This is a genomic window from Providencia sp. wls1943 (assembly GCF_009706275.1).
In the GTDB taxonomy this organism is placed as follows: Bacteria; Pseudomonadota; Gammaproteobacteria; order Enterobacterales; family Enterobacteriaceae; genus Providencia; species Providencia zhijiangensis.
Genome location: NZ_WLTU01000026.1, coordinates 1 through 208,952 on the forward strand (window position 1 = coordinate 1; position 208,952 = coordinate 208,952).

Annotated in this window: 190 protein-coding genes, 12 tRNA genes and 6 pseudogenes; 86 read left to right on the top strand and 122 right to left on the bottom strand. The window is 43.4% G+C overall.

Going from position 1 to position 208,952, the window contains the following annotated elements; translation table 11 throughout:
- The 5 genes from GKR48_RS15805 to GKR48_RS15825 form a co-directional block, all read right to left on the bottom strand.
- Window positions 1-197: hypothetical protein (locus tag GKR48_RS15805; protein WP_154628776.1), on the bottom strand; the 197-nt coding region annotated here is incomplete at its 3' end.
- Between the two features lie 57 nt (window positions 198-254).
- The gene (locus tag GKR48_RS15810; protein WP_154626587.1) at window positions 255-1,304 is read right to left on the bottom strand and encodes a hypothetical protein; all 1,050 of its coding nucleotides are present in this window, start codon (window positions 1,302-1,304) and stop codon (window positions 255-257) included.
- Between the two features lie 9 nt (window positions 1,305-1,313).
- Entirely contained in the window at window positions 1,314-1,991 is a 678-nt protein-coding gene (locus GKR48_RS15815; RefSeq protein WP_154626589.1) for a helix-turn-helix transcriptional regulator, read from the bottom strand.
- A 56-nt stretch (window positions 1,992-2,047) separates the two neighbouring features.
- Entirely contained in the window at window positions 2,048-2,776 is a 729-nt protein-coding gene (locus tag GKR48_RS15820; protein WP_154628777.1) for a DUF3944 domain-containing protein, read from the bottom strand.
- Between the two features lie 221 nt (window positions 2,777-2,997).
- Window positions 2,998-3,918: a hypothetical protein gene (locus GKR48_RS15825; RefSeq protein WP_154628778.1), complete on the bottom strand. Its 921-nt coding sequence runs from the start codon at window positions 3,916-3,918 to the stop codon at window positions 2,998-3,000.
- A gap of 520 nt (window positions 3,919-4,438) precedes the next feature.
- On the opposite strand from GKR48_RS15825, the gene GKR48_RS15830 reads away from it, so the two are divergent.
- From GKR48_RS15830 to GKR48_RS17780, 5 genes and pseudogenes are all read left to right on the top strand, one after another.
- A complete protein-coding gene (locus GKR48_RS15830; RefSeq protein ID WP_162598832.1) occupies window positions 4,439-5,479 on the top strand; it encodes a YagK/YfjJ domain-containing protein in 1,041 nt (346 codons plus the stop codon).
- Window positions 5,480-5,592: 113 nt separating this feature from the next.
- The gene (locus tag GKR48_RS15835; protein WP_154628780.1) at window positions 5,593-5,829 is read left to right on the top strand and encodes a helix-turn-helix transcriptional regulator; all 237 of its coding nucleotides are present in this window, start codon (window positions 5,593-5,595) and stop codon (window positions 5,827-5,829) included.
- Window positions 5,830-6,105: 276 nt separating this feature from the next.
- On the top strand, window positions 6,106-6,495 hold the full coding sequence (locus tag GKR48_RS18325) for a putative zinc ribbon protein (protein WP_442959390.1): 390 nt from the start codon (window positions 6,106-6,108) through the stop codon (window positions 6,493-6,495).
- 128 nt (window positions 6,496-6,623) lie between these two features.
- Window positions 6,624-6,824 (top strand): annotated as a pseudogene (locus tag GKR48_RS15845) (hypothetical protein); the annotation flags it as partial.
- Window positions 6,816-6,920, top strand: a pseudogene (locus GKR48_RS17780) (IS5/IS1182 family transposase); the annotation flags it as partial. The pseudogenes GKR48_RS15845 and GKR48_RS17780, both read left to right, overlap by 9 nt.
- 83 nt (window positions 6,921-7,003) lie before the next feature.
- On the opposite strand, the gene GKR48_RS18250 reads toward GKR48_RS17780, so the two are convergent.
- Window positions 7,004-7,126 carry a transposase gene (locus GKR48_RS18250; protein ID WP_150375746.1) on the bottom strand — a complete coding sequence of 41 codons (123 nt, stop codon included), beginning with the start codon at window positions 7,124-7,126 and terminating at the stop codon, window positions 7,004-7,006.
- Window positions 7,127-7,575: 449 nt separating this feature from the next.
- Between GKR48_RS18250 and GKR48_RS15855 the strand changes: the two genes are divergently transcribed.
- The 6 genes and pseudogenes from GKR48_RS15855 to GKR48_RS15880 all read left to right on the top strand — a co-directional run bounded on the left by GKR48_RS15855 (window position 7,576) and on the right by GKR48_RS15880 (window position 14,803).
- Complete coding sequence (locus GKR48_RS15855; protein ID WP_154628783.1) at window positions 7,576-7,848, top strand: helix-turn-helix domain-containing protein; 273 nt, start codon at window positions 7,576-7,578, stop codon at window positions 7,846-7,848.
- A gap of 154 nt (window positions 7,849-8,002) precedes the next feature.
- Window positions 8,003-8,749 (top strand): hypothetical protein, encoded by a 747-nt coding sequence (locus GKR48_RS15860; protein ID WP_048608149.1) that lies wholly within the window; start codon window positions 8,003-8,005, stop codon window positions 8,747-8,749.
- Between the two features lie 179 nt (window positions 8,750-8,928).
- On the top strand, window positions 8,929-9,450 hold the full coding sequence (locus tag GKR48_RS15865) for a CS1 type fimbrial major subunit (RefSeq protein WP_048608147.1): 522 nt from the start codon (window positions 8,929-8,931) through the stop codon (window positions 9,448-9,450).
- A gap of 144 nt (window positions 9,451-9,594) precedes the next feature.
- On the top strand, window positions 9,595-12,006 hold the full coding sequence (locus GKR48_RS15870; RefSeq protein WP_048608146.1) for a TcfC E-set like domain-containing protein: 2,412 nt from the start codon (window positions 9,595-9,597) through the stop codon (window positions 12,004-12,006).
- Window positions 12,006-13,250 (top strand): hypothetical protein, encoded by a 1,245-nt coding sequence (locus GKR48_RS15875; RefSeq protein ID WP_154628784.1) that lies wholly within the window; start codon window positions 12,006-12,008, stop codon window positions 13,248-13,250. Before GKR48_RS15870 ends, GKR48_RS15875 begins: the two co-directional genes overlap by 1 nt.
- A gap of 153 nt (window positions 13,251-13,403) precedes the next feature.
- Window positions 13,404-14,803, top strand: a pseudogene (locus GKR48_RS15880) (IS3 family transposase).
- A 49-nt stretch (window positions 14,804-14,852) separates the two neighbouring features.
- On the opposite strand, the pseudogene GKR48_RS18330 reads toward GKR48_RS15880, so the two are convergent.
- Window positions 14,853-15,128, bottom strand: a pseudogene (locus GKR48_RS18330) (DcrB-related protein); the annotation flags it as partial.
- Between the two features lie 563 nt (window positions 15,129-15,691).
- Window positions 15,692-15,958 (bottom strand): MazG-like family protein, encoded by a 267-nt coding sequence (locus GKR48_RS15890; RefSeq protein WP_227528850.1) that lies wholly within the window; start codon window positions 15,956-15,958, stop codon window positions 15,692-15,694.
- 481 nt (window positions 15,959-16,439) lie between these two features.
- Between GKR48_RS15890 and GKR48_RS15895 the strand changes: the two genes are divergently transcribed.
- The gene (locus GKR48_RS15895; protein ID WP_154628786.1) at window positions 16,440-17,519 is read left to right on the top strand and encodes an ImmA/IrrE family metallo-endopeptidase; all 1,080 of its coding nucleotides are present in this window, start codon (window positions 16,440-16,442) and stop codon (window positions 17,517-17,519) included.
- A gap of 3 nt (window positions 17,520-17,522) precedes the next feature.
- On the opposite strand, the gene GKR48_RS15900 is transcribed toward GKR48_RS15895, so the two are convergent.
- The 4 genes from GKR48_RS15900 to GKR48_RS15915 all read right to left on the bottom strand — a co-directional run bounded on the left by GKR48_RS15900 (window position 17,523) and on the right by GKR48_RS15915 (window position 21,435).
- On the bottom strand, window positions 17,523-18,467 hold the full coding sequence (locus GKR48_RS15900) for an alpha-glutamyl/putrescinyl thymine pyrophosphorylase clade 3 protein (protein ID WP_154628787.1): 945 nt from the start codon (window positions 18,465-18,467) through the stop codon (window positions 17,523-17,525).
- A 3-nt stretch (window positions 18,468-18,470) separates the two neighbouring features.
- Window positions 18,471-19,448: a thymidylate synthase gene (locus GKR48_RS15905; protein WP_140171802.1), complete on the bottom strand. Its 978-nt coding sequence runs from the start codon at window positions 19,446-19,448 to the stop codon at window positions 18,471-18,473.
- A gap of 310 nt (window positions 19,449-19,758) precedes the next feature.
- A complete protein-coding gene (locus GKR48_RS15910) occupies window positions 19,759-21,033 on the bottom strand; it encodes a tyrosine-type recombinase/integrase (RefSeq protein ID WP_154628788.1) in 1,275 nt (424 codons plus the stop codon).
- 317 nt (window positions 21,034-21,350) lie between these two features.
- Window positions 21,351-21,435: transfer RNA gene (locus GKR48_RS15915), tRNA-Leu, on the bottom strand.
- A gap of 419 nt (window positions 21,436-21,854) precedes the next feature.
- On the opposite strand from GKR48_RS15915, the gene ampH reads away from it, so the two are divergent.
- Together ampH and GKR48_RS15925 are read left to right on the top strand one after the other, a co-directional pair.
- On the top strand, window positions 21,855-23,081 hold the full coding sequence (gene ampH, locus GKR48_RS15920) for a D-alanyl-D-alanine-carboxypeptidase/endopeptidase AmpH (RefSeq protein ID WP_154628789.1): 1,227 nt from the start codon (window positions 21,855-21,857) through the stop codon (window positions 23,079-23,081).
- 221 nt (window positions 23,082-23,302) lie between these two features.
- Window positions 23,303-23,803, top strand: a complete 501-nt coding sequence (locus tag GKR48_RS15925; protein ID WP_154628790.1) for a hypothetical protein — start codon at window positions 23,303-23,305, stop codon at window positions 23,801-23,803.
- 93 nt (window positions 23,804-23,896) lie between these two features.
- Here the strand turns inward: GKR48_RS15925 and lptG are convergent, their stop codons facing one another.
- Complete coding sequence (lptG, locus tag GKR48_RS15930) at window positions 23,897-24,973, bottom strand: LPS export ABC transporter permease LptG (RefSeq protein ID WP_154628791.1); 1,077 nt, start codon at window positions 24,971-24,973, stop codon at window positions 23,897-23,899.
- Window positions 24,973-26,070 (bottom strand): LPS export ABC transporter permease LptF, encoded by a 1,098-nt coding sequence (gene lptF / locus GKR48_RS15935; protein WP_336431188.1) that lies wholly within the window; start codon window positions 26,068-26,070, stop codon window positions 24,973-24,975. Before lptF ends, lptG begins: the two co-directional genes overlap by 1 nt.
- Before the next feature lie 276 nt (window positions 26,071-26,346).
- Here lptF and pepA point away from each other — a divergent pair, with 276 nt between their 5' ends.
- The 4 genes from pepA to GKR48_RS15955 all read left to right on the top strand — a co-directional run bounded on the left by pepA (window position 26,347) and on the right by GKR48_RS15955 (window position 32,608).
- Entirely contained in the window at window positions 26,347-27,858 is a 1,512-nt protein-coding gene (gene pepA, locus GKR48_RS15940) for a leucyl aminopeptidase (RefSeq protein WP_154628792.1), read from the top strand.
- 738 nt (window positions 27,859-28,596) lie between these two features.
- Window positions 28,597-29,046: a DNA polymerase III subunit chi gene (locus tag GKR48_RS15945; protein ID WP_154628793.1), complete on the top strand. Its 450-nt coding sequence runs from the start codon at window positions 28,597-28,599 to the stop codon at window positions 29,044-29,046.
- A gap of 38 nt (window positions 29,047-29,084) precedes the next feature.
- Window positions 29,085-31,955 (top strand): valine--tRNA ligase, encoded by a 2,871-nt coding sequence (locus GKR48_RS15950; protein WP_195848266.1) that lies wholly within the window; start codon window positions 29,085-29,087, stop codon window positions 31,953-31,955.
- Window positions 31,956-32,104: 149 nt separating this feature from the next.
- Window positions 32,105-32,608 carry a GNAT family N-acetyltransferase gene (locus tag GKR48_RS15955; RefSeq protein WP_154628795.1) on the top strand — a complete coding sequence of 168 codons (504 nt, stop codon included), beginning with the start codon at window positions 32,105-32,107 and terminating at the stop codon, window positions 32,606-32,608.
- 133 nt (window positions 32,609-32,741) lie between these two features.
- On the opposite strand, the gene rraB is transcribed toward GKR48_RS15955, so the two are convergent.
- Complete coding sequence (gene rraB / locus GKR48_RS15960) at window positions 32,742-33,164, bottom strand: ribonuclease E inhibitor RraB (protein WP_036949139.1); 423 nt, start codon at window positions 33,162-33,164, stop codon at window positions 32,742-32,744.
- Window positions 33,165-33,326: 162 nt separating this feature from the next.
- Here rraB and argF point away from each other — a divergent pair, with 162 nt between their 5' ends.
- Window positions 33,327-34,352, top strand: a complete 1,026-nt coding sequence (argF, locus tag GKR48_RS15965) for an ornithine carbamoyltransferase (RefSeq protein ID WP_154628796.1) — start codon at window positions 33,327-33,329, stop codon at window positions 34,350-34,352.
- A 58-nt stretch (window positions 34,353-34,410) separates the two neighbouring features.
- On the opposite strand, the gene phnX is transcribed toward argF, so the two are convergent.
- Window positions 34,411-35,220, bottom strand: coding sequence for a phosphonoacetaldehyde hydrolase (gene phnX, locus GKR48_RS15970; protein WP_154628797.1), 810 nt, complete (start codon window positions 35,218-35,220; stop codon window positions 34,411-34,413).
- Between the two features lie 25 nt (window positions 35,221-35,245).
- Window positions 35,246-36,364, bottom strand: a complete 1,119-nt coding sequence (gene phnW / locus GKR48_RS15975; protein ID WP_154628798.1) for a 2-aminoethylphosphonate--pyruvate transaminase — start codon at window positions 36,362-36,364, stop codon at window positions 35,246-35,248.
- Between the two features lie 150 nt (window positions 36,365-36,514).
- Between phnW and phnR the strand changes: the two genes are divergently transcribed.
- The 15 genes from phnR (at window position 36,515) to nrdG (ending at window position 50,182) form a co-directional block, all read left to right on the top strand.
- Window positions 36,515-37,222, top strand: coding sequence for a phosphonate utilization transcriptional regulator PhnR (gene phnR, locus GKR48_RS15980; protein WP_154628889.1), 708 nt, complete (start codon window positions 36,515-36,517; stop codon window positions 37,220-37,222).
- 135 nt (window positions 37,223-37,357) lie between these two features.
- A complete protein-coding gene (gene phnS / locus GKR48_RS15985) occupies window positions 37,358-38,371 on the top strand; it encodes a 2-aminoethylphosphonate ABC transporter substrate-binding protein (RefSeq protein WP_154628890.1) in 1,014 nt (337 codons plus the stop codon).
- A gap of 7 nt (window positions 38,372-38,378) precedes the next feature.
- Complete coding sequence (gene phnT / locus GKR48_RS15990) at window positions 38,379-39,488, top strand: 2-aminoethylphosphonate ABC transport system ATP-binding subunit PhnT (protein ID WP_154628799.1); 1,110 nt, start codon at window positions 38,379-38,381, stop codon at window positions 39,486-39,488.
- 1 nt (window position 39,489) lies between these two features.
- Complete coding sequence (gene phnU / locus GKR48_RS15995) at window positions 39,490-40,350, top strand: 2-aminoethylphosphonate ABC transporter permease subunit (RefSeq protein ID WP_154628800.1); 861 nt, start codon at window positions 39,490-39,492, stop codon at window positions 40,348-40,350.
- A 2-nt stretch (window positions 40,351-40,352) separates the two neighbouring features.
- On the top strand, window positions 40,353-41,150 hold the full coding sequence (phnV, locus tag GKR48_RS16000) for a 2-aminoethylphosphonate ABC transport system, membrane component PhnV (protein ID WP_154628801.1): 798 nt from the start codon (window positions 40,353-40,355) through the stop codon (window positions 41,148-41,150).
- 155 nt (window positions 41,151-41,305) lie between these two features.
- Entirely contained in the window at window positions 41,306-41,713 is a 408-nt protein-coding gene (locus GKR48_RS18260) for a toxin VasX (protein ID WP_154628802.1), read from the top strand.
- A gap of 24 nt (window positions 41,714-41,737) precedes the next feature.
- Window positions 41,738-43,699, top strand: coding sequence for a T6SS effector BTH_I2691 family protein (locus tag GKR48_RS16010; RefSeq protein ID WP_154628803.1), 1,962 nt, complete (start codon window positions 41,738-41,740; stop codon window positions 43,697-43,699).
- The gene (locus GKR48_RS16015; protein ID WP_154628804.1) at window positions 43,630-43,932 is read left to right on the top strand and encodes a hypothetical protein; all 303 of its coding nucleotides are present in this window, start codon (window positions 43,630-43,632) and stop codon (window positions 43,930-43,932) included. Before GKR48_RS16010 ends, GKR48_RS16015 begins: the two co-directional genes overlap by 70 nt.
- On the top strand, window positions 43,932-44,960 hold the full coding sequence (locus GKR48_RS16020) for a DUF6708 domain-containing protein (RefSeq protein WP_154628805.1): 1,029 nt from the start codon (window positions 43,932-43,934) through the stop codon (window positions 44,958-44,960). Before GKR48_RS16015 ends, GKR48_RS16020 begins: the two co-directional genes overlap by 1 nt.
- 88 nt (window positions 44,961-45,048) lie before the next feature.
- Window positions 45,049-45,198, top strand: a complete 150-nt coding sequence (locus GKR48_RS18265; RefSeq protein WP_165480219.1) for a hypothetical protein — start codon at window positions 45,049-45,051, stop codon at window positions 45,196-45,198.
- Between the two features lie 15 nt (window positions 45,199-45,213).
- Complete coding sequence (gene pyrB, locus GKR48_RS16025) at window positions 45,214-46,149, top strand: aspartate carbamoyltransferase (protein WP_154603006.1); 936 nt, start codon at window positions 45,214-45,216, stop codon at window positions 46,147-46,149.
- A 10-nt stretch (window positions 46,150-46,159) separates the two neighbouring features.
- Window positions 46,160-46,624 (top strand): aspartate carbamoyltransferase regulatory subunit, encoded by a 465-nt coding sequence (gene pyrI / locus GKR48_RS16030; protein ID WP_036949112.1) that lies wholly within the window; start codon window positions 46,160-46,162, stop codon window positions 46,622-46,624.
- A gap of 92 nt (window positions 46,625-46,716) precedes the next feature.
- Complete coding sequence (ridA, locus tag GKR48_RS16035; RefSeq protein WP_036949109.1) at window positions 46,717-47,103, top strand: 2-iminobutanoate/2-iminopropanoate deaminase; 387 nt, start codon at window positions 46,717-46,719, stop codon at window positions 47,101-47,103.
- A 444-nt stretch (window positions 47,104-47,547) separates the two neighbouring features.
- Entirely contained in the window at window positions 47,548-49,686 is a 2,139-nt protein-coding gene (gene nrdD, locus GKR48_RS16040) for an anaerobic ribonucleoside-triphosphate reductase (protein WP_272522501.1), read from the top strand.
- Between the two features lie 31 nt (window positions 49,687-49,717).
- A complete protein-coding gene (gene nrdG / locus GKR48_RS16045; RefSeq protein WP_154628807.1) occupies window positions 49,718-50,182 on the top strand; it encodes an anaerobic ribonucleoside-triphosphate reductase-activating protein in 465 nt (154 codons plus the stop codon).
- Here nrdG and GKR48_RS16050 read toward each other — a convergent pair.
- Both GKR48_RS16050 and bhsA read right to left on the bottom strand, forming a co-directional pair.
- Window positions 50,179-50,616, bottom strand: coding sequence for a YhbP family protein (locus GKR48_RS16050; RefSeq protein WP_154628808.1), 438 nt, complete (start codon window positions 50,614-50,616; stop codon window positions 50,179-50,181). The genes nrdG and GKR48_RS16050 overlap by 4 nt on opposite strands.
- Window positions 50,617-50,974: 358 nt before the next feature.
- Window positions 50,975-51,226, bottom strand: a complete 252-nt coding sequence (gene bhsA / locus GKR48_RS16055) for a multiple stress resistance protein BhsA (RefSeq protein WP_154628809.1) — start codon at window positions 51,224-51,226, stop codon at window positions 50,975-50,977.
- A 299-nt stretch (window positions 51,227-51,525) separates the two neighbouring features.
- On the opposite strand from bhsA, the gene GKR48_RS16060 reads away from it, so the two are divergent.
- Window positions 51,526-51,834, top strand: a complete 309-nt coding sequence (locus tag GKR48_RS16060; RefSeq protein ID WP_154628810.1) for a GIY-YIG nuclease family protein — start codon at window positions 51,526-51,528, stop codon at window positions 51,832-51,834.
- Here GKR48_RS16060 and GKR48_RS16065 read toward each other — a convergent pair.
- Window positions 51,807-52,310 (bottom strand): GNAT family N-acetyltransferase, encoded by a 504-nt coding sequence (locus tag GKR48_RS16065; RefSeq protein WP_154628811.1) that lies wholly within the window; start codon window positions 52,308-52,310, stop codon window positions 51,807-51,809. The two genes, GKR48_RS16060 and GKR48_RS16065, sit on opposite strands and share 28 nt — an antisense overlap.
- A complete protein-coding gene (gene ubiT / locus GKR48_RS16070; RefSeq protein ID WP_336431189.1) occupies window positions 52,304-52,828 on the bottom strand; it encodes a ubiquinone anaerobic biosynthesis accessory factor UbiT in 525 nt (174 codons plus the stop codon). The genes GKR48_RS16065 and ubiT overlap by 7 nt, the downstream gene beginning before the upstream one ends.
- A gap of 380 nt (window positions 52,829-53,208) precedes the next feature.
- Between ubiT and ubiU the strand changes: the two genes are divergently transcribed.
- From ubiU to GKR48_RS16105, 8 genes are all read left to right on the top strand, one after another.
- Complete coding sequence (gene ubiU / locus GKR48_RS16075; RefSeq protein ID WP_154628813.1) at window positions 53,209-54,204, top strand: ubiquinone anaerobic biosynthesis protein UbiU; 996 nt, start codon at window positions 53,209-53,211, stop codon at window positions 54,202-54,204.
- A 42-nt stretch (window positions 54,205-54,246) separates the two neighbouring features.
- On the top strand, window positions 54,247-55,122 hold the full coding sequence (locus GKR48_RS16080) for a U32 family peptidase (RefSeq protein ID WP_154628814.1): 876 nt from the start codon (window positions 54,247-54,249) through the stop codon (window positions 55,120-55,122).
- Window positions 55,123-55,250: 128 nt separating this feature from the next.
- Entirely contained in the window at window positions 55,251-55,613 is a 363-nt protein-coding gene (locus GKR48_RS16085) for a PAAR domain-containing protein (protein ID WP_154628815.1), read from the top strand.
- Window positions 55,614-55,666: 53 nt separating this feature from the next.
- Window positions 55,667-56,167, top strand: a complete 501-nt coding sequence (locus GKR48_RS16090; RefSeq protein WP_154628816.1) for a DUF4123 domain-containing protein — start codon at window positions 55,667-55,669, stop codon at window positions 56,165-56,167.
- Window positions 56,157-56,495 (top strand): hypothetical protein, encoded by a 339-nt coding sequence (locus GKR48_RS16095; protein ID WP_154628817.1) that lies wholly within the window; start codon window positions 56,157-56,159, stop codon window positions 56,493-56,495. The genes GKR48_RS16090 and GKR48_RS16095 overlap by 11 nt, the downstream gene beginning before the upstream one ends.
- 1 nt (window position 56,496) lies before the next feature.
- Window positions 56,497-56,619: a hypothetical protein gene (locus GKR48_RS18270; protein WP_255425051.1), complete on the top strand. Its 123-nt coding sequence runs from the start codon at window positions 56,497-56,499 to the stop codon at window positions 56,617-56,619.
- Between the two features lie 210 nt (window positions 56,620-56,829).
- Window positions 56,830-57,255 (top strand): Tox-REase-5 domain-containing protein, encoded by a 426-nt coding sequence (locus GKR48_RS17975; RefSeq protein ID WP_442959391.1) that lies wholly within the window; start codon window positions 56,830-56,832, stop codon window positions 57,253-57,255.
- A 13-nt stretch (window positions 57,256-57,268) separates the two neighbouring features.
- Window positions 57,269-57,946 (top strand): Imm52 family immunity protein, encoded by a 678-nt coding sequence (locus GKR48_RS16105; protein WP_154628818.1) that lies wholly within the window; start codon window positions 57,269-57,271, stop codon window positions 57,944-57,946.
- Between the two features lie 296 nt (window positions 57,947-58,242).
- Here the strand turns inward: GKR48_RS16105 and GKR48_RS16110 are convergent, their stop codons facing one another.
- Complete coding sequence (locus GKR48_RS16110; protein WP_154603017.1) at window positions 58,243-58,533, bottom strand: type II toxin-antitoxin system RelB/DinJ family antitoxin; 291 nt, start codon at window positions 58,531-58,533, stop codon at window positions 58,243-58,245.
- A 205-nt stretch (window positions 58,534-58,738) separates the two neighbouring features.
- Between GKR48_RS16110 and GKR48_RS16115 the strand changes: the two genes are divergently transcribed.
- Window positions 58,739-59,218 carry a hypothetical protein gene (locus GKR48_RS16115; RefSeq protein WP_336431191.1) on the top strand — a complete coding sequence of 160 codons (480 nt, stop codon included), beginning with the start codon at window positions 58,739-58,741 and terminating at the stop codon, window positions 59,216-59,218.
- Between the two features lie 241 nt (window positions 59,219-59,459).
- On the opposite strand, the gene GKR48_RS16120 is transcribed toward GKR48_RS16115, so the two are convergent.
- From GKR48_RS16120 to GKR48_RS16130, 3 genes are read right to left on the bottom strand one after another with little or no spacing between them, the layout of a single operon-like run.
- Window positions 59,460-60,617 carry an ABC transporter permease gene (locus GKR48_RS16120; protein WP_154628892.1) on the bottom strand — a complete coding sequence of 386 codons (1,158 nt, stop codon included), beginning with the start codon at window positions 60,615-60,617 and terminating at the stop codon, window positions 59,460-59,462.
- Window positions 60,617-61,762 carry an ABC transporter permease gene (locus GKR48_RS16125; protein ID WP_154628819.1) on the bottom strand — a complete coding sequence of 382 codons (1,146 nt, stop codon included), beginning with the start codon at window positions 61,760-61,762 and terminating at the stop codon, window positions 60,617-60,619. The genes GKR48_RS16120 and GKR48_RS16125 overlap by 1 nt, the downstream gene beginning before the upstream one ends.
- An 11-nt stretch (window positions 61,763-61,773) precedes the next feature.
- The gene (locus GKR48_RS16130) at window positions 61,774-62,745 is read right to left on the bottom strand and encodes an HlyD family secretion protein (protein WP_154628820.1); all 972 of its coding nucleotides are present in this window, start codon (window positions 62,743-62,745) and stop codon (window positions 61,774-61,776) included.
- Between the two features lie 272 nt (window positions 62,746-63,017).
- Here GKR48_RS16130 and GKR48_RS16135 point away from each other — a divergent pair, with 272 nt between their 5' ends.
- From GKR48_RS16135 to GKR48_RS16145, 3 genes are read left to right on the top strand one after another with little or no spacing between them, the layout of a single operon-like run.
- Window positions 63,018-64,700 (top strand): sensor histidine kinase, encoded by a 1,683-nt coding sequence (locus GKR48_RS16135; protein WP_154628893.1) that lies wholly within the window; start codon window positions 63,018-63,020, stop codon window positions 64,698-64,700.
- Window positions 64,701-64,732: 32 nt separating this feature from the next.
- Complete coding sequence (gene btsR, locus GKR48_RS16140; protein ID WP_154628821.1) at window positions 64,733-65,449, top strand: two-component system response regulator BtsR; 717 nt, start codon at window positions 64,733-64,735, stop codon at window positions 65,447-65,449.
- Window positions 65,450-65,472: 23 nt separating this feature from the next.
- The gene (locus tag GKR48_RS16145) at window positions 65,473-65,844 is read left to right on the top strand and encodes a YjaA family stress response protein (RefSeq protein ID WP_154628822.1); all 372 of its coding nucleotides are present in this window, start codon (window positions 65,473-65,475) and stop codon (window positions 65,842-65,844) included.
- Window positions 65,845-65,915: 71 nt separating this feature from the next.
- Here GKR48_RS16145 and GKR48_RS16150 read toward each other — a convergent pair whose 3' ends face one another.
- The 16 genes from GKR48_RS16150 to rlmE all read right to left on the bottom strand — a co-directional run bounded on the left by GKR48_RS16150 (window position 65,916) and on the right by rlmE (window position 84,073).
- Window positions 65,916-67,886, bottom strand: coding sequence for a DEAD/DEAH family ATP-dependent RNA helicase (locus tag GKR48_RS16150; RefSeq protein ID WP_154628823.1), 1,971 nt, complete (start codon window positions 67,884-67,886; stop codon window positions 65,916-65,918).
- Window positions 67,887-68,055: 169 nt separating this feature from the next.
- On the bottom strand, window positions 68,056-68,973 hold the full coding sequence (gene nlpI, locus GKR48_RS16155) for a lipoprotein NlpI (RefSeq protein ID WP_154599704.1): 918 nt from the start codon (window positions 68,971-68,973) through the stop codon (window positions 68,056-68,058).
- An 81-nt stretch (window positions 68,974-69,054) separates the two neighbouring features.
- Window positions 69,055-71,175 (bottom strand): polyribonucleotide nucleotidyltransferase, encoded by a 2,121-nt coding sequence (gene pnp / locus GKR48_RS16160; RefSeq protein ID WP_154628824.1) that lies wholly within the window; start codon window positions 71,173-71,175, stop codon window positions 69,055-69,057.
- Between the two features lie 280 nt (window positions 71,176-71,455).
- On the bottom strand, window positions 71,456-71,725 hold the full coding sequence (gene rpsO, locus GKR48_RS16165) for a 30S ribosomal protein S15 (RefSeq protein ID WP_006814502.1): 270 nt from the start codon (window positions 71,723-71,725) through the stop codon (window positions 71,456-71,458).
- A 114-nt stretch (window positions 71,726-71,839) separates the two neighbouring features.
- Complete coding sequence (truB, locus tag GKR48_RS16170; RefSeq protein WP_154628825.1) at window positions 71,840-72,793, bottom strand: tRNA pseudouridine(55) synthase TruB; 954 nt, start codon at window positions 72,791-72,793, stop codon at window positions 71,840-71,842.
- Window positions 72,793-73,203: a 30S ribosome-binding factor RbfA gene (rbfA, locus tag GKR48_RS16175; protein WP_036949056.1), complete on the bottom strand. Its 411-nt coding sequence runs from the start codon at window positions 73,201-73,203 to the stop codon at window positions 72,793-72,795. The genes truB and rbfA overlap by 1 nt, the downstream gene beginning before the upstream one ends.
- 85 nt (window positions 73,204-73,288) lie before the next feature.
- Window positions 73,289-76,027 carry a translation initiation factor IF-2 gene (infB, locus tag GKR48_RS16180; RefSeq protein ID WP_132496363.1) on the bottom strand — a complete coding sequence of 913 codons (2,739 nt, stop codon included), beginning with the start codon at window positions 76,025-76,027 and terminating at the stop codon, window positions 73,289-73,291.
- 23 nt (window positions 76,028-76,050) lie between these two features.
- A complete protein-coding gene (gene nusA / locus GKR48_RS16185) occupies window positions 76,051-77,559 on the bottom strand; it encodes a transcription termination factor NusA (RefSeq protein WP_006662412.1) in 1,509 nt (502 codons plus the stop codon).
- A gap of 23 nt (window positions 77,560-77,582) precedes the next feature.
- The gene (gene rimP / locus GKR48_RS16190) at window positions 77,583-78,035 is read right to left on the bottom strand and encodes a ribosome maturation factor RimP (RefSeq protein ID WP_006662411.1); all 453 of its coding nucleotides are present in this window, start codon (window positions 78,033-78,035) and stop codon (window positions 77,583-77,585) included.
- 213 nt (window positions 78,036-78,248) lie between these two features.
- Window positions 78,249-78,325 (bottom strand) — tRNA-Met (locus GKR48_RS16195).
- A 57-nt stretch (window positions 78,326-78,382) separates the two neighbouring features.
- Window positions 78,383-78,472 (bottom strand) — tRNA-Leu (locus GKR48_RS16200).
- Window positions 78,473-78,578: 106 nt separating this feature from the next.
- Window positions 78,579-78,923 (bottom strand): preprotein translocase subunit SecG, encoded by a 345-nt coding sequence (gene secG / locus GKR48_RS16205; RefSeq protein ID WP_036949048.1) that lies wholly within the window; start codon window positions 78,921-78,923, stop codon window positions 78,579-78,581.
- A 246-nt stretch (window positions 78,924-79,169) separates the two neighbouring features.
- The gene (gene glmM, locus GKR48_RS16210) at window positions 79,170-80,507 is read right to left on the bottom strand and encodes a phosphoglucosamine mutase (protein WP_154628826.1); all 1,338 of its coding nucleotides are present in this window, start codon (window positions 80,505-80,507) and stop codon (window positions 79,170-79,172) included.
- Window positions 80,500-81,348 carry a dihydropteroate synthase gene (gene folP, locus GKR48_RS16215; protein WP_154628827.1) on the bottom strand — a complete coding sequence of 283 codons (849 nt, stop codon included), beginning with the start codon at window positions 81,346-81,348 and terminating at the stop codon, window positions 80,500-80,502. Before folP ends, glmM begins: the two co-directional genes overlap by 8 nt.
- A gap of 70 nt (window positions 81,349-81,418) precedes the next feature.
- Window positions 81,419-83,386, bottom strand: a complete 1,968-nt coding sequence (gene ftsH, locus GKR48_RS16220; protein ID WP_154628828.1) for an ATP-dependent zinc metalloprotease FtsH — start codon at window positions 83,384-83,386, stop codon at window positions 81,419-81,421.
- A 57-nt stretch (window positions 83,387-83,443) separates the two neighbouring features.
- Complete coding sequence (gene rlmE, locus GKR48_RS16225) at window positions 83,444-84,073, bottom strand: 23S rRNA (uridine(2552)-2'-O)-methyltransferase RlmE (RefSeq protein ID WP_036949039.1); 630 nt, start codon at window positions 84,071-84,073, stop codon at window positions 83,444-83,446.
- 259 nt (window positions 84,074-84,332) lie between these two features.
- On the opposite strand from rlmE, the gene yhbY reads away from it, so the two are divergent.
- Complete coding sequence (gene yhbY / locus GKR48_RS16230; protein ID WP_154603026.1) at window positions 84,333-84,626, top strand: ribosome assembly RNA-binding protein YhbY; 294 nt, start codon at window positions 84,333-84,335, stop codon at window positions 84,624-84,626.
- Window positions 84,627-84,744: 118 nt separating this feature from the next.
- Here the strand turns inward: yhbY and greA are convergent, their stop codons facing one another.
- Window positions 84,745-85,221: a transcription elongation factor GreA gene (gene greA, locus GKR48_RS16235; protein WP_154628829.1), complete on the bottom strand. Its 477-nt coding sequence runs from the start codon at window positions 85,219-85,221 to the stop codon at window positions 84,745-84,747.
- Window positions 85,222-85,476: 255 nt separating this feature from the next.
- Here greA and dacB point away from each other — a divergent pair, with 255 nt between their 5' ends.
- On the top strand, window positions 85,477-86,925 hold the full coding sequence (dacB, locus tag GKR48_RS16240; protein WP_154628830.1) for a serine-type D-Ala-D-Ala carboxypeptidase: 1,449 nt from the start codon (window positions 85,477-85,479) through the stop codon (window positions 86,923-86,925).
- Window positions 86,926-87,010: 85 nt separating this feature from the next.
- On the opposite strand, the gene cgtA is transcribed toward dacB, so the two are convergent.
- The 3 genes from cgtA to rplU all read right to left on the bottom strand — a co-directional run bounded on the left by cgtA (window position 87,011) and on the right by rplU (window position 88,904).
- Window positions 87,011-88,186, bottom strand: coding sequence for an Obg family GTPase CgtA (gene cgtA, locus GKR48_RS16245; protein ID WP_154628831.1), 1,176 nt, complete (start codon window positions 88,184-88,186; stop codon window positions 87,011-87,013).
- Between the two features lie 132 nt (window positions 88,187-88,318).
- Window positions 88,319-88,576 carry a 50S ribosomal protein L27 gene (gene rpmA / locus GKR48_RS16250; RefSeq protein WP_004905922.1) on the bottom strand — a complete coding sequence of 86 codons (258 nt, stop codon included), beginning with the start codon at window positions 88,574-88,576 and terminating at the stop codon, window positions 88,319-88,321.
- 19 nt (window positions 88,577-88,595) lie between these two features.
- Complete coding sequence (gene rplU / locus GKR48_RS16255; protein WP_006658010.1) at window positions 88,596-88,904, bottom strand: 50S ribosomal protein L21; 309 nt, start codon at window positions 88,902-88,904, stop codon at window positions 88,596-88,598.
- 334 nt (window positions 88,905-89,238) lie between these two features.
- Between rplU and ispB the strand changes: the two genes are divergently transcribed.
- Complete coding sequence (gene ispB / locus GKR48_RS16260; protein WP_154628832.1) at window positions 89,239-90,210, top strand: octaprenyl diphosphate synthase; 972 nt, start codon at window positions 89,239-89,241, stop codon at window positions 90,208-90,210.
- 62 nt (window positions 90,211-90,272) lie between these two features.
- Here the strand turns inward: ispB and GKR48_RS16265 are convergent, their stop codons facing one another.
- Window positions 90,273-90,632 (bottom strand): DNA-binding protein, encoded by a 360-nt coding sequence (locus tag GKR48_RS16265; RefSeq protein WP_154603030.1) that lies wholly within the window; start codon window positions 90,630-90,632, stop codon window positions 90,273-90,275.
- 100 nt (window positions 90,633-90,732) lie between these two features.
- The gene (locus GKR48_RS16270) at window positions 90,733-91,089 is read right to left on the bottom strand and encodes a DNA-binding protein (protein ID WP_154628833.1); all 357 of its coding nucleotides are present in this window, start codon (window positions 91,087-91,089) and stop codon (window positions 90,733-90,735) included.
- Between the two features lie 556 nt (window positions 91,090-91,645).
- On the opposite strand from GKR48_RS16270, the pseudogene GKR48_RS16275 reads away from it, so the two are divergent.
- Window positions 91,646-91,900 (top strand): annotated as a pseudogene (locus tag GKR48_RS16275) (helix-turn-helix domain-containing protein); the annotation flags it as partial.
- A 262-nt stretch (window positions 91,901-92,162) separates the two neighbouring features.
- On the opposite strand, the gene mdh reads toward GKR48_RS16275, so the two are convergent.
- Window positions 92,163-93,101, bottom strand: coding sequence for a malate dehydrogenase (mdh, locus tag GKR48_RS16280; RefSeq protein ID WP_154603033.1), 939 nt, complete (start codon window positions 93,099-93,101; stop codon window positions 92,163-92,165).
- Window positions 93,102-93,572: 471 nt separating this feature from the next.
- Between mdh and argR the strand changes: the two genes are divergently transcribed.
- Window positions 93,573-94,043, top strand: a complete 471-nt coding sequence (argR, locus tag GKR48_RS16285; protein ID WP_036949013.1) for a transcriptional regulator ArgR — start codon at window positions 93,573-93,575, stop codon at window positions 94,041-94,043.
- Window positions 94,044-94,150: 107 nt separating this feature from the next.
- Complete coding sequence (locus GKR48_RS16290) at window positions 94,151-94,561, top strand: DUF6122 family protein (protein WP_336431192.1); 411 nt, start codon at window positions 94,151-94,153, stop codon at window positions 94,559-94,561.
- Window positions 94,562-94,637: 76 nt separating this feature from the next.
- Here GKR48_RS16290 and mpl read toward each other — a convergent pair whose 3' ends face one another.
- Window positions 94,638-96,017 carry a UDP-N-acetylmuramate:L-alanyl-gamma-D-glutamyl-meso-diaminopimelate ligase gene (mpl, locus tag GKR48_RS16295; RefSeq protein WP_154603034.1) on the bottom strand — a complete coding sequence of 460 codons (1,380 nt, stop codon included), beginning with the start codon at window positions 96,015-96,017 and terminating at the stop codon, window positions 94,638-94,640.
- 163 nt (window positions 96,018-96,180) lie between these two features.
- On the opposite strand from mpl, the gene fbp reads away from it, so the two are divergent.
- The 3 genes from fbp to GKR48_RS16310 all read left to right on the top strand — a co-directional run bounded on the left by fbp (window position 96,181) and on the right by GKR48_RS16310 (window position 98,415).
- The gene (gene fbp, locus GKR48_RS16300; RefSeq protein ID WP_036949007.1) at window positions 96,181-97,188 is read left to right on the top strand and encodes a class 1 fructose-bisphosphatase; all 1,008 of its coding nucleotides are present in this window, start codon (window positions 96,181-96,183) and stop codon (window positions 97,186-97,188) included.
- 138 nt (window positions 97,189-97,326) lie between these two features.
- A complete protein-coding gene (gene ppa, locus GKR48_RS16305) occupies window positions 97,327-97,857 on the top strand; it encodes an inorganic diphosphatase (protein WP_006658000.1) in 531 nt (176 codons plus the stop codon).
- 411 nt (window positions 97,858-98,268) lie between these two features.
- Complete coding sequence (locus tag GKR48_RS16310) at window positions 98,269-98,415, top strand: hypothetical protein (protein WP_230088707.1); 147 nt, start codon at window positions 98,269-98,271, stop codon at window positions 98,413-98,415.
- Window positions 98,416-98,493: 78 nt separating this feature from the next.
- Here GKR48_RS16310 and GKR48_RS16315 read toward each other — a convergent pair whose 3' ends face one another.
- From GKR48_RS16315 to tamA, 3 genes are read right to left on the bottom strand one after another with little or no spacing between them, the layout of a single operon-like run.
- A complete protein-coding gene (locus tag GKR48_RS16315) occupies window positions 98,494-98,841 on the bottom strand; it encodes a gamma-glutamylcyclotransferase family protein (RefSeq protein WP_154603036.1) in 348 nt (115 codons plus the stop codon).
- A gap of 3 nt (window positions 98,842-98,844) precedes the next feature.
- The gene (tamB, locus tag GKR48_RS16320) at window positions 98,845-102,615 is read right to left on the bottom strand and encodes an autotransporter assembly complex protein TamB (RefSeq protein WP_154628835.1); all 3,771 of its coding nucleotides are present in this window, start codon (window positions 102,613-102,615) and stop codon (window positions 98,845-98,847) included.
- Complete coding sequence (tamA, locus tag GKR48_RS16325) at window positions 102,612-104,354, bottom strand: autotransporter assembly complex protein TamA (protein WP_272522530.1); 1,743 nt, start codon at window positions 104,352-104,354, stop codon at window positions 102,612-102,614. Before tamA ends, tamB begins: the two co-directional genes overlap by 4 nt.
- Before the next feature lie 133 nt (window positions 104,355-104,487).
- Between tamA and msrA the strand changes: the two genes are divergently transcribed.
- Both msrA and GKR48_RS16335 read left to right on the top strand, forming a co-directional pair.
- Window positions 104,488-105,117, top strand: coding sequence for a peptide-methionine (S)-S-oxide reductase MsrA (gene msrA, locus GKR48_RS16330; RefSeq protein ID WP_154628837.1), 630 nt, complete (start codon window positions 104,488-104,490; stop codon window positions 105,115-105,117).
- Between the two features lie 167 nt (window positions 105,118-105,284).
- Window positions 105,285-106,628, top strand: coding sequence for a hemolysin family protein (locus tag GKR48_RS16335; RefSeq protein WP_154628838.1), 1,344 nt, complete (start codon window positions 105,285-105,287; stop codon window positions 106,626-106,628).
- 72 nt (window positions 106,629-106,700) lie between these two features.
- On the opposite strand, the gene GKR48_RS16340 is transcribed toward GKR48_RS16335, so the two are convergent.
- Window positions 106,701-106,907 (bottom strand): DUF1107 domain-containing protein, encoded by a 207-nt coding sequence (locus tag GKR48_RS16340; protein WP_036948988.1) that lies wholly within the window; start codon window positions 106,905-106,907, stop codon window positions 106,701-106,703.
- A gap of 290 nt (window positions 106,908-107,197) precedes the next feature.
- Between GKR48_RS16340 and GKR48_RS16345 the strand changes: the two genes are divergently transcribed.
- Window positions 107,198-107,761, top strand: a complete 564-nt coding sequence (locus GKR48_RS16345) for a YtfJ family protein (protein ID WP_154628839.1) — start codon at window positions 107,198-107,200, stop codon at window positions 107,759-107,761.
- Window positions 107,762-108,017: 256 nt separating this feature from the next.
- On the opposite strand, the gene qseC is transcribed toward GKR48_RS16345, so the two are convergent.
- Together qseC and qseB are read right to left on the bottom strand one after the other, a co-directional pair.
- Window positions 108,018-109,370 (bottom strand): quorum sensing histidine kinase QseC, encoded by a 1,353-nt coding sequence (gene qseC / locus GKR48_RS16350; protein WP_154628840.1) that lies wholly within the window; start codon window positions 109,368-109,370, stop codon window positions 108,018-108,020.
- Window positions 109,367-110,029, bottom strand: coding sequence for a quorum sensing response regulator transcription factor QseB (qseB, locus tag GKR48_RS16355; RefSeq protein WP_036948983.1), 663 nt, complete (start codon window positions 110,027-110,029; stop codon window positions 109,367-109,369). Before qseB ends, qseC begins: the two co-directional genes overlap by 4 nt.
- A 177-nt stretch (window positions 110,030-110,206) precedes the next feature.
- Between qseB and GKR48_RS16360 the strand changes: the two genes are divergently transcribed.
- The 4 genes from GKR48_RS16360 to mqo all read left to right on the top strand — a co-directional run bounded on the left by GKR48_RS16360 (window position 110,207) and on the right by mqo (window position 113,711).
- Complete coding sequence (locus GKR48_RS16360; protein WP_036948980.1) at window positions 110,207-110,620, top strand: YgiW/YdeI family stress tolerance OB fold protein; 414 nt, start codon at window positions 110,207-110,209, stop codon at window positions 110,618-110,620.
- Window positions 110,621-110,754: 134 nt separating this feature from the next.
- The gene (locus tag GKR48_RS16365; RefSeq protein WP_154628841.1) at window positions 110,755-111,348 is read left to right on the top strand and encodes an NUDIX domain-containing protein; all 594 of its coding nucleotides are present in this window, start codon (window positions 110,755-110,757) and stop codon (window positions 111,346-111,348) included.
- 471 nt (window positions 111,349-111,819) lie between these two features.
- Entirely contained in the window at window positions 111,820-112,209 is a 390-nt protein-coding gene (locus tag GKR48_RS16370; protein WP_036948974.1) for a cupin domain-containing protein, read from the top strand.
- Between the two features lie 8 nt (window positions 112,210-112,217).
- Entirely contained in the window at window positions 112,218-113,711 is a 1,494-nt protein-coding gene (mqo, locus tag GKR48_RS16375) for a malate dehydrogenase (quinone) (protein WP_154628842.1), read from the top strand.
- 79 nt (window positions 113,712-113,790) lie between these two features.
- On the opposite strand, the gene cysQ is transcribed toward mqo, so the two are convergent.
- Window positions 113,791-114,525 (bottom strand): 3'(2'),5'-bisphosphate nucleotidase CysQ, encoded by a 735-nt coding sequence (gene cysQ / locus GKR48_RS16380; protein WP_154603046.1) that lies wholly within the window; start codon window positions 114,523-114,525, stop codon window positions 113,791-113,793.
- Between the two features lie 135 nt (window positions 114,526-114,660).
- On the bottom strand, window positions 114,661-115,281 hold the full coding sequence (locus tag GKR48_RS16385; RefSeq protein ID WP_036949262.1) for a peptidylprolyl isomerase: 621 nt from the start codon (window positions 115,279-115,281) through the stop codon (window positions 114,661-114,663).
- 208 nt (window positions 115,282-115,489) lie between these two features.
- Between GKR48_RS16385 and GKR48_RS16390 the strand changes: the two genes are divergently transcribed.
- Both GKR48_RS16390 and GKR48_RS16395 read left to right on the top strand, forming a co-directional pair.
- On the top strand, window positions 115,490-116,092 hold the full coding sequence (locus GKR48_RS16390; RefSeq protein ID WP_154628843.1) for a LysM-like peptidoglycan-binding domain-containing protein: 603 nt from the start codon (window positions 115,490-115,492) through the stop codon (window positions 116,090-116,092).
- A 169-nt stretch (window positions 116,093-116,261) separates the two neighbouring features.
- A complete protein-coding gene (locus GKR48_RS16395) occupies window positions 116,262-117,026 on the top strand; it encodes a CDP-diacylglycerol diphosphatase (protein WP_154628844.1) in 765 nt (254 codons plus the stop codon).
- 93 nt (window positions 117,027-117,119) lie between these two features.
- Here the strand turns inward: GKR48_RS16395 and rplI are convergent, their stop codons facing one another.
- The 16 genes from rplI to tsaE form a co-directional block, all read right to left on the bottom strand.
- A complete protein-coding gene (gene rplI / locus GKR48_RS16400; protein WP_036948960.1) occupies window positions 117,120-117,569 on the bottom strand; it encodes a 50S ribosomal protein L9 in 450 nt (149 codons plus the stop codon).
- A gap of 38 nt (window positions 117,570-117,607) precedes the next feature.
- Window positions 117,608-117,835 (bottom strand): 30S ribosomal protein S18, encoded by a 228-nt coding sequence (rpsR, locus tag GKR48_RS16405; protein WP_000135199.1) that lies wholly within the window; start codon window positions 117,833-117,835, stop codon window positions 117,608-117,610.
- A gap of 4 nt (window positions 117,836-117,839) precedes the next feature.
- Window positions 117,840-118,157: a primosomal replication protein N gene (gene priB, locus GKR48_RS16410; protein WP_036948958.1), complete on the bottom strand. Its 318-nt coding sequence runs from the start codon at window positions 118,155-118,157 to the stop codon at window positions 117,840-117,842.
- An 8-nt stretch (window positions 118,158-118,165) separates the two neighbouring features.
- Complete coding sequence (rpsF, locus tag GKR48_RS16415; protein WP_154603049.1) at window positions 118,166-118,561, bottom strand: 30S ribosomal protein S6; 396 nt, start codon at window positions 118,559-118,561, stop codon at window positions 118,166-118,168.
- 165 nt (window positions 118,562-118,726) lie between these two features.
- Window positions 118,727-119,464: a 23S rRNA (guanosine(2251)-2'-O)-methyltransferase RlmB gene (rlmB, locus tag GKR48_RS16420; protein ID WP_154603050.1), complete on the bottom strand. Its 738-nt coding sequence runs from the start codon at window positions 119,462-119,464 to the stop codon at window positions 118,727-118,729.
- Between the two features lie 83 nt (window positions 119,465-119,547).
- The gene (gene rnr, locus GKR48_RS16425; protein WP_154628845.1) at window positions 119,548-122,028 is read right to left on the bottom strand and encodes a ribonuclease R; all 2,481 of its coding nucleotides are present in this window, start codon (window positions 122,026-122,028) and stop codon (window positions 119,548-119,550) included.
- Window positions 122,029-122,069: 41 nt separating this feature from the next.
- Complete coding sequence (gene nsrR / locus GKR48_RS16430) at window positions 122,070-122,492, bottom strand: nitric oxide-sensing transcriptional repressor NsrR (protein WP_036948950.1); 423 nt, start codon at window positions 122,490-122,492, stop codon at window positions 122,070-122,072.
- 293 nt (window positions 122,493-122,785) lie between these two features.
- Window positions 122,786-124,087, bottom strand: a complete 1,302-nt coding sequence (locus GKR48_RS16435; RefSeq protein ID WP_154603052.1) for an adenylosuccinate synthase — start codon at window positions 124,085-124,087, stop codon at window positions 122,786-122,788.
- Window positions 124,088-124,372: 285 nt separating this feature from the next.
- Window positions 124,373-125,374 (bottom strand): protease modulator HflC, encoded by a 1,002-nt coding sequence (gene hflC / locus GKR48_RS16440; protein WP_154628846.1) that lies wholly within the window; start codon window positions 125,372-125,374, stop codon window positions 124,373-124,375.
- A gap of 2 nt (window positions 125,375-125,376) precedes the next feature.
- Window positions 125,377-126,585: an FtsH protease activity modulator HflK gene (gene hflK, locus GKR48_RS16445; RefSeq protein ID WP_154628847.1), complete on the bottom strand. Its 1,209-nt coding sequence runs from the start codon at window positions 126,583-126,585 to the stop codon at window positions 125,377-125,379.
- A gap of 173 nt (window positions 126,586-126,758) precedes the next feature.
- On the bottom strand, window positions 126,759-128,039 hold the full coding sequence (hflX, locus tag GKR48_RS16450) for a ribosome rescue GTPase HflX (RefSeq protein WP_154628848.1): 1,281 nt from the start codon (window positions 128,037-128,039) through the stop codon (window positions 126,759-126,761).
- A 91-nt stretch (window positions 128,040-128,130) separates the two neighbouring features.
- Window positions 128,131-128,427 (bottom strand): RNA chaperone Hfq, encoded by a 297-nt coding sequence (hfq, locus tag GKR48_RS16455; RefSeq protein ID WP_006662385.1) that lies wholly within the window; start codon window positions 128,425-128,427, stop codon window positions 128,131-128,133.
- A gap of 107 nt (window positions 128,428-128,534) precedes the next feature.
- On the bottom strand, window positions 128,535-129,476 hold the full coding sequence (gene miaA, locus GKR48_RS16460) for a tRNA (adenosine(37)-N6)-dimethylallyltransferase MiaA (protein WP_154628849.1): 942 nt from the start codon (window positions 129,474-129,476) through the stop codon (window positions 128,535-128,537).
- Complete coding sequence (gene mutL / locus GKR48_RS16465) at window positions 129,469-131,433, bottom strand: DNA mismatch repair endonuclease MutL (RefSeq protein WP_154628850.1); 1,965 nt, start codon at window positions 131,431-131,433, stop codon at window positions 129,469-129,471. The genes miaA and mutL overlap by 8 nt, the downstream gene beginning before the upstream one ends.
- 12 nt (window positions 131,434-131,445) lie before the next feature.
- Entirely contained in the window at window positions 131,446-132,783 is a 1,338-nt protein-coding gene (gene amiB, locus GKR48_RS16470; protein WP_154628851.1) for an N-acetylmuramoyl-L-alanine amidase AmiB, read from the bottom strand.
- 14 nt (window positions 132,784-132,797) lie between these two features.
- Window positions 132,798-133,262, bottom strand: a complete 465-nt coding sequence (gene tsaE / locus GKR48_RS16475; protein WP_154628852.1) for a tRNA (adenosine(37)-N6)-threonylcarbamoyltransferase complex ATPase subunit type 1 TsaE — start codon at window positions 133,260-133,262, stop codon at window positions 132,798-132,800.
- A 214-nt stretch (window positions 133,263-133,476) separates the two neighbouring features.
- Between tsaE and queG the strand changes: the two genes are divergently transcribed.
- On the top strand, window positions 133,477-134,634 hold the full coding sequence (queG, locus tag GKR48_RS16480; protein ID WP_154628853.1) for a tRNA epoxyqueuosine(34) reductase QueG: 1,158 nt from the start codon (window positions 133,477-133,479) through the stop codon (window positions 134,632-134,634).
- 687 nt (window positions 134,635-135,321) lie between these two features.
- On the opposite strand, the gene GKR48_RS16485 is transcribed toward queG, so the two are convergent.
- The 4 genes from GKR48_RS16485 to orn form a co-directional block, all read right to left on the bottom strand.
- Window positions 135,322-135,397 (bottom strand) — tRNA-Gly (locus GKR48_RS16485).
- Window positions 135,398-135,458: 61 nt separating this feature from the next.
- A tRNA-Gly gene (locus tag GKR48_RS16490) sits at window positions 135,459-135,534 on the bottom strand.
- 40 nt (window positions 135,535-135,574) lie between these two features.
- Window positions 135,575-135,650: transfer RNA gene (locus GKR48_RS16495), tRNA-Gly, on the bottom strand.
- A 389-nt stretch (window positions 135,651-136,039) separates the two neighbouring features.
- Complete coding sequence (orn, locus tag GKR48_RS16500; protein ID WP_036948917.1) at window positions 136,040-136,582, bottom strand: oligoribonuclease; 543 nt, start codon at window positions 136,580-136,582, stop codon at window positions 136,040-136,042.
- A 137-nt stretch (window positions 136,583-136,719) separates the two neighbouring features.
- Here orn and rsgA point away from each other — a divergent pair, with 137 nt between their 5' ends.
- The 4 genes from rsgA (at window position 136,720) to GKR48_RS16520 (ending at window position 142,585) form a co-directional block, all read left to right on the top strand.
- The gene (gene rsgA, locus GKR48_RS16505) at window positions 136,720-137,772 is read left to right on the top strand and encodes a small ribosomal subunit biogenesis GTPase RsgA (RefSeq protein ID WP_272522560.1); all 1,053 of its coding nucleotides are present in this window, start codon (window positions 136,720-136,722) and stop codon (window positions 137,770-137,772) included.
- Window positions 137,773-137,916: 144 nt separating this feature from the next.
- Window positions 137,917-138,810: an archaetidylserine decarboxylase gene (gene asd / locus GKR48_RS16510; protein ID WP_336431193.1), complete on the top strand. Its 894-nt coding sequence runs from the start codon at window positions 137,917-137,919 to the stop codon at window positions 138,808-138,810.
- 49 nt (window positions 138,811-138,859) lie between these two features.
- Complete coding sequence (gene mscM, locus GKR48_RS16515; RefSeq protein ID WP_272522564.1) at window positions 138,860-142,201, top strand: miniconductance mechanosensitive channel MscM; 3,342 nt, start codon at window positions 138,860-138,862, stop codon at window positions 142,199-142,201.
- Between the two features lie 54 nt (window positions 142,202-142,255).
- Entirely contained in the window at window positions 142,256-142,585 is a 330-nt protein-coding gene (locus GKR48_RS16520; RefSeq protein ID WP_154628855.1) for a hypothetical protein, read from the top strand.
- Between the two features lie 16 nt (window positions 142,586-142,601).
- Here the strand turns inward: GKR48_RS16520 and GKR48_RS16525 are convergent, their stop codons facing one another.
- The 5 genes from GKR48_RS16525 to pldA form a co-directional block, all read right to left on the bottom strand.
- Entirely contained in the window at window positions 142,602-143,399 is a 798-nt protein-coding gene (locus GKR48_RS16525; protein WP_154628856.1) for a tetratricopeptide repeat protein, read from the bottom strand.
- 262 nt (window positions 143,400-143,661) lie between these two features.
- Window positions 143,662-144,474 (bottom strand): sugar/pyridoxal phosphate phosphatase YigL, encoded by an 813-nt coding sequence (yigL, locus tag GKR48_RS16530; RefSeq protein WP_154603064.1) that lies wholly within the window; start codon window positions 144,472-144,474, stop codon window positions 143,662-143,664.
- 19 nt (window positions 144,475-144,493) lie between these two features.
- A complete protein-coding gene (gene pldB, locus GKR48_RS16535; protein ID WP_154628857.1) occupies window positions 144,494-145,489 on the bottom strand; it encodes a lysophospholipase L2 in 996 nt (331 codons plus the stop codon).
- A gap of 9 nt (window positions 145,490-145,498) precedes the next feature.
- Complete coding sequence (gene recQ, locus GKR48_RS16540; RefSeq protein WP_272522569.1) at window positions 145,499-147,325, bottom strand: ATP-dependent DNA helicase RecQ; 1,827 nt, start codon at window positions 147,323-147,325, stop codon at window positions 145,499-145,501.
- Between the two features lie 92 nt (window positions 147,326-147,417).
- Window positions 147,418-148,311 carry a phospholipase A gene (pldA, locus tag GKR48_RS16545; protein WP_154628858.1) on the bottom strand — a complete coding sequence of 298 codons (894 nt, stop codon included), beginning with the start codon at window positions 148,309-148,311 and terminating at the stop codon, window positions 147,418-147,420.
- A gap of 150 nt (window positions 148,312-148,461) precedes the next feature.
- Here pldA and GKR48_RS16550 point away from each other — a divergent pair, with 150 nt between their 5' ends.
- From GKR48_RS16550 to GKR48_RS16575, 5 genes and pseudogenes are all read left to right on the top strand, one after another.
- The gene (locus GKR48_RS16550; RefSeq protein WP_154628859.1) at window positions 148,462-148,932 is read left to right on the top strand and encodes a thioesterase family protein; all 471 of its coding nucleotides are present in this window, start codon (window positions 148,462-148,464) and stop codon (window positions 148,930-148,932) included.
- Between the two features lie 167 nt (window positions 148,933-149,099).
- Window positions 149,100-149,993, top strand: a complete 894-nt coding sequence (rarD, locus tag GKR48_RS16555; RefSeq protein WP_154603067.1) for an EamA family transporter RarD — start codon at window positions 149,100-149,102, stop codon at window positions 149,991-149,993.
- 683 nt (window positions 149,994-150,676) lie between these two features.
- Window positions 150,677-152,050 (top strand): APC family permease, encoded by a 1,374-nt coding sequence (locus GKR48_RS16560; protein ID WP_132496322.1) that lies wholly within the window; start codon window positions 150,677-150,679, stop codon window positions 152,048-152,050.
- 96 nt (window positions 152,051-152,146) lie between these two features.
- Window positions 152,147-153,868 carry an amidohydrolase gene (locus GKR48_RS16565; RefSeq protein WP_154628860.1) on the top strand — a complete coding sequence of 574 codons (1,722 nt, stop codon included), beginning with the start codon at window positions 152,147-152,149 and terminating at the stop codon, window positions 153,866-153,868.
- A 791-nt stretch (window positions 153,869-154,659) separates the two neighbouring features.
- Window positions 154,660-155,171: pseudogene (locus GKR48_RS16575) on the top strand (RtcB family protein); the annotation flags it as partial.
- Between the two features lie 55 nt (window positions 155,172-155,226).
- Here the strand turns inward: GKR48_RS16575 and GKR48_RS16580 are convergent.
- The 9 genes from GKR48_RS16580 to lptM form a co-directional block, all read right to left on the bottom strand.
- Window positions 155,227-155,934, bottom strand: coding sequence for a hypothetical protein (locus GKR48_RS16580; protein WP_230088709.1), 708 nt, complete (start codon window positions 155,932-155,934; stop codon window positions 155,227-155,229).
- 188 nt (window positions 155,935-156,122) lie between these two features.
- Window positions 156,123-156,707 carry a 2OG-Fe(II) oxygenase gene (locus GKR48_RS16585; protein ID WP_154628862.1) on the bottom strand — a complete coding sequence of 195 codons (585 nt, stop codon included), beginning with the start codon at window positions 156,705-156,707 and terminating at the stop codon, window positions 156,123-156,125.
- Window positions 156,708-156,968: 261 nt separating this feature from the next.
- Window positions 156,969-157,745 carry a hypothetical protein gene (locus GKR48_RS16590; protein WP_154628863.1) on the bottom strand — a complete coding sequence of 259 codons (777 nt, stop codon included), beginning with the start codon at window positions 157,743-157,745 and terminating at the stop codon, window positions 156,969-156,971.
- A 165-nt stretch (window positions 157,746-157,910) separates the two neighbouring features.
- Window positions 157,911-160,073 carry a DNA helicase II gene (gene uvrD, locus GKR48_RS16595; RefSeq protein WP_154628864.1) on the bottom strand — a complete coding sequence of 721 codons (2,163 nt, stop codon included), beginning with the start codon at window positions 160,071-160,073 and terminating at the stop codon, window positions 157,911-157,913.
- Between the two features lie 64 nt (window positions 160,074-160,137).
- Window positions 160,138-160,854, bottom strand: coding sequence for a 5-amino-6-(5-phospho-D-ribitylamino)uracil phosphatase YigB (gene yigB / locus GKR48_RS16600; RefSeq protein ID WP_154628865.1), 717 nt, complete (start codon window positions 160,852-160,854; stop codon window positions 160,138-160,140).
- Window positions 160,854-161,783 carry a tyrosine recombinase XerC gene (gene xerC, locus GKR48_RS16605; protein WP_154628866.1) on the bottom strand — a complete coding sequence of 310 codons (930 nt, stop codon included), beginning with the start codon at window positions 161,781-161,783 and terminating at the stop codon, window positions 160,854-160,856. The genes yigB and xerC overlap by 1 nt, the downstream gene beginning before the upstream one ends.
- Window positions 161,765-162,469 carry a DUF484 family protein gene (locus GKR48_RS16610; RefSeq protein ID WP_154628867.1) on the bottom strand — a complete coding sequence of 235 codons (705 nt, stop codon included), beginning with the start codon at window positions 162,467-162,469 and terminating at the stop codon, window positions 161,765-161,767. The genes xerC and GKR48_RS16610 overlap by 19 nt, the downstream gene beginning before the upstream one ends.
- A gap of 27 nt (window positions 162,470-162,496) precedes the next feature.
- Window positions 162,497-163,321, bottom strand: coding sequence for a diaminopimelate epimerase (dapF, locus tag GKR48_RS16615; RefSeq protein WP_181478845.1), 825 nt, complete (start codon window positions 163,319-163,321; stop codon window positions 162,497-162,499).
- 21 nt (window positions 163,322-163,342) lie between these two features.
- Complete coding sequence (gene lptM, locus GKR48_RS16620) at window positions 163,343-163,522, bottom strand: LPS translocon maturation chaperone LptM (RefSeq protein WP_036948849.1); 180 nt, start codon at window positions 163,520-163,522, stop codon at window positions 163,343-163,345.
- Between the two features lie 217 nt (window positions 163,523-163,739).
- Here lptM and cyaY point away from each other — a divergent pair, with 217 nt between their 5' ends.
- The gene (gene cyaY / locus GKR48_RS16625) at window positions 163,740-164,057 is read left to right on the top strand and encodes an iron donor protein CyaY (RefSeq protein ID WP_154628868.1); all 318 of its coding nucleotides are present in this window, start codon (window positions 163,740-163,742) and stop codon (window positions 164,055-164,057) included.
- Window positions 164,058-164,139: 82 nt separating this feature from the next.
- Here cyaY and GKR48_RS16630 read toward each other — a convergent pair whose 3' ends face one another.
- Window positions 164,140-166,731: a class I adenylate cyclase gene (locus GKR48_RS16630; RefSeq protein WP_154628869.1), complete on the bottom strand. Its 2,592-nt coding sequence runs from the start codon at window positions 166,729-166,731 to the stop codon at window positions 164,140-164,142.
- A gap of 615 nt (window positions 166,732-167,346) precedes the next feature.
- On the opposite strand from GKR48_RS16630, the gene hemC reads away from it, so the two are divergent.
- From hemC to GKR48_RS16655, 5 genes are all read left to right on the top strand, one after another.
- Complete coding sequence (gene hemC, locus GKR48_RS16635; RefSeq protein WP_154628870.1) at window positions 167,347-168,291, top strand: hydroxymethylbilane synthase; 945 nt, start codon at window positions 167,347-167,349, stop codon at window positions 168,289-168,291.
- Entirely contained in the window at window positions 168,288-169,043 is a 756-nt protein-coding gene (locus GKR48_RS16640; protein WP_154628871.1) for a uroporphyrinogen-III synthase, read from the top strand. The genes hemC and GKR48_RS16640 overlap by 4 nt, the downstream gene beginning before the upstream one ends.
- A gap of 3 nt (window positions 169,044-169,046) precedes the next feature.
- Window positions 169,047-170,312, top strand: a complete 1,266-nt coding sequence (gene hemX, locus GKR48_RS16645) for a uroporphyrinogen-III C-methyltransferase (RefSeq protein WP_154628872.1) — start codon at window positions 169,047-169,049, stop codon at window positions 170,310-170,312.
- A 2-nt stretch (window positions 170,313-170,314) separates the two neighbouring features.
- The gene (gene hemY / locus GKR48_RS16650) at window positions 170,315-171,514 is read left to right on the top strand and encodes a protoheme IX biogenesis protein HemY (RefSeq protein ID WP_154628873.1); all 1,200 of its coding nucleotides are present in this window, start codon (window positions 170,315-170,317) and stop codon (window positions 171,512-171,514) included.
- A 222-nt stretch (window positions 171,515-171,736) separates the two neighbouring features.
- Window positions 171,737-171,967 carry a DUF4014 domain-containing protein gene (locus tag GKR48_RS16655; RefSeq protein WP_154628874.1) on the top strand — a complete coding sequence of 77 codons (231 nt, stop codon included), beginning with the start codon at window positions 171,737-171,739 and terminating at the stop codon, window positions 171,965-171,967.
- 779 nt (window positions 171,968-172,746) lie between these two features.
- Here GKR48_RS16655 and GKR48_RS16660 read toward each other — a convergent pair.
- From GKR48_RS16660 to trxA, 19 genes are all read right to left on the bottom strand, one after another.
- Window positions 172,747-172,823, bottom strand: a tRNA-Pro gene (locus GKR48_RS16660).
- Window positions 172,824-172,866: 43 nt separating this feature from the next.
- Window positions 172,867-172,952: transfer RNA gene (locus GKR48_RS16665), tRNA-Leu, on the bottom strand.
- Between the two features lie 16 nt (window positions 172,953-172,968).
- Window positions 172,969-173,044, bottom strand: a tRNA-His gene (locus GKR48_RS16670).
- A 79-nt stretch (window positions 173,045-173,123) separates the two neighbouring features.
- Window positions 173,124-173,200 (bottom strand) — tRNA-Arg (locus GKR48_RS16675).
- Between the two features lie 164 nt (window positions 173,201-173,364).
- The gene (gene thrP, locus GKR48_RS16680) at window positions 173,365-174,744 is read right to left on the bottom strand and encodes a bifunctional threonine/serine APC transporter ThrP (protein WP_108478785.1); all 1,380 of its coding nucleotides are present in this window, start codon (window positions 174,742-174,744) and stop codon (window positions 173,365-173,367) included.
- A 232-nt stretch (window positions 174,745-174,976) separates the two neighbouring features.
- Window positions 174,977-175,714 carry a lipopolysaccharide N-acetylmannosaminouronosyltransferase gene (gene wecG / locus GKR48_RS16685; protein WP_036948834.1) on the bottom strand — a complete coding sequence of 246 codons (738 nt, stop codon included), beginning with the start codon at window positions 175,712-175,714 and terminating at the stop codon, window positions 174,977-174,979.
- Window positions 175,715-175,724: 10 nt separating this feature from the next.
- Window positions 175,725-177,080, bottom strand: a complete 1,356-nt coding sequence (wzyE, locus tag GKR48_RS16690; RefSeq protein WP_154628875.1) for an ECA oligosaccharide polymerase — start codon at window positions 177,078-177,080, stop codon at window positions 175,725-175,727.
- The gene (locus tag GKR48_RS16695) at window positions 177,077-178,159 is read right to left on the bottom strand and encodes a TDP-N-acetylfucosamine:lipid II N-acetylfucosaminyltransferase (RefSeq protein ID WP_154628876.1); all 1,083 of its coding nucleotides are present in this window, start codon (window positions 178,157-178,159) and stop codon (window positions 177,077-177,079) included. Before GKR48_RS16695 ends, wzyE begins: the two co-directional genes overlap by 4 nt.
- Complete coding sequence (gene wzxE / locus GKR48_RS16700) at window positions 178,156-179,406, bottom strand: lipid III flippase WzxE (protein ID WP_154628877.1); 1,251 nt, start codon at window positions 179,404-179,406, stop codon at window positions 178,156-178,158. Before wzxE ends, GKR48_RS16695 begins: the two co-directional genes overlap by 4 nt.
- Complete coding sequence (gene rffA / locus GKR48_RS16705; protein WP_154603088.1) at window positions 179,406-180,536, bottom strand: dTDP-4-amino-4,6-dideoxygalactose transaminase; 1,131 nt, start codon at window positions 180,534-180,536, stop codon at window positions 179,406-179,408. The genes wzxE and rffA overlap by 1 nt, the downstream gene beginning before the upstream one ends.
- Window positions 180,523-181,263: a dTDP-4-amino-4,6-dideoxy-D-galactose acyltransferase gene (rffC, locus tag GKR48_RS16710; RefSeq protein WP_336431194.1), complete on the bottom strand. Its 741-nt coding sequence runs from the start codon at window positions 181,261-181,263 to the stop codon at window positions 180,523-180,525. The genes rffA and rffC overlap by 14 nt, the downstream gene beginning before the upstream one ends.
- A complete protein-coding gene (gene rfbA, locus GKR48_RS16715; protein WP_154628878.1) occupies window positions 181,241-182,122 on the bottom strand; it encodes a glucose-1-phosphate thymidylyltransferase RfbA in 882 nt (293 codons plus the stop codon). The genes rffC and rfbA overlap by 23 nt, the downstream gene beginning before the upstream one ends.
- 8 nt (window positions 182,123-182,130) lie before the next feature.
- On the bottom strand, window positions 182,131-183,204 hold the full coding sequence (gene rffG, locus GKR48_RS16720) for a dTDP-glucose 4,6-dehydratase (RefSeq protein ID WP_195848265.1): 1,074 nt from the start codon (window positions 183,202-183,204) through the stop codon (window positions 182,131-182,133).
- Window positions 183,195-184,457, bottom strand: coding sequence for a UDP-N-acetyl-D-mannosamine dehydrogenase (wecC, locus tag GKR48_RS16725; RefSeq protein ID WP_036948818.1), 1,263 nt, complete (start codon window positions 184,455-184,457; stop codon window positions 183,195-183,197). Before wecC ends, rffG begins: the two co-directional genes overlap by 10 nt.
- Complete coding sequence (wecB, locus tag GKR48_RS16730) at window positions 184,454-185,584, bottom strand: non-hydrolyzing UDP-N-acetylglucosamine 2-epimerase (protein ID WP_272522592.1); 1,131 nt, start codon at window positions 185,582-185,584, stop codon at window positions 184,454-184,456. The genes wecC and wecB overlap by 4 nt, the downstream gene beginning before the upstream one ends.
- Window positions 185,585-185,680: 96 nt before the next feature.
- Window positions 185,681-186,739 (bottom strand): ECA polysaccharide chain length modulation protein, encoded by a 1,059-nt coding sequence (gene wzzE / locus GKR48_RS16735; RefSeq protein ID WP_181477695.1) that lies wholly within the window; start codon window positions 186,737-186,739, stop codon window positions 185,681-185,683.
- Between the two features lie 29 nt (window positions 186,740-186,768).
- Entirely contained in the window at window positions 186,769-187,854 is a 1,086-nt protein-coding gene (wecA, locus tag GKR48_RS16740) for a UDP-N-acetylglucosamine--undecaprenyl-phosphate N-acetylglucosaminephosphotransferase (RefSeq protein WP_336431195.1), read from the bottom strand.
- Window positions 187,855-188,371: 517 nt separating this feature from the next.
- A complete protein-coding gene (rho, locus tag GKR48_RS16745; protein ID WP_004915469.1) occupies window positions 188,372-189,631 on the bottom strand; it encodes a transcription termination factor Rho in 1,260 nt (419 codons plus the stop codon).
- Window positions 189,632-190,212: 581 nt separating this feature from the next.
- A complete protein-coding gene (gene trxA / locus GKR48_RS16750) occupies window positions 190,213-190,539 on the bottom strand; it encodes a thioredoxin TrxA (protein ID WP_036948804.1) in 327 nt (108 codons plus the stop codon).
- 117 nt (window positions 190,540-190,656) lie between these two features.
- Here trxA and rhlB point away from each other — a divergent pair, with 117 nt between their 5' ends.
- Together rhlB and gppA are read left to right on the top strand one after the other, a co-directional pair.
- Window positions 190,657-191,943 carry an ATP-dependent RNA helicase RhlB gene (gene rhlB, locus GKR48_RS16755; RefSeq protein WP_154603091.1) on the top strand — a complete coding sequence of 429 codons (1,287 nt, stop codon included), beginning with the start codon at window positions 190,657-190,659 and terminating at the stop codon, window positions 191,941-191,943.
- Between the two features lie 11 nt (window positions 191,944-191,954).
- Window positions 191,955-193,457, top strand: a complete 1,503-nt coding sequence (gene gppA / locus GKR48_RS16760) for a guanosine-5'-triphosphate,3'-diphosphate diphosphatase (protein WP_154628881.1) — start codon at window positions 191,955-191,957, stop codon at window positions 193,455-193,457.
- A gap of 66 nt (window positions 193,458-193,523) precedes the next feature.
- On the opposite strand, the gene rep is transcribed toward gppA, so the two are convergent.
- Both rep and ilvC read right to left on the bottom strand, forming a co-directional pair.
- Entirely contained in the window at window positions 193,524-195,551 is a 2,028-nt protein-coding gene (rep, locus tag GKR48_RS16765) for a DNA helicase Rep (protein WP_154628882.1), read from the bottom strand.
- Window positions 195,552-195,859: 308 nt separating this feature from the next.
- A complete protein-coding gene (gene ilvC / locus GKR48_RS16770; protein ID WP_154628883.1) occupies window positions 195,860-197,335 on the bottom strand; it encodes a ketol-acid reductoisomerase in 1,476 nt (491 codons plus the stop codon).
- 188 nt (window positions 197,336-197,523) lie between these two features.
- On the opposite strand from ilvC, the gene ilvY reads away from it, so the two are divergent.
- Window positions 197,524-198,420 (top strand): HTH-type transcriptional activator IlvY, encoded by an 897-nt coding sequence (ilvY, locus tag GKR48_RS16775; RefSeq protein ID WP_154603095.1) that lies wholly within the window; start codon window positions 197,524-197,526, stop codon window positions 198,418-198,420.
- On the opposite strand, the gene ilvA is transcribed toward ilvY, so the two are convergent.
- The 6 genes from ilvA to ilvL form a co-directional block, all read right to left on the bottom strand.
- Entirely contained in the window at window positions 198,412-199,986 is a 1,575-nt protein-coding gene (gene ilvA, locus GKR48_RS16780) for a threonine ammonia-lyase, biosynthetic (RefSeq protein WP_272522596.1), read from the bottom strand. The two genes, ilvY and ilvA, sit on opposite strands and share 9 nt — an antisense overlap.
- Before the next feature lie 2 nt (window positions 199,987-199,988).
- A complete protein-coding gene (gene ilvD, locus GKR48_RS16785) occupies window positions 199,989-201,839 on the bottom strand; it encodes a dihydroxy-acid dehydratase (RefSeq protein ID WP_154628884.1) in 1,851 nt (616 codons plus the stop codon).
- A 61-nt stretch (window positions 201,840-201,900) separates the two neighbouring features.
- Window positions 201,901-202,830 (bottom strand): branched-chain amino acid transaminase, encoded by a 930-nt coding sequence (locus tag GKR48_RS16790; RefSeq protein WP_006658220.1) that lies wholly within the window; start codon window positions 202,828-202,830, stop codon window positions 201,901-201,903.
- Between the two features lie 12 nt (window positions 202,831-202,842).
- Window positions 202,843-203,112 (bottom strand): acetolactate synthase 2 small subunit, encoded by a 270-nt coding sequence (gene ilvM / locus GKR48_RS16795; protein ID WP_036948778.1) that lies wholly within the window; start codon window positions 203,110-203,112, stop codon window positions 202,843-202,845.
- Window positions 203,109-204,755, bottom strand: coding sequence for an acetolactate synthase 2 catalytic subunit (ilvG, locus tag GKR48_RS16800; RefSeq protein WP_154628885.1), 1,647 nt, complete (start codon window positions 204,753-204,755; stop codon window positions 203,109-203,111). The genes ilvM and ilvG overlap by 4 nt, the downstream gene beginning before the upstream one ends.
- A 132-nt stretch (window positions 204,756-204,887) precedes the next feature.
- Window positions 204,888-204,986, bottom strand: a complete 99-nt coding sequence (gene ilvL, locus GKR48_RS16805) for an ilv operon leader peptide (RefSeq protein WP_112837475.1) — start codon at window positions 204,984-204,986, stop codon at window positions 204,888-204,890.
- A gap of 480 nt (window positions 204,987-205,466) precedes the next feature.
- On the opposite strand from ilvL, the gene GKR48_RS16810 reads away from it, so the two are divergent.
- Window positions 205,467-206,993 carry a YifB family Mg chelatase-like AAA ATPase gene (locus tag GKR48_RS16810; RefSeq protein WP_154628886.1) on the top strand — a complete coding sequence of 509 codons (1,527 nt, stop codon included), beginning with the start codon at window positions 205,467-205,469 and terminating at the stop codon, window positions 206,991-206,993.
- Window positions 206,994-207,090: 97 nt separating this feature from the next.
- Here the strand turns inward: GKR48_RS16810 and GKR48_RS16815 are convergent, their stop codons facing one another.
- On the bottom strand, window positions 207,091-207,429 hold the full coding sequence (locus GKR48_RS16815; protein WP_154603099.1) for a DUF413 domain-containing protein: 339 nt from the start codon (window positions 207,427-207,429) through the stop codon (window positions 207,091-207,093).
- A gap of 111 nt (window positions 207,430-207,540) precedes the next feature.
- On the opposite strand from GKR48_RS16815, the gene hdfR reads away from it, so the two are divergent.
- Window positions 207,541-208,371 carry an HTH-type transcriptional regulator HdfR gene (hdfR, locus tag GKR48_RS16820; protein WP_272522603.1) on the top strand — a complete coding sequence of 277 codons (831 nt, stop codon included), beginning with the start codon at window positions 207,541-207,543 and terminating at the stop codon, window positions 208,369-208,371.
- 305 nt (window positions 208,372-208,676) lie between these two features.
- On the opposite strand, the gene GKR48_RS16825 is transcribed toward hdfR, so the two are convergent.
- Both GKR48_RS16825 and GKR48_RS16830 read right to left on the bottom strand, forming a co-directional pair.
- Window positions 208,677-208,752, bottom strand: a tRNA-Trp gene (locus GKR48_RS16825).
- An 8-nt stretch (window positions 208,753-208,760) separates the two neighbouring features.
- Window positions 208,761-208,837: transfer RNA gene (locus GKR48_RS16830), tRNA-Asp, on the bottom strand.
- Window positions 208,838-208,952 lie beyond the last annotated feature (115 nt).

Sequence of the window (208,952 nt, forward strand, 5' to 3'; positions counted from 1 at the left end):
TTAAGCAGTCGCTCAATGGCACCGCCTAATAACGTGGTACAGGCTAGTGTTGCACCAAGTCGAGCCGCTTGAATTTCTGCATCAGAATACTCGCCTTCAAGCGTAAGTTGCTCATTGACCGTCTTCTGGGCGTAGTAGGTGATAGACACCAGTGTCATAACGCTCACAGAGGTGGCGATAAGTTTAAAAATGGACATAGATTACCCTTTAGTCAGGCGTTCACTGAATATGAACGCCGAATAGTGTGTGAAAACTCAGTATTGATATCGGGCGATATCCGGTTTTTGAAAGGATTGTGTTTGGTAGTAAAATAACGCTTTCGCTATTCCGTTAATAATTTGAGGTGTTTCAAGTTTACCTTGGTACGCCCATGCGACGGCATTCGTTCTTGCCGAGCGGCCCAATGTTTTTTCCATCATGGCGGTAAAATCCTCCCGCCCTTGTTTATCCTCTAGGTTATACAGAACATGTGTTAGAACAGGCTTTTCAGGGTTAACGAGGCTCCAAATAAAAACTTGGGTGATTGACCAGTCTTGCGCATTTTGTTGTGCGCGTTTTAGGTCTGTGATGTATTGCTCCGTGATTTGAACGCCTTCATTTTGCTGGTTTTTAAATTGTGTTAACGCATTGGCATTGTGTTGCTGAAGCTCAGAGACCTTTTTCCGGAGCATTGCCTCGACATTTTCCGTTTGGTTTAACCACGGTAATAAATACAAGCCAACATCAGGGGCGTGGTCATTCAATGTCTCCGTTAACGCATTCCACGCTTTAAGCTGGTGCTCTGCTTCCTCTGACGGGGTATAACCGGCATTAAATGCAATCGGTGTCGTCATTGCATAGGGCTGGTCAACATTGCCACGGAGTAGTGACCAGTCCTGTTGAGACAGTGTTGTGATGACCTGTAAAACCTGTGTAAGCCTCTGCTCCTCAAGGGTTGAATCTGTTTTCGGTGTTTCCGCATTGGCAAAACGCGGTATGAGTTTAGTCATACCGTCTATTGCTGTTTGATACCAATTATTTAAATCGTGGTTAATCGCGGTTTGTAATGCCCCTTCAGCTAACTGACACTTATAGACTACCAAGGGCCTTTCTTGTTCATCCATTAAGGTTTCCCATGTAGGCGAAACACAGTCTTTACGGTGGTTGAGTACACCGCCGAGTGTGACACTGCGGTCGTAATCATAAATCAATCCTTGAACACGCAAAATGTCTTGGGAAACAGTCTTAGCAGGAGTTGAGGTTGCATCATCACATCCCAGCAATAGCGCGCTGCTGATGCAGACGGTATAAAAAATAGTTTTCATCTTAATACCTTATAATTTAACGAGTGATTGAATATATTGGTAATGGGGCAAGGCTTGAATAAACGCCTCTTCACATAACCGTTGGTTGAGGTCTTCACGATAACGAAAGCTCCGCGCCGTCATGACCACATCTTGCAAGGCCATTACATCAAAGACATGAATGTGCTGCGCGATATCGGCAGCGAGATACCAATGACCGTGGTAATAAATCAACTTATACGGGGCAACGTTCGTGATGTTTTTTCCTTGGTGGGCAAATTGCAGTAAACGCCGTTTTACAATGGCTTGTGTCAGGATATAAAAGCCCCCGAACAGCGAGGGACGCTGCTCAGGAGGCGTATGATAGACAATGAACGGTGAATCAATTGTCGGGTCGAGCAGAACCGTTAACAGCTTCCTGTCTAAAGCCGGAAACAGTAAGGTGATATGCGTAATGGCGGCAAAACGCAATATGTCCTTATCGGTACGAAAGGGACGCTGTGACGCGGCTAATCGATAGCCACCTTGGTGATATTCCAAGTCCAGATACTGAAGGCGCTCATTAAAGTCACGCCGTAGGGTACGAGTCGAGACATTGAGCTCTTCTGACAACTCGGATAAATAAACGGTTTCTCCTCGAAATAATTGACTGATAATAAACGCCAACCGAGACGCAAGCCGGTCATGGCGAGACACAGAAGTCGACATGATGTTGTCCTTATTAAAATAGCTCCGGCAAGCGGATAAAGTGGGTGTGGTGAACCTTATTGCGATAAGGTCTTTTGTCGTAAGTACGCCACAATGATGCAGGCAGGAACGGTAACCCGATAAGCGGGTCCCGCTAGGTCAGCGACAAGCCATGCCGAGCTCACTGCAAGACCAATCGGACCAGCAATCAAGGAAAGTGCCCGGTGTGCTGCAAAGAGTGTACCGAGTGTGGCTACCCCGCCGAGTGCATTAATCACACCAATGGCTGAGAGTGTGGCCACTTCCAGTGCGGCAATGCCCGAGGTACGGATAGCCGCTTGAACCGCTATCAAAATCAATTGTGGCGTGGGGTTGGTAAGGTTAAGCTGCATATTACGAGAAAAGGTTTGTAACTCTTCCGTGGTCAGCTCATTTAAGCTTTTTTCTAATACTTTCAATAACAAGTTTAATTCCAAGGTTTCGGTATTACCTTCCTTTGGATAATTGACATCAAGGTGGTCACAGACATCCTGTAAGATTTCACGGTACAGCACGCCCTTATTACCTCGAACGAAACTCATCAAGCTGTTAGCCCCAAAGGCTTGCAGCTCTGCCGCAATCGACATCCAATATTGCTGGTGCTCTGGATGGTAGAGTTGATATTCAGGCGAGCTGGTTAAGGTTTCAGTCCAACGCTTTTGTCCATCTTTGCTGTCATGAGTTAGGACGGATACAAGTAAGCCCAGTTCTTCATTGCTACATTCACGTAAAAACGCTAAATCGGTATCTAATCGGTAAGTTGCCATCAGTATTATTCCCTAGCTTGAAAAAGAGAACACTACGATAACAACCTCACCGGACAGGTTATGTCCGGCTATTTGACTTTTTTTCGAGAGATAAATGAAGGGAAATGACAGGGTGTGTCACGGATGAAGTTTAACTTATTGATATATAAACAAAATAACCGAAATCATTATCAATTGAATAATATATATGTGAAAAAAAATCGAATCATAATGAACTTTACTTATTCATCTTCTTTTTCAATTAGATAAGTTAAATACTCGTTGATTTTCATTCTGTGCCGTTTAGCTAATCTTGATAACTTATCTTTCACATCTTTGTCTAAATATGTGTTTAACACTTTCTTTTCCGATATTTGGCTTCGATAGTTTTCTTGTGACCACGCCTTTTTCATTTTAATAATTAATAACTCTTTTGAGTCTGGAGATATATCTAATCTAACATCAAAACACCCCATTAATTGCACTCGTTCACTAGCAAATGTATAAACTTCTGAACAAGACCATCGAGAAAATAAGCGAGACCTTGCAATATAATTTTTTGCCCATTCCATTTGTGTTGCATTACGTTCATCAAGCCATGACAAATAGTTTGTATCCTTAATTGACATCCATTTTCGTTTCAAATACGCAAGAACTTCAATTTTTTTCTCAATTGAAGAATCCAGTAAATCAAAAAAATACATAATATTATCTAATGCATCTTTTGTATTATTGGGTGATGGCGATAAACCTTGCTTACGATACTCATACTCATCCAATGGAGTTAGATAATCGACACGTTCATACTCAGATGTTCGATAAATAACTCGATATCGATGGTCATTAATCGCTAAAATCTTTTTGTTTGTTAAATAATGATTGATGTAGTAGAGAATAAAAAAGGCACATCGCTCATTGGATTTAATCCAATCAAATGCTTCATTTTGTATAACTTTGCAACTAAATTCGTCTTTCGCCTCACGAATGAACCGCATACGCTCTGTCGTATCTTCCAGCTTATTTTTTATGGCTTTATTAAGCTCTCTTTCACTCCGTGGCCGGGCCTCCATGAATTGAATATTCAACATTTTTGAAATGTAAGAACTATAAAAATACCGTTCTCTGTCATTACTGACTTTTAAATATTTATCCTGCTTAGACATAAATTACCCCACAAGAACTACGTAGTAATAGTGTAGTTTATTTTGTCTTTAATTAGTCTCTATTACGTCACAAATTACGTTGTTTTTATGTCATACTTCGTGTTGTACATACGTATAGATAAATTAATCATAGAACAATTTATTTCAATAGGTTAATACAAAAAAGCACTAACTTAAAGCATATATAAAGTATCTAAAATCAAAAAATAGATATGATAATTCAAGTATAGCCATACATTAAACATTAAATCCCGAGTTCAGCGTCTAGGATTGTTTATTATTAGTGAGTTAATCAGTATGTCTCTTGTTTATCTTGACCCATTCACAATCATGTTAACTACAGAAGAATGAGAACATGTAAAACCATGCTCAATTGTCACTGAAAAACATTACGCATAAGCAATACAACTCCATGCTGATTTTACCTAAATCAGCATTATTCACATCGAGGCCTATAAAAAATTAAAAATAACTCCTCTGCCTGATGATACGAACCTTTATTCAATCACAGGCAAATAAAATGACAAATCGTGCACTACACTTAAATCAAGTTGTTCTCTCAACCACGTTTGAACATGACCGTTTAACGCTCACTCGAGACCACTCACTGCGTGAATTGGTGTCTCTACTCATGGGAAATATTAAACACCTTTCAAAACGTCTAACTCATAAATTAGATTTATATAAAGGCATTCCCTTGTCACCTAATAACCCTCGTTTGCAGCTCACCTCTACGTCCTCCAAAGGTGAGCTCTTTTTAGAAACGCTCAAGTTCACCCGTTACATTCAATCAATAAAAATATCGCAAATACAGCGCTTGCATCCCACTCTTGTGCTCTTGGTCTCTCTTGTTAACAAATACCGCCTAAGCGACATACTCACAGACAAAGATAAATACTGGATGGTGGATACCCCTGAACACCTTCAGTGGCTTAACGAGGCCTTTCGTGAGTTCCAAAGCACGTTAAAGAGCCCTGACTACAAAAAGCAAGTCCGTCACTTTGAACAAGGTGCTCAGAAGAATTACAGACGGGCTCAGCAATACATTGATTCGTTGTATCAACGTTACTCCAAACTGTTAGTTGTACGAGTAGACCTGTCTTACAAAAGTGGTATTTGTCATAGAGTTAAAGCTCATCACCTTCGTCAGCATCGCCAAGCCCTGTACAAAGCCATTAACCACGACCGACTCTTTTCATGCTGTGTCGGGTATATCTTGAAATTGGAATTCGGTATGGAAAAAGGATTTCATTACCACGCTTTGTTTTTCTTTGATGGACAAAAAGTGAGGCGGGACATCACGCTGGGCAAACTCATTGGTGAACTCTGGCAAGAACGTATTACAGAGTGGGCAGGCCTGTACTTTAACTGTAATTACCAAAAAGAAAGCTATCGCGAACTGGGGATTGGTTTACTAAAACGTACTGATGCGGAAAGTAAGAAAGGATTACTCAATGCGGTGAGGTATTTATGTAAAGCCGATGCATGGGTCCGTCTGGCTGTGCCTGAACTTAAACGCACCTTTTGGCGAGGCGAAATCAAACCGAGAAAACGCCAATAGTTAGCAACCAAGTTATTTTTTACACATCCGGTTAATGATGTGGAGTGATATCCACATCCCATTTTTCGATATCGCTCCTGCTTTTTACACACTCTAAAAACAGGAGTTTTACCATGAGCACGCAAACTGAAAATATTGCATTACTTGATGACCAATTCATTGACATGAAATTTATCACCGCACTAACTGGGTTAACGGATAAGTGGTTCTATAAGTTGATCCAAAATGGAGAGTTCCCAAAACCCATCAAGTTTGGTCGCATGTCGCGCTGGTTAAAGAGCGAAGTCGTACAGTGGTTACAAGCACGCATTGATGAATCGAGAGGAACCAACTCAGCCCTTGGATCCTAAGGTACTAGCGCGAGTCGTCGTGCATTTTTCATAGCATACCCACCCCATTACCCACCAACTCACTTTCAACCACACCTGGTGCGATTGAACGCGTTCTAGGCAACGTTGCATCCTAAACATACGAACCTGACTCGATACGCATGCAGCCTATGCTCAGTGGTCTTCTAAGTTTCAAGGTGGGTTGCCGAGTGTGGATCCTGAATGTTGGGTACTCAGAACGTTTAGTTTAAATTTTACAGAAGGAGCACAACCATGCTTAAATTACATGAAGTCAAAATGTCGCTAGCCTTAACGCAGAACAATCGTTTCGCGGGAGCCAATCAGGAATCGAGTTATTCACGAGAAAACTATTACTGTGCTCACTGCGGTGAGCCCGTCACACTGCACAAGACGCCAACGGAGTCATGGTTTACCCATTCTGATCCTCAGACCGCAGAGCACTGTCCGCGGCTCATCAGTAAGATCAAGAGCTTAGAAGATAAGGCACGACTGAGCACACAGGTTCGATCAGTGTCCCCTATTTTAAAGATCACGGATTGGTTTTGCGTGCAGTGTCGTGAGTATTTTACAAGTAATCAAAAATGTTGCCCGAAGTGCCATGAGGGGATTTGGTGTATTCCTGCTTTGAATGTGACAGAAGAACATCAGCCTAAAACAAATAGGTAATTTCCATATAAGCGATTTAAATATTAATGGATTTTAATAATTATAATGCTATTCACTTTATAACCTAACTCCCTCCTATATTCTGTGTATAATTAAGCACTAATCCCAATTTCGTTAAGAGAGCTGCTATGGCTGGTGTGAATAAAATTCATCTGACTGAAACGGACATCATTACTAAGTATATCCTCCCTGCGGTTAAGGATGCAGGTTGGGATGCGATGTCGCAGATCCGCCAAGAAGTCAAACTTCGTGATGGCAAAGTGGTGGTACGCGGTAAGTTAGCAGCACGATTGACAGTGAAATCAGCCGACATAGTGCTCTACCGTCGTGTCCTGACTCGTTGGGAGAAGAAAGTCGAGAATTATGAGGCGATGCTGCATTTTGCCTGTGCTGTCATTGTCTGGAATAAAAACCTATTGGGATAGGTTCTTAATAGCTCAGCTCTCTCATCGGAATTCAAACTACTACCAGATCGCTCAGCGTCAAATTTTGCTTTCCAGTTATAAAGTCATTTATCGGTGCTCCCTAAAGAAGCTGCCGCTTTTGGTATGCTATAACCTTGCTCGGTGACTAATGCGATCGCCTCTTGCTTAAATTCAGCGGTATAAAACCTATTTTTTCGTTTTTTCATTTAACACCTCAATAATTGGATTATATTCCATTATTAAAGTGTCCTGATTTAGTTGCGCAGAATAATCAATATTCATCACGCATACTCAATCACCAATTTTTACCCTAATATCGAACGACAAAAACAACAGTAATGCGTAATATGTCAAATTTAGTTTCAGAATGCGTGTTAATATTTTAATCGCAATCTGGTAACTCACGTTATCATTTCCCAAGAAACTTAACATCTTATGAAAAATCTATTTAAAATCATAAAGTAATACACATAAAATCAAAAAGCATTGACGATAACGATCAATACAAATCAAACCAATAGTCATGAACTATCATAAACAACAAAATTGATCGTCTTAAACTATTTCCCTCTCCTCTTAATTTACCTTAGTCTTTAGCACCAATAGTTTTGATATTAACCATATTTTAATTTGGTAAAACGAGTGGTTCGCGTTAATGAGATACAATATATCAAGTGCAAGTGTTCGCATAGGTGCATTTTTTCGAAAAAACAGAAGATTACTAGGTATGTCGGGGAAAATATTAGGACAAAAATTAAATATCTCCCAACAACACATCTCTCGACTAGAACGAGGGCAAGCAACATTTTCAATCGAAATCATTCTGCAATTATTAAATGAGATTGATAAAACGTTACTTGATTTAATTGTCGAGGTATTTTATGAAGAGCCCTGTGAAGTTTTAATTGAATATCAACGTTTGCGTTAATTCAGTACTGCATTAACGCAAAAGAAAATAGCCTACATTTTCCATTAATCTGTTTTCTGGGATTATTTTAAGTTTTAAGATGAATTAGATTGGGTATTTGTGTTGATTTTTAATTAAAGTTTTATTTTTTATTATATAAAAAATTGGAATATGTATGCTTAAACGAATTCACTTTATTTTAACATTGTTATTAATGAGTATAACAATAACAGTATGTGCCTCACCTTCCATTGGTATTGGTAGTATGTATGATGTTTTTACGCCGGAAACACAAAGCCTGACCAAACGCGTATATAATACAGGAACATCTACCGCATTTGTCCGTGTTGAGGTATTGGAGATTGATGTTACACCGAAAATGAATCAACGCGAATCAACACAAAAAGAAGTTGACGCAGGCTCATTAACACAAGAACGACTCATTGTCTCACCACTAAGATTAATCATTCCTCCATCGGGCTTTCAGACTGTACGTATATTGTGGTCAGGAGCGCGAGATAAAGAACGTTATTTTAGGATCCGTTTTACCCCTGTACTCCCAGAAGAAAATGATGGTTTTGGTATGAGCAAGGATGAAATAACTCAATACAAGAAAAACGCACTGGAGGCCGGAATTAATGTATTGACTGGGTATGGTAGTGTTGTTGTGATGCAACCTGAAAAACCTTTATTTAATACCGTTATTGACGATAGGAACAAACAAATAGCAATAGTAAATAAAGGAAATGCTACCATTATATTAGATAATATCCGTTATTGTGAAAACGCAAAATCACATTGCGAGAACAAATCCCGAGAAATTATATTGCCTGGGAGGGAGTTTATTTTACAAAAAAAACAGAATAACAAAATCACCTTCACATTAATTGAAGGTGATAAATCAAAATCATTTAATTATTAACATTAACATCAATCTAGATAAATAATTAATTTTGATTTTAATTTTAATTTTAATTTTAATTTTAATTTTAATTTTAATTTTAATTTTAATTTTAATTTTGTTTTCTAGTTATAGAAAATAAATAAATAGGAAAACAGCGTTTTCCTTCTTTTTTTAATCATCATAAATGAGGTATTCACATGTTAAAAAAATCATTATCCGCGATTTTAATGTCTTGCGCGGCTTTAGGGTCAATGACTGTTCACGCTGCGGATGAACAACGCTACGCTATCGACTTAACGGCCACCATCCCAACAGATGATTTTCAAGTTATTCCTGTTGAGGGCGGCTGGGTTAATCAAACGCAAGAAATGGTTTATGATTTAGGAACTAAGAAGTTACAAGATTTCTCCAAGCAATTTCAATATAAAAATACATCCGGTGGTATTCAAGCAACCTTAACGAATACCGACTCAACTGGTACAGCTATCTTATCAAATGGAAAAGATACCATTCCGTTAACTGTTATCTTTAACGGTGTATCACTCAGCAATACGGCTAATACCGTAGTTGATGCCGCAGATGCCAAAGCAGGCGGTCGTGCTAATCTTCGCATTACACAAAAAACAGACACACCTCTAACTGTGACAGGCTCTTTTACTGGCCAAGTGGCAATGGTTTTTGAACCAGCGCTTGTCGCGCCTCCAGCTGGAGACAAATAAGTTACTCAAGTGATGAAGGCCTTTGAGGCCTTCATCCTTATTGCTTAGTCTAGTCGTTCGTTATTTCAATTGTGTTTGTGCATTTATCGAGTGACTAACTATTTTTTATAGTGTTTGTATTTTGTGATTTGGCTAAGAATGAATATGAAAGTATTATTTACTTTAATTCTAGCACCTGGAATAGCTTTGGGGGCAAATTTATTATCAGCAGGCAATACGATAAAAGTTCCTGATGAATTTAAGCAGTATTTTTATAATTCAGAAATTGTTTCTCAAGTGTATCTTAATGATTCTCCGCTTTTTGATGCTGTCTTTTCGCTTCATGAAAATGGACAAATTAATCTCCTACGAATTTTAGATGAAGAACCAGATATTAAACCTCAAGTTAAAAATGAGTGGGCTAATATTTTACAAAAAGGGATCTCATTAGGTGCATGTCACTCCTCCTGCCCTGCAGGACTAATCTCTGCTGAATATCGACTGGATAACTCCTCGTTAAAATTATTTACATCACACTACGAAACTGAGCAAGTAAACAATGACTATATCCATTTGCCTAGCACTCTGCCAAATGGTGTCATTATGCACAATAATTTATCTGCCGTTTCGGTAGCTTCAGCGAAGACATGGAACTTTACCTCATCTATCGTGTCCTCGCTTTTAGGATGGACACAAAAAATATCGCTGCAGACCTACGGCTCTAGCCAAGCCAATCAAACACAAGAAACCAATATTTATGCACTATACACACAAAAGGAATTAGCAGGTAACTTTGTTCGCTTAGGTTTTTTTTCCCCGGACAGTGATAAGGGAAATGTTGAAACCAATGGATTTAGTACAGGCTCTGTTGCTGGAGCCATGTGGGGAACCTCAAATGCATTATTGATAAATAACGAAAGTGTCAGTGCTTACCCTATCTATGTCACCGCTGCCAATCAAGCAACGGCAGAAGTTTGGCTGGATAATCGCCTCATCTACTCGCAACAACTGCAACCAGGAATACAAGCTATTGACACTCGGCGTTTACCCAGCGGCATTTATAACATCACGATTAATACCCTAGAGAACGGTAAGATTGTGGATACTCAAATAGCTCAAGTATACAAGCCATTAGGATGGCAAAATCCCAATCAAAAATGGCGCTTAAATTTCTGGGGTGGGCAAAAAAGAGATTTAGTGATTAGCCGTAAGAACACCACCGAGAATAATAACGCGTTCATCGGCGGCGGTGCCGTCGATTACTTATTGACCCCCCGTGTTATCTTGGGAAGCAGTTTTTTAATGACCGCAGAAAAATATCAGCTCAGCGCAAGATCAACGGTAACACTGTCTTCCAATGATAGTCTTTTTGCCCAATATACCTTGACGGATGACGATTCACGAAAAAATTCGAGCGCAGATTTACGTTATTATCGGACGCTTTCACCGGGAAACTCGTTGAATGTCTTTTGGCGTCGAACTTCCCAGGATAGTTATCGCTCGACAGACTCGTCTAAGCAAGTTGGGAACGCGTGGGGGGCGTCAATGTTCACCCAATTACCGTGGGCGAGTTCACTGACATTGAATGGTCAATACATGAAAAATCCATCAAGAGAAGGGTTTGGGATTGATGCAGCATTGACAACAAAAGCCATGTTGGCTAATCGCGATGTTAATTTTCGAGTAAGTGCGTATGACCGACCTGGATTTAATCAAAAGAATCGGGAGCAAGGTGTGATGTTCGGAGTAAGCATGTCATTAATGCCGACTGCACAGCATACGTTATCAGTTGATGCGGGTATCAATGACAGTAACAGCTATTCGAGTTTAAATTATCAATGGCAACCCCAGGATGAAGGGGCACTACGTTGGCTAGGCGCTGGAATATCGCAAAGTGGTGGAAGCACACTCATTAACGGTAATGGCGCCGTGGAAAGTCGAGCGCTCAGTGGGGATGCTTATGTCCAGCATTATGTACAAGACAAAAGCACCACCGCGGGCATTAACTTAAGTCAGACACTTTTGTTGGGTGAAGGAAGACTTGCGGCGAGTAGTGGCGAACGTGGTTTAGGCATGGATTCGGCATTTATCGTAGATTTAGAATCAGATGACCCCGATATGCAAATTGTCGCTTCAGACAGTGTTAGCGAAACAAAGTTATTTCAGGGTCGAAATGTTATTCCTGCGGATGTCTGGAAAAATGAGTCCATCCAGTTTTACAGCATGGGTGAACATAACGGAAAAGTTTTTCCTGAATATGAATCAATGCAAATGAATCGAGGTAGTGTGAAATATTTAAAATTAAAGGCCATCAAAACAACAGTGCTTGTGGGGATGCTGCAAGACAACCGAGGTCAAATGTTAAGACATCGTCAGGTGATTAGTGATATTAGTAGTGGCGTGATTAATGCTGAGGGCGTTTTAACATTAGATACGGGCATCAATAACCAAAAACTCACTGTCTTAGCCGATGGTCAATTACCCGCCTTATCGTGCCAGTTACCGGACGCCCTGTCATCGGAAAAAGCCGTACAGTTTTTTCCTGTTATTCGTTGTTCATCAATGGAGGGGTTATAATGCGTTATTTTCATTACATTCTTGGTATCGTCATGTTGGTACTCAGCGCATTTGCCCACAGTGTAACGATTGATTTAACTGCAGAGTATAACATGAATGGTAGCGGCAAGTTTATAAATACAACCCCAATAAGCGGATATTGCGCACAATATCCACGATATTGCGATGTTGATGAGGCAAGTGTTCATTTGCCGTTAACAACAACAATTTCCTACCCTATCGTTGCTTATAATGAACCTCGTAAAGGACCTTACTTTAACTTTCCTAAAACTCCCAGAACACTCACAGTAAGGAATCAGGATACTGGAGAAGCATTTGACGTTATATTTAGGGTAACCAGCTATTCTTCACAATTCACAACAAATTATGCTTCAAATAATTGGGATGAAGGTGACAAAGATTTTAGCGCACCTCGGGGAGGAGGATGTTCTTATTATACTACTGCATGGGGGGGGGGCTCAGGAACAGGAAGTTGGATTCAATTTATCTGGAGAACATTAAATAACACTCTCCCCTGTTATAAAATAAGCAGAATAGACAGAACCGAGCCATCCAAATTTTATGACATGAGCATTGGTTACTCATTAACTACTAAAGACAGTTTTGCAAGCATTCCTTCAGGTCGCTATTTGGGGAAATTATCATTGTCCGTAGGACCAGGAGGCGATTTTGATTTTGGTGATAACTACCAAGCCAGTGACAGCGTTGTTGATATCAATCTCACTCTTTCCGTTAATCATGATTTAATCGTCACTACAACGCCAGAAGGTCGTGCGTTATCATTGCAACCTTGTAGTGTAGGTAAAGTTTGTACGGAAGAACAGGGAAAACGAAACTGGGAACGTTGGATGATAACAAAAATCACTCCTCAGCTTACTGCTCGAAGTGACTTTTTAATTTCTTCAACGGGCTCATTTACAGCTTATTTGCAATGTGAATATATTCAAGGTGAACATTGTGCTATAAAAAGTGACAATAATGGACAACTGGTTCCTGTAAAAGCGTATTTGAGCTTACCAAATAATATTATTAATCAGAAAACCAATAGCACGGTTACACGTGCGCTAATGCCAATCCATAAGGATATAGTAAATAATACGTTTTCAACACGAGATATTGGAAGTAATCGTAAGGGAAGCATCGATTTTTTGGTCACTCAGCATGATGTTGATACTATGCTCTTGACAAGACCGGATACTTACCGAGGAACAGTGACCGTTATTTTTGACCCGAATATATATTAATTTGAAACGAAATGAGTGGATCTAGTAGATATGAAAGTCTGGAGATCGGTGAGTAACCCCCGTGTTAGCATCGTTGTCATCTAGATTTTTAAGGAGATAACTATGCTAGCTAATCCAGTTCCAATTGATGTGAAAACGAAAGGTCAAACTTGGTTGTTACTACCGTATAATGGGGCTCACCGAAGAATTGTTAAAGAATTAGATGTGAGTCCTTCCGTGGTCTAAGTGGAGAAATGAACTTGTTGAAAGCGGTCTATTGCCTACAGAATCGCCGTGAGAAAATGCTACTGCTGATTTTTCAGCGGAGCAGAGATTTTTCATCGTGATTGAAACTGCAACAATGTCTGAGCGCGAGTTAGCTGAATACTGTAGGTCTAAAGAGGTATTTGTCGATGACGTTAAAGCTTGTCGAGCACTATCTATCAAGGCTCAGAGCGCAACATCGACGAAACCGCTGCACTACTGGTTTTGCGGGAAAAGTTCAATGCCCTCAGGGAAACCAGCGAGGAAGACTGATCCCTATTCCAGAGCGGCTTAAATTAGTTACACTTGTTGATGAAGCTGTGCGCAAAGGGGCAACAAAGATAAAGGCTTGTGCCACTGTTGGGTTATCCATACGCACGTTTCAGCGTTGGACTCAGAACTCTGGTGAAGTCACAGGTGATATGCGTCAACAACCTCGGCAACATGAGCCTCATAATAAGCTCTCAGAAGCAGAAAAACAGCAGATATTAGATACCTGCAATACAACAAAGTATGCAGATTTACCGCCGAATATCATCGTTCCAATGTTGGCTGACGAAGGCATTTACATTGCCTCAGAGTCCACATTTTATCGGGTACTAAAAGCAAACAACCAGCTAGGCAAGCGGACGCGTATCAAAGCTGGCACAAGATCTTCTCGACCAAAGGTTCAAAAAGCCTGCAAACCGAACCAAGTATGGTGCTGGGATATCAGTTATCTGCCATCTAAAACAAGAGGAAAGCACTATTACCTCTATTTTATAATGGATATCTTCAGTAGAAAAGTAGTGGGTGCGGAAGGGTATGATCATGAGCTAGGCGAATATGCAACAGAGTTACTCCAAAGAACAGCATGGCGGGAAAAGTGTGTGCAGGGCGACATTACTTTGCACTCTGACAATGGCGCCTCAATGAGAAGTTACACTATGCTTGCAAAGATGCATGACCTTGGGGTAGTAAGCTCTTACTCCAAGCCTAGAGTAAGCAGTGACAACCCATACTCAGAGTCATTATTCAAAACAATAAAGTACTGTCCTTCATGGCCAATGGATGGGTTCTCTTCAATTGAAGATGCTTGATGTTGGGTGGGTAATTTTGTTGACTGGTATAACAATGAGCATAAACACAGTGGCATAAAGTATGTGACACCTCAACAGAGACACTGCGGCAAGGATAATGAAATTCTCCGACAGCGTATGCAAGTCTATCGTCGCGCTCAATTGAACCATCCAGACAGATGGAGTCGGCAGACAAGAGACTGGAGTTATATCGATGAAGTGTACTTGCCCCCTGAAAAGTGCGCAGCGTAACCATTAACGTTGCCAAATTGTAAAAAAGACGACAACTTGCCTGCTTTTTGTTCGGGCGGTAGCGTGAACTAATAAGGTAGCCGTGAATCCCGTCGCGTCCCAGTACAGAGGGCTTTTCTTCAAGGAGTTGCCAATCTTTTTGGGAGCGTTGCAAAAGTTGCTTTTGGCGAGCAACATAGTCATCAAAGGTTTCATCAGCGGGTTTGTTATCCCGAGAAATGTTAACCGCATTGCCAGTGGGGGAAATCAAGATGTTGACAGTTTGTTCTTTGTAGCCCTCAGGCAGGCTGATGCTTCCTTCTGTGAATAAACAACGTTGCTTCATGTACGTAATCCTTTGTTTTTTTATATGGTTTGTTGAAGGGTAAATATTAATGTAATAGTGAAAATTATTAGATTAAAACGAAATTTATAGGCTACTATGTTACATAAATTAAATTATCAACATTATTGAATGGTTGTAAATATAAAATAGTTGTGAGGCTTTATGATTAAGAGCCTACCTCAATAGGTGATACAAACAGTATTTTAAGCAGCTGGCATTAACGTTTAAAGACGATAGATACTGCGTCAGCAAACATCAGTTCTCTAAAGTTATTTATTTGTCAACTCCCTATTGAGATAGGTTCTTAGTAACCAACAATGAAACTTATTGGTTCAGACATAATGATAAATTATGAGAACAACACAGTAACTTTTATTTAACTGAGATAAATTAACAAATTATAAATGAAATTACGAGAAAGTTTATCGCTGGTGATAATAAATACCACTCCAATTGTGATAACTTTACAGGATCGAATAAAGATTAAGGAAATATATTCCGATATAATTCCCATTTTTACATACTTAAAAACGGAGATTAGAAATAAATACACTAACTATTACTTATAATTTTTGTCTGTCATAATACTCTATAATTTGTAATGCGACAGCCGCAATTTGAACTAGTTCATCACGGGAAGTGCCTGCGAACTTCCCTCCGTAATAATCATGTAGAATAGCTTGATTAAATTCACCGACCTCTTCACCTAGAATAGATGCCCATATAAACGGGCTAAGATCACGATCTGCACCCCACTTGATATCCTGACTATTCATTTCAGCTATGACATCTTTAATCGCGTTAGTACCTAAATGTTTGTCTTTCATCATATTATAAACTTTTTTCGTTAAATCATAATACTTAAGGTTTAGCATTAAAATTCTAGACAGTCTATACTTAACATGTATATTATTACTTCAATAGTTAAGAATTTTTTGCTATAAACTAAATAATCAATTTTTAATCAAAATTATACAAGTGATAAATTTTGCATATTTCCTTCCATAGCAAGCATTTAAGAAGTATTTGTGAAAGTGAGAGCTACGCAAAAGAAATCTTGGGAGTTCAATTATCCAAAAAATTATTACGTCGTATTTTTGATATTGATGCTACACAGAATATACTAAGTTTACCTGTTGGAAACCCAAAATCATCCTTTCAGGATGGGGAAGAATATATTATAGTATGCCTCGACTCTAGCACTGATATCGGTTTCACTTGTGGGCATACTACCCCTCCCAAAAATGCAGATGGTTCAGTTGACTGGAGTAATGTTAGTCGAATTAAGTTAATGTTCATAGGTGATGAAAAATGATTAGTAAACTTGGGTTTAGCCCTGACCGGGTGTCTCCTCCGGGCGATACAATCATAGATCTGATGGATGAACATGGTATTACAGATCAAGAATTCAGTAAAAAAATTGGCCTTTCCCTAAAAAAAGGACAGCAATTACTGAGTGGAGATATTTCACTTGATGAAAATCTAGCTTATAGACTACAAGATCTATTTGATGTTTCTAGCGATTTTTGGCTGAGACGTGAAAGCAGGTATAGAAAACACATTACACATTTGGATAATACCAATAAAGCATGGCTTAATACCCTCCCTGTACGAGATATGATCAAGTATGGTTGGATTCCTAAAACATCATCATTTGAATCAAAACTGAAAAACTGCCTAAACTTTTTTGGTATAAATTCGGTAAACGATTTTAACATAGAATTATCTCCTTTAGTTGCATTCAGAAAGTCCGTCAGTCTAAAAACTATGCCAATGTCTGATTTGGTCTGGATAACTAAAGCAAAAGAAATCAGTTCAAATCATCAATGCAGCACTTGGAATAAAGATAAACTAAAAAGTCTAATACCTGAGCTGCGTAAAATTACAAATGAATCTGATATAAAAATATTTATACCACGCATTCGTACTCTCCTGGCTACAGCGGGTGTTACTTTAGTTGCTCTTCCAACTCCTTCAGGATGTCGTGCAAGTGGCGCAACTTGCTTTTTTGAACCCCATAAGGCAACTCTAATTGTGAGTTTCCGGTATCTAACAGATGACCATTTTTGGTTCACTTTATTCCATGAGATTGGCCACCTTATCCTTCATGATGCTATAAGTATCCGATTAGAAGGAGAAACAAAATTGTCCTTAGATGAACAAGAAGAAAAAGAAGCTGATCTATTTGCAACTAATACTCTAATACCAGAACCTTTTCAGGAGAAAATCAAATACTTTAGCGCTAGAAACTGGAAGGAGATTGTACGAATTTCTAGACTGGTGGGAGTGTCAAAAGGAATTATTCTAGGTCATCTACAACATATAGGAAACATTCCATATTCTCACCTTAATAGGCTTAAGGTGAGGTATGAAAAGGATGATATCCTATAGTCTTTATCCTCCGAAATATCTATAACTATCGGGGGATTTTTGCCAATTACAAAGTGCATCTTCTAATACCTGCATTCTTAGATAATTAATTGGCAATATTGTTGCAAGTGAAGATAACTTTTTGTTTAATACCTCAATTGAATCGCCACTACCTATATTGTTACTGAATAAAAGCCGACACCCTTTTATTGGCCCTGTGGAGTTACGTAAAAAAAGATGATTAGGCTCGACGTCTAATAAGTTCGTCTTTTTTAACATTGTTAAATAATCGAACTTAGCCGTTCTTCCGAAGGAAATAACACTTCTCATATTTGAATATAATACTTCAAAAAGTAATTCTGGAGTCTGAGCAATCATTTTTGCTTCATCAAATCTTGCTTCATGACTTCTCGTTTGTCCTATAAAGTTAATGTAAGATTGAAATACTTTAGGAATTGAGCGTCTAGAATTATATTTTAAAGTTTCATACTTTCGATGATTACCATATTGCCTTTGCGTACTTCCTCTTATTAATTCTAAAGAATTATTTTCGTACCACATTTCAAAAGCTCCAAAATTCTCTGTTATCTTATCCCAAGTCCATATATCTGTACCTAATCCACTATATATATCACTACAAAGTTTCCACTTTGTTTTAATATTCTTACCAAAATGGGTAGCAAGAAAAATTAACCAACATGCTTCATCATAGTTACCTGATTCATAATGTAATCTAGCTGCTCGTATAGGATCAAATAGGTCAGAGTTTGGCTCGGTACGATAAGGACTTACTGGCTTACTACTGTTTGAAATAACTTTTACAAATTCTATACGACGAATACTATCAACTAATTGCATAGCAAGTGTCATATAATGCTCATCTGAAGAAAGTCCATTAAGAGAATATTCACTTCTATTAAAATTTTTTAGTGATAATACTAAATTATGTGCTAGATTATGCCTTCTCATTTTTTATTTTCCTTCAAAAAAAATTTCATATGAACTATTCACAAGCTTGCCTAGCTCAACTTTAGCCTCATTTGAATATAATGGATTATTCTCTTTTAAAAGAAAATGAATTTTTATGATTCGCATTAAATCTTTCCAGTAATCATTTAATTCGACACTATCAAGATCATAAAGCTTATTATCCCTTAATTCTTTTTCTATGTTTAATAACTTAAACCTATAATCAAGAGTATCTATTGCTGGCATTACATCCATTATAGACCGTGTACTCATAAAACCTTCTTTTTGCAAATTATTTATTTTTTCAAAATCCTTCTCATACAAATGCATACTAGATACAAAGTGATAATAATTACCTAACTCACATTGTAAAATTCTAGCAACAAACTCTTGTATCATTGTAAAAGCGAATATATCATGAGTTAGTCCCATAAATGCATCATTAGAACGCATATTAGAAAATAAATGTAATTTATTTTCTCTAATTAAAAACTGAAGAGATACAGTGCATGGAATATCTTTATATTCACTTAATCCATTATTATCCTTAGAAACCAAATCTGAAGAATCGAATAATTGTATTAAAGCTCTTCTACTCGTTTTTTTATTTTTTAATAATGATATTATATTTTCTATCTGATTATACATATTATGCATATTAAAAAGACGAGATCCATATCCTCCATGAACCTTTCCATCTTCTTCTGCGTAATCAATATATTTAGGTATATAGTGATGGATAAATGAAAGATCATTACTTCCTGTTAAATACCACAAAAACTCCCCTAAACAACTGATTATTTTACTTCTAGATTCCGTTCGACTAACACGCTTTGTAGGGTCAGTCAGAATTAAGCATGCTCCTAATATTTCAAGATTCTTACCTTTTGTTGGTGAGTTTTCGATGCCACCAGACATAATAGCCTTATGCACACCGTTCAGTAAATCATCAATACAATTAGCTTCTTCAAGAAATGCCATAGTCTCGGCTCTTACCAATTTCAACGTATTTCTTTATTAACACCTACATATTTTTCAGTCAATCCCTGTATAAAGTAAATGAGTAATAGAAGCATTAAATTAGTATTAATAGCTTTATAAGTAGACTTTAAAATATATTTTTATCCAAATACTGAGCGTGATTATACGTGTAACGGATCTAATACTTATCTATATACCCAGCTCAATCCATGTAGAGTTATATCCCTTCTCATACAAAATTGTACCCATCGTGTAAAGGGCTCCATCCCCTTACAGCTTTCCTTTATATCACAACAATTGATGATCTAATTTAAATTATCTTTAATGGATCATTGCCAAACTTAGCAAAACTAAAAGGCGAAATTTCTTTCTCCCTATTCGCATCCAGATAATCTGCCCACCATTGCACCATCAATCGCCGTTCCTCAATATGTTCCGCTTTATGAATATAAGCAGCCCTGACTGAGTTACGCTCTTGGTGGCTCATTTGTCGTTCTACCGCATCCTTCGACCACAGTCCTGACTCAATCAACGAGCTACATGCCATCGTTCTAAAACCATGTCCACAGACTTCCGTCTTAGTGTCATAGCCCATTACACGTAATGCATTGTTAACCGTGTTTTCACTCATTGGTTTTCTTGGATTATGATCACCGATAAAGATCAGTTCGTGGTTACCACTGAATTGATAGATCTGTTTCAATATCTCAATGGCTTGTCGGCTTAAAGGTACTAAATGGGGCGTGCGCATTTTTGATCCACGATGTGAGTGTTTAACCCCTTCTATCGCTTCGCGTTCAGCAGGGATCGTCCACATGGCATTTTCAAAATCGATTTCATCCCAACGGGCAAAACGCAGTTCACTGGAACGAATAAAGACTAATAAGGTGAGTTTTACTGCAAGTTTAGTTAAAGGCCTTCCTTTATAATCATCAATGCGTTTTAAGAACTCTGGTAGGCGTTTAAGCTCTAATGCAGCTCTATGAACTCGTTTACCAGTGGCAACTGCACCAGACATATCTTGCGCTGGATTATAGTCGATTAAACCACTTTGGACTGCATAACGCATTATGGCGGTTACACGTTGTTGCAAACGTGCCGCAACCTCAAGACGTCCAGACATCTCCACTGCTTTAATCGGTTCGAGTAGATCACGAGTTTTCAGTTCAGCAATATTGCGTTTACCAATAGCAGCAAAGATATTGTCCTCAAGGCTTTTGAGGACTCGATGACTATGCCCTTCTGACCACTTCTTATTGGTCGCATGCCAATCGCGAGCTACCTTCTCAAAGGTGTTAAATTCCTTTTTCTGTTCTTCCTTTAATTCTTTCTTGAGCTCGCGAGGATCGATGCCTAAAGCAACTTGCTTTCTAGCGGCATCCCTTCTTTCTCTTGCATCCGCTAAAGAAATTTCAGGGTATACACCAAAAGCCATCAAATGTTGTTTGCCGCCAAAGCGAAAACGAAAGCGCCAATATTTAGAACCATTGGGGTGAATATAAAGAAACAAGCCATCACTGTCTGTCAGTGTATAAGCTTTCTCGTCTGGTTTAGCTGCTCGAACTTTCGTATCGGTTAATGCCATATTCTTTGTCCTCTTCACCCCAGAGTGAGTATATAAACGAGATATCTCAGATTACTGTCGATGATTTCGAGCTGAATAACCAACTATGTGCCTACGCCACAGGCTGCGCCTGCATTGCTCTAACATCAGTAATTTGAGATAAAATGAGTATACATTCATTATCGAAGCGGTGTATATACTCAGATGTATACTCACTCGGAGGTTGATGTGGGTTGAGTTAAGTTGATATGCATTGACTGAAAACGCGGGAAAAGCCTTGCAAACACTGGATTTTAGATACAAAAAAAGACGTCGGTTGACGTCTCTTGATGTTCTTATGGTGCCGAAGGCCGGACTCGAACCGGCACACCCGAAGGCGGTTGATTTTGAATCAACTGCGTCTACCAATTCCGCCACTCCGGCACGAAGTGATGTGTTTCTTGGAAAACGGTGCCATTATACTTGCCTGATGCCGACTGGCAACATTTATCTTGAACAATCAGATTGTTCGATTAAAAAAAAAGCACCTGAAAAAATCTTTCCATAAAAAGCGCAATATCCCCTGTTATGTTCAACAACATTTGAATATCTATGCTAATTTTCCTAAAAGCATTTTCATTGTCTTAACCCTTGGGTGACTGGCGACAAAGCATAATTTTTGTTAGTTTATCCGCACTCTTATGTAAAATTATAAAGGCATATTTTATGGGCTTTGTTGGATGGATAGCCACTGGTCTGGTTATTGGCATCTTAATTGGTGTCGTCATGAAAATTTTCTCAAAGAAAAAATAAATATTGGCTGAAAAGCCTTTTATAAACAATCATATCGGCTGGCTTCAAACATGAAGAAAACGTTTCTTAAAATTTTGTCGGTATCCGCACTCTCTGCGGCATTGATGGCCTGTTCCTCAACGACAGAAAAAAACTCGCAAAGCTCACCAAATGGCATGCTTGCAGGTAACTCCGAGTGGCAAATATTCGAAGGTGATAGACGAACTTACGAACGAGTCACCAAAATTGTCGATATGTATGCGAACCGCATTTATAACGAAAGCGATGCCCGTGGCATGGCGATTATTGTTATTGATAATAACCAAACCTTATCCCGCTATTATGGGGAAACTGCGCCGGGTAGCAGACAAAAACCGGGCCCTAACTCCCTGATCCGTATCGCTTCTGTTAGCAAATTAATGACCAGCGAAATCTTAATTAAGCTGGAGCAAGATAAAAAACTAGCGATCACCGACCCGCTACAGCAATACAGTTACAACGGTGTTACCGTGCCTGATAACAATAGCGGGCAACCTATCCGACTGTATCATTTAGCGAGCCATACCAGTGGCTTACCTCGCGAACAGCCGGGTGGAAAATGGGGTCGCCCTGTCTTTATCTGGCCAACCCAAGAGAACCGTTGGACATGGCTGAAAACCGGTAAGCTCGATTTTACGCCGGGCACTGAAGCGGCTTATTCCAACCTCGCCTATGATTTACTCGCCGATGCGATGGTCAAAGCGACAGGGCAGTCATACCCGCAATTGTTCAGCAAATACGTGACATCTCCGGCAAAAATGACGGATACCACCTATACCCCAAGCAAAGGTCAGTGCGCCCGATTGATGGAAGGCACCAAACCAAGCCCTTGCCATAATACCCTTGCGGCAGCAGGAAGCGGCGGTGTGTATTCCACGCCGGCAGATATGCAAAAATGGATGCAGCAATTTTTATCCACGGATAATAACCTACGTAAAGCGACTGCAGCCCGCGAGCAGGGTATTTTCTTCCCGCGTGAAAAGCTGTTAGATGCCAAAGGGATGGACGTGGCAGGTTATGCTGATGGTCTAGGTCTTGGCTGGGTTTATATGAAGCCTAAAAACGGTATCCCGGGGATCTACCAGAAAACTGGCGGCGGCGGTGGATTTAATACCTATATGGCGATGATCCCACAGCAAAATATTGCGGTATTCGTGGTGATGACACGTAAAGATGGTAGTAAGTTCAGTAAGTTAACCGCCGGTGTGAATGATATGGTTGCTTCATTATCGTCTAACCATGCGTATGGGAAAAATTGAAAGGGTACCGCCGACGCGATTAATGCACTGGCGAGTTATACCCCTACCCTAAAACGCGGATTTGTGCGCCTACTGACATTTATCGTGACAACTGCCTGAGCCCTTCAGGCAGTTTGTTACTCGTCGCTATTTTTGATAGGCGGTTGCTTTTTATGCAATATTTTAGTATGACCTTTCGCTACTCTTAGGCCTTCTTACTCATAATTAGCGAAGGAACTAAGATGAAAATTATCCCGCTTTCCGCTCATAACATATTACGCCCCAGCTCCGTAAAATCAGGAACGAACACTGTTTCTGAATTAGTACAGCAACTCAGAAATGTATTTAATCATCAAAAAGCCTTTCCACAACCTAAAAAACCAGACTATGTCGAAATAGATCTTTCAAGGCTGGTTAATGAGAAAGCGGATGATCCGAACATTGAAGCAACCGCTGAGTATAAAAAACTATTAGCAGATACCAGGAATGAAGCAAAGCAATCATACATTCAAGCGACCTGGAAAAATGCTTACAGGATTAGAAAATCATACAGTGCAAATGGCGGTTCGTTCTCTTATGCACAACAGATTGCCAACAAAAGTGGAAAAAACGTGATAGGCATTATCGGTGAATATACCTCTCAGACGGAACAAAAAAGGATCCAGCAAGTATTATTTAAGCCACAAGGAAAAATTCAATCGATGCTGAGTAATTTCGGTAATTTTATCCTCAGCATAAAGTGAGTATGGTCTTGATATGAAGACTTGCCGTCGACAATAAAAAAGGCTGTAAAATCATTCGATTCTACAGCCTTTTTTCAATTTAAAGGGAATGGACTATTTTCGTTTAACTAACAAGAAGATACTCACACCCAAGAACAAGACACTCGGCAGCGCAGCCGCGAGCACTGGCGGAATGGAATAGACCAAACTCCAGTTACCAAAGCCTTGGTTTAAGATGTAGAACAAGAAGCCGCCCACAATCCCTGAAATCACACGCACGCCCATCGGCACCGTACGCAGAGGTCCGAAGATAAAGGAAACCGCCATCAACATCATGACTGCCGCAGAAAGTGGCGCTAGGATTTTTTGCCACATACTCAGCTGATAAACCGAAGCGACTTGCCCGCTCTCTTTCAAATAGGTGATGTACTGATACAGGCCACGAATTGAAAGTGAATCCGCATTCAGGGAAACAATGCCTAATTTCTCTGGGGTTAAATTGGTTTTCCAATCATAGGTTAAACGCTGTGAACCGGTAATTTTTTGCTGGCTACCCAAGATAGATTCTTGAACTTGAGATAACACCCACAGTTTTTTATCTGCATCATAAGTTCCGCGAGCGGCAAACATCACTGACTCTAATTTGCGATGATCATCGAAGCGATAAATAGAAACATCTTGGATGGTGCTCGCATCTTTAATACGTTGTATATAGATAAAGTCATGAGCATCTTTCGCCCACATACCTGAATCCGTCACCACCAAAGAGCTACCAACAATTTTTTCTGCACGGTAGTTACGCGCCCACTGCTCGCCCGCAGGTGCAATCCACTCTCCCATGATCATCGTCACGATAACCAATGGAATCGCTGTTTTCATCACCGACATCGCAATTTGCAAACGGGTAAAGCCCGACGCTTGCATTACCACCAGTTCACTGCGGGAAGCTAACGCGCCTAATCCCAGCAATGCACCCAATAATGCCGCCATTGGGAAGAAAATATCGATATCTTTGGGAACGGTTAATAAGGTGAAAACCCCTGCGCTCATCGCCGTATAATCACCGTCACCCACTTTGCGAAGCTGCTCGACAAATTTGATAATCCCTGAAAGGGAAACCAACAAAAACAGCGTCATCAAAATCGAATTGAGGATGGTTCGGCCGATATACCTATCTAAAACACCAAACATCAGGCAACCCCTCTGGTCAACTTAGCACGCATTTTGCGCATTGGTACGGTATCCCATAAATTCAGTATTACTGCTAACAACAAGTAACCGAAGTTAACCGCCCACATTGCATATTTAGGATCGATATCCCCCTTATCCGCGCTATTACGTAATGTACTTTGTAATAAGAAGAAAATCAGGTACAGCAGCATGGCTGGGATCATGCTGAGCACGCGCCCTTGACGAGGGTTCACTTCACTCAGCGGCACTACCATCAACGCCATCACGACCACAGAGAATACAATGGTTAGACGCCAGTGGAATTCAGCATTGACCTCAGGATTACTTTCATTCCACAGCTGCATCATGGTTTTTTGTTCCACTTTATCCGTACTGACATCCGTGGCTTTATGGTCAACAACGGCTTGGTAATTCACGAAGTCAGTGATGCGGAAATCTCGCAGCATTGCCGTGCCTTCGTAGCGAGTACCTTGGTCTAGCACCACCATCTGGCGGCCATATTCGTCTTCTTTCATATAACCGCTATCCGCAACCACAACGGAAGGACGCTGCTCATTGGCAGTACGCAGCTGAGCTAAGAAAACATTTTTAAAATCATTGCCTTTGACTTCGCCGATGTACAACACAAAGTTGCCATCTTTGGTGGTTTTAAACTGCCCTTCCACCATCGCCGCTAAACCGGGGTTGGCTTTTGCATCCGCCAACACTTGCTCTTGATACTGAGATGACCAAGGCAACATCCAAGTAATATTGGCAACAGCGACTAAGGCGGTTAATGCAGCAAGTACCAGCGCCGCTTTTACAAGCACACTTTTACCCAGACCGCAGGCATGCATCACAGTAATTTCGCTTTCTGTGTACAATTTGCTGTAAGTCATCAATAGCCCAAGAAATAGGCTTAAAGGTAAGATAAGTTGCGCCATCTCCGGCACACCTAATCCTAATAATGGAAGAACTAAATTTGAAGGAATATTCCCCTGAACAGCGGCACCTAAGATGTCGATGGACTTTTGACTAAAAAAGATAAGCAGCAGGACAAAAAGTATCGCCAGCTGGCTTTTCAGGGTTTCCCGAACCAAATATCGAATAATGATCACGCTTATTACGCCTGTGAAAACTTGTCTTTTGGGATGAAAATGGCTAAGTTCGTTCTATGACAGCCATTTACTAAAATATACTCTGGTTTATTGTTTGGCTAGAATGATATAAAAGCATTATCTATACTAAGTGCTATATCGGAATATGCTTAATATAAGCGAAACTAGGTATTTGCTCAATTTAACACAAAGAGTTCATTCTCTATAAGCCAGATCATGCGAAAGGCTAATTTTAACTGGAGCATCGACCTTTGTCTTTAAGATTCAGGAGAACGCATGGAGTTTAGTGTAAAAAGTGGTAGCCCGGAAAAACAACGTAGTGCTTGTATCGTTGTCGGAGTCTTTGAACCACGCCGTCTGTCCCCTATCGCTGAACAGCTGGACAAAATTAGTGACGGATATATCAGCGCCCTGCTGCGCCGCGGTGAGCTTGAAGGTAAAGTAGGTCAATCCTTGCTGCTGCATCATGTGCCTAACGTTCTATCTGAGCGTATTTTACTGATCGGTTGCGGTAAAGAACGTGAACTCGATGAGCGTCAATTCAAACAAATCATTCAGAAAACCATCAGTACTCTGAATGAGACTGGCTCGATGGAAGCCGTTTGTTTCTTGACTGAGTTACATGTAAAAGGTCGCAATAACTACTGGAAAGTTCGCCAAGCAGTTGAAACAGCGAAAGAATCCCTGTATGTCTTCGACCAGCTGAAAAGCAACAAAACTGAACACCGCCGTCCACTGCGTAAACTGGTCTTCAATGTACCAACACGCCGTGAACTCACTAGCGGTGAACGTGCTATCGCCCACGGTTTAGCTATCGCCTCTGGCGTTAAAGCGGCTAAAGACTTGGGTAATATGCCGCCAAATATCTGTAACGCTGGCTATTTAGCGTCACAAGCTCGTCAACTGGCAGACATTTCTGACAGCAAACTGACCACTCGCGTAATCGGCGAAGAGCAAATGAAAGAGCTGGGCATGAATGCGTACTTAGCGGTGGGTCAAGGTTCTCAAAATGAATCTCTGATGTCCATCATGGAGTACAAAGGCAATCCAGATCCAGAGTGCAAGCCAATTGTCCTCGTCGGTAAAGGTTTAACCTTCGACTCAGGCGGTATTTCCATCAAACCCGCTGATGGCATGGATGAAATGAAATACGACATGTGCGGTGCGGCGACCGTTTACGGCGTCATGCGCTTTATTACTGAGCTGCAACTGCCAATTAACGTCGTCGGTGTACTGGCTGGCTGTGAAAACATGCCGGGTGGACACGCATATCGTCCAGGTGACGTCCTAACCACCATGTCTGGCCAAACTGTTGAAGTGCTGAATACGGATGCGGAAGGTCGTTTAGTCCTGTGTGATACCCTGACTTACGTTGAGCGTTTCGAGCCTGAACTGGTTATCGATATCGCCACATTAACAGGCGCATGTGTGATTGCCTTAGGTAGCCACTACACTGGTTTAATGTCCAACCACAACCCACTGGCTCACGAGCTGTTAAATGCTTCTGAACAAGCGGGCGACCGTGCTTGGCGCTTACCGTTAGCCGACGAATACTATGAGCAAATCAGCTCTAACTTTGCTGATTTAGCAAACACAGGTGGTCGTCCGGGTGGTGCAATTACCGCAGGCTGCTTCTTAGCACGCTTTACGGGTAAATATAACTGGGCACACTTGGATATCGCCGGTACTGCATGGCGTTCAGGCAAAGCTAAAGGAGCAACCGGTCGTCCGGTTTTTATGTTAGCTCAGTTCTTACTGAACCGCGCTGGTTTAAATGGTGACGAGTAATTTCGATTACGATTAAAAATCGCCATTGATTAAGTTGTAATTATAATATCCCGATGAGCAGGTTCTGCGATTCGGGATATTGTTTTTAAGCAACAAGCAGTTAGGTCACACTTACCACTCCATTTTGAGGCTGTGGTAAAAACGAGTATAATTCAGCGCAGATTTAATCTTGCTTTAGGTCAGCGAAAGAATACAACCAACACTCCTGCAAATTGATGGGTAGCAACTCGCGATATACCCTAGATAATTCAGTTTGTAGGTAGGCGGCAAGTAATTGAGACCTTGGGAGCATACAAAAGTATGTGACCGAGGCGAGAGAACGTAGCCAACACCCCTACAAATTGAAGTATGACGGGTAGACCCTAGATAATTCAGTTTGTAGGTAGGCGGCAAGTAATTGAGACCTTGGGAGCATACAAAAGTATGTGTCCAAGGCGAGAGAGCGCAGCCAACACCCCTACAAATTGAAGTATGACGGGTAGACCCTAGATAATTCAGTTTGTAGGTAGGCGGCAAGTAATTGAGACCTTGGGAGCATACAAAAGTATGTGTCCAAGGCGAGAGAGCGCAGCCAACACCCCTACAAATTGAAGTATGACGGGTAGACCCTAGATAATTCAGTTTGTAGGTAGGCGGCAAGTAATTGAGACCTTGGGAGCATACAAAAGTATGTGACCGAGGCGAGAGAGCGCAGCCAACACCCCTACAAATTGAAGTATGACGGGTACAGACGGGTATATGAAAAAAGGTACGTTTTACCAACTCCAACAGCCCTCCCCACAAGCGGAATACGAAGCCCACGAATGGCTCGCTTGTGAACTTGCTGCACAAGCGTGGCGCAACGGAAAACGCATTCTGATTGCCTGCGAGGATCAGTTGCAAGCTGAAAAAATGGATGAGGCGCTTTGGCAACGGGATCCTCACCAGTTTGTACCCCACAATTTGGCGGGGGAAGGCCCTCGTTATGGTTCGCCGATCGAAATTTGTTGGCCAAATAAACGCGGCAATACACCTCGCGATATCCTGATTAATTTACAAAGCCAATTCGCAGATTTTGCAACGGCTTTCCATGAAGTGATAGACTTCGTGCCTATCGATGAAACTTTAAAACAGTTGGCGCGTGACCGGTATAAAACTTACCGGAGCGTCGGCTTCAATTTGACCATGGCGACGCCGCCAACTTACTGAACACAAAGATAAAAATGGAAAAGAAACCAGACAACGCAATGATCGAGCCATCCCTCGACAAAACTTATAACCCAGCGGAAATCGAACAGTCCCTGTATACCCACTGGGAAAAAAACGGTTACTTCCGTCCGAACGGTGATACTTCAAAAGACAGTTTCTGCGTCGTGATCCCACCGCCGAACGTCACAGGTAGCCTGCACATGGGTCACGCCTTCCAACAAACCATTATGGATACCATGATCCGTTACCAGCGTATGCAAGGGAAAAACACCCTATGGCAGACGGGTACTGACCACGCGGGTATCGCAACTCAAATGGTGGTTGAGCGTAAAATTGCGGCTGAAGAAGGTAAAAACCGCCATGACTACGGTCGTGATGCGTTCATCGACAAAATCTGGGAATGGAAAGCGGAATCTGGCGGCACTATCTCTCAACAAATGCGCCGTTTAGGTGACTCTGTTGACTGGGATCGCGAGCGCTTCACCATGGACGAAGGCTTATCTAAAGCCGTTAAAGAAGCTTTCGTTCGTATGTACAAAGAAAACTTAATCTATCGCGGCAAGCGTCTGGTTAACTGGGATCCGAAACTGCACACCGCAATTTCTGATCTGGAAGTTGAAAACCGCGAAGTTAAAGGTTCTATGTGGCACCTGCGTTATCCGCTGGCTGACGGCGCGAAAACTGCTGAAGGGAAAGACTATTTAGTGGTTGCGACCACGCGCCCAGAAACCATGCTGGGTGATACCGGTGTGGCCGTTAACCCTGAAGATCCACGTTATAAGGATTTAATTGGCAAAGAAATTATCCTGCCAATCATCAATCGCCGCATTCCAATCGTAGGTGATGAACACGCCGATATGGAAAAAGGTACCGGCTGTGTGAAAATTACCCCAGCCCATGACTTCAACGACTACGAAGTGGGTAAACGTCACCAACTGACCATGATCAACATGATGGACTTAGATGGTAACGTTCGTAACGAAGCGGAAGTGTTCGACACTAACGGCAACCCTTGCACCGATTACAGCAGCGAAATTCCAGAAGCCTACCGTGGCATGGAGCGTTTCGCAGCACGTAAAGCTATCGTCGCTGAATTTGAACAATTAGGTTTACTGGTTGAAGTCAAACCTCACGATTTAACCGTACCTTACGGTGACCGTGGCGGTGTAGTTATCGAGCCAATGCTGACTGACCAATGGTACGTGCGTACCGCGCCTTTAGCGAAAGACGCTATCAAAGCCGTTGAAGATGGTCGCATTCAATTCGTTCCGCGCCAATACGAAAACATGTATTTCTCTTGGATGCGTGATATCCAAGACTGGTGTATTTCTCGTCAATTATGGTGGGGTCACCGTATTCCAGCTTGGTATGACGACAAAGGCAATGTTTACGTGGGTCGTGATGAAGACGAAGTTCGCCGCGAAAACAACTTAGGTGCCGATGTAGCACTGCGCCAAGATGACGACGTACTGGATACTTGGTTCTCTTCCGGTCTGTGGACATTCTCAACCTTAGGCTGGCCAGAAAATACCGATGCACTGAAAACTTTCCATCCAACGGATGTATTAGTCAGTGGCTTCGATATTATTTTCTTCTGGATTGCCCGTATGATCATGATGACCATGCATTTCATCAAAGATGAAAATGGCGAACCTCAAGTTCCGTTTAAAACCGTGTACATGACAGGTCTGATCCGCGATGAAGAAGGTCAGAAAATGTCTAAATCCAAAGGGAACGTTATCGACCCACTGGATATGATCGACGGTATTTCATTGGAAGCCTTACTGGAAAAACGTACTGGCAACATGATGCAGCCACAACTGGCTGAGAAAATTGCTAAGCGTACTCGTAAAGAGTATCCAGACGGCATTGAAGCACACGGTACTGATGCACTGCGCTTTACCTTAGCGGCACTGGCATCAACGGGTCGCGATATCAACTGGGATATGAAGCGTCTGTCCGGTTACCGTAACTTCTGTAATAAATTATGGAATGCGAGCCGCTTCGTTCTGATGAACACCGAAGGTCAAGATTGCGGTCAAAACGGCGGCGAAATGAGCTTCTCATTGGCTGATCGCTGGATCATGGCGCAGTTCAACCAAACCGTGAAAGCGTACCGTGAAGCGTTAGATACTCACCGTTACGATATCGCAGCGGGTATTCTGTATGATTTCACCTGGAATGAATTCTGTGACTGGTACTTAGAGCTGTCTAAACCTGCGGTTCATAAAGGTAATGAAGCCCAAGTTCGTGCGGCGCGTTTCACCCTGATTGAAGTACTAGAAGGCTTACTGCGTCTGGCTCACCCAATCATTCCATTTATTACCGAAACCATCTGGCAGCGCGTGAAAGTGGTGAAAGGGATTGAAGCTGACACCATCATGCTGCAAGCGTTCCCAGAGTTCGATGCCGCGAAAGTGGATGAGCTGGCACTGAGCGATTTAGAGTGGATCAAAGAGACCATTGTTGCTGTCCGTAATATTCGTGCAGAAATGAATATCGCTCCGGGTAAACCATTGGATGTGATGCTGCGTAGCACCTCTGCGGATGTGGCTCGCCGTGTGACTGAGAACGAAAACTTCCTTCGTTCAATGGCGCGCTTAGCAAGCATTCGCGTGCTGGCTGAAGGCGAAGAAGCCCCAGTTTCTGTGACTAAATTAGTCGCAGGTGCTGAAGTGCTGATCCCAATGGCAGGTCTGGTTGATAAAGACGCTGAGCTGGCTCGTTTAGATAAAGAGCTGGAAAAAGTGGTAAAAGAAATTGATACCATTGAAAGCAAGCTGGCAAACGAAGGCTTTGTAAGCCGTGCCCCTGCTGCCGTGGTTGAGAAAGAGCGCGCGCGTTTAGCGGAAAATATCGAAGCGAAAGCGAAGATTGAAGCGCAAAAAGTGACTATCGCCTCTTTATAATCATTACGCTTTAAATCTCTAGCCCTGACTCGTCGCCGATGAGTTAGGGCTTTTTTGTATTCTGAGTATTGAAAAGCCTAGGAAGATACTCAATATCATAAATATTGCAATTAAAAATATAAATAATACAAATAGAAAGAGATATTCTTATGACAACAAACACAACCTCAACCGTTCAAGTTCGTTTAATTCAACCTCAAGATAACCCAGGGATCGCCGCTGTTATTCGTGAGGTTTCCGCTGAACATGGGCTAACCGCAGATAAAGGTTTCGCAGTTGCGGATCCTATTTTAGACACGCTGTATGACGTGTATAGCAAGCCACGCAGCGCATATTGGGTGGTGGAAATGGACGGTAAAGTGGTTGGCGGTGGCGGCATTTCACAAGTCGCCGGTGGTGATGAACACACCGCTGAATTACAGAAAATGTATCTCTCTTCTGTGCTGCGTGGAAAAGGTTTAGCCAAGCAAATCGTCTTAATGTCCTTGGAATTCGCTAAGCAGCAAGGCTACACCCGCTGTTACTTAGAAACCACCAAAGAGCTACAAGCCGCTATTAAATTGTATGAAAAGCTGGGTTTCGATTTTATCGACGAGCCATTAGGCAATACAGGTCATAGTGACTGCGAAATTCGCATGCTAAAAGCCCTGTAATGCTCATTAATTATGTGATGCAAGAGCTAGCAGACTGATATAAAAACAAAAAAGCACTGACGATATTCTCAATCAGTGCTTTCTTATCTTTCAATCCAGCGGTATTACCGTGTATTGAAATTTGAAGGATCAATTAGTGAACGCGATTTTCGGACTCATCGTCCCCTTCGTCATCACCGTCTTCATCATCGTATTCTGCGTCTGGATCTTCAAAATAGGTGCCCCAACCATCGTAGTTCACACCGATTTTTTCTGCTAATTTCATTAACTGCTCAACTTGCGCGTCGATCAGTTCTGCATTTAAGGCACTTTCGCTGATCACATCACAACACATCAGGGTTTCACCGGTTTCAATTTCCAGTTCTTCCGCATCAGTCACTTCATAACCCAGTTTGAATGCTTCAACAGCCGCTTTTTCTAACAATTCAAAATTGTCCGCAGAGAAGTGATGCTCAATCGCGTACAGTGCATCAGGATCACTTCCATCTTCCAGTAACTCTTCAATGATCAGGCGAGTTTCTTCGTACTGCGCATCAAATTCAGCTTTATCTACCATCTCCACACCCCTTGTTCCGTGGTATTAGTCTCCGGCTCATTCTCCCATAGGGTCGAAGGTGAAACCATACCTAATAAGATAATTTCTTTTGCATGAGGGGTTGATTTTGAATTTTTATGGATATAAATTGAATATTAATTCAATTATAAAAGGCTGTAATTTATGAATCCCCTATATGGAAAGCATTTTTTAAGATTACTAGATTTTACCTCTAACGATATTCATGCATTATTAAAACTCTCCACTTGGCTAAAATCAGCCAAAAAATCTGGTACTGAGCCACCTTTATTAGCGGGTAAGAATTTTGCGCTGATCTTCGAGAAAGATTCCACACGGACGCGCTGCGCATTTGAAGTCGGCGCTTTCGACCAAGGGGCAAGAGTTACCTATCTTGGGCCATCCGGTAGCCAAATCGGGCACAAGGAGACCATGAAAGACACCGCCAGAGTATTGGGTCGGATGTACGATGGCGTGCAATATCGGGGTTATGCACAAAGCACCGTCGAAACATTAGCTCAGCATGCGGGAGTGCCTGTCTGGAATGGATTAACTAACGAATTCCATCCCACACAGTTATTAGCCGACCTACTCACCATCCAAGAACATAAACCGAATACACCGCTTTCTGACATCAAGTTCGCCTACCTCGGGGATGCACGCAATAACATGGGAAACTCAATGTTAGAAGCAGCGGCATTAACAGGCATGGAGCTGCGTTTAGTGGCACCAAAAAGCTGCTGGCCAGAGGCTGAATTAGTTACAGAGTGCCAGAAAATCGCTAAAACCACTGGCGGAAAAATCATTCTGACGGAAAACGTGGCAGAAGGCGTTAAAGACGCAGATTTTCTGTATACCGATGTGTGGGTTTCGATGGGAGAACCTAAAGAAGTCTGGGCGCAACGCATTGCTTTAATGAAACCGTACCAAGTGAATATGGACGTGATCAAACTGACGGGTAACCCAGACGTGAAATTCTTACACTGCCTGCCGGCATTTCATAATGAAGACACGACATTAGGCGCTCAGCTTGCCAAAGAGTTTAATCTTTATGGTGGACTGGAAGTGACGGAAGAGGTGTTTGAATCCCCTTACAGCATTGTGTTTGACCAAGCAGAAAACCGCCTGCACACCATTAAAGCGGTGATGGTAGCGACAATTGCGCCCGAATTACCGATAAATATTTTCTAAATCTACCGACCAAGTAGGCAGGCGCCCCTACTTGATCAGTTTGAATATTGATGTCTAGCTACGGCGTTTCGCCTTTTGCCAATTTTGCGTTGATTTTGTCAATCACACGAGGAAGATCCGCTAGCGTATCAATCACATAATGGGCGCCCGCCGCATACAGTTTGTTCGCAGCTTGCTGACGTAATGGCGCAATTTCTTCTTGGCTCATGCCTTGATATTCATCCCATGTTTTACCGAATTCATTACCCGAAATAGCGAGCCCAATACTCCACATTCCCGCATTGCGCCCCTCTTCAATTCCCGGCACCGCATCATCCACCTTCACACAATGGGAGACGGAATTAACCGCCAATTTAATCACATTTTGCAGCGCCATCCACGGCCCTGGACGTCCGCCAGCCGCTAAATCATCGCTCGCAATCCAGTAATCGGGCTGATACCCCAATGTTGCCGCCGCTGGAACCAACTTTTCCATTACCGCCCTTGGGTAACCTGAACAAGAACCTATTTTAATCCCCTGCTCACGCAACGTTGCAATGGTGCTAACAACCCCATCAATCGGCGCTGCAAAATCAACCACTTTGGCAATCTGTAATGGCATAAACGTTTGGTAGATAGCATCGATATCTTCGCTGGTCATTGAGCGCTCAAACCTTGCCTGCCACATGGCATTAATCTCTGGTAATTTTCCTAATGCTTCAATATGTTGCCATTTTCCTAACCCCATAGGGATACGGGCTTGTGCCAGTGTAATATCAATCTCAAATGCGGCTTTAAATGCTTCGATAAAAATCTGTGTCGGTGCAAAAGAGCCAAAATCGACCGTCGTTCCCGCCCAATCCAAAATAACAGCTTCAATACGGTTCATGATTAATCCTTATTTTTACAATACGTTATTTTGCTAATGCCTTGTTTTTCCAATACATCGCATTCTTAATTGCCACCAATAGCGCATCAATATTGTGTGGATACACTTCCCCAATATTGCCAATGCGGAAGCAATCGCTCTTTGAAACCTTACCCGGATAGATCACAAACCCTTGGGCTTTGAGCTGCTGATAAAATTGGTTGAACTGATAATCTTCGGTACCTGGCGAATAAAATGCCGTGATAATCGGCGATTGTTGGCTATCGTCTAATAATGTGCGAAATCCTAACTGACGCATACCGTCCACCAGCTTGCGCTGATTTTGCTGATAACGCTGGAAACGGGCGCTCACACCACCTTCTTGAGCTAGCTCTTTCAGTGCTTGAGCGAAAGCCAACACCGTGTGTGTTGGGGAGGTAAAGCGCCATTTTCCATGAAATTGTTCCATGCAGCGCCATTGTGCATACAGATCAAGGGACAACGAACTCGAGCGTCCCGCACATTTTTCCAGTTCGCTGGAACGAGCTATCACAAACCCAAACCCCGGCACTCCTTGGATACATTTGTTTGCAGAGCTGATCAGAAAATCAATATTCAGCGCCCCCACATCCAGAGGGATCCCCCCAAAACTGCTCATCGCATCCACGATATAGCGTTTCTGATAGCGCTTGGCTAATACCGCAACTTCCTCGATGGGGTTCAAAATCCCGGTGGTGGTTTCACAGTGCACCATCGCAATATGGCTGATTTGGCTATCTTGCTGTAGAAGCTGCTCAATCACTGCCACATCAGGCTTAGCCACTTCACCGCAATCATAAACATGGTGTGAAATGCCCATTAGCTGCGCCATTTCTGCCATTCGGGCGCCATAAGCGCCATTGCTGACAATCAGGATTTTATCTTGCGGTGCGAGTACCGAGCCCAGCGTCGCTTCTACGGCGTAGCTACCACTCCCTTGGAGTAACACACTGGTATACCCCGCTTGGGTTGTCGCCAATTCCACCAGCTGTTGGCGAATACGTTGCACTACCCCTAAGTTGTAATCATCGTCCCATGTGCAGCTATCAAACAGCATGGCCTCTTTCACGGTTTGTGACGTGGTCAAAGGTCCCGGTGTTAACAGCAGATATTGATTCATTGTCATTTAAATTCACCATTGGTCTATACCAGATTGATATTATAATGACGGCAGATGAACAAGAAGGTCAAAGGAAAAGACGCCCTGCAACAAAAAATTCATATTGACGTGTATAATGGATAAAAAATTTTGCGACGAAAAACGGATACATTATCGATGGATGAACAGCCACAGTACCTTCTTATCAAAGCGCAATTACAAGCAAGAATTCAGAACGGCGCGCTGAAAAGTGGCGATAAACTGCCCTCTGAACGCGAACTGTGTGCCATCTTCAATACCACGCGCGTCACTATTCGAGAAAGCTTGGCACAGCTAGAATCTAGCGGCGCAATTTACCGTTCTGAGCGCCGAGGCTGGTTTGTGACGCCCGAGCGTTTATGGCTCGACCCAACGCAAAATACCAACTTCCATAAGCTGTGTTTAGAGCAAGGCCGCCAGCCCAAAACCAAGTTGTTAGAAGGGAAGGTCGTCACCGTGCCTATCGAAGCCATGACGCCACTGCAATTGCAGCCTTTCGAACAAATTTACCTACTCACTCGTCTGCGTTATGCGGACGACCGCGCCGTTTGCTACAGCGAAAACCACTGTCTTCCCGCTCGCGTACCGGAGCTATTAAGCCATGATTTGAATGGCAGCCTCACCGAAGTGTATGAGCAGCAATATGATTTGATTTATACCAGTATGCATTTATCGTTTTATCCCACCGCCATGCCACCACAGGCGGCCAGCGCATTAGGGGTTACAGTCGGTCGCCCAGCCCTGCTGTTGCAACGTTTAAACTACGATCAGCACGGGCGAATTTTGGATTATGATGTGGAATATTGGCGTCATGACAGCCTGCGCATTGAGGTCGATACCCTCTAACTTTCACTTCAAAAATAAATTTTTGCTTTCTCGGTAGATTTCATTTTTCTGTCACATAAACCCGTTAGCGTAAAAACACTGGTATATACCAGATAACTTTAACGACTCACTAGAGATCTGGAGATGAAACGTAAAATGAAGCCTACCCCTCTTGCCGTATTGCTCCTTGCCGCCCTAGGTTCGACCTCGGTTTTTGCCGCCCCTGTCGTCACGGTTTACTCCGCAGATGGTCTCCATGATGGCAATAACAGCTGGTATCAGGCTCAATTTGATGCCTTTACTCAGCAAACAGGGATTAAAGTACAGTACGTCGAAGGCGGCTCCGGTGCCATCGTTGAGCGTTTAGCCAAAGAGCGCACTAACCCACAAGCGGATGTACTCGTCACCGTTCCCCCGTTTATCCAACGTGCGGCCAAAACCGAATTACTGGCAAAATTCACACCGGATGCCGCGGTAAGTATTCCTAACTCAACGGAGTACTACACCCCCATCGTCAATAACTACCTGACCTTTATCTATAACGACAAACTGCTAAAAGCCCCTCCAGCAACGTGGAATGAACTCCTCGACGCCCGTTTTAAAAATAAACTGCAATACTCCACACCAGGGCAAGCGGGAGATGGCACTGCCGTCATGCTTCAAGTGTTCCATAGCTTCGGTGGCAAAGAGGCCGGTTTTGATTACCTCGGTAAATTACAAGCCAACAACGTCGGTCCATCCGCCTCAACAGGAAAACTCACCGCATTAGTCAATAAAGGTGAGCTGTACGTGGCAAACGGCGATTTACAGATGAACCTTTCCCAAATGGAACGCAATCCGAACGTGAAAATCTTTTGGCCAGCCGATGAAAAAGGCGAACGCAGCGCGCTGATTCTGCCTTATGTGGTTGGCTTAGTGAATAACGGCCCTGAAACTGAAAATGGCAAAAAACTGATTAATTTCCTGTTAGACAAACAAGCCCAAAGTCACGTTAGTGAACTGTCATGGGGGATGCCAGTACGCTCAGATTTGACGCCAAACGATCCGCAATTCCACAAAGCCACTGAAACCCTCAAAGGCGTCAAAACATGGCAACCGAATTGGGACGAGGTTGAAGTGTCTCTTTCGAACGATATTACCCGTTGGCACAAAGTGACTGAAAGCGAGTAAGTGAGTTATGTTGATGAAAAGAAAGACAGAAACACCAAGCCAGCGCACTGATCACTCAGGCATTGTGCTGGAATCTTTGCGGGTTTCTTACCATAACAATGTGGTGCTTAAGCCGTTATCCCTGACCATTGAGCCCGGTGAAATACTGGTGCTCATTGGGCCTTCCGGTTCAGGGAAAACCACCGTGTTACGGTCAATTGCAGGCTTTGCACAACCAGACAGCGGACGCATTTTAATGGGTGATACGGATATCACCCACCTCCCCCCGTATCAGCGGGGGCTGGGCATGGTCGTACAGAACTACGCCCTCTTCCCGCATATGAAAGTGGAAGATAATGTCGCCTTTGGCTTACGCGCCCAAAAACAGCCTAAAGCGCTGATCAAAGAGCGCGTGGCAGAGGCATTACACATCGTAGGAATGAGCGACTATGCCGCCCGTTACCCGCATCAATTATCCGGCGGTCAACAGCAGCGCGTCGCCATCGCCCGCGCCATAGCCGTTCGCCCACGAGTACTTTTGCTCGATGAGCCGCTATCAGCCCTCGATGCCCAAATTCGTCATAATATGGTGGAAGAGATTGCAAGGCTACACCGCGAATTGCCTGAGCTAACCATTTTATACGTCACCCATGACCAAACTGAAGCCCTCGCTCTGGGGGATAAAATTGGTATCATGAAAGATGGCTATTTGGTGGCCCACGGAGAGAAAAACGCCCTTTACCATCGCCCGCCTAACCGCTTTGCCGCCGAGTTTTTAGGGCGCGCCAATATTCTGTCGGCAACCGCCTTGGGCTTTTCCTCCGTACCTGCCCAAGTCAGTGTGAGCTGTGGCGGAACGCTAATTGAAGCGCAAACCCAAGGAATGCAGCACAATAGCCACAAATTAATCTGTATTCGCCCGCAGCATATTAGCCTCACCCCACGTACAGATACCTCAAACCAATTACACGCTACCTTACAGTCCATCCGTTGGCAGGGGGATATTACCCACTTATTGTGTGATGTGGCAGGGGAAAAGGTGACGGTCGCTGTCACCCATTTATCCCCGTTACCGCAAGCTGGCGATAAACTCACGCTGTGGTTTTCTCCCACTGATACTGTGTTGATTGAGGAATAATATGTCGGCTATCAACCTGTCTAAGCCATCATCCATAAACCTAAAACCGTTTTATTGGATAGCGCCACCGCTGCTCGTTCTAGCGACGTTATTTTTTTACCCGCTGATGCTGATTAGCGAGCAAGCCATTCAAAGCCCCACGGGTGGCGTAAGCTTAGAAACGTTCTGGCAAGTCGTTGAGTCAAAAAGGTTTATTAGTGGTTTATTCAATACACTACACATCGCCTTTTTTGCCACTCTCGGCTGCTTAGTGCTTGGTTCGGTTCTATCCCTGATTCTGGTGTTTATTCCTTTTCCCGGAAGCCGTTTTATTACCCAAGTCATTGATACCTTTATCGCGCTGCCGACGTTTCTGATCACGCTCGCGTTTACCTTTATTTATGGTTCGGCGGGGTTACTTAATGGCACCTTAATGGCGCTGTTTGATTTTGAGCTGCCCCCTGTGGACTTTTTGTACTCGATTAATGGCGTGATTTTGGCAGAGATCACCGTGTTTACTCCACTTATTATGCGCCCACTCATGGCTGCACTACGCCAAATCGATAAGAGCCAGTTAGAAGCCGCCAGTATTTTAGGGGCACACCCTGCCCGCGTTATCAGCCAAGTCATTTTTCCTGCCGCGCTCCCCGCATTGCTCGCAGGTGGCAGCTTGTGTTTGCTTCTGACCACCAACGAATTTGGCATCGTGCTGTTTATCGGAGCAAAAGGGGTAAATACCTTGCCGATGATGGTTTACAGCAAAGCGATTCTAGAATCTGATTACAGCGTCGCGTGCATGATAGCGCTGATTAATATACTGCTGTCTGTGGGGCTATTTAGCCTGTATCGCATGGCAACAACCCGTTTTGGAGTGAAAAAATAACCATGTTAATCTGGTCTAAAACTGGGCGGGCCATTTCAACCGCTATCGCCATCACGCTGTTTTCTTGCCTGTTCTTGCTGCCATTAGTAATGATTTTAATGTCTAGCTTTAGCCGACAATGGAACGGTATTTTACCCTCCGGCTTTACCTTCGAACATTTTGTAAATGCGTTTCAAGGACCTGCATGGGAAGCGATTTTGTCCAGCCTGATTATCGGCTTTTGCGCCAGTCTATTCGCACTGTTTTGCGGCCTGTGGGCAGCCCTTGCCTTACGTCGCCATAGTGCGAGAGTGCAAAAATATCTGGGTATCGCATTCTACTTACCTAGCGCCATTCCGTCTGTTTCTATCGGTTTAGGGATCTTAGTAGCATTTAGCCAAGGCTATTTACAGATGAACGGCACCTTTTGGATTGTGTTTTCTGCTCATTTTGTTCTGATTTCCGCATTCACGTTTAGCAATGTATCCACTGGATTAACCCGTATTTCCGCAGATGTTGAAAATGTGGCATTCAGTTTAGGGGCTTCTCCGTGGTATCGCTTGTGCCATGTCACCCTACCGCTGTTGATGCCATGGATGATTTCAGCGCTAGCACTGAGCCTGTCCTTATCTCTCGGCGAGTTGGGCGCCACAATGATGCTGTATCCCCCAGGTTGGGCGACATTGCCAGTGTCCATTTTCAGCCTGACCGACCGCGGAAATATCGCCGATGGCTCTGCCTTGACTATCGTCCTCGTCGCTATCACGCTGTTATTAATGATGAAGTTGGAGAGAGTGGCAAAGAGATTGGGGCAAAGGTAAGGTAAAGTGCTCTTAGTTGATGCAAAGGTGCATTAAATACCAGCAATTTCTCAATGTTAACAAAAAGCATGCGATAGCAGTCAATAAATGTTAACTTAACCGAAATTTATTAATTTAGCATTAGTTAATTATTTATTTCATGGAGTAGAAATCGCATGGATCAGCCCTCTAAATCAGAAGGATGCAATTTTTGTCAGCGTCGAGGATTGCCTATCTTACCTGTTCGTCCAGCCATTATGTCGCAACAAGATGTTCTCCCTGTTATGCCCAATCATATTCAGGCTCCCGTTCTTGCTCAAGGTGAAACTGCTTATACATTAAGGTTATTACGCCCAGGATATCTCAATATTTGGGATGAAAGGGGAAATTCATGGATTAACTATTTTGTCACCGAGAATGGATTTTATTATCCCTTACCAGAGAGTGGTGAAGTGCCGGAAATGGTACAAAATGGGACCATCAAGCCTTGTATCACTGAACCATTAGAATTAGCTCGAGCGTCATTAGTGACATTACCCGTATTTCCCCCACCAATGAAAAATGGGTTATTTTGGTTCTCTTGATCCGAAGTCGAATGGACTGAAGCCGTGCGCAAGAAACATGAAGATAAAGCCTATCGTGAACGATATATGCAATGTTTTGATTTAGACAAATGGATAATGAATGGGCAGGAAAATCAAACATTATCCATTAATCTACTTCAGGATGTGGTGGCTGAATATAGTTATCAATCCCAAAATAATGACATTAAAAAATGGTCGCCTTTAATCTGGGAAAGTATGCACGCAATTAAAGGATTATCTTTAAAACAAGCAGCGAATGATTTGATGGCAGAAAAGGGAGCAATTATCGCATTGAATGATGCTCCTGCGGTTGTTCAAGATTTAGCCGCGCTAATGAACTACCGTCTTGAACATAATTTTGAGCGGCATCCAAAATATGAGCGTGGATTAGCGCTCTCGGCTTCTTTAGCGATAATGAAAGAGGCGATGTGCACCCAGTATGAGCGTGACAGAGTCGGTGAAGGGATATTATTCGAAAAAACAGCGAGAGACGGAATCGCAGTTAAAAATGGGACAATGTTGCCATCATTAGCCGCTCTTCAAGCTAACACCATACATAATGTTGTGGACCAATCACTAAAAATCCAAGTTGAACAGTATTGGGCTAAGTATGAAAAATATATTGATAGAGAAAAACAAGCCGCCTTTCTAGAGGATTATAATAAAGCGCTATCAATATACGACCAAGCTGTCCTTAGTCCTATGGTAACCCTATATTTGACTTACTTTACGGGTCAAAGCTTACTTGATTATTTCGACCATAATTTTGATCAGCAAAATATCCAGAGTGGAATGTTATTTACACAATCTATTTTAGACTGCATTGAAGGAATGCAAGATAAATTGGACGTTAAGCGCGTTTTCCAAGAGCAATTAACCCATTTTAAAATGTCGGAACAGAATCTGCTTCTGCGAGCTGCATTATTAAATCAACAGAGTTGGATTAAATGTATTGATGATGCAGTATCCTCTTCTGGTGGTGCTTATGATGACCTACCTTGGGATAAGGTCTGGGATGGATTTAAAGATATTAGTAACCATTATTTACTTCAAATTCAGTTAGTCTCTGAGAAATTTTTTAACGCATTAAGTAGTCAATTACTTGGTGTTTTGAATAAGGCTGTCAATAAAACCCCCTTACCAATACTGGTTGCTATATCTGCCATGAATGGCAAAAAACTCCTTCCTATCAATTATATTGGTGAGCGCAAGCATTTCCTCACAAATGCAGTAGAACAAATGGCATCCATGACGGATTTAGATAATAAAGCCTCTCATTCACGTCTCCGGCATTATTTAGAAATTGAAGAGCGCCGCGAACGAATCAGCGGATTACAGTTTGAAGGAAAACAAGAAGGTCGTTTTTTCGCAGCCATTGATATTAAAGAAGCCGAGCTATCAAAAAGTACACCGCCTCTTGAGCGCCCTCAGGTTGCGGTCAAGGCATTTCGCTCCGCCGAAGACGTCAAAAATATTGCATTTCCTAAAGAATGGCGAACAAAGTTAGCGCTAGCGAAAGGAAAAACAATCAATAAATTAGCCAATGATACCGCTCAATCTCTTCCTTTTGCGGGATGTATGTTTTCTGTGACGCTACAAGTTCACGTGTTATGGACAACCACGCAAGATGCAATGAAAGGGCAAGTGAACAATACGGAAGCGGTAACTAAATTTATTGCAAATATTATTTCAGCCGGAGGCGCGCTGTTAGATGCGGCTGAGCGAGTTATTTTTAAATTTCGCACATTGCGCATCAGTGCTCGGATACGGTTTAGTTATGGGGCAGTTCGGCTGAACAACATAAAGAATTCTCTTAAAAGCACAATACGATTCTGTGCCTGGTTTGGTGCTGTCGCCGTCGCATGGGATGTTTATCATGCATATGATGAGTTTGATAAAGAAAATTCTACTCTAGGATGGGCTTATACATTATCAGCGGTTGGTGGGGGAGCTTTATTTGGGCATCCTTATCTCCTGCCATATTAGCTTTTTTAGGTCCAATAGGCTTACTGATTGCGATTACCTTAGTCTTTGGGGCGGCAATTTTTATTGCTGCCTATAGCAAAGACGATATTCAAAAATGGTTATCAGCCAGCTTGTGGCGAAAAATCCCCGAGAGAGAACAAAATCAGGGGAAAATCCCCGTTATCTGGATGGACCGGCAGATGGAAATGAGCGAATTGATTAAGATTATCGGCTATACCGAGGATAATGCGTAATGGCAAAGAAAAATCGTGTGGGCTTATTAAGCCCCTTTACCGTTAACCGGCCTTTAAATCGTCGGGAAAAGCAACACCATTACCGTCAAGGGCAAATCAAAAAGCACGGTGGGGAAGCTGCAGTGCTGAATTTTGACACTGTCATCACCATGAATTCAACCTATTTGGAGGTGGTGGATAATGATTATGAGAAAATCGGGCAATTATCATCGTTGTTAATGGTGTTTTTCATAATATTTATGACTTTTTTGATTGCAATGATTATAGGAACAATTAGTCGAGATGGGTCATTAATATCTTTGTTTTTTCTCAGTGTTCTATGTATTTCATTTCTCTTTATATTAGGAAAATTTATTTTATTTGAATGGTTTCGTAAAACTCATTACCCCGTGCGCTTTAACCGTCAAAAACAGTTGGTGCATATCTATCAAACCAACAATCAAATCCTCACCCTTCCATGGAAAGATATCTATTTCACCACCTATGAGTGGCGAAATAATGTCAACTTAGTGGGGCATATTCTCGATAAGGATGGCGAAACGGTACTGAATACGTTCGGGTTCGGCTACTGGGGAGATAAATTAGAACTCGACCACTATTGGGAGTTTATTCGCTGTTATATGGAAGAGGATTGTCTTGAAGAGCTCGCAGACACAGTGACGCTATGCCCGCCTATTGCCGATAAAAAAGAGAGTTATATTTTTGGCTTGCAGTACATCATAAAAATGGAATCCCGCTTAGCGTGGATTTTCATCATTTTTATGTTACCCATCTATTTTATGGAAAGCCTTGCCCGCTTTATTGCCATGCAAACCAGTAAAATTCCTCAGTGGTCGCAAGAAGTACTCGATGATTGTATTGTCAGCCCAAATGACCCGATACAGGTAGATGCCCGCATCAATCCACCGCATTTATGGCGTTATGTGCTAGCAAATGAGCCACTGGATATCTATCAAGCCCGCTATGATAAGCAGCAATCAGCGAACCAGCGCATTAAGCATAAATTGGAAAAGCATAAAATAGACTAAACCAAAAATTTTTTCATTTTTCTGTTCGCAAACGCTTGCGTCATTGTGTCACACGCGTATAATGCGCCACAATTTGCCGGGAGAAACCATGAACACTGCTGCTCTATTTTTGAAAGAGAATACCGACACCGCACTGCCATCACGCGGTCAGGACAGCCTGTTTTTCCCCGCCGTATTGATAAAAAAGCCCCTCATTGAGGGGCTTTTTTTTGGCCTACTAGATAGCAAGTCTTGCTGATACAGGAGAATCACGATGCCGAATCCGTTATATCACCGCGACATAATCTCAATTAACGATTTAGATAAAACCGACCTTGAATTAGTTCTTAAAGTGGCCGCTTCATTAAAGCAGCAACCTCAACCCGAGTTTCTGAAGCATAAAGTTATCGCCAGCTGTTTCTTCGAAGCATCGACGCGTACCCGTCTGTCATTCGAAACCGCCATTCATCGTTTAGGGGCATCTGTCGTCGGCTTCTCCGATAGCGCCAATACCTCATTAGGTAAGAAAGGCGAGACTCTTGCAGACACCATTTCCGTTATCAGCCAGTATGTTGATGCGATTGTGATGCGCCACCCACAAGAAGGTGCCGCGCGTTTAGCTAGCCAGTTCTCAGGTTCTGTCCCAATTATCAACGCAGGCGATGGCTCTAACCAGCATCCTACCCAAACCCTGTTAGACCTGTTTACTATCCAAGAAACTCAAGGTCGCCTAGATAACCTGAAAATCGCTATGGTCGGTGACCTGAAATATGGCAGAACGGTGCATTCACTGACTCAAGCGCTCTCGAAGTTTGAAGGTAATCACTTCTACTTTATTTCCCCAGAAGTGTTATCGATGCCGGCTCATATCCTGAATATTCTGGATGAAAAAGGGGCGACTTACAGCCTGCATAACAATGTCGATGAAGTGATCCCTGAAGTGGATATTCTGTATATGACTCGCGTTCAAAAAGAGCGTTTAGACCCATCAGAATATGCCAACGTTAAAGCGCAATTTATTCTGCGCGCTCAAGACCTGCACAGCGCCAAAGATAATTTAAAAGTGCTGCACCCGCTTCCGCGTATCGATGAAATTACCGTGGATGTGGACAGCACCCCATATGCCTACTACTTCCAGCAAGCAGGGAATGGGATTTATGCGCGCCAAGCGCTGCTGTCTCTGGTATTAAATAAAGAACTGGCAATCTGAGGAGAAGACCATGACACACGACCATAAATTACAAGTTGAAGCCATCCGTTGCGGCACTGTCATCGACCATATCCCTGCTCAAATTGGGTTCAAATTACTGAAGCTGTTTAAGCTCACCAAAACCGATGAGCGCATCACTATTGGGCTGAATTTACCCTCCAGCAATATGGGCAAAAAAGACATTATCAAAATCGAAAATACCTTTTTAACCCCAGAGCAAGCCAACCAATTAGCAATGTATGCGCCGGAAGCCACCGTTAATCGTATTGAAGATTATCAAGTAGTCGAGAAATTAGACCTGAAATTACCGGAACAAATCGACAGCGTATTGGTGTGTCCAAACAGTAACTGTATTAGCCATAATGAACCAGTTTCTAGCAGTTTCCGCATTAAAAAACGCGCTAAACATGTGGCATTAACCTGCAAATTCTGTGAAAAAGAGTTCGATAGAGACGCCGTGATCAATAATCAGTAAGGTATTTAGGCGTAGACTGCGTCTTTGTGTGGATGCCGTTCCATGTCTATAATAGCGTCCAAACCCTTTTTTACGTGATAAACGGAGAAATTATGTCATACGAAATCAGCACCGAAAATGCACCAGCCGCTATTGGTCCTTACGTTCAAGGCGTCGATTTAGGCAGTATGGTTATGACTTCAGGTCAAATTCCTGTTGATCCAAAAACCGGTAATGTCCCTGAAGATATCGCTGCACAAACTCGTCAATCACTGGCGAACGTAAAAGCGATTTTAGAAAAAGCAGGTCTGGGCGTTGCCAACATCGTAAAAACGACCGTTTTTGTGAAAGATTTAAATGATTTTGGTACCGTAAACGCCACTTACGAAGAGTTTTTCAAACAACATAATGCGCCATTCCCTGCGCGTTCTTGCGTTGAAGTTGCTCGTCTGCCAAAAGATGTGAAAATCGAAATCGAAGCTATCGCAGTACGTAAATAGTTTTATTCAGTTTCAGATTGTCAATCTGATAGCCTGCTAACACATTGTCAGCAGGCTTTTTTTATTAGCTTCATTCTAAATATACTTATCAACTTTCAGGTTATTCACTGTATCTCAAGGCGATTTTCTTCTCTTCGTCACGTTTTGCCACGATAGCCCCTTGGATATATCCGCCACCTAACCTTATTGCTCACTAAATTATCGAACGCACAATTTAATTACTGCCTGCACTTTTGATATTCATACAAATTATTTTTTTCCTTGTTTTAAATCAAATTACCGTCAGCTAAAAAAAGGCAATATCCTACATATTGTGCTTTAATTAATTCAATAGACACTACATATAGTAAAAATTCACATTTCTTTCACAGGGATGCCCCATACTGATAAAAGATAATGGACGCTATCGCCAGTCCTGTGAGGGATTTAATAAGGAGTATGACAGTGAAAACGGTGGTTATAAAACGAGATGGTTGTCAGGTCAATTTTGATCTCCCGCGCATTCAAGAAGCGGTGCGACGTGCAGCCGCGGCGGTAGATGTCAAAGATGATGATTATTGTCTGCAAGTGGCTACGGTTGTTTCTGAACAACTGTGTCATCGAGAAAAAGTGGATATCGCCGAAATCCAAGATGCTGTCGAAAACCAGCTGATGTCTGGACCTTATAAAGATTTGGCACGTGCCTATATTGAGTATCGCCATGATAGAGATAGCGAACGCGAAAAGCGCAGCCAACTGACTCACGAAATCCGCGGCCTAATTGAGCAAAGTAACCTATCTTTACTCAATGAAAATGCGAATAAAGACAGTAAAGTCATCCCGACTCAACGAGACTTATTGGCAGGGATCGTCGCTAAACATTACGCTAAACAACACATTTTACCTCGCGATGTCGTTCTAGCTCATGAAAAGGGTGAAATTCACTATCATGACCTCGATTATGCCCCTTTCTTCCCGATGTTTAACTGTATGCTTATCGACCTTGATGGCATGTTAACCAACGGCTTTAAGATGGGAAATGCAGAAATCGAGCCACCAAAATCCATTTCGACTGCGACTGCCGTTACTGCACAAATTATTGCCCAAGTGGCTAGCCATATTTATGGCGGAACCACTATTAACCGCATTGATGAAATTTTGGCGCCTTATGTGGCTATCAGCCATGAAAAACATTTGAAAGTGGCCAAAGAATGGGGTATTACTAACGCCGAAGCTTATGCCCAAAGTCGCACTGAAAAAGAGTGTTATGATGCTTTCCAGTCCTTAGAGTACGAAGTGAATACACTGCATACCGCGAACGGGCAAACCCCCTTCGTCACCTTTGGCTTTGGGTTAGGCACATCCCAAGAAGCGCGACTTATCCAGCAATCTATTCTCAAAAACCGCATTGCGGGACTGGGCAAAAACCGCAAAACCGCCGTTTTCCCAAAACTCGTGTTTGCCATCAAAGATGGGCTGAACCACAAATATGGCGATCCTAACTACGATATCAAACAGTTAGCCTTAGAATGTGCCAGCAAACGTATGTATCCAGACATCCTCAATTACGATCGCGTGGTTGATGTCACTGGCTCCTTTAAAACACCGATGGGCTGCCGCAGTTTCTTGGGCGTCTATGAAGAAGATGGCAAACAAATTCACGATGGGCGAAATAACCTCGGCGTGATAAGCCTGAATTTACCGCGTATTGCGCTGGAAGCTCAAGGTAGCGAAGAGGCATTTTGGGCGCTTCTCGACGAGCGTTTAGCCATCGCCAAAAAAGCATTAATGACCCGCATTGCACGCTTAGAAAATGTCAAAGCTCGTGTCGCCCCTATCTTATATATGGAAGGTGCCTGCGGCGTTCGCTTAAAAGCCAATGACAGCGTAGCTGAAATCTTCAAACATGGACGCGCTTCCATTTCATTGGGTTACATTGGGTTACACGAAACCATCAATGCCCTATTTGGCACGCAGACTCATGTGTATGACAGCGAGCAATTACGCGAAAAAGCGGTCGCTATCGTCAATCGTCTGCGCCAAGCCACTGACGAATGGAAATCCCAAACAGGCTACGGTTTCAGCTTATACAGCACGCCGAGCGAAAATCTGTGCGACCGTTTCTGTCGCTTAGATACCGCTGAATTTGGCGTTATTGAGGGTGTAACCGACAAAGGCTACTACACCAATAGCTTCCACTTAGATGTGGAAAAACAGGTTAATCCTTACGATAAAATCGATTTTGAACAGCCGTATCCAGCGCTCGCCAATGGCGGTTTTATCTGCTACGGCGAATACCCGAACTTACAGCACAACCTCAAAGCCCTCGAAGATGTCTGGGATTACAGCTATCAGCATGTGCCTTACTACGGCACTAATACGCCAATCGACGAATGCTATGACTGCGGTTTTTCGGGTGAATTTTCGTGTACCAGCAAAGGCTTTACCTGCCCAGCTTGCGGCAACCACGATACTAATCGCGTTTCAGTGATCCGCCGTGTCTGTGGCTATTTAGGCAGCCCAGATGCCCGACCGTTTAATGCGGGTAAGCAAGAGGAAGTGAAGCGCCGTATCAAGCACTTGGGAAATGGGCAGCTTGGTTAATAAATCGATAAGTTAACGGCGTATAAATACCATGAATTATCACCAATATTATCCTGTGGATGTGGTAAATGGACCCGGTACCCGCTGCACATTGTTCGTCTCGGGCTGCGTTCATCAGTGCCGAGGCTGTTATAACCAAAGCACATGGCGCGTGGATTCCGGTATTCCCTTTACCCAAGAGATGGAAGACCAAATTATCCAAGATTTGCAGGATACGCGTATTCGCCGCCAAGGGCTTTCCCTCTCAGGGGGAGATCCTTTGCATCCTGCCAACTTGCCCGCCATTTTAGCGCTAGTGAAGCGAGTGAAAGCCGTCTGCCCAGATAAGGATATTTGGGTGTGGACGGGCTATAAACTTGATGAGTTAACACTAGAACAGCAAAAAGTGGTGAGTTTGATCAATACGTTGATTGATGGAAAGTTCGAGCAAGAACGGTATGATCCCGCGCTGCTATGGCGCGGTAGCAGTAACCAGATTATTCATCGGCTACGTTAAGCTTCACGTAACCAATGTAACTTGGTGCCAAAACCCAGCGTGTTATCCACCATTTTCACCGTCTGTAATTGGAGCTGCCAAATCGGCAGCTTCGCCTCTAGAGCGACAGGGAATCGCTGGCAATAAAATGCTTTCTGCACATCCACCTCTTCACCAGCAAATTGGCGAATTTCTCCCACAAATTGAATACCTTGAATTTTACCCACTTGCTTAGTTTGTGCAGAGATTGTTCCAGCCACTCGAGGATTTTCCTGCATTAATTGGCCGTGCTGCGAATCGGGGGATGTTATGAAAATTAAACGCATATTTTGGCGGTCAAAGGTGTAGTAGCAACTGGCAGCCCAAATATCATCTTGGTGAGAGGTAAACAGAGAAAAAACGTGTTGGCGAGCAATATAGCGCTGGATATGTTGTAAGGTGTTTTCGGGTGTCATTGCGAATGTCCATGTTAGACCGTTCAGAACACGCCCATAAAAATGGCAGGGCGTGCTTAAGCTGTTCTGAACGTTATCTGTACTTAGTTCGCACTACTATAACTTACTCATTCGAGTTGCACCTAACATAAGGTTTTATATCAGCAATGCTAGCACTCGAAGCTACTGCTCAAAATCGACCATACTTCCCTTCTAGTTCCCCCCTCTCCTCCTCGCTTTTACTCTAAATAATTCGAGTTGCAGCTAGGCGGCAAGCGAACGAGTCGCTAGGAGCATACACTAGTATGTGACTAGTGGGAGTGAACGCAGCCAACAACGCTGCGGCTCGAAGTATGACGAGTAAATCTGACGAGTAGAATTATTTGTAGATTGCTGCTGTACCATTCATCTCATTCTCACCGCTTGCAGAAATCACACGGAAAGATTTTGCGCCAGCTTCATCAGCTTTTTTGGCTAATTGTGCAGTCAGGTCATTTACACTTGCAGCACCACTTACAGACACATAACCAACTGCTGGCTCACTAGCTTGTCTAACTTCTTCAGCCGCCATTGAACCAAATGATACAGCACCTAAAGCTAAAGCAGCAGCAAATAATGTTGTTTTTTTCATGGTAAACTTCCTCATTGTATGTTTGATATTTACAGGGTTTTTTCGTGTTCCCCTGTGATATGGATCATACTATGCGCTTTATTCTGAGATGAAAATTAGCTAATTTTGCTATAGTTATTCAAATTAATTGAACGATAACCTATGTTGAGGTTACAAATTTGTGACGGGTTTATATCATTTTTTATTTATAATTTAGTATGTTATAAACTTTATGATCCGCAAGAAAATTCGCTGCAAGCCAACTAAATTCTCCTTATAAATCAGCACAGAATGCTAAATTAAATAACAAGAAAAACAAAATGACACAGCAAAATTGGTCTCTTTACTTAATTCGGCAGAAAAATAACGCGCTATATTGTGGGATCACCACCGATGTTCAGCGACGTTTTCAACAGCATGAAGCGGGAACAGGTGCCAAGGCACTAAAAGGTAAAGCGCCTTTGACCCTCGTTTTTCATTGTACTGCAGGGGATCGTTCTGAAGCATCTCAATTAGAGTATCGAGTTAAGCAATTGAGTAAGCAGGCAAAAGAAAGGCTGGTCACTGACCAGCCTGATGATTTACAGCATTATTTAGCGGCTTACACATTGTCAAAATGCGATGAGTAAGTGACTTCGCCTTTATGCTGGTCAATTGCGCCATTTTCGAGTCCGTAGACAAGAAAATGTTTTTGTAAACTTGGCCATTGGCAACGTAATTCATGGTTGGAAGCGGGTTCGAAACCCAAACGCCCGTAGTAACCCTCATCACCGAGAACGACGACAGCCCCATAACCAAATTCATTTAAGCTATCTAACCCTTCATAAACCAATTGTTCCGCGATACCTTGACCTTGATAGGCTTTTTTAACGGCTAATGGGGCGAGTCCTACCCATTGAACATCTTCACCATTCACATCAACCGGAGTAAACCCGACATAGCCAATAACTTCGCCGTCATCGTTGGTCGCCACCACACCAAGGGTCAGTAACCCATCTTCACGCAGGTGCTGAACAAGATCTGCCTCACCCTCAGTTGGGAAGGTTTCACGTAATAGCGTGTCGATACCCATGGCATCAACCGGGATTTCTACACGTATCAGCATGAGGTTAACACAGGCGTTTTATGCTCTGCGTCCTCACTGTCTTGTACCGTTTTAATCACATCAGCGAGCTGTAATAGACCAAAACGTAAAGGCGCGGGCATATTTTCAATTTCGAAGGCATCCATCAAGTTTTTAACATACAAACCTAATTCAGTATCCCCTTCAATCACCAAACGACGTTGGAAAAAGAGCGTATCGGGATCTTCTTTGCGGGCTGCGATCAATACCAGATCATTGGCATTGCCGCTGACACTGACATCCGGTTCAGCCTGCTTTTGTACCACCAGCTGACTCTCTTGTAAGCTGATAAACCAAACAAGCTCTAAATCTCGGATCTCAACTTTCAGCCATTTCCCTTCCAGAAAATCGAGTTCGCCTTCTTTAACAGATTCACGAAACTGCCAACTTAATAGTTGTTCGAGTATTTGACGCTGTACGACAAATGGGGTCACTTTCAATGGAAACTTCAAAAATGAAGGGCCTTGAGTGATCAGTTGAGAACGAATTTTACCAAACACAGTACTAACTCCCGTATCAATTATCTGTCCACCACGCAGAACTACCGGTTAAAGCAGCCGCTTGGACAATTTTAATACCTATAATGACTAAGATTATAGATAACATTGATGTGTAGATGTAAAGATAGTCAGAGATATATCGTTATTTATCCGATATAAGGACATATTTTGCCAAAAAATAACCTGATGATACCGATCCTATATCAATCTTTATCCATCTCGCCAATATTTATTTTCAATAATCTCTACACTTTTATAATAGTCACGAAATAACTATCTCGCCTACAACATTCCAAGCTTCTCTGCGCTAAATCAAAACCTCTACTAGACCCCTTGTCTAGAATGATCAATTGCTAAATTTTTATACAGAGAAAAAGCTAATGGAATTACTCTGCCCTGCGGGGAATTTACCTGCCTTAAAAGCTGCTGTTGATAATGGTGCCGATGCGGTGTACATCGGACTCAAAAATGATACTAACGCGCGTCATTTTGCAGGTTTGAATTTTACGGAAAAAAATCTGCATGAAGCAGAGCGTTATATCCACCAGCGTAAACGTAAATTGCATATTGCGATAAATACCTTCGCTCACCCTGATGGTTATCAACGCTGGCAAAACTCTGTTGATTTGGCGGCTGACTTAGGAGCCGATGCTCTGATCCTCGCCGACATTGCTATGTTAGAGTACGCAGCCAATAAATACCCGCATATTGAACGCCATGTTTCTGTGCAAGCTTCCGCGACCAACACGGAAGCCATTCGTTTCTATCAGCGTAACTTTCAGGTACATCGCGTTGTGCTCCCTCGCGTGTTATCGATTCACCAAGTGAAACAGCTCGCCAAAACCAGTCCGGTACCGCTGGAAGTATTTGCTTTTGGTAGCTTGTGCATTATGGCTGAAGGCCGCTGCTATCTTTCTTCCTACTTAACGGGAGAATCCCCGAATACGGTCGGCGCTTGTTCTCCTGCGCGTTTTGTTCGCTGGCAACAGACTGAAAATGGCATGGAATCACGACTGAATGATGTGCTGATCGACAGCTACCAAAAAAATGAAAATGCCGGCTATCCAACCCTGTGTAAAGGGCGCTATGTGGTCGATGAGCAGAAATATCATGTGCTTGAAGAGCCTACCAGCCTCAATACCATTGAGCTACTCCCAGAGCTAATGAGTGCCAATATCGCTTCAGTAAAAATTGAAGGTCGTCAACGCAGCCCTGCCTATGTCACCCAAGTGACCAAGATTTGGCGTCAGGCCATCAATCGCTATAAATCCAATCCAGACGGTTTTGTGACAGATCCTAGGTGGCTCAAAGCCCTTGGTGACCTTTCTGAAGGTAGCCAAACCACCCTTGGTGCGTATCACCGTAAGTGGCAATAACTGGCGCACATCATTCATCAGCATGGATTAATGGGTAACATAATGAAATATGCATTAGGCTCAGTACTGTACTACTGGCCAACATCAACTTTACAGGATTTTTATCAGCAGGCAGCAGACAGCGACGCGGATATTATTTATCTCGGAGAAACAGTATGTAGCAAACGCCGCGATATGAAACCCAATGACTGGATTGATCTCGCGAAACAGCTAGCAGGAAGCGGTAAACAAATTATTCTCAGCACCCTTGCGCTGTTACAAGCGCCCTCTGAGCAAAAAGAAATCAGTAAGTTAGTCGATAATGGCGAGTTTTTGATTGAAGCGCACGATTTTGGTGTCGTCAACATGCTGGCAGAGCGCAAATTGCCTTTTGTGGCAGGCCATGGGCTTAACTGTTATAACGCCCCCTCACTGAATATTTTGCTGCGCCAAGGCATGATGCGCTGGTGTATGCCTGTTGAGCTTTCCCGTGATTGGCTGGTGAATTTGCTCAATCAATGTGAAGAGTTAGGCATTCGCGATCAGTTTGAAGTGGAAGTTTTCAGCTACGGTCATCTGCCTTTGGCCTATTCTGCCCGCTGCTTTACGGCGCGCTCGGAAAACCGCCAAAAAGATGAGTGCGAAACCTGCTGCATTAATTACCCGCAAGGACGTAAAGTGATGTCACAGGAGCAACAACAAGTTTTCACGCTTAATGGTATCCAAACTCTGAGCGGCTATTGCTATAACTTAGGCAACGATATTTCGTCCATGCAAGATTTGGTGGATATTGTGCGGGTTTCCCCTGAAAGCCTTGAGTCCCTCGATGTGATTTCGCAGTTTAAAGCCAACCAATACGGGCAGTCCCCACTCACTATTCCCGACCAAAGCTGTAATGGCTATTGGCGTAATATTGCAGGATTGACCCTAGAGGGGTGATGAATTTTTTCTATTTTGACTTGATGATCTGTAATTAGTCTTATTCTTTAAGTTAAATTTAAGTTCACCATTGAAAATTTAAGTTAAGTATAAAATAATCAGTCCTCCATTATGGATGAGGACTGATTATGGCAATAGGATATTTTTTACGGGTGGGTGACCGAACAACCTGCGGAGGTCAAATTCTTAGCGGTGATCCTACGCTCTCTTGGTACGGTGTAGCCGGTGCTAGAGAAGGGGATCTTGTTAGCTGCGGTAAACGTTCTGGGCACTTTTATATTATTGGCGGCTGCCAAAGTGTTTGGGATGAAGGACGGAAAGTCGCGGGAACACTTGAAAGCATCAGTTCATGCCCCTGTCGTGCTCGTTTCATTAATTCAATTCAAGACTGTTATAGTGATGAATATAGCGATAAAAGTAGCGCTATCTCCTCGGTATCTACATCAATTCCCCCTTCCATTGTTACCAAAAAATCTGTATTAGTTGCTTAATGAAAGCGGCCGAATCTGGGCAAATGCTTGTAGTTAGAGAAGGATGATGATTAATGAATAATCCGCATCCTATTTTTAATTATTCCAAACGTTATCCTACTACAAAACATTATTGTTTGATTTGCGGTTTACAGTATGAACGTTATTTTGATAAAGAAATTCAACATCATTATGGTGCAACAAGCCCGCTCTTTAAACAATCTTCCGAGGCTGAAATCGCGTGGGCAGGACCTTGGTTGATTGATGTGACTCATCGGCATGACTTGCTGGTAGATTTAATGAAATTAGAGACTAAGTTTCCTGCATTATCTTGGCTGGTCAGTGACTTATCGCTGGATAAATTAGCTTCCCACTTCTCTGACCAGCTTAATGTGAATTTACCTGATGGCAAAACGGCCTTATTCCGGTTTTATGACCCCCGCGTGACGCACAATATGCCCCAAGTTCTCACCCTTGAACAATTTAATGAGATAACGATGCCTCTCATTGCATGGTATTACCGCTTTGAAGGGCAATTTTATGCATTACAAGGAGGGCGATTGAATGCAGTTTAGCGAAGGACAATTGACCAAAATTCAAAACATCGAGCAAAGCGATTATATTGCCAAAGTTATTGCTGATTTTTATCAGCATCATTCTAATAAATTACAGGTGGTTGAAACATTAAATAGCCGCCTGCAATCTGCTTTTCGGTATTTGTTATCCCTAGGGTTTACCAAAGAGCCTTTAATTCGTTCTTTTTTGTTCTATGAAGCGTGCTCCCCTTACTTTTATTTGAAGACTGAAATAAGAGATATGCTAGAAGAAAACGGTCGAAATCCAGAGCAGCAATACCAAGATTTTTTACGGATAGCCATGAAATTGATTGAATGGAGAACTTAATATGCCAGTTCCTTTAATAGTTGCAGGGGCGGGATTAATGACACTGGGTGGACTCGCCGCAGTGACACAAGAAGCATCAAAAATCGGCTTTCCTTCTTCGTCAGGTAGTGACGATGATGAATGAGGAAATACCCGTTATGAAGATAAAATTCGGGAATATGAAAGTATTGCGATAGGTGGCGAGTTTGATGATGAAGAAAAGAAACGAGGCAATAATCAAGGTGCTGCTGTAGGTGCTACAGCCGGGGCATCTGTTGGTGTTGCTGCCATTGAAGCCAGTAAAGGCTGTCAGGATTGCCCTGCGATCCCTTATATTGTTCCTCACGAAAATGATATTACCAATACACGCACTCCCAATGCTTATGCGTATCAGGCAAGAATTTGTAATACGCAGATCAGAACAGTCGATACCCCCGCAGGTCAAATGAGATACATTGATGAATGGAAATGCACAATTCCTGTGCCAACCAGAACCAAAAATCCTTTAGTGGAGTTTGATGGCTGGAAGCCTGATGAATGCAACTATATTGAAACGAAAGATAATTATGAATTTTTCTTTAATAGTAAAGGTGAGCCAAATTTGTTCATGAATGAGCATAATAAAATACTTAAGCAAGCCGGAGAACAAAATTGGTTGTGTTACAGTCAATTTAAAAAGAGGTCATTTATTGATTGGCATTTTTCACATAAGAAAATGTATGACCTTTGCAAAAAAATATTAATAAAATTATCACAAGTGCAAACGCACTATTCACCATAGTCTTGAGGTGGTTATGAATTTATCAATTAGTTTAGATACTGAGTTACTCGAAGAAATGTCAATTCCATCTTTAATTGATATTTTTAGTCATATGATTTTAACATGTGAATCAATTACTCATGAAAAAGAAGGCGCATGGTATTTAACTGGCGATACTCTAGAAGAAGCATTACAGAAGAAAGCATTTAACCTATACACACCGACTGATTTATTAAAAAATATTCCTTATTTTGATTGGATGGAATCAATATGGGCTAATGAAAATAAAGCATTAGATATAAAGTATACTAGTTCAGGCCTAAAATATAGCCTAGAGTTTAAAATACGTAATTTAAGTGTATTAAACAAGGCAACTATAGTTAAAGCATTAAACTATTACATTGAAAATTATAAAATAATTTGTATTCAAGTTGATGTTAATGGCTATTGGTATAATGATAAAAATGTTTTTCCAGACAGACTTCCCGTTGGCTGGATGCTTTATTTAAATAAAAAAATAACGCAACAACAGCTCCCCATAGCAGCTCAGCTTATCCATATTGATAATGAAAAAAATCACGGAACATTAATTATCAGTACTGACCATGTTTTTGATGGTGAAAATAAAGATGATATTAAAAAAGCCAATGAAATCGAAATTCAGCTTGCTGGGTTGGGGTTATTGCCGTTAATTCGAGAAATATATCGTTAGATTTTTAAGCCGTGTAGAAAGAGTACGACGATGGCAAATAATTTTCTTATCCCTCGACCAAAGCTATAATGGCTATCGGCGTAATATTGCAGGATTTACCCTAGAGGCGTGATGGGCTTTTTCTATTTATGAGAGGCTCTTTATTGAGCCTTTTCATTCAATTAGCCAAATAGTTCACTATGTGAGCCTATATCAATGAAAGTCACTAAGCGCCCATCATCAGAAAGTCAATATACGAGCAGGAAATAATCACCACCAATATGTAATTCCCCTGCACCACCCCACATTGGGCGCGTTTATGGCTTGTTTTTTGACTCACTCTTCGTTAGCTCCAACATCATCTCATCCAATGAAGAATACTGTTGCTCAATAAGCGCGGCTTCTTTTAAAGCCTGAGCAGTTTTCGCAGAAGGCTGTTTGCGTTTAATTTCAAAAGGAACCCCCTGTTCCTGAACAACCTGCTCAAGAAACAATCGGATCGCGGCACTAATGGTCAGTCCACAATCTTGCAACACACTGGTTGCCTCAGCTTTTAGTTGCTCATCAATGCGACTACGAACATCCGTCGTTTTTAATAAAGCAGTCATAAAATACCTCACCGTCATAATGTAGCTACATTGTAGCCACCTTTATGTTTAAATATACCATTGCGTGACAACCTGTGTAATTCTTCATCAATAACCTGTCTATACCCAGAATATCCCCCAAACAGATACGCAGTTACTCCTTTTGAATTCAGTTGACGTGCTGTAGATTAGATAAACAAACTCACAGACTAATAAGGAAATACCCGTGATAAAACGTCCCCTGATCGTCATGACACTTTTTTTAGCGGGATGCTCAACATCCCTTGAGTACACCAAAGCGGATCTCGAAAAAAACCAAGAAGTGAGTTACTCCGATTCTGGGTACTATCGCGTGGTATTTAAAGGGAAAAAAATTCTTTCAGTACCTGAAAATGCCCATATTGTGGCAGGCACTGAAGATAATGCGGTTGGAAAACTTAACCAAGATGGCAAAACAGGTGAGTTTGTGATTGTAGGCCTTGCAGCCAAAAGCAATGGCAACATTAGCTCCCAAGTGGGTGGTCACGATTATAATTTGAATTTCCTATTAACCGATGAAAATGATTTACCACTTTCATCAGTCAATTACATCATTATCAATGACTGTAATGGGGAAACTTATTCGGGTAAAACCAATGCTAACGGACGTACATTCTCAGTTTCAACGCCCGAAGAGTGCAACTTAAGCCTCAGCGTTGTAGAGTAAAATGCAGTGGAATAAAAGATTGTAGCGTAATTGTTCAAAATGAGAGGTTGGAAACCAACCTCTCAGACCATTGACAAACCCATCAGGTTTGGAAATGGCTCTTTTGGGTTGTAAAATTAACAAGGAAAATCAATTTATTGATTTTCGGCTGATAACACAAAGCAGGAAAAACGACGCTTTTATCCTGCTTTGTCATCAACCTCAGAGGTTGGAAACCAACCTCTCTGACGATTATTTATGGCTATTTATGAAAATGTTTGCGCCAGCGATGCAGCGCATGGCTAATTTGGCGTAACTCCCCATCTCGCAGCATGCCAATAAACACACCGATAAACGAGTAAATCACCCCAAGCACCAGCATCATCACAATATCCATCAAGATATCCCTAAATGGCAGCCCCATTTGGTTGATCCCCGCCATGGCGTTAGTCGCCCATGTGGATGGCAACGCAGAGGCAATCATCCGTACCCAGTCCGGCATGGCTTGCAATGGCCAAATCGTACCGGACATATAGAACACCGGCGTGGTGATAAACGCCAATGTCAGGTAGATCATTTCCACACTACGCAAACATTCCGTGACCAGCTTCCCTAACCCAATAACGGCGAGTAAGAATGGGAACGTCAACATCCAAATCTGGTACAGCGGCGCTTCTTGCCGATAGCCCAAAATCCATGGCCATAAGGCAAAAAACACGGTCGAAAGAAATAACCAAATAGGCACCAGTGCCGACAACGCACCAAGGTAAACCGCTAATGGGGGTTTGCCTTTTGGTGTAGAGCGAATGGCAATACTGACCCGCACGCACGCAATTAATAAGGAGTGCTGCAATAACATCACCAGCAGGCCAGGAAAAATAATGGCCGCAAAGCTAATACCGGGGTTATACAGTGGCTCTGTCTCACTGCGAACAGGGGCAATAATCACTTTCGCTTGTTCAGGGCTAAAGCCTGCTTTTTCCAGTAACTGGGTGTTATAGGCGCTCAATAGCGTTTGATACGCTTTTGATAACTCTTGCTGGATTTGCCCACTGGCTAAACGGTTTGTGGCATCCCCATAAACCGGTACTGTGATATTTTTGCCACTAAGCAGATGCTTTTCAAAATCTGTTGGAATGATCACGATAGCGAATAGCTGCCTCGCAATCATATCCTGCCGCGCTTGGGCTAAATTATCGTAACTGTGTAGCTGAACTTTGGGCGTGGCGTCTAAATCGCGGATCAATTCACGACTTGCGCCTGAATGATCCATATCGATAACCGCCACAGGTAGATCCCACAATACCGGGCGCGCATAGACCAAACTCATAATACAGAGAGAAACGAGCAGCAGCAGCCACATCGGTTTCTCCAGCATGCCCAGCAGTACCTTTTTAAACGTCGCAAAATAGACCGTCATCATACGATACTTCCTTGGGTTTCTAGCCGTTTCACTAAGCGCTTACGGATCAAAAATGCCGTCAGTAACGGATAAATCAGCAAGAATAGGCACACTTGCACAATGCGCTCAAACGAGATTTCCCGTAAGAAAATATCAAACATGGCATTTAAGGTGTGAGTAAGCGGCTCCACGTTCGAAATAATCCGTGCGGGCAAAATCATCGAGAGTTCCGGTACTGCCATACCTGAAAACGCTAAGGCAATACTCACCAGCATCCCGATTAAGCTGTACGCCATTATCGCGCTGGACGTGAAGCTAAACAGCAGTAACCCGATACTTTGCGCCGCTATCACATAGAAGAAGCCCACCAGCATCATATACAGCGGGTTCCCTACCACTTTTGCATCGAAGATAGTGACTAGGGCCGCCAGTTCCACAATCAGTAACGTCGTGAAAAATAACGTATATGGCGCCATTTTGCCTAGCAGTGCCATTGAAAATGGCTTCACGCTTTGAAGAATGGTGCCGCGAGACATGGTGTAAATAGTGGCAGTGACCACAAACAGTTGCAGCATATGGATGGTCGCCGCAAATTGTTGGTAATAAATATAGCTGCCACTTGGGTTAAAGAGGCTATCGTAAGAGAGCGTAACTTGCGCCAATGCCGGTAGAGATTGCCCCATCGATTTTGCCATTTCTTGACGGTATTTGGCGTTAAGTTCCGCGACTAAGCCACTAAAATCTTGAATGGCATAACTGCCGGATGCGTAAAATAGCGCATTGTAGTACATGCGTAATTCAGGCTGGCGTCCTCGCAATATATCCTCTTCAAAATTTTGGGGGATATACAGCAAGGCATAATCTTTGGCGCTGCCCAGCTGCTTGATGGATGTCACTAAGTTGCCATCAATCGCTTTCACTTCCGCATGAGGACCCGCGTCAAGATCGCGAATAATTTGCCTTGAAATGGGGCTATTGTTGTTATCTACCACCGAAACTGGCACATCCATCAGCGTTCCCTCTGAGAAGTTAGCACTGACTAACGTAAACAGCATCAAAGGGAATAGCCAACTCAGCCAGTGAAAGACTGGGCTGCGGATCGCCATTTGGGTTTCGCGGCTAAAGGCATGTTCAAAACCATGCCAAGCGAATTTGAGTTTCATGGCGTCACCTGTTATTTATCCCAGTGCCACAAAACGCTCATCCCCGGTCGTAATCCTTCAATCGGCTGTTGTGGATACAAGCGAACTTCAAAGGTTTTCAGGTCGAAATCCCCTGTCGCACGGGTGGCTCGTTTAGTCGCGTAATCCCCTTTCGGTGCAATATAGCGAACTTCGGCTTCTACGGTTTTATCCCCTAAGGCTGGCACCGTCAGCTCAATTTTGTCCCCTTTTTTCACCCCCACTAAAATATCTTCACGTAGGTTATACACAAAATAGGCTTGAGGAAGACTGATCAATGAGATTAAAGGACTACCAGCATTGAGCAATTCACCAATTTCCGCTGGGATTGGACCGATTTCACCATCCACAGGGGCTTTCACTTGCAAGTCATCCAGTTGAACTTGGAGTTCAGCCAGTTTTTGCTCTGCTTGCTTCACTGCGGCTTCATATTGTTGACGCTGCTCGATACGATCGCCGTTTTTCCCTTCTTCCAAACGCGCCTTAGCACTTTGGACTTGTTGGTACGCAACATCTTTTGCTTTACGGGCGGTATCTAACTCATTCGCGGAGACATACCCTTTGCCTGAAAGATTATTTAAACGGGTAAATTCACGAGAAGCATTTTGGTATTGAGAATTTGCTTGAGCTACCGCAGCTTGCAGATCACGCAGCGTCTCTTCACGAGTCCCATTTAAGGATTGGTCGAGTTGGGCTTGAGCTTGGTCCTTAGCCGCTTTTAATGCCGCATATTGGGCTTGTAACTCAGGGCTTTCTAAGGTGATCAGTAACTGCCCTTTTTTCACATCATCCCCGCGTTCTACATGGCGTTCAATGACTCTGCCTTTGGCTTTTGAAGTCACGATGACTTCCGGTGCGTCCACTTCCCCTTGCAATAATAAAAATTGGTTATGGGAATGAAAAAGCGCCGCAGCAGCAATTAAGATCAGCATAAGCAAGATCAGTATGATGGTTCTTTTTTTCATTATGTATGTGGGCCTTGAATAATAACGGAGGAAACTACTTTTTTATTATGACAACAAATTAACACTAACGTTAAGAAATTTGTGCGCAAAATCACGTTTTAGTGGTCTTTTTTAGTCTGAGGGGCTTTGGCGCTTATGTCAAATAATGATGTTTTGCTAATTATTAAATGACGATTACTTAACCAGCCCAATAAGATACAATATCCCCCAAAAGTATATGGCTAAACCCACTGAACGTAGTCAACACCCCCATAATGTGAAATATGACGAGCATGTACGAATTTGACTTAATTTTATTACTACTACAACAAATGTGCGTTTACCTTGTTATCGCTTGGGCACTCAGCCGCACTCCATTGGTCACCCCACTTCTTAAGGTTACTATCCGCTTACCTCATAAAGTGATGTGCTACCTGATTTTCTCAGTATTTTGCATCATCGGTACTTATTTTGGTTTACATATCAATGATTCCATAGCTAACACTCGTGCTATTGGCGCTGTACTTGGCGGATTATTAGGCGGCCCTGCGGTGGGTTTTGCTGTTGGGTTTACGGGTGGGATCCACCGATACTCTTTGGGTGGAATGAGCGCTTTCGCTTGTATGATCTCGACCATTGTCGAAGGCTTAATTGGTGGTCTGGTCCATCGCTACTATATGAAGCGCGGGGAAATTAATAAAATTTTTAACCCTGTTACCGCCAGCTGCGTGACCTTTTTCGCTGAAATCATCCAGATGCTGATTATTTTACTCATCGCTCGTCCATTCGATGAATCCTATGAATTAGTGAAAAATATTGCCGCACCGATGATCATTGCCAATACCATCGGGGCAGCCATGTTTATCCGTATATTGCTGGATAGACGCGCCATCGTCGAGAAATACACCACAGCATTCTCCGCTCAAGCCTTGAAAATCGCCCTATGTACTGAAGGTATTTTGCGTAAAGGCTTCAATACGGATAACAGCATGAAAGTGGCGAAAATTATTTATCAAGAGTTGGATATTGGTGCGGTGGCCATTACGGATCGAGAAAAAATTCTCGCCTTTATCGGACTAGGCTCCGATCACCACATTCCGGGGACACCTATCTCATCCATTCAATCCAGGCAGGCCATTGATAATAATGAAGTGGTCTATGCCGATGGTAACGAAACTCCCTATAAATGCTCATTAAGCTCTTCATGCAAACTGGGCTCAACCCTTGTGATCCCACTTAGAGGTGAAAACCAGCGAGTCATTGGAACCATCAAATTATACCAAGCCAAAAATAGCCTCTTTAGCTCCATCAACCGTACGCTAGGGGAAGGAATTGCCAGCCTGTTTTCTGCCCAAATTTTGGCAGGGCAATATGAGCGTAATAAACAATCCTTACTGCAATCGGAAGTCAAACTGCTTCACGCACAAGTGAACCCGCATTTTCTCTTTAATGTGCTCAACACATTACAGGCTGTGATCCGCAAAGATAGCCAGCAAGCGGGACAGCTTGTGCAATATATCTCCACCTTCTTTCGTAATAACTTAAAACGTCCAGAGCAGAATGCGACACTAGGGGAAGAAATTGAGCACATCAATTCATACCTACAAATTGAAAAGGCGCGATTCCAAGAGAGTTTGCAGATCCATTTAGATATCCCCGATGAAGTTAAACAGGTGGAATTACCCGCGTTCACACTGCAACCGATTGTCGAAAACGCAATAAAACATGGCACTTCACAGTTATTAAATACCGGATACATTACAATACGTAGCTATATTCGCTGTGAACATGTCTATATTGAAATCGAAGATAATGCCGGTTTATACCAGCCAAGTGGACAGTCTGACGGCTTAGGGATGGGCTTAGTCGATAAACGCTTGCGCCTGAAATACGGTGAAAAATATGGAATAGGCGTGGAGTATGAACCTGAAAAATTCACCCGCGTGAAAATTCGCTTGCCCTACATGTCCACTTAATCACATTGCACATAATAAATGATAATAACGCTATGAATGTATTGATCGTTGATGACGAACCCCTAGCACGTGAAAACGTGCGCTGCTTACTTGAGGAGCATGACGATATCGAAATTATTGGCGAGTGCGCCAATGCCATTGAAGCCATCGGTTTGATCCACAAAAAAAAGCCTGATGTGGTGTTTTTAGATATTCAAATGCCCCGAGTTACGGGATTAGAAATGGTGCGTATGCTCGATCCTGAAGAGCGCCCACATATTGTTTTTCTGACGGCATTTAATGAGTTTGCTATCCAAGCTTTCGAAGAGCATGCTTTCGACTATCTACTTAAACCCCTTGAACCAGAAAGATTGGCAAAGACTTTAGCTCGTTTACGTCAAAATAAACAGAAACAGAATCTCGAGCTTCTCGATAACAACGAACCGCTCAAATTTATTCCTTGTACCGGACACAGCCGCATTTATTTGATGAAATTAGATGATGTCCAATATGTCACTTCACGTATGAGCGGCGTGTATGTGATGAGTACCCAAGGACAAGAAGGCTTTACCGAATTAACCTTGCGCACATTAGAAATGCGTACGTCGTTAGTGCGTTGCCATCGTCAATATTTAGTGAATATGGCCCAGCTCAGAGAGATTTTATTTGGGGATAATGGACAAGCCGAATTGGTGCTATGCTCAGGTGGGCATATTCCCGTTAGCCGCCGCTATTTAAAACCATTGAAAGAAGCGCTAGGGCTAATTTAACGAGTGACTCAGGAGAAAAGGTTATGGCTGATTTTTACCTGCAAATTCGGACTAATTCGATGACATTGAAAAATCTCGACACCCATGAAGAACGCAGTGCAACGGGTGAGTTTTCAGTCCAAAGGATGGTTATCGGGGATTTTTTTAAAGCCGAGTTTGTGCTGTATCAGTTGGTCTGCGATATGGGTCTAAAAGTCCGTCGCCCTTTTGCGTCGAAACATCGTGTTTTGGTTCAAGCCCTCGAAATTATTGAAGGGGGCGTGAATATGGTGGAAGAGCGCCTATTTAGCGAAATTGTTTACGGGGCATTTAATCAGCGAGTAAAAAAAGTGGTGGTGAGCCGAGCATCACTGCCTATGCCTCAGCGAGAAGCGAAAGCCTTATTAACTGCATAAAAAAACCCGCATTTTAGAATGCGGGTTTTTTGTATTTATCTCAGCCACATTAACGTGGCTGGATAGCGCTATTATGCGTTGTGGCTGCTGCTACGACGACGTGGCGCTGCATTGTTGCCATCTTGGCGCGGTGCAGAGTTACCACGGTCACGGTTGCCACCATCGCGATTTCCACCACGACGGTTGCCGCTGAAGCCTTCGCGATCACCACCGCTACGACGACCATCACGATCACCACTACGGTCATTACGACGACCTGCACCGAAACCACCTTCGCTGCCGCCTTCACGACGTGGGCCACCACGACGTTCGCCACCGCCACGACGCTCAAATGGTTGAGCATCACCAATCAGTTGCATTTGCATTGGTTTGTTCAGTACACGCGCACGGCTTAAGTGAGTTAACACTTCGCTTGGCATACCTTTTGGTAACTCGATAGTTGAGTGAGTACCAAACAGTTTGATGTTACCAATGTAGCGGCTGCTGATGTCTGCTTCGTTCGCAATCGCACCAACGATATGACGAACTTCAACACCGTCATCACGACCCACTTCGATACGGTACATTTCCATATCGCCAACATCACGACGCTCACGACGAGCACCACGGTCGCCGCGCTCTGCACGGTCAAAACCGTTGCCGTTGCTGTTGCGGTCACGACGATCATTACCACGACGGTCATCACGGTCGTTGAATTCACGACGTGGACGACGTGGTGCATCTGGTGGCAGGATCAGAGCGCGTTCGCCTTGAGCCATTTTCAGTAATGCCGCTGCTAAGGTTTCCATATCCACATCTTCAGATGGAGACATTTTCGCTAGCAGTGAACGGTACTGATCTAAGTCGCTGCTTTCTAATTGCTGTTGGATTTGTTCAGCAAATTTCGCCTGACGACGTTGGCTTAATACGTCAGCATCTGGCAATTCCACTTCAGGAATAGTCAGTTTCATTGTACGTTCAACGTTGCGCAGTAAACGACGCTCACGGTTCTCAACGAACAGTAATGCACGACCCGCACGACCCGCACGACCAGTACGACCGATACGGTGAACGTAAGATTCCGCATCCATTGGGATGTCGTAGTTAACGACTAAGCTGATACGCTCAACATCCAGACCACGTGCTGCAACGTCAGTTGCGATCAGGATATCTAAACGACCATCTTTTAAGCGCTCTAATGTTTGCTCACGCAGTGCTTGGTTCATGTCACCATTCAGTGCCGCACTGTTGTAGCCATTACGCTCAAGCGCTTCTGCAACTTCTAAGGTTGCGTTTTTGGTACGAACGAAAATAATCGCCGCATCGAAATCTTCAGCTTCTAAGAAACGTACCAGCGCTTCATTTTTACGCATGCCGTAAACAGTCCAGTAGCTTTGAGCGATATCTGGACGTGTAGTAATGCTCGACTGAATGCGGATCTCTTTAGGATCTTTCATAAAGCGACGAGTAATACGACGGATTGGTTCTGGCATTGTTGCCGAGAACAGCGCAGTTTGGTGTTCTGCTGGAATCTGGCCCATGATGTTTTCAACATCATCGATGAAGCCCATACGCAGCATTTCATCAGCTTCGTCTAATACTAAGCCTTTCAATTTAGAAAGATCTAAAGTACCGCGCTTCAGGTGGTCTAACAGACGACCTGGAGTACCAACAACCACTTGTGGTCCTTGGCGTAATGCACGAAGTTGAACGTCATAACGTTGACCGCCATATAAGGCAACCACGTTGACACGGTTCATGTGTTTAGAGAAATCGCTCAGTGCTTCAGCAACTTGCACCGCTAACTCACGTGTCGGTGCCAGTACTAAAATTTGTGGCGCTTTTAAATCAGGGTCGATGTTATGCAGTAATGGCAAACCAAATGCAGCGGTTTTACCACTACCTGTTTGTGCCATACCTAATACATCATTCCCATCCAGTAACAATGGAATACATTGTTGCTGGATTGGAGATGGTTTTTCGTATCCCAGGTCGCTTAGTGCGTTCAAAATAGATGCTGATAAACCTAGATCAGCAAAAGACATATCGGTCTCAGTCGTCATGTAAAGGTGCCTCATACTTAGTGGCGGCCAGTTTACATAACGGAGCGAAAATCATTTCGGTCATTATCATTTAAAATGTGAACTGGCTCAAATTGTGTTATTAAACGAACAAATAAACCCTCACCCGGGTGGATGATGGCTTAAAAATGAATAGAGAAATGTTCGTCAGCTATTGCTGGCCCGATTCTAATAGGTCGTCTTGTTCTTGGCCTAACAGCGCCAATTCCAACAATGCGTAGCGGTGCTCAACAAAGCTGTGTGCGTTGTTAGCTACCGTCAGTTTGAATAACGCAGTTGCGCTATCCTTATCCCCCAGACTTAGGTAATGCTTACCTAAATAGAAGTTAGTTTCACTGAGATGCTCAGCGAGCGAAGTGTTATCCGTAGATGTCTCTTTCAAACGCTCCATCAATGTCGTTTCATTGATATTGCCAAGATAGAATTCTACGATATTCCAGCCCCATTGCCCTTTCTCCGCTTGGTTGTAGCGGGCAGCAAGATTGTCTTGTGCCATACGCGGGTCTATGTCTTTCTCTACGAGATAAAGCCACAGAGTACGAAAAGGATCATTTGGATCTATCTGATAATACGCCAGCAGATCATCCTGCGCTAATTTGTATCGTCCACCGTAATATAATGCGATGCCACGATTCATTCGCGCGAAATTGTAAGTTGGATCAAGCTCTAAAACAGAATCAAACGCTTCATAGGCGGCATCATAGTTGCCAGCCTGCGTAAAATATATTCCTAAAAAGTTAAAGATTTCAGGAATATCCGGACGGATTGACAACGCAGTTGAAAAATCATTACGTGCCAGCGCCCTTAAACCGAGACTATCATACAGTACTCCGCGCTCATATAAAAGCTGCGCGTACTCATCATCGGTTAAAGATCGGCTCGCAAGGATTTGTTCCATACGAGCCAAAATCACTTCTTGTTGTAATGAAGGCTGTAATGGAACTGCAAAAACCTCGTTTTTACGCCAATCTTTATTACTACATCCAATAATAATAAAAAAGATGAACGCAGATAGCACACGAACTAAGGTGCGGCTATCGATAAAACGAAAGTTAATACAGTTCTGCATACTACGCCCTTACATTACCACTAGTCAGCAAATTTAGGCTGATAGCGCCTAAGTTTATCAGGCGCTACACTTTCGGTCAGCTTATTCTGCTGATTCCTGCTGTGCTGGAGCTTCTTCGCCAGCAACCGCTTCTTTCATGCTCAGGCGAATACGGCCTTGACGGTCGATTTCTAACACCTTAACAGGAACTTCTTGACCCATTTGCAGGTAGTCAGTCACTTTCTCTACACGCTTGTCTGCGATTTGAGAAATGTGAACCAGACCTTCTTTACCACCACCGATAGCAACGAATGCACCGAAGTCAACGATACGAGTCACTTTACCTTGGTAAATACGACCCACTTCAACTTCTGCTGTGATGTCTTCGATGCGACGAATTGCTTCTTTCGCTTTCAGGCCATCAGTTGCTGCGATCTTCACAGTACCGTCATCTTCGATTTCGATAGTTGTACCTGTTTCTTCCGTTAATGCGCGGATAACAGAACCACCTTTACCGATGACATCTTTGATCTTGTCTGGGTTGATACGAATGGTGTAAATGCGTGGAGCGAACTCGGAGATCTCTTCACGTGGACCATTGATAGCTTGTTCCATTGTGCCAAGGATATGCAGACGCGCACCTTTAGCTTGGTTCAGAGCCACTTGCATGATTTCGCGAGTGATACCTTCGATTTTGATATCCATTTGCAGTGCGCTGATACCGTCACGGCTACCCGCTACTTTAAAGTCCATATCACCTAAGTGGTCTTCGTCACCTAAGATGTCAGACAGGACAACGAAATCGTCGCCTTCTTTCACCAGACCCATCGCGATACCCGCAACAGCAGCTTTAATTGGTACACCAGCATCCATCAGAGCCAGAGACGCACCACATACAGATGCCATTGAAGAAGAACCGTTAGATTCCGTGATTTCAGAAACCACACGTACTGTGTACGGGAATTCTGCTTGTGAAGGCATAACTGCCAGCACACCACGTTTCGCTAAGCGACCGTGACCAATTTCACGACGTTTAGGTGAACCAACCATACCAGTCTCACCAACAGAGTATGGAGGGAAGTTGTAGTGGAATAAGAAGCGGTCAGTGTATTCGCCCATTAATTGGTCGATAACCTGTGCATCACGCTCAGTACCTAATGTTGCAGTAACCAGCGCCTGAGTTTCACCACGGGTGAACAGTGCAGAACCGTGAGTACGTGGCAGAACACCAGTACGAACGTCCAGCGCACGAACCATGTCTTTCTCACGACCATCGATACGTGGCTCACCACGGATAACGCGGCTACGAACAACTTGTTTTTCTAAGTGAGCAAGAATGTCTGACACTTCAGAAACATCGACGTTTTCATCTTCAGCAACCAGAGTTGCAATCACTTCGTCTTTGATTAAGTCAACTTGAGCATAACGCTCTTGTTTCTCAGTGATACGGTAAGCATCGCCCATGCGGCTTTCAGCCAGTGCAGCAACGCGATCGTGCAGAGCTTGGTTAACTGGCTCTGGCTGCCAATCCCATTTCTCTTTGCCCGCTTCTTTGACTAATTCATTGATGTTCTGAATAACAACTTGTTGTTGATCGTGACCGAACACCACTGCACCCAGCATTTGCTCTTCGCTTAACAGTTCAGCTTCTGATTCAACCATTAATACTGCGCTGTCAGTACCTGCAACGACTAAATCCAGACGGCTTGATTTTAATTCATCAGCAGTTGGGTTCAGAACATATTGGTCATTGATAAAACCAACACGTGCAGCACCGATAGGACCATTGAATGGAACACCAGACAGTGCCAGTGCAGCAGATGCACCGATCATCGCAACGATATCTGGGTTAACTTGTGGGTTAACAGAAACAACGGTAGCGATGATTTGGATTTCGTTCAGGAAGCCTTCTGGGAACAGAGGACGTAATGGACGGTCAATCAGACGTGCAACTAAAGTTTCGCCTTCACCAGGACGGCCTTCACGACGGAAGAAGCTACCTGGGATACGACCTGCAGCGTAAGTACGCTCTTGGTAGTTAACCGTTAAAGGGAAGAAATCTTGCCCTTCTTTAACTTTTTTCTGTGCCACAGCAGTCACGAATACTGCAGTGTCATCCATGTTTACCATCACCGCCGCCGTTGCTTGGCGTGCGATCATGCCTGTTTCTAATGTTACGGTATGCTGGCCATACTGGAACTTACGAACAATAGGATTTAACAAAATATTACCCTTTTTGTAAGGCTACGAGAGATTCTCAAGTAGCATGGTTTATTTTCTGACTACAGCCTCGCGACTAATGAGAGGATTGATATTCCGATCATCAATTCTCTCATTAGTCGCGCGAATACGGATGTAGTTTTAAGTGGTTTTAATTAAAACAGTCAATTATCGATAATAGCTTAACATTTTAGTTAAGTATAATTCGAGTATTACTTCAACTTTCAACTAATTTTTAGAAGAAAAGGGGCCATTTGGCCCCTTTCCTCTGAAACTGACAAGATTAACGACGCAGACCCAGACGCTCGATCAGCGCTGTGTAACGTGCGATATCTTTACCTTTCAGGTAAGCTTGTAAACGACGACGCTGAGCAACCATACGCAGCAGACCACGACGGCTGTGGTGATCTTTTTTGTGCTCGGAGAAGTGACCTTGCAGATGGTTGATTTGTGCAGTTAACAGAGCGATTTGAACTTCGCTTGAACCCGTGTCGTTTTCACCGCGGCCGAATTCAGCAACGATTTTCGCTTTCGCTTCAGTACTTAGAGACATAATAAACTCCAAAATAATATAAATTTAAGTGATGAGAGCCAATCTCTAATTTAGCATCTCAAGATTTAGCGCCGTCATTCTACGCTGCTTAGGGCAGCAAAGCAATAAGCGCCATTATGCGGACGGTTCATTTTCAACGACCAAACGCTTCGGTGCAATACGTCCATCTTCACTAATCAAAGCAATACCGATAAACCGCTGCTCTGAACCACAAGTGACGCGGATCATGTCGCCTTCCACTAGGTCTTTTACATCACCACGTACAGGTTGACCCTGTTTAAAATACGCGGCTGTTTCCTCAGTAATATTCACTGCAGGAAAATGAACCACTGCGGTATCCATTGGCAATAATAGCGAATCGAGCAAGGATTCAAATGAACCTTCTCCCGCATCCACTTTTGCCCTCAAAGCAGCTAATTGTTCCAACGTGACCATGCGATCGTAAGGATAATTTGCCACTTGTACACGACGCAGATAAGTTACGTGCGCACCGCATCCTAACATTTCACCTAAATCGTCAATAATAGTCCGAATATAGGTGCCTTTAGAACAGTGAATTTCCAGTTCTAATTCGTTGTTATCCCAACGAAGAAACTGAAGTTCATACACTGTAATCGGGCGGGCTTCACGCTCTACCGTGATACCTTTACGTGCGTATTCATACAATGGGCGCCCTTGGTGTTTCAGCGCTGAATACATGGAAGGCACTTGCAGGGTATCCCCACGAAAATGTTCGAGGGCTTCTTCAAGTTGCTGTGCCGTAAAAGTGATATCGCGTTCGCTGATGATTTCACCATGGGAGTCGGAAGTATCTGTCCGTTGACCAAGGCGAGCAATCACCCGATAGCGCTTATCTGAATCGAGTAAAAACTGTGAAAATTTCGTCGCTTCGCCAAGGCAGACTGGCAGCATGCCTGTCGCTAATGGGTCAAGTGCCCCCGTGTGCCCAGCTTTATTCGCATTGAAAAAGCGCCGCACTTTTTGCAGCGCATCGTTTGAGGAAATATCGGTGGGCTTATCTAACAGCACAACGCCGTCAATATTGCGCCCGCTACGACGACGCCCCATTATTTTTCCTCTTTACTATCTGTACCTGCACGACGCTCTTCGTCATTACGAATCACGTTCGATACTAAGTTAGACATACGCATACCATCAACTAGTGAGTTGTCATATTCAAACGTTAACTCAGGAATAATACGTAAACGCATTGCTTTCCCCAGTAATGAACGAATGAAACCTGACGCTTCATTTAATGCTTTAATGCCGTCTGCAACCATCTCTTCTTCACTTTTTTCATTCGCAAAGTTGAAGAAAGTGACGAAGACTTTACCGTATGCCAGATCCCGTGACAGCTCTACGCCAGAAACGGTTGCCATGCCAATACGGGGATCTTTGATTTCGCGCTGCAAGATAATCGCAATTTCTTTTTGCATTTCTTGAGCTACGCGCTGAGAACGACTGAATTCTTTTGCCATCGTTAATCTCCTGACAATAAAGGGGGCAATAGCCCCCTCATTAATACTATTTTGTCACCACGATACTTCGTGGGTACTCACAAAATTAACCGTCGATTGAACGTTTAACTTCGATAACTTCAAAGACTTCGATCATATCGCCGACACGGACATCGTTGTAGTTCTTAACACCGATACCACATTCCATACCGTTACGAACTTCGCTAACGTCATCTTTAAAGCGACGCAGTGATTCCAGCTCACCTTCGTAGATAACCACGTTATCACGCAGAACACGGATTGGGTTATTACGCTTGATGGTACCTTCAGTAACCATACAACCAGCAACTGCACCGAACTTCGGTGATTTGAACACATCACGGACTTCTGCAAGACCCATGATTTGCTGTTTGTATTCAGGTGCCAGCATACCGCTCATCGCTTGTTTGATTTCATCAATCAGGCTATAGATGACGGAGTAGTAACGTAAATCAACACTTTCGCTTTCAACGACGCGACGAGCAGATGCATCGGCACGGACGTTAAAGCCAAGAATGATCGCATTAGAAGCTGCAGCCAGAGTTGCATCAGTTTCAGTGATACCACCCACGCCAGAACCGATGATTTTGATTTTAACTTCATCAGTTGACAGTTTCATCAGAGAGTCAGTGATAGCTTCACAGGTACCTTGAACGTCAGTTTTCAGTACGATATTCAGTTCAGAAACTTTACCTTCTTCCATGTTAGCAAACATGTTTTCCAGTTTAGATTTCTGCTGGCGAGCTAATTTCACATCGCGGAATTTACCTTGACGATACAGGGCAACTTCACGCGCTTTTTTCTCATCACGAACAACTGTCGCTTCATCACCTGCTGAAGGAACACTGGACAGACCCAGGATCTCAACTGGCATTGAAGGGCCGGCAGACAGAACTTCTTTACCTAATTCGTTGCGCATTGCACGAATACGGCCGTATTCAAATCCACACAGTACGATGTCGCCTTTGTTCAATGTACCTTCTTGAACTAAGATAGTTGCCACTGGGCCACGACCTTTGTCTAGGTAAGATTCAACAACCACACCGCTTGCCATGCCTGCATATACCGCTTTCAGTTCTAAAACTTCAGCTTGCAGCAAGATAGCATCTAACAGTTCATCGATGCCGGTACCCACTTTCGCAGATACACCGATAAACTGAGTGTCACCGCCCCACTCTTCAGAAATAACGCCGTACTGAGACAACTCATTTCTGACGCGATCTGGGTCAGCTTCTGGTTTATCCATTTTGTTGACCGCAACAACGATTGGCACACCTGCTGCTTTCGCATGCTGGATAGCTTCGATTGTTTGTGGCATAACACCATCATCCGCAGCAACAACCAGAACAACGATATCCGTTGCCTGAGCACCACGAGCACGCATTGATGTAAACGCGGCGTGACCTGGGGTGTCTAAGAAGGTGATCATACCTTTGTCAGTTTGAACATGGTATGCACCGATGTGCTGAGTAATACCACCTGCTTCGCCTGATGCTACTTTCGTTGAACGAATGTAGTCCAGTAAAGAGGTTTTACCGTGGTCAACGTGACCCATGATGGTAACAACTGGCGCGCGAGCTTCTTTAACTGCTGAGCCAGTGTCACGGTCGTTCATTACCGATTCTTCTAACTCATTCTCACGACGCAGAATAACTTTGTGACCCATTTCTTCTGCCACTAATTGTGCAGTTTCTTGGTCAATCACTTGGTTGATGGTTGCCATTGCACCCATTTTCATCATCGTTTTGATGACTTGGGAGCCTTTAACTGCCATCTTATTAGCTAATTCGCCAACAGTGATAGTTTCGCCGATAACGACGTCACGGTTTACCGCTGCAACTGGTTTGGTGAAGCTTTGTTGTAAAGAACTGCCTTTACGTTGCTTACCTTTAGTGCGGCCTGAACGACCTGCAGCGCGTTCTTCTTCGCGATCCGCTTTTTCAGAAAGTTTGTTTCCTTTCTTCTGGCGAGGTGCTTTAGCAGAACGGTTACGTGAACGACGACCTTCTTCTTTCTCATCACTTTCATCTTCCGCCGCACGAGCGTGGGTAGATGTTGTTGTGTGATAGTCGCTATCATCTTCAGATTTGCTATCTGAGTTCCAGTCTTCGCCTTTTTCTTCAGCCATTTTACGGGCTTCTTCAGCAACACGGCGCGCATCAGCTTCAACTTTACGTTGAGTTTCTTCTTCCGCTTTGCGTTTCAGTTCAGCAGCTTCGGCTTCAAGGCGCTGTTTGTCAGCGTTACTTTCAGTTGCCGCTTTGCTTGGTTTTTGATTTTCGCTTTGTTTCACTTTTTCTCTTTCCGCTACTTCGCGCGTAGCTTTATCAGCTGCTTCACGTTTTGCTTTCTCTTCGGCTTCACGTTTTGCGTTAGCTTCTGCGTCACGTTTTGCAGCATCTTCTGCTGCACGTTTCGCTTCTGCTTCACGTTTTGCCAGTTCCTCAGCTTCGCGCTGTGCTTGCTCTTCCGCTTCACGCTGCGCCTGCTCTTCCGCTTGCGCTTCTTCAGCGTCGCGGTTCACATAAGTGCGTTTTTTGCGGACTTCAACATTTACCGATTTGCTTTTGCCACCGGTGACTGGAACACTCAGCGTACTACGAGTTTTACGCTGCAATGTTAACTTACTTGGCTGCCCCGCTGCTCCGCCTTGTTCGCGGTTTAAGTGGTTCAGTAAAGTTTCTTTCTCAGTCTGGCTAACAGAGTCATTCGCACCTTTCGTGATCCCTGCTTCAGCAAATTGCTGTACCAGGCGCTCAACTGTGGTTTGAATTTCCGTTGCCAGTGATTTTACAGTTTCTGTCATGCCGTTCCTTCCTGCTACAGTGTTTACGCATCGTTTCCGAACCAGCAAATATTACGTGCTGCCATAATGAGTTCGCCTGCTTTCTCATTATTCAGACCTTCGATATCAATCAGGTCGTCGATGCCCTGCTCAGCAAGATCTTCCAGTGTACAGATACCGTGAGTAGCCAAATTATAGGCCAGAGTACGATCCATACCATCAAGATTCAACAAATCTTCTGCTGGCTGATTATCACCCAAGCTCTCTTTTTGAGCTAGTTCAATTGTGGTGAGGGCAGCTTTTGCTCTTTCACGTAGAACTTCAACGGTTTCTTCATCAAGACCGTCAATTTCCAGAAGTTCTTTAATAGGCACGTAAGCCAGTTCTTCTAATGTAGAGAAGCCTTCTTCAACAAGTGTTGTAGCAAACTCTTCATCAATATCTAGATGCTTAGTGAATGTTTCAATAGAAGCGTGTGCTTCTGCCTGATGTTTTGCATTCAGCTCTTCCGCAGTCATGACATTCAGTTCCCACTTGTCATCACCACGATGGATTTTCAGTAACTGAGCTGCTAAGCGAACGTTTTGTCCATTACGTCCAATTGCTTGCGCTAAGTTGCTGCTTTCAACGGCAACATCCATCGTACAGTTGTCTTCATCAACCACAATAGATGCCACATCAGCCGGAGCCATAGCATTAATAACGAATTGCGCTGGGTTATCATCCCATAACACAATGTCGATTCTCTCGCCGCCTAACTCACTAGAGACAGCTTGAACACGAGCACCGCGCATACCAACACAAGCACCAACTGGGTCGATACGTTTGTCGTTAGTTTTTACTGCGATTTTTGCACGAGAACCTGGATCGCGAGCTGCTGCTTTGATCTCAATGATCTCTTCGCCAATTTCTGGTACTTCGATGCGGAATAATTCAACCAGCATCTCTGGACGAGAACGAGTAACAAAAAGCTGTGCACCGCGTGCTTCAGGACGAACATCATACAGTACGCCGCGAATACGGTCACCTGGACGGAAGTTTTCGCGTGGTAGCATATCTTCGCGCAGGATCACAGCTTCTGCGTTATTACCTAAATCTAAGGTAATGTTTTCACGGTTAACTTTTTTAACCTGAGCAGTGATGATTTCACCTTGTTGCTCACGGAATTGGTCAACCACCATCGCACGCTCAGCTTCACGTACTTTTTGTACGATAACTTGCTTCGCGGTTTGCGTGGTAATACGGTCAAATACAACAGATTCGATTTGGTCTTCGACGTATTCACCTAGCTGCAATGCAGGATCTTCAAATTGCGCAGCTTCCAGTGTAATTTCACGCGTTGGCATTGTGACTTCGTCGACAATTACCCAACGACGAAACGTATCGAAATCACCCGATTTACGGTCGATTTCTACGCGAACATCAATCTCTTGCTCATATTTCTTTTTAGTTGCTGTCGCCAGCGCAGTTTCCAGAGCCTCGAAGATTTTTTCACGAGGGAGGGATTTTTCGTTAGAAACCGCTTCAACAACAGCCAGAATTTCTTTGTTCATCCTAGTTGCCTCATTGAACTTAATTAAAAGTGTGGTACCAAGTTAGCTTTCTGGATGTTGCCGAGGGCGAACACCTCATCCTTACCATCTACAGTAACCGTAATCATTTCACCATCAACGGCTTTGATAATACCTTGCCATCTACGACGGTTCTGCATCGCGATACGCAGTGACAGAGCCACCTCTTCACCCATGAAACGCTCATAATGAGCGATGGTGAACAGTGGACGTTCCATACCCGGTGACGATATTTCAAGGTTATAAATCACAGAAATTGGATCTTCGACATCCAATACTGCACTTACTTGATGGCTGACATCAGCACAGTCATCAACAGTGATGCCTTCTTCACTATCAATGAAAATACGCAGTGTCGACGTGCGCCCGCGAACAAATTCTAAGCCTACAAATTCAAAGCCTAGTGCTTCCACTGGTGCAGAAACCATCTCTGTTAATTTTTGCTCTAATGTGGACAAGCCCACCCCCAGACATAAAAAAAGGGCATAAAGCCCAGTTAATTCGATTGTCAAATAACAAAAAACCCCGAAATTCGGGGCTTTTGTAACTGGACCCATAGTACATGGGTTTACCGTGCTCTTAGTATACCTTGAAAATCTAGATAAATCGATGAGAAATTACGATAACGATATCTGATATTGTTGCGACAAGATATGTATGACTAAGAGAAATGGTTGCGGGAGCTGGATTTGAACCAACGACCTTCGGGTTATGAGCCCGACGAGCTACCATGCTGCTCCATCCCGCGTTCGAAACGTGACTATTTTACACTGACTATTGTGAGTTCACAAGTCGTCTAAAATAATGGTGCCGAGGACGGGACTTGAACCCGTACGCCCGTTTTGTAGGCACTACCACCTCAAGGTAGCGTGTATACCAATTTCACCACCTCGGCACTGAGGCGAGGTTACTAATTTAACAATCAATAACCTCAAATTTTTAACTTCTTACTGCTTTACTACTAATGAAGACATAAAGTCGTCATTCGGAATCTGTCACACTTAACGAGGAATATCGCTCGTTGGTGTTGCTGGTGCTGCCGGAACGTCTGTTGGTTGCTCGACTTTTGCCGGTTCGCTAATGTTTTCCCACTTACTACCTGCACCAGTTCCATATTTATTGGCAGTCATGTTGCCAAGAATTAAACTGATGATGAAAAACACAGCAGCCAAGATTCCAGTCATACGGGTCATGAAGTTACCTGAGCCCGATGAACCAAACAGTGTTGCAGAAGCGCCCGCACCGAATGATGCCCCCATGTCAGCACCTTTACCTTGCTGTAACATGACCAGACCAATTAGGCCGATAGCCGCGAGCAAGAAAACAACTAAAAGAGCTATATACATTTGAGTTACCTATTCAGTTACGGCGCATAGCCTATGCTATGACCCTTATACTGCACACCTACTCAAAACATTATTACAGAATTGAGCAGGTGCGAATACTAACCAAAGCTGAGCCGACAAGCAAGTCTATTTTGATTTCATTTAACTATTTGAAGAAAAAAACAGCAAACTATCGAAATAATGCTCAACTCCGTTATTCACCTCCCTCCAGCGGATTTTTATCCACTAAAGGGAGCATGTAAGACATTAACCCGCGGCTTTAACTGCATCAGCAATACGGTTCGCCATTTCGGTGACAGTTTCTTCGTGCTCACCTTCAACCATGACACGAATCAGCGGTTCAGTACCTGATTTTCTCAGCAATACACGACCTTTACCGGCTAACTCTTTTTCCACTTGCTCATTTGCCGCAATAACAGCATCACTTTGCAGAGGATCGTGTTTGCCTTTAAAGCGTACGTTGACCAGAATTTGAGGTAGAAGCTTCATTCCGCTGCATAAATCGTGCAGGCTCATATGGTTACGCACCATGGCGCTCAATACTTGCAGACCCGCAACAATACCGTCGCCTGTTGTGGTTTTATCTAATAAAATCACATGACCTGAGTTTTCAGCCCCCATGCGCCAGCCTTTTTCTTGGAGTTTTTCCAGAACATAGCGGTCGCCCACTTTTGCTCGTTCAAATGGAATACCCAGCTGTTTCAGCGCAATTTCTAACCCCATATTGCTCATCAGTGTACCGACAACACCACCTTTTAACTGACCTTGGCGAAGCGCTTCACGAGCGATGATATACAGAATTTGATCACCATCGACTTTGTTACCTTGATGGTCAACCATGATAATGCGGTCGCCGTCACCATCAAATGCTAAACCTACATCCGCTTTTTCAGCTAAAACACGCTCTTGCAGCTTACGAACGTCGGTTGCACCACACTCTTCGTTGATGTTGATCCCATTAGGATCGCAACCCATAGTGATGACTTGAGCGCCTAATTCACTAAAGACGTTAGGTGCGATGTGGTAAGTTGCACCGTTAGCACAGTCTAAAACAACTTTGAGGCTATTTAAGCTTTGCTCGTTCGGGAAAGTCCCTTTGCAGAATTCAATGTAACGTCCTGCGGCATCGACGATGCGGTTCGCACGACCCAGCTCCGCAGATTCAACGCACGTGATTGGTTTTTCCATTTCCGCTTCAATGGCTTCTTCAACTTCGTCAGGCAGTTTAGTCCCGTCGATGGAGAAGAATTTGATCCCATTATCATAGTAAGGGTTGTGGGAAGCTGAAATGACGATCCCAGCTTCTGCGCGGAAAGTGCGAGTCAAATAAGCCACTGCTGGCGTTGGCATTGGGCCTGTGAAGGAAGCAGATAACCCTGCAGCAGCTAAGCCAGCTTCTAATGAAGATTCCAGCATGTAGCCAGAAATACGCGTATCTTTACCAATGATAATTTTACGTGAGCCGTGACGAGCCAGTACTTTACCCGCAGCCCAGCCTAATTTTAAAACAAAATCAGGCGTAATTGGGCTATCGCCCACTTTGCCACGGATACCATCAGTACCAAAATATTTACGGTTACTCATACGCTAATTTTTCCTTTTCTGACAGAGTCATCTGAACGACTTGCATTGCTTGTACTGTCTCTTTCACATCATGAACTCGGATAATCTGCGCTCCTTGCATTGCCGCAATCGTGGCACACGCTAAGCTACCCGCTAGACGTTCTTGAGGTGGAACATTTAATAATTGTCCAATCATAGATTTTCGTGACATCCCTGCCAAGAGCGGTAGTCCGAAATCATGAAATTGATCTAAATGCGCTAGTAACTGGTAATTATGCGACAGGTTCTTACCAAAACCAAAGCCTGGATCGAGGATTATTTGCTGTTTATCAATTCCCGCCTTCATGCAGCGCTCAATTTCACGGGCAAGATATTCTTTAACTTCTTTTACTACATCTACATAATCGGGGGCATCTTGCATGGTTCTCGGCTGACCTTGCATGTGCATAATGCAGACGGGCAATCCTAGTTTTGCAGCTACTTCAAGGGAACCATCTTCATGTAAGGAGCGGATATCATTGATGATATGCATCCCAGCCTTAGCTGCCTCATCCATTACTTGGGCTTTTGACGTGTCTACAGAGATCCAAACATCAAAACGCTTTGCAATCGCTTCCACAACAGGTACAACACGGTCAAGTTCTTCACTGATAGAAACCTCAGCCGCGCCCGGTCGGGTTGACTCGCCGCCAATATCAATAATCGTAGCCCCTTCTTGTACCATTTTAGCGACATGATCTAGAGCATCATGATAACGATTATGAGTGCCACCATCTGAGAATGAATCAGGAGTAACATTCAAAATCCCCATCACTTGAGGAGTGGATAAGTCAAGGAGGCGACCTCGGGCTTTAATATGCATGATTATTTTTCCTTAACGTAAAAAACCCCAGTGACCTGGGGTTTTTAATTATTCAACTTGTCACGATAGCTTACTGTGGCTTGCTATCATTATTATCGGATGAATTATTTTCATCAGATTTTTCAGTTGGCTCTTCTGGTTGAGTTTCAGCTGACTTTGCTTCAGGTTTTGATGCGCTAGTTGCAGCACCAAATGAACCTGTCACATTGTTCACTTTTTTATCCTCATCCCAGCCTGCTGGCGCACGCACTGGACGGCGGTTCATCAGGTCGTCAATCATTGGCATATCGATAGTTTCATATTTCAATAATGCATCTTTCATCGCATGCAGAATATCCATATTGTCAGTTAAGGTTTTATGTGCAACCTCATAACCACGGTCGATAATTGCTTTAATTTCTTCATCAATGATGCGTGCAGTTTCATCTGAGTAAGTCGAGCTATGTCCTGAACGACCTAAGAATGCAGGGCCTTCTTCTTCAGAATATAACACTGGACCTAACTTGTCAGAGAAGCCCCACTGAGTCACCATTTTTCTCGCTGTGCTAGTTGCTTGCTGGATATCACCTGATGCGCCGGTTGAGATTTTGTCATAACCGTAGATCAGCTCTTCCGCAATACGACCGCCGTATGTACTTGCGATATTACCTTCTAACTTCTGACGGCTTGCACTGATTTGGTCGCCTTCAGGTAAGTAGAAAGTCACACCTAATGCACGACCGCGAGGAATAATAGTCACTTTATGAACAGGATCATGCTCTGGCATCAAGTAACCGACGATTGCGTGTCCAGCTTCATGATAAGCAGTAGATTCTTTCTGCTCTTCAGTCATCATCAGTGAGCGGTGCTCTGCACCCAGCCACACTTTGTCACGCGCTCTTTCGAATTCCGCCATCGTTACAACGCGTTTATTTTCGCGCGCTGCAAACAGTGCTGCTTCGTTCACTAAGTTAGCCAATTCCGCACCGGAGAAACCAGGTGTTGCACGAGCCAAGATAGTTGTATCAACCGCAGGGTCGATAGGCACACGACGCATATGAACTTTTAAGATTTGCTCACGACCACGAACATCAGGTAAGCCAACCACAACTTGACGGTCAAAACGACCCGGACGCAATAATGCTGGGTCCAGAACGTCAGCACGGTTAGTTGCCGCGATCACGATAATACCTTCGTTACCTTCGAAACCATCCATCTCAACCAGCATCTGGTTCAGTGTCTGCTCACGTTCATCGTGACCACCACCTAAACCGGCACCACGTTGACGACCAACAGCATCGATTTCATCGATAAAGATAATACACGGCGCCGCTTTTTTTGCTTGCTCGAACATATCACGAACACGTGAAGCACCCACACCCACAAACATTTCCACGAAGTCTGAACCGGAAATGGTAAAGAATGGTACTTTCGCTTCACCAGCAATAGCTTTAGCCAGTAATGTTTTACCTGTACCCGGAGGTCCTACCATCAGGACACCTTTAGGGATTTTACCACCGAGTTTTTGGAAACGAGCAGGTTCACGTAGGAAGTCTACGATCTCCCCCACTTCCTCTTTCGCTTCATCGCAACCCGCAACATCAGCAAATGTTGTTTTGATCTGATCTTCTGTCAGCATACGGGCTTTGCTTTTACCGAATGACATCGCCCCTTTACCGCCACCACCTTGCATTTGGCGCATAAAGAAGATCCAGACACCAATCAACAGCAGCATTGGGAACCAGGAAATGAAAATAGATGTCAGTAAGCTAGGTTCTTCTGGTGGTTCACCGACGACAGTAACATTCTTGTTTAACAAGGTGTCTAACAACTTCTCATCCTGCATAGGAAGATAAGTTGTATAGCGGCTATTATCCGCTTTTCTGACGTTCAATTCACGACCTGTGATACGAACTTCACGTACCTGATCCTGGGCTAACTCATTGATAAACGTTGAATAATCAACTCTGCGACTATTCGAATCGCTTGGGCCAAAACTCTGGAACAAGGACATCAGAACAACTGCGATGACTAACCAGAGAATTAGGTTTTTCGCCATGTCACTCAAGGGATTAACCTCACCTTACAACTGTGTTAACAAATAACGCTCAGGGTACTATAGTTTTAGTCCTGTCGCTACAATGTATACTTCACGCGATCGTGCCCGCGAAGATTCGGGTTTACGAACTTTTACCTTCGTAAACAGGGAGCGGATATCCCTAAGGTATTCGTCAAAGCCTTCTCCCTGAAACACTTTAACGATAAAACTTCCCCCGGGAGCCAATACCGCACGGCACATATCCAATGCTAATTCAACCAGATACATAGAGCGGGGAATATCCACTGCTGGTGTTCCGCTCATATTTGGGGCCATGTCAGACATAACCACTTGTACTTTTTTATCGCCAACTCGCTCTAACAAAGCAGCCAGTACAGCTTCATCACGAAAATCCCCTTGGAGGAAATCCACGCCGACGATTGGGTCCATTGGTAATAGGTCACAAGCAATAATACGACCATTGTGACCGATTTGGCCGACAACATATTGCGACCACCCACCAGGAGCAGCCCCTAAATCAACAACGGTCATACCTGGTTTAAAAATCTTATCACTTTGCTGGATTTCATCCAGTTTAAACCATGCACGCGAGCGGAGCCCTTTCTTTTGTGCTTGCTGAACATATTTATCACTAAAATGTTCTTGCAACCAACGACTGGAGCTTGCCGAACGTTTTTTATTGGCCATTGCACTTTCCAACTATACTAATAGAAATACATTTCCCGACATTCTTCAAGTTACAGAGAGTTAGCTTCATTTTTTCTACCCAAGTCACATAAATCGAGCTGTTTATCGGGAAAGAGTTAACGCGCTGCCTACTGGTCACTGGATTACTTTCGGGTAATCATTAGCTGCTTCTTTACCATCGAGTAAGATTAATAGATGGTGATAGTTAACAGATGGCGGTAGAATATGCCATTTTCAATACTAACCAAGCAAAAAATCGATGAATCTTAACAAAAAACAAATTCAACACCTAAAAAGTCTCGCTCATCACTTAAACCCAGTTGTTATGATTGGCAACAATGGTTTAACTGAGGGTGTTTTGGCTGAAATCGAAGTCTCATTAACACATCATGAGCTTATCAAAGTCAAAATCGCTGGCGAAGATCGTGAAACTAAAAATTTGATCGCTGAAGCGATTGTTCGCGAAACAGGTGCAGCAAATGTTCAAGTTATCGGTAAAATTCTTGTTCTCTACCGTCCAACGGCTGAACGCAAAATTAGTTTACCTAAATAATAACTGCTCATTTATATAAAAATGCCATTGAAAGCATGTTTTATATGACGAAAAAGGCCGCCTGCGGCCTTTCTCTCTAAATCAGTAAAATAATATAACTAATTCAGGGAAATAGGAATCAGATATACTCAACTTTAAGAATTTCGAACTCAACATCTCCGCCCGGCGTCTTAATCATTACGACATCATCAACTTCTTTACCCACTAATCCGCGCGCAATCGGTGAATTCACTGAAATTAAGTTCACTTTAATATCAGCTTCATCATCACCTACGATGCGGTAGGTTAACTCTTCATCGGTATCCAAATTCAATACGGAAACCGTCGCACCAAAGATCACTCGGCCATTATTTGCCATTTTGGTAACGTCAATCACTTGAGAGTGAGAAAGTTTAGATTCAATTTCTTGAATACGACCTTCACAAAAGCCTTGCTGCTCACGCGCAGCATGATATTCAGCGTTTTCTTTTAAATCGCCATGTTCACGAGCTTCTGCAATAGAAGCAATAATTTCAGGACGACGGACAGATTTCAGATACTCGAGCTCTTCTCTTAGCTTGTTAGCACCAAATACCGTCATTGGAATCTGTTTCATTTGATAAATACCTCTAATTCAATCCTATCTAAAAATAAGTATCTTCCTGATTTTGTAACAACAGTACACCGAACACTATAGTGCGTAGGGGGTGTTCAAAAACTTAAGGTGTCAATAACTCAATCAGACCAACTTGTGACTTATCTTATCATACTGTTCGCTATTTTAACTGAGAGTTAATAGCTGATCATCGTTTACTTTATTGGGCATTACACTTTAGTATGTGCAGTATGTCTACCCTAATGCGTGAAATATATGTCGCTACTAACATCAACCAGAAAATTAATCTTCACTTTAGGACTTGCATTCATTACTTCGCAAGCAGCTGCAATCCCTATCGATGATTATAAACAGTATCTCCCTGACGGCACTAACCTTGCTCTGGTTGCGCAGAAAGTAGGAAGTAATACCCCTCTTATTGATTATAACGCTCAGCAAATGGCTCTGCCTGCCAGTACGCAGAAAGTAGTAACCGCCCTCGCGGCATTACTACAGCTAGGTCCGGACTACCGTTTCGTCACTAACTTCGAGACAAACGGAAAGCTCAATAACAACACGTTATCCGGCGACTTGGTGATCCGCTTTAGTGGCGACCCTACGTTAACACGTCAGCAAATTCGCAATATGGTCAATGCGTTAAAGCAGATTGGCATTCATAAAGTCGATGGTGATCTTATTGTCGATATTTCTGCTTTTGCAAGCCATGACAAAGCGCCAGGCTGGGTATGGAACGATATGACCCAGTGCTTCAGTGCTCCACCGGCTGCTGCCATCATTGATAGAAACTGTTTCTCAGTTTCCCTTTATCCGTCAGATAAAGCGGGAGAAATGGCGTATATCAAAACAGCCAGCTTCTACCCTGTAAATATGTTTAGTGAAGTCAAAACTCTCGCTAAAGGCTCGCCAGAAGCTCGTTACTGCGAGCTGGATGTTGTTCCCGGTGAATTGAACCGCTACACATTAACAGGCTGCTTAACCCAGCGTAGTGAGCCATTACCGCTCGCATTTGCAGTACAAAATGGGGCAAGCTACTCCGGCGCTATCGTCAAAAATGAGTTGCAGGTCGCAGGTATTGAATTATCCGGCTCAGTTAAAAAACGCACCCAACAAACGCCACAATCTCAAGTACTCGTCAAAACTGAGTCCAAGCCGCTGCATGACCTCTTAAAAATCATGCTGAAAAAGTCAGATAACATGATAGCAGATACGGTATTTAGAACGATTGGTCGTGATTATTACGGCGTTCCAGGTACCTGGCGATCAGGCTCTGATGCAGTAAGGCAGGTCCTCAAGCAAAAAGCCGGTATTGATTTAGGCAACACCGTGATGGTGGATGGCTCTGGCTTATCTCGCCATAACTTGATAACTCCAGCGACCATGATGCAAGTTTTGCAATTTATCGCTAAAAATGACCAACAGCTCGATTACATTTCGATGCTACCACTCGCAGGGCACGATGGGACACTTCGTTACCGTGGTGGTTTAGATGAGGCAGGAGTCAATGGCAAGGTGTCAGCGAAAACGGGTGCATTACAAGGGGTTTATAACCTTGCGGGCTTTATTACTACCGCAAGCGGTGAAAAAGTGGCATTCGTCCAGTTTATTTCCGCTTATGCCGTTCCACAGAGCCAATATAATAGCCGCCGTGTACCATTAGTTCGCTTTGAAAGCCGCCTCTATCGCGATCTTTACCAAAAGAACTGATCCCCCTAAAGATCCTTTTAAGATCTTTATAATAAAAAAGGCACAACCTTCGCAAGTTGTGCCTTTTTATATGACTCAAAGATAATTATTTTTGGTAGATGAATTCGACGCCTTCATCGTCATCTTCATCCCAATCATCATCCCAATCGTCATCAAGATCTTCTGCACCAGATAGCTGCTCTTTATGGTAATCATCCCACATAAATTCAACTTTTTCTGGCTGGCTGTTTTCATCTTCAACAGCCATATCACGCGGCTGAGTATTCATGAACTCCATGATATCCCAACACAGTGCTTTTACACCTTCGTGGTTCACGGCAGAAATCATATAATACTTATCTTCCCAGCCCATACCTTTAGCAATTTCAGCTGCACGTTTTGCAGACTCTTCTTCGCCTAAGATATCCACTTTGTTGAAGACTAACCAGCGTGGCTTCTGAGCCAGTTTTTCGCTGTATTTCTCTAACTCACCGACGATGATCTTGGCGTTTTCCACCGGATCGGATTCATCGATTGGGCAAATGTCGATAAGGTGCAGCAATACGCGACAACGCTCTAAGTGCTTCAGGAATTGGATCCCAAGGCCTGCACCTTCCGCAGCACCTTCGATCAATCCAGGAATATCTGCAACCACAAAGCTCTGCTCGTTATCCATACGTACCACGCCGAGGCTTGGAACCAAGGTTGTAAATGGATAGTCGGCAACTTTTGGCTTCGCTGCTGATACTGAACGAATAAATGTAGATTTACCAGCATTCGGCATACCTAGCATTCCCACATCAGCCAATAACATCAGCTCTAATAAGATTTCACGCGTTTCACCTTTCGTTCCCATGGTACGCTGACGCGGTGCACGGTTAACGGAAGATTTAAAACGAGTATTACCAAGCCCATGGAAACCGCCTTTAGCGACCATATGGCGTTGATCGTGACGAGTCATGTCACAGAGTACTTCATTGGTGCCAAGATCGCGTACACGCGTTCCTACAGGGACTTTAACCGTGATGTCTTCACCACGCTTACCTGTACACTCACGGCTTTGACCATTTTGACCACGTTCTGCACGAAATGATTTTTCAAAACGATAGTCAATCAGTGTGTTGAGGTTTTCGTCTGCCTGTAAATAGACATCACCACCATCACCACCGTCACCACCGTCAGGTCCACCTTTCGGGATATATTTTTCACGGCGGAAGCTGACACAACCATTGCCACCATCTCCTGCCACGACCAAAATTTTGGCTTCATCTACAAATTTCATAATTCTTTCTCCGTCTGCTGGCCATTATAGTGCCTGATGGCGGTATTACCCAGAGATGGCATATTCTGAATATAAAAAGCCCCGCAAAAGGTTTTTGCAGGGCTTTAATTCAAAAATTAAAAGTCAGAAAACTTATTCAGCTTCGATGCTGATAAATTTACGATTGTTAGGACCTTTAACTTCAAATTTAACTTTACCGTCCGCTAATGCGAACAGAGTGTGGTCACGGCCACAACCAACGTTGTTACCTGCGTGGAACTTAGTACCACGTTGACGAACGATGATGCTACCTGCTAATACAGCTTCACCACCAAAACGTTTAACACCTAAACGTTTTGCTTCTGAGTCACGACCGTTACGAGTCGAACCACCAGCCTTTTTATGTGCCATTAATCTGCTCTCCTAAATCTTAAGCGATGACAGTGATCTTAACATCAGTGAACCACTGACGGTGACCTTGCTGCTTACGGCTGTGTTTACGACGACGGAACTTAACGATTTTAACTTTATCGCCACGACCGTGTGCAACCACTTCCGCTTTCACTTTAACGCCTTCAACGATAGGAGCACCGATTTGGATCTCATCGCCATTAGCAACCATCAGAACGTGATCAAATTCAACAGTTTCACCTGTTGCGATGTCCAGCTTTTCTAAGCGAACAGTTTGACCTTCGCTAACTCGGTGTTGTTTACCACCACTTTGGAAAACCGCGTACATATTAACTCCGCTTTCCGCGTACCCGCTAAATATTTCAATTCCAGAGTACGCTATAAAATATTCACAATAGGGCGCGAATTCTACGCAAAAAAGCAGCAGAACACAAGCCTATAATGCAGTTAGATTACAAAAAATACGACTTTTTTATCGGCCCTATCTTTTTCCGGCTGATTTCTTAGGAATATCTTGAATTGTTACTTATTTAAACATTTTTTGCATTTCACCCGATAATCTTATTATTAATAGTGTTATGCTTACGCCATTACTGTGATATCGGTTTTCCCATTTTTGACTTAGGGAATACCCCAAAAACTAATAATATGAATATATTACAATGAATTTAGAATCTATCGTTGAACTGACAGCCGAGGATATGTCAGCAGTAAATGAAGCGATCCTCAGCCAATTAAACTCAGACGTAGCATTAATTAATCAATTAGGTTATTACATCGTTAGCGGGGGCGGAAAAAGGATCCGTCCAATGATCGCGATCCTCGCAGGACGATCCCTTGGCTATTCTGAACACAAACATATTCAAGTTGCTGCATTAATCGAATTCATCCATACCGCCACTTTATTACACGATGATGTGGTCGATGAATCTGATATGCGTCGTGGAAAACAGACAGCTAACGCCGTATTTGGTAACGCGGCAAGCGTATTAGTCGGCGACTTTATTTATACTCGATCCTTCCAAATGATGACGGATCTGGATTCGATGCGTGTTTTAAAACTGATGTCTGAAGCCACTAACGTGATCGCTGAAGGTGAAGTTTTACAATTAATGAACTGCAACGATCCTAACATTACTGAAGAGAGCTACATGCAAGTGATCTACAGTAAAACCGCCCGCCTGTTTGAAGCGGCTTCTCATGCATCCGCTATCTTAGCCAATGCCACGCCTGAGCAAGAGAAAGCGCTGCAAGATTATGGTCGCTATATTGGGACCGCATTCCAGTTAGTTGACGATCTTCTAGATTATGATGCAGATAATACCCAGTTAGGTAAAAATACTGGCGATGATCTTGATGAAGGGAAACCAACACTGCCACTGCTGCACGCAATGCAGCATGGGAATGCGGAAGAGTCTGCATTAATTAGGCAAGCGATTGAGCAAGGAAATGGTCGCCATCTCTTAGATACCGTCCTTGGCACAATGAAACGCTGCGGTTCATTAGAATACACTTACCAACGCGCGCAGGAAGAAGCTCAAAAAGCCATTGATGCTTTAAATGCTCTGGAAGACTCTGTGTATAAAGAAGCGTTAATTGGTTTAGCGCACGTTGCTATTCAGCGCCATTCATAATTACGATAGCGCTCGAAACCAATATTAAAAAGGGTGAAACCAATTTCACCCTTTTTTCATGGTTATTCATCTTCTGGTTCAGGTTCAATTTTTGCCAATAGCGATGATAAGCCGTGACGCAGAATGTATTTCACAAACATTTTGCGCTCATCTTCCGTCAGTTGGTAATAAGCCTCAGACCAAATTTGCAGTGCATCAATACGTTGCACTTGATACGGTGTTGATGGCTCATGAAGTGACAGCTGACCTTGGATCTCATTCGGCAAGCTTTCCATATAGTATTCAACGGCCTTCCCCTGAACACCTCTTTTACGACGATTTTTCCAGCCTTCCCTTCTCGCCATTAAGTTAATTCCCTGAGGTGAAGATGGAAGGCCTTCTAATCCTGCTAATTCTTTCGCAGTGAACCACAATTTTTTCATAATATCACTTTTACGCTTAGCTTATATTTTGCAACCTGCTTTTGTCGCTATACCAAAGTTATTTTTCTAAAAATATATTCGATTCAATACTGTATGTAATCTATGTATGGCTATTTTGATTAATAAGGTGAATTAAAGCTAAAGCACCTTTACGCATAATAAACGATAAGATCTTCATACGTTCATCATGGGAAAGCTGGTTATAAGCTTCTTGCCAAATATGCGCATGTTCATCACGCTTCATTTGATAACCTACCGAAGTTTCATACATCACAGTGAACTCTTCGAAATCAATGGGAACAGAGCTAATATGGTATTCCAATGCTTTTCCTTGAATACCTCTTCGCTTTCGACTCAACCACTTTTCTCGCCTCGCCATGGCATTGATGCCTTGGGTACTTGTCGGAAGCCCTTGGCGTCCAACGAGCTCTTTTGCTGTTAACCATTCCTTGTTCATTATCGACGCTCCTTGTCATTATGATGACAACTTCGATTCACTATAAACTTTCTTTATTTTCTTAATCGTTTCAATATCCATTTTTAATATTTAAATATAATAGTTAATAAATTATATCGATATAGATACTTTCTTTTGTATATCCACTAGTTATACCAATAACTTTGTATCAACTATTTTATATTGATGGATTTATCGTGCTGATTCAGAAATCCATTCTTTTCAAATAATTCAATACATTATTAAGAAATATAAATCTTCGCGATAAACAGAATAAATATAAGAAAATATAAAAAACAGAGAGCTAACTAAAATGAGTTATTTTTATTTTCAAAGTGTTAGCTAAGTTCACAATAATCATCTGAACCTTTCCGTTATTTTCATAAAAATAACGATAGTTTCATAAAAATGAATTTTTGGAAAAAATCAGAAATTATTATTGGGAAATTCTGTTATTTTATTTCCAATAACAGAACGATTGCACTGAATGTATCACAATACTCTGTTAGATGTACCACTAACTCTACATGATTCTGAGTGAAAAAAGGATTAAAAAATGATGTTACGGAAATCAAACTGGCACCCAGCAGATATCATTGCGGCTTTACGCAAACGTGGAACAACCCTAGCGGCGATTTCTCGCGAAGCAGGGCTGAGCTCATCAACACTCGCGAACGCGCTATCGAGACCTTGGCCTAAAGGTGAATGGATCATCGCAAACTTTTTAGGCATACATCCATCAGAAATCTGGCCTAGTCGCTATTATGATCCAATGACGGGTGATTTATTAGAAAGAAAAGTTCGTGAAAAGCCAAAGAAAATCCAGGAGACAGGTGAATTAGAAAACAAGGAACTAGAAGAGGAAAAAAATCTAAAATCAGTCGCTATTTTTGATCAGAACTGAAAGATAAGACGCCTAACCATTTTCTTGAAAAATGGCAAGATTCATTCATTGTACCTTCAAGGGGCTTCCCCTTATTTTGATAAGTGAAAACTTACCAAGTATAAAAATAAAGGGCGGAATCGCATGACAGCAATTCCGCCCTTATTTAAGCGCTAAATCTTAATTGGCATTAGCCATTAATGAATTTTTCACCTAATTCGATATCTGCTTTCAGTACGCTTAACATATCTTTCAGTGCTTTCTCTTCAAATGCACTTAATTTACCAATTGGTAAATGTTTTTCGATACCGTTTTTGCCTAATACAACAGGTTGTGCGAAGAAACGAGCGTGTTCGCCTTCACCTTCAGTGTATACACACTCAACCACATTGCTTTCGCCTTGCAGACCACGGATCAAAGATAAGCCCAGACGCGCTGCCGCTTGGCCCATAGACAGTGTTGCTGATCCGCCACCCGCTTTAGCTTCAACCACTTCAGTACCTGCGTTTTGAATACGCTTAGTCAGTGCTGCGATTTCTTCATCAGTGAAGCTAACACCAGGAATTTGAGACAGTAATGGCAGGATTGTCACACCTGAGTGACCACCAATAACTGGCACTTCAACTTCGTGAGTTTTCTTGCCTTTTAATTCAGCAACGAAAGTATTTGAACGGATGATATCCAGTGTCGTTACACCGAACAGACGGTTTTTATCATACACGCCAGCTTTCTTCAGTACTTCGGCCGCGATAGCAACGGTGGTGTTCACTGGGTTAGTGATAATACCGATCAGTGCTTTCGGGCAGGTAACCGCGATTTGCTGAACAAGGTTACGTACAATGCCTGCGTTCACATTGAACAGGTCAGAGCGATCCATACCTGGCTTACGTGCGACACCGGCAGAAATTAATACTACATCCGCACCTTTCAGTGCTGGGGTTGCATCTTCACCCGCGAAACCAACCACTTTAACGTCGGTAGGGATGTGGCTTAAGTCAGCGGCAACACCTGGAGTTACTGGCGCGATGTCGTAGAGGGAGAGTTCTGAACCTGCTGGGAGCTGGTTTTTGAGAAGAAGGGCGAGAGCCTGACCGATACCACCTGCTGCACCTAGGACTGCAACTTTCATTCTAAAACTCCTTAATTGTACTTTAAAATATATGAATTCATCTGACTACGCACTAAACACATTACTTATAAAAAACAATTCTTTAACAGTTAGAGAGAAGTGTTAACGCGAGATAAATCACCAACACAATAGCTCTATTCTAAACAAATTCCTTATCTGTTAATGAGATAACGGACACTTTTTTAACAAATAGTTTTTATTGCTATTGCATTTAACATTAAACCTAATTTTATTTGACGATTTATTCAGCACCGCCTGATTATTTAACAAATTTTTTACAGTAACTTATTGTTAAATCAATTTATTTTTAAGTTAAATTTCGAACCAATAATTTAAGATAAACCCCTTATTACTACCAGAAAAACCTTATCTTAAATCGCTCATTAAATACTCTAAAAATCAATTTTCTTGCATAAAAATGCACTTTTCAACATAATACAACTCAGTTTAATACCAAAAGATGGGTTAATTATGCGCACTATGTCGAAACAAGAAGACTTGGTAAAAGCCTTTAAGGCGCTCCTTAAAGAAGAAAAATTCAGTTCACAAGCCGAAATTGTGATCGCTCTTCAAGAACAAGGCTTCGAAAACATTAATCAATCTAAAATTTCCAGAATGTTGACGAAGTTTGGTGCTGTACGTACCCGCAACGCAAAAATGGAAATGGTGTATTGCTTACCAACTGAGCCTGGTGTCCCTACTGCCACCAGCCCACTGAAGAACTTAGTTCTGGATGTTGACTACAACCACTCTGTTGTTGTGATCCGTACCAGCCCAGGAGCTGCACAGTTAATTGCTCGCCTGCTAGACTCCTTAGGCAAAGCTGAAGGCATCTTAGGCAGCATTGCTGGCGATGATACAATTTTCTCAACGCCAACCAACGATTTCACAACGCGTGAGCTGTACGAAGCCATTTTGGTGCTTTTCGAACAAGAACTTTAGTTCTTTCGAAAAATTTTAGATATCGAAAAAGAGGGAACCCAGTTCCCTCTTTGTATTTTTAGCTCTATAGTGACGCGTCTTCCACTGATTCATATCGAGATAAGCCCGTGTTATTTGAGATCTTACGGAACATCGTTCACTACGGTTTCCATTTTTTAGTGCCCTTTTTATTTGGCTATTTATTTTGGCGAAAAAACTGGAAGCTAGCCGGGCTCTTAATGGTTTCCACCATGGTTATCGACCTCGATCACCTTCTCGCCGATCCTATTTTCGATCCTGATCGTTGCGGCGTAGGTTTCCATCCTATGCACACCATTTGGGCTGCCATCGCTTATATCGTCTTATTTTTCTTCCCTTCATGGAAATTCAAAGCCATCGCCGTTGGCTGCCTGTTCCACTTATTTACAGACTCAGTGGATTGTTATCTTGGAAGCGTTAAAAAAGAGATGCAAGGCACTGTGTTAAGCTGCTCCGGATTGCCAGAACGCGCAAACATCGAACTTCCTCAGCAGCTATGACGAAAAAGCCCTAACTTAGGTTAGGGCTTAGATTAGGGCTCTGATTCACGATAGCGCTTATATACTATTCGTCATATTACTCGTCAGATTTTGCTTCAGCTTTATGCTTTAGCCCTGCCAGCAGTTTTTCATGAATACCACCAAAACCGCCATTACTCATCACCAGAATATGGTCACCGGGCTGAGCAGTCTCCACAACCATATTAGCGAGAGTATCAATATCTGCGTGCCAGCGCGCAGGCTGTACACAATGCTCTGCAATTTCTGTGACCATCCACGGAATATTGCTAGGTTGGAATAAGAAGACTTCATCCGCACGACCTAAAGCGGGTGCGATATCATTTTTACTGATCCCCATTTTCATGGTATTTGAACGAGGTTCCAGTACAGCAATAATACGAGAAGTACCGCCAACTTTGCTACGTAATGCTTCTAACGTCGCTAAAATTGCCGTTGGATGATGAGCGAAGTCATCATAAACACTGACCTCATTTTCAACACCACGTAACTCAAGACGGCGACGGGCATTAATAAATTTATCCAATGCTAAACAAGCTTCTTTCGCAGGTACACCAACATGGTGTGCAGCAGCAATCGCCATCAAGCCATTTTGGATATTGTGATTACCGACTTGGGACCAATTCACTTCGCCCACTTTTTCTTGTTGGTAATACACCTCAAACTGGCTGCCATCATGATTAAGTTTTACGGCATGCCACTCACCGTTTTCTCCCACCAACTCTTGTTCGCTCCAACACCCCATATTCATCACTTGCTTGAGGTTATTGTCGTTACTCGGCATAAAGATTTTGCCGCTACTTGGCACAATACGCACCAAGTGATGGAATTGCTTTTGAATCGCTTCGAGATTTTCAAAAATATCCGCGTGATCGAATTCGAGGTTATTCAAAATCAGCGTTTTAGGGCTGTAATGTACGAATTTGGATCGCTTATCAAAGAATGCGCAATCATACTCATCCGCTTCAATAACAAAGAAAGGACTTTTACCAATCTGAGACGAAACATCAAAGTTTCCTGGCACACCGCCAATCAGAAAACCAGGCTCATAGCCACAATCTTGCAGGATCCACGCCAGCATTCCCGCAGTTGTTGTTTTACCGTGAGTCCCTGCAACTGCCAATACCCAGCGCTCAGGAAGAACATGATCATGAAGCCACTGTGGACCAGAGGTATAAGGTAAACCACGCTCTAATACGGCTTCAACACATGGATTTCCACGGGTCATCGCATTCCCAATCACCACCATATCAGGGGTTGGCTCTAACTGCGCAGGGTCGAATCCTTGAATGAGTTCAATGCCTTGCTTTTCAAGCAACGTACTCATCGGTGGGTAGACGTTTGCGTCGGACCCAGTCACTTTGTGCCCTAACGAACGAGCTAAAATAGCTAAGCTGCCCATGAAGGTTCCGCATATGCCTAAAATATGTATGTGCATTCTTTTCCATCCAATAGCATGAGGTTTGTCACTATTCTACTCATCAATCACAGGTTTATAAATGTATTAGCCTATTAATCTTTTCTTTATTTAGATAAACTCTCCGCCCGAGGGTACAATAAAGACCCGCAAATTTCTGTCAATTTTATTCAGGACCTTCGTCATGAAAACATTAGGCGAATTCATCGTCGAAAAGCAACAAGATTTTCCTCATGCAACAGGTGAGCTGACTGCATTACTGTCAGCAATCAAACTGGGCGCTAAAATTATCCATCGTGATATTAACAAAGCTGGACTCGTTGACATTCTCGGCACAAGCGGTGTTTCGAATGTTCAAGGTGAAGTTCAGATGAAGCTTGACCTGTATGCAAACGAAAAACTGAAAGCGGCTTTGAAAGCGCGCGGAGAAGTCGCCGGTATCGCCTCAGAAGAAGAAGATGAAATCGTCATTTTCGAAGGTGACCGTGCAGAAAACGCGAAATATGTCGTTTTAATGGACCCTCTGGATGGTTCTTCGAATATCGATGTAAACGTTTCCGTTGGAACAATCTTCTCTATCTACCACCGTATTACTCCAATTGGTCAACCGGTTACAGAAGCTGACTTCTTACAACCAGGTAACCGCCAAGTTGCGGCGGGCTATGTGGTTTACGGTTCATCAACCATGCTGGTATACACCACTGGTTTCGGCGTTCATGCCTTCACCTACGACCCATCATTAGGTGTATTCTGTCTGTCTCATGAAAAAGTCATGTTCCCAGCAGAAGGTAAAATGTATTCCATTAACGAAGGTAACTACATCAAGTTCCCTATGGGCGTTAAGAAATATATTAAATACTGTCAGGAAGAAGACAAAGCAACAAACCGCCCATATACCACGCGTTATATCGGCTCTTTAGTGGCAGACTTCCACCGTAACTTACTCAAAGGCGGTATTTACATTTACCCAAGCACAGCTAGCCACCCAACAGGTAAACTGCGCCTTCTGTACGAATGCAACCCAATTTCATTCTTAGCAGAACAAGCGGGCGGTAAAGCAAGTGATGGTACTAACCGCGTGTTAGACATCATCCCAACCAAGCTGCATCAACGTGTGCCGTTCTTTGTGGGAACGAAAGCCATGGTGGAGAAGGCGGAATCCTTTATGCGTGAGTACCCTGACGCAGAATAATCAAACATTCCGTTTGACCTGAAGGCGAGACTCTCTCGCCTTTTTTGACTGAATTTCTCTCCAACTAGTGAGTTTTACCTCTCTTTACGGCTATAATGTCCCCCACGTTATTTTAAGCACTCATAAGGATACATTTTAATGGGCCTGAACAATGTACCGGCAGGTAAAGAACTGCCTGAAGATATCTACGTAATCATCGAAATCCCAGCTAACGCTGATCCAATCAAATATGAAGTTGATAAAGAATCTGGCGCACTGTTTGTAGACCGTTTCATGTCTACTGCGATGTTCTATCCGTGCAACTACGGTTACATCAACAACACCCTATCTTTAGATGGTGACCCAGTTGACGTTTTAGTACCAACTCCATACCCATTACAACCAGGTTCAGTTATCCGTTGCCGTCCAGTTGGCGTACTGAAAATGACTGACGAATCTGGTGAAGATGCGAAATTAGTTGCAGTACCGCACACTAAACTGAGCAAAGAATACGATCACATCAAAGATGTGAACGACATTCCTGAACTGCTGCGTGCGCAAATCACTCACTTCTTTGAGCATTACAAAGATTTAGAAAAAGGCAAGTGGGTTAAAGTTGACGGTTGGGAGAATGCAGAAGCAGCTAAAGCTGAAATCATCGCTTCTTTCGAACGCGCTGCAAAAAAATAATTAATCCCTTCTGTAGATAGAAAAGCGCTGGTTTTTGCCAGTGCTTTTTTTTACCTATACCTTCCCCTCACAATATTAATTTTTTTCACAATTTCATATTATTCAGTGATATATATCGACAGCCATACCACCCAAAACAACAACCAGAATTAAACGCCGGAATATTTAAATTTAGTTGGATTAATTAATCCGCTTTTAATAAAAAAATCGAAATAATAACAATTAAAAATAAATATCTATTAGATTATATGATTAGCCTATCAATATAGGAATATATTTCCTTAGTAAAAAAAGCCAGAGTAACTTTTAATTTCTTCATTAATTATGATGTTAATACCAACCCGCTCGCTATCAACGAAGCTACACAGCTTGGATTACGTCACACCATCGAAAAATTCAAACAACTTCAATATGCTGATTCCATCGCCTGCTCAACTTATGCCGAACATAACCGTTTTGTGTACATCAGGAGAAAAAGTGGTCTTTATGAACCCAACAATAGAACGCCATCATATTGATGAGTTTGTGAAAATGCTCAAAGCAATGAGCCGCGCTTAACATCTATAAAAAACGCCGACCACTGAATTTTCAATGCTCGGCGTTTTTCTTGATGACTCATTACAGATAAACTACTGATTACTCTTCTTCATGGCGCTTCAGCCAATCACCACTTTTAATGTGAGGCAGGCCTTCAACTGAGTGTTTATAGAGATAAATCCACGCATTACCATAAGGTGTTGGAATTAACTCACGCTCATAATCTTGTGAATTTTTCTTCAGTTCGTCTAACTCAGTCAGAATCGACGGATTGATACGATAAACTTCGCATTCAATCGTGCCATTCCCTCTGATAACCGCTGGATAATATCCAAGGTCATACAGTTCATAACCTTCTAGCTTATGCTCACCTAGCAGCTGAGCATAAGTCATCCAGTGATGATTCCCTTGCTTGCGCCTTAAACTGCCATAAACAATGATACGCATATATTAAAACTCGAATTGATAAAGCAGGTCCAAAGCCTGATTAACGCCAGAAACGGCTTCTAAAAACAGTTTCGGCATGACCCTATAGCGTAAAGTGAGCGTCGCTAAAGAATCAAATATGCCAACTCCATACTTAACTTGCAAGTCGTTCGTAATTTTCCCACTCACAACCACTTTCGAACTGTCACCCACACCTTGCGTATCGACGGCTAAATCTGACACTCCAAATGTTTCACCAATTTTACCTACCAATTGACCACTTTGAGCAACCCCCAACCCGATCAACATCGAGGTCATTTGTGACCCATTCGCGTCCCCGCTATCGAGCCCTTCCCCTCTTAACAGATAGGAAAGTGCCTCTTGCTGGGTTTTTGCGGGCTCAGAGAATATCTCAACCTTTGGTTTATCGGCAAGTCCTGTTACCTTCACACCGGCAATCACATCGTCGGCCGTGTTTTCAGGATTACGAATCGCTTCTAAGTTTAAGAACGGCTGATCAGCAGGCCCCGAGAATTGAATCAGCCCTTTACGCACAATCAAATCTTGCCCATAAGCGCGGAAACGTCCTGATGGAATATCCACCTGACCATTTAAGCTTAACCCTTGTTTATTTTGAGCGACTTTCAATAAACCAGTGAGTCGCGCTTTTAATCCAAACGCATCCAGACGCACATCATTACCAATATTAATATTCAAATTGGTTTGAATTGGAATCGACGGCTGTTTCGGACTGATCGGTTTAAGCTGTGCATCCAGCATGACCACATCCGAAGACGCACTCACTGCAGACTCAGGTAATTCTTGCACCGTAATACGCGCCCATGGAATAGTGACGCTACCATTTAAGGTCAGCAATTTCGGTGACGCTTCCAGAATCAAATCAGGCTGCACATCAATTTTGATCATTGGCGGCAGAGAAACTCGTAAGTTACTCCCTCTCGCCAGCACTTTCGCTCGCCATGCATCAATGTTGCGCCAATCCGCATCACCATCAATATTTAGGTAACCCTCTGGGGTTTTGATCTGCCCAGTCATGACTGAACTGGTACCATTAAAGTTAATCGCTAATTGGCTATTTTGAATATCAAACGGAATCAGCCCCGACTTCACTTCTAGCCCAGATAACGTGACATTACCATTCATTAGCGGGTTATGCGCCGAGCCACCGACACGTAGATTTGCATTCAGGTTTCCATTCGCAATGTCTTTTTCGCCAAGTAACGGTTTAATTAAACCTAATGTAATGGCGTTAATTTCAATATTGCCGGAGAGTAAACGCTTTCTTTCGAGGTCAGAAATTTGCACATTACCTTTAAATTGACCATTGTCTGCAATCTTCAACAACCAATTCAGATCCGCGCGACCGTTCTTAATACCCGCATTTAATGTCAACGTATCAAACGCGATAGGCAAACGCGCACCATCAACAAACTGCACGACTTTGACCCCATCACCGCTCAAATCCACTTTCACTTGTGGCAGGCTACCATCCGCTTTCCAGATGGCATTTGCACGCCCTGTAAACACCCCATTTACGCGAGTATCACTTGGCATAAATGGTTTGATCATCGCAAGATCAAAACGTTCTAATACAATATCAGCGCTACCACTTTTACCCGCTTTAACTGGCTTCGGCACACACACGCGAGCATTCGGGTTTACCCAGCAATGGCGACCAATGACCACTTCTTGCGTGGTGTTATTGTAGTTCAAGGACATGGCTTGATTCAGGCGCCATTCCCCAACCTCAGTATCAAATAAGGTATTGCTTAAATTCCCTTTCCACACTTCCGTCTGGCGATCAAAGCCCCCTGCCAGCGCGAGCTGTCCTGAAACGGGTTTCCCTGTCACATTCAGTTTTAACGTATGCTGTTTTTCAGTCCCTTTGGCATCTAGCGTTAGGTTACTAATGGCTAAATCCGCTTGGCGCAGTCCGCGCACCACCACAGATAAGTCACCTTTGATTTGGTCACCTGTTGCCACGTTGCCTTTAACGGTGGTGGTCTCAACCGTCAAATCTTGCCATCTCACGCCACGCGCCGTTAAATCCGCCAGCGCTTGTGGGGCTTGTAAATCACCGCGAAGTTTTAAATCCCCAATGATCACGCCGCCTAGTCCAGGCACTAACCCATTCAACGCTGGGGCATTAATTTTGGCATCAAGGTTCCATTTATCCGCTAAAGAGCCCTTCACATTCACGCTGTTTTTACCCAGCAAGAGGTTAAAATCTGGGATATTCCATTGCCCTGCGGCATTCCCTTTGGCTTGTCCACGCGCCTTTAATATGTGCTGTTTAACATTACCATCTAAGGTGATTTCAGGGATTTCTAACTGCCAGCTTCCACCATATAGGCTACCTCGCGTGGCAATTTTCCCTTCAACTTTCGCGGGCCATTCTGGGTATTGCTTCGCCGTATTAATACCCGATAACGTCAGCACCATATTCCAGCTAATGGCTTTACTCCAATCCGCCACCCCTGATAGGTCTGCATTACCTTGCAATGCAGATAAGCGTAAACGGGTTAAATCAATTTTTTCCTCGTTCCCTTTTGCATCTAATAATAACTTAGATGGCGGTAGGTCTTGCCCCGTGATGGCCGAACGCAATGAAAGGTCATAGCTAGAAGGACGGCCATTTAAGCGTAAGCGAGTGTCATCAAGCTTATATTGGCTTTCACCCACCAGCGGCCAAGTTAATTTTTTGCTTTCTAAAGTCAACTCAATCGGAAAATCTGCCTGCGCTAAATCAGTCTGAGCTTCTAATGTCGCCGTAATTGGGCCATTCAGATTCAATGCCAGCATCAGCTCATCCATCAACCCACCCTTAAGCGTTAAATCGACTTTCTGCCCATTTAAATCTTCAAGGCGGCTTTCACCAATAACGGATAGTGCGACTGGCCATTTTTCTTGCAGGGAAATCGATCCAGAAACCGCAACATTTCCTTGAGGTGCATCGACTTTTAGCTGCTTCAATAAAATATCCTGCCCTGCATTTTCTAACTTCAAATTCAGGCTATTAATCGTCATTTCCGTGTCGCCTTTTAATTGGAAATTAGAGGCATTGATCCCCTCAATATTCAGGTCAACCGGTAGAATAATTTCAGGAAGATCCGCTAATAGCGGCTTAGAAAATAACGTTTTAAGCTGTTCACCAAGGGAAGGTTGCTCACCTTCAGGTACGGCGGGTTCAACCGATTTTGGCGCCTCAGCCGGCTCGCTAGGCGGTAAGCTTATGGCAAGGTTAATAATATCGGTTGGCGTGATTTCGATAGCTCTTTTTTGCCATGTGATCCCCGTAGCAAACTTGTCGAGATCAATCTCGGTGCCATCAACATTAACGTGAGTATCGACTAATGCTAATTGAGCTAAACGAATGGTTAGCGGGGCATTAAGTTCTGTTAGCGGCTCAGAAGGCGGTGTCTCTTCAGACGGTGGGAATTGGCTAGTATCCACATTCACCATCACGCTTTCTGTTGATAAATCATCAATACAGACTTCACGGCTGGTCAGGCACTTTAAACGTAACGCAAGGTGGATTTTCTTCGCATCCACATCCACACCCGGCATTTGGTACTTCACGCCAGAGAGCGTCAAATCATTAATGTCACCATCAATGGAGGCAATGGTCAGTTCAGGTACAAAACGTGTGGCCGAGTTCAACGCAAAATGCAGACCCGATTTGGTACCTAACACCCAATACAGCGCACCAACGACCAGAACTAACAATAGTAAAATGGTGATTGCAATCCACTTTAGCCATTTCATCCATTTCATAGTTCTGTCCCCAATCCGATGTAAAACTGAATTTTGTTATTATCTGGGTCACCAATAGGTTTGGCTAAATCAAATTTAATCGGTCCAACCGGAGAAACCCAGCGGATCCCCACACCTGCACCCGTTTTAAAATCACTATTTTTGAAATCGTCTACCGCTTCACCACTATCAATAAAAGTGGCACCCCACCAGTTACCCGTGAAATTATATTGATATTCGACGGATCCAACCGCCAGCTTGGATGCCCCAGTGAGCTTACCGCTACTATCTTCTGGGGAAATTTTTTGATAACCGTAACCACGAACGCTACCGTCACCCCCAGCAAAGAAACGTAAGTCTGGCGGAACTTTGTCAAAATTATTGGTTTCAATCCAACCAAGGTTTCCACGCACAACAAACCGGTGCCCTTCCCATGGCGTGCGGATCCACACATTCTTGGCTTGCAATACTAAGAAATCGATATCCGAGCCCCATATTTTATTCGAGTAATCGATAGAATAACGCTGGCTATCACCCCAGGTTGGCATTACGCCACCTTTTTGGCGAATTCGGCTAACGTTTGCCCCCGGATACAGCAACATCGTCGTGTTGGTCACATCCGCCTGGGTAAAGTTACTCAACATCCAGCGCATATTCACGCCATACTGCCAACCGCTTGAATAGTCCCAATTACGAGACACGTTTAGCGTGGTGGTATTCGATTGAGTATCGTTCAAATCCGTACGTTTAAACCCTCCTTGAATCGCATAATATTGCTCTAGAGGGTTCGCTTTGAGTGGAATTTTATAGCTGGCATCAATCAGCTGTTCCGGCTGAGAGAGGCTAATGCTGGAGGTTAAACTTTGTCCCCGTGAGTTAATCCACGGCTTATTCCATATCGCTTTTACGCGGGGCCCCACATCGGTCGCGTAACCACCACCCAGCTCAAGGAAGTTTTGCGCTCTAGGGATCATGACCCCTTCCATGGGTAATAAATCTGTATGCTCTTCACGGGCTTTTTGAATATTCGGCGTGACTAGCGCAGAGTTGAACCACCCTGTTGATGCCAAACGTTGGTTATATTCTGCGAGCTGTTCTGACGTGTAATATTCCCCTTCTTTAAAAGGAGAGAGGTTTTCGAGGTAGTCCTTACGAATTTGTGAGCCTTCAAAGGTTAATTTACCAAAGCGGTAGCGCTCACCACTGTTAAAATCAAAATCCCAATAGGCAGCATGATGATCAACAGAAATGCCTAGCTGGCTTTTTTCCATCATGGCATCGAAATACCCTTTACGGATAGCTAGGCTGCTAAATTTACCTTTGAAGTCTTCATAGTCACCATCATTTTGGATGGTGCCATATTTCGGCGTGCTCGTTTTCAGCATCTTGGCGTAATCAGGGTCTGTTTTCGCTCCCCCTTCTAACACCACATTGACACCTTGTAGAAGAATAGGCTCCCCCGGAGAAACTTTGGCCGTCAAAATGGAACGGGCAGGAGGGGTTTTCTCTTCATAGCTAAATTCTACCGTAGGCTCATAATATCCCAGTGGTTTTAACCCTTCACGAATCGCTTTTTCTACTCGAGCACGAAAACGTCCATTTGCAACGACTTCATCTTGTGAAATATTAGAAAGCTGAATACGGACATTCTGGTTGAGTTGCCCTTCAAGCCCTTCAATATTAAGGCGTAGATTCGCAGCAAATACCGCTGGTACCGCCGTTGTTAGGCATACTACACAAAGGGTAAGATATTTCGACACGCCTGCTCCTAGGGTGATAGACAATTTGACTTATTATTCAACAACGACTTATTTTGAGTAAAATAGACCACTGACACAAGTTTTTATCCCAATTTTTACTTTATTTCTATACTGATTGTATTTAGGAATCGTTATGACTTTTAATCAATTTCAGTCCGATAATGAATTTCAAGCACTTCCGGGCCGCCACACATCAATGGCGTTGTCACCTTATCATGCAGTGACCCATCATTCGATTGAGATTATTCCTAAGAATATGGAAATTGCTTATTTTGCAATGGGTTGCTTCTGGGGTGTGGAACGATTATTTTGGCAACAAACAGGAATTTATACGACATCCGCAGGTTACAGCGGTGGACTCACGCCTAACCCAACCTATGAAGAAGTGTGTACCGGATTAACCGGACATACTGAAGTCGTTCGCGTGGTTTTTGACCCTGAAATCATTTCATTTGCTCAGCTGTTAACACTATTTTGGGAAAACCACGATCCAGCCCAAGGTATGCGCCAAGGTAATGATATTGGTACCCAATATCGCTCAGCAATTTACACCGTGTCAGATGAACAATATCAACTGGCGATGCAAACCCGCGAAGCTTACCAACTGGCGATGGCTGAAAAACAAGATAACCGCCCGATCACCACCGAAATTCGACCACTCGAAACCTTCTATTTTGCAGAGGATTATCACCAGCAATATCTGTATAAAAACCCCAACGGCTATTGTGGGCTTGGTGGCATTGGGGTCTGCCTTCCTTCTTGAATGATTTTATAATGACGAATATATAGCCAGATAAAATAGGCTAGTGCTATACTAAGCGCGATACCCCACCGCGCTAAGGCGCTAATTATTATTGAAATGGAATACCCTTACATTGCCTTTAGGATTTCAAGAAGTGACAATTCACTACCTAGAGGGTTGGATAATTTATGCTAAACAGTTTACTTATCGTTCTTTTATTATGTGCAATCAGCGCATTTTTTTCGCTGTCCGAAATTTCATTGGCAGCTTCTCGCCGTATTAAATTGAAGTTAATGGCCGACGAAGGCAACATTAACGCCGCTCGCGTTCTCAAATTACAAGAAATGCCGGGCATGTTCTTCACCGTTGTACAAATTGGTTTAAACGCCGTCGCGATTTTAGCCGGTATTGTGGGTGAATCTGCATTCTCTCCTGCATTGCAAGAGCTATTCATTAAATTCTTATCCCCTACATGGGCACAGCAAGCCGCTTCCATTGTGTCATTTACCATCGTCACCAGCTTATTTATTCTCGTGGCGGACTTAACACCAAAACGTATTGGAATGGTAAAACCTGAAGCTATCGCTATACGCATCGTTAACCCAATGCGTTTCTGCTTAGTGGTTTTAAGCCCGCTCGTATGGTTCTTCAATGGCTTAGCGAACTTAATTTTTAAACTCTTCAAATTACCCACTGCACGTAATGAAGACATTACTTCTGATGATATCTTTGCTGTTGTTGAAGCGGGCGCAGTCGCTGGGGTGTTGCGTAAACAAGAGCACGAGCTTATTGAAAACGTGTTTGAACTTGAGTCACGTACTGTTCCTTCGGCGATGACACCACGAGAAAACATCATTTTCTTTGATAAAGACGAATCTGAAGAGAGCATCAAACACAAAATCTCCACCCAGCCACATTCGAAATTTTTAGTCTGTGCAGGAGATATCGACCATGTGATTGGTTATGTGGATTCCAAAGAGCTCCTCAACCGCGTATTGAATGGTCAAAGCCTGAGTTTACGTGACGGTGTACATATCCAGAATACCTTAATGCTTCCGGATACTTTATCCCTGTCTGATACCTTAGAAGCCTTTAAAAATAGTGGCGTCGATTTTGCCGTTATCCTGAACGAATATGCCTTAGTGATGGGTGTTATTACCATCAATGACGTGATGATCACCTTAATGGGTGACTTGATTGGGCCAGGACAAGAAGAGCAAATTATTACCCGTGATGAGAATTCATGGCTGGTTGATGGGGGCACGCCAATCGAGGATGTTCAACGTATCCTTGATATCGACGAATTCCCAGATTTCAGCAACTACGAAACCATCGCAGGCTTTATGATGTATCGCTTGAGAAAGATGCCGAAACGCACTGATTATGTGAAATATGCGGGCTACAAATTTGAAGTGGTCGATATTGATAACTACAAGATTGATCAGCTGTTAGTCACGCGTATCACAAACACACAGTCCGCAGTTGTGGTTCAGCCAGGTACTGCGGGTAGTGAAGATACGTCAAAAACTTAAAATAACCACTGATAGCTAATATGAACACGCCACTGTATGTGGCGTTGTTATTCTTAAGGAGCTTGAAGGTTGTTAGCCTAACTCCGCTCGCAGTAATACCACTTGTTTGTTCACTTCATTCATCACATTGTAATGAGTTTTATCGGTTACTTTTGGTGGTAAAATCTTCCCATTATTGAATTCGAAAGCCCCAAAATCCTTAATATAGAGCCTACCTCTGAATAGTGTTTTCACGTATAGAGCAATTTTCGATGGGTTATAATGCTTAAAAATTTTCATTAGAACTGATCTCCATGTTGTTCTGACGATACCTCATTGCATATCGCTCAATAATCATAGACTAGAAAATTTTGTTTTGGTTCGAAAATTGCAATTTTATTCAAAATGCTGACACAACATGACATTGTCAATATACGGTTAAATTACATTTAAACCTCGTATTTATGCTGAATTTTACCAATTTGTTAATTTTCATCTTGCCACTCATCCGATGAGCTATGCTATAACTAGCAGCACCAGAAATCCTCACCCTATACACAACAATGACAATGATTTCTAAAGGTACCTTTATGATAAAAAAACTGCTTTTATTAACCTGCTTGCTCGGTTTATCTTCAACGGGATTTGCCATTAATATTCAATTAAATCAACCTGTACCCGCCGTTACCGTCACAGATAAAGGCGAATTACAGTTAGATAATGCGGGAAAATTCAATTACCAACCGTGGAAGAGCCAGCAATTTGCCGGTAAAGTTCGCACCATTCAACACATTGCAGGACGCTCTTCCGCCAAAGAGCTTAATGCTCCGCTCATCGAAGCGATTAAACAAGCCAAATTCCCTCACGACAAATACCAAACCACCAGCATTATCAATACGGATGATTCAATTTTTGGTACTGGTGTATTTGTAAAAAACAGCGTGGAAGACAGCAAGAAAGAGTTTCCTTACTCTCAATTTATTGTTGATAGCGATGGTGTGGTGAAGAATGCATGGAGCCTTGCGCCAGAGAGTTCCGCCATTATCATTCTCAACAAGCAAGGTAATGTCTTATTTTATAAAGATGGCGCGCTAACGCCTCAAGAGGTTAATAAAGCCATTAGCGTGATTGTCGCCGAGTTAGAAAAGCCATAATTAACAAGATCGGAGTTAACAAGGTCAGAGTGAACAAGACCAACATTCAACAGATAAGAAAAGAGCCATTCCGGCTCTCATTCTCATAAATATAGGCTGTTTTCCTGTGCGTCGACTACTGTTGACGCACAGAAATATGTTTTACCGTCATGAGATCCTGCTGAACATAACCGCAAAAACACATCATAATAAGATTTAAACTCAGCTGATTATTCTGCAACAACTTCATTCAATATTGTGCATAAAACAGACTAAATTATGCACTCCAACGAACAGTGACACAAAAGCCCCCTTCCGTGACATTAGTAAACGTCACGTTGAGATGATGTAACTGAGCCACGCGTTTAACAATTGATAACCCTAAGCCACTGCCCGTTTTTTCTTGCCCCGGTGGTCGGTAAAAACGCTCCCCTAAACGCGCTAATACTTCAGGGGAAACGCCCTCACCATCATCTTTCACCTCCAGATAGTGGCGATACAAATTGACTTCAACCATACCGGCGGCCTTACCATAGCGGATAGCATTGTGAAGAAGGTTTCTTAAGAGTACGGACAACAAAAGTTTTTGCCCCTTAAAAGGCGGCGGCGTTTCAACAGTCGATATTTTCAACGTTACCTGATTTTGCCGAGCTTCCAGCTCGCTCTCTTTAACGGCTTGCTCAATTAATTCCTGCCAACTCACTTCACTCACATCATCTAGCTGATTAGAAGACTCCAAGCGGGATAACGTTAATAACTGATCCACCAGCCGAGTTGCACGATCAATTCCCTCCGAAAGATTAGCCACTGCATGTTGGCGAATTGCCTCGTCACTTCCAGCAATCTGCACCACTTCAGTTTGGACTTTCAATGCGGCAAGAGGACTACGCAGTTCATGAGCAGCATCAGAGGTAAATTGTCGTTCACGCACAAACATGTGGTTTATTTTGTCGAATAATCCGTTCAGAGAATCTAGAATTGGCTTCGCTTCACTCGGAATTGTCGGTACCGTCACTGGGCTCAACTCATCCGGCTTTCTCTGTCGTAGCTGTTTAGCCACATCCCGCAGGGGCTTTAATGCTCGAGTGAGTAGCCATAAAAATACGATTAGCATCATCGGTAGCGCGACCAGCCACGGTATGAGCTGCGAAAACATAATGCTGCTCGCCATACTTTGGCGGTATTCCCACTCTTGCCCTACCGCAATAATATATTGATTATCAATGGATTTTAGCCAAACAAAGCGCCATTCATCATCACTACCTTTCAGCTTACCTTCACTGAATCCTTCACGATCAAATTGAAATTCAATTTTGCGCCCGTTATCACCATCATTTAGCACCATTTCGCCACCTGGAGTAAAAATCGCAAACGCCAATGCATCATCGTCTTGGCTTCCCCGATTTTTCCGCAATAATTTTTTAGTTTTACTCAATGATGCTTGAGGCAAGTCGATATCCGTCGGTAACACCGATAAGCGCTTTGCAAATACCATTTGTTGAGTATCAAACAATTCGTTAATGGTTTTATAGGTTTGATACCATGCCAATGAGCTAGCAATTCCCCACGTCATGACAGCGAGGAGCAATAACATCAAAGTCAGTTTGAGCCTTAAGCTGAACGTTTTCATGCTTCATCACCCAGTCGATAACCAACACCATGAACAGTTTGAATAAACTTACTGCCTAATTTGCGGCGCAAATGGTGAATGTGAACTTCAACCGAATTACTGGAGACCTCTTCATCCCAGTTATACAACTTTTCTTCTATCGCACTACGAGACAGCACTTTTTTCGGGTTATGCAAAAATAATGATAATAGTGCCAGCTCTTTACCCTTTAACTGCACAGGATTCCCTTGGTAAGTGACCGTCATCGCTAAAGGATCCATCTCCACGTCACCATGTACCAACGTGGGTGATAGCTGCCCACTGCGCCGACGGATCAACGCTTGCAAACGCGCCGCAACCTCCGCAAGCGCAAACGGCTTACACAGATAATCATCAGCCCCTTGCTGTAGCCCATTTACCCGTTGCTCAAGGGCATCTCGCGCTGTCAAAATCAAAACAGGCTCATCTCGCCCTTGCTTACGCCAAAACTTCAAAATATCCATACCATCAATATGCGGAAGTGATAAATCCAACACGACAGCATCATAAGGGGCATCAAACAAAGCCTGTTGACCTTGTTTACCATCCATAAACCAATCAAGGGTAAACCCTAATTGTGTTAACCCTACTTTTAGGCCATCGCCAATTAATCGATCATCTTCTATTAATAAAATACGCATATTCAACCTCCGCATCGAATATTGTTATATTTATCTTATTAAATTCATGATGACCAGTGGTGATTGTCCAAATTAAAAATATATTTAATTAATTTGAGTTCTTAAGATCCTGTTAAGATTTACTTGGTTAAATACATCCCATAGACCAAATTTCTGGTTACTTGTGGAGAAACAAAAATGAAAAAATTACCTTTAATCACCTTAATCGCTGCCCTTGCTACCGCCCCTGTTTTTGCTGCTACTGGTGGTTTTTCAGGTCCAGGTGAAGTCGCCAACACCACTAACACTGAAACCATGAAAACCCAAGAAGGTGGCTTTAACGGCCCAAATGCAAGTGAAACAACCGTTGCGAAAGCCCTTGAATTATCTGATAACAGCTGGGTTGTTTTACGCGGTAATCTCGTTAAACAGCTGGATAAAAAACATTACGAATTCACCGATGGCACAGGCACTATCACCGTTGAAATTAGCCAAAAACGTTTCAATGGTGTGAACGTCACGCCGAAAGATAAAATCGAAATTCGCGGTGAAGTTGATAAAGACTGGAACTCTAAAGAAATAGACGTTAAACAACTGCAAATCATCAAATAATTAATTTCGACCAGAGGCCAGCAAATTCACCATTGCTGGCCTTTTGTTATTTCAGTCTGTTCCCTGCCTCCCTATTTCCCCTCTTAATTTATAGTGCTAAATTATGCTTACCTTGTCTCTTCTCGTACTTATTTATGAAACAGCCTCAAGTTAGGAATATCAGCGAAAAATTACTGTCCGATAACTGGTACATTCTCAAAAAATATACCTATGAATTACAGCGACACGATGGCACTTGGCAAAAACAAGAGCGAGAAGTGTATGACCGTGGCGATGGCGCTGTCATTTTGCTGTATAACACATCCAAAAATAGCATTATCTTAATCCGTCAATTTCGGATGCCAATGTACGTTTCTGGATATAAACAGCTGCTGATTGAGGCCGCCGCTGGATTACTTGAGGGCTCTTCCCCTGAAGCAAGAATTATTGCTGAAGCCGAAGAAGAGACTGGCTATAAAATTGATAACCTAGAAAAGGTATTTGAAGCCTTTATGAGCCCGGGCTCAGTCACTGAAAAGCTGCATTTTTATATTGCACAATACAGTGATAAAGACCGCCAAAGTAATGGTGGCGGACTCGCTGATGAAGGTGAAGATATTGAGGTTATGGAATGGTCATTCCCTGATGCGCTTGCTGCTATCAAAAATGGGGAGATCATGGATGGTAAAACCATTATGCTTATTCAACATCTTGCCTTAAACGGAATTCTAGCCCCCAAAAATAGTTAATTTTTAAAGGGTGAAAATAGCATTTTTGCCCTTCCACTCTGAATCTGTTCTATATAATCATCATTAAACGATTTCTTTGCTCTTTATTTTTCATATTTTATTTACTCATGTTTGATAAATTACATTTTATTACACTTTCCATTACCGAGCATCTAAACTCGACAATGGAAAGAATAAAATAGAGTTTATTCCATCAAAAAAGAATTATCTTTTATCGCTTTGATTTAAATTAAAAAACCACCAAATAAACCCATCTAAAAACAATCATCAATAAAATTAAAAAGCCTATTTTTTCAATGAAATACTTTCATTGAAAAAATATTAACTTTGACCTTGTCATTAAAAAACTTTAGATTTAAAGACAAACTACTTTCTGAATTTCACTATTTTTTCGTTAAGGTAAAAATCGAAACACTGAATATTATCTTAGTTATTAAGCAATATTATTCTTAAGTTAAGGAGCTAAATAAGATGATCCGTTGTATTCGTATGTGGACAGGTGAAGACGGTAACTCTCTGTTTGAAGAAGGCACCATTGAACTGAATGGTGTTGCTCGTGGAGATGACCAAAGCCCTGTCATTGCCGTCAGTGAACTCACCTTTCGCGAAACCGTTTCAGGTGGCTCTTGGGATTGGCACAAAGATCCCGTTCCACGCTATGTTATCACCCTCACTGGTACCTTAGAGTTCGAAACCAAAGATGGCTCCACATTTATTATCAAGCCAGGTGACATTCTGCTTGCTCAAGACAACACAGGAACAGGACATAAATGGCGTTTGATTGGTGATGAACCTTGGAGACGCGCTTATGTGGTGTATCAAGACGGTACAGACTTGTGTTTCACTCCGAATAAAAAATAGGGATTTCCATGACTAAACCCATTGCAGAAAATGTTGATATCGCGCTGATCGGTGCGGGGATCATGAGCGCCACGCTCGGTACATTTCTTAAAGAGCTGGAGCCAAATCTCACTGTCGCCGTGTTCGAAAGATTAAATGACTGCGCCCAAGAGAGTTCCCACCCATGGAATAACGCGGGGACAGGTCACGCGGCAAACTGTGAAATGAACTATACCCCGCCAAACCCTGATGGTACGGTAGATATCAGCAAAGCCCTTGAAGTAAATACTGAATTTGACCTATCTCGTCAGCTATGGTCTTACTTAGTCACCAAAGGCAAAATCAAAAATCCACGGGACTTTATCCACCCTTGCCCACACATGAGCTTTGTCTCTGGTGCAGACAACATCAAGTTTTTACAACAACGTTTCCGTCAAATGTCTGCCCATCACTGTTACCACAATATGGAATACAGCGATGACCTAAAACAGATTGATGAGTGGGCACCATTAGTGGCTGAAGGCCGTGATCCTAATGAAAAAATTGCGGTCACCCGTGTCGTCACCGGCGCTGATGTGGATTACGGTGCCTTAACTCACTTATTGATGGCACAACTGAGCGAGCAGAGTGGGTTTTCTCTTCACTATAAACATGAAGTGATTGATGTGACACAGACGCCTGACGGGCGCTGGAATGTCGAAGTGAAGAACCTTCTGACTCACGAAAAAACCATTACGTCCGCAAAATTTGTGTTTGTAGGAGCCGGTGGTCGCGCCATTGAGTTACTGCAAAAATCCGGTATTCCTGAAGGTAAAGGCTATGGCGGATTCCCTGTGAGTGGAATTTGGCTACGCTGTGACGATGAAAAAGTGGCGGCTCGCCACCATGCCAAAGTCTACGGGAAAGCCGATAAAGGCTCACCACCGATGTCTGTACCGCATTTAGATACCCGCATCATCGGCGGAAAACGCTCTTTACTGTTTGGACCATATGCTGGGTTCTCGAGTAAGTTTCTAAAACATGGATCTTATCTGGATCTGTTTGATTCTATCAGACTGAACAATATTGAACCGATGCTTGCCATCGCGAAAGATGATTGGTCGTTGGCTGAATATCTCGTGGGACAAGTACTGCAAACGTCTGCTCATCAATTCTCTATGCTGCAAAAATTCTATCCTGATGCGCAGCGTGAAGATTGGAAAGAAGTTGTCGCAGGCCAACGCGTTCAGATCATTAAACCGGATCCGGTGAAAAAAGGCGTATTGGAGTTCGGTACTGAGCTGATTACGAGTGCAGATAAATCGTTCACCGTATTAATGGGTGCATCACCAGGTGCATCGACTGCTGCGTTTATCGCCCTCAACGTACTGAAGACCTGCTTTGCAGATCAACTCTCTGCGGATGGTTGGGAAGCTCGCCTGAAGACCATCATTCCAACTTATGGAATTGATTTAAAACAGGATGCAAAAGCGTGTTTAGATATTCGTACTGCAACGGCTAAAGTGCTGCAATTAGATAACTAAACATTAAATCATGTTATTCAAGTCGGGTAAGTGAATCATTAGCTACCCGACTTTTTACTATCTTGCTATTTTCGTGGTCTTAGCGACATTCAAAACCAGGGTTCAAAAAAGACTCTCTCGGTGAATAATCCAGTGTATTTCCCTGCCAATCCACCACGCTCGCCCCTGCTCCTAATGCCACTGCATGCCCTGCGGCTGTATCCCAGATATTAGTCGGTCCAAAACGAGGGTATAACTGCGCGCTGCCTTCCGCTACTAAACAGAATTTTAGCGATGAACCTATCTCCGCTGTACGATGCTCTGGAAGCTTCGCGAGATACGCCATCAATTGGGGGTCTTGATGAGAACGGCTGATCACCACCACAGGCGGCGTCTCAGCTTTGACGTGAATACGCTGAATTTCCCCGTGCTCTTCTTTCCACGCTTGAGAGCCTTCGGCGTAATACATTAACCCTTTAGCTGGCGCAAAAACCACACCCATGACTGGAATGCCATTTTCAATTAACGCAATATTGACGGTGAAATCACCATTACGATTAATAAATTCTTTAGTTCCATCCAATGGGTCAATAAGCCAGTAACGTTGCCAGTCACGACGTACAGGCCATTCTGGAGGATCTTCTTCCGAAAGTTGAGGGATATCAGGTGATAAACGTGAAAGTCCCTCTTTGATGATTTGATGGGCCGCAATATCCGCAGCCGTGACAGGGGAATCATCTTGCTTATGTTCAACCTGCAATGGCGCATGCCCATTGTAGATTTTCATGATGGCATCACCCGCCTCTCGGGCAAGTGTACAAAGTTGTTGGCGCATTTTATTTCCCCTAATGACACGAAGCCTTTAAGAGTAACAAGAGCAGAATATTTACGCTAATAAAAAAGCCTCATTAGCTATACCAAAATGGCAAGCTAATAAGGCTATTCTTCTTTTCTGTAAGTCAGTCAGAAATTACAAAATTTCCAGTAACTCAACTTCGAAAACAAGAGTGCTGAATGGCGGGATAGATGCACCTGCACCGCGCTCACCGTAAGCTAATTCATGAGGAATGTATAATTCCCATTTTGAACCCACTGGCATTAATGTCAGCGCTTCAATCCAACCTGGGATCACGCCGCTCACTGGGAATTCTGCTGGTTGACCGCGCTGTACGGAGCTGTCGAACACAGTACCGTCAATTAAACGGCCTGTATAATGAACGCGAACGCGATCAGAACGAGCTGGGATTGCGCCTTCACCTTGGTTGATCACAGAGAACTGCAAACCAGACTCAGTAGTCGATACGCCGTCTTTCTTCTGGTTCTCATCTAAGAATTTTTGACCTTCTGCAGCCAGTTCTTTTTGACGCTCTTGGCGAACTGCATCTGCACGTTCGTGCATTTCACGCAGTGCTTTATGCAGAGCTTCAACTGGAACTGATGGCATGTTGCCTTCTAAAGAATCAGTCAGACCCGCTAAAATTGCGTCTGGAACTAAGCCCTCTAGTCCTGATTCTAATAATTGCTGTCCAATTTGTAGACCAATGCCATAGCTCGCTTGAGCTTCTACTGAATCAAAGTTTTGGTTTGCCATGAAAATACCCATTTCATTTTTTGAGAAAAACCAAGGATAGCAGCCCCTTTCCTATGGGTAAACCTAAACCCGATCACGGAAGAATAAAACTGTCTAAATTATTCAGTGTTCTCCTAAATTAGCCTTCAACTTGTTAATTTACGCGTAAATAGTGCTAGTATGCGTTAAAACGTCTGTGATTAATTATTCCTCAAATATAGGAGGGGTCATGTTGAGACTATCCACGTTTCATCGCTATGGAATTGCTATTCTAGCGCTGATCGTTATTGCTGCCTTATTTTGGCCATCTAGCGATAAGCCGAATACCGCGCAGAATAATACGGGCAATATACCGAATCAGCCAATAGTGATCCCACCAACTGCACAGCCAAATCCAATCCCTGATACGGTATTATCGCAGCCAGAACAACCGACAACCAACATCCCAGATACATCAACGTCATTGCCAAGTGAGCCTGAAGTTATTCAAGAACCACAAACGTCTCAGTCAACACAGCAGCCAAGTACCAATGAGCCATCACAGCCATCAACCACTCGCCCTTCAGCTAATGAATGGCAGAATTATCGCGTTCAGAAAGGGAAAACATTGGCGCAGCTATTTCGTGATAATAACTTGCAGGCGAATGATGCCTTTATCATGGCAAAAGTTGAAGGCTCAGAAAAACCCCTTAGCAACTTGCAACAAGGGCAGAAAATCCGATTAAAAGCCAATGGTAAAGGTGAAGTTCAACAGCTGGAAATCACAGCAACCAACGGCCAAACCTATAGCTTTACGCGCTTAAGCGATGGTAGCTATTATCGAACACCTTAGTTTGTCTTTTAACGTCGGGTATTTCATACAATAACCCGACTTTTCTTTTATTTTCAGAATAAAAATTCAATGGAGACGTTATTTGATGACGTCTCTCACCATAAACTACGTATAATCACTGTTCTTTATTACACTTAATGGTTAAACAGGGAAAAGAACAGGAAAGTCTATGCAGAAAAATAACAATACCTGCAAAAAGAAGCTCATTAAAATTATTGCCGCCGTAGTTTTACTCCTACTGCTCAGTGTTATTGGCTATATTTCATGGATTAAATACCATGCGGATGGGCTGTGGAATATCATTAGCCAGCAGTGCATTGCTATCAATGATCCCGACCAGCGTAATCCATCTTGCTTGAAAGTGGATTTAGACAATCGCTATGTACTCTTCAAAGATAAAAAAGGCCCGGTTCATAATTTGGTGCTGCCAACCGATAAAGTCAGCGGTATCGAATCCCCTTTATTACTTGAAGATAATAGTCCTGATTACTTTACGCTTGCCTGGAATGAGCGAGAGAGTGTTAGCCCAGCGGGTCAACCCGCTATTAGCGATGATAAACTCGCCTTAGCGATTAATTCACAATATGGGCGTTCACAAGATCAACTTCATATCCATATTGCTTGCCTAAAACCACAAGTTATTGAGCTAGTTAACCAACATGCGGATGCGATTAAATCTGAATGGCATGTTTTTCCTGTGCCGTTAGAAGGTCATGAATATTGGGTGAAAAAGTTAGATAGCCAACAGAGTCCTTTCAAGCAGTTAAATGAGTATGTTCAAGCACATAATGACAGCATGGGGAACTATGGACTGGCTGTGACGGAGCTGAAAGATGGTTCGATGGTATTATTAGCGAATCGTATGGATGTTTGGCAGTTTAATTTAGGTAGTGCGGGAGAATTGCTGGATTACCAATGTTCAGTTAATCAGTAAATTTCCCATACGCTAGAAATAAAAAAACACCGGATCCCCGGTGTTTTTTTATTGTGCCACCGCGTTAACAGTGGCAACTATCATCATTATTGATTACTCAGCAACGATGATAACGTTCAGCTCTGCGAAAACATCGCTGTGTAACTGGAAGTGAACTTCGTGGTCACCAGTAGTACGCAGAACGCCGTTTGGCAGGCGAACTTCGCTTTTCGCAACTTTAACGCCAGCCGCAGTGATTGCGTCAGCGATGTCACGAGTACCGATTGAACCGAACAGTTTACCTTCGTCACCAGCTTTAGAAGCCAGAGTAACAGAACCCAGCGCAGTAACAGCTGCTGCACGAGCCTGTGCTGCTGCCAGAACGTCAGCTAATTTAGCTTCCAGTTCAGCGCGGCGAGCTTCGAAGAATTCAACGTTTTTCTTAGTTGCAGGAACAGCTTTGCCCTGTGGTACTAAGAAGTTACGAGCGTAGCCCGATTTAACGTTAACTTGGTCACCCAGGCTACCTAGGTTAGCTACTTTATCAAGCAGAATAACTTGCATTACCTTATCCTCTATTAGTCGTTAATGGACTGTACCAATTACTGATGACGATCAGTGTATGGTAACAGAGACAGGTAGCGAGCGCGCTTGATAGCACGAGCGAGCTGGCGTTGATATTTTGCACGAGTACCGGTGATACGGCTTGGTACAATTTTACCACTTTCAGTGATATAGTTTTTCAGCGTTGCGATATCTTTATAGTCGATCTCTTGAACGCCTTCCGCTGTGAAACGGCAGAACTTGCGACGACGGAAATAACGTGCCATATGGCTAGTCTCCAGAATCTATCAAATCAATCTGCTCGGCATGTAAGACTAATTTACTGATTCCATTACGTCCCTGATGGGTGCTAATGAAACCTGTAACAGTAATCAGACTGCCGACCGTTATACTGTGAGTATGGGTTTGTAAGGCTTGTCCGCTGGCAATGACGGGCATTCTGCACCATGCTTGCCGTGACATTCCAGCTTCCTGTTGTCCAGAACGATGTTCTAAAACAAACTGGCAATGTGGAATGCCGGACGGACTCACTTTTCGAATCAATGCTTTACAGACTGTGCCTGTCAACACTAGACGATTAGTGATCACCTGAGCAATTACTCTTCAGAATCCCCAGTTTCTTCTGCTTCTTCGTCTTGATATTCATCAGACATGTCACGGCCGCGACGTTCGTCTTTGGCTTTGACCATTGGAGAAGCTTCTGTTACTGCGTGTTTTAAGCGCATAACCATGCTGCGGATAACGGCATCGTTGAAGCGGAAGTTAGTTTCCAGCTCATCAATCGCTTCCTGTGGAGCTTCTACGTTCAGCAGAACATAGTGAGCTTTGTGCAGTTTGTTGATTGGGTAAGCCAGTTGACGACGGCCCCAGTCTTCCAGACGGTGAATCTGACCTTGTGCGTTAGTGATAACAGCACTGTAACGCTCGATCATGCCCGGAACCTGTTCGCTTTGGTCAGGATGGACCATAAAAACGATTTCGTAATGACGCATTAGTAGTTGCTCCTTACGGATTATTAGCCTCCTGTCTGGGTTAACCGCGGCCCGCGGAGGCAAGGAACTTGTTGAGTGCGGCTAAAAAATTGACGCGTAACTATACCCATCCCAGATAAAAAACTCAAGAGATGGGGACAAATTAAGCAAAAATTATTTTATGATTTATTTGGCAATGCGTTGGCGAACAGCTTCAAACAGGCATACGCCCGTTGCCACAGAGACGTTCAGCGATGAAACTGAGCCAGCCATTGGAATACTAATCAACTCGTCGCAATGTTCACGAGTCAAACGACGCATTCCTTCACCTTCCGCGCCCATCACTAATGCGATAGAGCCAGTCAGCTTACTTTGATACAAGTTATGGTCAGCTTCACCGGCGGTGCCAACAATCCACACATTGTATTCTTGCAGTAAACGTAAGGTTCTTGCCAAGTTGGTCACGCGGATCAACGGAACGTTTTCCGCTGCGCCACAGGCGACTTTCTTCGCTGTTGCATTCAACTGAGCAGATTTGTCTTTCGGGACAATCACCGCATGAACACCAGCTGCGTCTGCGCTACGTAAACACGCGCCTAAGTTGTGTGGGTCAGTCACGCCATCGAGGATCAGTAAAAATGGCGATTCGGTGCTTTCAAGTAAATCTGGGAGATCCCCTTCTTGATACTGCTTGCCGGCTAGCACGTTGGCGATAATCCCTTGGTGTACCGCACCTTCAGTTTGTGCGTCCATCCATTGGCGATTTGCCACTTGCACCACAATGCCCAACGCTTCGATTTCATGAACGATAGGCATCAGGCGGCGGTCTTCACGACCTTTTAAAATATAGACTTCTTTAATACGTTGCGGTGAACGCTCAAGCAGGGCTTTCACTGCGTGAATGCCGTAAATAATTTCGCTCATAAATATCTTTTAGGTTGAGAACATTAAATAGGTGGAAAATCAAAAGGTGGCGATTTCCCGCCACCTTGTATCATGAAACGCGCTTATCCCTCTTGTTTTTGGGCTTTTTTCGCCACGCGTTTTGCTTTTAACTTGGCACTGATTTTTTTGGTTTTATCGGATGGCTTTTTGCTTTTCGCTTTACCGTTTCCTTTACCTTCAGGTTTCGCGTCTTTGCTGTCTTTCTTGCCTTTTTTCTCTGAACGACGAAATGCTGAATCAGGTTCGAAGTTTTTCTCTTTGCTCACATCGCCTTTTCGACGGGCTGAACGTGTCGCATTTTTAACTTCTTTCTTCATCTTATCCCGTGTAGTTTTACCCGGGTTTTTCGCTTTTCGTGTCGTTGAAATTAAAGCAAAATCAATGGTGCGCTCATCCATATGTACCGCTTCTACACGGATTTCCACTTCATCGCCAAGACGATAAGTTGTACCGGAAGATTCACCAATTAAGCGCTGTCCAACCGCATCATAACGATAATAGTCGTTATCAAGAGTCGAAATATGCACTAAGCCATCAATAAACAGGTCATTTAAGCGAACAAAGAAACCAAAACCTGTCACGCTAGTGATAAGTCCAGTAAACACTTGGCCCACTTGGTCTTGCATGAAGTCACATTTTAACCAATCTGCGACGTCACGGGTAGCTTCATCTGCACGGCGCTCGGTCAGTGAGCAGTGCTCGCCCAATTGCAGCATGCTGTCCATATCGGAGTGCCATCCACCCGTTTCCGTCCAGCGCTTATCTCCATGACCATGCTCTTTTGCCAGTAAGTATTTAATACCACGATGCAAGGTTAAGTCAGGATAACGACGAATTGGCGAGGTAAAGTGGGCATATGATTTCAGACCTAAACCAAAGTGACCGCGGTTTTCTGGATCATAAATCGCTTGCTTCATGGAGCGTAAAATCATGGTCTGTAACAGCTCATGGTCTGGGCGCTCAGCCACTTCGTTCATTACTTGGGCGTAATCTTTTGGCTCTGGCTTCATGCCACCCGGCAGCGTCAAACCTAACTCGCTGAATACTGAGCGTAAGTTCATAACGCTCTCTTCTTTCGGACGGTCATGCACACGGTATAGTGCAGGCTCTTCGTTTTTCTCAACAAATCGCGCAGCCGCAATATTAGCTAAAATCATGCACTCTTCAATTAATTTGTGTGCATCATTACGTTCTACAGGCTCAATACGCTCAATACGGCGTTCCGCATTGAAGATAAATTTGGCTTCTTCAGATTCAAACGAGATAGCACCACGTTCAATACGCGCTGCATCTAACGCTTTGTATAATTGATGTAAATGCTCGATATGAGGGACTAACGCTTTGTAATGCTCGCGTAGTTCTTCATCCCCTTGCAGCATTTTCCATACTTTGGTGTAAGTTAAACGTGCGTGGGAGCTCATCACCGCTTCATAGAATTTATATGAAGAGAGTTTTCCAGATGCCGAAACCGTCATTTCACACACCATACACAGACGGTCTACGCCTGGGTTTAGTGAACATAATCCGTTAGACAGCACTTCCGGTAGCATGGGTACAACTTGGGATGGGAAATAGACCGAGTTACCACGGCTATGGGCTTCCGTATCCAGTGCAGTTTGTGGGCGAACATAATAGCTCACATCGGCAATCGCAACCCATAAACGCCAGCCGCCACCTTTTTTCGGTGCACAGTAAACGGCGTCATCGAAGTCACGAGCGTCTTCGCCGTCGATGGTGACGAGAGGAAGATCGCGCAGATCCACACGCCCTTTCTTCGCTGCTTCAGGAACTGTTTCACTGTAATCAGCGACTTGCTTTGTCACTTGTGGTGGCCAAGAGTGTGGAATTTCATGAGTACGTAATGCGATTTCTACCGCCATACCCGTACCCATGGTTTCACCGAGTACTTCAACAATATTACCAACAGCTTGAGAGCGGCGTTGTGGACGAGTTTCTAATTCAACCACCACCACGTTACCCATACGGGCGCCACACTGCTTGTCTTTCGGAATTAAAATATCGAAACTTAAACGACTATCATCAGGAACAACAAACCCCATTCCCGCTTCAATAAAATAGCGCCCAACAATTTGGTTATTGCGCGGCTCTAATACACGTACAACACGCACTTCAGTGCGCCCTTTACGGTCTTGACCATAAGGTTGAGCCAAAATCACATCACCATGTAAAGCGCGCTTCATCTCATCTTGAGATAAGTAATAATCTTCTTTTTTACCTTCGACACGCAAGAAACCATAGCCATCACGGTGACCAATAACTTTACCTTTTAATAGGTCAATACGTTCTGGTAATGCATAACATTTGCGGCGGGTGAAAACTAACTGCCCATCACGTTCCATCGCACGTAAGCGACGACGCAATGCTTCCAATTCATCTTCCGTAGAGAGGTTGAGTAGCTGTGCAATTTCTTCACGGTTTGCAGGGGCTGTGCGCTTAGATAAGAGATCTAAAATAAACTCTCTACTCGGAATTGGGGATTCATATTTTTCTGCTTCTCTTTCCTGAAAAGGATCGTTTGACATTGTTACCTCCATTGTCATCAGAGTGATAAATTACTGAGACATTAATCGAGCAGTAATTGATACAGCGGACTATTATCTTTGACCATGTCCGCTAGCGTATATTGGTCTAGTTCTTGTAAAAATTGTTGTATCGCCTTTTGTAGCACACCTTTTAGGCGGCAGGCTGGCGTAATATGGCAAAATTCGCCACTACAATTGACTAGAGTGAGTGGTTCTAATGCGCGAACGACATCACCGATCCGGATTGATTCCGCCGGTTGACCCAATGCGATCCCACCATTTTTACCACGAGTGGCTTTTACATAGCCAAGGTGACTTAGCTGATTGATAATTTTAACCATGTGATTACGAGAAACACCATACACCTCAGTAACTTGTGTAATGCTCGTCATCTGCCCTTTTTCTAGGGCGGCTAAGTAGATTAGGGCTCGTAACCCATAGTCAGTAAAACTTGTCAGCTGCACAATCACCTCAAAAATTTTTTGGCGCTACAAATATGTCGTGAAATACTTATCTGCCATTTTCGTTATATTTGTTTTCTGGCTACCATCTAAAGTACATTTTGAACGATTTTCTACAGTATATCGCCTTAGTTTTAGTCTAGCCCATCCTTGCACGTAAAGATGCTTGTAATGGCACATAATGTTCAACTTGATGGATATTATCTGAAAATTTTAGCGTTTTATCAAAAAGGAATTCATCGGAAGGAAAATGGGAGAGATAAAAAAACAGCGCTCAGTGAGCGCTGTTCTGTCTATTACTCAACGTCAAACGGATCACGCAGAATCATCGTTTCTGAACGGTCTGGGCCAGTTGAAATAATATCAACAGGGATACCAGTCAGTTCTTCAATACGTTGGATGTAATCTAAAGCTGCTTGTGGCAGTAACGCTCTTTCTTTAACGCCGAAAGTCGTTTCGCTCCAACCAGGCATGACTTCATACACTGGCTCTAAGCCTTCCCACTCATCAGCGGCTAAAGGTGTAGTTTCTAACACTGTGCCATCTTTACGACGATAACCTACACAGATTTTTACTTCTTTTAAGCCATCTAAAACGTCCAGCTTAGTTAAGCAGAAACCTGACAGAGAGTTAATTTGTACAGCACGGTTAATAGCTACGATGTCTAACCAACCAGTACGACGCTTACGGCCCGTGGTTGCACCGAATTCTTGGCCTTTCTCACGCAGGAATTCACCGGTTTCATCGAACAGTTCAGTTGGGAATGGACCCGCACCAACACGTGTTGAATAAGCCTTGATGATCCCCAGTACATAGTTCACGTAACGTGGACCTAAGCCAGAACCTGTTGCAACACCACCCGCTGTTGTGTTTGAAGAAGTTACATACGGATAAGTACCGTGGTCGATATCCAGCAGAGTACCTTGCGCACCTTCAAACATGACTAATTCATTCTTCTGATGTGCTTTATAGAGCAAATCAGAAACATCAATTACCATGCTAGTCAGAAGATCTGCAACAGACATGATGTAATCTAATGTTTCTTGGTAATCAACCGCAGGCTCTTTGTAATAGTTAACCAGTTGGAAGTTATGGTATTCGATGATTTCTTTTAATTTTTCAGCGAAAGTTGCTTTATCGAATAAGTCACCAACACGCAGACCACGACGTGCAACTTTATCTTCGTATGCAGGTCCGATACCACGACCAGTTGTACCGATAGCTTTTGCTCCACGCGCTTTTTCACGCGCATTGTCTAATGCGATGTGGTAAGGCAGGATCAGTGGGCATGCTTCAGAGATACGTAAACGCTCACGAACAGGAACACCGCGATCTTCCAGTTCTTTCATCTCTTTCATTAAAGCATCAGGCGCAAGAACAACACCATTAGCAATGATGCTGATGACATTTTCACGAAGAATACCGGATGGAATTAAGTGGAGAACGGTTTTTTCACCGTTTACAACAAGAGTATGGCCAGCATTATGGCCGCCCTGATAGCGAACTACATATTTAGCTCGTTCTGTCAGCAAGTCAACGATCTTGCCCTTCCCTTCGTCACCCCATTGGGTGCCCAGTACGACAACGTTCTTACCCATTTCGAAATACACTCGGTTGCTTAAAAATGAATTCTACCATCAAAAATGAACTGTTCCAGTGATATTTTGGCATTACAAAAATTTTTTTCTAGAAAGCAAGTAAAATGGTAGTTTTATTTCTGTCGTAGACTCAAAGTGAATTTCCTCAACCTGAGCAGCTCAAATTTTCCCTGAAAAATCCATCACTTAAAACGACAGGCGAAAAAAAGCCCACCGAAGCGGGCTTTTCTTTATTAGATTAACAGTAATTTAAGCTCGTTGCACGTAACTTAAGCTGTTTATCATTTAATCCGTTGAACGCAGCTTAGTTGGCGCCTTCATAAAGCGGAAGAAATCTGTATCTGGGCTAAGCACCATTACGTCATCACCACTTTTGAAGCTTTGCTCATAAGCTCGCAGGCTACGAATAAAGGCATAGAACTCTGGGTCTTGGTTGAATGCATCAGCAAACAGTTTCGTTGCCATTGCATCACCTTCACCTCGCAGGGTCAGTGCTGTACGCTCTGATTCTGCCAGTGTTTCTGTTACCGTCTTATCCGCTACCGCACGAATCTTGGTTGCTTCTTCTTGACCTTGTGAACGGTGCTGACGCGCTACCGCTTCACGCTCTGCACGCATACGTGCATAGATGGCTTCAGAAACTTCATTTGGTAATTCAATACGTTTGATACGCACGTCGACAACTTCGATACCTAACGCCGCCATACTGTTTGCATTCACAACCAGTGGCTTCAGGTTAGTTTCTTTTTCAACGAGAGCCGCCGCATCTGCAATTGCAGCATCAGCGTCTTTAGTTGCTTCATCGGTTGCAGTACCTTTGTTCAGTGCATCACGAACATCAACAGTTAAACGACCACGAGAGTCAGTGATGATGTCTTTAACACTTAAACGACCAAACTCAGAACGTAAACGGTCACTGAACTTACGTTTTAACAGGGTTTCCGCTTGGAATGGGTTACCGCCGCCAGTCGCTACATAGTAACGGCTGAAATCAGTGACACGCCATTTCAGGTACGAATCCACCATTAAGTCTTTGTTTTCGCTAGTCAGGTAACGGTCAGCTTGAATTTCTAACGTCTGAATACGCGCATCTAGCATTTTCACAGTTTCAATAAATGGAACTTTGAAATGTAGACCTGGTTCATAAACGATAGGTTTATTCTCAGAATCACGTAAAACCTTACCAAAGCGTAATACAATACCGCGCTCAGTTTGAGGAACAATAAAGATTGATGCGTAGGCAACAGCTAAAACAGCAATCACTACAAAAATAAATGACTTACGCATGATTATTGTCTCCCTACTCTAACTGCATCACCACGCACAGGATTGTTTGGCTGCGCAGGTGCTGAACTCGTAGAAGATGAATTGTTCGTTGAGTTCGTCATTCTTGCTGACTGATTCACTTTTGGTGCCGCAGTCGTATTGCCCGTCGCACCACGCATGATTTGATCCAACGGCAGTACTAACATGCTGTTACTCTTATCATTAGCAATCACTTTACGTGTATTTGCTAATACGCGCTCCATCGTTTCGATGTACAAACGTTCGCGGGTAATTTCTGGTGCAGCACGATATTCAGGTAGCATTTTCGCAAAGCTTGCGACCTCACCCTCTGCTTTGAAGACGACGCTCGCCTTGTAAGCTTCAGCTTCTTCGATCATACGTTGCGCGTTACCTTTCGCGAGAGGCAGAACTTCGTTTCGGTAAGCGTGCGCTTCACGAATCGTTTTTTGTTCTTCTTCCCTTGCGGAAATTACATCATCAAACGCCGCTTTAACATCTTCAGGCGGACGAGCCGCTTGGAAGTTGACGTCCAGCAGGGTGATACCCATTTTGTATGGTGCAATCGTTGCTTCTAGCTCTTTCTGCGTAACATCACGGATAAAGGCGCGATTAGTAGTCAACACTTGCTCCATAGCCGATTGACCAATAACACCACGCACCGCACTATCCAGCGCTTGACGCAGACTATTATCAGGATTAGTCACACTAAACAGGTATTGAGCAGGATCGGTAACACGGTACTGAACGTTCATTTCAACGCGGATAACGTTTTCATCTGATGTCAACATCATACCGTTAGTCGCTTGTTCGCGAACAGTTTCAACGTTCACAGGAACAACTTGATCAATAAACGTTGGTTTCCAGTTCAGACCAGGTCCGACAACACCACTATATTCACCAAAACGTAAGACTACGCCACGGTCACTTTCTTTAATGGTATAGAAGCCTGAGCCTGCCCAAACTACGACAACCGCAGCAAGTGCTAACATACCTAAACGGCCACTCAGTTGTGATGGCTGTTTATTATTGCCTTCACCACCGCCTTTATTACCGCCGCCGCCAAGCTTGCTGCCTATTTTACGAAAGAGATCGTCGAGATCATAAGCCCCAGGTTTCCGACCACCTTTGTTCCCGCCAGAGTTGCTGCCTTTATTGCCGCTTCCCCACGGATCGCGGTCTTGTCCGTCATTACCGGGCTGATTCCACGCCATGTTTTAGCTCCATTCTTTATGATTGATTTTTAGGGCTAAGAGCGATATTTCTCATCATTCATTTCACCCATGGGTGTCTTGAATCAAGTCGAGGATATTGGGCTCTTAATATCAATTCCATTGCCTAACTGTGTTGCGGTTAACTCAGCCAACTGACTGTTTTAACATCATTTTTAAACAACATAGTTAGGTAATTGTTGCTCCTGCTTGCATAAACGTCGCCAATCCACCATTGGCATACGCACCTCAAGTCCAATGGTGCCGTCTTCTTCTTGCCATTCACGTTCGATGGATTGAAGTTGATAAAAACGACTCCGTAAGCGACCTTCATTCGGTGGTAAACGCAATTCAAAATGTGCGATCTCACCTGAAAGGCGTTCCGTTAATGCTTGAAGCAACAAAGGGATACCTTCACCTGTTTGCGCTGAAACCCAGACACGAACTGGCTTGTTATCCTCATCTCTGTCAATACGCGGGACAAAATCGTCGAGCATATCGACTTTGTTCATCACTAAAAGTGTTGGGATTTCATTTGCATCGATTTCTTCCAGCACACTGTCAACCGCTTGGATATTTTCATCCAGTCGGACATCAACTGCATCAATCACATGGAGCAGTAAAGTGGCTTCACGCGTTTCTTGCAGAGTTGCTTTAAATGCAGCAACCAGATCATGTGGAAGGTGGCGAATAAAACCCACGGTGTCCGCTAAAACGACAGTGCCTACATCATCAACATCGATACGACGTAAAGTAGGATCTAACGTAGCAAACAGTTGGTCTGCTGCGTAAACATCTGCCGACGTCATCCGATTAAATAAACTGGATTTTCCGGCATTGGTGTAGCCCACCAAGGAAACAGTTGGAATATCTGCTTTACTTCTTGATTGACGACCTTGCTCACGCTGTTTTTCGACTCGTCCAAGACGAGATAAAATCTGTTTGATTTTATCTCTGAGTAATCGACGGTCAGTTTCAAGCTGTGTCTCGCCGGGACCACGTAAACCAATCCCGCCTTTTTGGCGCTCAAGGTGCGTCCATCCTCTCACTAAGCGAGTGGATAAATGCCGTAATTGAGCTAATTCAACTTGAAGTTTACCTTCATGCGTACGCGCACGTTGTGCAAATATATCTAAAATTACCCCTGTACGATCAACGACCTTACATTGGCAAACCCGTTCGAGATTACGTTCTTGAGCAGGGCTAAGTGTGTGGTTAAATAGCACCACATCCGCACCACTAGCTTCGACGGCTTCAGCGATTTCTTCAGCTTTCCCTTCCCCAACGAAAAATTTTGGGTGGGGCGCCTTGCGGCTGCCAGTCACTATTTGTACAGGTTTAACGCCAGCAGACGTCACTAGGGACTCAAATTCTGCTAAATTATCAACGTCTTTTTCTTGATCAAAAAAGACATGGACCAGTACAGCTAGTTCACCGCCTTCATACCTATCAAACAAGGTGTAACCTCTTAGGCTAAACAATAATTGCAAAGGAAAGACACAGGTATAGTCTCCCTACCCATGCTTTCCTTGTTTTTAGCGTACAGTCTTACTCAGCTGATTCGCCATCTTGCCCAGCAGAAGCACCACCGTGGTAGTTGCCATTGCCAGCGCCAGCAGTACCAGTACCGCTATGATGAGAAACAGGGCGTGCTGGAACCACAGTAGAGATAGCGTGTTTATAAACCATCTGGCTAACTGTGTTTTTCAGCAAAATAACAAATTGGTCAAAAGATTCGATTTGACCCTGCAATTTAATACCATTAACTAAATAAATAGAGACCGGAACCCTTTCACGACGTAATGCGTTCAGGAACGGATCTTGCAAAGATTGCCCCTTAGCCATTCTATGTTTTCCTTATTTTGTTGTTTTTTAAATGAGAATCTTACGATTCCTAAAAATTACTACTCAAAAATTACGCTTAACTCTTTAATTGTACACAAAGAATAGCCCTATGCACTAATAACCTGTATAACGGTGTCAAGCGCTTGCTGAGGTTGTTCACTATCTAACCGATGAACATTGTCCCAGCTTCTCAACCAAGTGATCTGCCGTTTAGCCAATTGGCGCGTCGCGCAAATCCCTCGATAAACCATTTCATCATAATCTATTTCACCATCGAGATAAGACCACATTTGCCGATAACCTACACAACGAATAGAAGGTAAATCAACATGGAGATCGCCTCGTTGGTATAGCGCTTTCACTTCGTCTTCAAACCCTGCTTCTAGCATTAAACGAAAACGTCGTTCGATACGCTCATGTAAAATTTTACGATCTTGTGGCTCAATAGCAAACTGAAACACATTATAAGGCAATTCTGTACCTGCTGTTTGAGTCATTTCAGTCAAAGTTTGTCCCGAAATGAGATATACCTCTAAAGCTCGGGATAATCTTTGTGGATCATTAGGATGAATACGAGCCGCAGAGACGGGATCGACCTCAGCCAAGCGGCGGTGTACTTCAGCCCAACCTTGTTCTTTTGCTATGTTCTCAATTGCCTCACGAACTTCTGGAGAGGCTGATGGTAGCGGTGACAAGCCTTCTAATAAGGCTTTAAAATAGAGCATGGTGCCGCCAACCAGTAATGGAATCTTACCTTGAGACGAAATTTCATCCATTACATTTAATGCGTCACGACGAAAATCGGCCGCAGAATAAGGCTGAGATGGATCGAGGATATCTATCAAACGATGCGGGGCTTGGCTCAGCTCTTCTTGATTAGGCTTCGCGGTACCAATATCCATTCCTCGATAAATCAATGCCGAATCGACACTAATGATCTCCACAGGCAAATGCTTGCGTAATTCGATGGCCAATGCCGTTTTGCCCGAAGCCGTTGGCCCCATTAAGAAGATGGCATTTGGTTTTTGTTGAGTTACTAAATCACTCATTTGTCAGTGTAGCTACCACGGGTTGTAAATTAATTAATTGTAATAATGTTGGCGGTGGATTTGCCACCCACTGCGGACAGATCCGCTCAACATCAGCCAGTAATTGAACTGCCTGCGCCAAACTCCAACTTTCCTCGTTTTTTGTCTGAGAAATCGCATTTGCTAGCCATTGCGCGATATTTTCATTCGAGACACTCTCTTTTGCTGACAAAAACACGATTAAATCAGAAAAAAGCTGCGATAAATTTTGCGTTCTTAGCGGTAACGATACCGTATGAATTGTTACTTTTCCATGAAATATCGAGGCATCGATACCAAATAGTGTCAATTGTTCCTTATAACGTTGCAAAACCTCTATTTCGTCACTTTTTAGTGACAATTTTAAGGGAATTAACAACGGTTGAGGCTTTAATACACCATTTTCTGGCGTTAGTTGAGCCAGCTTGAGTAAGTAATTCGCTTCATTTAAGGATAACAGGATTATCCCTAATGAAGACTCAATTAATGCAAAGTTTTTTGCGTAAATTGTCAATACTTTACCGAATTGATAGTTATCCGCACTTTTCGCTACAGATTGGCTATCGACAGGATTGACACTCAACGGCTTTCTTTCTGGGAATAACGGTTTTTTATCTTCAGGCGCAACGGGAATCGACATCAAACGTTGATACAGCTCTCCCGCTTTGCGCTCATAGCTTGGCTCTGAGCGGTTATAGCTTGATATTGGACTAGACTTGCCTGCGTTGTCTGAAGTAAAAGTGTTGTTTTTACCTGCTACTGACGCATTTCGTGGCTCACCATAAGAAAGAGGAGGCTCTTGAGCATGACTCCGTTGAGCTCCTTGTGGTTTCCCTGTTTCCTGTACAGTAGGAGAAGCAAAGTAGTTATCCCCTGCGGATGCCCGATTTTCAACTTCGTTGGATACAGGTTCTATTCCCGGAAGTTCATTTTCAGTTAGCGCATTAAGCAATACAGTGCGTACCGCTTGATAGATAAAATCATGCACTAATCTGGCTTGATGAAAACGCACTTCATGTTTGGCGGGATGGACGTTCACATCCACTTGCTTTGGGTCGATGGTCAAATACAGCACATAAGCGGGTTGTTGATTTTCATCCAGATGGCCTTCATACGCTTGGCGGATCGCATGGTTGATCAGTTTATCGCGCATCATACGACCATTCACGTAGCAATACTGAATATCACTGACTCCGCTCGACGTCGTTGATGGTGCAACCACCCAGCCTTTGATCCCTAAATCACTGTGCTCCCATGAAAGCGCTAACGCGCCCTGCATAAAACCCGTTCCGCAAATTGTCCCTAAACGGCGCTCTTGCTGATTGGCATCCTGCGCTGCACGATACTGCTTAACTAATTTGCCATTGTGCGACAAATTAATCGCCACATCAGGGCGAGAAAGCGCAATTCGGCGCACGATTTCATCAATATGCCCAAACTCGGTTTTTTCTGTACGCATAAATTTGCGACGAGCGGGCGTATTGTAAAAGAGATCCAGCACTTCGACCGTTGTGCCATTGGGGTGTGCTGCAGGTTTTACCGTCACCTGCATGTCACGACCTTCTGCATAGGATTGCCATGCTTCAGTTTGCTCAGCGGGTTTGGAGGTTAATGTCAGGCGGGAAACAGAGCTAATACTGGCTAGGGCTTCACCGCGGAAACCCATGCTCATGATCGCTTCAAGGTCATCTAATGTGGCAATTTTACTGGTGGCATGGCGCGCTAGAGCGAGGATCAACTCATCTTTGTTGATCCCACAGCCATTATCCCGAATTCGGATCAGCTTTTCTCCTCCTCGCTCAATCTCGATATCGATACGAGTTGCCCCTGAGTCAAGGCTATTTTCGACTAACTCTTTAACCACGGATGCGGGTCTTTCGACCACTTCACCCGCCGCTATTTGGTTCGCTAATTGAGGAGAAAGGATCTGGATTGCCATAACCTAATTCACTTATTTTGGCGCTGCTTGCAGCGGATTCGCTAAAAAGTACTGGCGTAACCCTTGGTGAATACCATCAGCCACTTTTTCTTGATAATCATTGGATTTCAATAGCTGTTCTTCAGATGTATTACTGATAAACCCAGTTTCCACTAAAATGGATGGAATATCGGGAGAACGCAGTACACCAAGGCTCGCGTGTTCTGGGGTTTTCTTATGAATATTACCAATTTTTCTAAGCTGCTGAATGACATGAACCGCAACATCGTAACCCACACGTTGTGAATGCCCAAACTGTAAATCCAATACCGCTTGGCTTAAATATGGGTCTGCACCACTGAGCGCGTCACCCGCACCACCAAGAAGTTCAGATTGTTTTTCACGCTGTTCCAACCAGCTACCTAATTCGCTGTTTGCTCGGCGGTTAGATAGCACCCAAACGGATGCCCCACGAGCGCTACTGTTTGGTGCTGAGTCAGCATGAATAGAAACTAGCATATTGGCGCCTTTTTTACGCGCAACGTCTGAACGACCACTGACGGAAATAAAATAGTCTCCATCCCTTGTCATTACAGGCTTAAACATCGGATCGGCATCCAATTTTTGATACAGCTTACGCGCCACACTCAGTGTCACATCTTTTTCTTTATAACCGTTTTTACCAATCGCCCCTGGGTCTTTCCCACCATGACCGGCATCAATCGCAATCACCACCTGCTTAGTGCCTTTTGGTAAGGTTTTGGTTGGCGTTGCTGGGGCTGATGGCGTGGTTGACGTGGTCGATGAAGCCGCTGCTGGTGCATTCATTTTTAATGGTTTTTCTTGTACCGGCTGAACAGGCTGCGAATTACGTGTGGATGGCGTTGTCGTCGGCTGGGCTGGCATCACGGTATTATTATATGAATTTGATGTTTGTCCTTTTCCTGTAGATACAGTAAAGACAACTTGATATTGGCCTGAAACCTGCTGAACACTCGCTTTAGTCTTCGCGGCTTGGGAAAGTTCAAGGACGATACGTTTGTGCTGGCTATCAGGCGCTTGGCTAGCTCGAACTTGCTTCACCAAGTCCCCTTTCGGAAGCTTGAGTGGCAAACCAATAATTTCACCACGTTGCTGAACATCAATCACTAAGCGTTCAGGTGAGTGCAGCGGGAAGTAGGAATAATCAGGCTTTCCATCAACAAATGTTAATGTCACTTGCGCCTGTGAAGGGCTATTACTAACTTGAATATTAGAGAGAGATGCCGCTTTGGCGGTTGATGTCACCAGAGCCAGAGCAAACATCATCAATAATAAGAAAAAAGAAAAAATACCCTTGGTAGTTATTCTGTTCATCGATGCATTCATCATGAGCTATATGTTCCTTAGAATACCGTTAACGCTTCCAATAACGACTCTCCGGTTGTCGAAAAAGCGACAACCCGAGCCTGACGCCCTTCATCTTGATAGGTTAAATGGATCTCCAGATCCGCTTCAGGTAAGAAGCCTTTGCCCTGCTGTGGCCATTCCACTAAACAGATTGAGTTGTCTGAAAAGTAGTCACGGATCCCCATAAACTCAAGTTCTTCAGGATCGGCTAAACGATACAGATCAAAGTGAAAAACGTGTCTATCTGCTAATTCATAAGGCTCAACAAGTGTATAGGTTGGACTTTTTACATGGCCTTGATGGCCCAATGCCTGTAAAAATCCACGACTAAATGTCGTTTTCCCTGCACCTAAATCGCCATACAGGTTAATGACCGCCCCTTGTTTACAGGCCATAGCGATCGTGCGCCCAAGCGCGACTGTTTGCTCTTCATTAGCAAGTTGTACTGTGCGTTCTTTCATAGTTAGTGAAGCCAATTATAATGATAAAATTTATTCAATATTGATATTAACGTCTATTTTAACTCAAGCAGATCTATTTGTGTTATTTAACATTGTTGGAACATCGAGATCGGAAATTTCCGAGCAAGATCGTGCCAACGCGATCTGTGGATTTTGATAAATCCAATGATCGTGTTAGAGTGCCTGCGAATCCACTTTTACCTAGATATTTCCCATGTCCACACGCCTCGACCTCGACCTTCTTGCCCAAAATATTAAACAATGGGGCATCGATGCTGGCTTTCAACAAGTCGGTATTTGCGATACGGATCTTACCCTTGAAGAACCCAAGCTCCAAGCATGGTTAGATAAACAATATCATGGCGAAATGGAGTGGATGAAGCGCCACGGCATGATGCGGGCAAGACCCCATGAATTACACCCCGGCACACTGCGCGTCATTAGTGTTCGAATGAACTATCTTCCTGCTAAGGCAGCTTTTGCCAGCACGCTAAATAATCCAGAACTAGGCTATGTCAGCCGCTACGCCCTTGGTCGCGATTATCATAAGCTATTAAAAAAACGCTTAAAAGTGCTTAGTGATCGGATCCTCGAGTATTGCCGTCAGTTCGAATGCTCCGATGACCTGAATTTTCGCCCTTTTGTTGACTCGGCGCCTATTCTGGAACGCCCTCTTGCTGTCAAAGCGGGTTTAGGCTGGACAGGCAAGCACTCATTGGTGCTCAACCAACATTCAGGATCATGGTTTTTCCTTGGCGAATTGCTGGTCAATCTCCCTCTTCCCATAGATCAACCCGTTGAAGAGCAGTGCGGGCGCTGCGTTGCCTGTATGACAACTTGCCCAACGGGTGCAATTGTAGAGCCTTACACTGTTGATGCAAGACGCTGTATTTCCTATCTAACCATTGAGCTCGATAGCGCTATCCCCGAAGAGTTTCGACCTTTAATGGGTAACCGGATTTATGGCTGTGATGACTGCCAACTTATCTGCCCGTGGAATCGTTTTTCTCAGTTGACAGATGAAGAGGATTTTAGTCCTAGAGCCGCATTGCATACGCCGGAATTATTAGATCTTTTTTCATGGGATGAAGAAAAATTTCTCCGTATTACAGAAGGGTCGGCAATCCGCCGTATTGGCTATATAAAATGGCTACGTAATATCAGTGTCGCTTTGGGTAATGCACCCTATCAAGATAGTATTGTCCTCGCATTACAGAACCGTCTTGGGATCAATCCTATGTTAGACGAGCACTTCCAATGGTCAATTAGCCAACAACTCAAGCGCCGAGAAGAAAACCAAGTCACAATTCAAACTTCGCAACAAAAACGTCTTGTTCGGGCAATTACTAAAGGTTTACCTCGAGACGCCTAAAAAAAAACCGGCCTTATATCCTAATCTATCAATTGTCAAACTGATGTGAATAAAATAAAAAAGTGCTTAGCCGACAATAGGTAAAGGATTTGCAAGTTGTGCTCAGCACATTTTGAAGAAATAATTTTTCACTTTAATTTCAATCAATTAAAATTAAAATCAATAATATTCATTTTGTGATAATCAAAAATTAACCAATAACTAACCTGTGGATAACTCTGTGCAGCAAAGTATTTCTGTCTAGGATAAATTGAACCTAGACCCACTCAGGTTGTGGATAACTTTCTCATGGAGAGAAGTAATAAAAAACGCTGAATTTTAGTTAACTAACTAAAGTAAAGTTATCAAAAAGTCAGGTTAAGAAGAAATTTTAACTGAACAGGTAAAAATAGGATTTTTTACCTTTCACTCGAACGTTCGCCATTTTGGCTGAAGTTCTTATAGGATGCCCTATTGCTAAGGGGTGGCTATTCTATGGCTCTCTGCCTATGAATGCAAGTAAAAAAACTCACTTGGATCCTAAAAAGATCATAAATAATAAAAGGATCGTGAACAAGGAAGGTAAAAGTTGCTTTTGTCTAAATAATACGCACGAAAAGACAAATAAGTATTAATGCTTAAGTCAAAAGCTAATATTTTATGGCGTGTTTATCGGGAGATATAAAAAGAGACTAACAGATAAAAATTTGGAGCGGGAAACGAGACTCGAACTCGCGACCCCGACCTTGGCAAGGTCGTGCTCTACCAACTGAGCTATTCCCGCATTTGGTGGGTACTACTTACGACTAAATTCAGGCTAGTTTTGCTAAAACACTAAGAAAGTTTGGAGCGGGAAACGAGACTCGAACTCGCGACCCCGACCTTGGCAAGGTCGTGCTCTACCAACTGAGCTATTCCCGCATTCCGAAAATAGTGCTCTAGCTAAAACATCAAGAAAATTTGGAGCGGGAAACGAGACTCGAACTCGCGACCCCGACCTTGGCAAGGTCGTGCTCTACCAACTGAGCTATTCCCGCATAACCAATCTTGGTGCCTTAATCGTGCCAATAAAATCCTAAAAACTTCATCGGTACGGGGAGCGCATTATACGAGAAATTAAGATACTAGCAAGCGTTTGAACTCAAATTTTTTATTTTTTTGTTCATTTGATGATAAAACAATCATAGTGATGATTTTGTCGTCGCCGTTTGTTAAATAAGCATTTCAAGGTGTTAAGTTTGTTAACCTTTTACTTTCTTATAATGACGTCACCCGATTCTTCCATTCTCAAACCATCAACGTTTTCAAATTCACGAGTATTATTTTCCATGATGGTATCTCCCAAGCAATACTATCCAAACAATGCCATATAGCTTGAGCATATGGCATTCTTAAGATTGCGGTAATATTGAGCCTTTAAAGCCCGTCATTTAATAAACGTTTCTCGGTAATAGACCAGCTCGGCAATCGACTCGCGGATATCATCCAGCGCTTGGTGGGTATTTTTCTTTGAGAATCCGGCGAGGATCTCAGGTTTCCAGCGGCGGGCTAACTCTTTTAATGTACTTACATCGAGATAGCGGTAGTGAAAATAACTTTCTAACTCTGGCATATAATTAAATAAGAAGCGGCGGTCTTGGCCTACGCTGTTCCCACAAATAGGCGATGCGCCTTTTGGTACCCATTTTTCTAGGAATTCAATGGTTGCCAGCTCTGCTTCACGCTCACCAATGGAGCTTTTACGAATACGCTCCACTAAGCCACTATTAGTGTGCGTGTTTACATTCCACTCATCCATTAATGCCAACTGCTCTTCGGTTTGATGTACCGCGATAACAGGGCCTTCGGCCAAGATATTCAGGTTACTGTCAGTCACAATGGTCGCGATTTCAATAATACGATCACGAATAGGATCGAGCCCGGTCATTTCTAAATCGATCCAAATTAAATTATTCTCATTCTTTTGCATGATATGCCCTAACTGAATACGGTGGAGTTAAGGTATGATAACACCCTTCGTGCTATCCGTTATAGGTATGTAGTTTTTCAATAATATCCCTATCGGTTATAATATAGACACTAAATTATTTAAGTGAGAGAGGTCAGGTGGCTAAGCAGAAACTTTCGAAAGGCCAACAGCGCCGCGTGCAAGAAAATCATCAAAAAAGACTCAAAAAACAGAAAGCCATTGAGATTGATGATAGCCAATTAGGTGAGGCTCAAGAGGGCTTAGTGATTAGCCGCTTTGGCCAACATGCGGATATTGAAGCCTTAGACGGCACTATACAGCGTTGTAACCTGCGTCGAACCATCTCATCTTTAGTGACCGGGGACAAAGTTGTCTGGCGCCCTGCACTAAACACACAGAGTGATATCAAAGTGAACGGCATTGTCGAAGCCGTTCATGAGCGCCACTCCGTCTTAACTCGTCCTGATTATTATGATGGGTTAAAACCTATCGCTGCAAATATCGACCAAATCGTTGTGGTTTCTGCGATTTTACCTGAATTATCGCTCAATATTATCGACCGCTACTTAGTCGCCTGTGAAACGACAGGGATCCAGCCGATTATTGTCTTAAACAAAGTTGACTTACTCGATGAAGAAAATCGCGAGTGGGTCAGTGATTTAATGACAATTTATAGCGATATTGGCTACCAAGTGCTCGAAGTTTCCAGTCATACCGGTGAAGGAATGGAAGCACTCACTAACACGCTATCTGGCAAAGTGTCAGTCTTTGTTGGCCAATCTGGTGTCGGTAAATCCAGTTTGTTGAATACGCTGTTACCTCAAAATGAGGCCGCGATCTTAGTCAATGATGTTTCTGATACCTCGGGCTTAGGGCAACACACTACGACCGCATCCAGACTGTACCACTTCCCACAGGGTGGTGATGTCATCGATTCACCGGGCGTACGTGAATTTGGTCTTTGGCATCTGACAAAGGAACAAGTGACCAAAGGATTTGTCGAATTTAAAGATTACCTTGGTGGCTGTAAATTCCGCGATTGTAAACACTTAGATGACCCCGGCTGTTTACTGCGAGACGCAATGGAAGACGGCAAAATTGCCGAATCACGCTTTGAAAACTATCACCGTATTTTAGAAAGTATGGAACAAGTTAAACTGCGTGGTAACTTTACTGCTAAAGATAAATAATCCCCGAAATCAGTCTAAAATAAGTTAGTGAGCGCTCACGTTTATCGTTCATTTTATCCGCTTTCTGAAATAATTCGAAAGCGGATGAGTTTCAGTTACAATAGCGCCCTTTCACTAACTTACCTTTAAAATTCAGAGGTTAACGTGCTAGATAAAATCAAAATTCGCCTGCAATTTATGCTTCCTAAACAAGGACTTACTCAACTCGCAGGATGGTTTGCTAGTCGCAATGTAGGTTTTGTAACTCAATGGGCAATAAAGCTGTTCGCAAAAGCCTACAAAGTGAATATGAATGAAGCTCAAAAAAGTGAGCTCACCGCGTATTCAACTTTTAACGACTTTTTCATCCGTACATTAAAAGATGGCGCACGCCCAATTGTTGAATCCGAACATCAACTTGCACAGCCTGCAGACGGTGCCGTTAGCCAATTAGGCCCTATCGATAGTGACCTGATTTTTCAGGCAAAAGGCCATAATTATACAGTTGAAGCCCTACTTGCTGGGCAATATCAGTTAGCAGATAAATTTCGTGGTGGTGATTTTATCACAACCTATTTATCCCCAAGTGACTACCACCGTGTACATATGCCATGTGACGGCTTATTAACAGAGATGATTTACGTCCCTGGCGATCTGTTCTCCGTTAACCCATTAACCGCAGCAAATGTTCCGAATTTATTTGCACGTAATGAACGTTTAATCTGCGTGTTTGATACCCCATTTGGCACAATGGTACAGATTTTGGTTGGTGCAACCATTGTCGGCAGCATTGATACCGTTTGGAGCGGTTGTGTTAACCCTCAGCGTGAAGGCGTAATTAAACGTTGGACATATCCAGCACAAGGTGAAGAAGGCGCTATCTTCCTACAAAAAGGAGAAGAAATGGGTCTATTCAAACTCGGTTCCACTGTCATTAACCTGTTTGAACCTAACAAAATTCGCTTTAATGCCTCATTGATCCCCGGCTATGCAACCCGCATGGGTGAGCTATTAGCAGAATCAATCGATGAGCAGCAACGCACTGAAACTGTTAGCTAATCATTTAAACTATAATTAAATTATTCTATGTCTGAAGGAGCTCCTCACTGTGCGTTTGATTATCAGTTTTTTACTTAGCCTGTTAATCGTTTTTTCATCCCACGCGGCGCCAGCCTCCGCACAAGATGAAGCACAGATTACACAGGAGCTCAAACAGCTTGATCCAAGCAAAAACCCCAAGGACGCAGAGACCGCTCAAGCGTTGCAAGGGGCATTAAGCTGGATTAACGAAGCCCGTGATTCAGACAATAAGGCAAAGTCTTACCAAGATGCTATCGATAATTTCCCTCGAATTATCAAAACAATCCGTCAAGCCTTACTCAATGAAACCGATACACCGCCCGCGATCCCTACCAGCATTAGCTTAAGTGAACTAGAGCAGCGTATTACCCAGGTCAGCAGCCAGCTACTTGACCAAGGGCGCTTGATGCAGCAAGAGCAAGACAAAGGGCGCGAAATCAGCGAATCCCTGAATCTCTTGCCACAGCAGTTATCTGAGGCACGACGTCAATTAACGGATGCCTCAACGCGATTCCAATCACTCAATACGCCAACGACTCCGTTAGCTGAAGCCCAATACACCTTAGCTCAAGCCGAAGTAAGTGCTCGCAAGTCCATTGTGAACGAGCTAGAAATGGCGCAATTATCGGCCAATAACCGTCAAGAAATTTCCCGAATGGCGCTGGAGCTTGAGAAAAAGCGTTATCAGCGCCTAGAATTAGAGCTTCAACAGCTTCGTGATTTCCAAAATACTCAGCGCCAACAAAAAGCAATATTGGCGTTAGAGCATACCGAAATGTTGGCAGAACAGGGTGAATTGACCCCTTTCTTAAAAGAGCAGCTTGATATCAACCGTAAAATGTCCCAAGAGTTGACCGAGCAAGCTCAGCGCATGAGCGAGATCACCACCAACCAAACGGAAATTTCCACCAGCATTCGAAATGCACGACAAGCACTCTCGACTATTCGTGAACAAGCCCAGTGGATCAGCAGTTCAAGTACTTTAGGAGAAGCGCTTCGTACCCAGCTTTCTCGCCTTCCAGATATCCCTAAAAGCCAGCAACTTGACCGCGAAATGGCGGATTTACGTGTTCAGCGCTTAAATTATGAAGATATGCTTGAGCGCTTATCCAAGCTTGACGTATCAGTACAAGAAAGCGCCAATGATTTAAACCCTTCTCAGTCACAGGTTTATCAGTCACTGATGAAGACCCGCAAAGAGCTATTAACTTCGCTCATTTCGGGATTTGATGGCGAAATGTTAGAACTGACTAAGCTCAATGTTGCAACGGGGCAATTAACGGATGCGCTGAAAGAGGTAAAAGACGCCTCAAACCGTTATCTGTTCTGGGTCGCTGATGTCCCGCCGATTAGCATTAATTATCCGGTGCTTGTGGTTACTGACATGACCCAGTTGCTTTCACTGGATACTCTCTCCCAGCTCGCGGGTGCCCTGCAAGTGATGGTCACTAGCCAGGACTCATTCTTATACCTGCTGGGTTCCATTATCTTAGTGATTTTCAGTGTCAGCACACGCCGCCATTATCAAGCGTTCTTAGACCGTTCAAGCCTGCGCATTGGTAAAGTTACACAAGACCGTTTCTATTTAACTATCCGCACTATTTTCTGGTCGATTATCGTGGCGCTTCCTCTGCCGATGATGTGGTCTGCCATTGGCTATGGCTTACAAAGTGCATGGCAATATCCGATGGCAGCAGCCATCGGCTACGGCGTTAGCGCAACGACCCCGCTGCTCTGGCTGTTTATGATCAGTGAAACATTCTCACGACCTACCGGGTTGTTCATTTCCCACTTTGGTTGGGATAAAGACGCGGTAAAACGCGCAATGCGCCATTACCGATTAGCCATTTTTGTGATTGTGCCGTTAGTGATGGCGATCATCACTTTTGAACATTACAGCGAGAGAGAGTTCTCTGCGACCTTAGGCCGCCTCTGCTTCTTAGTGCTGTGCGTCGCATTAAGCTTAATTACCAATAACTTACGCCGTTCTAAAATCCCATTATATTTGGACAGACACGGCTCCGGTGAAAACTTAGTGAACACCGCATTATGGTGGCTCATTTTCATTGCGCCGGTGATTGCCGCATTTTTCTCGGTATTGGGTTATTTCTCCACTTCTCAGGCACTGTTGGCGCGACTCGAGACCTCAGTAGCGATTTGGTTTGTGATTTTAATTGTTTATCACACTATCCAGCGCTGGATGTCAATGCAGCGTCGAAAACTTGCCTTCGAGCGAGCAAAACAGCGCCGTGCGGAAATCTTAGCCCAGCGAGCTAAAGGGGAAGAAGATTCTCAACTCCCCAATGCCAGCGGTGAAGGGAACATTGATATTGAAGAGCAGGTTCTTGACCTCGATACTATCAGTACCCAATCGGTTGGATTGGTGCGCTCCATTCTGACTATGATAGCGCTGGTCTCGTTAATTTGGCTGTGGTCTGAATTGCATACCGCATTTTCATTCCTTGAAAATATTCGCCTGTGGGATGTGACCTCATCCATCAATGGTGTGGAAACTGTGCAAGCCATCACTATGGGCTCGATTTTTATCGCCATACTGGTGATTATCGTGACCGCGCAGCTCGTTAGAAACTTACCTGCACTATTAGAACTCGCCGTCCTTCAGCATCTCGACTTAACACCGGGCACCGGCTATGCCATCAGTACCTTGACCAAGTACAGCATCACCATCATCGGAACCATTGTCGGGTTCTCCATGCTGGGGATCGACTGGTCAAAACTTCAGTGGCTTATCGCGGCAATGGGGGTCGGGCTAGGGTTTGGTTTACAAGAAATTTTCGCCAATATTATCTCTGGTTTGATGATCCTATTTGAAAAACCGATCCGTATCGGCGATACCGTCACTATCCGTAACTTAACAGGTAGCATCACTAAGATTAATACCCGCGCCACCACATTAACGGACTGGGACAGAAAAGAGATTATTGTGCCGAACAAGGCATTTATTACTGAACAGTTTATTAACTGGTCTCTGACCGATACCGTTACCCGTATCGTGATGACTATCCCTGCCCCAGCGGATGCCGATAGCGAAAAAGTGACAGAGATTATCCTGCGTGCGGCAAAACGCTCGTCCATGATTTTGGATAACCCTAATCCTGAAGTTTATCTCGTGGACTTACAGCAAGGGATCCAAATTTTCGAGCTGCGGGTGTATGCAGGTGAAATGGGGCACCGTTTGCCGGCTCGCCACGAAATTCACCAACATATTTTACAAGCCTTTGCAGAACAAGGAATTACATTGCCATTCCCACCGTTCCAAGCCCGTGTGGATGTACGCAGTAATTCAATACAAAGCGCCACAAATAACCTCTCTGGTCGTAATCCACCACGCGGTACTGGTGAGCTATAAGTTTATCGAGGGAGCGTTTGCTCCCTCGTTTTTCATCATAGAAAAGGCAGAATAATGACCCAAGCAGTAGAAATCCAAGACGAATCTATCAAATTGAAAATTGCACAGTATGAGCGTGTCGGCTCCATTCTGTTTTTTCTGATCCCGTTGGTGATTTTGCTGATTGTCGGAAAGGATTTTGCCTTTAATACGCTCTATCTGTGGCAAGGATTCAGCCTGCTGTATTTAGTGGTTTACCGTTTGAAGGTTCGTCAATTGTCGACAAAAACGCTGCAACTGAGTGTACGCCGAGGATGGGGATATAATCGGTTTTACCGATTTTGCTGGGGATATTTGATTCTGTCTGTGATTGGATTAACGGGATACCTGTTGATATCCCGTTAAATTAATATTGAGCGAATTAGCTTTCTTCGCTATTACCGTAGGTTTTAATGTAGTTATCAGCCAGTTTTTGCGCTTGTTTCAGCTCTTTTGCGTTCAACTGCTCTGCGATTTTTTTCTGTAAACGTTGGCTCTCTTTATTGCCACTATAAACCGCGGTAGACAGCCATGCATACGCTTGCTGTAAGTTCTTTTTCACCCCTTTCCCTTCAGAGTACATCACCCCTAAACGGTCTTGAGAATTTGCATCACGCTGTTTTGCCGCTTTTCTGAACCAAAACACCGCTTTTTCATTATCTAATGCGACACCACTACCAATCGAGTACATTTGCCCGATTTTGAATTGCGCGATCACATTGCCGCCTTGCGCTGCCTTTCGAAACCAGTATGCGGCTTTTTCTAGATCTTGCTTCACCCCTAAGCCTTGTGAATACATGGTGGCCATGTTGGTTTCCGCACGAGTATCGCCATTTTTAGCCGCTTCTTCGTACCATAACATCGCTTTATCGTAGTCACGACGCACACCAAAGCCATTAACGTACATAGTACCTAATCGGAATTGAGCATCTGAATTGCCTTGATCCCCCGCTTTGATAAACCATTCTGCGGCCACTTTGGAATCTTGAGAAACGCCCTGACCTTTAAAATAACGCTCTCCTAAAAGGAACTGAGAAGCGGGATCACCTTTTTCAGCTAACTGCGTAATTTGCTCTATCGTCGTCTGTTCACTGGCGGTCGTTGGTTTCACCGGTGTAGCCAGTAATAATGAACTATAACAAACAGATCCTAACAACAGCGCTAACGCAATTTTTTTCATCCTAAGTAACCCTCAACAGTGCAGTATGGCAACTGGCGACACAGTAATACCCGTTATTATCGGCTGATTTGGCAGATTATACAGCCTAAACTCGCTTTTCATCTGAACTAGTTTAAATTTACTCGTCAGAAGACAAAATAGGATAAACACCTTAATTTTGATGAATAGCACTTTTCGTTATCATTCATGACAAAAGGCAAATAAAAAGCCAGATAGTTTTTTATTCTATCTGGCTTTCTGTTTATACACATAGAAAAAATGGTTATTTGTTGTCTAAATATTTACTTCTCAAATAACGAGCAACCGCATCATCTTGGTTAGACCCGATAACTTCCATCTGAGGTAAAGCATCTTTCAGCAACTGATGAGCATTTTGCATAATGCAGCCCTTGCCCGCTAACTTCAGCATCTCTTTGTCATTCATGCCATCACCAAACGCGATGCAATCATGTGTTCCATAACCATGCAATGCTGTGACTTGTTTCAATGCTTCCCCTTTAGAAACGGAGCCCGCCATCACTTCAAGGCAGCTATGCAAGGAGAAAGTAACATGAACCTTGTCCTGCCAACGACGTTGAATACGCTGTTGCAGATCTACCAGTAAATCATGATCTTCACTGGTGTAATACACTTTACAGACTTCCGATGTTGGGAAATTACGGGGATCAAACAGTTGGTAATTAAATACAGATTCTTTGAAAAACTCTTTCTGCTCTGGGCTTTCCCGGTTAATAAACCAATCATCGCCATGGTAGTAATTGGTGAGAATTTCTGGGTGATCAAACTCCATTAAGCACAGTTCTTTCGCTATCTGCGAGTCAACGTTGTTCGCAAAAATAAGGTCGCCATTGGTGTTATGAATACGCGCTCCATTCGAGGTGATCATATAAGCATCAATCCCCAGACCGTCGCGGATCTGTGCAACATCAATATGATGGCGCCCCGTCGCGAATACAAATCGTACTTCTTCGGTCGCGACAAGCTGCTTAAGAGTGTCTTTGGTATACAGGGTTAAATCATGATTGGGAGATAAAAGTGTTCCGTCCAAATCGGAAGCAACAACCGGATATTTCATACAAGATCCCTAATTATGGCTAATGCTGCTCAAAAAAATCACAAATTGCATTGAGGGCCATGGCTCTCAATGCATCTATTTCAAACAGGATTTCGTGGTGAGCCCCTTCGATAATGAGGGGTAATTTTTCTTCTCGTCCTGCTTGCGCTTTTTGCCGACTTTGACAAAAAGCTTGTAGCTCTCGATTACTGACTACCTTCTCTTCGCTCGCTTCAAGGAGCATCAGAGGGGTTTCAATCTCTCCCGCTTTCGCAACCAGCTCTTTACCAATCGCAAAACTTTCTCGTAACCAGTGGTAAGTTGGACCACCGAGACGTAATTCAGGATAATCCGCATAGTAGCGTAAATAGCGTCGATAACGCTCCTGACTATGGGTTAACACATTGATTAAATAAGGTAATGGATGCCATTTTCCCGTAGAAACTGCATAATCATTTCGCACACTGCGGCGCGGTTCTGCACGCTCAACAATAAAGCTCGCGAGCCAATGAGGCATCGGTAAATTAACGCCAATCATGGGAGCGCACAATGCGGCAGCGTCAAATGTCACGCTATCTCGGAGTAAGTACCCAGCAAGGATAGCGCCTCCCATCGAATGAGCCAGCGCATAGCATTTAGGATAGTGGCGATCTCTCACTTCTAAATCAATGAATTTTTCAAAATCATCGATGTAATCTGTGAATTTTTCAACGTGCCCTTTTTGGGGATCCGCCAACATACGGCCAGATCGCCCTTGTCCACGATGATCAATAATAAAAACATCGAACCCTAAATGATAAAAATCGTAGGCGACTTCAGGGTATTTAACGTAACTTTCACTGCGACCCGGTGAGATAACTACGGCTTTATGGTGCTTTGCATGAATAAAACGCACATAACGAATAGGAATGTCATCAACGCCAAGAAACTCAGCTTCTTCACGTAATTGCCAAAAATCTAAAAGCGGACCGTTGGTAAAGGCCGAAAACTCAGTTTCTCGATTTAACCAACTGGCTTTTAGACTATCTGGCGACATGGGGTTTCCTCATTCATAACCTTCTAGATGGTCTTGGATGAGTGTCATAAACGCCTCACCAAAACGCTCTAATTTTTTCTCACCAACCCCATTAATCAGTAATAATTCAACGGGTTTGGTTGGGCAATGCTCTGCCATTTCTATCAACGTTGCATCGTTGAAAACCACAAAAGGCGGGATATTTTCTTCATCCGCAATGGATTTACGTAATTTACGCAATTTGGCAAACAGCTTCTTATCATAATTGCCATGATAAATTTTGTTTTGTTGATTCCGGCTTTTGGTGACTAAAACGCGTGGAACCGCTAACTGTAATGGCATTTCACCACGCAGAATGGGCCTAGCCGCTTCCGTTAACTGTAATGCGGAGAAATGCGCGATATTTTGAGTGATCATGCCTAAATGAATTAATTGACGTAAAACGCTTACCCAATGTTCATTAGTCTGCTCTTTACCAATACCATACACCGGTAGTTTATCGTGCCCTAAGTCGCGAATTCGCTGATTGTTAGCGCCTCGTAGCACCTCAACAATATAGCCAATACCAAACCGCTGCCCAACGCGATAAATACAAGAAAGTGCTTTTTGCGCATCCATCAGCCCATCATAACGTTTTGGAGGATCAAGGCAGATATCACAGTTACCACAAGGCTTTTGGCGATTTTCGCCGAAATAGTTTAGTAAAACCAGGCGACGACAGGTTTGCGCTTCGGCAAAGGCAGCAATGGCATTTAATTTATGACGTTCAATATCCTGCTGCATTCCCGCTGGTTTTTCTTCTAAACATCGACGGAGCCACGCCATATCAGCAGGATCGTAAAATAGAATGGCTTCGGCTTCGACGCCATCACGCCCTGCTCGTCCCGTTTCTTGGTAATACGCTTCAATGTTACGAGGAATATCAAAGTGCGCCACAAAACGGACGTTGGACTTGTTAATTCCCATTCCAAATGCCACGGTCGCAACCACAATTTGCAGGTTATCTTTCAAGAACGCATCTTGTACCCAGTCACGCTGGGCACTCTCCAAACCAGCATGGTAAGCAGCGACACTCAAGCCACGTTTTTGTAATCTTTCCGCGGTTTCTTCAACTTTACTACGGCTATTACAGTAAACAATCCCTGACTTACCTTTCTGAGCCTTAATAAAAAACCATAATTGATCTAACGGTTTATATTTCTCGACTAAAGTATAGCGGATGTTCGGGCGGTCAAAGCTGCTCACATGAACTAATGGGTCATTAAGCTCGAGTAAGCGAATAATATCAGCGCGCGTGGTTTCATCTGCTGTAGCAGTCAGCGCCATCACGGGCACATTTGGTAAGGAATGGCGTAATTGACCTAATGAACGATATTCAGGACGGAAATCATGGCCCCATTGGGAAATACAGTGCGCTTCATCTACTGCTAATAAGGCGATATCCCAGCTACCAATTTGCTGAATGAAATAGTCAGTCAGTAAACGCTCTGGTGCCACATACAGAAGTTTGATTTTCCCTTGAGCGCATAATTCCATAATTTGGCGCTGCTCTAGAGGGGTTTGTGAAGAATTCAAACACGCCGCTTCAACACCGTGTAACTTGAGTTGATCAACTTGATCCTTCATTAAGGAGATTAAAGGTGATACCACCAGCGTAATGCCTTGTTTAACCAGCGCAGGCACTTGGTAGCAGAGTGATTTTCCACCCCCTGTTGGCATCAATACTAAGCAGTCACGACCATCGAGAATACCGCCAATGACAGCATCTTGCCCCGGACGAAAGGATTGGTAACCGAACGTGCTATTGAGCACATTTTCAGCCAGTGAAAGTTGATTGATAACGCAAGCGGTAGACACGAATTCCCTCTAGAGGTTGAAACAAATAGCTGCCCGAAAAGAGCAGCTATTAGCAAGATATTACCCTGAAATGACTGGGATGTCTGCCCAGATCACATGATATCGTTAAGCATCACACCGATACCAAAACGTGTTTGGCGATAGTCATAGTCTATCATCGACTCACCATAACCGCTAAACAGTTGGGTATACAAGCGCACGTGCTTTGTCATTGGGTAGCTCCAACCCAACTCGGCATTACCATACCCTGAATTCCAGTTATAGTGTCCGGCAGCTGAAATAACGCTATCCCCAAGTGCATACCCCACTTTTACGCGGTAATAACCGAGATATTTATTAATATCTGGGTTGTCATCACTGCTTTCGCTTTCAGGAATGCGGTACCACGGTTTTAACTCAACTTGCCAATCCCCTCTTTGTGCCATCGCTCGGGCATAAACTCGGTTCCAGCTACGTGATGTAGGATCTGAACGACCGTTCGACTCGTGGTTAAAACCTGTTTCAAACTCACGTAACGTCCAGCCTGCAAATTGGTTATCTAGCGCCCAACCCACAAAAATTTGGGGTTGATAGTTGGTTTCACGAAATGGCGAAGATTCTTTCTTATTGCTTAATTGCCACCAAGAACGCTGAGTATAAGATGCCGCAAGAACCGAGTTTTCCCCCGCAATTCCACGCCAAATAGGAAACGCCAAGCTCAATTGGAATTTCACTTCATCTTTCAGTGCATCATTACCCCAATCATAACTCGCGATGGCTTTCTTATTTATCGAAGACGTATAGGTATAAATGATGTAATTGGGTTCATAAGGATACAGAACGAATGGGTTATCATAATTTTGCAGTAACCCCGAAATAATACTTCCGCGAACGGGTGTATGATTTTCAGTATCCTGCTGTGCCGGTTCGTTGGTATTGTCAGATGCAAAAAGTGAAACAGACCAGAAACAGAGCACAGAACTCAACAACATTTGTAAAGCGCGCATTTGCCATTCCTATTTCAACTGCGGTGAAAAAATTTGTCTCATTTTACACCGAAAAACGATCAACCGCTGAAAGATTATTCATTTGTTTTCTAGATATTAGCACATACATAATGTTAACTTATCATTAACATCACAAACAAGGATCCTAAAATGAATGACCGCATCTATACCTTCGAAGAAGCCAGCAAATTTATGAGTGATGCATTTATCTATAGAATGCCTTTTAATCAATTACTTGGAATTGAGCTTTTACAAATGACGGATGACTTAGTCCAGCTATCTGTGAAAAATCGCCCTGAGCTGATCGGTAATTTCACCCAAAATATTCTGCATGGTGGCGTGATTGCATCCTTATTAGATGTGGCGGGCGGCATGGTGTGTATTAACCGGATCCTGCAACGCATTGAGCCTCTCGTGCATCAAGACATTGCCGAAAAGATGTCCAAAATGGGCACCATTGACTTGCGCGTTGACTATTTGCGCCCTGGCCGCGGAGAGTTTTTTATCGCGAGCGCCAGCTTACTACGCGATGGTAATAAAATCGCCGTGACCCGCTGTGAATTACATAATGAGAAAAATCAGCATATTGCCACTGCGACAGCGACCTATTTGATTGGATAATGTGAACAAATTGCATGAAACAATTTGGTAAATAATTAATAACCTCATTAACTAATAGCTTGTAAAAAAACCTGAGCAATGTCACATTAACGACATCACAAATAGAGCCTCTTACATTCTTGGTTTCGATCTCTCAGTTTGACTTTATATCACTTTCAGAGCTATTCATGAGCCAACAAAATACTACCAAAGGCGTACTATGTGCCTTAGGCGCTTATTTTATTTGGGGTGTCGCTCCCATTTATTTTAAATCCATCAAAGAAGTACCAGCTGAAGAAATTTTGACTCACCGTATTATTTGGTCATTCTTCTTTATGCTGTTATTACTGACAGTTACGCGCCATTGGAATTATTTCCGCCAAATATTAAAGCAGCCTAAAAAGATCTTAATTTTAGGTGTGACCGCCGTGACAATTGCGTCTAACTGGCTGATTTATATCTGGGCGGTGAATAATGGGCATATGCTGCAAGCCAGCTTAGGGTATTTTATCAACCCTCTGGTTAACGTCTTGTTTGGCATGATATTTTTACATGAGCGCTTCCGCCGAATGCAATGGGTTGCGGTCGGATTAGCACTCACCGGCGTATTAATTCAACTCTGGCAATTTGGCTCCGTGCCAATCATTGGATTAAGCCTTGCCGTGACGTTTGCCACCTACGGTTTATTACGTAAAAAATTGGGTGTCGATGCACAAATTGGTATGACATTTGAAACCTTATGGTTACTCCCTGTCGGTATTATCTTCCTGCTATTCTTTGCAGATAGCCCGACAAGCAACATGACCATGAACAGCTGGCATTTAAACATTCTCCTGATTGCAGCGGGGATTATTACTACGGTGCCATTGTTACTGTTTACTGAAGCAGCTAACCATTTAAGACTATCAACATTAGGGTTCTTCCAATATTTAGGCCCAAGCATCATGTTCTTACTTGCCGTCTTTGTGTATGGTGAAGTGATGACCCAAGAATTGTTAATTACATTTGGTTTTATCTGGGTTGCATTAATTTTATTTACTTTAGATGCTTTATATACACAGCAGAAACTCAGAAGAAAATAGAATTTAATTTTCTCTATTATGGGCATTCGTGCCCATAATATCTGACTTAAATTAATATTAACCTGTATATTATATTACTCATTTAATGCACGTTTCATTTAATGGAACTAAAAAGGTTAAATTATTTAATATAACCAGCGTATTTTTATTAAAAATAATTTACCTTTTGGGTATTTTTCTCTTGTTTTAGTTAATTTCAAAATCAAACATTTTATTGTTAAATTTCAATGCATTATAAAATATTTTATTCCTTGATTTTATCGAAAATTTGATTCATATTTAACTTACGTTAAATTCCACCTTATTAATACACATTTCAAATATCAACCCATTGAAATAAAACAGTATATTTATTTGTTGAAATAAATGATTGCTTAATAGGAACTTGATAATTATATTGTACGCCGCTTGTATTCACCCCAGCGGATGGTAATGGTCCGATTCATTACTGACGTTTCATTAAAGTGCGCACGATGACAGTGATTTATATTCTGTCCTGGTGCGAGGTTTTCTGAAATTGAATACAAGGCGTCTATCCACATACCTAATTAAATGATTTGTGTATGTAAAAAACAAAACATGTAGTGCTATAGCTCAAGTTATATGGCTGCATTTTAGGTTCACTCGGCCTGTGTATTCAGACAGAGTTAACGTTGTTAAGGGCTTTTGGGAAGGGCTTCAAAATGCAACAGAATACCGTTCAAATGAAACGTGTACTGACCACCCCTGCGTTAGTATTTTTCGGGCTGGCCTATATGGTGCCGCTCGGAATTTTTACCACCTATGGACAAGTGACTGTATTAAGTGAAGGGCATCTACCTATCGCTTATTTAATTACGCTCGCTGCTGTCTTCTTTACCGCCATGAGCTATTGCCGTATGACCAGTGCACTCCCGCTTTCTGGGTCTGCTTATTCGTATGTGCAAAAAACCTTTGGCGGCACTCTTGGATTTCTTGTTGGTTGGGCACAACTGCTGGATTATCTATTTCTGCCGATTATTAACTACATTGCGATTGGGATCTTTGTCCACGAAGCTTTCCCGAACATCCCAATGCCAGTGATAATCTGCTCAACCATCGCTGTTGTCAGCATCATGAACATTTTGGGTATCAAATTGGTATCTTGGATGAATATGCTGATTATTCTGATGCAATTTGTCTTCATCGCCATCTTCTTGTACATCTGCTTGCAAAACGCGATGGTACTGGATGTTGAAGCCCTTATGGCACCGCTCACCGTGATGTCATCACAAGTGTCGGGGCTGTTTGCGGGTGCAGCGGTACTGTGTTTAGCCTTCTTGGGCTTTGATGCCATTTCAACCATGGCCGAAGAGACAAAAGACGCACGCCGTGCTTTACCGAAAGCGATTTTATATACCGTATTTATCGCGGGAGCCTTGTTTATTGCCATCTCTTACGGTGCACATTTAATGTATCCGGTATGGCAAGATTTTCTCCCTAATACGGATGTCGCCAGTATCGCGGTAATGCAGCAAGTGGGTGATAAAATGAAGTGGATCGGCGCCTCCTTGATGGCATCGAGCTTTATTACCGCTTATGTTATCGGTGTCTTTGCCTCTGCAATGACCTCGCAAGCCAGTATCGTGCGTATTTTCTATGCAATGGGTCGTGAAGGTGTGCTACCTCGCTCTATCTTTGCATATTTGCACCCGCGCCTGAATACACCGGTCTATTCCATTATCTTTGTGGCTGTGGCTTCGTTGATGTCGCTGGTGTTATCACTCAGCATGGTTGCGTCGATGATTAGCTTTGGTGCGCTGATAGCCTTTACCTTTGTGAACTTGTCAGTCATCAAACATTTCTACATTGACCGCAAAGCCTCCTTGGATAATACCAAGTTGCTCACTTGCCTGATCATGCCATCCATAGGGGTTGTTTTAACCTTATGGTTATGGACAAGCTTAGATGCAGAAGCCTTCACAGTCGGCTTATGCTGGCTAGCGGCAGGGGCAGGCTACCTCACGCTTCTGACTCATGGTTTTACTCGTCGTCCACCTGCTATCTCTGATGCCGAGACTGAGATGATTATCAATTAATCCTCCAGTACCTTTCGTTGATTATGGGGAAGCTTATCTTCCCCATTATTTTTTTGGTTCTGGCTCCGTAGGAGCCCCTGATACAGACGGTTTACGATGAATAATAAAATTGCTGATGTTATTTATTTCAACGGTTATATCTATACCGCAGACAGTCAAGATAGTGTTGTCGATGCTATCGCCTTGAAAGAAGGTTATATTCTTGCAACAGGGACTTCCGATGAATTACATCAATATGTTGGTCCAGAAACCGAGAGCATCGACCTTGAAGGCAAGATGATGATGCCAGGGATCATTGATGGACATATGCACCCATTTTGGGGCGGCATTCAGCTGTTCGGCTGCCATCTTAATTACGAATCCCTGACTATCGACCAAATTTTACAGCGCGTGCAAGATCACCTCGATAAAGATCCTCGCACGGGTGAAAATGACTGGCTAAAAGTCACTGCATGGTTACGCCAAGGCATGTTACCAGCAGGTATTGATATGTACCGTGAAGATATGGACAAGCTCAATACAAAACGCCCAGTCGTCCTATTTTCTAATGACTGCCATACTCTCTTAGCCAATAGCCGCGCCCTTGAATTATTCGGGATCACCAAAGACACCCCTGAGCCGCCAGATGGCAAAATTGGTAAGTATGAAAATGGTGAACTCAACGGAATTTTAGAAGATGCACCCGCTATGCGTGCTGCCGATAGCATTCCGTCTATCCGTGATGAGCAAGCAGTTGAAGTCGCTGAATTGGTTCAAAAAGTATTGAATCAGCAAGGCGTTACTATGGTGATGGATGCCCGCGTTTCTGAGCAACAATTAGAGGCTTTTCATCAGCTCCAGCAACGTGGTGAACTCACTTTACGTTTCCAAGCTGCACGCGAAATCACGCCTGATGATACCCCGAATGTGGCTGCCGTGGCTGCCGCTGTCGATAAAGCCGTGGCGTTCGCAAAAAAATGGCACCAAGCAGAATGGACTCCAGCGCCGGGTATCGGTCTGCGTAACATCAAAATGTTTGTGGATGGCGTGCTGCAATACCCAACCATGACTGCATCATTATTACAGCCATACCGCGTGAACAAAGGTACTGATTCAGCACCAAATTGGGTCGAAACCGATAATTACGGCGACCTCTATTTCACAGCTGAAATTCTGGATGAGCTGCTCGAAAAAATCGCCGCTGCGGGTTACGATCCTCACTTACATACCGTTGGTGAAGGTGCCGTCTCTATTGTACTGGATGCCATTGAGAAAATGCGTACGGCTCACCCAGAGAAAGATATCCGCCCAGGCCTTGCCCATAATGAACTGGTTGATGCCAAAGATTATGCCCGTTTTGCGCGCCTGAAAACCATTGCGTGCTTATCATTCCAGTGGGCAGCACCAACACCTGAGCTGGCTGCATTTGAGAAAAACATGCTGGGTGAAGCCCGCTTCCAGCAGCTAGAGCCGATCGCTAAATTTATTGATGCAGGTGCAGTAGTTGCTTTTGGTAGTGACTGGCCAATCGATGATTTTGACGAATGGTATGATTTGAAAGTCGCCGCAACCCGCCGTGGCCGTGATATTAATGGTCAGCCAGCCCCAAGACTGGATAATGACCGCAATATGACCGTGATCGAGGTTCTGCGTTCGGCAACGATTGACTCTGCTTATGCGCAACATCGTGAAGATGTTTTAGGATCGCTTGAGGCGGGTAAATTCGCGGATATGATCGTACTGGATCGCAATGTATTTACCATTCCTGCGGATGATATTGAAAATGTGAAAGTGTTACGTACCATTGTGGGCGGAAAAACGGTTCATATTGCTTCGTAGTTTTTTAATGAATTAAAATAGTAAAAAGAGCCCCAATTATATTGGGGCTCTTTAGTTTGGGTGCTTGATATCCCAACCGGTAATAGGAAAAAAGAAAGAGTGGGAAATTAGTTGTCATTAAATTGAATTAACTAAAATTAACTTCCCCACTCAGTGATTAATTGATTTCGTAATCCAATTTCACCTGAACGACTGTATTGTCATTATCAATATGCAAATAGCTTAATCTATCCTTTATTAAAAATGAGCAACCCAATATTGTTACGCAAATAGAAACTACAGCTATCATTGCGTACTTTGTCATTTCTCCTTGACCTCTCTTTTATTAAGAGGCACACTCCCGATTGTGTGGTTGGGAGTGCAGCCTCGTTGGTGAATATCACTAACGGGGCTTTTTCTTTCCCAGACCAAAAATAAATGCTTGAACTGAGTAAGATCAAGCACCCAGCAAAAGAGTCGCAAAGTTAAAATAACGAAAATATACCTGTTTGCGCTTATCTCAATGAAATATTTTTATAATATTAAAATTTAGAATCAAATATAAATTTAAGCTTTTAATTATTATTAGTCGTAAAAACAATTAATTTCTCATTTATTAATTAATTACTTTAGGATAAAGATTAATTTTACACTTTTGATTTTTTCCCTCATGCAAAAGAAAAAAGCGCCCGTTAATATCCGCCACGTTTTCATTCATTCAATTCACTGCAAGGAGGTTCATCATGACAACAATTAATCAAACTCTTTGTGGACAGCCTCAGAAATAGCCTTAAACGTTAAAAATCGTTTTAAACGTTAGTTCTATTGGTGGCGGTAACCATTTCGCTGAGTGCCAATCCGTCGATTAAAGTGCTGGATACGGAGTTATTTGCACAAAGTGGCTTGGATAAACAAAAACTCCTGTTACTCGTACACAGTGGCTTGCGTGGCTTAGGGCAATCTATTCTACGCCAATACGTCGAACAACATAGTCATAATGGGCTTAATGAAAATTCCGATGAGGCGGCAGCAAGTAAAAACTTCTGGCGAGCAATGTTTGGATTTGAACCATAACCTCGTAGAGCCTTGTCGTATTAATGGAGTTGATGGCTGACTACACCGCAAAGGCGCAGCTCCCTCTGATCGTGGTATGGTGATTATTCTCGGCTCTCGAGGCGATTACAGCTATTTGGTCTCGCCAGTGGCTAATGAGATTAGCTTGTATTCCCTCGCGCATGGCGCAGGTCGAAAATAGATGCGAACTGAGTGTAAAGGACGATTATCTCATCGCTACACGCCACTCCAATTGTCTCGAACATCCTTAAAGAATTTAAAAAACACGGGTGCCACACTATTTCGTGGCACCCTATTATCACCAATTAAGCATAATGAGGATAACCAAGATAAATATCACAAGCAGGATAAGCAGGGAACAATGAACTCATAGCATCATCCCCCATATAACAGCTATTTACAGAGTCCATCGCTGTTACGTATTCGATGAGCATCGATTCATTGTTATAGCCAAAACAATCGGGTATTTGAGGTTCATTCAGAATATCGAGCTCTGCGCCCACCGTCTCGGAAAAACGAATACGCTGTGCATCTAACGTTGCAAATTCTCCATTTATCCATTGATTTTGGATATATAGGGATATTACCGCATGCTGCACAAATGGGGAGTCTGAAGGGATTACTGAAGGAAATGGGTATTCCGTATTCGAAAATGACGCCAAACTCAGCTCTAGCGCATTAATACTGCCCATAACTTTATCAAAGTTATCTGCATCACCAATAGTATTAATATATTTTTCCATTTCCACGATCTTATTTTTAATAATTGAGAACTTTTCTTTATTATTATTTAAATTCATCTCTTCCTGATGTATGAACTTATCCGTAGGTTTAATCTCTCGGGTTGTGAAGGTATCTAAGCTTCTGTCTGTATGTTCTCTTAAAATATTAATATTTCTTTGCTGCTCTTTTACATAAACTTCAAACTTTTCGCTGTAATCTTCAAATTTCAACTTGAAAGAATTAAATTCGACTTGTGAATTAAATTCAAAGTTATTATTTAAATCCATCATATAATTCATCCTTTATTTATATTTAAAATAGAAAATAAACCGACCTGATTTTCATTGAAAATCAAAATTAAAATAATCTAAAGTATAAAAAATGACAAAATCATAGTTTATATATTACGTTTAGTTTTATTATTATGATGATTACATAACAACCAGCCCCCTAACGGGGGCGGCGTAAACGGAGAACGTTAAAGTATTTTTTCAGTTAAAAACCAACCCGCTATACTTTCACGCATACTTTCTGTGGGTAATACTTCATGAGGAAAATTTTCTGACATAAAAAAGATCATTCGCCCTGCAATCGGTTCTAACTTAAACAAATGATTATCTTCATGGTCATAAACAACCAATTCACCACTATCTTGAGGTTGCCATCGCTCATTCATATATAAAACCGTTGTGATTTTACGACGTCCAACCCCTCGAGGATTATCAACATGTTTTTTATAGAATCCGCCATTTGGATAGCGGCAAAAATGAGTTTCAAAATCTCGTAAGCCAAGATAAAGCTGTCGATTTAATTCTTGCCTAATGTGCTCCATCTTATCCATATAACGAGCAACGGCCTCCCCCATCTCGGGCTCTAGCCAAATTGTTTGGTCACCTCGGATACTTTTATTGCCCTGTAATGAATCACGGTGTCCAATGCGAGCATCTTGTAATTTATCGGGAATACAATCTTTAATGGTATGAATCTCTGACAGATTCAGAAAATCGTCCCACACATACCAACCTTGTGAAGCAAGTGAATCAATAAGTTGATTAATCGACATGATGAATCTAAGAATGGTTATTAGGTAACATTTTATACTTTATTATCATAAAAAATTAAAACTAAAAACGTAAATCTTGATGATTCAATAACTATATCAACGCTAATCACTAAAACATTATAATTTCTATAGTAAAATGAATAATTGTTTTCATATCATAAATATAGAAAAATAGGAGACAAAAAAAGGACTTAAACAAGGTTAAGTCCCTTATCTCATCAGAGATGAAAATTAGTTCACTAAGTGTAAAATTATTTCAAATCAAACACAAAATGCTGTTCGACCAATACCGCCACAGCCACATAAAGGGAGCGATGTTTTCACTGGTTCAATTTGACTTCCAACCATTGAACTACCTTCATGACCCTTATCAAATTCTGACGAATAGTGAGTCAGCATCTCGGTTTGATCAGACTGAGTTTTAAATACTTCAGGGTTTTTCATCGCCATAAATTTCTCTAATTCTAGAGATAAACTCTCTTTACGGATTTCATTTAATAGCAAATTCAGTTCATAGATTTCGTTTTCTAATTTTTCACTCTTTCGGTTGAAATCTGCTATTGGTGTAAAAATCCTCCCTCTCAGTCCATTGTGATTATGAAAATCTATTTTTTCGAATTTTTTTTCAGTCACAGTCCAACTATCTATATTATTCAAATCTTGATTTATTTCTTTAATAGAATAATCAATTTCATATTGACTATATGTTTTATCAATTGAATTTAAATTTAAAAGATCATCTCTTTGACGTAATAAATCTTTAGACAAAGAATTAAACCGTTTCTGTTGCTCTGCAACACTTTTCTTTATTTTATAATCTAAAGTACCTATTGTTTTTTTTGATTTCAGAAAACCAACTCTATCCGAATTAGATAATCCATCGCGAACAGAAGTCATATGGTCTCTTGCATTAACTGCGCTAAGCTCAGTTTCTTCGATGAGTGAATTAATTTTATTCACTTTAGAAATAGCTAAAATAATCTTATCACTTAACGGCTTAGATCTTATATACATAGGCTTAGATTTTACATGCATCATATAATATAAACTCCATTTTTCTAATTATCTGATTAAGAGAGGAAAATTATATTGAATGAAACTAAAAAAACAAATATTAATAATGTATACCTGAGCCAAAAAAAATAAGACAAATATATGTTCCAATGAAGCGCCTTTATTTTTGGTGCTCCATTGAATCTATATTTATATTGTTTCTAACCTAGCATAAGATGCAACCAGCCACTTAATTCCTTGCCCTTGAAAGGCAATTTGTAAGCGGCAATGTTCACCACTTCCTTCGAGATTAATAATCGTACCTTCGCCGAATTTAGGGTGCATGACTCGCTGCCCTAATGCATAACCCGAATCATTTTGGCTAATCGGTGTGCCAAGACGTTGATGGCTGACAGGACGTGAAACAGTGGCTCTTAATCGAACTTCCTCCACACACTCCGTCGGCAGTTCTCCAATAAAGCGTGAAGGACGATGGTAAACTTCTTTGCCATAAAGACGACGGCTTTCTGCATAAGTGATTGTCAATTTCACCATGGCGCGGGTGATACCCACGTAGGCAAGACGACGCTCCTCTTCTAAGCGCCCACTTTCATCCATCGACATTTGGCTTGGGAACATGCCTTCTTCCACGCCAACCATAAATACGACAGGAAATTCCAACCCTTTCGCTGAGTGCAACGTCATTAATTGCACTGCATCTTGGTTCGCATCTGCTTGCCCTTCTCCAGACTCGAGTGCAGCATGAGATAAAAATGCCTGCAATGGCATTAAATCTTGGTCTTCATCTTGATAGCTAAAATCGCGGGTTGCGTTGACTAACTCTTCCAAGTTTTCAATTCGCGCTTGAGCTTTTTCACCTTTTTCCTGCTCATACATTGCTCGCAAACCGGAGTCATTGATCACGCGATCAGCCTGCACATGCAGTGGCATCTCTTGAGTCTCTTTGGCTAACGCCTCAATTAACTCAAGGAAACGCTCGATGGAGCTTGCCGCTCGTCCACCCAAGACTTGCTCTCGAAGTAAGTACTCACAACTTTCCCATAATGTCAGTTGTTGATCCCGAGCGGTTTGGCGAACCGTATCCAGCGTACGCTCACCAATTCCCCGTGTTGGCGTGTTTACCACTCGCTCAAAAGAGGCGTCGTCGTTACGGTTAGCAATCAATCGGAGATAGGATAAGGCATCTTTGATCTCTTGGCGTTCAAAGAAGCGTTGACCACCATAAATACGGTATGCCATCGCGCCTTGAATTAACGCTTCTTCCATCACACGGGATTGGGCGTTGCTGCGATAAAGAATAGCGCAATCTTGCAGCGCACCACCGTTTTCATGCCACTGCTTAATCCGCCCAACCACATAGCGAGCTTCATCGAGCTCATTGAAGGCACAGTAAAGGGAAATCGGCTCACCATCACCGCCTTCCGTCCATAAATTCTTACCGAGACGGTCACTATTATTAGCGATCAGGGTATTTGCCGCTTTCAAGATATTGTTGGTAGAGCGGTAGTTTTGCTCAAGGCGGATAGTTTCTGCGCCGGGGAAGTCATTCAAGAAACGCTGAATATTTTCAACTTGAGCGCCACGCCAGCCATAGATTGACTGGTCATCATCGCCGACAATCATCACTTTGCCAGTTTCGCCCGCCAACACGCGGATCCACGCATATTGAATACTGTTGGTATCTTGGAACTCATCCACCAAAATATTGGTAAAACGCTCACGATAATGTTGAAGAACATGAGGCTTATTCAGCCATAGCTCATGAGCACGTAGCAATAATTCAGCAAAATCCACCAGCCCTGCGCGGTCACAGGCTTCTTGATAGGCTTGGTAGACTTTCAGCCATGTCGCTTCGACTGGATTACCATAACTTTCAACATGCTGAGGACGTAGTCCTTCATCTTTTTTACCGTTGATGTACCACATTCCCTGACGAGGCGGCCACTGCTTCTCATCAAGATTCATGGCTTTAAGCAGACGACGAATCAAACGGTATTGGTCATCACTATCGAGAATTTGGAAATCCTGCGGCAGATTCGCATCCAAGTAATGCTGGCGAAGTAAGCGGTGCGCGAGACCGTGGAAAGTACCGATCCACATACCGCCTTCGCTAGTACCCACCAACTGATTGATACGATGACGCATTTCTACGGCGGCTTTGTTGGTAAACGTCACGGCCATAATCGAAAATGGGGAGGCATTCTCCACCGACATGAGCCACGCAATGCGATGAACCAACACGCGTGTTTTACCGCTACCCGCCCCTGCGAGCACCAGTAAATTAGTACGCGGGGCGGCAACCGCTTCGCGCTGTTTGTCATTAAGACCTTCGAGCAGATATGAGACGTCCATAGTTACCATCAAAGCAAGACAGTGGCGGCTATCACCACCACTGTGTTTTTATACAGAGAAAGGATTATACCAATGACAAAAGAGAATCCAACCGACAAATTTCTACATGAGGTAATAAATGCCCTTCTTTCTCGTTCATCAGCGTTGAGTGGTCCACATTAAACCAGCAAGCTTGCATACCGCTATTAATCGCCCCTTCTACATCAGTAAGCAAATTATCACCAACATGTAAAATGGCACTCGGCTCGATATTCAAGCGTGTAGAGGCAAGATGGTACATATCGCAGCATGGCTTAGAACGCCCATCAGGCCCCGCTTTTAATACAAACTGAAAATATTGCCCCAGCCCACACGCTTGCGGCTCTGCATTACCATTCGTAATCGCCACCAGCGGTAATTTTTCGGCTAATTTTGCTAACGTTTCATGTGTAGATTGCGGGACATGAATTTGATTACGCCAGTAGGTAAAGTGCGCCATAATATCGTCCGCACCTTTGAGGGCATCCTCTTTATTATAACCATAGTGGCACAGCATCATTTTCGACGATAACCAGCGCCAGCGGGTAATATCATGGCGAATATCCGGCTCTTGTTCTTCCACAAGATAGCGAAATGCATAAATATCATCGTTCGTAAAATGATGAAAACGCGGGTCATATTCACGAATAAATCGTAAAACTTCTTCTTCCGTTTTATCAATCACGGGATGGTTGTCGTACAACGTATCATCCAAATCAAACGTCATCGCTTTGATGGGTGATAACGGACGGTAAAAGTGCATTAAGATTTCTCCCTCTTCGCTCGCGGATGTGCCACATCATAAACATTAGCGAGATGTTGGAAATCAAGATGGGTATAGATTTGGGTGGTAGAGAGATTAGCATGTCCTAATAACTCTTGTACTCCACGTAAATTACCACTTGATTCGAGAATATGAGTTGCAAAAGAGTGACGTAATTTATGGGGATTTATATGGCTATTCACCGCTTGTTTAATACCCCACTGCTCAAACCGCTTTTGCACATTACGATTCGAGATACGCTTACCACTTTTGGTGGAAATAAATACCGCACCATCAACAGGTTCGTACAATTCACGCATTTCAAGCCAGCGTTTTAGCCAGCTCACTGCCGTTTTTCCTAGGGGAATTTTACGTTCTTTACTACCTTTCCCCATCACCCAAACCTCACCTAAATTGAGGTCAAGGTGCTTCACATCCAAACCAACCAATTCAGAAAGACGTAATCCCGCGCCATACATCACTTCCAGCATGGTTCTATCTCGCACCACGAGTGGGTCGCCACTGTCCATGTTCAACAGTTGAGAAACTTCGTCCACATCCATATTTTTCGGCAGACGTTTTTTGGCTTTAGGGGCATGAATGGTTTTAACTGGGTTTGCTGGTAACTCGCCTTGCTGCACCATCCAATCACAGAAACTACGCAGTGCGGAAAGCCTTAATGCCATGCTCGCTGCTTGCAAGCCTGTTCGGCGACTCTTCGCGGCAATATTGCGCCCCACCGTCATATCCAATTGCTGCCATTGGCTCACTTTCAGTTCACCTAAAATTTGGCAAACCGCACCTAATTGGCGACGATAATTCGTTATCGTGACTGGACTTAACCGGCGTTCAACACGGAGGTAACGCAAGAAGGCTTCCACTTGAATCATCAGCCCTTCTGGCTGAATGTCTACAGGCGCTCTATCCATTGACATAATAACCTCGGTAGAATTTGAGCCACTTTTTCCAGCATTACCGTACCCATACCCTGTTGATAGTGTTCACGGTCACGGCTAGTAAATATTACCATGCCAGATTCCCCATGATGGCCAAACAGCGAAATAGCTACTGAGCCCACATTTTGGGCATCCGGAAGTAAAAGCTGGAGCTCAGGACCATTTAGTCGCCCAAGATAATTGAGGTTATCCCCAAAACGCTGAATACGTACGGGTTCAAAAACGCGGCGTGGGAGCACCAATTCGTAGGCATCCAATGGTGCAGATAATCGCCAGCTATCACTAAACAGGCGTACAGAAGCCCCTGATAGCCCAAGCTTTTTAGCCCAGCGATTCAACACAAACAGCATCTCCCGCAAACTATTTGCGGAAGACATTTCAATGACGAGATAAAGAAGCTCATCGAACAGTTGCCCATTTTCGTGGGCTTGTTCCACCATAAAGCGGATATCCTGCTCGAGATTTTTGATTTTTTGACGTTGACGACTCATCACCAATTCAGGAAGCGAAATAGCCTCCTGCACGGCATGAGGAACCTTGATATGTTCAGCAAGAGACACATTGCGAATAAAGAAATAAGGGTTCTGTTTTAAATATTGCACCACATCTTGCTCATCAATTAACTGAGCAATCTCTGGCACTTGTTCACGCTTATCCATTATTCCCCTCTTTACACTCAATCAAGATTAAATTTGGATCACTCCATCATAAACATGGGTCGCGGGCCCTGTCATATACAACGGTGATCCGGGGCCTTCCCAACTAATATCGAGGGAACCGCCCGGTAAATCAACACGAACACGGTTAGCTAATAAGCCCTGTCCTACGCCTACGGCAACCGCGGCACATGCACCACTCCCGCACGCTTGAGTTTCCCCCGCGCCACGTTCATAAACACGTAAGCGAATATAGTCCGCGCTAACAATTTCCATAAAACCAATGTTGGCACGTTCAGGGAAGCGTTCGTGGCTTTCTAACGCAGGGCCTAAAACCTCCACTTCAGCGGTTTGCACGCTGTCCACTTGTACCACACAATGCGGATTACCCATGGAAACAACACCCGCAAACACTGTACGTTCTTGTGCTCGAATAATATAGGTCTTTTCCGCTTTCACGGCACGAAATGGGACGTTTTGCGGTTCAAAATCAGGCTCGCCCATATTCACACAAACATCATCATTTTCATTAATTGTGAGAGTCATACGCCCAGATTGGGTGCTCACTTTAATTTTCTGCTTGTTTGTCAGACCTTTTAAGCGGACAAAACGTGCAAAACAGCGCGCCCCGTTGCCACACTGTGCAACTTCACTGCCATCTGCGTTAAAAATACGGTAATGGAAATCGAGATCAGGATCATAAGGGGCTTCGACCAGTAAAAGCTGATCAAAACCGACGCCAGTATGCCTATCCGCTAAACGGCAAATCAGTTCAGGTGAAAAATAGACGTTCTGAGTGACGCCATCCACCACCATAAAATCATTGCCTAAACCATGCATTTTTGAGAACTGCAATTCACGTTCCATAACAGAGGCTTACTGTTTGGTCGCTGCAGGCTCTTGGTTCGAGCTGCTTGGAGCTTTAGGTTGCACATCAGATTTAGCAGGCGCCGCTGCATTGTCTTCAGGCGGAAAATACAACGGCCCTTTTAAGCCACAGCCAGAAAGGGTGAATAAAACGAGAAGTGCGCTAAGTCCAAATAAACTTTTTTTCATTATGATGTTTCGCCTGTAAGACTAAATTTTGCAATCTGATATTTCACACAGTAACAGGTGTCGCTTTTCAAATCACGCCTGTTTATCAAACATATTAATATTATATACGTTAAATAATTCAAATGGCATCTCACAAGTAAGATGTGCGCCGTTTGACCCTTGAACACATTCAACCCTATAATTTCGCCTAAATAAAAGTATAAACAGGAAATACATCATGAACGATAGCGAATTTCATCAGTTAGCAGAGCAATTGCTCAGCTCGATTGAAGAGCATTTAGATAATTTCGATGGCGATGCGGATATTGATAGTGAAATTAATGGCGGCGTCATGACCTTAAGCTTTGAAGATGGCAGCAAAATCATCATCAACAAACAAGAAGCCTTCCACCAAATCTGGTTAGCAACCAAACAAGGTGGCTATCATTATGATTATAAAGATGGAAAATGGATCTGTGACCGCTCCGGTCAAGAATTTTTGTCCATGCTGGGCAATGCGATTACCTTCCAAAGCCACTTCCCATTCTCGTTCTAAACACGCGCATCAAAAAATCACAGGCAGAGTCTATAACTTACTCTGTCTGTTTTTTTATCATCATAAAATCAACATAATAAAATTAATAGTATTGAGCGTGCTGTTTAGAATGGTCTAGCTGTTCAGACTGGTTTAATTGTGGTGCCGAGGGATATTCATCGTCTTCTTCATCTTCAGTAAATGACCAAGAGGCATCAGAGAAAACAATAACTTGCTTTTTACCTTCTTCTTCCACAATTTGATAAAATTGCGGCAAATTGAAATTGATAAAGTTAGCACCGTAGGTAAAACGGTCATGGGAGGAAGAGTAGAATTTACTGACATCGCGCACCAGCTCTTCTTTGGAACCTTCACAATGAGAGTAAATTTCCACGCAATTCGCTTCATCCAATACGTAGATATTAAATCCTGTATTATCGGACGTATTCTCAAAGAAAAACTGCACAATCCCTTCACTGGCATAGCCATCCACAACCGCAGGAAGATGATTATCCCCTTTCGCTTGTAATTTTACCGGCCAACCATGCAGCTTGTTATGGGAGATTGCGCCGTAGAACTCAACGGCATTTTCGAGTTTTTGTACAGAGACGTTTAAGCGTTCAAAGAACAGGCCCCATGTTTGCCCTGCAATGCGCAATGCCTTAAAGCGACCCGGTTCATGACGATTGCTGGATAAGCGCAATTCAATGCATTCAGACACTAATTGCTGTACGCGAGTACGAATAAGCCCGCGTAAATGCTCGCTATAACAGAATACTTCAACCGCTTCTGGTGGTGCCGCATCTTGGTGCATTTTACCAAGGATGGTTTTCAGTGCTTCTAGCATGCACTGCTCACCGCTGAAATGCAGGGTACGAACCTCATTCCATGAATTGCGATACAGAAGATCGATGCTGCTTATCAAACACTGCTGAGACTCACCAAAACTGAAAATATCCAGTTTTCTGAAATCCACATGCACCACCTGCTCAGAATAGACCTGTGTCGGGTCTTTTTCTAAGTTAACGATAATCGCTAAGTGGCGAATTTCACACGGGCTATACAGCGCTTTAGGGGTTGGAGCTGGCAATCTTATTGGGAAATGGCTTGATACATCATGCATTAATTCCAGTAACTTACGTTCATCACATTGGGATTTACCATGATGCATATGGACTTGCGTATTTTCAGTCAGTAGCCCATTAAAATAGGCCCATGCCACCAGCTTATTCAGATAGCGGTTATATTCTAACGGTTGATGACCGATAATCGTGTCAATTTGCGGCGCTTGGTTATACAGATACCAGCCACTACGATTTGCGCGTCCTTCTGGCACATAAATAAATGTCAGGTGCTCTTCGCTAAGATCCGGCGAAATCTGTGGATTGACTAACGTTACTTTGCCCGGCAAAGCTTCAAACGCAGCATATAACTTACGGGTTAATACCCCAATATCTTGTGGGCTAGCACTAACACTTAAATTATTACGACGGGCAAATCGAATTAAGTTACGGTAACTTTGCATCATCGTATCGAGCAGCTCATTATGCGCTTCACGCACACGCTCAATTTTCCACTGGCTACGCGTATCTAACAACGCCAGACGCTCGGCGCTCCATCCCCACGACTCCACTAACTGGGACAGCACATCACGGCGCCAACCGGAACATTGGTCACCTTCATCTTCAGAAAGTTTTTCACAGACTTTTAAATAGAAACAGCGACGAATTAAATCCAAACGCGTGGAATCATTAATTTCAGTCAGATAACGGGTAACGCGCTCCAACATCAAACAATATGAATCCAATCCATAACAGACGATTTCACCGGCATGTAAATGGCGTTTAAACTCCAACGCTAACAATTTGCCGTGCGGATAATCCCAAGAGTAGGACTCCAGCAAAATACTTTTCAACACCGCTTTATACGGGGAATCGACGCTTTTATATAGCTGCCACAAACTAGCACCAAAGTACTCCGCAGCTGACAATTCACCGAGACCGCCTAAATCCAGCCATTCGTTCGGTGTCAGTACCCCTTGAGCGTACAGCCCCATGACATATTCGTCATAGTGTTGCTCTTCTTCAACAGGCACCATTGTCCATAATAGACGTTTCCCAGCCATACGTACCGCTGTACGATAAAACTCATCCAGCAATAAAATATGTTGTGTGGAACCACAATCTTCACCACCAAGATGCCCACTCGCATTATGGCGAAAACGATTTTCATCGATTAAAAATACGGTGACATCAATGCCCAGCGAGGCTGCCCACTGTTCAATTAGCGTACATTTTTTCTGTAAAGATCGTTTTTCTTCGTTATCTAACCAAGAAGGATGACAAACCCACACATCAATATCAGAGCAGTGGCTTTGCCCCACAGAGGAAGTACTACCCATTGAGTAAATGCCTGTAATTGGCAATTCACCATTAGCTTGGTTGTTAGTGGATAAGAAGCGTTCGAAAGGTTGTAACCATTTGAGTTGTTCTGCATCTGGCGAGAAGAAACAGACGCCATGAGGGACATTGCCTTCAATATAACCCGGCATCATTGGATGATGATAATGAAACAAGACCGGCAACAAGCTGTAAACCTTCGAAAAGGTTTCACTCATAGAAGCCGTCGCGCGTTCTAACCGTAATTGGTTTATCGCATCAAGTCTTTGTTTTAAAGTTTCAATATAGAGGTACAAAGGTTACGCCTGACTGAAAGAATGTAATGACAAACCTGGGGAATTTTCCCAGCACCCAACAGATAGAGAAAAACTTAAATTACTTTTCAAAGGGATTGTCGGAAACGTGATCAATTTAACACCTTGGAGCAAAAGGGTAAAGTAGATCACATAATTTTTCCCGTCTATTTTTAGTACAAATTATTTTTCAACATATTGTATAAAAAGACTTTTTATTTTTGCATCGCGAAAATATCCCTTGTTTTTCAATGGAATAATATCACCATCATGGATTGTATAACAAAAAAGCAGCCTTAATCTAAATTCATCCCAGTGCTGGCAGGGTCTACGCTTACACGCTTCAACAAAATTCCTGCAAAATAATGCCTACTGCAATCCGAAAAAAGCACAAATAGCTAAAGAAATTTGTTATGTAGATCCTTTTTTAAGTCATTTTTTTCTAAGAAGCTCACAAAAAAGATGTAAAAAAGCGAACTTCACTTGATACATCTCATCCGTTCATTCTTCTTATATCGCTCATTCTGCGACCAACTGGAAAAATTACCGCTAACATGTTAAAACTAACGCCAATTGTATGGTTAATCTGCGGCGATATTCGCCTGAGAAAACAGTGAAATGACATCAACAAATATCGTGCGTATCGCAACGCGTAAAAGCCCTCTCGCTCTATGGCAAGCTTATTTCGTAAAAGCAGAATTAGAGCAACGCCATCCAGGCTTACAGGTAGAGTTAGTCCCAATGGTCACCAAAGGGGACATTATTTTAGATACCCCATTAGCAAAAGTCGGTGGAAAAGGTTTATTCGTCAAAAAATTAGAGTTAGCTTTACTTGAAGGTCGCGCGGATATTGCCGTTCACTCGATGAAAGACGTGCCTGTAGAGTTCCCAGAAGGGTTAGGCTTAGTCACCATTTGTGAGCGCGAAGACCCACGAGATGCCTTCGTTTCTAACCATTATGCCAATATTGATGCACTCCCAGCGGGCAGCATCGTCGGTACATCCAGCTTACGCCGTCAGTGCCAGTTACGAGAATTACGTCCAGATTTAGTTATCCGTGACCTACGCGGCAACGTCGGCACCCGCCTGTCTAAACTCGACAATGGCGAATACGATGCCATTATCCTTGCGGTGGCAGGTCTAAAACGCTTAGAACTCGATGAGCGTATCAAAGCCGCACTGGAGCCAGAGCAATCTTTACCCGCTGTTGGACAAGGCGCCGTAGGTATCGAATGCCGCTTAGATGATCAACGAACCCGTGACTTACTCGCAGCATTGAATCACGATGAAACCTCCGTGTGTGTCCTTGCTGAACGCGCAATGAACATGCGCCTTGAAGGTGGTTGCCAAGTCCCTATTGGGAGCTATGCTATTTGGCAAGGGGATAAAATCTGGTTACGCGCGCTCGTCGGTGCCCCAGATGGTAGCCAAGTCATTCGTGGAGAACGCTTAATCGCGCCTGCCGACGCAATCCAAGCCGGTATTTCTCTCGCGGAAGAGTTGCTTGATAATGGTGCCCGGGAAATTCTCGCGGAAGTCTATAAAGGCAATGCACCCGCATGAAGGTCCTTGTTACTCGCCCAGAGCCATCAGGCTCCGCGTTGATAACAGCCATTAATGCTACAGGGGGGCAGGCTTATCCGGCTCCCTTAATTACGATTGAAGCGGGTGCACAGCTCAACACTTTGTGCTCTCGCTTAGATGGATTATCGGAAAACGACCTTGTCTTTCTTTTATCTAAAAATGCCGTCTGGTATGCAAATTTAGCATTGGAACAAACAGGACGAGACTGGTCAGATAAGTTATCCTACTATGGTATAGGACAATCTACAGGTCACTATTTTCAGCAACTAACAGGACAAACTATCCGTTGGGCTGAAGCAGGAGAAACCAGCGAGGTGTTACTCACCCACCCTGGCCTGCAAAATTTAGAGGGGAAACGAGCCTTACTCTTGCGAGGTAATGGCGGTCGCGAACTCCTTGCCTCAACATTACGCGCTCGAGGTGCAGATGTTGATTACTGCGAATGCTACGCAAGGCGACCTGTACACTATGATAAACCTAAGTTTAACCAAACTTGGTTTAACACGGATATCACCGACATTGTGGTTACAAGCGGTGAAATGTTGACCCTACTTAACGATTTGATTGCTGAAGATCTGCAACAATGGTGGTATTCCCGCCGACTACTGGTTGTCAGCGAACGAATTGCAGAAAAAGCCCGCCAAAGTGGGTGGCGTCGAGTCTGTGTGGCAACTAGCGCAGATAATCACGCTTTACTTGAAGCATTAATTTCAACCGATATGGGATGCTAATTTATGACGGAACAAGACAAAATTACCGATACTGTTAATGATGAAGCTGTGACAGAGAAAAAAGAAACTCGTCAGCCAATGCCGTCATCCAAACAGAAACGCCCTGGTCTTGCAGTCAGTGCGATCGCTATCGCCATTATCGTCGTCATGGGCGGCGGGATGTACTACTTTACTCAGCAAAGCAATGCGCAATTGGTTCATGACAATAACCAACTGAAACAACAAGTCAGTGAATTAGTTGAACAACAAAATGCCGATAGGCAACGTGTGGATGCGCTTATCGCGACCAACACGGAGCTGAAAAACCATGCGCGTGATTATGAAGATCAACTCAACCGTCGCATGCAAGAATTACAAGCTCACGTCACGGCACTTTCCAGTTCGGACGTAAAAAACTGGCTGATTGCCCAAGCTGATTTTATGGTGAAAATGGCTGGCCGCAAATTATGGAATGACCATGATCCTGTTACCGCTGCCGTACTACTCAAAAGCGCAGATACCAGTTTAGCGGAAATGAATGACCCGAGTTTGCTGGATATTCGTAAAGCTATCGCCAATGATATGAACAAGCTAGCTGCCATCAATCAAATTGACTATGACGGCATTATTTTGCGTTTGAATCAACTCAGTAATGATGTCGATAACTTACGCCTCGCTGATTTAAATAATGGCGATGCTCCTGAAGATACCGGTACTGATGTCAGTGACGATATTGCAGACTGGAAAGACAACCTCGCACGCAGCTGGAAAAATTTCACCAGCGATTTTATCACCGTGCGCGCTCGTGATGGATCTGAAGCCCCATTGCTAGCCCCAAACCAAGATATTTATCTGCGTGAAAATATTCGCTCCCAATTGCTCATTGCAGCCCAAGCTGTACCGCGTTATCAAGAAGAGACATATAAACAATCTCTCGAACAAGCTTCTACGTGGGTACGCGCTTACTTTGATGTAGAAGCGCCAGCTACTAAAGCCTTTTTGACGGAACTCGATGATTTAATCAATCAACCGATTGATGCCGATATGCCTGAAACTTTAGAAAGCCAAGCGAAGCTAGAAAAAGTGATGCAAGTGCGAGTACGTAATCTGTTATCTCAAAATCCAGAACCAACTGGCGTTTCCGAAGATGCCGCACTTGAGGCGGTAAAAGAAGCTGATAAAGCCACCCAAGAGGCAACGGCTCCTGCAGATACGCAAACCAACAAACCGGACGTTGCCGTCGAAGCTCCCGTAACGGATGCGGCAAACGCCCCTGAGCATAAGGGGTGATCATGATTAAAGTCTTTGTTCTCTTTATCGTCCTGATTGCTGGCATTATCTTGGGTCCTCTATTAGCAGGGCACCAAGGCTATGTATTTATTCGTACCGATAGCTACGATATTACGACCAGCGTCACCAGCCTTGTGCTGTGCTTTATCCTGCTGCAATTTGTTCTATTATTCCTTGGATGGTGCTACCGCCGCTTTATGAGCACGACCTCACGGACAAAAGGCTGGTTCAGTGGTCATAAATATCAGAAAGCACACTCTCAAACTCAAAAAGCCTTGCTCAAATTAGCTGAAGGGGATTTGGAGCAAGTTGAAAAATTAATGAGTAAGCACGCTGATTTCTCTCAGCAGCCAGTGATTAACTACTTAATGGCAGCAGAAGCGGCCCAGCAACGTGGGGATAGTTATCGTACCCATCAATATTTAGATAGAGCGGCTGAAGCCGCAGGTAAAGATCAACTTCCCGTGGATATTAGCCGTGTTCGCATCCAATTGGCGGAAGGCGAAATTCATGCTGCCCGTAATGGCATCGACAAACTGCTCGACCAAGCACCACGTCACCCAGAGATTTTACGTTTAGCTGAACAAGCATACTTAGGTACTGGGGCATACCAAGCGCTCATTGAGCTGCTGCCGATTATGGCGAAAGTCCAATTACACAATGAAGATGAACTGGAAGCGTTAAAACTCAAATCGTACAAAGGGCTCATGAACCAATGTATGGCTGAAGGTGGTAGCGATGGTTTGAAAAATTGGTGGAAAGCTCAGCCGCGTAAAGTTCGCCATGAAGTCCCTTTACAAGCCTTCTTAGCTGAACATTTAATTGAATGTGGTGATACGCGTAGCGCAGAAAAAATGATCATCGAAGGATTAAAACAGCAATATGACGAACGTTTACTGCTGCTGATCCCGAAATTACAAAGTGAGCAACCTGAAGCGATTGAAAAAATACTGTTAAGCCTCGTCAAACAATCTGGCGCAACACCATTACTCAATAGCACATTAGGGATCCTTGCACTTCAACATGCCCAATGGGAAAAAGCAGAAACCTACTTTAAAGCCGCATTGGCACAGCGTTTTGATGCCTATGATGCTGCTTGGTTAGCCGATGCTTATGACAAGCTACACAAACCGCATGAAGCAGCGAAAATTCGCCAAGAGGCGCTCACTCACTCCCTCAAGCAAGAGCGAGCAAAAGGATAAATTTTTAATTCATTCATTAATCTATGATCTAAAACGCCTCCTAGTCCGAGGCGTTTTTATGTCTACCGTTTGGATCTTTACTATTTATCTCAAAAAGATAGTCTCTGAGAGCGTCACTTTTAGCGAATCGAGGCAAACCGCATATTGCTATGTTATAAAAGGGTCACATAGTGTATAAATAATCCTATACATTTTCGTTTTGAATGAATTCAGGATAAAGATATGAATGTAGTGAAAACTCTCTGGCGTTGGATTGTAGCGGGCCAAAATCGTTTACAGATCTTTTTTGACCTGCTACTTCTGATTTTATCCCCGTTTATTTTTATTTCGATCATTGGCTTCAATACTGCCGATCTGAATAAAGATATCTTTATTATTACCTTTATTATTATTGCCTATACCTATGTGACTCGCTGGATCAGCAAGTGGTTAAGCAAAGAGAAAAAAGCGTAAGCGAGAAGATAATGTTTCTTTCCTAATGCTCATCTGGTTAGGAAAGAAAATGACAACCCAAGATTGATACAAAAAAAAACACCTGCCGAAGCAGGTGTAAATAACAATCAGGTCTACAGACGGATGGTGCCTCACTCAACGTTTCGCCCGTTCGCTGATGGTAAGAGGATTAGCTCTTGATCATCTAAATTGGACAATAGGCACCGATAATCGGCTTTGCGTCATCCCTGGGTTTATGAAGCTAGGCTGTCATAATAAGTGGGATGAGCATCTACACAATAGATAATGCAGAATGCATGCCAACTTTTATATCGTTCCACATTTTTCTTTTCTCACCTCGTAACTCCCCTGCTTTTAAACGATATTTTCATTTCTTACTTATTGTTATTTTTTAACACCTCATTCTTACCAAATCCCATTCTGTTCGATTCAGCTATTTTGTCTCAATTTAGAGACAGCTTAGAATGCCTATTAATTTCTTTATATAAATCAATCAGTAAAGTGTCTCTTTTTGACGACATTGAAATGGGGGTTTGTATCGGATCTGCGACAAATATTTTTATTGATTAAAAACATAATGTTATAAGCACACTCAGATAAGAACCATTCTTGTTAAAAGAGATAGCAGAGATATCGGAATAAAGATAATAAAAAACAGATGCAAGGATAAAGATAAGAAGATAAGAAGATAAGAATACGGAAGGAAAAATAACCAGATTAGAAATAATGACGGTTTTAAAATGCAAAAACCCCGCTCGATTGAGCGGGGTTCTTTAAATTGGTCGGCGAGAGAGGATTCGAACCTCCGACCCACTGGTCCCAAACCAGTTGCGCTACCAAGCTGCGCTACTCGCCGAAATTTAACTGCTTAAGGCAGTAACTTGACATCATTTTTTTCGTGGTGCGAAAGGGGGGACTTGAACCCCCACGTCCATAGGACACTAACACCTGAAGCTAGCGCGTCTACCAATTCCGCCACCCTCGCAATGTCACAAAAAAAATGGGGTGGCTAATGGGACTCGAACCCACGACAACTGGAATCACAATCCAGGGCTCTACCAACTGAGCTATAGCCACCATAACTTCACTTATTTCAAAGTGTTGTCATAATACTACATACAACTTTATTTTGCCACCGTAGCTTGTCACCTTTTGATGGTGCGCCCGACAGGATTCGAACCTGAGACCTCTGCCTCCGGAGGGCAGCGCTCTATCCAGCTGAGCTACGGGCGCTTAACGCCGTTGCGGGAGAGGATAGTACGGATTTATCCCCCTGCTGTCTAGTCCTTTTTTCAATAAAATTATCGATTGCTTGCCTTTTATCCATTTCGTCGAGAAAGAGAGCATTTTTTCCCTCTTTCTCGTCTATTAGATGAAATTTTACCCACAAAATATTTTTACGATGGGCTTTTATCGTGGCGACTAAAGCTGCGGATCACAAAATAAAGCCCTGAAACCGTCAATAAAAAGATAGCCCCTACAATCAGTGACAAACGCGTTTCTGGATTAATCGCCATTCCCACCAGCACACAAGCTAAAAACAACAGTGTGGCGTAATTCACCCATGGAAACAGGATCGATTTAAACGTATGTCCTGCCATCTGCTGCTGGTTCTGCTTGCGAAAGCGTAGCTGACTGGTCAAGATCACTAGCCAAGGCACCATTCCCGGCAAGACGCTCGCACTATACACATATACAAACACCTGCTCAGGGTTTGGAATGATGTAGTTCAAGCTCGACCCAGCAACTAAACATAAAATAGTAAAACCGACACAACGCGCTGGAACGCCGTTTTTCGTCAGTTTTAATAGTCCACTCGGTAATTGCTTATTCTGCGCCAGCGCGTATAGCATACGTCCGCCGCTGTACATGCCGCTATTGCAGCCAGATAATGCTGCGGTGAGCACCACAAAGTTAATGACCGCGGCGGCCGAGACAATCCCCACTTTAGCGAATGTCATCACAAATGGGCTGCCTTGTTGCCCGACTTCCGTCCACGGGAACAGCGTCACCACAATAAAAATGGCGCCGACATAGAAAATAAGAATGCGCCACAGAATATTATTGATGGCTTTTTTCAGTGTCACTTGTGGGTTTTTGGCTTCTCCTGCGGTGATCCCGACGAGCTCAACGCCTTGATAAGACGCCACCACGATACACAGGGCAAATAAGAAACCTTTCCAGCCGCCAGCAAAGAATCCGCCATGCTCGGTCAAGTTAGCCAATCCAATCGGTTCGAAATTATTGCCAAGACCAAAGAAAATTAGCCCCAAACCAATCAAAATCATCACAACGATCGTGGTCACTTTGATCATCGCAAACCAAAATTCCAGCTCGCCGTATAGCCTCACTGCGGCGAGGTTTGCCAGTGCCACCAACGCGACAGCAACCATCGCAAATATCCACTGGGGTACATCAGGGAACCAATACTTTGCATATTCCCCGATTGCGGTTATCTCTGAAATACCAACCGCGACCCACATAAACCAATAACCCCACGCGGTTAAACATCCCCAAAAAGGACTTAAGTATTTATAACCAAATGAAGCAAATGAACCAGTGACTGGCTCCAGAAAGAGCATTTCGCCCATAGAACGCATGATGAAGAAGACAAATAGCCCTGCGATAATATACGCCAGTAGTACGGATGGCCCCGCCCACTTCAACGTACTCGCTGAGCCCATAAATAGTCCAACTCCAATTGTTCCGCCCAAAGCAATCAGCTCAATATGACGGGCTTCTAGCCCTCGCTGAAGACCTTGCTGTGGCTTATCCATAATTTCCCCTGTCGATAATAACCATTCGATATTCGCAGCTCTAATAGCCATAACTTTTGAGTTATCGCGGCTGGTTGTCGAAAATAAAATAAAAAATACAATCTCCCAAGATACCGTGAGATCCCTTAGGTTGCATCTATTTTTGAACAATTGCAGGTATATTTGAAGCAAGAATGGGAGCGCCAGAAAAAATAAACCCGCATTACGCGGGTCTATTCAGTAAGAAGGAGGCTTAAAGCTTACCACCGTAGTAGTAACCTAAAAACTTCAGCAATTTAAACTGTCGTTTAATTCGCGTTGGCTGGGAAAGTAAGCGATACAGCCATTCTAACCCTAAGTTTTGCCAGACTTTCGGCGCGCGCTTAACGTGCCCGGTGAACACGTCATAAGTTCCACCAACACCCATATACAGCGCATCGGGATGCACGACTCGGCAATCACGCATAAAGATTTCTTGCTTAGGCGAACCCATCGCTACTGTCACAATCTTGGCACCGCTCGCGTGAATACGCTCAAACAGCGCACTGCGATCTTCTGCCGTAAAGTAGCCATCTTGGGAATCCACAATGTTGACATTCCATTGTGCGCGTAGCTTCGCTTTAGTTTGCTCAAGAATTTCTGGCTTGCCACCCACTAAAAATACTGGCGTGCCTTCTTTTCCTGCGCGCTCCATCAAGCCTTCCCATAAATCGGCACCTGCCACGCGAGAAACCTCGGCTTTCGGGTATTTACGGCGAATAGCGCGCACAATACTGATCCCATCAGCATAAAGGTATTCCGCCTGCCCTAATAAGGTATTCAGCGCGGTATCTTGCTCTGCAATCATCACTTTTTCTGCGTTGATAGCCACAAGTGTGCCGGTTTTGGTCTTACCGTCAGCAAACAGATAGTCCAAGAAATGGGCCATGTTTTTAAAGCCCCAAATATTATGACCTCTGATGCTATATTGAGGAATTGACGACTGTTCCATGATGCTCCTTTTAACGGCTTTCCCGTTGACCACTTTTTAAGTATGAAGCGGCTTTAATACGAATAAGACCGGCACTTTCAAATAACCAGTACAGTAATTTAGCTAACACTAAACATAGCCCGAAGACTAAACAGAAAAAGACCACGCGCGAGACAAAGGAATCAACCCCTTCGCGAGCTAATACAATCATGTTGAAGATGGCGCCGAAACAAAATGCCTGCATAATCGCGGCCTTGTAACGGTTGGATTCTTTTAGGCTTAAACCATAAATCCAGTCAAACCATTTAATAATCATACCCACCACGATGGCGCCCAGCGGGATAAACAGCACGCCTCCCATGACCACCAGCGAGCCAATTAACGTCGGCGAAATCGCTAACCCAGAATGGTTATTCAGCACTTCCCACGTAAAATAGTTAGCTGAGTTTAATACCGTATCAGGACGCTCCGGCCATACCCATGCAGGAATAAACACATAGAAATCACGGATAATCGGCGCTAAACCTTGGAATTCCATTTGGTCATAATAACTGAGCAATAACCCTAAGTTTTCCCATGGCGAGAACGTATCGCGGGTTAAATACAAGAAGGTGTAAAATGCTTCAGCGCCGCTCACATCAAGACCGTAACGCTTGAGAGCTAACCAGAACATCCCAACAATACTTGCCACACCCGCCGCTGCCAGCATCCAAAGCGTGATCCAGCCTCTGACAATCCCAATAAATAGGAACAGGGCAAATGCCAAGATAATGTTGGCACGGGTTCCGCCCACAATCACATAGGTTAAGAAACCGAATGAGACCGTGCTAATCAGGAAGAAAATCCAGCGTTTTTGCGTGGGTTTCAAGAAATAGACAATCAGCATTGCAGGAATAAAGAAATAGAAAAAGCGCTTCAATGCCACGCCCGACACCTGACTGGAGAATATCTGGCTATAGGATTTTAACTTAAACAGTAAGAAACCATTGTCCATGAAGAAAATACCCACAGTGACCACCGCGACAGTGATCAATAGCAGGCAGGTTAAATTGGTTTCCACTTTATTCATGCTAAATACCGCACGACGCTGGGTATCCACGCGCTTAGTTAAACGCGTTTTGTATGTCACATAGTAAATGGCGTAGAAGCTGGTTGACGCCAGCATGGCATACATCAAGTAATCGGCAGGGACTATCGCGACATCAAACTGGAAAACCAATGCACAAGTCAGTGGAAATCCGAAGTAAAACGTCAGTAAATACAATAAAGTAAAGAAAATATTAAAATTAAAGCGCACACGTAAAAACTCTTTATACATCAGTGTGCCGATAAAGATAATAGAGATTAGGTAGATAAGCGCTAAGCCACCCAATTCAAGCAATGTCATGCTTTCGCCTCCGCAATGCTGAGGATCTGTTTCCAGCCATCAGTAAAGTTAGGCGCAAAGAATTCAATATGCTGTTTATTAAGCGAATTCATTTGGCGTTGTGCTTCATCCACTAATGGCAGAGTCAGCTCATCACCATAGAAAAAGACCGGGACATTCTGCGCCGTTAAATCTTGCCAGAAGGTATTTTGGCGGCTAATGACAAAAGGAATAGAGAACTGAATAAGCAAACAGACCGTTCCAACCCCTTGTTGGCGATTAAAAATAAAGTAGCCAAGGTCGCAGGTTTTCAGCAAATTCAGGTAGTCATCGAACGCCATACGTTCTTTAAGAATATCCACCTGCCCCTGAGAGAATTCGCTCTGTGCTGCTTGCTCAACTTCTGCAATGTAGTTTTGGTTATTCGCTGGGTAGCCCATTGGGACTATCACTTTCACCTTGTCGCCAAATTGCTGTTTAATCGCGCTCAGTGCTTCCACATGACGATTGGAGCGGTCACCTGAGTTACCGAGCAGGATAGTTAACTGCTCGCCCTCACGAGGCTGACGTTCGTTTAGCGTCAATGCTGGATCCATACGCGTCGGGAAGTAAAGAACCGACGATGGCACATTAGGATTCGACTGCTGGAAACGGCACAAATCTCCCCGCGTTGCACAAACGTGCCCCACTTTCTTTTGTGCCAGACGACGTAGAATATAAAATAGCTTAAATTTCAGCGAGCTAGATTCTTCATAGAGATCAGCCCCCCAAATATGCCACCAAAATTGATGGGATTTTATCTTGCCAAAAAGCAGTGCTAACCAAATTGGCGCATTAAATTGCCCATGGAAGAAAAAGCGTGTCCGACGTTCCGCTTTCGCGCGACGAATTACGCTATCTGCAATAGATTGTTTGCTGTCAAAAACTTCAATTTCAAGCATCGGATAGGCAGCAGCAAGCTGCGCATCCTGGCTCACCACCATAAAATGCGGCTTTTGTGACGGTGCCATCTCTTGGCAAATAACGTTATTAAAAAACGTTAAAACCGTCTGATTATGATGCGGGAGATCAGATCCCAGTACATGTATTAAGGTTGTCATGCTCGCCTACGGTAGATCAAAAATACGCAACAACAGAGAGTAAAATATACGATATAGGTCGCCATATAGGCTTGTGTCGCTCCCACGGCGCCATGTTCAGGAATAAACCAATGGGCAAAGCCCGTTAACAGAACAAATTGGCTCACTTCCGTAAGAACATAAAAACGCAGTGCCGCTTTCGCGATGACCAGATAACCAAAGACGTAAGCACCCACTTTCAATACGTCGCCGACCAGCTGCCAAGCGAACAGGTCTCTCATCCCTGTAAACTCTTTTGAGAACAGCAGCCAAATCGCAAAATCACGCAGCAGCCAAACCGTAAAGCTCACGGCGGCAACAGCAGGTAATACAAACTTCAATGCCTTAACAATTTCGGCAGAAATTTCATTTTTATGCTGTAAACGGGATAACGTCGGCAGCAAATAGACCGAAAATGTTGCTGTGATAAATTGTAAATAGGCATCCGAAATCGTGGTGACGCCCGTCCATAACCCCACTTCATCCCAGCTATAAGTCTGTGCCAGTAAATTTCGCATCATGATATAGGCGACTGGCAGCGTAATCGCCGTCAACATCGCCATGATAGTGAATTTACCCAGATTAGTGGCAATGGCTTTATCCCACGCAGGTTTGAGGGATGACAACGCAAACTGTTTACGTCGAATAACCATACCTGCCGCAGGCAATACCACCAACGCAGGAACCAATGCTAACCCTGCGAGTGCACCATCATAGCCACCCATTAGATAGCATAAATAATAGGCGACTACGCCGATTATGCTACCAAAAATGATGGCCGTCGCATTCCCAGCAGCGTCTCGATAACCTTTTAAAATCGCCAAGAAATAGTTCGCATATGCGATACCCATTTGAATCAAGGCAACCATGCGGATCACATTGCTGTATTGCTCACTGTCAAATAACGCGGCACTGATTGGGGTACTACATAGTAAGAAAATAATCGCCAGTAACGTTGAAAATCCGAGGATTATCGTTGAAGACGTTCCCAGTACAGCCCGTAATTTCTGCGGATCTTGATGGTGTTCTGCCACATATTTTGTGACGCCATTGAAAATCCCTGCGCCAGACAATACGCCTAGCACAGTAATTAATTGGCGGAAGTTCCCCGCCAGCCCGACACCACTTGGGCCAAATGAGACTGCAAATAATTTCACGATCAACAGGCCCACCCCGATTTTAATCAGGGTAGACCCAGCAGTCCAAACCGATGCTTTAGCGAGAGACATTAGGCAAAGAACGCTTTGATTCGCTCAATAACCACTTGTTGCTCGTCGTCTGTCATGTTGTAGAACATTGGCAGACGCACTAAACGGTCACTTTCAACCGAAGTGTATTTATCTTCACCGTGGAAATAACCGAATTCCATTCCAGCAGGGCTGGTGTGCAGTGGCACATAGTGGAATACCGTCAAAATACCATGAGATTTCATATATTCATTAAACTCAGTGCGCTCTTCCACATCTTTGAGTTTGATATAGAACATATGGGCATTATGTTTCAAATCTTCCGGCACGGTGGCTAACACTAAACGACCTGCAGCTACCAGCGGTTGTAACGCTTGATAATAGCGATCCCACAGCAGTAAACGGCGTTCGTTGATTTTGTCTGCTTCTTCTAACTGCGCCCATAAATAGGCAGCTTGTAAGTCAGATAACAGGTAGCTTGAACCGATGTCGCGCCAGGTATATTTGTCCACTTGACCACGGAAGAATTGGCTGCGGTTTGTGCCTTTTTCACGGATCACTTCTGCACGGTTAATCAACGCTTTATCATTGATTAAAGTCGCACCACCTTCACCACCTGAAGAGTAGTTTTTAGTTTCATGGAAGCTATAGCAACCAATATGGCCGATGGTACCCAGTGCTTTACCTTTGTAGGTAGACATCACGCCTTGTGCCGCGTCTTCAATCACAAATAAATTGTGTTTCTTCGCGATAGCCATGATGGTGTCCATTTCACAAGCCACGCCTGCGTAGTGAACAGGAACAATTGCACGTGTGCGATCAGTGATTGCCGCTTCAATCTTGGTTTCATCGATATTCATCGTATCTGGACGAATATCCACGAACACAATTTTGGCGCCACGTAACACGAATGCGTTAGAGGTCGATACGAAGGTAAAGCTTGGCATGATGACTTCATCGCCCGGCTTAATATCAATCAGGATCGCTGCCATTTCTAATGAAGCGGTGCAAGACGGTGTTAACTGGACTTTCGGACAGTTAAAACGTTTCTCCATCCACTCTTCACAACGCTTAGTGAAACCACCATCCCCGCACAGTTTGCCACTTGCCATGGCCTGCTTCATATACTCAACTTCAGTACCTACAACGGGTGGTTTATTAAATGGAATCATGTTGTCCCCTGTATAACCAATATGCTGTGCTGGCGATTGCCGCACCGCTACGTGAATAAAGATTTAACGCCGCAACATTGCTCATTTGCGTGGCAACATTTAACTGTCTTTTTTGGTGTTGCACACACCATTGATACGCTGCTGACATTAATTTCCGACCGATACCGCGTCCTGTTGCATTTGGCGTTGCCGCTAATAGCCCAATTCTGGCTGTATCTGCATCAAGGCTACGTAGGCTAACGAAACCTAAAATATCACCTGCATTACCTCTAAGGAGTAAACAGGTGTGGTCAAAGGTGCCAAGAACAGCTTTTTCTATCCATAATGCATAAAACCGACCGCTGTCCCCTTCATGGTACCAAGGGGTTCTAAAGCGGCTGTTACTAAACACAGAGGCGGCAGTGTCGCGCAGAGAAACAATATCCCCTGTTTGTGCAACAACCACATTATCCGTCTCTGATAACGCTGTGTTTAGATAAGCATTTTCTGTGCCAACCGTTAACGCAAAATCAATTTCGCCTTCAACGAAACTGAACCCCATACTGGCTAGCTCATCGATTTTAGCTGTCTCAGATGCCGCAACTTTCGCTTGCACAACATCAAACTTATCCAGTTGATAAGAAAGAATAATTTGCGCATCAGTCGCGGCGAAATCCAGTTTCGCCGTTGAACGTTTGAAAAAATCAGATTCCCAATCTAGGGGATCAATATTGGCGCGGACGGACACGAAGTAAGTCCTCTAAGTATTTGCCATAACCTGTTTTATTCAGGCGAGCGGCGGCTTCTTTAACTTGGTCGTCAGACAACCAGCCATTACGCCATGCAATCTCTTCTAAACAAGCCACTTTAAAGCCTTGACGTTTCTCAACGGTCTGAACAAATGTTCCGGCTTCAATTAAGCTGTCATGGGTTCCCGTATCTAACCAAGCGAAGCCACGACCGAGCAGCTCAACGCTAAGCTCACCGCGCTCTAAATACATTTGGTTGATGGAGGTAATTTCTAGTTCACCACGTTCGGAAGGTTTTACTTGCTTAGCAAAATCAACCACTTGGTTATCATAGAAATATAAACCCGTCACTGCCCAGTTTGATTTTGGCTGTTTTGGTTTCTCTTCGATAGACAACGCTTTGAAGTTGTCATCAAATTCCACCACACCAAAACGCTCAGGATCCATTACTTGGTAGCCGAATACCGTCGCGCCCTTTTGACGTGCGGCGACTGACATTAATTTAGGGCTGAATGAGTGACCGAAGAAAATATTGTCTCCAAGCACTAAGCAGCAAGAGTCCCCATTAATGAACTCTTCACCAATGATGAATGCTTGAGCGAGCCCATCAGGAGATGGCTGCTCTGCATAGCTCAGTTCAATACCAAATTCATGACCATCACCCAATAAACGCTGGAACATCGGCAGATCATCGGGAGTCGAAATGACCAAAATTTCACGGATCCCTGCCAGCATTAATACCGACAGCGGATAATAAATCATTGGCTTGTCATAAATCGGCAGCAACTGTTTTGAGATGCCGCGAGTGATCGGGTGCAAACGCGTTCCCGAACCACCAGCCAGAATAATACCTTTCATATTGCCTCCTAGCTGCCCAAGCCTAGACGTTCACCAGTATAGGAGCCATCTTGCACACGGCGCCACCAAGTTTCATTGTTTAAATACCACAGAACCGTTTTACGGATCCCGGATTCAAACGTCTCTTCTGGTGTCCAGCCTAATTCACGCTCAATTTTATCGGCGTCAATGGCGTAGCGCATATCGTGACCAGGGCGGTCTTTCACATACGTGATTAAGTCGCGGTAATGAGCAACCCCTTGAGGTTTCTGCGGGTGCAGCTCTTCAAGTAATTCGCAAATTGTTTCAACCACTTGAATATTACGACGCTCGTTATGACCACCAATATTGTAGGTTGAACCCGGCTGTGCTTGAGTCGCCACTAAATGCAACGCACGCGCATGGTCTTCCACAAACAGCCAGTCGCGAATTTGTTCGCCTTTGCCATACACTGGCAGTGGCTTACCGGAAATCGCATTCAAAATAATCAATGGGATCAACTTCTCAGGGAAGTGATATGGGCCATAGTTATTTGAGCAGTTGGTGATCATGGTCGGTAAACCATACGTTCTCTGCCACGCACGTACTAAGTGGTCGCTAGACGCTTTTGAGGCTGAATATGGGCTGCTTGGTGCATACGGTGTAGTTTCCGTAAAGAAGCCATCTGGACCTTCCAAGTCGCCATACACTTCATCAGTTGAAATGTGATGGAAACGGAAAGCCGCTTTTTTACTATCTTCAAGTGCAGACCAGTAATGACGCGCCGCTTCTAACAAGGTGTAAGTACCCACGATGTTAGTTTCGATAAATGCTGCAGGGCCATCAATTGAACGGTCAACGTGGCTTTCTGCCGCTAAGTGCATCACAACATCAGGTTTGTGTTCAGCAAACACTTTATCCAATGCAGCACGGTCACAAATGTTCACTTGTTCAAAAGCATAACGCTCGCTATTGGCGACTTCCGCTAATGACTCTAAATTGCCCGCGTAGGTTAAACAGTCAACCACAATCGCGTGGTCTTTTGTGTTTTCAATCACATGACGAACAACAGCGGAGCCGATAAAGCCGGCTCCGCCTGTAATTAAAATACGTTTCAACGCCATACTCCTTTTGTATCCACAACCCATTTTTGTGGGATAGCAGAACCTTGGATACCTTTAAACAGGTTATGGTCGACTAACATCAGGATCACATCCGCTTCGCTCACGGCCGTTTCAATAGAAACCAGTTCAGCAATACCTTTCAGTGCTGTTGGTAACTCGTGAATATGCGGTTCCACCGCAAATGTTTTACCTGGGTTCCAGTTCGCAACCATCTTGGTGATGTGCATTGCTGGGCTTTCGCGCAGGTCATCGATGTTTGGTTTGAACGATAAACCGAAACATGCGATTTTGATTTCATTCGCTTTTTTGCCAGTTTCCACTAAGCAATCAGCCACGGCCGCTTTCACTTGATCAACAACCCAGATTGGCTTGCCATCGTTAACTAAACGCGCAGTGTGGATTAAACGAGATTGTTTTGGACTTTGAGCCACGATAAACCACGGGTCGACCGCGATACAGTGACCGCCAACGCCAGGGCCCGGTTGCAAAATATTCACGCGAGGGTGACGGTTTGCAAGGCTAATCAGTTCCCAAACATTGATATCTTGGTCTGCACAAATCAGCGATAATTCGTTAGCAAATGCGATGTTAACGTCACGGAAGCTGTTTTCCGTTAACTTGCACATTTCAGCCGTTCTTGAGTTAGTGATTACACACTCACCTTCTAAGAAGATGTTGTACAGTTCGCTAGCACGCAGTGAAGATTTCGGTGTCATCCCGCCGACAACACGGTCGTTTTTGATCAATTCAACCATCACTTGGCCTGGCAGTACGCGCTCAGGGCAGTATGCTACGTCGATATCTGCTTCTTCACCTGCTTGGTGAGGGAAGGTCAAATCAGGACGAGCGGCTGCTAACCACTGTGCCATTTGCTCAGTCGTACCCACTGGAGACGTGGACTCCAGAATCACTAAGTCACCTTTCTTCAGGACTGGCGCGATAGATTCAGCTGCCGCTTTCACGTACACCAAATCAGGCTCGTGTTCACCTTTGAATGGCGTAGGAACAGCAATCAGGAATGCGTCTGCAGGTTGTGGCTTGGTGAAGGCTTTTAAGTGACCTTCTTCAACCGCTTTTTTCACCACAACGTCCAGCTCAGGTTCCACAATATGGATTTTACCTTGATTGATAGTGTCAACAGCATGCTGGTTGACATCTACGCCGACAACCTGCTTCTTACGAGATGCGAAGGCTGCCGCTGTTGGTAAACCGATATAACCGAGGCCGATAACAGAAATAGTTTCAAAACTCATAATTTCACCTGATTGCTTTTTAATGCTGCAAGAATACGCTGACAAGCATGACCATCACCATACGGGTTATGTGCGCGGCTCATTTCGTGATATTCCGCTTCATCTGTCAGTAACCGATTAACTTCATTTACAATGGTTTGTGTATCTGTTCCCACTAAACGAACTGTCCCTGCATCAACCGCTTCAGGGCGTTCGGTGGTATCTCTCATAACTAAAACAGGTTTGCCTAAAGATGGCGCCTCTTCTTGAATACCGCCGGAATCCGTTAAAATCAGATACGCGTGGTTCATCAAATAGACGAACGGCAGATACTCCTGAGGACTAATTAAGATAATATTATCAATGCCATGCAGAATTCGTTTTACTGGTTCACTCACATTTGGGTTCAAGTGAACAGGGTAAACCACTTGAACATCAGGATGCGCTTGAGCGATATCCGCTAAGGCATGGCAAATACGCTCAAAACCGCCACCAAAACTTTCACGGCGGTGACCAGTCACAAGCAGCATTTTTTTGCTTGGATCGATAAATGGGTAATTTCCGGCTAATTCAGCCATCATATTTTGGTTACCCATGACCTTCTCTTTGACCCACAACAGCGCATCAATGACTGTATTACCAGTCACCGAAATATGGCTATCGGGAATAGATTCGTTGAGTAAGTTTTGGCGCGAATTTTCTGTCGGCGCGAAATGGTACTGAGCAAGGTGCCCCGCAATTTTACGGTTACCTTCTTCTGGCCATGGTGAGTAGAGGTTTCCTGTGCGCAGTCCAGCTTCAACATGCCCAACTGGGATGCGATGGTAGAATGCCGCAAGACTGGTTGCCATTGTTGTGGCAGTATCGCCGTGCACAAGGACAACATCCGGTTGGAAATCCGCAAATACTGCCTTTAATCCTTCCAGAATACGGCAAGTAATATCGGTTAAATCCTGACCTGGTTTCATAATGTTGAGATCATAATCGGGCGTGATCTCAAATAAGTTCAGTACTTGATCTAGCATTTCACGGTGCTGAGCGGTGACACACACTTTCGCTTCAAAGTCTGCATCATCAGCAAGAGCATGAACCAATGGAGCCATTTTAATGGCTTCAGGCCGTGTGCCGAATACAGTCAATACTTTCACAGTGACTCTCTTATATTTTCTTCGCAGTTTACTGCTTTCTTTAGTTTTAATGATGCTATTTCGCCACCGACCTTGCTGCCGGTGGCGAATGTGACATTACGATGGGCGACGGCGAGACAGTACCACTCCGGCACCTACTAACATACCAATTGCACCCCACAGAACAGCAATAAATGCTCTGCGCGGACTATCGCGTTTGATTGGATCTTCAGGCGTTCGCAGATAACGATACGCATGGAAATTATCTTGAAGAACAGGTTCAACATTCAGCGTCGATAACATCGCCACATTCTGATCATAATCTGTATCAAAATCTGGACCTGTGGCTTTTAACGTCTCAATTTGAGCTTGCAGTAATGGAACACCTAACATGAACATTTTTGAGTCAGGAATTTCATCCACTGGCGCAGTCGTTTGATTACGTGAAATACCTTGCTTTTCCGCCACTTTAAGAGCTTGTTCAAGGCTATTTAGACGACGGTCATATGCTGCGGTTGCTACCATCGCTTCACGTTTAACTAACGCTTTCATTGATTGGGTTTTGGTTGCCCAAGTCCCTTTCAATTCATCATTCAAATTTGTGGTTGCACGCTGATTAGCAAACTCAATATATTCACGTAACAGTTGATTGCTGTCTGTTGCTGTTTCAGCCACTAACTTCACGCTATCTGTTGGGTTTTTGAGTGCATCAGCTGGCGTATATTCGATATTGTTGATCAGTTCATCTAACAATGCCGCATCCGCTTTCGGGTCATTTTCCAAGCGTTGCTTATAATACTCAGTACCTAACCAAAATTGGCGGCGAGTATCGTAAGAACCTAATTGTTTGGTAAATTCTTCATAAGCTTCTTTGGCAATCGTTGGTAGTTGCCCTTCTTGCCCCACCGCATTAATACGAGAATCAAGGTTGCGCAGAAATTGTTGCTGAGAATAATAACTTCCCAGATTGTTCACAGTCGGTAAATCCGTGATAGCCGTTGTACTCCACTTCGGCTGCATAAAATAGGATGCTCCCAGTGCAATCGCAGCAAAAATCACTGCACATGCGACGATCCAAATTTTACCCTGCCATAGTGAACGGCATAAATCACGAATATCTAACTCCGCTTCAAGCGAGGTTTGATGTTGATTAGGTTGCGTTTCTGAGTTATTCACTGCACAGAACCTCTATAGTTCGTTTGTCGTTACCGGACCGCACTCTTACGCGCACGACGTCTAATTCGCTTGATAAAACGGGCGACTTTCCATGCTCGCTTGATGCAGTAACCATACATCATAAATACAAGCAAAAATAATGCCAACATTACCCATTCAGGAACGAATGAAAGGCGCTCGCCAATAATACCAATACACGCAAGAACTGCCGCAGCCAATGTGATGATTACAAATGCCCCTTTCGGGGTAAAACCTGAGCGCATAATCAAGTGATGAATATGCTGACGATCCGGTGAAAATGGACTCATACCTTTACGAATTCGGCGGTACATAATTGCCACCATATCCATAAGCGGAATAGCAATAATCCATAATGCAGTCACAGGGTTTATTGGATGAACATCTTCTTGTGTTGAAGCAACAAGGATCCAAATAATGGTAAAGCCAATCAACGTACTTCCCGCATCACCCATGAACACTTTAAAGCGACGCCCTAAAACGCCCATATTCATGAGGATATAAGGAAGAATAGCCGCTATAAATGCAAAACACCAAAACGCTAACGCATAGTTACCATTTTGATACAGTAAGAAACCAAGGGCTCCAAAGGAAACCGAGGACAATCCGCCTAATAAGCCATCGATGCCATCGACCATGTTGAAGGCATTGATCGCAGCCCAAACGGCAAATAAGGTGACGATATAACCAAATGGCCCAAGTACCAGTTCCCAAGGACCAAATGCATGGCCTAGAGACTTTAACGACAACCCACCCGCTGTCATCATGACGACAGCGACGATAGCTTGAACCCCAGCGCGTAATTTCACGCTGATATCAAACCTATCATCCAGAGCACCAACGAACACTAAGAGCCCCGCACAAGCAATATATAGCCACTTATGGGGAATGTATTCTTCCGTGATCATAAACGCGAAGCAAACGCCAAAGAAAACAGAGATCCCTCCAACGAGAGGAACCAATCCTACGTGTTTCTTCCTGAAATTCGGTTTATCAACCAAGCCAATTTTTTTCGCCACAATACGCGCGACAAAAATAAAAGCTAAGGTAAACAAAAAGACATAGAAGAGATTACTTACAAAGTGTGTGCTATCCACTGTTCTACTCTCTTATATTTCTATCCAACTTTTAAACACTAAAACTTTTGGTTGCTGTGATAAATTACTGCCGCCACATAGTATTCGAACAAAAAATGGTACTCTAAAACAGATTTCCTGCGTTTTGATATGCACAAAACATGCCGAAAAAGCCAATACGACGATATAGTTTTGCGTTACAAACTCACCTTAAAGATTTTATCTCTTAACACTGCAAGATGCATGCCATAAAAACAATCTCCAACATATTAACCGACCATCACTATCACTTTTCATATGAATGAGTAAATATCAGTTATTGGATAAATCTAAGTATAAAAATTAATGTAAAAAATACCATCTTATAAAGAATAAGCTAGCATCCGTTGATTATTTCATTTTACTCATCAAGAAAGTAATTCATGCTTATGTTGATAAATAATAAAGACTATTATTTTGTGAATGTTCACTGTTCACTGATAAAAAAATAGGCGCCCTAATTAGAGCGCCTATTTCTATACTCATAATCCTAACGAGACTATGCTCTTTTCATAAAATCAAAGAACTCTTCGTTAGTCTTAGTCATTGCTAATTTGCTGATGAGGAATTCCATTGCATCGATTTCGCCCATTGGGTGAATAATCTTACGCAGGATCCACATTTTTTGCAGCTCATCTTGGGAGGTGAGCAGCTCTTCTTTACGTGTACCAGAGCGGTTGTAATCAATCGCAGGGAAAACACGTTTTTCAGCAATTTTACGGGACAGGTGTAATTCCATGTTACCTGTTCCTTTAAATTCTTCGTAAATCACTTCATCCATTTTCGAACCGGTATCAACCAATGCGGTCGCGATGATAGTCAAGCTACCACCTTCTTCGACGTTACGAGCAGCACCGAAGAAACGCTTTGGACGATGTAATGCGTTTGCGTCCACACCACCAGTCAATACTTTACCTGATGAAGGAACGACGGTGTTGTATGCACGAGCAAGACGAGTAATAGAATCCAGTAAAATGATAACGTCTTTTTTATGCTCAACCAGACGTTTCGCTTTCTCGATAACCATTTCAGCAACTTGGACGTGACGCGCAGCTGGCTCATCAAACGTTGAAGCAATAACTTCACCTTTCACTAAGCGTTGCATCTCAGTAACTTCTTCTGGACGCTCATCGATCAGTAGAACCATCAATACGCAGTCAGGGTAGTTATGGGCAATGTTAGCCGCAATATTTTGCAGTAACATGGTTTTACCCGCTTTCGGTGGTGCAACGATCAAACCACGCTGTCCACGACCGATAGGTGCGGCTAAATCCAATACACGTGCCGTTAAATCTTCAGTAGAACCGTTACCACGCTCCATGCGCAGACGATTATTGGCATGCAGTGGGGTTAAGTTTTCAAAAAGGATTTTGCTGCGGGCGTTTTCAGGTTTGTCAAAGTTAACTTCGTTAACTTTCAAGAGTGCAAAATAGCGTTCACCTTCTTTCGGGGGACGAATTTTTCCTGAAATGGTGTCGCCGGTGCGTAGGTTAAAGCGGCGAATTTGGCTAGGGGAAACATAGATATCATCAGGGCCTGCGAGGTAAGAACTGTCTGCTGAACGGAGGAAACCAAATCCATCCTGCAATATTTCCAGTACGCCATCGCCGAAAATATCTTCTCCACTTTTAGCATGCTGCTTCAAAATTGAGAAAATAATATCCTGCTTTCTCATACGGGCTAAGTTCTCTAGCCCCATGTTTTCGCCTAACGTAATCAGTTCTGATACTGGCGTATTTTTTAATTCGGTAAGATTCATAATGGTGGGTTCTTTAACTCGGGGTATTTCTCGAACTATGAACGTAAATTGGAGGCAACTTTTATAGTGAACCTATTTAGTATAGTGAACCTATGAAGCGCCAGTTTAACTTTATAGTGCCCTGTTGATAGATATGAACTCATAACCAACAACAATGCATTAAAATTTGTGCTAGCTACAACTAATATTGCTGTGAAGGTGTTGTGACTAACGAAAGCGTTGTAATCATCAAGATGACATGCCGCATATTATTAGAAACGTAATCAATATTAGCAATAGTTTTTTATACATTTTAGGACAACATCTTATCCCTAATACAGCCCATTTATTTACTCAAGACTTAAGTCACAGTGATACAACCATGAATTATCAACTTTAGATTAATAGTCAGTAACTAAAATTGGCATTGAACAGAACTGCAAGCTAGACGTTTCAGAAAAGAGCAAAGGAAAACAAGGTAATTCTTATGGGTACTCTATGAGGAATGCGGATAACTTATCATGCTTAAATGGGGACGTCTAGCGACTCTCTATATAAAATAAATGCGCCGCTAAACGTTTTGGCTTATATAAAGCTATAACTTACAGATTTTCGTCTAGAAATTCTTTCAGTTGAGTTTTAGATAAAGCACCAACTTTAGTTGCAGCTACACTGCCGTTTTTGAATAATAACAGTGTAGGGATACCGCGAATACCAAATTTTGGGGCAGTCGCTGGATTATCATCAATATTCAGTTTTGCGATAGTCACTTTGCCTGTATATTCTTCAGCAACTTCATCAAGGATTGGCGCGATCATTTTACAAGGTCCACACCATGCAGCCCAGAAGTCGACTAAAACAGGTGAACTTGCATTTAGAACGTCTGACTCAAAACTTGCATCAGTAATATGTTTAATTTTGTCGCTCATGTTGTACTCCAAAGGATCATTTTTACAGACATAGTGTAACATTAATTGGCAGCAGTATGCTTTATTTCAAAAGATACGCTTTCGTAAACCAACCGATAACTGATATTCTAACATACTATGAGTAAAGCACACTTGACAGAAAAGAAGTTTTCCGACTTCGCATTGCACCCAAAAGTCATTGAAGCACTTAATAAAAAAGGCTTCAACTTTTGCACGCCTATTCAGGCGTCTACCCTGCCTTATACTGTCGAAGGCAAAGATGTTGCGGGGCAAGCACAAACAGGTACAGGTAAAACGTTAGCATTCCTAACGTCTACATTTCATTTTCTCTTAACTCACCCGGCAATCGAGGGGAAAAAAACCAATCAGCCACGTGCGCTGATCATGGCTCCTACTCGTGAATTAGCCGTACAGATTTACTCAGATGCTAAAGAGCTGGCCGAGTACACTGGTTTGAAAATGGGTCTAGCCTATGGTGGTGATGGCTATGACGAGCAATTACGCGTATTACAAAACGGCGTTGATATCCTTATTGGAACAACCGGTCGTCTTATTGATTATGCAAAACAAGGTCACGTTGATTTAGCAGCTATCCAAGTTGTTGTTTTGGATGAAGCTGACCGTATGTACGACCTCGGTTTTATTAAAGATATTCGTTGGTTATTCCGCCGTATGCCTGGCGCAGCAGACCGACTCAACTTACTGTTCTCCGCAACACTCTCTTACCGCGTGAGAGAATTAGCGTTCGAACAAATGAACAGCCCGGAATATGTGGAAGTTGAACCACTACAAAAAACCGGTCACCGTATTAAAGAAGAGTTATTTTATCCATCCAACGAAGAAAAAATGCGCCTACTACAAACGCTACTCGAAGAAGAGTGGCCTGAGCGCTGCATTATTTTCGCCAATACAAAGCATCGTTGTGATGATATCTGGGCTCACCTTGCTGCCGATGGCCACCGTGTCGGGTTATTAACTGGCGATGTCGCACAGAAAAAACGTCTGCGCATTTTAGAGCAGTTCACTCAAGGTCAAATTGATATCTTGGTTGCGACTGACGTTGCTGCTCGTGGATTACATATTCCATCAGTAACTCATGTATTTAACTATGATTTACCTGACGATTGCGAAGACTATGTACACCGTATTGGACGTACAGGTCGTGCGGGTGAAAGCGGAAATTCTATCAGCTTAGCGTGTGAAGAATACGCACTAAACTTACCTGCAATCGAAGAGTATATTCAGCACTCCATCCCTGTCAGTAAATATAACAGTGATGCACTGCTGAGCGACCTGCCGGCACCAAAACGCCGCCACCGTCCGCGCCCAAGTGGTCCACGCCGCAATTCTAATGCGCCGCGTCGCCATAATGGCCCACGTAATAACCATAAACGTGCAGGCTGAGTAAATACCCTATGCTGAAATCTTCTTCTCTGTATGCCGCTATCGATTTGGGTTCCAACAGCTTTCATATGCTGGTTGTTCGCGAAACTGCAGGTAGCATTCAGATTATTTCTCGGGTTAAACGGAAAGTTCGTCTGGCTGCGGGTTTAGATAAAGATAATATTTTATCTGAGCAAGCCATGGAACGAGGCTGGCAATGCCTGCGTCTCTTCTCAGAACATCTGCAAGATATTCCTAACTCGCAAATTCGAGTTGTGGCAACCGCGACATTACGCCTTGCTAAAAATGCCGATGTCTTTATTGAGAAAGCCAGCCAAATCCTCGGAAATCCCGTAAAAGTAATCCAAGGAGAAGAAGAAGCTCGCTTGATTTATCAAGGCGTCGCCCATACAACTGGCGGACCAGAGCAACGCTTAGTGGTCGATATCGGGGGCGGCAGTACCGAACTTGTCACCGGTACAGGCGCGAAAGCTCAGCTACTTTATAGCCTCGAAATGGGCTGTGTGACTTGGCTTGAACGCTACTTTAGCGACAGAACGCTAACAGAAGAAAACTTCGCTCAAGCCGAAGCGGCAGCTCAACACGTCATTGCGCCTATCGCTGATGTCCTTAAGAATCACGGGTGGAAAATTTGTGTCGGCGCATCGGGTACTGTACAAGCGATTCAGGAAATCATGATTGCTCAAGGGATGGATGAACTCATCACCCTGAGTAAATTACAGCAGCTGAAGCACAAAGCTATCCAGTGCCATAAATTAGAAGAGCTTGAAATCGAGGGCCTCACGTTTGAACGTGCCCTCGTTTTCCCAAGTGGCTTATCGATCCTGATCGCAATTTTCAAAGCACTGAATATCGAAAATATGACATTAGCTGGCGGCGCTCTTCGCGAAGGCTTAGTGTATGGCATGCTTGAACTGCCTATTGAGCAAGATATTCGCGCGCGCACACTACGCAATATTCAGCGTCGCTTCCTTGTGGATATTGAACAGGCTAGCCGCGTGCGCCAGCTTGCTGAGCATTTCTACCTGCAAGTTGCCAAAGAGTGGGAATTAGATAGCCGTTGCCGTGATTTATTATCCAGCGCTTGTGCATTACATGAGATTGGGCTGAGTGTTGATTTTCGCAAAGGCCCAGAGCACGCAAGTTATTTAATCACTCACCTTGATTTACCAGGCTTCACGCCAGCGCAAAAACGCTTTCTCGCGGTTCTTCTCAAGAACCAGCAAGGTCAAATAGACCTCGCTTCGCTGAGCCAACAAAATGCATTACCTATTCAGCAAACTTACGCATTATGCCGTTTATTGCGCCTAGCCATTATTTTTGCCAGCCGTAGACGTGACGATACATTACCAGCATTGCGCCTTAACGCTAATGGGCAAGATTTAACCATCGCACTGCCATACCGCTGGCTTGAGGAACACCCTTTACGAGCTGAAAATTTACAGCAAGAAGTTCAGTGGCAAGGGTATGTGAATTGGCAACTGGCCTTAGAAGAGCGTAATAGCTCCAATTGATATCGCTCTAAATTGATCAGGATAGGTTCCCACCTCGTCGTGGGAACTCTCTCTTAAACTCTTTCGCTACTGATCGGTTTTCTTATTTAGCCCCAAGCGTGCCTTGATATCCGCTAAAGCGGACTGCCCTTTTTGCATTCGCTCTTCGGCGGTAACCACTTTTCGTTGCTGCTCCCACACCAAATCATCTTGCGGTAATTCCATCAAAAAGCGGCTCAGTTCAGGGCGGATCAGTTCGCCGTATTGGCGACGCTCGCGGCTATGAGTAAAGAATAACTCTCGCTGCGCTCGCGTAATTCCCACGTAAGCCAGTCGACGCTCTTCATCAATATTATTTTCATCAATACTACTTTGATGAGGCAATAATCCCTCTTCCATTCCAACTAAGAAAACATAAGGAAATTCAAGACCTTTAGATGCGTGCAATGTCATCAACTGAACTTGATCTGAATCTTCATCATCTTCTCCACGTTCCATCATATCGCGCAGCGTAAAGCGAGTGACAACCTGATTGAGCGTCATTGGATCATTCAGCTCATCCCCTTCAATCATTTCGCTCATCCATGTAAACAATTGATTGACGTTTTTCATTCGCATTTCGGCGGCTTTGGTACTGGCTGAGGTTTCATACAACCAACTCTCGTAGTCCATTTCCCGTAAAAGATCCCGTACCGCTATCAATGGTTCACGCTCCGAAATCCGGACTATCCCTTCCATCCAATGAGTGAAACGCTGCAACGCTTCCAAACCTTTCCCTGTTAAAGTCTGTTCCAGACCTAAGTCAAAGCTGGCGTGATATAAGCTTTTGCCTCGCTGATTTGCCCATTCTCCCAATTTTTGGATAGTTTTAGGGCCAATTTCTCGGCGTGGCGTATTCACAATACGTAAAAAAGCACTGTCATCTTCAGGGTTAGTCAGCACCCGCAAATAAGCTAAAAGATCTTTAATTTCAGGACGTGAGAAAAAGGATGTCCCGCCCGAAATTCGGTAAGGAATACGGTTTTGCATCAGCATTTTTTCAAAAATACGTGACTGATGATTACCTCGATACAAGATCGCATAATCTTTATATTGGGTTTTATTAATAAAGTGGTGAGCAATTAATTCACCGATCACGCGTTCCGCTTCATGGTCTTCATTATTGGCTGTCAGCACCTTTAATGGCGCCCCATAACCCAATTCAGAAAATAATTTTTTCTCGAAGACATGAGGGTTATTAGCAATCAAAATGTTGGCTGCTTTCAAAATACGGCCTGATGAGCGGTAATTTTGCTCCAGTTTAATCACATTCAGTTTTGGAAAATCTTGGCTGAGTAACACTAAGTTTTGCGGCCTCGCACCACGCCAAGAATAAATAGACTGGTCATCATCACCAACGACCGTAAAGCGGGCACGGCTGCCCACGAGTAATTTCACTAACTGATACTGACTGGTGTTCGTATCTTGGTATTCATCCACCAGCAAATAACGAATTTTTTGCTGCCAACGCTCACGGACTTCTTCATTATGATAAAGCAGCAATGTTGGTTTGCTGATTAAGTCATCAAAATCCAAGACATTACAGCTTTTTAAATGCAGCTCATAGCGACGATAGCACTCAGCAAAATGGTGCTCTTTTTCAGTTCTCGCTTGCCCGACCACTTGCTGCGGAGAGATCAGATCGTTTTTCCAATTTGAGATCGCAGAGATCAGCTGTTGAAGAAGATCTTTATCTTCCTCAAGCAGATCAAATGTGAGTTCTTTGAGTAACGCCATTTGGTCTTGGTCATCAAACAAAGAAAAATTGGCTTTGATCCCTAACGCTTTATATTCACGTTTGATAATTTCCAGTCCCAAAGTATGGAATGTGGAAATGATTAACCCTCGGGCTTCTTTTTTACCTAATGTTTGCCCCACACGCTCTTTCATTTCGCGCGCGGCTTTATTGGTAAATGTCACTGCCGCAATTTGCCGAGGCTGATAACCACAATGGCGGATCAGATGCGCAATTTTATTGGTAATAACCCGTGTTTTACCTGAGCCTGCCCCTGCCAAAACAAGGCACGGACCATCTACATATTCAACTGCCTGTTGCTGGCTAGGATTTAATCGCATGGTTTTTTACGTCACTCTCTAATGCTAAAAGATGCAACCCGAATTGTAGCAGAAACCAAACCTCACAGAAAAATAACTGAGCTAACAGTCGACAATCTAAAGTAATTAAGATTATAGAAGCAAAAAAGCCGCACCATAAAATGGCACGACTTCAATTTTATACTTAAAATAATCTCAATTAGCTTCCTCTAAATCATTTGTACTAGAGGAAGGCGGTAAACAAAACTATCCCTAGGAGCATACAAAAGTATGTGACTAGGGTAGTTTAGTGAAGCCAACGCACCTATAGTACGAAGGATGACGAGGAATTATTGTGCGCTAGAAATCTTCTTCATATCCGTCATATAACCACGCAAAGTCTTACCGATTTTCTCAATAGGATGATTACGGATAGCTTCGTTGATATCACGTAATTGCGCGTTATCTGTCCCATTATCTGCAACTGGTTTCGCTAAATCACCTGCTTGTAACTTGGTCATAAACTCTTTCAGCATTGGAACTGCTGCGAATGAGAACAGGTAGTTACCGTACTCTGCAGTATCCGAGATAACCACGTTCATTTCATATAAACGCTTACGTGCAATTGTGTTAGCAATCAATGGCAGCTCATGCAGTGATTCATAATATGCTGACTCTTCTAAGATACCCGCTTCCAACATAGTATCGAACGCTAACTCAACACCCGCTTTAACCATCGCAACTAACAGAACACCGTGGTCGAAATATTCTTGCTCTGCAATTTTACCTGCAAATTCTGGGTAGTTTTCAAAAGACGATTTACCAGTCTCTTCGCGCCATGTCAGTAAGTTTTTATCATTATTCGCCCAGTCCGCCATCATTGTTGATGAAAACTCACCAGAAATAATATCATCCATATGTTTTTGGAACAGTGGCGCTAAAATGGTTTTCAGCTGCTCTGATAAAGCATAAGCACGAATTTTCGCTGGGTTAGACAAGCGATCCATCATCAGAGTGATACCACCCTGCTTCAGCGCTTCAGTGATTGTTTCCCAACCAAACTGAATTAATTTTCCTGCATAGCCTGGCTCTACGCCATCGGCAACCATTTTGTCATAGCTCAGTAGCGCCCCCGCCTGCAACATGCCGCACAGAATGGTTTGTTCACCCATTAAGTCAGACTTAACTTCAGCAACGAAAGAGGACTCTAGAACGCCCGCACGATGGCCACCAGTTGCTGCTGCCCATGCTTTCGCAATCGCCATACCCTCACCTTTCGGATCATTTTCAGGGTGAACTGCGATCAACGTTGGAACACCAAAGCCACGCTTATACTCTTCACGAACTTCGGTACCTGGACATTTTGGAGCAACCATCACAACAGTGATGTCTTTACGGATTTCTTCACCAACTTCAACGATGTTAAAACCGTGAGAATAACCTAACGCAGCACCTTGTTTCATCATTGGCTGAACCGCACGAACAACGGTAGAGTGTTGTTTGTCTGGCGTTAAGTTAACAACTAAATCTGCTTCAGGGATCAGTTCTTCATAAGTCCCAACTTTGAAGCCATTTTCTGTCGCTTTACGCCATGATGCACGTTTTTCTGCGATCGCTTCTGGGCGCAAAGCATAAGCGATATCTAAACCAGAGTCGCGCATGTTCAAACCTTGGTTCAGACCTTGAGCACCACAACCGACGATGACGATTTTTTTACCTTTCAGATAGCCAGCTTCATCCGCAAATTCTTCGCGTTTCATGAAACGACACTTGCCTAATTGCGCTAACTGCTCACGTAAATTCAATGTATTAAAATAATTCGCCATGGTCTTACTCCATTATTCGGTCAGTGTTCTGTTGTGTTCGTATTATCAGGCAACTTCGTTACCTGTTGCTCATTATTGAGCAGTTATGGATTTACTATATGCGATGATGAGCATTGCTTAAATTGATATATTAACAATATAATGTTGCAATATTTGCAACGTCAATCAAGGTATCATCAGAGGGCAAAATGGATATTCGTGATCTACAACTGTTTTTGCACTTAGCTGAAAGCTGCCACTTTGGTCGCACATCAAAAGCCATGCATGTCAGTCCATCCACACTATCAAGACAAATTCAGCGTTTGGAAGATCAACTGGGTCATCCACTATTTATCCGTGATAACCGCTCGGTGAAACTGACCCAAGCGGGTGAGCATCTCAAACAGTTTGCCCAACAAACATTGTTGCAATATCAGCAGCTAAAGCATGCGCTTAATCAGCAAAGTCCATCATTAAGCGGTGAATTACGCCTATTTTGCTCTGTCACTGCTGCTTATAGTCATTTACCTCAAGTGCTTGATAAATTTCGTGCTTTGCATCCGCTCGTTGAAATAAAGCTCACCACGGGCGATGCCGCAGATGCCGTTGAAAAAGTCGAAACCAAAGAGGCGGATTTAGGCATCGCAGGTAAACCTGAAAAATTGCCAGATAACGTGCGATTCGCCAAAATTGGGGAAATTCCCCTTGTACTTATTGCCCCATCACTACCTTGCGCAGTACGGAGTATGGTGACTGAAGAGGAGCCGGATTGGTCTACGGTACCGTTCATTCTTCCTGAACATGGCCCTTCTCGTAAACGTATTGAATTATGGTTTAAGCGTCATCGAATCCATAACCCTGTAATTTATGCGACGGTTTCGGGTCATGAAGCCATTGTGTCTATGGTGGCATTGGGCTGTGGTATTGCATTAATACCAAGTGTCGTCGTTGATAATAGCCCCGAGCCTGTCCGTAGCCGTGTATCTCAACTCGATAATATTTCGATGGTAGAACCATTTGAACTTGGCGTTTGCCTACTCAGCAAACGCCTAAGTGAACCATTAATTAAGGCATTTTGGGAATTGCTCCCAGAACACTCAATCTAATGTTCTTTTGCTATCTTGCGGCGCTAGGAAGAAACGGAATGACGGATTTCCCGTTTCATCATGATATTCATATCCTAGTGCATCAAGATGGCGATCAAAGCGCACTTCTGGACCAGAAAGCTCAAAGGCCGCCAGCACTCGCCCATAGTCTGTTCCGTGACTACGATAATGAAATAGCGTGATATTCCAGTGAGTTCCCAGTGTTTCTAGGAACTTCAATAATGCCCCTGGAGATTCAGGAAACTCAAAGCTATACAATTTTTCATCTAATGGCTTCGATGGTCGCCCACCTATCATATAACGCACATGCAGCTTCGCCATTTCATCATCCGATAAATCAGCCACTTCATAACCATTATTTTGCAGCCCTTGAATGATGTCATGCCGCTCTTGTTCACCGCCATTTAAGCGAACACCCACAAAAATGCAGGCTCGCTCTGGATCAGCATCTGTATAACGATAATTAAACTCAGTGATTGAGCGGTTACCAAGCAATTGGCAGAATCGCAAAAAACTGCCTTTCTGTTCAGGAATAGTCACTGCAAGCAGCGCTTCTCGTTGTTCACCTAATTCGCAACGTTCGGATACATAACGTAAACCATGGAAGTTCATGTTGGCGCCTGACAGAATATGCGCCAGCCTTTCACCTTTAATGTTATGTTGCTGAACATATTTTTTCAGCCCCGCCAGCGCTAATGCCCCCGAAGGTTCTGCAATCGCTCTCACATCCTCAAAAATGTCCTTCAGTGCGGCACAAATTGCATCACTATCCACCGTGATCACATCATCGACATACTGCTGGCATAGTCGAAAGGTTTCATCGCCAATGCGTTTCACGGCAACGCCTTCCGCAAATAAACCAACACGAGGGAGATCAACTGGATGGCCAGCTTCTAATGCTGCTTTGAGACAAGCTGCATCTTCAGCTTCTACACCGATAATTTTAATTTCAGGCATTAACTGTTTGATTAATACAGCGACGCCAGCAATCAATCCACCACCCCCAACAGGCACAAAAATACGGTCGAGGTGTGCATCCTGCTGAAGAAGCTCGAGTGCAATAGTCGCTTGACCCGCTATCACAGACGGATGATCAAACGGTGGTACAAAGGTATATCCTTCGCGTTTTGCCATCTCAATCGCGTGAGCTTTAGCCTCGTCAAAATTTGCACCGTATAAAATAGCCTCTCCACCAAAGCTGCGAACAGCATCCACTTTGATATCTGCGGTTGCCACCGGCATAACAATCTTGGCTTTAATGCCGACGCGATTAGCTGATAATGCAACACCCTGCGCATGGTTTCCCGCTGATGCAGTAACTACACCTTTGGCTTTTTGCTCTTCAGTCAGCCCTGCAATCATGGCGTAAGCACCACGTAACTTAAAACTATGAACTGGCTGTCTATCTTCGCGTTTGACTAAAATGGTGTTTCCCATACGCGAAGAGAGTTTGCTCATTTCCTGAAGCGGTGTCACTTGCGCCGCTTCATAGACTGGCGCACTGAGCGCCGCCTTTAGATAGTCGGCACCTGTCGGTGCCGCTGGTAATGGTTTTGCGGCTGCCACAATTAGCCTCCTAATTTAGACTTATCGCGTACAGCGCCTTTATCCGCACTCGTCGCCAAAGAAGCATAAGCGCGTAAAGCGAAAGAAACCTCACGTTGACGGTTACGCGGAGTATAGGCTTTATCTCCACGCGCTAATTCCGCTTCACGACGTTTTGCCAGCTCACTGTCGTTAACATCTAGGGACATGGTACGTTTTGGAATATTGATATCGATAATATCCCCATCTTGTACCAGAGCCAGTAATCCACCGCTTGCCGCTTCAGGAGAGATATGTCCGATAGATAAACCTGAACTTCCACCGGAGAAACGCCCATCGGTGATCAGTGCACAATCTTTGCCTAATCCCATCGATTTCAGATAGGAAGTTGGGTACAACATTTCTTGCATACCCGGTCCGCCTTTAGGGCCTTCATAGCGGATGACGACAACATCACCAGCGACAACTTTTCCACCTAAAATTGCCTCTACCGCATCATCTTGGCTTTCAAACACTTTTGCAGGCCCACGGAAAGTTAAGCTACCTTCATCAACCCCTGCTGTTTTCACAATACAACCATCTTCAGCGATATTTCCAGCAAGTACCGCCAAGCCACCATCCAAGCTATAAGCATGTTCGAGGTTACGGATACAACCATTTTCACGGTCAGTATCCAGTGATGGCCAACGGCAATTCTGAGAAAATGCTTGGGTGGTACGAATACCCGCAGGTCCCGCTGAGAACATAGACCTTACAGATTCATCATTCGTCAACATAACATCGTACTGAGCCAATGTTTCTGGTAATGAAAGGCCTAAAATATTCTTCACATCTTCCTGCAATAAACCTGCACGACTCAGCTCCCCAAGAATACCAATCACGCCACCAGCACGGTGTACATCTTCCATATGATATTTTTGGGTGCTTGGTGCAACTTTACATAAATGAGGGACTTGGCGAGATAAGCGGTCGATATCATCCATGGTGAAATCCACTTCCGCTTCTTGCGCAGCCGCCAGCAAATGCAGAACAGTATTTGTGGAGCCACCCATCGCGATATCTAATGTCATCGCATTTTCAAACGCGGCTTTTGTTGCGATATTACGCGGTAATGCGCTCTCATCATTCTGCTCATAATAACGTTTAGTCAGTTCAACAATTCGCTTACCTGCGTTGATAAATAACGTTTTACGATCAGCGTGAGTCGCAAGTAATGAACCATTTCCTGGCTGAGAAAGACCTAATGCCTCAGTTAAACAGTTCATTGAGTTCGCAGTAAACATTCCTGAGCATGACCCACACGTTGGACATGCTGAACGTTCAATTTTTTCACTATCTTCATCACTGACATTTGGGTTTGCACCTTGGATCATCGCATCCACAAGGTCAAGTTTGATGATTTGATCTGAAAGCTTGGTTTTTCCTGCTTCCATTGGTCCGCCAGAAACAAAGATCACGGGAATGTTCAGGCGTAAAGACGCCATTAACATGCCTGGGGTAATTTTGTCACAGTTGGAGATACAGACCATGGCATCTGCACAGTGCGCATTCACCATATATTCCACAGAATCAGCAATTAGCTCTCGGGAAGGTAAGGAATACAGCATACCGCCATGCCCCATCGCAATCCCGTCATCCACCGCAATAGTGTTAAACTCTTTCGCGACGCCGCCTGCTTGTTCTATTTGTTCTGCGACGAGTTTACCTAAATCACGTAAATGTACATGACCTGGAACAAACTGAGTAAATGAGTTTACAACGGCAATAATTGGCTTACCAAAATCATCATCGGTCATACCTGTCGCGCGCCATAATGCTCGCGCACCTGCCATATTACGGCCATGAGTGGTTGTTGCTGAACGGTACTTAGGCATATCTTAACTCCCGAGTTTTAAAACAGGCGGGGAACGACCGCCTGTAATTTATAGTATTTAATTATTGAGGGTTTACTGGATCTAACCAGCCCCATTTATCTTCTGTTGTACCGTTAAATAAACCAAAGAATGCTTGCTGAATTTTCTTCGTCACAGGACCACAACGACCGATACCAACTTGGATACCATCAACACTGCGAACTGGAGTGATTTCAGCAGCTGTTCCTGTCATAAAGACTTCATCCGCTAAGTACAGAGATTCACGAGACAGCGTTTGTTCACGCACTTCGATTCCCATATCTTTCGCCAATGTCAAAATGGCATCGCGGGTGATCCCCGGTAATGCTGATGAAGTAAACGGTGGCGTGTACAGAATGCCATCTTTCACTTCAAAGATATTCTCGCCTGCGCCTTCAGAAAGATAACCATGAACATCCAGCGCGATACCTTCTTGGTAACCATGACGACGCGCTTCGCTACCAACCAATAATGAAGATAGGTAGTTACCACCTGCTTTTGCACCAGTAGGAATAGTATTTGGTGCAACACGATTCCATGAAGAGACCATTGCATCAATTCCTTGGTCTAATGCCTCTTCACCTAAATACGCCCCCCAAGGGAATGCGGCTAAAATGACATCAGTACTGTAGCCATCTGGTGGATTCACGCCCATGCCCACATCACCAATGAAAACTAATGGACGAATATAGGCACTGACTAAGTTATTTTTACGCAGAGTTGCACGACAAGCTTCCATTAACTCATCGACGCTGTAGCTGACTGGCATACGGTAAATTTTCGCAGAATCATGTAAACGCTGCATGTGTTCACGATGACGGAAAACAACAGGTCCTTTGTGTGAATCATAGCAACGGACGCCTTCAAATACGGAGGTACCGTAATGCAGAGCGTGAGACATTACATGAACTTTAGCATCTGCCCATGGCGTCATTTCACCGTTAAACCAAATAAAGTCAGCTTTCTTAGTCATTTTATCTATTCCTTACATTGCACTTTGTGTGCGTAATAGTCGCGATTCTTGTTGTTTTATTTCAACTTCAGTGATATCAGCCAGCTTCGTTAACTGTGCACATAACTGTGCCAACGGTCTCTGGCTACTGACAGTCAATTCGATACTTACATTATCACTATCTGATAATTGATCCACATTCATAGAACTAATCCGAAATCCACGATGGCGAGTCACTCGCAAAATACGCTCTAAAACCTCGGGGCGGAAACGGGCTAATATCGAGAGTTGATGCTGCATCATAACGGTTTCTCCATCATTTTTTCGTTACTAGCCCCTGGTGGAACCAATGGCCAGACATTTTCTAATTCATTAATTGATACCTGTAATAAAAACGCACCTTCACTTGTCAGTAGCTCATCGAGTGCTGCGTCCACTTCTGATTTACATGTAATACGGCGACCTTGAATACCAAAAGCGCTTGCTAAAGCAACAAAGTCTGGGTTGTCAGTTAAAATGGTTTCACTGTAGCGTTGCTCGAAAAATAGCTCTTGCCATTGACGAACCATTCCTAAACGTTGGTTATCTAACAATAAAATCTTAACGGGTAACTGTTTGCGTTTAATCGTTCCTAGTTCTTGTACATTCATCATGAAAGAGCCATCGCCAGAGATACAAAGAACGGTATCTTCAGGGCGAGCAACCTGCGCACCCACCGCTGCTGGGATCCCAAAGCCCATCGTCCCTAACCCGCTTGATGTTAAAAAATTCTCTGGTCCATCAACAACAATATGTTGAGCAGACCACATTTGGTGCTGGCCAACATCTGTTGTCACAACAGTATTGGGCTTCATTTTGTCTGATAGTTGTTTCAGCAATAATGGGGCGTAGATGGGTTCACCTGGGTGGTCATAACGCCAACCAAACTCCTGCTTAAGTTGTTGAACTTCTTCCTGCCAACTCGTGATATTTTTTGTCACCATCAATTGAGGTAATAACGCTTTCGCATCACCCAATAGTGCAACATGAGTTTGACGTAATTTATCCAATTCAACGTGATCGATATCGATATGAATAACTTTCGCATTCGGAGCAAACGTGTTTAATTTACCTGTGACTCTATCGTCAAAACGCGCACCAACTGCGATGAGTAAATCACAACGTTGCACTGAAATATTGGCAGCTTTCGTACCGTGCATCCCCAACATACCGAGATAGTTTTTATCTGCTGGATGCACTGCACCTAAACCTTTCAAGGTGACAACTGATGGGATCTTTGTCTGTTCGATAAAGGCTCTCAATTCAGTTACAGCCCCAGACATCCCGACTCCACCACCAATGTACAACATTGGTTTTTCTGACTGCTCCAACAGCATTCTTGCTTGCTGAATTGCATCCTCAGAAGTCGAGTCTTGTTGCTCTACAGGCATTAAATAGGGGGATAAATCTGCATGTTGCAGCTGAATATCTTTCGGAATATCAATCAGTACTGGCCCAGGACGCCCACTATTTGCGATTGCGAAAGCTTCAGCGAGAATACGAGGTAAGTCCTCTATGGATTCCACCAAAAAACTATGTTTTGTACAGGCCAGAGATAACCCTAAAACATCAATTTCCTGAAAGGCATCTGTACCAATAAACTCTGAAGCTACCTGCCCTGTGATAGCAACAACAGGGACGGAGTCGAGCAATGCGTCAGCCAACCCTGTAATCACGTTTGTTGCTCCAGGGCCTGAGGTCGCAATGCAAACACCTGTTTTTCCTGTCGAACGAGCATATCCGATGGCTGCGATAACTGCACCTTGCTCATGGCGACACAACAAATGTTCCACGCCACCATCGTACAATGCGTCATAAACAGGCATGATAGCGCCACCTGGATATCCAAAAACAGTATCAACGCCTTGTGTCCTTAATGCTTGAACTAACCACTGTGCTCCGTTCATGTTTATCACCTATCTGCCTTTGTTTATTTGCTTGTATTTATTATGTTTTTATTATCTTTGTTGGTTTGCATAAATTTTATGTCAAAAAAAACCCCGCGCCTTTCGGTGCGGGGTTCTCGTAAGATTTGGCTACTATTTCAGCCTTCGTCGTCCAAGTGCAGCCCCGCACGGTGGGATAATAATCACCACCACGCTAATAATTAGGCTAATCACTTGGATGAATTTGTTCATGTGTTTAATCTTTTCAACTTTAATCGTTATCTTTATTAAAGAGTTATCATTTTAAAATTACTTTGACAACCCTTATTTATTTTTTTAATGATTAAGTTTTTTATCTCATTTAAATTCAATGAATTACAAATAATTCAGACTAAACAACTATTAATAAAGTAAAAATCCAGCGATTAGCAATAATATTCACCCATGATTCAGCTCAACTCTCTGCCTCTGATTTAGCGAAATGTACGCCATCATGCCTATCCAAAAAATTAACTTAATTTAACCAATTTGCTGTTGAAACTATTATTATTCAAAAAATAAAATGAATGTAACTAGCTAAATTAAAGGCTTCAAAGCGCTTCGAAAAAAAATGAAACATCGTGCAATTAAACAATTTAATTATCGAGTCGCTTCGCAGATATCGGAATCGCAATAGGAAAATACGTCTAATCCATAACAGAATATTATGCTAGCCAATCAAGGAGATGATTTATGACGTTAGCGATTGTTTACACTCGAGCATCTATTGGATTAGACGCTCCACTTGTCACTGTTGAAGCGCATATTAGTAATGGACTACCGGGGTTAACTTTAGTTGGCTTACCAGAAACGGCAGTTAAAGAAGCGCGAGATAGAGTACGGAGTGCTATGGTTAATAGCGGCTTTGAATATCCTGTAAAAAAGATGACGGTAAACTTAGCGCCAGCAGATTTACCGAAGGAAAGTGGTCGCTATGATTTAGCTATTGCGATTGCAATACTTGCTGCATCCGGACAAATTCCTGATCAGTTATTAGAGCGCCATGAGTTTCTTGGTGAATTAGCGCTCTCCGGAGATATACGTTATGTCAACGGCGGGATCCCTGCCGCTCAAGCGGCAATAAGTCAAAATAGGCAATTAATTCTATCGAAAGATAATCAATATCAACTCAGTTTATTAGCTGATAGCAGCGTCAGTTTTGCCACATCTTTACTGGAACTTTGTCATTACTTGCATCAAAAAAGTACACTATCGACTAATCAACAAGTTATTCAACATGCTTATCCCTCTGACTATGAAAACGATATTTGCGATATCATAGGCCAAGAGCAAGGAAAGCGAGCATTAGAAATCAGCGCTGCAGGTGGGCACAATTTATTATTGCTAGGTCCTCCCGGTACAGGTAAAACTATGTTAGCTCACCGGTTGATAACTTTACTGCCGTCCTTAACGCCTCAAGAAGCTCTAGAAGTCATGGCATTACATAGCCTTAGCCAAACCATGGAAACCATAGATAAGTGGCCTACACGACCATTTAGATGCCCTCACCACAATACATCAATGACCGCATTGATTGGTGGTGGTTCATTACCTAAGCCAGGAGAGATATCCCTCGCCCATCACGGTATATTATTTTTAGATGAATTACCTGAATTCACACGCTCTGTATTAGACTCTTTACGAGAACCACTAGAATCTCATCAAATTATCATTTCAAGAGCAAAGGCTAAGGTGTGTTTTCCTGCTAACTTCCAATTAATCGCCGCCCTGAACCCTAGCCCCACAGGGCATTACCAAGGAGAAATGAGTCGTTCCTCTCCAGCAAAAGTACTACGTTACTTATCACGCGTTTCAGGGCCATTCTTAGATAGGTTTGATCTCTCTATTGAGATACCTTTACTCCCTCTAGGTACTTTAAGCCAGCAAACGCATCAAGGCGAAACTAGCAAACAAATTCGCTTACGAGTTATTGAAGCAAGAAACCAACAAATCAATCGAGCTGGTAAAAGTAATAGTCAGCTAACCGCAAGTGAAACAACAAAAACCTGCCTACTGGCCGCTGAGGATGCACTATTTTTAGAGAATGCACTTAATAAACTAGGGCTATCTATTCGTGCTTGGCACAGAATTCTTAGAGTTTCTAGAACAATTGCAGATCTTAATTATTCACCGAATATACAACGGGAACATTTACTAGAGGCGCTAGGGTATCGAGCAATGGATAAGTTATTGCTTCATTTGCAAAAACAAGTAAGCTGAAGGAATTAAGGCAAAAGTTAATGATTAGACATAAACAACAAAAGGGACCGAAGTCCCTATTTGTTTTAATGCTTATACTGTTTTAATACTAATGAAATTAATCATCCGTATCGGTATAGTCTTCTGTTGGATCTATCTGTGGCTTACCACCTGATAGTGTATGGAAGCGCTTCGGACGATTAATTCTGCTAGAATATTTCACCCATACCTTTTCTTCAAGGGTTGTAGGTTCGCGCTCTCCACGGCAAACAGCGACGAATAATTTTTCTTCTTCTGTTTGCGCTGCGCGTTTTCCTGTATCAAGCTCATTGAAAGCTTGGCCATGACGTTCTAGCAACTGAGCTTCTTTGATGGTGAAATCACCATGACGAGAAAAGCCACGTGGGTAATGTTTATTATCAAAAAAACGATTAGTCGTGATGAAGCTATCTGCCATCTGACACACTCCTAACTGATTACGGTCAACTCTATATGGCGCGGAGTATTAGACAGCATTGACAATCTGTAAAACAAAACATTTAAATCATCACGACAAAAATTATTGGAGATACGTGTGGACAGCGAGTTATTAAGAACTTTTTTAGAAGTCAGTAGAACCAGACACTTCGGCAGAGCCGCAGAATCTCTCTACTTAACCCAGTCTGCCGTTAGCTTTCGTATCAGACAGTTAGAAACACAATTAGGCACAAGCCTATTCACACGACACCGTAATAATATTCGTTTAACTGCTGCTGGAGAACGTTTAGTTCCCTATGCTGAATCTTTAATGAATACATGGCTTCAAGCCAAAAAAGAGATCACACACGCATCCCAACATACAGAACTGTCTATTGGCGCTACGTCATCATTATGGGAAAGCTATCTCACTGGCTGGTTAGAGGTTCTATATAGCCAACATGATGAACTACGATTAGAAGCGCGCGTTTCCACACGTCAATCACTCGTAAAACAGTTACATTCTAGAGAATTAGACTTACTGATAGCGATCGAACCACCAAAAATGGATGAATTTGAAAGTACCATCATTGGTTCTATTCAACTTCAATTAATGGCTTCCCAAAAGAACATAGCCCTTACTCAATATAATTTTATCAAGTTAGAATGGGGAGCTGATTTTCATCCCAAAAATGAGCCAACTCTACTGCAAGATGATTCCCCTGTAATGATTACGACGTCTGCAGAAATTACGCGTCAATTATTGCCTGTGTCGCTTTCAGCAGCATTTTTACCAGCACATTGGCTCCAACATTATCCAACGTTAAAAACACTCTCAAATAACGTTATTATTAAGCCTTTATATGCCATTTGGCTGAAAAAAAATGATCAGCAAGTCCTCATTAATCAACTTATTAAAACACCAATACCAAACACACAATAGGCATTAAAGAATTCAAAAATAGGGCGAGCTATCGCCCTTTTTTATTGCAAATATATGTCTCTTAGATGGAATAATACTTAAAAGTAGATATGAAAATATGAAAATATGAAAATATGAAAATATGAAAATATGAAAATATGAAAATATGAAAATATGAAAATATGAAAATATGAAAATATGAAAATATGAAAAATACTAAGAAATTTCACAGTTAGGAAGAAAATTAAGGGATACAAAAAGAAAAACCCGATTAATATAATCGGGTTATCAATAGATACTTCTTTTATTATTACTTAATTGGTAACTGGCAGGGGCGGAGAGACTCGAACTCCCAACACCCGGTTTTGGAGACCGGTGCTCTACCAATTGAACTACGCCCCTAAATTAAGTGGCGGAACGGACGGGACTCGAACCCGCGACCCCCTGCGTGACAGGCAGGTATTCTAACCAACTGAACTACCGCTCCACTTATTCTTTTTTGCCTTTCGGCAACTTATCGCTTCGCAATAAGCTTTAAATTAATGTCTGGCAGTTCCCTACTCTCACATGGGGAGACCCCACACTACCATCGGCGCTACGGC

Bases quoted from the DNA above. Each gene is read 5' to 3' on its own strand.
- GKR48_RS15910 (WP_154628788.1), bottom strand. From the start codon at position 21,033: ATGGCATTAACCGATACGAAAGTTCGAGCAGCTAAACCAGACGAGAAA.
- GKR48_RS16310 (WP_230088707.1), top strand. From the start codon at position 98,269: ATGCTGATTCCATCGCCTGCTCAACTTATGCCGAACATAACCGTTTTG.
- GKR48_RS18325 (WP_442959390.1), top strand. From the start codon at position 6,106: ATGTCGCTAGCCTTAACGCAGAACAATCGTTTCGCGGGAGCCAATCAG.
- GKR48_RS16610 (WP_154628867.1), bottom strand. From the start codon at position 162,469: ATGGATAAGCGTGAACAAGTGCCAGAGATTGCTCAGTTAATTGATGAG.
- mutL (WP_154628850.1), bottom strand. From the start codon at position 131,433: ATGGCAATCCAGATCCTTTCTCCTCAATTAGCGAACCAAATAGCGGCG.
- trxA (WP_036948804.1), bottom strand. From the start codon at position 190,539: ATGAGCGACAAAATTAAACATATTACTGATGCAAGTTTTGAGTCAGAC.
- GKR48_RS15825 (WP_154628778.1), bottom strand. From the start codon at position 3,918: ATGTCTAAGCAGGATAAATATTTAAAAGTCAGTAATGACAGAGAACGG.
- thrP (WP_108478785.1), bottom strand. From the start codon at position 174,744: ATGGATAAGCCACAGCAAGGTCTTCAGCGAGGGCTAGAAGCCCGTCAT.
- orn (WP_036948917.1), bottom strand. From the start codon at position 136,582: ATGCAAAAGAATGAGAATAATTTAATTTGGATCGATTTAGAAATGACC.
- nlpI (WP_154599704.1), bottom strand. From the start codon at position 68,973: ATGCAGAACTGTATTAACTTTCGTTTTATCGATAGCCGCACCTTAGTT.
- glmM (WP_154628826.1), bottom strand. From the start codon at position 80,507: ATGAGTAACCGTAAATATTTTGGTACTGATGGTATCCGTGGCAAAGTG.
- pyrI (WP_036949112.1), top strand. From the start codon at position 46,160: ATGACACACGACCATAAATTACAAGTTGAAGCCATCCGTTGCGGCACT.
- GKR48_RS16090 (WP_154628816.1), top strand. From the start codon at position 55,667: ATGAATAATCCGCATCCTATTTTTAATTATTCCAAACGTTATCCTACT.
- argF (WP_154628796.1), top strand. From the start codon at position 33,327: ATGAATCCCCTATATGGAAAGCATTTTTTAAGATTACTAGATTTTACC.
- GKR48_RS15835 (WP_154628780.1), top strand. From the start codon at position 5,593: ATGAGCACGCAAACTGAAAATATTGCATTACTTGATGACCAATTCATT.
- GKR48_RS16335 (WP_154628838.1), top strand. From the start codon at position 105,285: ATGCTAAACAGTTTACTTATCGTTCTTTTATTATGTGCAATCAGCGCA.
- GKR48_RS16110 (WP_154603017.1), bottom strand. From the start codon at position 58,533: ATGACTGCTTTATTAAAAACGACGGATGTTCGTAGTCGCATTGATGAG.
- GKR48_RS15820 (WP_154628777.1), bottom strand. From the start codon at position 2,776: ATGGCAACTTACCGATTAGATACCGATTTAGCGTTTTTACGTGAATGT.
- phnT (WP_154628799.1), top strand. From the start codon at position 38,379: ATGTTGATGAAAAGAAAGACAGAAACACCAAGCCAGCGCACTGATCAC.
- rnr (WP_154628845.1), bottom strand. From the start codon at position 122,028: ATGTCAAACGATCCTTTTCAGGAAAGAGAAGCAGAAAAATATGAATCC.
- mpl (WP_154603034.1), bottom strand. From the start codon at position 96,017: ATGCACATACATATTTTAGGCATATGCGGAACCTTCATGGGCAGCTTA.
- ispB (WP_154628832.1), top strand. From the start codon at position 89,239: ATGAATTTAGAATCTATCGTTGAACTGACAGCCGAGGATATGTCAGCA.
- rpmA (WP_004905922.1), bottom strand. From the start codon at position 88,576: ATGGCACATAAAAAGGCTGGTGGTTCGACTCGTAACGGTCGTGACTCA.
- rlmE (WP_036949039.1), bottom strand. From the start codon at position 84,073: ATGGCCAATAAAAAACGTTCGGCAAGCTCCAGTCGTTGGTTGCAAGAA.
- pldA (WP_154628858.1), bottom strand. From the start codon at position 148,311: ATGCGCGCTTTACAAATGTTGTTGAGTTCTGTGCTCTGTTTCTGGTCT.
- rarD (WP_154603067.1), top strand. From the start codon at position 149,100: ATGAGCCAACAAAATACTACCAAAGGCGTACTATGTGCCTTAGGCGCT.
- hflK (WP_154628847.1), bottom strand. From the start codon at position 126,585: ATGGCGTGGAATCAGCCCGGTAATGACGGACAAGACCGCGATCCGTGG.
- GKR48_RS18270 (WP_255425051.1), top strand. From the start codon at position 56,497: ATGCCAGTTCCTTTAATAGTTGCAGGGGCGGGATTAATGACACTGGGT.
- ilvY (WP_154603095.1), top strand. From the start codon at position 197,524: ATGGATATTCGTGATCTACAACTGTTTTTGCACTTAGCTGAAAGCTGC.
- GKR48_RS16265 (WP_154603030.1), bottom strand. From the start codon at position 90,632: ATGAAAAAATTGTGGTTCACTGCGAAAGAATTAGCAGGATTAGAAGGC.
- ppa (WP_006658000.1), top strand. From the start codon at position 97,327: ATGGGCCTGAACAATGTACCGGCAGGTAAAGAACTGCCTGAAGATATC.
- GKR48_RS16270 (WP_154628833.1), bottom strand. From the start codon at position 91,089: ATGAACAAGGAATGGTTAACAGCAAAAGAGCTCGTTGGACGCCAAGGG.
- GKR48_RS15905 (WP_140171802.1), bottom strand. From the start codon at position 19,448: ATGGCATTTCTTGAAGAAGCTAATTGTATTGATGATTTACTGAACGGT.
- rraB (WP_036949139.1), bottom strand. From the start codon at position 33,164: ATGGTAGATAAAGCTGAATTTGATGCGCAGTACGAAGAAACTCGCCTG.
- GKR48_RS16560 (WP_132496322.1), top strand. From the start codon at position 150,677: ATGCAACAGAATACCGTTCAAATGAAACGTGTACTGACCACCCCTGCG.
- qseC (WP_154628840.1), bottom strand. From the start codon at position 109,370: ATGAAAACGTTCAGCTTAAGGCTCAAACTGACTTTGATGTTATTGCTC.
- GKR48_RS16095 (WP_154628817.1), top strand. From the start codon at position 56,157: ATGCAGTTTAGCGAAGGACAATTGACCAAAATTCAAAACATCGAGCAA.
- GKR48_RS16340 (WP_036948988.1), bottom strand. From the start codon at position 106,907: ATGAAAATTTTTAAGCATTATAACCCATCGAAAATTGCTCTATACGTG.
- wzyE (WP_154628875.1), bottom strand. From the start codon at position 177,080: ATGACATTGCTTGAATTGGGTGGCTTAGCGCTTATCTACCTAATCTCT.
- pyrB (WP_154603006.1), top strand. From the start codon at position 45,214: ATGCCGAATCCGTTATATCACCGCGACATAATCTCAATTAACGATTTA.
- GKR48_RS18250 (WP_150375746.1), bottom strand. From the start codon at position 7,126: ATGAAAAAACGAAAAAATAGGTTTTATACCGCTGAATTTAAGCAAGAG.
- ampH (WP_154628789.1), top strand. From the start codon at position 21,855: ATGAAGAAAACGTTTCTTAAAATTTTGTCGGTATCCGCACTCTCTGCG.
- ilvM (WP_036948778.1), bottom strand. From the start codon at position 203,112: ATGATGCAGCATCAACTCTCGATATTAGCCCGTTTCCGCCCCGAGGTT.
- ilvD (WP_154628884.1), bottom strand. From the start codon at position 201,839: ATGCCTAAGTACCGTTCAGCAACAACCACTCATGGCCGTAATATGGCA.
- GKR48_RS16585 (WP_154628862.1), bottom strand. From the start codon at position 156,707: ATGTCGATTAATCAACTTATTGATTCACTTGCTTCACAAGGTTGGTAT.
- GKR48_RS16435 (WP_154603052.1), bottom strand. From the start codon at position 124,087: ATGGGTAAGAACGTTGTCGTACTGGGCACCCAATGGGGTGACGAAGGG.
- msrA (WP_154628837.1), top strand. From the start codon at position 104,488: ATGACTTTTAATCAATTTCAGTCCGATAATGAATTTCAAGCACTTCCG.
- cyaY (WP_154628868.1), top strand. From the start codon at position 163,740: ATGAACGATAGCGAATTTCATCAGTTAGCAGAGCAATTGCTCAGCTCG.
- GKR48_RS16580 (WP_230088709.1), bottom strand. From the start codon at position 155,934: ATGATGGATTTAAATAATAACTTTGAATTTAATTCACAAGTCGAATTT.
- GKR48_RS16080 (WP_154628814.1), top strand. From the start codon at position 54,247: ATGAAATATGCATTAGGCTCAGTACTGTACTACTGGCCAACATCAACT.
- greA (WP_154628829.1), bottom strand. From the start codon at position 85,221: ATGAAACAGATTCCAATGACGGTATTTGGTGCTAACAAGCTAAGAGAA.
- yhbY (WP_154603026.1), top strand. From the start codon at position 84,333: ATGAATCTTAACAAAAAACAAATTCAACACCTAAAAAGTCTCGCTCAT.
- rpsR (WP_000135199.1), bottom strand. From the start codon at position 117,835: ATGGCACGTTATTTCCGTCGTCGCAAGTTCTGCCGTTTCACAGCGGAA.
- GKR48_RS16150 (WP_154628823.1), bottom strand. From the start codon at position 67,886: ATGACGACTGAGACCGATATGTCTTTTGCTGATCTAGGTTTATCAGCA.
- secG (WP_036949048.1), bottom strand. From the start codon at position 78,923: ATGTATATAGCTCTTTTAGTTGTTTTCTTGCTCGCGGCTATCGGCCTA.
- GKR48_RS15860 (WP_048608149.1), top strand. From the start codon at position 8,003: ATGCTTAAACGAATTCACTTTATTTTAACATTGTTATTAATGAGTATA.
- GKR48_RS16065 (WP_154628811.1), bottom strand. From the start codon at position 52,310: ATGCTGATACGTGTAGAAATCCCGGTTGATGCCATGGGTATCGACACG.
- GKR48_RS16360 (WP_036948980.1), top strand. From the start codon at position 110,207: ATGAAAAAATTACCTTTAATCACCTTAATCGCTGCCCTTGCTACCGCC.
- GKR48_RS16015 (WP_154628804.1), top strand. From the start codon at position 43,630: ATGGGCTTATACATTATCAGCGGTTGGTGGGGGAGCTTTATTTGGGCA.
- GKR48_RS16345 (WP_154628839.1), top strand. From the start codon at position 107,198: ATGATAAAAAAACTGCTTTTATTAACCTGCTTGCTCGGTTTATCTTCA.
- GKR48_RS16565 (WP_154628860.1), top strand. From the start codon at position 152,147: ATGAATAATAAAATTGCTGATGTTATTTATTTCAACGGTTATATCTAT.
- GKR48_RS15870 (WP_048608146.1), top strand. From the start codon at position 9,595: ATGAAAGTATTATTTACTTTAATTCTAGCACCTGGAATAGCTTTGGGG.
- uvrD (WP_154628864.1), bottom strand. From the start codon at position 160,073: ATGGACGTCTCATATCTGCTCGAAGGTCTTAATGACAAACAGCGCGAA.
- folP (WP_154628827.1), bottom strand. From the start codon at position 81,348: ATGCATATTAAAGCCCGAGGTCGCCTCCTTGACTTATCCACTCCTCAA.
- GKR48_RS16390 (WP_154628843.1), top strand. From the start codon at position 115,490: ATGTTGAGACTATCCACGTTTCATCGCTATGGAATTGCTATTCTAGCG.
- GKR48_RS15925 (WP_154628790.1), top strand. From the start codon at position 23,303: ATGAAAATTATCCCGCTTTCCGCTCATAACATATTACGCCCCAGCTCC.
- GKR48_RS16810 (WP_154628886.1), top strand. From the start codon at position 205,467: ATGACGTTAGCGATTGTTTACACTCGAGCATCTATTGGATTAGACGCT.
- rfbA (WP_154628878.1), bottom strand. From the start codon at position 182,122: ATGAAAGGTATTATTCTGGCTGGTGGTTCGGGAACGCGTTTGCACCCG.
- GKR48_RS15815 (WP_154626589.1), bottom strand. From the start codon at position 1,991: ATGTCGACTTCTGTGTCTCGCCATGACCGGCTTGCGTCTCGGTTGGCG.
- bhsA (WP_154628809.1), bottom strand. From the start codon at position 51,226: ATGAAAAAAACAACATTATTTGCTGCTGCTTTAGCTTTAGGTGCTGTA.
- ilvL (WP_112837475.1), bottom strand. From the start codon at position 204,986: ATGAACAAATTCATCCAAGTGATTAGCCTAATTATTAGCGTGGTGGTG.
- hfq (WP_006662385.1), bottom strand. From the start codon at position 128,427: ATGGCTAAGGGGCAATCTTTGCAAGATCCGTTCCTGAACGCATTACGT.
- miaA (WP_154628849.1), bottom strand. From the start codon at position 129,476: ATGAGTGATTTAGTAACTCAACAAAAACCAAATGCCATCTTCTTAATG.
- wecC (WP_036948818.1), bottom strand. From the start codon at position 184,457: ATGAGTTTTGAAACTATTTCTGTTATCGGCCTCGGTTATATCGGTTTA.
- GKR48_RS16815 (WP_154603099.1), bottom strand. From the start codon at position 207,429: ATGGCAGATAGCTTCATCACGACTAATCGTTTTTTTGATAATAAACAT.
- amiB (WP_154628851.1), bottom strand. From the start codon at position 132,783: ATGATGAATGCATCGATGAACAGAATAACTACCAAGGGTATTTTTTCT.
- dacB (WP_154628830.1), top strand. From the start codon at position 85,477: ATGTCGCTACTAACATCAACCAGAAAATTAATCTTCACTTTAGGACTT.
- ftsH (WP_154628828.1), bottom strand. From the start codon at position 83,386: ATGGCGAAAAACCTAATTCTCTGGTTAGTCATCGCAGTTGTTCTGATG.
- lptG (WP_154628791.1), bottom strand. From the start codon at position 24,973: ATGTTTGGTGTTTTAGATAGGTATATCGGCCGAACCATCCTCAATTCG.
- btsR (WP_154628821.1), top strand. From the start codon at position 64,733: ATGAATGTATTGATCGTTGATGACGAACCCCTAGCACGTGAAAACGTG.
- GKR48_RS16120 (WP_154628892.1), bottom strand. From the start codon at position 60,617: ATGACGGTCTATTTTGCGACGTTTAAAAAGGTACTGCTGGGCATGCTG.
- GKR48_RS15950 (WP_195848266.1), top strand. From the start codon at position 29,085: ATGATCGAGCCATCCCTCGACAAAACTTATAACCCAGCGGAAATCGAA.
- GKR48_RS15955 (WP_154628795.1), top strand. From the start codon at position 32,105: ATGACAACAAACACAACCTCAACCGTTCAAGTTCGTTTAATTCAACCT.
- phnS (WP_154628890.1), top strand. From the start codon at position 37,358: ATGAAGCCTACCCCTCTTGCCGTATTGCTCCTTGCCGCCCTAGGTTCG.
- GKR48_RS16525 (WP_154628856.1), bottom strand. From the start codon at position 143,399: ATGAAAAAAATTGCGTTAGCGCTGTTGTTAGGATCTGTTTGTTATAGT.
- rhlB (WP_154603091.1), top strand. From the start codon at position 190,657: ATGAGTAAAGCACACTTGACAGAAAAGAAGTTTTCCGACTTCGCATTG.
- hemY (WP_154628873.1), top strand. From the start codon at position 170,315: ATGATTAAAGTCTTTGTTCTCTTTATCGTCCTGATTGCTGGCATTATC.
- GKR48_RS16520 (WP_154628855.1), top strand. From the start codon at position 142,256: ATGACCCAAGCAGTAGAAATCCAAGACGAATCTATCAAATTGAAAATT.
- GKR48_RS16365 (WP_154628841.1), top strand. From the start codon at position 110,755: ATGAAACAGCCTCAAGTTAGGAATATCAGCGAAAAATTACTGTCCGAT.
- GKR48_RS15810 (WP_154626587.1), bottom strand. From the start codon at position 1,304: ATGAAAACTATTTTTTATACCGTCTGCATCAGCAGCGCGCTATTGCTG.
- GKR48_RS16135 (WP_154628893.1), top strand. From the start codon at position 63,018: ATGTACGAATTTGACTTAATTTTATTACTACTACAACAAATGTGCGTT.
- GKR48_RS16130 (WP_154628820.1), bottom strand. From the start codon at position 62,745: ATGAAAAAAAGAACCATCATACTGATCTTGCTTATGCTGATCTTAATT.
- phnX (WP_154628797.1), bottom strand. From the start codon at position 35,220: ATGAACCGTATTGAAGCTGTTATTTTGGATTGGGCGGGAACGACGGTC.
- pldB (WP_154628857.1), bottom strand. From the start codon at position 145,489: ATGTCGCCAGATAGTCTAAAAGCCAGTTGGTTAAATCGAGAAACTGAG.
- rpsO (WP_006814502.1), bottom strand. From the start codon at position 71,725: ATGTCTCTAAGTACTGAAGCGAAAGCGAAAATCGTTGCTGAATTCGGC.
- mdh (WP_154603033.1), bottom strand. From the start codon at position 93,101: ATGAAAGTTGCAGTCCTAGGTGCAGCAGGTGGTATCGGTCAGGCTCTC.
- tsaE (WP_154628852.1), bottom strand. From the start codon at position 133,262: ATGAAAGAACGCACAGTACAACTTGCTAATGAAGAGCAAACAGTCGCG.
- GKR48_RS16370 (WP_036948974.1), top strand. From the start codon at position 111,820: ATGATCCGTTGTATTCGTATGTGGACAGGTGAAGACGGTAACTCTCTG.
- GKR48_RS18265 (WP_165480219.1), top strand. From the start codon at position 45,049: ATGAACACTGCTGCTCTATTTTTGAAAGAGAATACCGACACCGCACTG.
- wzxE (WP_154628877.1), bottom strand. From the start codon at position 179,406: ATGTCTCTCGCTAAAGCATCGGTTTGGACTGCTGGGTCTACCCTGATT.
- argR (WP_036949013.1), top strand. From the start codon at position 93,573: ATGCGCACTATGTCGAAACAAGAAGACTTGGTAAAAGCCTTTAAGGCG.
- GKR48_RS15890 (WP_227528850.1), bottom strand. From the start codon at position 15,958: ATGATGAAAGACAAACATTTAGGTACTAACGCGATTAAAGATGTCATA.
- phnU (WP_154628800.1), top strand. From the start codon at position 39,490: ATGTCGGCTATCAACCTGTCTAAGCCATCATCCATAAACCTAAAACCG.
- GKR48_RS15855 (WP_154628783.1), top strand. From the start codon at position 7,576: ATGAGATACAATATATCAAGTGCAAGTGTTCGCATAGGTGCATTTTTT.
- GKR48_RS16655 (WP_154628874.1), top strand. From the start codon at position 171,737: ATGAATGTAGTGAAAACTCTCTGGCGTTGGATTGTAGCGGGCCAAAAT.
- xerC (WP_154628866.1), bottom strand. From the start codon at position 161,783: ATGGATAGAGCGCCTGTAGACATTCAGCCAGAAGGGCTGATGATTCAA.
- queG (WP_154628853.1), top strand. From the start codon at position 133,477: ATGTCCACACGCCTCGACCTCGACCTTCTTGCCCAAAATATTAAACAA.
- GKR48_RS16590 (WP_154628863.1), bottom strand. From the start codon at position 157,745: ATGATGCATGTAAAATCTAAGCCTATGTATATAAGATCTAAGCCGTTA.
- GKR48_RS15945 (WP_154628793.1), top strand. From the start codon at position 28,597: ATGAAAAAAGGTACGTTTTACCAACTCCAACAGCCCTCCCCACAAGCG.
- GKR48_RS15900 (WP_154628787.1), bottom strand. From the start codon at position 18,467: ATGAGAAGGCATAATCTAGCACATAATTTAGTATTATCACTAAAAAAT.
- rep (WP_154628882.1), bottom strand. From the start codon at position 195,551: ATGCGATTAAATCCTAGCCAGCAACAGGCAGTTGAATATGTAGATGGT.
- rbfA (WP_036949056.1), bottom strand. From the start codon at position 73,203: ATGGCAAAAGAATTCAGTCGTTCTCAGCGCGTAGCTCAAGAAATGCAA.
- yigB (WP_154628865.1), bottom strand. From the start codon at position 160,854: ATGCACTTTTACCGTCCGTTATCACCCATCAAAGCGATGACGTTTGAT.
- infB (WP_132496363.1), bottom strand. From the start codon at position 76,027: ATGACAGAAACTGTAAAATCACTGGCAACGGAAATTCAAACCACAGTT.
- rpsF (WP_154603049.1), bottom strand. From the start codon at position 118,561: ATGCGTCATTACGAAATCGTTTTTATGGTCCATCCTGACCAAAGCGAA.
- GKR48_RS16060 (WP_154628810.1), top strand. From the start codon at position 51,526: ATGACACAGCAAAATTGGTCTCTTTACTTAATTCGGCAGAAAAATAAC.
- GKR48_RS16105 (WP_154628818.1), top strand. From the start codon at position 57,269: ATGAATTTATCAATTAGTTTAGATACTGAGTTACTCGAAGAAATGTCA.
- GKR48_RS15875 (WP_154628784.1), top strand. From the start codon at position 12,006: ATGCGTTATTTTCATTACATTCTTGGTATCGTCATGTTGGTACTCAGC.
- cgtA (WP_154628831.1), bottom strand. From the start codon at position 88,186: ATGAAATTTGTAGATGAAGCCAAAATTTTGGTCGTGGCAGGAGATGGT.
- yigL (WP_154603064.1), bottom strand. From the start codon at position 144,474: ATGAAATATCCGGTTGTTGCTTCCGATTTGGACGGAACACTTTTATCT.
- hemC (WP_154628870.1), top strand. From the start codon at position 167,347: ATGACATCAACAAATATCGTGCGTATCGCAACGCGTAAAAGCCCTCTC.
- GKR48_RS16125 (WP_154628819.1), bottom strand. From the start codon at position 61,762: ATGAAACTCAAATTCGCTTGGCATGGTTTTGAACATGCCTTTAGCCGC.
- GKR48_RS16790 (WP_006658220.1), bottom strand. From the start codon at position 202,830: ATGACTAAGAAAGCTGACTTTATTTGGTTTAACGGTGAAATGACGCCA.
- rffG (WP_195848265.1), bottom strand. From the start codon at position 183,204: ATGGCGTTGAAACGTATTTTAATTACAGGCGGAGCCGGCTTTATCGGC.
- ilvC (WP_154628883.1), bottom strand. From the start codon at position 197,335: ATGGCGAATTATTTTAATACATTGAATTTACGTGAGCAGTTAGCGCAA.
- rplI (WP_036948960.1), bottom strand. From the start codon at position 117,569: ATGCAAGTTATTCTGCTTGATAAAGTAGCTAACCTAGGTAGCCTGGGT.
- fbp (WP_036949007.1), top strand. From the start codon at position 96,181: ATGAAAACATTAGGCGAATTCATCGTCGAAAAGCAACAAGATTTTCCT.
- GKR48_RS16050 (WP_154628808.1), bottom strand. From the start codon at position 50,616: ATGACACCCGAAAACACCTTACAACATATCCAGCGCTATATTGCTCGC.
- rplU (WP_006658010.1), bottom strand. From the start codon at position 88,904: ATGTACGCGGTTTTCCAAAGTGGTGGTAAACAACACCGAGTTAGCGAA.
- ridA (WP_036949109.1), top strand. From the start codon at position 46,717: ATGTCATACGAAATCAGCACCGAAAATGCACCAGCCGCTATTGGTCCT.
- pepA (WP_154628792.1), top strand. From the start codon at position 26,347: ATGGAGTTTAGTGTAAAAAGTGGTAGCCCGGAAAAACAACGTAGTGCT.
- nrdG (WP_154628807.1), top strand. From the start codon at position 49,718: ATGAATTATCACCAATATTATCCTGTGGATGTGGTAAATGGACCCGGT.
- tamB (WP_154628835.1), bottom strand. From the start codon at position 102,615: ATGAAATGGATGAAATGGCTAAAGTGGATTGCAATCACCATTTTACTA.
- GKR48_RS16085 (WP_154628815.1), top strand. From the start codon at position 55,251: ATGGCAATAGGATATTTTTTACGGGTGGGTGACCGAACAACCTGCGGA.
- GKR48_RS16640 (WP_154628871.1), top strand. From the start codon at position 168,288: ATGAAGGTCCTTGTTACTCGCCCAGAGCCATCAGGCTCCGCGTTGATA.
- ilvG (WP_154628885.1), bottom strand. From the start codon at position 204,755: ATGAACGGAGCACAGTGGTTAGTTCAAGCATTAAGGACACAAGGCGTT.
- phnV (WP_154628801.1), top strand. From the start codon at position 40,353: ATGTTAATCTGGTCTAAAACTGGGCGGGCCATTTCAACCGCTATCGCC.
- truB (WP_154628825.1), bottom strand. From the start codon at position 72,793: ATGGGGCGTCGTCGTAGCGGGCGCAATATTGACGGCGTTGTGCTGTTA.
- mqo (WP_154628842.1), top strand. From the start codon at position 112,218: ATGACTAAACCCATTGCAGAAAATGTTGATATCGCGCTGATCGGTGCG.
- GKR48_RS15895 (WP_154628786.1), top strand. From the start codon at position 16,440: ATGATTAGTAAACTTGGGTTTAGCCCTGACCGGGTGTCTCCTCCGGGC.
- ubiU (WP_154628813.1), top strand. From the start codon at position 53,209: ATGGAATTACTCTGCCCTGCGGGGAATTTACCTGCCTTAAAAGCTGCT.
- rlmB (WP_154603050.1), bottom strand. From the start codon at position 119,464: ATGAGCGAAATTATTTACGGCATTCACGCAGTGAAAGCCCTGCTTGAG.
- hflC (WP_154628846.1), bottom strand. From the start codon at position 125,374: ATGCGTAAGTCATTTATTTTTGTAGTGATTGCTGTTTTAGCTGTTGCC.
- GKR48_RS15865 (WP_048608147.1), top strand. From the start codon at position 8,929: ATGTTAAAAAAATCATTATCCGCGATTTTAATGTCTTGCGCGGCTTTA.
- GKR48_RS16550 (WP_154628859.1), top strand. From the start codon at position 148,462: ATGAATGACCGCATCTATACCTTCGAAGAAGCCAGCAAATTTATGAGT.
- GKR48_RS18260 (WP_154628802.1), top strand. From the start codon at position 41,306: ATGGATCAGCCCTCTAAATCAGAAGGATGCAATTTTTGTCAGCGTCGA.
- GKR48_RS16145 (WP_154628822.1), top strand. From the start codon at position 65,473: ATGGCTGATTTTTACCTGCAAATTCGGACTAATTCGATGACATTGAAA.
- nusA (WP_006662412.1), bottom strand. From the start codon at position 77,559: ATGAACAAAGAAATTCTGGCTGTTGTTGAAGCGGTTTCTAACGAAAAA.
- cysQ (WP_154603046.1), bottom strand. From the start codon at position 114,525: ATGCGCCAACAACTTTGTACACTTGCCCGAGAGGCGGGTGATGCCATC.
- GKR48_RS16395 (WP_154628844.1), top strand. From the start codon at position 116,262: ATGCAGAAAAATAACAATACCTGCAAAAAGAAGCTCATTAAAATTATT.
- rffA (WP_154603088.1), bottom strand. From the start codon at position 180,536: ATGATTCCATTTAATAAACCACCCGTTGTAGGTACTGAAGTTGAGTAT.
- GKR48_RS15830 (WP_162598832.1), top strand. From the start codon at position 4,439: ATGACAAATCGTGCACTACACTTAAATCAAGTTGTTCTCTCAACCACG.
- wecG (WP_036948834.1), bottom strand. From the start codon at position 175,714: ATGGAACAGTCGTCAATTCCTCAATATAGCATCAGAGGTCATAATATT.
- GKR48_RS16385 (WP_036949262.1), bottom strand. From the start codon at position 115,281: ATGGCAAACCAAAACTTTGATTCAGTAGAAGCTCAAGCGAGCTATGGC.
- rho (WP_004915469.1), bottom strand. From the start codon at position 189,631: ATGAATCTTACCGAATTAAAAAATACGCCAGTATCAGAACTGATTACG.
- GKR48_RS16695 (WP_154628876.1), bottom strand. From the start codon at position 178,159: ATGACAACCTTAATACATGTACTGGGATCTGATCTCCCGCATCATAAT.
- phnR (WP_154628889.1), top strand. From the start codon at position 36,515: ATGGATGAACAGCCACAGTACCTTCTTATCAAAGCGCAATTACAAGCA.
- GKR48_RS16020 (WP_154628805.1), top strand. From the start codon at position 43,932: ATGGCAAAGAAAAATCGTGTGGGCTTATTAAGCCCCTTTACCGTTAAC.
- hemX (WP_154628872.1), top strand. From the start codon at position 169,047: ATGACGGAACAAGACAAAATTACCGATACTGTTAATGATGAAGCTGTG.
- GKR48_RS16315 (WP_154603036.1), bottom strand. From the start codon at position 98,841: ATGCGTATCATTGTTTATGGCAGTTTAAGGCGCAAGCAAGGGAATCAT.
- gppA (WP_154628881.1), top strand. From the start codon at position 191,955: ATGCTGAAATCTTCTTCTCTGTATGCCGCTATCGATTTGGGTTCCAAC.
- qseB (WP_036948983.1), bottom strand. From the start codon at position 110,029: ATGCGTATTTTATTAATAGAAGATGATCGATTAATTGGCGATGGCCTA.
- phnW (WP_154628798.1), bottom strand. From the start codon at position 36,364: ATGACAATGAATCAATATCTGCTGTTAACACCGGGACCTTTGACCACG.
- lptM (WP_036948849.1), bottom strand. From the start codon at position 163,522: ATGAAAAAAAGTTTATTTGGACTTAGCGCACTTCTCGTTTTATTCACC.